This is a genomic window from Cupriavidus sp. 10L45 (assembly GCF_056395225.1).
On record NZ_JBFTJC010000010.1, the window covers coordinates 1 to 224,274 of the forward strand.

Below are 224,274 nucleotides of genomic sequence, written 5' to 3' on the forward strand. Positions count from 1 at the left end.
CCCCTCATGCCTGGTGACCATAGCGAGTCGGAACCACCCCTTCCCATCCCGAACAGGACCGTGAAACGACTTTGCGCCGATGATAGTGCGGACTACCCGTGTGAAAGTAGGTCATCGCCAGGCTCTTATACCCAGAACCCCCAGCCCCAAAAGGCTGGGGGTTTTGCTTTTGCGGCGACGATTTCGTTCGCGCCGCGAAGCCCTCGTCATTTCAGCGTCGTATCGCTGTTGTATTCAGGGTACCGGAGTATTCCGGCGCGGATTTCGTTCTGTTATGTTTCCTACAAGCGCCGGGTCTAGGCGCGAAGCAGCGACGAGAAATTGGGTTTAGGGGGTTACATGGCGGCCACGAAGTTATGGCCCGCGCTTGCCAGCATGGCAGGCGTGTTGTTGTTGGCGGGATGTGCATCGAGCGGGGGAAATCCTCCCTTCGATCCGACGAAAATGGTCCCAGTGGCCGAAGTGGATTGCAAGACATTCGCGGCTAAAGCCGGCATGAAGTCGGCTGTTCACGTCGATGCGCTGGAGGCGGCGAATATCGCGACCGTGCTGGCCACGCAGCGGAATGCCGATGCTGAGGCTGGCGGCGACCCCGATGGCGAGGGCGAAGGCAGTGCTGCCGCGCCCGTGGCATTGCCCGAACTTCCTCCATTTTCAGCGTCCGCGTCGCTCGCCAATCTTCCTGCGGGCTGGCAGCCGTGGACGATCAACCGCAACAAGACCCCCACACGCTACACGCTGACCGAAGTGGATCAGCGCCTGGTGCTGCATGCCCAGGCCGACAGTTCCGCATCGGGGCTCTATGTGCCACTGACGCAGCGCGACCCCGGCATGCTTCGCTGGATGTGGAAGACGCGCGACGTGATCCGTAGCGCCGACAACGCGATGGGCCAGCGGGAAGACGCGCCTTTGCGCATCTTCGTCGCCTTTGATGGCGATACGGCCAAGCTGTCGCTGCGCGACCAGCTCATGTACGAAATGGCCCGCATCACCACGGGCCGTGAGATGCCTTACGCCACGCTGATGTACATCTGGGGCGGTCGCCGTCCCGCCGGCGCGGTGTTGAACAACCCCCATACGGATCGCGTCCGCATGATCGTGGTCGATTCGGGCACGCGCCACGCCAATAGCTGGCGCTGCCATGAGCGCGATCTGCGCGCGGACTACCGCAAGGCGTTCGGGACCGATCCCGGCAAGGTCATCGCCGTGGGGCTGATGACCGATACCGACAATACCAAGAGCCGCGCGGAGTCCTGGTACGGGGACATCGTCCTCGATTGACCGGGGGCTAGTCCTGGTCGATTGAGCAGGCGGAGGCCTGGCTTGGCGCCGTGTCCTCGAGCGCGAGCAGGGCGAACGTCGCCAGCCAATGGGTGGCGACGTAGTGGCCGCCCACCGCCTGCGGCAGTGACGCCTCGAGGTGATCGGACCACGCCCGCACAGCCAGCGGCTGGAGCGTCGGGGGCAGGGCGGGCCCCAGCAGCCGCCAGCACCATGCACGGGACAGGTTCAGGCCGTCCAGGTGCGACATCTTCGGGTCCGTGCGATCCGCCACCGTCACCGGCGTCAGCCAGGTCGCCAACTCGGCCTGCCCTGGCGAGAACATCTCCCACCAGTCCCCGAACGAGCAGTCGTCGTCGGTCACCTGCTGCATCAGGACCGCTTCGATCAATCCACCTGACAGGAACTCGTCGCCGCCCGGCTCGTAGCGGGCGGGATACCGTTGATCATGTCCGAACCAGCGGTGCGCGCGCCGGACAATGGCCTTGCGCAGCGCAAGGTGCTGCGTGCTCCGCGCGAAATGCAGCGCCATCACCAGCGCAAACGCGCTGTTGAAATGGGTGCCGGTCCGCACCGGGAAATCGGCGATTTCGATGGATTCGATCAGACGCAGCGCGAGGTGGTCGGCCAGGGGCGCACAAGCTGCTGCCCATTGCGCTGCCTGTGGGTCGTCTGCGCCCAGCAGCGTCAATTCCGACTGAAGCCGCAGCACCCACGCCCAGCCGTACGGGCGCTCGAACGTGCGCGAGCCCGGACGCTCGAAGTACGCCAACTCCGTCGCCAATGCCTCAGGCCGTAGTTGCGCGTCGAGCGTCTGCCGGATCTGCGGCGCGATCGGCAGGTCCGGGCGCGTCGCCAGCAGTCGCACCAGCAGCCAATGCATATGGACCGACGAATGCCAGTCGTAGCTGCCATAGAAGACCGGATGCGCCACCGCCGGCTCGGTGAGATCGCCGGCACGCGCCATCAGGTGGTCGAGCTTGTACGGATAGGGACGGACGATGTTGTCCAGCGCCACCCGGGCGAAGCCTTCCGCCGTGTTGTCGTCCAACAGCGTATGCGTCATCTCCGGCCTTTCCTATGAGCGGATTCTGAAAAGCTGCCCGCAATCAACGCCAAACTTAGGCGGCAGCGAGCCACTTCTCCACGAGTTTCACGAAGAACGTCGAGCCCACCGGCAGCAGTTCGTCATTGAAGTCGTAGCTGGGGTTGTGCAGCATGCACGGTCCCATGCCGTGGCCGGCCTCGCGGTGCGTGCCCTCGCCATTGCCGATGAACAGGTAGCAGCCCGGCTTTTCCTGGAGCATGAACGAGAAGTCCTCGGCGCCCATGGTCGGCTCGACGTTGCCGTCCACATGGTCCGCGCCCACCACCTCGCTGGCCACGCCCACCGCGAACTCCGCCTCGGCGGCGCTGTTGATCGTCGGCGGGTAGTTGCGGCGGAATTCGAATTCGATGGTGCAGTCGAACGCCGACGCCACCGCGCGCGACACCTCTTCCATGCGCCGCTCGATCAGGTCGAGCACCGGCACCGTGAACGTCCGCACCGTGCCGCCGATCCATGCCTGATCCGGCACGATGTTGGTGGCATCGCCGGCGTGGAACTGGGTCACGGAGATCACGGCCGTGTCGATCGGCCGCTTGTTGCGCGTGATGATGCCCTGCAGCGCCGAGACGATCTGCGTGCCGGTGAAGACTGGGTCGAAGCCGTTGTGCGGCATGGCCGCGTGGGCGCCCTTGCCCTTCACGACGATGCGGAATTCATTGCTCGATGCCATCAGCGGCCCGGCCGTGGTGCCGAACGAGCCCACCGGCATGCCCGGCCAGTTGTGCATGCCGAAGACGGCATCGCACGGAAAACGCTTGAACAGCCCGTCCTTGATCATCTCGCGCGCGCCGCCGCCGCCCTCTTCGGCCGGCTGGAAGATCAGGTTGACGGTACCGTCGAAATTACGGTGCTCGGCGAGGTAGCGCGCCGCGCCAAGCAGCATCGCCGTATGGCCGTCATGGCCGCAAGCGTGCATCTTGCCGTCGTGCTGCGAGCGATGGCCGAAGGTATTGGCTTCCTGCAGTGGCAGTGCGTCCATGTCGGCACGCAGGCCAATCGAACGGCCGCTGTTGCCGTTGCGGATCACGCCGACGAGCCCCGTCGTGCCAAGCCCGCGATGGACCTCGATGCCCCACGATTCCAAGCTTTTTGCGACCAGATCAGCGGTGCGCTGTTCTTCGAAGCAGAGTTCGGGATGGGCGTGGATGTCGCGGCGGAGGGTGCGGATTTCGGCTTGCGCCTGGAGGATTTCTGGGATGAGCTTCATGGTGCCGTACCGGGCAGTGGGATACCCCGATCATACCTGTCTGCCTGCAAAGCGCCAAAGACGGACCTTGGCGCCCCGACTTGGCGCACTGCAGCACAGCACCTCGCGCGCCCGCGCACCCCTCGCCAGGTGGGTTTCCCCGCATGGCGCTGCCGTTCCACTGCTGGAACAGTTCATGCTTGAAGTGCCTGGCCGGTCGCGCCCGGATCCGCGATGCAGAATGGACCGCACCAAAATGCGGCGATTTCTTATTGCGCAGGCGACGACTGCTCCTTATTGTCATTTCAGACTTCCCACAGGGAGAAACGCGCGATGTCCCTTCGCACTGTCAACAAGGTCAAGATCGCCATGAGCAAGAGGGTCGGCAATACCGCCGCCGCCGTGCTGCTGGCGAGCGCCCTCGGCCTCGGCCTGGCCGCGCCCGCCCAGGCGGTCGACCTGAAGATCGCCATGAGTTCGCCGCCGACCTCGATGGATCCGCATTTCTATAACCTGTTCTCGAACATCAACGTGTCCGAACACGTGTTCGACTCCCTGGTGAAGCTCGACCCGGACAGCCGCATCATTCCGGGCCTGGCCGAGTCCTGGAAGCTCGTGAACAACCTCACGTGGGAATTCAAGATCCGCAAGGGCGTGAAGTGGCATGACGGCACCGAGCTGACGACCGAGGACGTGGTCTGGTCGCTCGACCGCCCCGCCACGATCCTGAACAGCCCGGGCAAGTTCGACGTCTATACCAAGGCGATCATCAACAAGAAGGTGATCGATAAGTACACGCTCCAGCTGACCACCAACCAGCCGTATCCGTTGATGTTGAACGACCTGACGTCGATCTTCATGGTGCAGAAGAAGGCCACGCAGGGCCTGACGTCCGACGACTTCGCGCAGGGCAAGGGCATGGTCGGCACCGGGCCGTTCAAGTTCGTGAGCTACGCCCGCGACGACCGGGTCGAACTGGTCAAGAACCCCGACTACTGGGGCCCGAAGCCGGCCTGGGACAAGGTCACGCTGCGCTTCATCCCGAACCCGGCCACGCGCCTCGCCGCGCTGCTGTCCGGTGACGTGCAGGCCATCGAGAACGTGCCGACGCCGGACCTGCCCAAGGTGCGCCAGGACCCGAAGCTGTCGTTCTTCAGCAAGATCTCGCACCGCGTGATCTACCTGTTTTTCGATGCCAAGCGCGACAAGTCGCCGTACGTCACCACCAAGGACGGCCAGCCGATGGATAAGAATCCGCTCAAGGATGCGCGCGTGCGGAACGCCATCAGCATGGCCATCAACCGGCAGGGCATCAAGGACCGGCTGATGGAAGGGCTTTCCGAGCCGACCAACAACCTCGTGCCGCCCACGCTGTTCGGCTACAACCCGGCCCTGAAGACGGTGAAATACGATCCCGAAGGCGCCAAGAAGCTGCTCGCGGAGGCGGGCTACCCCAACGGCTTCGGCGTCACGCTGCACACGCCGAACAACCGTTACGTGAACGATGAGAAGATTGCCCAGACCATCGCCCAGAACCTGACGCGGATTGGCATCGCCACCAAGGTGGAAGGCATGCCGATGGCCACCTATTCGTCGAAGGGTATCAAGCACGAGTGGTCGTTCGGCCTGCTCGGATGGGGCGCCCAGACCGGCGAGGTCAGCTCGCCGCTGCGTGCGCTGCTCGCCTGCGAGGACTCGAAGAAGGGCTTCGGCACGACCAACTGGGGCGAGTACTGCAATCCAAAAATGGACGTCGTACTAGAGAAGGCGCTGGCCACGGTGGAAGACGCTGAACGGTCGAAGCTGCTGCAGGAAGCCACGGCCATCGCCATCAACGACGGCGGCATCATCCCGATCCACCAGCAAGTCACCACGTGGGCCACGCAGAAGGGCATCACCTACGTGCCGCGTACCGACGAGCGCACTTATGCGCATAACTTCAAGCCGCAATAAGTCGGCTGGGGTCAATCGGCTGCACTAAGCTAGCAGCGGATGCCGTCGTGCAACGGTCCCTGACCTGGGGACCGTTGCCGGCGAAAGGATAGTGTCTCCACCATGCTGGTTTTCATCATCCGGCGCCTGATGCAGAGCGTGGTCGTGCTCCTCGTCATGTCGCTGCTCGTCTTTCTTGGCGTTTTTGCGATCGGCAACCCGGTCGACATCCTCATCAGTCCGCAGGCGGACCAGGAGGACATCAAGCGCACCATCGCCGCGCTCGGGCTGGACAAGCCGCTCTGGGAACAGTACTGGATCTTTCTGCAGAACGCCTTGCACGGCAACCTCGGCATGTCGTTCGCGCATGGCACGCCCGCACTGAAGCTGATCTTCGAGCGCATGCCGGCGACCATGGAACTGGCCGTCACGGCCATCCTGCTGGCCATCGTTCTCGGCATTCCGCTAGGTCTCTGGGCTGGGCTCCGGCCCACCGGCGTGGCCGGCAAGTCGATCATGACGATATCGATCCTGGGCTTCTCGCTGCCCACGTTCTGGGTCGGCCTGATGCTGATCATGGTGTTCGCGGTGCAGCTTGGCTGGCTGCCGTCGAATGGCCGGGGCGAGACCGTGCGGGTGCTGGGCATCCCGCTCAGCTTCCTGACCGTGGACGGCATCCGCCACCTGATCCTGCCGGCGGTCACGCTGTCGCTGCTGAACATCGCCATGGTGATCCGGCTCACGCGCGCCGGCACGCAGGAGGCCATGCTGCAGGACTACGTGAAGTTCGCCCGGGCCAAGGGCTTGTCGAACTCCCGCATCGTCGGGGTGCACGTTCTTAAGAATATTCTGATCCCGATCGTGACCGTGATCGCGCTCCAGTTCGGCTCGATCATCGCGTTCGCCATCGTGACCGAGTCGATCTTCGCCTGGCCCGGCATGGGCAAGCTCATCATCGACTCGATCCAGTTGCTGGACCGCCCGGTGATCGTGGCCTACCTGATGGTGATCGTGACGCTGTTCATCCTGATCAACCTCGTGGTGGACATCGTCTACAGCATGCTCGATCCGCGCGTGCGCATTGCCGACAACAAGGGCTGAGCCATGAGCGCGAGCACCGTACCGAACCCAACCAAGGAAGTCGCGATCCCGGCCGTGCCGGCGAAGGAGCAGACGCCGTTCCGCCGCTTCGCCCGGCAGTTCCTGGAGAGCAAGCTGGCCGTGCTGGGGCTGGTGACGCTCGGCCTCATCATCCTGATTGCGATCTTCGCGCCATGGCTGGCGCCGCAGAATCCGTACGACCTGGCCACGCTGGACGTGCTCGACGCACGGATGGCCCCGGGCGAACAGGCCGGCAGCGGCCTGACCTTCCTGCTGGGCTCGGACGAGCAGGGGCGCGACATCCTCTCCGCCGTGATGTACGGCCTGCGTATCAGTATCGGCGTGGGGGTGCTCAGCACGGTGATCGCGCTGCTGCTGGGGGCGACGCTCGGCCTGCTGGCCGGCTTCCTCGGTGGCCGCATCGAGGCGCTGATCATGCGCGTGGCCGATCTCCAGCTTTCGTTTCCGCCGATTCTGCTGGCGCTGATCCTGCTGGCCTTCCTGCGGCCGGGCCTCGGCAACATCGTTATCGCCCTGGTGGCGGTGCAATGGGCCTACTACGCGCGCACCACCCGCAGCGCGGCGCTGGTGGAGCGGCGCAAGGAGTACATCGAGGCCGCCACCTGCCTGGGCCTGCCGCCGGGGCGCATCATGTTCCGCCACCTGCTGCCGAACTGCCTGCCGCCGCTGATCGTGATCGCCGCGCTGCAGGTGGCATCGGCCATCACGCTGGAGGCCACGCTGTCGTTCCTCGGGCTCGGCGTGCCGGTCACGGAGCCGTCGCTCGGCTCGCTGATTTCGAACGGCCAGCAGTACATGCTGTCCGGCAAGTACTGGATCAGCTTCTTCCCGGGGATCGCGCTGGTGGTGACCATCGTGTCGATGAACCTCGTGGCCGACCAGTTGCGCGACGTGCTGAACCCGCGCCTGCAAACGCAATGACCGCCCAGGAGCGCGCATGAGCCAACCTACCCTGGTGGTCGAACACCTGAAAACGCAGTTTTTCACGCGCGCCGGCGTGGCCAAGGCCGTGGACGACGTGTCGTTCTCGGTCAACCGCGGCGAGATCATGGGCCTGGTCGGGGAGTCCGGCTCGGGCAAGTCGATGACCGGCTATTCGATCATGGGCCTGATCGATGCGCCCGGCAAAGTCGTCGACGGCCGGATCGCGCTGACCAGCCGCGACGGCGTGACGCGCGACCTCCGCGCGCTCACCCCCGCCCAGCAGCGCGACGTGCGCGGTAACCGCATCGCAATGATTTTCCAGGACCCGATGATGACGCTGAACCCGGTCCTGCGCATCGACACCCAGATGATCGAGGCCGTGCGCGCGCACGACAACGTCAGCAAGCCGGCCGCCCGCGAGCGGGCGCGCAACGCGCTGGCCCGGGTCGGCATTCCCTCGCCGGACGAGCGCCTGACCGCCTACCCGCACCAGTTCTCGGGCGGCATGCGCCAGCGCGTGGCGATTGCCATCGCGCTGCTCAACAAGCCGGACCTGATCATTGCCGATGAGCCGACCACGGCGCTGGACGTGACCATCCAGGGCCAGATCCTCTATGAGATGCAGACGCTGTGCCGGGAATCGGGCACCGCGCTGATCTGGATCACGCACGACCTGTCCGTGGTGGCCGGGCTCGCGGACAAGGTCTGCGTGATGTACGCCGGCAAGATCGTGGAATCGGGCGATGTGCGCCAGGTGCTGGAGCATCCCGAGCACCCGTACACGCACGGGCTGATCGGCTCGGCGCCGTCGCGCAACCCGCGCGGCACGCCGCTGCGGCAGATTCCGGGGATGACGCCATCGCTGCTGAATCTGCCCGGCGGCTGCTCGTTCCGCGAGCGCTGCCCCTACGCGACCGACATCTGCAAGACCGAACCGCCGCTCGGCACCTCGCCAGACGGCCGGGAGCTGCGCTGCTTCCACCCGGTACTTGCCCAGCAGGAGGCCGCATGAGCCAGTCCGTGATCGATACTCCGGCGAGTGCCGCCAACATCACGCCGACCGAGCCCGCGACGCCTCCCGCGCCGCTGCTGGAGTTGCGCGCGGTGTCCAAGCGCTTCGTCAAGACGCTCGACGTGGCGGCCAAAATCGCCAATGTCTTCGGCGCGAAGCAGCGCGTGGAGGTGGTGCATGCCGTAGATCGCGTGGACCTGGCGATCCGCGCGGGCGAGGTGGTCGGGCTGGTGGGCGAGTCGGGCTGCGGCAAGTCCACGCTGGGCCGGATGGCCGTGGGGCTCCATACGCTGACCGAGGGCGAACGGTTCTGGCGCGGCGTGGATCTGGACCGCCTGCCGCCGGACAAGCGCCGCGAGAAGCAGCTCGCCATCCAGATGATCTTCCAGGACCCGTACGCGTCCCTGAACCCCCGGCTGCGCGTGCTCGATATCGTCGGCGAGGCACCCGTGGTGCACGGCATGGTCGAGAAGGGCGCCCAGAAGACCTATGTGGAAGACATGCTCGTACGCGTGGGCATGGATCCCACCGTGCTGCGCCGCTTCCCGCACCAGTTCTCGGGCGGACAGCGGGCGCGCATCGGCATCGCCCGGGCCTTGGCCGTGAAGCCGGAATTCCTGGTCTGCGACGAATCGGTGGCGGCGCTCGATGTCTCGATCCAGGCCCAGGTCCTGAACCTGTTCATGCGCCTGCGGGAAGACCTGAACCTGACCTACCTGTTCATCAGCCATGACCTGGGCGTGGTCAAGCACATCAGCGACCGCGTGGTGATCATGTATCTGGGGAGGGTGGTGGAGTCGGCGCCCACCGAGGACGTGTTCGCGGCGCCGAACCACCCGTACACGCAGGCGCTGCTGGCCGAGGCGCCCAAGCTGGAAGTGGGCAAGAAGACCTATGTGGCGATCCGGGGCGAGATCCCGTCGCCGCTGAACCCGCCGCTGGGCTGCCACTTCCACCCGCGCTGCCCGCACGCGATGCCGCGCTGCCGGGAGGAACAGCCGATGCTGAAGGAGATCGCGCCGCTACGCTTCTCGGCGTGCCATCTGAACGATATGGCTTGAAAGGGGCCCCTCCGCCCCAGGAGGGGCGCCCCAGGTGCGGTCAGCGAATCACCACGCCGCGCGAGTTGATGATCGTCATTTCGACGAATTTCGATCCCACGTGGTTCTCTGGCCCGTACTGGACGATGAAGCCGCCCAGATCCACGTTGCGCATGCTTTCCACGGCGGTGATGAACTTCTCGCGCGTGACCTCGCGCCCGGTGCGGCGCAGCCCTTCCACGAACGCCTTGGCGGCGATGAAGCCCTCGATACTGGCGTAGTCGAAGTCGTTCTGCTTGCCGGACGCCTGCAGCAGGCGCAGGTACTCGCGCACCACCGGCAGCGTGGCGTTGCCCGGGTGCGGCATCACCTGCGAGATGATCACGCCGCTGCCCAGCGGGCCCACTTCCTTGGCCAGCGCCTGGGTGCCGACGAAGGACACGTTATAGAACTGGCCGCTGTAGCCGCGCCGCAGGGCTTCCTTCACGAACGCGCCCACGGTGCGGTAGGCGCTGATCAGCACGATGGCGTCCGGGCTGGCCTTCATGGCGCCCTGCATCGCGTCGCCGATCTCCACCGTGTTGCGGATCACCGACTCCTGGGCGACCAGCTTCACGCCGCTGTCGGCCGGGAGCGACTTGATCGCCTGCTCCACCCCGGCGATGCCGGCCTTGCCGTAGGCGTCGTCGTTATAGACCACGGCCACGCGCTTCAGGCCCGTGGTGCGGATCTGGCGCACGATGGCGGAAGTTTCCTCGTCGTAGCCGGCGCGCACGTGGAAGACGTAGCGGCTGCGCGGGTCGCGCAGCGACTGGGCGCCCGTGAACGGGGCGAAGAACGGCACGCGCGCCTGGTTGGCCAGTGGCACGGCGGCCTGGCTGGTCGGCGTGCCCACGTAGCCGAACAGCGCGAAGACGCGGTCTTCCTCGATCAGCTTTTTGGTGTTCTTGATGGCATCGTCCGGCTCGTAGGCATCGTCCAGCGCCTTGAGTTCGATCTTGCGGCCGAACACGCCGCCTTGCTGGTTGATGTAGTCGAAATACAGCCGCGCGCCCGAGTTCATCTGCTTGCCGAGCACCGCGGTGGAGCCGGTCAGCGCGGCGGACTGGCCGAGCAGGATGGTGTCGGCCGTAACGCCGGTCTCGGCGGCCGTAGTGTTGGCCGCGCTTGCCGCGCCGGATGCGACGACGGCGCACGCCGCCAGCAGGCCGGCAAAGCGCCGGCGCGTGACCCCAGAATGCAAAACCATGTGAATCCCCGTCAAAAAATCCAAAGTGTTCTTGTGCTTCTGTACCCCGCGGCCCCCGCCCGGTCTGTTGCCTGTGAGGGGGTTCCGGCACGGTGGCCGGACTGTCGGGCGGTTTGCCCGGCAGCGCCGGAACATCATAATCGAATACAATCGGAGCCAAACAATTTCTCCCGGTTCGGGACCCTCCGGCGAGGCGCTTGCGCCACAGTCATGCCCCCAGACATGACGGCCGCCTGGCCCGCTCCGTCGCCAGAAATCCATCGCCCCAGGCCCCAAGGCCCCCCAGCCGCCCCACGTCCGACATCACCATGGCCACCCGTATCGTCCGCGCCGCCTGCCCCCACGATTGCCCCGACACCTGTGCGCTGCTCGTCACCGTCGAGGACGGCCGGGCCATCAAGGTGGCCGGCGACCCCGACCACCCGGCCACCCAGGGCGTGCTGTGCACCAAGGTTTCCCGCTATACGGAACGCACCTACCACCCTGACCGGCTGCTGACGCCGCTGCGCCGCGTCGGCAAGAAGGGGGAGGGCAAGTTCGAGCCGATTTCCTGGGACGAGGCGCTCGACGAGGTGGCCCGCCGCCTCGGCGCCATTGCCGCGCGCGACCCGCAGGCCATCATCCCCTACAGCTACGCCGGCACCATGGGACTGGTGCAGGGCGAAAGCATGGCCGCGCGTTTCTTCCACAAGCTCGGGGCTTCGCTGCTGGACCGGACGATCTGCGCCAGCGCGGGCGCCACGGCGCTGCGCTATACCTATGGCGCCAGCGTGGGCATGGACATGGAATACGTGGCCGATGCCAAGCTGGTGATCATCTGGGGCGGCAACCCGATCGCCTCGAACCTCCATTTCTGGACCCGCGCGCAGGAAGCCAAGCGCCGTGGCGCCACGCTGGTCGCCATCGACCCGTATCGCTCCCTGACGGCCGAGAAGTGCCACCGCCACATCGCGCCGATGCCCGGCACCGACGGCGCGCTGGCGCTGGCGATCATGCACGTGCTGATCCGCGACGATTTGCTCGATCACGACTACATCGAACGGCACACGGTCGGCTTTGCCGCGCTGCGCGAGCGGGCGATGGAATTCTCGCCGGCCCGCGCCGCCGAGATCTGCGGCGTGCCGGTGGAAGACATCGAATGGATCGCCGGCCTCTACGGCCAACTCGCGGTGCGTGAGCGCCAGCCAGTGGCCATCCGCCTGAACTACGGCATGCAGCGCGCCCACGGCGGCGGCCAGGCCGTGCGCGCGGTGGCGAGCCTGCCGTCGCTGGTCGGCGCCTGGCGTCACCCGGCGGGCGGCTTGCAGCTATCGACCTCGGGTTTCTTCCCGATCGACCACGCGGCGCTCCAGCGGCCCGACCTGCTGCCAGACTGGCCGCAGGTGCCGCGCACCGTGAACATGAGCACGATTGGCGACGCGCTGCTCGACGACGGCACGGGCGCCCAGGGCCCGAAGATCGAAGCCGTGGTGGTCTACAACAGCAACCCGGTGGCCGTGGCGCCGGAATCGGCCAAGGTGGCGGCCGGCTTCGCGCGCGAGGATTTGTTTACCGTGGTGCTCGAGCATTTCCGCACCGATACGGCCGACTACGCCGATATCGTCCTGCCGGCCACGACCCAGCTCGAGCATGTGGACGTCCACAAAGCCTACGGCCACACCTACTTCCTGGCCAACAACCAGGCCGTGGCGCCGATGGGCCAGGCGCTGCCGAATACCGAGATTTTCCGCCGGCTGGCCGCGCGCATGGGCTTCACCGAGCCGTGTTTTGCCGATAGCGACGAGGCCATCGCCGCGCAGGCCATCCTGCGCGAGGACAAGCGGGCCGAGGGCATCAGCTGGGATTCGCTGCGCGAGCAGGGCTGGCAGAAGCTGAACCTGCCGGCTGCGCCGTTCGCCGAGGGCGGCTTCCCCACGGCATCGGGCAAATGCGAGTTTTACTCCGAGGCGATGGCCCGCGACGGCCTCGATCCGGTGCCGGCCTATGTCCCGCCTTACGAGGCGCCGGCCTCGGCGCCCGAGCTGGCGGCCCGCTATCCGCTGGCGATGATCTCCCCGCCGGCTCGCAATTTCCTCAATAGCTCGTTCGTCAACGTGGACAGCCTGCGCGCCACGGAGGGCGAGCCGCACCTGGACATCCATCCGCTGGACGCCGCCGCGCGCGGCATCGTCCACGGCGCCATGGTCCGTGCCTTCAACGACCGGGGCAGCATGCTGGCCCGCGCCCGCGTGACGGACCGCGCGCGGCAGGGCCTGGTGGTGGGTTTGTCGATCTGGTGGAAGAAGCTGGCGTCGGACGGCAAGAACGCCAACGAACTGACCAGCCAGCGCCTGACCGACCTGGGCCGCGCGCCGGTCTTCTACGACTGTCTGGTCGAGGTGGCGCCCGCGCCGGCCGAGGTGGAGAGGGAGGCCGTGGCGTCATGATGCGCTGGCCGGCCCGCTGGCGCGTGGCGGGCACCCTGGTGGTGCTGGCCGTCGCGGCGCTGGCGGCCGGCTGCGACACGCTCGGCTATTACTATCAGTCGGTCGGCGGCCATCTGGGCGTGATGGCCAAGGCGGAGTCGCTCGACGACGCCATCGACGCCGCCCGCAACGCCAACGACACCCGCCTGGCCCAGCGCCTCACGCTGGCGCGGCAGATGCGCGACTACGCCTCGCGCGAGCTGAAGCTGCCGGACAACGGCAGTTATCGCCGCTACGCCAACCTGCATCGGCCCTACGTGGTGTGGAGTGTGTTTGCCACGCCGGAATTGTCGATGGAGCTGCGCAAGTGGTGCTTCCCCATCGTCGGCTGCATCACATATCGCGGTTATTACGATCCCCAGGACGCCGAACAGTACGCCAAGGATCTGCGCCGGGAAGGCTTCGAGGCCTACGTGGCCGGGATCCCGGCCTATTCGACGCTCGGATATTTCGACGATCCGCTACTCAACACCTTCGTCTACCAGCCCGAGGGCGAACTGGCCCGGCTGATCTTCCACGAACTGGCCCACCAGGTGGTCTACGTGCGCAACGACACCGCGTTCAACGAGTCGTTCGCCACCGCCGTGGAGACGGCCGGGGTGGAGCAATGGCTGGCGCACGCTGCCTCAGCGGACGCCCGCGCCAGCTACCAGATCTACGACAGCCGCCGGCGCGACTTCCGCGCCATGCTGCTGCGCACGCGCGACAAGCTCGTGGCGCTGTACCGCGCCCCGCTGGACGATGAGGCCAAGCGCCAGGGCAAGGCGCGGATCTTCACGGAACTGCGCGAAGACTATGCACACAAGCGCGCCGAATGGGGCAACTACAGTGGCTACGACCGCTGGTTCGACCAGCCCCTGACCAATGCCCACCTGGCCGCCGTGGCCACCTACCAGCAATGGGTGCCCGCGTTCACCGCGCTGCTGGCCAAGTCGGGCGGCGACTGGACCCGCTTCTACGCCGAGGCGCGCCGCCTGGGCGACCTTCCGCCGGCCGAGCGCGACGCCGCGCTGCGCCGGCTGGCGCCGCCGGCCACGGAGGTCACGCCACCGTCGCCGCCGCAGCCTCCGCCACCCAAGCCCCTGTCGGCACAATCCCCAGACAAAGGCGATACCGGCCGGTAGAACCCGACGCCTTCCCGCCCAATCCGTCAAGCCGCGTGTTTCCCGATGGTGGAGCGCGCGCCGCATGAGAAAATTGCCCTATGCCACCCCCCTCCAGGAAAACCGGCGCCGTGCCGCGCGCCGATGAAGCCGCCACGCTGGCCGACGACGGTCCGGCGCGCTCGCACGTTGCCGAGCGCCAGGAAGCACGCCGCCGCCAGATCCTGGATGCCGCCGCCCAGCTCTTCTATACGAAGGGCTACCCCGGCATGACCATGAACGACCTGTGCCGGGCGCTCGGCGTCACCAAGCCGGCGGTCTATTACTACTTCGCCGACAAGTACGAGATCTTCGACATCCTGTGCCGCGAGTCGGCCCAGACCTGCCTGCCGGTGATCCGCGAGACGGCCGACCCGGCGCTGCCCGTGCGCGAGCGCCTGCACGCCTGCCTGCTGGAGATGGCGCGGCGCTGCGTGCGCTGCCACGTGGCGGCGGCGCTGAGCTTCCGCGACAACCAGTACCTGAAGCCGGACACCGTGGCGTGGCTCAACACCATGGCGCGCGACTTCTATCGCGACCTCTACGTGCTGCTCGAGGAAGGGCGCGCCACCGGCGTGTTTGCCTTCGGGGATGCCCGCGTGACCGCGCATTCCATGGGCGGCGTGATCGGCTTCATGTACACCTGGCACGAGCCCGGGCGCATGGACGAGGAAACCCTCGCCCAGGAACTGGCGTCCAACATGATGAAGCTGGTGCTGCCGAGCTGAGGCCAGGCGGGGAGCTAGGGGTATTCCCTCGCCGCCACCCCTGAGTGGCGCATAATTCACGATTTCACGATTCCGGTGGGTGGAGGACTTCGTCTAACGTGTTGTCTGGCGAGGCGTGCACGTTTAGCATTCCCAAAAAATCGAACGACCATTCAGAAATTCAGGAGACGGTATGGAAAAGCTGTGGCTGAAACATTATCCGGCGGGCGTACCGGCAGAGATCGACGCCAGTCAGTTCCGTTCGCTGGCCCAGTTGCTCGAGGAATCGTTCCGTACCTACGCCGACCGTCGCGCCTTCATCTGCATGGACCGCGCCATTACCTATGGCGAGCTGGACCAGCTGTCCGCGCACTTCGCGGCGTGGCTCCAGTCACGCGGCCTGCGCCCCGGCGCACGCGTGGCCATCATGATGCCGAACGTGCTTCAGTACCCGGTGGTGCTGGCCGCCGTGCTGCGCGCCGGCTACGTGGTGGTCAACGTCAACCCGCTCTACACGCCGCGTGAACTGGAACACCAGTTGAAGGACAGCGGCGCCGAGGCCATCGTCATCCTCGAAAACTTTGCCGCCACGCTCCAGGCCGTGCTGCCGGCCACGCCGGTCAAGCACGTGGTGGTGGCCAGCATGGGCGATATGCTCGGCACCGTGAAGGGCGCCGTGGTCAATTTCGTCGTGCGCAACGTCAAGAAGATGGTGCCGGCCTGGGAGCTGCCGCACTGCGTGCGCTTCAACGACGTGCTGGCCGAGGGCGCCAAAATGACGCTCAAGCCGGTGGACACTGGCCCGGACGACATCGCCTTCCTGCAATACACGGGCGGCACCACGGGGATCTCGAAGGGCGCCACGCTGCTGCACCGGAACATTGTGTCGAACGTGTTGCAATCTGAAGCCTGGATGCAGCCCGCGCTGGCCAAGGGCGCGCCCATCGACCAGGTCATCACGATCACCGCGCTGCCGCTGTATCACATCTTCGCGCTGACGGTCTGCTGCCTGCTGGGCATGCGCAGCGGCGGCCTGAGCATCCTGATTCCGAATCCGCGTGACATCCCCGGCTTCGTCAAGGAACTCCAGAAGTACAAGTTCAACATGTTCCCGGCGGTGAACACGCTCTACAACGCGCTGCTGAACAATCCGGACATCGGCAAGGTCGATTTCTCGGGCCTGCGCGTGGCCAACGGCGGTGGCATGGCGGTGCAGGAGGCGGTGGCCAAGAACTGGCTGGCCAAGACCGGCTGCCCGGTCATCGAGGGCTACGGGCTGTCGGAGACCTCGCCGTCGGCCACCTGCAACCCCACGGACACGGACACCTTCTCGGGCACCATCGGCCTGCCGCTGCCTTCCACCGAGGTCTCGATCCGCGACGACGACGGCAACGAACTGCCGCTCGGCCAGCCGGGCGAGATCTGCCTGCGCGGCCCGCAGGTGATGGCCGGCTACTGGAATCGCCCGGACGAGACGGCCAAGGTCATGACGCCGGACGGCTTCTTCAAGACCGGCGACATCGGCATCATGGACGAGCGCGGCTACACCAAGATCGTCGATCGCAAGAAGGACATGATCCTGGTGTCGGGCTTCAACGTGTATCCGAACGAGGTGGAAGGCGTGGTCGCGGAGTGCCCGGGCGTGCTGGAAGTGGCAGCCGTCGGCGTGCCGGACCAGCATTCGGGCGAGGTGGTGAAGCTGTTCGTGGTGAAGAAGGACCCGGCGCTGTCCGAGGCCGATGTCATCGCGTTCTGCAAGGAGCGGCTGACCGGCTACAAGCGGCCAAAGTATGTCGAGTTCCGCACCGAGCTGCCCAAGACCAACGTCGGCAAGATCCTGCGCCGCGAACTGCGCGACAGCCGCAAGGCGGCCTAAGCCGCGTCGCAATCCGCTGCGATCAGCCGGGCGCCCTCAGCACTCGTTCGAGGGCGCGATCAGCGGCTGGGGCGCGCCGTCCGGATAGATCACCCGCGCGCAGGCGCCCGGGTCCAGCCCGGCCAGCGCCGGCGCGTTGACGTTCACCACGGTCCCGTCCGCGGCCTGCACCTTGTACAGGAACAGGTCGATCTGCTGCGGCGGCCGGCGGTTGAACAGCTGCGTCAGGTCGATCGAAAATCCCACCCCCACGGCGCTGCCGCCCCGCCCGCCGCCTCCACCCACGCCAGCCGCCCCCACGCCCACGCCATAGCCCGGGTAGCTGCCCCCATCGGGCACCTCCACACGGGTCAGGTACGTTCGCTCGATCACGCGGCCCAGCTTGACCGTGGCATTCATCGGCGCCACCTGCGGGGCGGCTGGCGGCGTCTGGGCACAGCCAGACAGGCCAGCCATCACAGCGGCCGTGGCGAGGGTCAGGATCGGGCGGAACAGGGTTTTCATGGCATCTCAGCCGGCAAGGCTGGTCTTTAGCCGGCCCAGCAGGCGGAACAGCGCGCGGCGGTCCGTCTCGGCCAGTCCGGAAAACAGGTGTTCCACCCAGCTCTCGTGCGCGCGGGCCATGCGCGAGAATGCCTCGCGGCCGGCGGGGGTCAGGCGGATCAGGTAGGCGCGGCGGTCCGTGGGCAACGCCTCGCGCGTGACCAGGCCCTCTTGCTGGAGCTGGTCGGTGATGCCGGTAACGTTGCCGCCGGTCACCATCATCCGGCGGGACAACTCGCCCATCTTGAGGCCCTCGGGGTGGCGGTCGAGCTGGGACATCAGGTCGAAGCGCGGCAGCGTCACCGCGAACTCCTGGCGCAACCGCGAGCGGATGTCGCCCTCCACGAGGTTGGTGCAGGTCAGCAGGCGCAGCCAGAGGCGCAAGGCCTCGTGGCTGGTCTCGCCGACGCGGGTCTCGAGATCTACCGGCGCAAGGTCGGCACTCGGGGGCGCCGCGTTGGCTGTGGGCGAAGTGGGCATTGCGATACCAGGGCAGGCAAAACGTTTGATACCTCAAGTATATGCGCTGGTCCGGTGCAATGCCCCGGAGATCCGCGTTCTGGATCGACGTCCTTAATCGACCTTGGCGCCCGAGTCCTTCACCACCTTCGCCCATTTGGCCGTCTCGGCCCGGATGAACGCCGCGAACTGCTCCGGCGTGTTGCCGACCGGATCGGCGCCCTGGACCAGCATGCGCTCCCGCACGGCCGGCGTGGCCAGGCTCTTGGCCACTTCCTGCTGAATGCGATGGACGATGTCGGTCGGCGTGCCCGCCGGCGCCAGCAGGCCAAACCACGAGCTGGCCTCGAAGTTCGGCAGCTTGGCGGCGGCCGCCACGGTCGGCAGGTCGGGCAGGGCCGGCGAGGGCTTGGCGCTGGTCACCGCCAGTGCCTTCAGCTTGCCGCTCTTGATCAGTTGCATCGACGAAGGCAGGTTATCGAACATCAGCTGCATGGTGCCGCCGGACAGGTCGGTCAGCGCCGGGCCGCTGCCCCGGTACGGGAAGTGGACCATGAACGTCTTGGTCTGGGTCTTGAACAGCTCGCCGGCCAGGTGGATGGACGTGCCGTTGCCGCTCGACGCCATGTTCAGCTTGCCCGGATTGGCGCGCGCATAGCCGATCAGGTCATTGACGCTGTTGATCTTGTTCTGCTGCGCGAAGGCCGGGTTCACCACCAGCACGTTCGGCACCGACGCCACCTCGGTGATCGGCACGAAATCCTTGATCGGATCGAACGGCAGCTTGGCGTAGAGCGACTGGTTGATGCCGTGCGTGCCGACGGTGCCCATCAGCAGGGTGTAGCCGTCCGGGGCGGACTTGGCGACGATGTCCGTGCCGATATTGCCGCCCGCGCCCGGTTTGTTGTCCACCACCACGTTCCAGCCGGGCAGCTTCGACAGCTCGGCGGCCACGGCGCGCGCGAGGATGTCGGTGGTGCCGCCGGCCGGGAAGGGCACCACGAGCCGGATCGGCTTGTTCGGGTACGGATCGGCGGCAAAGGCGGTGGACGCGGGCAGGGCGAGGGAAGCCAGGGCGGTGGACAGCAGCAGCGCAAGGGCGCGCCGGCGGGGGTGGTGCATGAGGGTCTCCTGTTGGCGGCCGGCTGTCTGGTCTTCCGGTCTCGGGGCCATTCTAGTCTCGCCAGCGCCACTTCGCGGATGAGGTGAAGCCCTTACCGACTGTGCCCGGGCGTGTCACGGAAACGAAAAAAGGCGCCCGCAGGCGCCTTTCCTCCCCAATCAGATGCTTCAGGTCAGAACTTGTGGCGGATACCCAGTGCCACGCCGATCTGGCTGTTCTTGCCCTGTTGCATGAAGTAGCCGTTGGCGAAGCTCACGGCCGAGGTATCGAAGTTCAGGCCCGAGTTCTTGGCGTAGCCGGCCGTCAGGTAGACGTCGGTGCGCTTCGAGAAGTTGTAGTCGGCGACGAAGCTGACCTGCCACGGGTTGGCCGGGTTGTCCTGGACGAATGCCGACGAGGCGCGCAGCGTCTTCAGATCGTCGTAGAAGTACGCAAGCGTCAGACCCAGCGGGGCAGTGACCTGGTAGTTCAGGCCAGCCCAGAAGTAGTCGTCGCGCTGGAGCGTGTTGCCGGCGTTGTCCTCGATCATGCCGTAGCGGTAGCCCACCATCGCCTTGAACGGGCCGAATGTGTAGCTGCCGGCCGTGCCGATCTTGCGCGACTTGCCCGCCGAGCCGATCGTGGTGGCCGGACGCCATTCGTCATAGGCCACCGTCAGGCCGAACGGGCCCGAGAGGTACAGCAGGCCGGCGCCGCCGCCCGCGTTGTTGTTGAAGTTGCCGGGGGCTTCGCCAGCCCCTGCGTTGGCCAGCGGCACGGGGCCGATGGCGGCCACGCCGGTGCCGAAGCTCCAGTGCGCTTCAGCGGTGACGGGGCCGAGCACGGCGGTGTACTTGACCGTGTTGTCCGAACGGAAGTTGGTACCCAGCTGGGCCACCACCGGTTCGTAGATCGTGGCGTAGCCGGTCGGCGAGAAGTTCGCGAACATGTCGAACATCGTCGTGTACTGGCGGCCGAAGGTCAGGCGGCCGAGCTTGTCGCTCTGCATACCCACGTAGGCTTGACGACCGAACAGGCGGCCGCCTTGCTGCGAGCGGCCATCGTCGAGGCCAAAACCGGATTCCAGCACGAACAGCGCCTTCAGGCCGCCACCGAGGTCTTCGGTGCCACGCAGGCCCCAACGCGAGCCGGACAGGCCGCCGCCGGTCTGCAGGCCGACGCGGCTGCCGCCACCGGGCAGTGACGGCGGGCGGCCATTCGGGCCCCACGTCGCCGGATTGGTATTGAAGCCCGGTGCCAGGTGGTTGTTATATTCGATCGGCACGTCCACGACGCCGTACAGCGTCACGCTCGTCTGGGCGTTTGCCGCGCTGGCAAACGCGCCCATCGCGGCAAGCGCGATTAGCGACTTTTTCATGCTGGGTTATCTCCACTTAAGAATTATTAGATGAAGCGCCGAAGAACCTCCTGAGCCCTCTCTCCACTCTTCTGCGCTTAACTTCCATGGAAGCTGTCGGTCACTCTAGCAAAAGCGCGCATTTTGTTGACCCTGAGGTAAACGTCTTGTCTTGTTTTCACAACTCAGGGTTTCTGGGTACGGAAAACCAGTCCAGGCGCAGCGTTCCGGGCTGCTCGCGGCTTGCCGCCGGGGGCGTGCGGATGGCCGCCGGGTACAATGCGGGGAAATCCCGAGGCGCTGCCGGCCCCGGCCTCCCCCGTTGGTGGGGGATCGGATCGGCCGCGTAAAATGCCGCTCAAACGGGTGCTTGAAGCTTGACGCATCACTGATTGACCGAAATCGACAAGACATCGCAGACATGGATACGCTGATCCGAGAATTCGACGTGGCGCTGCGCGCCATCGCGGGCGCGACCCGGGCCGGCCGGCCGAACCCGGCTGACCGCCTGGCGCCGGAGACGGATGAACTGAGCGCGGATGCACGCCGCCATGTGGCAGGGCTGATGCGCATCAACCATGTCGGCGAGGTCTGCGCCCAGGCCCTGTACCAGGCGCAGAAGATCACGGCGCGCACCGCGCCGGTGCGGGCGCAGATGGATGCCGCCGCGCGCGAGGAGGAAGACCACCTCGCCTGGTGTGCCGAGCGACTGCGCGAACTCGGCTCGCGGCCGAGCCTGCTGAACCCGGTCTGGTACGCGGGCGCGTTCGCCATCGGCTTCCTGGCCGGCCGCGCCGGTGACCGCGTGAGCCTGGGCTTCGTCGCCGAGACCGAGCGCCAGGTCGAGCATCACCTGACCGGCCACCTCGACCAGCTGCCGCCCGCCGATGGCCGCAGCCGCGCCATCCTCGAACAGATGCGCGACGACGAGATCCGCCACGGCGATGCCGCGCGCGACGCCGGCGGCCTGCCGCTGCCCGCCCCGGTACGCGCGCTGATGCGTGCCGCCTCGCGCGTGATGACCACCACCGCCTACCGCATCTGATTCCCACCGGCGGCCAGCCGGATCGGCTGCCCGCCCGACCTGTGGAAAAGTCCCGTGAGCCCTTGTGCAATCGGGGCTCGCGGCAAAACGTTGTATCCTTCGCGACAACGCGGAACGGAATTCGCCCAGCGTTGTCGGCCGTCCCTCCCTCGGCAGTTCTCAGGTGGTTTCTCTGCTTTGCTCCCTAAGATCTTCATTTCATTAAGGATTCACTTTCGTGGTGCGTGAAGTCAACGCGCTAAGTCTTTGTTCTGATTCAAAAAACACCGTTTTTCGCCCGATGGCGAGCCTTGACCCGCTATACCGCTTCCTCTAAAGTGGGAAATAGTGTGAGGAAGTGTATTTTTGTGTGATAAAGCGGCCTGCGTCTGCGATGATTTGAACAGACCGGACAGGATGGTTCGACCTGCCGCACGGCGCGTAAGCCGTCGGCAACCGGGGGGCATAGCTTGTTTCAGGGAGCATCGGCGCTGTCGCTCGATGCCAAGGGTCGGATGTCGATTCCGGCCAGGCACCGCGAAGCGCTGCAACAGCAGGCCGAAGGCCGGGTGACGCTGACCAAGCACCCGGATGGATGCCTGTTGCTCTTTCCCCGCCCCGAGTGGGAGACCTTCCGTAGCCGTATCGCGGCGCTGCCGATGGATGCGCACTGGTGGAAGCGGATCTTCCTGGGCAACGCCGCCGACGTGGAAATGGATGGCGCGGGCCGCGTGCTGATTGCACCGGAGCTGCGCAGTGCCGCCATGCTCGACAAGGAAGTCATGCTGCTCGGTATGGGCAGCCATTTCGAAGTCTGGGACGCCGCCACCTACGCCGCGAAGGAATCGCAGGCGATGGCACAAGGCATGCCGGACGCATTGAAGAATTTCTCTTTCTGAAGAGGTCATGAGCCCTACCGGAACGCCGGGGTCCACCACCCTGCGCCATCGCACCGTGTTGCTGGACGAGGCCGTCGAGGCGCTCGTCTGGCGGCCCGACGGCGCCTACGTGGACGGCACGTTCGGCAGGGGCGGGCACAGCCGGGCGATCCTGGCCCGGCTGGGGCCAGCCGGCACCCTCGTCGCGTTCGACAAGGATCCGGCAGCAATCGCAGAAGCGGGCACCATCGGGGATGCCCGCTTCTCCATTGAGCACGCGAGCTTTGGCGACATGGCCGGGCGGCTGGCCGACCGTGGTCCGCTGGCTGGCGTGCTGCTCGACCTGGGAATCAGCTCGCCCCAGATCGACGAGGCGGCGAGGGGGTTTTCCTTTCGTTTCGAGGGCCCGCTGGACATGCGCATGGACACCACGCGCGGCATGACTGCCGCCGAGTGGCTTGCACAGGCGGACGAGCAAGACATTGCCAGGGTGATACGAGACTATGGGGAAGAACGGTTTGCTGTACAGATTGCAAAGGCGATTGTTGCTCGCCGGAGCGAACCCGGCGATGGCGGAGCACTCGCCACTACTTCAGACCTTGCCGCGCTCGTGGCGAAAGCCGTCAAAACACGCGAGAAGGGTCAGGACCCTGCGACCCGCACCTTTCAAGCTCTACGGATTCACATCAATCAAGAGCTTGCGGACCTCGAGGCCGGGCTGAAGGCGGCTTACGAGCTGTTGCAGGTGGGGGGCCGCCTCGTGGTGATCAGTTTCCATTCGCTCGAGGACCGCATCGTCAAGCGGTTCATGCAGGCGCACGCGCGTCCGCAGCAGGACGCTGATCCCGCGCTGCGCCGCGCGCCGCTGCGTGCCGCCGACCTGCCGCAGCCTACGCTCAAGCTGCTGGGCCGCTTCAAGCCCGGCGCCGATGAGGTGGCCGAGAACCCGCGCGCCCGCTCCGCCGTGATGCGCGTGGCCGAAAAGCTGCCGGAGGCCCGCCCGGCATGAATCGCCTCACCTTCTTCCTCCTGGCTGCCCTCCTGCTCTGCGCGCTGTCCCTGGTCAGCGCGCAGCACCAGGCACGCACGCTGTTCGTGGCGCTGGAGCGCGCGCAGTCCGAGGAGAAGCAGCTCGATATCGACTGGTCGCGCCTGCAGTACCAGCAGAGCGCGCTCGGCAAGAGCGCGCGCATTGCCGATGCCGCGCGCACCCAGCTCAAGATGGCGCCGGCGCTGGCCGGCCGTACCCAATACCTGCAGGGCGTGGTGCTACCCAACACGCCGCCGGATGCCGAGCAACCGGCCGAAAAACCCGCCGCCGGGGGAGCCGCCAAATGAGCATGGCCCGCCCCTCGCTAAACCGCGCCCGCACTGGCCGCCAGGCGGCTGGTGGCGCCGCACGCCCGCGTACCGGCCAGTTCTCGGCCAGCCCGGTGCTGGGCCTGCGCCTGCCGATGTGGCGCTCCAAGCTGGTGGTGTTCCTGATGTTCGCGGCGTTCGCCGCGCTGGCCGCCCGCGCGCTGTGGATCCAGGGCCCCGGCAACCAGTTCTATGAGGCCGAGGGCAAGAAGCGCTTCCAGCGCACGCTCGAGCTGCCCGCCACGCGCGGCAAGATCCTGGACCGCAACGGGCTGGTGCTGGCCACCAGCCTGCCGGTCAAGGCGATCTGGGCTGTGCCCGAGGACGTCTCCAGCGACATCGAGCCGCAGCGCATCCGCCAGCTGGCGAAGCTGCTGGAGATGTCCGAGAAGGAACTCAAGGCCAAGCTGTCCGAGGACAAGAGCTTCGTCTACCTGAAGCGGCAGGTGCTGCCCGACGCCGCCGACAAGATCGCCGCGCTCAAGATCGAGGGCGTGCACCAGACGCGCGAGTACAAGCGGTTCTACCCGGAAGGCGAGGCGATGGCGCACATCGTCGGCTTCACCAACGTCGAGGACAAGGGCCAGGAAGGCGTGGAACTGGCGCGCGAAGGCGTGCTGGCCGGCCGCTCGGGCGCGCGCCAGGTCATCAAGGACCGGCTCGGCCGGGTGGTGGAGGACGTCGGCATCCTCAAGACCCCGCGCGACGGCGAGGACATGCAGTTGTCCATCGACGCCAAGATCCAGTACCTGGCCTACAACGAGGTCAAGGCCGTGGCCGAGCGCAGCAAGGCCAAGGCGGCCAGCGCCGTGGTGCTGGACGCCCAGACCGGCGAGGTGCTGGCGCTGGCCAACTGGCCCACCTACAACCCGAACGACCGCACCCGCCTCTCCGGCGAGCAGCTGCGCAACCGGGTGCTGACCGATACCTTCGAGCCCGGCTCGATGATGAAGCCGATCTCGATCGGGCTGGCGCTGCAGCTGGGCCGCGTCACGCCGTCCACGGTGGTGACCACCACGGGCAAGTACCAGTTCGAGGGCGCCACGATTAGCGACACCCACAACTACGGCGCGCTGACGGTGTCGGGCGTGATCCAGAAGTCGAGCAACATCGGCACGACCAAGATCGCGATGCTGATGAAGCCGCAGGAAATGTGGGATATGTATACCAGCCTCGGCCTGGGGCAGGCGCCGAAGATCGGCTTCCCGGGCGCCGTGGCCGGCCGCGTGCGGCCCTGGAAGAGCTGGCGCCCGATCGAACAGGCGACGATGTCGTACGGCTACGGCCTGTCGGTGTCGCTGTTCCAGGTGGCGCACGCCTACACGATCTTCGCCCATGACGGCGAGCTGATCCCGGTATCGATCTTCAAGACCAACGGCCCGGCGACCGGCGAGCGCATCCTCAAGCCGCAGGTGGCGCGCGACGTGCGCGGCATGCTGGAAACCGTGACCGCGCCGGGCGGCACCGCGCCCGAAGCCCAGGTGATGGGCTATCGCGTGGGCGGCAAGACCGGCACGGCATACAAGCACGTGGGCCGCGGCTACGACCGCAGCAAGTACCGCGCGTCGTTCATCGGCCTGGCGCCGATGTCCAACCCGCGCGTGATCGTGGCGGTCAGCGTGGACGAGCCGACCGTCGGCAGCCACTACGGCGGCGCGGTGGCCGGTCCGGTCTTCGCGGCGATCACCGGCGGGGCATTGCGGGCGCTGAACGTGCAGCCCGATTCGCCGATCCGCCAGCTAATGGTGACGGACAAGGTGCAGGAGAGCGAGCCATGGGCCACGACGCCATGACGGCCAAGCCGCTGCTCCCCCTCGAAGTCTCCGCCCAGGCCAGCAACGCGCTGGCCTGGCTGCGTACGCACGCACCCGCCACGGCCCGGCTGACCGGCGATACGCGCCGCCTGCAGCCCGGCGATGTGTTCTTCGCCTACGTGCTCGGTAACGAACGGCTGGCCACGGACGGCCGGCCCCATATCGACAAGGCTATCGCCGCCGGCGCGTCGGCCATCGTCTATGAAGCCGATCGCTACGCCTGGACGCATGGCGATGCCGTGCCGCATCTGGCCGTCTCCCAATTGCACGAACTGGCCGGCCCGATTGCCGCCGGCTGGCATGGCGTGGCCGCGCGCGGCCTGACCGTGACCGGCATCACCGGGACCAACGGCAAAACCTCGTGTGCGCAATGGCTGGCCCGCCTGCTGCAGGCCACTGGCACGCGTTGCGCGACCATCGGCACGCTCGGCACTGGCTTCCCCGATGCCCTGCAGGCCACCGGCTTCACCACGCCGGACGCCGTCCAGCTTCAGGCCAGCCTGGCCGACCTCCACGACGCCGGCGCGCGCGCCATCGCCATGGAGGTGTCGTCGCACGGCCTGGAACAGGGCCGCGTGGCCGGCACCGGGTTTGCCGTGGCCGTGCTGACCAACCTGACGCAGGACCACCTGGACTACCACGGCACCATGGCCGAGTACGAGGCCGCCAAGGCGAGCCTGTTCCAGTGGGAGGGCCTGCGCGCCGCCGTGATCAACCGCGATGACGCGATGGGCCGCCGCCTGCTGGCCAGCAACGCCGCTGCCGTGGCCGCGCCGCAGGTGATCGAATATGGGATCGACGGCGCCGCCGGCGCCTCGGCCGCCCGTGGCCAGTGGCTGCGCGCCACCGGCGTGCGCGCCACGGCCAGCGGCACCGCCTTCCACGTCGACGGCAGCTTCGGCAGCGCCGACGTGACCACGCCGATGATCGGCAATTTCAATGTCAGCAACCTGCTGGCCGTGCTCGGTGCCGCGCTGGCGCAGGGCGTGGCGTGGGATGCCGCGCTCGCCGCGCTGCGCAGCCTGACGCCGGTGGATGGCCGCATGGAGCTGTTCGGCGGGCAGGACGCCCCGCTGGCCGTGGTCGACTACGCCCACACGCCGGACGCGCTCGCGCAGACACTGGCCGCGCTGCGCCCGGTGGCGCAGGCCCGTCAGGGCCGGCTCTGGTGCGTATTCGGCTGCGGTGGCGACCGCGATGCCACCAAGCGCCCGCTGATGGGCGGCGTGGCCGAGCGTCTTGCCGACGACATCATCCTGACCAGCGACAACCCGCGCAGCGAAGATCCGCGCGACATCCTCGAAGCCATCGCCGACGGCATGCAGGACCGTGCCCGCGCCCGGCTGGTCGAGGATCGCGCCGCCGCCATCCTCTATGCCATCAAGCACGCGGCCACGGCCGATGTGGTGCTGGTGGCCGGCAAGGGCCACGAGGCCACGCAGGAGATCCAGGGCAAGAAGCGCCCGTTCTCCGATCGCGAGCACGTACGCCTGACGCTGGGCACGCGGGGGGTGTCGGCATGAACCAGACCACGATGACCAATTTGCAGCAAGCCGCCGGCTGGATGGCCGGCGCCCGCGTGGTGGGTGATGCCTCGCGCACGTTCACGCGCGTGCATACCGACAGCCGTACCGTGGCGCCCGGCGACCTGTTCGTCGCGCTCCAGGGCGAGCGCTTCGACGCCCATGATTTCCTGGCCGATGTGGTCGCGCGTGGCGCGGCTGCCGTGCTGGTGAGCCGCGAGACCGGCCTCGATGTGCCGGCCATCGTGGTCCCGGACACGCGCATCGGCCTGGGTGAACTCGGCGCCGGCTGGCGCCGCCAGTTCACGCTGCCCACGGTGGCCGTGACCGGCAGCAACGGCAAGACCACGGTCAAGGAAATGATCGCGGCGATCTTCGCCGCCGCCGTGGGCGAGCCGGACCGGCTGGCCACGGGGGGCAATCTGAACAACGACATCGGCCTGCCGCTGACGGTGTTGCGCCTGCGCGCGCACCACAAGCTGGCGGTGCTGGAACTCGGCATGAACCATCCGGGCGAGACGGTCTATCTGGCCGGTATCGCCCAGCCGACCGTGGCCGTCATCACCAACGCCCAGCGCGAGCACCAGGAGTTCATGGTCAGCGTGGAGGCGGTGGCGCACGAGCACGCCAGCGCGCTGGCCGCGCTGCCGGCCGATGGCGTGGCCGTGTTCCCGGTGGATGCCGAGAGCGGGGGGGCGCATGCGCAGATCTGGCGCCAGGCGGCTGCCGGACGGCGCGTGATGGCGTTCGGGACCGATGCGTCGGCCGACGTGCGCGCCACGGTGTCGCTCGATGACGGCGTGCAGGTGCTCCATGTGACCGCGCCCGGCCAGACGTTCGACCTGCGCCTGCAACTGCTGGGCGCCCATAACGTGCGCAACGCGCTGGCCGCCACGGCCTGCGCGCTGGCGGCGGGCGTGGACGTGGCCGCCATCCAGGCTGGCATCGCCGGTTTCACGGCCGTGAAGGGCCGGCTGCAGGTCAAGCACACGGCGGCCGGCACGGTCCTGATCGACGACACCTACAACGCCAACCCGGACTCCATGCGCGCCGCCATCGACGTGCTGGCCGGGTTTGCCGCGCCGCGCCTGCTGGTGCTGGGCGACATGGGCGAAGTCGGCAACCAGGGCCCGGCGTTCCATACCGAAATTGGCGACTACGCGCGCACGCGCGGCATCGAGGCGCTCTGGGCCACGGGCCAGCTGGCGACGCACGCGGTGCAGGCCTACGGGCCGGCGGGCCGCCATTTCGACAAGGCGGAAGACCTGGCGCAGGCGCTGGGCGAAGACAAGGAGGGCACGGTAGCCGGGGCATCGGCCGTGCTGGTGAAGGGATCGCGCTTCATGCGCATGGAACGGATGGTCGATGCGCTGGTCGCAACACCTTCCGCTCACTAACTGAAGACACACGATGTTATTGGCTCTGGCCCAGTGGCTGCAAAACGATTACAGCTTCCTGCGGGTCGTCAACTACCTGACTTTCCGCGCGGTGGCGGCCAACCTCACCGCGCTGGTGATCGGCCTCGGCTTCGGGCCGTGGGTAATCCGTCGCCTGACCGAACTGAAGATCGGCCAGGCCGTGCGCACGATCGGCCCGCAGACCCACCTCGTGAAGTCGGGCACGCCGACCATGGGCGGGGTGCTGGTGCTGCTCTCGATCGGCATTTCCACGCTGCTCTGGTGCGACTGGGGCAACCGCTTCATCTGGGTGGTGCTGCTGGTAACGGTGGGCTACGGCGCCATCGGCTGGGTCGATGACTACCGCAAGGTGGTGTATCGCGACCCGCGCGGCATGTCCAGCCGCGAGAAGTTCTTCTGGCAGACGCTGATCGGGCTGGTGGCGGCGGTCTACCTGGCGTTCTCGGTTTCCGAGGCCAGCAATGTGCGCGTGTGGAGCCTGTTCCTGAGCTGGATCGAGGGTGGCATGTGGGCCGATGTGCCGTACAAGACCAACCTGATCGTGCCCTTCTTCAAGGAAGTGAGCTACCCGCTGGGCGTGATGGGCTTCATCGTGCTGACCTACCTCGTGATCGTCGGCTCGAGCAACGCCGTGAACCTGACCGATGGCCTCGACGGCCTGGTGATCATGCCGGTGGTGCTGGTGGGCGGTGGCCTGGGCGTGTTTGCCTACGTGATGGGTAACACGGTCTACAGCAAGTACCTGCTGTTCCCGCACATCCCGGGCGCCGGCGAGCTGCTGATCTTCTGCTCGGCGATGGCCGGGGCGGGGCTGGCGTTCCTCTGGTTCAACGCGCATCCGGCCAAGGTGTTCATGGGCGACGTGGGCGCGCTGGCGCTGGGCGGCGCGCTCGGCACCATCGCCGTGATCGTGCGGCAGGAAATCGTGCTGTTCGTGATGGGCGGCATCTTCGTGGTGGAAACGGTGTCGGTGATGCTCCAGGTGACCTGGTTCAAGTTCACCAAGCGCCGATACGGCGAGGGCCGGCGGCTGTTCCGCATGGCGCCGCTGCACCACCATTTCGAGCTGAGCGGCTGGAAGGAAACGCAGGTCACCGTGCGGTTCTGGATTATCACGATGCTGCTGGTGCTGATCGGGCTGTCGACGCTGAAGCTGCGTTGACCGGATCCACTCTCTAATTAGTAAGGCGGGAAATCGAAGTGTTTGGCGTGTTGCAGAAACCTCATGTGCTGGTACTGGGCCTCGGCGAGTCGGGGCTGGCCATGTCACGCTGGTGCGGCCTGAACGGCTGCCGCGTGCGTGTGGCCGACACACGCGAGGCGCCCGCCAACCTGGCCTTCCTGCAGGCCGAGCTGACCACGGCCGAATTTGTTGCCGGTCCGTTTGCCGCGAACGTGGATGGCCTGCTGGACGACATCGGCCTCGTGGCGATCAGCCCGGGCCTGTCGCCGCTGGAAGCGGGCACGAAGGCCGTGCTCGACGCCGCCGCCGCGCGTGGCATCCCAGTCTGGGGCGAGATCGAATTGTTCGCCCAGGCGCTCGGCTATCTGGAAGGCGTGTCCGGCTACGCGCCGCGCGTGCTGGCCATCACCGGCACGAACGGCAAGACCACCACCACGGCGCTGACCGGAAGGTTGGTCGAGCGCGCCGGCAAGACCGTGGCCGTGGCGGGCAATATCAGCCCGTCCGCGCTGGACAAGCTGTCGGCCTGCATCGCCAGCGCCATGCTGCCGGACGTCTGGGTGCTCGAACTGTCGAGCTTCCAGCTGGAAACCACCCACACGCTGGCGCCGCACGCGGCCACCGTGCTCAACATCTCGCAAGACCACCTCGACTGGCACGGCAGCATGGAAGCCTATGCCGCATCCAAGGCGCGCATCTTCGGGCCGGCCGACAAGGCGTGCGTGCAGGTGTTGAGCCGCAATGACCCCATGACGATGGCCATGGCGCGCGCCGGTACGGCGCTCGTCACTTCGGGTGCGCCGCTGGTCACCTTCGGCACCGATCTGCCCGAGACGGCTGGCAGCTACGGCGTGCTGCGCGAGGGCGGCATGCCCTGGCTGGTGCTGGCCGAACCGGACACCGAGGCCGACGCCGAGCCGAAGCCGCGCCGCCGCAAGGGGGCGCAGGTCGTCGAGGAAGCCGTGCCGGTGCGCCATAAGCGCCTGATGCCGGCCGACGCGCTGCACATCCGCGGCATGCACAACGCCACCAACGCCATGGCCGCGCTGGCGCTGTGCCGTGCCATCGACCTGCCGATGAACGCGCTGCTGCACGGCCTGCGCGAGTATCGCGGCGAGCCGCACCGCGTGGAATGGGTGGCGACGATCGACGAGGTCGAGTATTTCGACGACAGCAAGGGCACCAACGTGGGCGCCACGGTGGCCGCGCTGTCCGGGCTGGACAAGCGCGTGGTCCTGATCGCCGGCGGCGAAGGCAAGGGCCAGGATTTCTCGCCGCTGGCGCAGCCGGTGGCGCAGTACGCGCGCGCCGTGGTGCTGATCGGCAAGGACGCCGGCGAGCTGCGCGCCGCGCTGGCTGACACCGGCACGCAGCTGGTGGACGCCGCCACGCTCGAGGAAGCGGTCGAGAAATCGTCCCATCTGGCCGAGAACGGCGACGTGGTGCTGCTCTCGCCCGCGTGCGCCAGTCTCGACATGTTCCGCAACTACGTGCATCGCGCCGAGGTGTTCCGTGGCGCGGTGGAAGAACTGGCCCTGTCCCGGGGGATCCTGCCATGAGCGACTCGCAGGTCAAGCGCAGCGGTTTCATCGGCGCCACCATCGGCAATGCCTGGGGTGGGCTGCGCGACGCCGTGTCCGGCGTCAAGCCCACGCGCTCCCGCATGATGGAGTACGACCAGCCGCTGCTCTGGGTGGCCATCGTGCTGCTGACGCTCGGGCTGGTGATGGTCTACTCGGCGTCCATCGCGCTGCCTGACTCGCCGCGCTACGCCAACTACCGCGAGAGCCACTTCCTGGTGCGCCACGCGTTCGCGCTGTTCATCGGGCTGTCGGCGGGGCTGGTGGCGTTCCAGATACCGGTCAAGGTCTGGGATAAATACGCGCCCAAGCTGTTCATCATCGCGCTGGTGCTGCTGGTGCTCGTGCTGGTGCCGTTCGTCGGCAAGGGCGTGAACGGCGCGCGGCGCTGGATTCCGCTCGGCGTGATGAATTTCCAGCCGTCGGAGCTGATGAAGCTGGCCGTGGTGCTGTACGCGGCCAACTACACCGTGCGCAAGCAGGAATGGATGCAGACCGTGTCCAAGGGCTTCCTGCCGATGGGCGTGGCCGTGGTGCTGGTGGGCATGCTGCTGCTGCTCGAGCCGGACATGGGCGCGTTCCTGGTGATCGCGGCCGTGGCGATGGGCATCCTGTTCCTCGGCGGCATCAACGGCAAGCTGTTCGCCGGGCTGGTCGGGGTGGCGATCGGCGCGTTCGCGCTGCTGATCACGGCCTCGCCATGGCGCCGCGAGCGGATTTTTGCCTATCTGAGCCCGTGGGAAGAGAGCAACGCGCTGGGCAAGGCGTACCAGCTCACGCACTCGCTGATCGCGTTCGGCCGGGGCGAGTGGACCGGGGTGGGCCTGGGCGGCAGCATCGAGAAGCTGCACTACCTGCCCGAAGCGCATACCGACTTCATCCTGGCCGTGATCGGCGAGGAATTCGGCTTTATCGGCGTGCTGGTGATGATCGTGCTGTTCTACTGGCTCGTGCGCCGCGCCTTCGACATCGGCCGCACGGCGCTCCAGCTCGACCGGACCTTCGCCGGGCTGGTCGCCAAGGGCATCGGCGTGTGGCTCGGCTGGCAGACCTTCATCAACATGGGCGTGAACCTGGGCCTGCTGCCGACCAAGGGGCTGACGCTGCCGCTGGTCAGCTATGGCGGCTCGGGCATCCTGATGAACTGCATCGGGCTGGCGATCGTGTTGCGGATCGACTACGAAAATCGGGTCTTGATGCGCGGAGGGAAGGTATGAGCGATCCGCGCACGCTGCTCGTGATGGCTGGCGGCACCGGGGGCCACGTGTTCCCGGGGCTGGCGGTCGCGCACGCGCTGCGCGACGCCGGCTGGCGCGTGGTCTGGCTCGGCAACCGTACCGGCATGGAAGCCACGCTGGTGCCGAAGCACGATATCCCGATGGAATTCATCCAGTTCGGCGGGCTGCGCGGCAAGGGGCTGATCACCAAGCTGCTGCTGCCGCTGAACCTGCTTCGCGCGTTCTGGCAGAGCATCGGCGCGTTGCGCCGGGTGCGCCCGGACGTGGTGCTGGGCATGGGTGGCTACATCACCTTCCCGGCCGGGATGATGGCATCGCTGCTGGGCCGCCCGCTGGTGCTGCACGAGCAGAACTCGATTGCCGGCCTGACCAACAAGGTGCTGGCCAAAGTGGCCGACCGGGTGCTCTGCGCGTTCCCGGACGCGCTGCCGAACAGCGAGTGGACCGGCAACCCGGTGCGCGAGGAACTGGCGAGCCTGCCGGCGCCCGAGGCGCGCTACGACCATCGCACCGGCCCGCTGCGGGTGCTGGTGGTGGGCGGCAGCCTGGGCGCGGCGGCGCTGAACGACGTGGTGCCGAAGGCCATCGCGCTGCTGCCCGAGGGCCAGCGCCCGGTGGTGCGGCATCAGGCCGGCGCCAAGCAGATCGACACATTGCGCGCCAACTACGCCGCAGCCGGCGTGGCGGGCGACACCGTGCCGTTCATCGACGACATGGCGGCGGCCTATGCCGACGCCGATCTGGTCATCTGCCGCGCGGGCGCGATGACGGTTTCCGAAGTGGCCGCCGCCGGTGTGGCGGCCCTGTTCGTGCCGTTTCCGCACGCGGTGGACGACCACCAGACCACCAACGCGAAGTTCCTGTCGAAGCAGGGCGCCGCGTTGCTGGTGCAACAGAACGCATTGACCGCGGAGGGGCTGGCGCAGACGCTGGCCAGCCTGTCGCGGCCACAACTGAAAGACATGGCGCGCCTGGCGCGCGGCCTGGCCAAACCTGAGGCAACCCGGCGCGTCGCCGAGATTTGCCAAGAGATGGCGGGCCACTGACCTATACGAATCAATGAAGCACATCGTCAAAAACATCCACTTCGTAGGCATCGGGGGCGCCGGCATGAGCGGCATCGCCGAGGTCCTGCTGAACCTGGGCTACAAGGTCTCGGGCTCGGACGTGGGCAGCAACGCCGCCACGCGGCGGCTGGCCACGCTGGGCGCGCGCGTCTTCCATGGCCACGACGCCGGCCATGTGGAAGGCGCCAATGCCGTCGTGGTCTCGACGGCGGTCACCAATGACAACCCCGAGGTGCTGGCCGCCCGGGCGCGCCGCATCCCCGTGGTGCCGCGCGCGATCATGCTGGCCGAACTGATGCGCCTGAAGCAGGGCATCGCCATTGCCGGCACGCACGGCAAGACCACCACCACGAGCCTCGTGGCGTCGGTGCTGGCCGAGGGCGGGCTCGACCCGACCTTCGTGATCGGCGGCCGGCTGAACTCGGCGGGGGCCAACGCGCGGCTGGGCACGGGCGATTTCATCGTGGCCGAGGCGGACGAGTCGGACGCCTCGTTCCTGAACCTGTTCCCGGTGATGGAAGTCATCACCAACATCGACGCGGACCACATGGACACCTACGGGCACGATTTCGCCCGGCTCAAGCAGGCGTTCGTGGAGTTCACCCAGCGGCTGCCGTTCTACGGCATCGCGGTGCTGTGCGTCGATGACCCGAATGTGCGCGAGATCCTGCCGTTCGTCTCGAAGCCGGTGGTGCGCTACGGCTTTGCCGAAGACGCCCAGATCCGCGCGGTCAACGCCCGCCCGGTGGACGGCCAGATGCATTTCACGGTCCATCGGCAGCTCAACGGCCATGCCGAGCCGCCGCTCGACGTGGTGCTGAACCTCCCCGGCCTGCACAACGTGCAGAACGCGCTGGCCGCCATCGCCATCGCCACCGAGCTGGAGGTGCCGGACGCCGCCATCGTCAAGGCGCTGCGCGAGTTCCACGGCGTGGGCCGCCGCTTCCAGCGCTATGGCGAGGTGGCCACGGCCGACGGGCAGGGCACCTTCACGCTGGTGGACGACTACGGTCACCACCCGGTGGAGATGGCCGCCACGCTGGCCGCCGCGCGCGGGGCCTTCCCGGGCCGCCGCCTTGTGCTGGCGTTCCAGCCGCACCGCTTCACGCGGACGCGCGACTGTTTCGAAGATTTCGTGAAGGTGCTCGGCACCGTGGACGCGCTGCTGCTGGCCGAGGTCTACGCCGCCGGCGAGTCGCCCATCGTGGCTGCCGACGGCCGGGCGATGACCCGCGCGCTGCGCGTGGCCAACAAGGTGGAGCCGGTCTTCGTCGAGCAGATCGAGGACATGCCGCAGGCCATCCTGACCGCCGTCCAGCCGGGCGACGTGGTCGTGACCATGGGCGCCGGCACGATCGGCACGGTGCCCGGCCAGCTCGTATCGCAACAAGTTACCCAAGTTAGTCCGGCAGGAGGCCAGGCATGAGCTTCGTCGCCCATCCCAATATCGACCCGAAATCGCTGGGCAAGGTTGGCGTGCTGCTGGGCGGCCGTTCGGCCGAACGCGAGGTGTCGCTGATGTCCGGCAACGGCGTGCTGGCGGCGCTGCGCGCGCGCGGCGTGGATGCCCACCCGTTCGACCCGGCCCTGCAACCGGTGGCCGAACTGGCTGCCGCCGGCTTCGACCGCGTCTTTATCGCGCTGCATGGCCGCTACGGCGAGGACGGCACGATTCAGGGCATGCTCGAGATGCTGGGCATTCCGTACACCGGCAGTGGCGTGCTGGCGTCCGCGCTGGCCATGGACAAGCCGGCTACCAAGCGGCTCTGGATGTCCCACGGCCTGCCCACGCCGCGCTTTGCGGTGCTGCGCCCCGATACCGATTTCAACGCCGTGGTGGCGGATCTCGGCCTGCCGCTGATCGTCAAGCCGGCCCGCGAAGGGTCGTCGATCGGCCTGACCAAGGTCACGGATACCAGCCAGATGCGCGAGGCTTTCGAGAAGGCGGCGGTGCTGGATGACGACGTGCTGGCCGAGAGTTTTATCGACGGCGCGGAGTTGACTTGCCCCATCGTGGGCGAGGGCGCGACCGCCGAAGCGCTGCCGGTCATCAAGATTGTTGCGCCCGAGTCGAACTACGACTATCAAAATAAGTACTTTACTGACGTTACCCAATATCTGTGCCCCTCGACCTTGCCTGAGGCGCTCGAGAACGAGGTGCGCGCCCTGGCCGTGGAAGCGTTCCGTGTGCTCGGCTGCCGTGGCTGGGCCCGCGCCGACGTAATGCTGACCCGCGACGGCAAGCCCTACCTGCTGGAAATGAACACGTCCCCCGGCATGACCGGCCACTCGCTGGTGCCGATGGCGGCGCGCGCGGTGGGCATCAGCTATGAGGACTTCGTGATCCAGGTGGTGGCGCAGGCCACGCTGGACCTGCATCCGAACGAGCACTGGAAGCCCTGATAACCGTAATTCGACGAAAACACAGCTCCTGAACCCGACCCATGTGGCATAACGCGCGCCTCCTCAACCTGATCGCCTCCGTGCTCTACGCACTGGTGGCGCTGATGGCGCTCGGGGCGGGCCTGCTGTGGCTGGCCCAGCGGCCGGTGTTCGCCATCACCCATGTGGAGCTGCACGCGATGGACGGCCAGGCGCTGCGCCACGTGAATGGGCCGAGCGTGCGCGCCAACGCGCTGGGCAAGCTGTCTGGCAATTTCTTTACGTTGGACCTGAACACGGCGCGTCAGGCGTTCGAATCGGTGCCCTGGGTGCGGCACGCGAGCGTCCGCCGCGAATGGCCGAACGGGCTGGCGGTGGAGGTGGAGGAGCACGAGGCGCTGGGTACCTGGGGCAGCCCGGAAAGCGGCCGGCTCCTCAATACCTATGGCGAGGTGTTCGTCGCCAACACCGCCGAGGCCGAGGAAGATGCCCAGCTGCTGGCGCTCGACGGGCCGCCGGACAGCGAGGCCGATGTGGTCGAGAAGCTGGAAGTCATGCGGCAATGGTTCAAGCCGCTGAAGGCCGAGCCCCTGTCGGTGGCGCTGTCGTCGCGCTATGCGTGGCGGACGCGGCTGTCGAACGGCATGGTGATCGAGCTGGGTCGTGAGCAGACCGATGAGGATCGGGCAGCCATGGAGGCGCGGGTCAAGCGCTTCGTGGCCGCCTGGCCGCAGGTGACCGAGCAGGTGGGCAAGCAGGTGGACTACGCCGACCTGCGCTACCCCAACGGCTTCGCGATCCGCGCGGCCAACGTCAGGTTCCTGACCGACGCCCAGGCTGCCGCGGCAGCCAAGGCGGCGGCCAAGGCCTCCGCAGGACCGGCCCCGGCAACGGTGCCGGCAGGCAATCCCAATAACAATCCGACGCGACTCAAGAGCAAGAACGCGGAGAAAACCCGATGAGCAAGGAATACAAGGACTTACTGGTCGGTCTCGACATCGGCACCTCGAAGGTGGCGGCGGTGGTCGCGGAACTGCGCCCCGACGGCAGCTACGAAGTGATCGGGATGGGCCAGTCCGAGTCCAAGGGTCTGAAGAAGGGGGTCGTGGTCAATATCGAGGCCACCGTGCAGTCGATCCAGCGCGCGCTGGAGGAGGCCGAGCTGATGGCCGACTGCAAGATCGCCGAGGTCTTCACCGGCATTGCCGGCAGCCATATCCGCAGCTTCAATTCGAGCGGGATGGTGGCCATCAAGGACAAGGAGGTCACGCAGACGGACGTGGCCCGGGTGATCGAGACCGCCAAGGCGGTCAACATCCCGACCGATCAGCAGATCCTGCACATCCTGACGCAGGAATTCATCATCGACGGCCAGGAGGACGTGCGCGAGCCCATCGGCATGAGCGGCATCCGCCTGGAGGTCAAGGTCCATATCGTCACGGGCGCGGTCAGCGCGGCGCAGAACATCGTCAAGTGCGTGCGCCGCTGCGGGCTGGAAGTGCATGACCTGATCCTGCAGCCGCTGGCGTCGAGCCTGGCCGTGCTGACGGAGGACGAGAAGGAACTGGGCGTGGTGCTGGTCGACATTGGCGGCGGCACCACGGACATCGCCATCTTCAGCGAGGGCGCGATCCGGCATACGGCCGTGATCCCGATCGCCGGGGACCAGATCACCAACGATATTGCGATGGCGCTGCGCACGCCGACGCCGGACGCCGAGGACATCAAGATCCAGTACGGCATTGCCAAGCAGGCGATTGCCGACCCGGACGACATGATCGAGGTGCCGGGCGTGGGCGACCGAGGCACGCGCACGCTGAGCCGTCAGGCGCTGGCGGCCGTGATCGAGCCGCGCATCGAGGAACTGTATTCGCTGGTGCACCAGGTGGTGCGCGAGTCCGGCTACGAGGAACTGCTGTCGTCCGGCGTGGTGATCACCGGCGGCACGGCGATGATGCCGGGCATGGTGGAGCTGGGCGAGGACATCTTCCTGAAGCCGGTGCGCGTGGGTATGCCCGAGTATCGCGGCAACCTGCACGAGGTGGTGAAGAGCCCGCGCTACTCCACGGTGATGGGCCTGCTGCTGGAAGGCCGGGTGCAGCGCATGCGTGGCCGCAAGGTGGCCGTGCAGAGCGGCTCGGTGAAGCAGGTGTGGACGCGCATGAAGGAATGGTTTGTCGGCAACTTCTGACGCTGGACGTGGTCAGGTTGTTTTAGGGATTTTTTTAGACGTTTTACGAGTCAGCCATGCGTCGCGGTCATCGAATCGCGCGATGGCACGTTGAGCAGGTTTTCTTCTTCTATTTTGGTTTCTTGTTCAGGAACCAAGGGCTGCGGCGGGGRGGCTGCAGCGTTTGGGGACTGATTTTTCACGGAGGCAGTGATGGACTTTGACATGATCGAATCGGAGATGCAGGACGGCACCATCATCAAGGTGGTGGGTGTGGGCGGTGCGGGCGGCAACGCCGTGCAGCACATGATCAGCCGTGGCGTGCAGGGCGTGGAATTCATCTGCATGAACACCGATGCCCAGGCGCTCAAGCGCTCCACGGCGTCGCGCGTGCTGCAACTCGGTAATACGGGTCTGGGCGCCGGCGCCAAGCCGGAGGTGGGTCGCAACTGCGCCGAACAGGCGCGCGAGCAGATCGCCGATTCCCTGCGCGGTGCGCACATGGTCTTCATCACTGCCGGCATGGGCGGTGGCACCGGTACCGGCGCCGCCCCGATCGTGGCGCAGGTGGCCAAGGAAATGGGCATCCTGACCGTGGGTGTGGTCAGCAAGCCGTTCGACTTCGAAGGCGCACGTCGCGCCAAGGTGGCCGAACATGGCTCGGGCGAACTGGAGTCGTCGGTGGACTCGCTGATCGTGGTGCTCAACGAGAAGCTGTTCGAGGTGATGGGCGACGACGCCGAGATGGACAAGTGCTTCCAGTGCGCCGACGACGTGCTGCACAACGCGGTGGCCGGCATTGCCGAGATCATCAACGTTGACGGCCTCGTGAACGTCGACTTCGAAGACGTGAAGACGGTGATGGGCGAGCAGGGCAAGGCCATGATGGGCACGGCAACCGTGTCCGGCGTGGACCGCGCCCGCCTGGCTGCCGAGCAGGCCGTCGCCAGCCCGCTGTTGGAAGGCGTGGACCTGTCCGGCGCGCGCGGCGTGCTGGTCAACATCACGGCCAGCCGCTCGCTGAAGCTGTCGGAGACCAAGGAAGTCATGAACACCATCCGCAGCTACGCCGCGGAAGATGCCACGGTGATCTTCGGTACGGTGTACGACGATTCGATGGGCGACGCACTGCGCGTGACCGTGGTGGCCACGGGCCTGGGCCGTTCGGCCAAGAAGCAGCAGCCGATGACGCTGCTGAAGACCGGCACGGACAACATCCCGATGCAGATGATGGGCGGCATGACCGCTGCCCCGGCGCATGCCTCGCCGGACTACAGCGGCCTGGATACGCCGGCCGTGTGGCGCAGCTCGCGTGAGTCGGCATCGGCTCACGTGGCGGCGCTGCAGGAAAAGGGTGTGGACACGTACGACATCCCGGCCTTCCTGCGCAAGCAGGCGGACTGAGTTGGCTACCGGCAGGGCGGCGGCTGCGGCCGTGCGCCTGGCGGGTTGCACGTGGTCTGATCCGCGAAGCCTGAGCGCTCCCTATCCGCTCGGCATTCGCCAGGACTGACGTAGCCCGTCAGCGCGCCCGGCTGCGCCGCGCCCGCGTCGGCACTGTCTCCGCCCGCATCCCGTTGCCGGGACAGGCGTGCCTTCGGCCGCCTCCCCGGACTGTTCCCGCCTTCCCGCGGCGGGATGCCTCGTCGTCCGCGCGGCGTGCCGAACCGGTGCGCCGCGCAGTCGTTTTTGTGGCCTATGATTGCAGTCAGGGTTTTCACCAGCCCGGACTTTCGTCTTTTTCGGCCTTTAGGAAATCGCCCCCATGATCAGTGTTGGCCAGCGCGTCCCCGACGCCACCCTGTACGAATTCTTCGAAACCGAGACCGGCGGTTGCGCGCTCGGACCCAATGCCTTCCCGGTGGCCGACCTGGTCAAGGGCCGCCGCATTGTCGTGTTCGGCCTGCCCGGCGCGTTCACGCCGACCTGCTCCGCCAAGCACGTGCCCGGTTTCGTCGAGCAAGCCGACCAGTTCCGGGCGGCCGATGTGGACGAGATCTGGTGCCACGCGGTCAACGACGCCTTCGTGATGGGCGCCTGGGGCCGTGAGCAGCAGACCGGCGGCAAAGTCCGCATGATGGCCGACGGCGCTGCACAATGGGCCAAGGCCCTCGGGCTGGACCAGGACCTGAGCCAGCGCGGCCTGGGCGTGCGCGCCAAGCGCTACGCGATGGTGCTGGACGACGGCGTGGTCACCCACCTGTTCGTGGAAGCCCCTGGCGAATTCAAGGTCAGCAGCGCCGAAGCCGTTCTTGAGGCGTTGCGCGCCTGACACGGATTGGCTCGGCCGGAGTGATGTCTGGCCGACTTTGGTAACACTGGTTAACAACCCGACACAAAGTGGTGCGGCGCAATACACCAAGCGGTGGTAGTATGGCGTTATTAAAATTTGCGCCCAATAGCTTTTTATAATGTGGGCCACCTAAGAGATTGAGGCTGTCATGCTCAAACAGCGCACCATCAAATCCCTGGTGAAGACGGTTGGCATCGGTTTGCACTCGGGTCGCAAAGTGACGCTGACCCTGCGACCGGCCCCCGTCGATGCAGGCATCGTATTCACCCGTGTCGATCTGCCGGAACCGGTGGAAATTCCCGTGGCCGCCAGCGCCATCGGCGACACGCGCCTGGCGTCCGTGCTCCAGAAGAACGGCGCGCGCGTCTCGACGGTGGAACACCTGATGTCGGCCTGCGCTGGCCTGGGCATCGACAATCTCTATGTCGACGTGGATGCCGAGGAAATCCCGATCATGGACGGCAGCGCCGCGTCGTTCGTGTTCCTGCTGCAGTCGGCGGGGATCGAGGAGCAGTCGGCCGCCAAGCGTTTCATCCGCGTGAAGAAGGCCGTGGAAGTGCGCGAGGGCGACAAGCTGGCCCGGCTGGAGCCGTACTTCGGCTTCAAGCTCTCGTTCACGATCGACTTCCGCCATCCGGCCGTCGACAAGACCGGCCAGGCGTTCTCGATCGATTTCGCCGACACGAGCTACGTGCGCGAGATCGCCCGGGCCCGCACCTTCGGCTTCGCCCACGAGGTAGAAGCGCTGCGCGAAATGGGCCTGGCCCGTGGCGGCAGCCTGGACAACGCCATCGTGCTGGACGAGCACCGCATGCTGAACAATGAGGAACTGCGCTACGGCGACGAGTTCGTGCGCCACAAGATCCTCGATGCGATTGGCGACCTCTACGTGGTCGGCCATCCGCTGATTGGCGCCTACGTGGCCAACAAGTCCGGCCACGGCCTGAACAACCAGCTGCTGCGCGCGCTGCTGGCGGACCAGGAAGCGTACGAAATCGTGACCTTCGACAAGCTGGAAGAAGCGCCCGCCGCCTTCCTGCCGCAGGTGCAGCCGGCGTTTGCCTGAGCACCGCGCCCCCGGCGCAAACGACAACGGCCTCCCTTGGGAGGCCGTTTCTATTTAGTACGGCGGCGTCAGCGGTTGCGATGCCGCGCCAGCAACGCCTCCACCGCTTCCTTCAGCGGCGAGGATTCCAGGCTCTGCGCCAGTTGATCCATGCTGGTCAGCCCCACCGGCGGCAGGTTGGCCGTGCGGGGCTGGCGCGTGACCGGACCGGTGTCCCAATCCCCCCGCCCGACCTCCGGTTGTACCCGTACCCGGATTGCGGTAACCTGCGAGCCCCGCTGTTGCAGCCGGGTAAGCAGGGTCGGCACCACTTGCCGCACCCGCGCAGCCGCCGCGCCATGCGCGGCCAGCAACAGCAATGTCGCTTCCGCCTGCGGGCCCCGGTTGTCATGTTTGACACCGGCCACGGCGATCCCGTCCTGCAGGCCGCGGGGCAGGAGCGACAGGACTTCCGCTTCCAGTGACGCCAGTTCGCGCGCCGTCTGCATGAGCGCCGAAACCGGCCCGGACTTGTTCAGCCAATCGTTGAGTGGCTTGGCAACCGGCGTCTGGAGAGCGTGGTGAGTGAACATGCGCATGCGCGCATTCTAGCGCGCAATCCTGGCCACCGAGAGCCGGGATGCCCCGCCCGCATGCGCGACGAGGCCGGTCGGCCTCTTTTTTGTCGGCGAAGGGGGTAGGTCATGCAAATCATCGTGCTGCATCCGCGTGCGCCGCGGGTGTTCCGTCTTCAGCTCACGCCGTTGCGCGCCGGGCTACTTGCCATCGTGCTGTGCCTGCTCGTGGCCGCCGCATCTTCCGCTATCACCTGGTATGTCGCCCGTGCCCAGCCGGGCGCCGAGGCCTCCGGACAGGCGCGCGACAACGCCTACCTGCGCGCCAACCTCGCCGTGCTGGCTGCCCGCGTCGGCGAACTCCAGGCCCAGATGGTCCGGCTCGATGCGCTCGGCGAGCGCGTGTCCGGCCTGGCCGGCATCGCGCCGCAGGACTTCGACTTCCGCCATCGCCCGGCCCGGGGCGGCCCCGCCGCGGTCGAGCGATCCACCGCGCTGACCCTACCCGACCTGCGCGACGAACTGGCCCGGCTCGGCAAGCAGGCCGACCATCGCGTCGATTTCTTCGATGTGATCGAAGGGGCACTAATCGACCGCCAACTGCGCGAGCGCCGCACGCCGAGCGTGATGCCGGTGGCGGTGGGCTACGATGGCTCGAGCTTCGGCGCCCGCATCGATCCGTTCTCGGGCCGGCGCACCCGGCACGATGGTGTGGATTTCGTCGCCCCGATTGGTACGCCGATCGTCGCGGCGGCCGGCGGGGTGGTCGTGGCGGCCGAGTGGCACCCCGAGTACGGCAACATGATCGACATCGACCATGGCAACGGGCTCAAGACCCGCTATGCGCATGCGTCGAAGTCGCTGGTGAAGGTGGGCGATCTGGTCCGCGCGGGGCAGGAAGTGGCGCGCGTGGGCAGCACGGGCCGGTCCACCGGCGCGCACCTGCACTTCGAGGTTCACGTCAACGGCGTGCCGCGTAACCCGATCGGGTTCCTGACCGCCGCCGCGCCGAACCCGGCCCCGGCACCGGCCATTGCCACGGCGCCCGTGCCGACCGATCGCACTGCCATCCGCTAACTGCGCGGAACATTGAAGGCGGCGGGAGAGTCCCAACCTGTCGAAGGTGGTCTGGCGGCTGTTGCGCCAGCGCAGAAGGAGCCTGTTTGGGTCCCGGCCACGACACCGCCACATGATAAACTCGGCGTTTTGCGCCAATCCACCCATTCCTCGCCGTCGTCCAAGCTGTATCCGGGCCGCGCGCGCAGGGGAAAGCACTCGATGATCACGGGCCTTCTCAAGAAAGTCTTCGGCAGCCGCAACGAACGGCTGATCAAACAATATCGCGGCATGGTCGTGAAGATCAACGCGCTGGAGCCGAAATTCGAACAGCTTTCGGACGACGACCTGCGCGGCATGACCCAGACCTTCCGCCAGCGCCACGCGGGCGGCGAATCGATTGACGCGCTGTTGCCGGAGGCGTTTGCCGTCTGCCGCGAGGCCAGCAAGCGCGTCATGAAGATGCGCCACTTCGACGTGCAGCTGATCGGCGGCATGGTCCTGAACGACAACAAGATCGCCGAAATGCGTACCGGCGAGGGCAAGACGCTGACCGCCACGCTGGCCGTGTACCTCAATGCCATTACCGGCAAGGGCGTGCACGTGGTGACCGTGAACGACTATCTGGCCCAGCGCGATGCCGAGTGGATGGGCCGCCTGTACAACTTCCTGGGGCTGTCGGTGGGGGTCAACCTCTCGCAGATGCCTCATGACGAGAAGCAGCGCGCCTATAACTCGGACATCACCTACGGCACGAACAACGAGTTCGGCTTCGACTACCTGCGCGACAACATGGTCTACGACCCGTCGCAGCGCGTGCAGCGCCCGCTGCACTACGCGATCGTCGACGAAGTGGACTCGATCCTGATCGATGAGGCGCGTACGCCGCTGATCATCTCGGGTCAGGCCGAGAACCAGACCGACCTGTACCAGCGCATGAACGGCATTCCCAAGCTGCTCGTGCGCCAGATCGGCGAGGAAAAGGCCGACGGCACCGGCGTGGAGACGCCCGGCGACTACTACGTCGACGAGAAGGGCCATCAGGTCTACCTGACCGAGGCCGGCCACGAGAAGGCGGAAGAGATCCTGAACCAGCAGGGCCTGATCGGCGAGGGCGAATCGCTCTACGCGCCGCAGAACATCACGCTGATGCACCACCTGTACGCCGCCCTGCGCGCGCACAGCCTGTTCCACCGCGACCAGCACTACGTGGTGCAGAACGACGAAGTGGTGATCGTCGATGAATTCACGGGCCGCCTGATGACGGGCCGCCGCTGGTCCGACGGCCTGCACCAGGCCGTGGAAGCCAAGGAAGGCGTGACGGTCCAGCAGGAAAACCAGACGCTGGCGACCATCACCTTCCAGAACTACTTCCGCATGTACGAGAAGCTGGCCGGCATGACCGGTACGGCGGACACGGAAGCGTACGAATTCCAGGAAATCTACGGCCTCGAGGTCGTGGTGATCCCAACCAACCGCCAGGCCCAGCGCAAGGACCTGCAGGACCAGATCTACAAGACGTCGAAGGAACGCTACGACGCTGTGGTGCGCGACATCCGCGACTGTTTCGAGCGCGGCCAGCCGGTGCTGGTGGGCACGACGTCGATCGAGACGTCCGAGTACCTGTCGGACCTGCTGAACAAGGAAAAACTGCCCCACCAGGTGCTGAACGCCAAGCAGCACGAGCGCGAAGCCGAGATCGTGGCCCAGGCGGGCCGCCCCAAGATGATCACGATCGCCACGAACATGGCCGGTCGCGGTACCGACATCGTGCTGGGCGGCAACGTGGAGAAGCAGGCCGGCTTCATCGAGATCGACGCAAGCCTGTCGGACGCCGACAAGGCCGCCCGCATCGCCCAGCTCAAGGACGAATGGCAGTCTCTGCACGATCAGGTCAAGGCCGCCGGCGGCCTGCATATCGTCGGCACCGAGCGCCATGAGTCGCGCCGGATCGACAACCAGCTGCGTGGCCGTGCCGGCCGCCAGGGTGACCCGGGTTCGTCGCGCTTCTACCTGTCGCTGGACGACCAGCTGCTGCGCATCTTCGCCGGCGACCGCGTGCGCGCGATCATGGAACGGCTGAAGATGCCCGAAGGCGAGCCGATCGAGGCTGGCATCGTCACGCGCTCGATCGAATCGGCGCAGCGCAAGGTGGAAGGCCGCAACTTCGACATCCGCAAGCAGCTGCTCCAGTACGACGACGTGGCCAACGACCAGCGCAAGGAGATCTACAAGCTCCGCAACGACGTGCTGGAATCGAACGACGTCGGCGAGATGGTGGGCAACCTGCGCGAGAGCGTGCTGGTGGAGCTGTTCCGCGACCACGTGCCGGCCGAGACCATGGAAGAACAGTGGGACATCGCCAGCCTGGAAACGCGCCTGCGCGACGACTGGGGCCTGGACGTGCCGCTGGCCAAGACCATCGAGGGCGCCCAGAGCATCGAGGATGAAGAACTGCTGAATCTGGTGATGACCACGGCGCGCGAAACCTACGACGCCAAGGTCAACCAGGTGGGCCGGGAGTCGTTCGCAGGCTTCGAGCGCTCGGTCATGCTCCAGAGCATCGACACGCACTGGCGCGAGCATCTGGCCGCGCTGGACCACCTGCGCCAGGGTATCCACCTGCGCGGCTATGCCCAGAAGGACCCGAAGCAGGAGTACAAGCGCGAGTCGTTCGAACTGTTCGCGCGCCTGCTGGACGTGATCAAGAGCGAAGTCACCCGCGTGATCTTCAATGTGCAGATCCAGTCGCCGGAGCAACTCGAGCAGGCTTCGGAGCAGATTGAGGAAGGGCTGGCGCATCTGGAGAACGTGCAGTACAAGCACGACGAGTTTGCCGAACGCGCCGAGCCGGTGGAAGACGCCTCGCTGGCGCGCCGTGGCACCGCGCAGGCGGCCATGGCCGCGATGGGCGCGGACATGGCGGTGGCCGGCATGCCGAAGGTTGGCCGTAACGATCCGTGCCCGTGCGGATCGGGCAAGAAGTTCAAGCAGTGCCACGGCAAGCTTAGCTGAGCCGGGGACCCTCTCCCTCTCCCGCGACATCGTCCGGGAGAGGGGAGTCACAGACCGCACAATGCCCGCGCCAAGCGGGCATATTTGTCAGATGCAACCAAGGAGCCGCACATGCCCGTGAACCTGCCGCTGCCCCAGGCAGAGAATTTGAAATCCGTTGCCGGCGTGGAGCTGGGTTGGGCCGAGGCGGGCATCCGCAAGGCCAATCGCAAGGATGTGCTCGTGGTCCGCGTGGCCGAAGGCAGCACCGTGGCCGGCGTGTTCACGCAGAACCGCTTCTGCGCCGCGCCGGTGCAGGTTTGCCGCGAGCACCTCGCCACGGGCCCGGGCATCCGCGCGCTGGTGGTCAACACCGGCAATGCCAACGCCGGCACCGGCGAACCGGGCCTGAAGGCCGCGCGCGCCACGTGCGACGCCCTGGCCGCCCAGCTTGGCATCGCCGCCAACCAGGTGCTGCCGTTCTCAACTGGCGTGATCCTGGAGCAGCTTCCGGTCGATCGCCTGACCGCCGCGCTGCCGGCTGCCATCGCCAATGCGCGCGCCGACAACTGGCTGGCCGCCGCCGAGTCGATCATGACCACCGACACGCAGCCCAAGGCCGCGTCGCGCACGGTGCAGATCGACGGCAAGACGGTCACGCTGTCCGGCATCAGCAAGGGCGCCGGCATGATCCGCCCGAACATGGCGACCATGCTCGGCTTCATCGCGCTGGACGCCGCCGTGGCGCAGCCGGTGCTCCAGGCACTGGTTTCGCACGCCGCCGACCATTCGTTCAACAGCATCACCATCGATGGCGATACGTCGACCAATGACTCGTTCGTGCTGATCGCCACGGGCAAGGCTGGCGTGTCCATCGACCGCGCCGACGGCCCGGCCTTCGCCGCGCTGCGCGACGCCGTGACGTCGCTGGCGCAGGAACTGGCCCAGATGATCGTGCGCGATGGCGAGGGTGCCACCAAGCTGATGACGATTCACGTGGAAGGCGGCAACAACGTGGCCGAATGCCGCCAGATCGCCTACGCGGTGGCGCATTCGCCGCTGGTCAAGACCGCGTTCTACGCCTCGGACCCCAACCTGGGCCGCATCCTGGCCGCCGTGGGCTATGCCGGTGTGAACGACCTCGACGTCGATCGCGTGAACCTGTGGCTCGATGACGTCTGGGTGGCCCGCGACGGCGGCCGCAACCCCGACTACCGCGAGGAAGACGGCCAGCGCGTGATGAAGCAGGCCGAGATCACCGTGCGCATCGCGCTGGGCCGCGGCAACGCCGAAGCCACCGTGTGGACCTGCGACCTCTCGCACGACTACGTGTCGATCAACGCCGACTATCGTTCGTAATTTTCTGAATTCGCCCCTGCCATGTCTGACCTTGCTGCCCGCCTCGATAGCTTTCTCGCCCGACTGGAACAATGGCTGCCGCCGCAACTGAGCGACGCGGACTGGCAGGAGGCGGTAGCGTTCCGCTGGCGCAAGCGTCAGAGCCTGTTCGGCAATATCGGCTATCTGCAGGCGATCAAGCAGCTTCCGCCGATCTATCTGGACGATCTCAAGAACATCGAGCGCCAGAAGGACGCCATCGTCGCCAATACGCGCCAGTTCGTGCAGAAGCTGCCGGCCAACAACGTGCTGCTGACCGGCGCGCGTGGCACCGGCAAGTCGTCGCTGATCAAGGCCTGCCTGAACGCGTACGTGAAGCAAGGGCTGCGGCTGGTGGAGGTGGACAAGGACGATCTGGGCGACCTCGGCGATATCGTCGAACAGCTGGCCCAGCGGCCCGAGCGCTTCGTGATCTTCTGCGATGACCTGTCGTTCGAGGAAGGCGAGTCGGGCTACAAGTCGCTGAAGTCCGCGCTGGACGGCTCGGTGGCCGCCCAGTCGGACAACGTGCTGATCTACGCCACGTCCAACCGCCGCCACCTGCTGCCCGAGTACATGAAGGACAACGAGACCTACCAGCACACGGCCGATGGCGAAATCCATCCGGGCGAGGTGGTCGAGGAGAAGATCTCGCTGTCCGAGCGCTTCGGGCTGTGGCTGTCGTTCTATCCGCCCAAGCAGGACGAGTACCTGGCCATCGTCGGCCATTGGCTGGGGCACTTCGGCTGCAGCGCCGAAGACATTGCCGCCGCGCGTGGCGATGCGCTGGTCTGGGCGCTGGAGCGCGGTTCGCGCTCGGGCCGGGTGGCGTGGCAGTTCGCGCGCGACTGGGGTGGCAAGCACGGCAAGCCGTTCGTGGCCGACGTGGAACCCCAGGCATGAGCGGCGCTGGCACGGTAGTAGCCCCGGACGGCCAGGCGCGGCCGGTCACCGAGGTGGCCGTCGGCGTGCTGGTGCGGCCCGATGGCCGCTTCCTGCTGGCGCAGCGCCCGGCGGGCAAGCCGTACGAGGGCTACTGGGAATTCCCGGGCGGCAAGCTGGAGCCGGGCGAGACCGTCGAGGCTGCGCTGGCGCGCGAGCTGCACGAGGAACTCGGCCTCGATGTCACGCGCAGCGAGCGCTGGCATACGCTCGAACATGACTACCCGCACGCCTATGTGCGGCTCTATTTCTGCAAGGTCACCGACTGGGTTGGCCAGCCGGTCGGTCGCGAAGGCCAGGCGTTCTCGTGGCAGTACGCCCCGGTCGATGTCGGCCCGCTGCTGCCGGCGACGATCCCCGTCGTGGCATGGCTCGCAGAGGAGCGCCCCACGCCCTGAGTGGCCGCATGCCAGTCCCGTCGCCCCCGTCACCAGAAGTTGAACAACAAACACTGGAGGCCCAATGCAACGTGTCGACCGCATCGACGATGCCATCTCCCTGCCCGAGCTGACGCTGCGCGGCATCATCCTGGGCGCGCTGATCACCGTGGTGTTCACCGCGTCCAACATCTACCTCGGCCTGAAAGTCGGCCTGACCTTCTCCTCCGCCATTCCAGCCGCCGTGATTTCGATGGCCGTGCTGCGGCTGTTTCCGGGCGCCAATATCCTCGAAAACAACATGGTGCAGACGCAGGCGTCCGCCGCGGGCACCTTGTCGTCGATCATCTTCATCCTGCCGGGGCTGGTCATGCTCGGCCACTGGCAGGGATTTCCGTTCTGGCAGACGCTGTCGATCTGCGCGGCGGGCGGCATGCTCGGCGTGATTTTCAGCATTCCGCTACGTCACGCGATGGTCGTAAAGAGCGACCTGCCGTACCCCGAGGGCGTCGCGGCTGCAGAGATCCTGCGCGTGGGCAGCGCCAGCGAGGCGCCCGGCGAGGCCAAGCAGGCCACCGGACTGGCCGATCTGCTAGCCGGCGGCGTGGCGGCGGGGCTGTTCAGCTTCGCCGCGGGCGGGCTGCGCGTGCTGGCCGAAGGGGCCAATGCGTGGCTGGCGGCGGGCGCGTCGGTGGTGCGGCTGTCGATGGGGTTCTCGCTGGCGCTGGTCGGTGCCGGGTATCTGGTCGGCATCGTCGGCGGGCTGGCCATGCTGCTGGGCCTCGTGCTCACATGGGGCGTGGCCGTGCCGTGGCTGACCGCGATTACGCCGATGCCGGCTGGCGCCACGCTGGCGAGCTTCGGCACCTCGGTCTGGAGTACGCAGGCACGCTTTATCGGTGCCGGCACGATCGGGATTGCCGCGATCTGGACGCTCGCCACGTTGTTCAAGCCGATGGTCGAGGGCGTGCGGGCGTCGATGGGTGCGCTGCGCGGGAACAGTGCCGGACAAGGTGCCGGGCAGGGCGGCGAGATCCCACGGACCCAGCGCGACCTGCCGGCGGTCTGGATCGGCGCCATCACGCTGGTGCTGCTCGCGGTGCTGGCGGTCACGTTTGGCCATTTCCTCGCCCCGTCGCCGCTCGAAGACGGCGCGATGTGGCGGCTCGTGGCCTGCGCCGTGCTGTTCGCCTTCGTGTTCGGCTTCCTGGTGGCGGCCGCCTGCGGCTATATGGCGGGGCTGGTCGGCTCGTCTGCCAGCCCGATCTCGGGCATCGGCATCATCGCCGTGATCCTGGTGTCGCTGCTGATCCTCGGCGTGGGCACGCTCGATGGGCTGATGGGCACGCCGGAGGGCGGCAAGTTCGCGATTGCGCTGGCGATCTTCACGACGTCGGCGGTGGTGGCGGTGGCGTCCATCGCCAACGACAACCTCCAGGATCTGAAGACCGGCTGGCTGGTCGGCGCCACGCCGTGGCGCCAGCAGGTAGCGCTGCTGATTGGCTGCGCCGTGGGCGCGGCGGTGATTCCGCCGGTGCTGGAACTGCTCTACAACGCGTACGGCTTTGCCGGCACGCTGCCCCGGGCCGATATGGACCCCGGCCAGGCGCTCGCGGCGCCGCAGGCCACGCTGATGACGGCCATCGCCACGGGCATTTTCACGCACCAGCTCAACTGGACCATGATCCTGATCGGCGTGGCGCTGGGCGTGGTGCTGATTGCCATCGACGAAATGCTGCGCCGCCGGGGCGGTGTGGCGCGCCTGCCCGTGCTGGCGGTGGGCATCGGCATCTACCTGCCGCCGACCATCAGCTCCGCGCTGGTGGTGGGCGCGGTGCTGTCGTGGTGGCTGCTGCGGGCCGAGCGCCGCCGCGCCGAGGCGCGCGGCGATGACGTGACGCTGGCGGTGGCGCACGCCGAGCGGCGCGGCACGCTGCTGGCGTCGGGGCTGATCGTCGGGGAGAGTCTGGTCGGCGTGGCGCTGGCGGCCATCATCGGCCTGTCCGGCAAGGAGGCGCCACTGGCGCTGGTCGGCGCAGGGTTTGCCACCACGGCCGAGTGGCTGGGGCTGGCGGTCTTCGTGCTGGTCTGCGTGGGGTTCTGCCGGCGCGTGCTGGCGACGCGGTAGGGCGCGGAGGAGGGGGCGCCGGGCGCCGCTCAGTCTTCCTCTTCTTCAGGCAGGTCCGCCGAGGGCGTCTCGCCGGGCTTGCCGCCGATCACATACTTCTCGGCCGCCCAGGCGCCAAGGTCGATCTGCTTGCAGCGGTCGGAACAGAAGGGACGGAACTTGTTTTCCTGCACCCACGGCACATCCTTGCCGCAGGTGGGACATTTGACGACGGCTGGCATCGGGAAGACTTCAGAAATTGCAGAGCTTGAGCAGGAACGGGATGTCGGCATCGACCGAACGCGGTCGCATGTCGCCGTCCTGCTGGGTGAAACGGACCCAGAGCATGTACTTGTTGGCGCTCATCTCGGGAATGAAGGCCAGCAGCGAGTCGTCGAGGTAGACCTGCATCAGCTGGTAGCTGCGGCCCGACAGCATCTGCTGGTAGCTGCCGCCCGTGGCGATGACTTTGCCGCTCTGGCCGGACTCGCGCAGCAGCCGCAGCACGATCGACGTGCCCATGCGCAGCGACGTGAGCGGGCGCGCCCACTTGAGGATATCAGCCTGACGGTCCTCGGCGGGGCGGTGCTGCCACGCGAAGTAGGCCGGCAGGTCGAATTCGCAGGTGCCGCCCGGGATGATGGCGCGGCTGCGGATGCTCGTGAGCCACTCGTTGTCGGCCAGCAGCTGGCCGGCCTTGCCCACGGTCTGGTTCAGCGCGGTAATGCCCTGTTCGATCTCGGCGATGACGTTGGCCAGCGCGTCCTGGTCGATCTGCGGATTGGCGCGCAGCGGCGAGAGCGCCTGGCGCTGGCGCTCCAGTTCCTTGATCAGGTCAGTCTTGAGGTCGGCGCGGCCGGCCACATCGATGATCTCGAAGATCGTCGTAATGGCCACGTGATGCTGCTGGGGGTGATCCTGCCCGAGGAAATAATCCAGCCGATCGAACAGGTCTTCCAGGCGCAGGAGCGTCCTGATGCGTTCGTTGAAAGGATATTCGTACAGGATCAAGGGAGGTATCCGTGCTGCGCGCCGAGGGGCCGGAAGCCGAAAGGCAGATTCAATCGAGTGCCCGAGGTCGGCGGTCTGGCGGAACTTCGGAAAATCCGTCAGTTAGCACGCTTTTCCCGGCATGTTCAGCGCATTCTATGCGAGTCGCGCCTCAAGGACAAATGCAATCTGCCCGTGCGGCGTACTCGGGGCGCGCCACGCTAGCCGGCGTGCTGACGATAGTAGGCGTCGAGCCGTTCCACCTGGGGCGCGAGGGCCTCGGGCGGGCCGTCGTTGTCGATCACATCATCGGCCACGGCCAGCCGCGCGGCGCGCGTGGCCTGCCGGGCCATGATCGCCAGCACCTGCGCGCGCGTGAAGCCGTTGCGCGCCATGACGCGGGCGATCTGCGTCTCTTCCTGGCAATCGACCACCAGCACGCGGCCCACGCGGGCGCGCCAGGTGCCGGATTCCACCAGCAGCGGCACCACATAGATCAGATACGGATGCTGGCCGCCCGCACGGACGGCGGCGGCGCGCGACTCGGTCAGCGAGCGGATCAGCGGATGGGTGATGCCTTCGAGCGTGGCCTTGGCCGTGGGGTCCGAGAAGACCAGGGCGCGCATGGCGTCGCGGTCCATGGCGCCGTCCGGGCGCAGGCAGCCGGGGCCGAATGCCGCCACCAGCGGGCCGATGGCGGCGCCGCCGGGCGCGGTAATCTCATGCGCGAGCAGGTCAGTGTCGATCAGCGCGGCGCCGCGCGCGGCAAACATGTCGGCAACGCGGGTCTTGCCGGAGCCGATGCCGCCCGTGAGTCCGATTTCCAGCATGGAGAAGCGTGTCGGTAGCGTGGAGGAATGGCGCCAACGATACCAGCTTTCCGGGCAGCGGCTGTCGGTCAGCGGCTGAAGGTCAGCCCCAGCGGCAGCACATCGGCGCCAAAGAACAGCACGATCAGCCCTGCGCCGGCGATGAACGGCCCGAACGGGAACGGCGTCTCGCGGCCCTGGCGCCGCACAACCAGCAGCACGATGCCGAACACCGCGCCCACCACCGACGACAGCAGCACCAGCGCCGGCAGCGCCTGCCAGCCGAACCAGGCGCCCAGCGCGCCCATCAGCTTGAAATCGCCGTAGCCCATGCCTTCCTTGCCGCGCACGAGCTTGAACAGCCAATAGACACTCCACAGCAGCAGGTAGCCGGCGGCGGCGCCAATCACGGCATCGGCCAGCGGCGCGAAGGCGCCGTTCAGGTTCAGCAGCAGCCCGAGCCAGAGCAGGGGCAGCGTGATCTGGTCTGGCAGCAGCTGGGTGTCGGCGTCGATCATGGTCAGCGCGACCAGGCTCCAGACCATGACGATCGCGGCCAGCGCCTGCACGGTCGGCCCGAAATGCCACATCGCCAGCCCGGTCAGCACGGCCGTGGCCAGCTCCACCAGCGGATAGCGGACACTGATCGGCGCCTTGCAGGCCGAGCATTTCCCCCGCAGGAACAGGTAGCTGACCACCGGCACGTTTTCCCAGGCGGCGATCTGGTGGCCGCAGTGCGGGCAGGCCGAGCGCGGCACCATGAGGTTGTAGCGGTCCGGGTGGGGCAGCGGCTCGTCTCGTAGTTCGGCCAGATAGTTGGCCTCGTCGTATTCCATCATCCGGGGCAGGCGATGGATCACCACGTTGAGGAAACTGCCCACCAGCAGGCCAAGCAGGCCGGCCGCCACGATCAGGAACAGCGGCGGCACGGCTTCAAGCGCGGATACAGCCTGCATCGGTCACACCACCTGGCCCAGCTTGAAGATCGGCAGGTACATCGCCACCACCATGCCGCCAATCAGCACGCCCAGGATCACGATGATCAGCGGCTCGATCAGGCTGGAGATGGCCGCCACGGCGTCATCGACCTCGCGCTCGTAGAATTCCGCCACCTTGAGCAGCATGTTGTCCAGCGCGCCGGACTCCTCGCCGATCTGCGTCATCTGAAGCACCATGTTGTCGAACACGTGCGTGGCCTGCATCGCGTTGGTCAGGCTGGTACCGATCCGCACGGCCTGTTCGATTTCCCGGGTGGCATCGAAATACAGCCAGTTACCGGCGGCGCCGGCCACGGATTCCATCGACTCCACCAGCGGCGTGCCGGCGGCGAACATCGTGGCCAGCGTGCGGGTCCAGCGCGCGATCACGGCCTTGCGGAACAGGCTGCCGAAGATCGGCAGCTTCAGCAGCGCCTTGTCGTGCCAGCGCTGGACCTTTTCCGAGGTCTTGCGCGCCCGGAGGTAGAAGATGATCGAGGCAATCGGTATCCCGATCACCAGATACCAGTACGTGACGAAGAAGTCGGACATGTTGATCACGACCATCGTCGGCGCGGGCAGGGCGGCGCCGAAGCTCGAGAACACGCCCTTGAACGCCGGAATCACGAACAGCATCAGCACCACGGTCACGGCGAAGGCCACGCAGAGCACCGAGATCGGGTAGATCATCGCGGACTTGATCTGGCTCTTCAGCGCGATCGTCTTTTCCATGTAGAGCGAGAGGCGCTCCAGCAGGGCGTCGAGAATACCGCCCTGTTCACCGGCGTCGATCAGGTTGCAGTACAGCGTGTCGAAGTACTTCGGCTGGCGCCGGAACGCAGTGGCCATGCTGCTACCGGCCTCGATGTCGAAGCGGATGTCGGACAGCAGCTGCGTGAAGTTGGGGTTGGCGTGGCCGCGCGCGATGATGTCGATCGATTGCAGCAGCGGAATACCGGCCTTGAGCATCGTCGAGAGCTGACGCGTGAAGTACGCGATGTCCTTCTCGGTGATCTTCTTGCCGCGCGCCGCCTTGCGCTTCTTCATCTTGACGACGGTCAGGCCCTGCTTGCGCAGCGTCGCGACGACCTCCGCCTGGCTTTCGGCCCGTTGCTCGCCCTTGAAGCCCTTGCCCTTCCGGTCCTTGGCTTCCCATTCGAAGATGTACTGCGTGGGCGCCTTCCGCCCTGATTTGGCCCGCGACGGCGCTGCCGTCCGGGCGCCCGCCGCTGGTGCGCGCGTCGCCATGATTTGACCCCCGACTAATGTCTATTGACTATTGTTTTACGTATTGGTGGTCGCCAGCACTTCTTCGAGTGACGTGACGCCCTGTTTGACCTTGAGCAGGCCAGATTCCCGCAAAGATAGCACGCCGTCCCGGCGCGCCTGCTCGGCGATTTGCAGCGCCGTGCCGTGCGACAGAATGATCTGCTGCATCGCTTCCGTGATCGGCATGACCTGATAAATACCGCAGCGGCCCTTGTAGCCGCTGCCGTTGCAGCGCTCGCAGCCCACCGGGTGGTAGGGCTGCCAGCTGCCGTCCGTGTCGGCCTCGGTGAAGCCGGCGTCGAGCAGGGCCGGCTTGGGAATATCGCCGGCGCGCTTGCAGGTGCAGAGCCGGCGCGCCAGCCGCTGCGCCGTGATCATCAGCACCGAGGACGCGATGTTGAACGGCGCCACGCCCATGTTCATCAGGCGCGTGAGCGTGGTCGGGGCGTCGTTGGTGTGCAGCGTGGAGAGCACCAGGTGGCCCGTCTGGGCGGCCTTGATCGAAATATCGGCGGTTTCCAGGTCACGGATTTCGCCGACCATGATGATGTCCGGATCCTGCCGCAGGAACGACTTCAGCGCCGCCGCGAAGGTCAGGCCGGCCTTGTCGTTCACGTTCACCTGGTTGATACCGGGCAGCTGGATTTCCGCCGGATCCTCCGCCGTGGAAATGTTGATGTCGCCCTGGTTCAGCATGTTCAGGAACGTATAGAGCGACACCGTCTTGCCGCTGCCGGTGGGGCCGGTGACCAGCACCATCCCGTACGGCCGCTTGATCACCTCCAGCAGCAGCGCCTTCTGCGCGGGCTCGTAGCCGAGCTGGTCGATGTCGAGCTTGTCGGACGAGGATTCCAGAATCCGCATCACGATCTTCTCGCCGAACAGCGTGGGCAGCGTGGAGACGCGGAAGTCGATCGCTTTCTCGATGACCTCCTTGGCGTCCTTGTCCTTGGGCAGCGAGAGCAGCAGCTTCATGCGGCCGTCCTGCGGCACGCGCTTTTCCGAGATGTCCAGGCGCGACAGCACCTTGATGCGGGTGGCGACCTTGTCGCGGATGTCGAGCGGCGGGCGTGCCACTTCCTGCAGCACGCCGTCCACGCGGAAGCGCACGCGGTAGAAGAACTCGAACGGTTCGAAGTGCAAGTCCGACGCGCCGCGCTGGAACGCCTCGGTCAGCAGCTTCTGGAGGAAGCGCACCACGGGGGCGTCGTCGATCTCGTTGCCCGGCCCGCCCTTGCGGACGCCGGCCGCGGCCGCCACCGGATCGTATTCGATCATCTTGGTGGCGGTGGGCGTCACGGGCGAGATGTTCTTCATCGTCCCGAGCGCCTCGCCGGCGGCGCGCACGTGCTTCATCAGCTTGTCGTGCTCCACCACCACGGTTTCCACCGGCAGGTTGAATTTCTGCTTGATGGCGTCCACGCCGGCCTGGTTGGTCGGGTCGGACAGCGCCACGATGAGCCGGTTCTCACGGCGGCCCAGGGGCAGCAGGCGGTGGGCGTGGAATTCGCGATTGCCGGCCAGCGCGGGCGGCACGCGATTGAGGTTGTACTGGGCCAGATCGAGCAGCGGTAGCTGGTACTTGTCGGCGGCGAAGATCGCCACGTCGTGGGCAGACATGGTGCCGCTGCCGATGATCTCGTCAATCAGCTGCGACTTCTTCTCCCGGGCCGATTGCTCGAGCTGCGCGAGTAGCGCGGGGGCGATCCGTCGGCTCTGGGCGAGCGCAAGGCCTAGTGTCATGGCGAAATACGAGCGATAAGCGCGCGATCGGATGAAGCCGGCCGGCGGCGCGTTTGACTGCGGCGGGATCGGGTGCAGAGGGTCCCGGACCGGGGCAGTTTGCCGCCGGGGTCACTTTTTGTAAAGCGACGGGGCGGGCGCGTTGGCGTTTGCGCGACACGTCCGCAACCCTACTTGCGCGGGGGAGGGGGAAGGGGGGCGGGAAACGAAAAAGCCGCACATTGCTGTGCGGCTTTTTCGTGGACATCACGCTGGCGCATGACATCGAAATCTGGTCGGGGTGAGAGGATTCGAACCTCCGGCCTCTACGTCCCGAACGTAGCGCTCTACCAGGCTAAGCTACACCCCGATTTCTTGTTACTGCTAGGGTTTTTTCGCGCTGACTTGTCGGTGCGTTGTTACGACTGACGTTGCAGCGAGAAAGCACACAAGTGTATCAGCGTTTCCTTCAGTTGGGAAGGGGGAAATTGCATTGCCGCCTTTTCCGCGGCTTCTGCTTCGCGCTGCGCGGCGGCAAACGTCACCTCCAGCGCGCCGCTGGCATGGATGGCCGAGAAGACTGCATCAAAGTGTTCCGTGCCGCCCTGGACGATGGCCTCGCGCGCGAGTTCGCGCTGTTCTGCGGTGCCGTGCTCGAGCAGGTGGAGCAGCGGCAGCGTGGGCTTGCCCTCGCGCAGGTCGTCGCCGGCGTTCTTGCCCATCTGCTCGGCGCTGGCCGTGTAGTCGAGCATGTCGTCGATCAGCTGGAATGCCGTGCCGATGCGGCGGCCGTACTCGGCCGCGGCTTCTTCCATGGCGGGGTCCGCGCCGGCCAGCACCGCGCCCAGTTCGGCCGAGGCTTCGAACAGCTTGGCGGTCTTGTAGCGGATCACCTGGAGGTAGCGCTCCACGGTCACGTCCGGGTCGTGCATGTTCAGCAACTGCAGGACCTCGCCCTCGGCAATCACGTTGGTCGCATTGGAGAGGATCTCCATGATGCGCATGCTGCCGGCCTCGACCATCATCTGGAAGGCGCGCGAATAGAGGAAGTCGCCCACCAGTACGCTGGCTGCGTTGCCGAACACCGCGTTGGCGGTCTGGCGGCCACGGCGCAACTCGGATTCGTCCACCACGTCGTCGTGGAGCAGCGTGGCGGTGTGGATGAACTCCACCACAGCGGCGAGTTCGTGATGGCGATGGCCCTCGTAGCCGAACGCGCGCGCCGAAAGCAGCAGGATGACCGGACGCAGCCGCTTGCCGCCCGCGCCGATGATGTATTCGCCGATCTGCTCGATCAGGGGCACTTCAGAAGACAGGCGGCGCCGGATGACGGCATCGACGGCGCGCATGTCGGCAGCGACCGGGGCAAGCAAGGCAGTGGCGGAAGACTGGGACAAGATGGAATCACCGGTTCGCAAAACCGGTGGATTATATGCGATCGCGGTGTCGCCATGGCCGCTTGCATGCGGCCAGAACGGCCCAGAAGGGGCGGCGCCTATCTATAATGACGGCATGAACAAGGCCCCTGCCTCCCGCAGGCAGGTCCGCCGCACCGCCTGGTGGGTGGCGTTTGCCGCCCTTGCCGGGTTCCTGCTCGCCGACCTGATCTGATCCGCATTCCGGCGCGAAGTGCGCCAGTCGCCGCTGCGCAACGCTCCGGCAGGCTATGTATTTGTTTCCGTTGGCTTTTCTTTGACCTTTCCGTATCGCGCCCTTTGCGCTTTCTGGAAAACTGGTCTACAATCGCCGGTTCCTTCGGTTGGTTTGCGCTGTATACGGCGAGCCGCCGGACGGCAAAGCAGCAAGTCGGCGCACGAAACGGCGCCGGTCCCGTGAAATACCGGGGCAGCATTCAACGTTTCATTCACATCGAGAGGTTCGACAATGTACGCGGTCGTAAAAACCGGCGGCAAGCAATACAAGGTTGCTGCTGGCGAAAAACTTAAAGTAGAACAGATACCGGCAGACATTGGCGCAGAAATCACGCTGGACCAGGTGCTCGCAGTGGGCGCCGGCGACCAAATCAAGTTTGGTACGCCGCTGGTGAGCGGGGCTTCCGTCAAGGCTACCGTGATCTCCCAGGGTCGTCACGACAAGGTGAAGATCTTCAAGATGCGCCGTCGCAAGCACTACCAGAAGCGCCAGGGCCATCGTCAGAATTACACCGAACTGCGCATCGAAGCCATCGTTGCCTGAGCATTGCTCGGACAACAGGTATTCAACGCAATCAGGTAAACAGGAGTTAAGACATGGCACAGAAAAAAGGCGGCGGTTCCACGCGGAACGGCCGTGATTCGGAATCGAAGCGTCTGGGCGTGAAGGTGTACGGTGGCCAGGCCATCAACGCCGGCGGCATCATCGTTCGCCAACGCGGCACTCGCGTGCACGCTGGTGATAACGTGGGTATCGGCAAGGACCACACCCTGTTCGCACTAGTGGACGGTCACGTGCAGTTCGCCGTCAAGGGCGCTGCCAAGAAGCAGCAAGTCAGCGTCGTTCCGGCGGCCTGATAACAGCCTTTGCAGCCCGAAGGCCCCGCAACACTTGCGGGGCCTTTTCATTTCTGGCATGAATAAAGCCGGCCCGATCCATCTGGGAAGACCAATATGAAGTTCATCGACGAAGCCCGAATCGAGGCGATTGCCGGCAATGGCGGCAACGGGAGTGCGTCGTTCCGGCGCGAGAAGTTTGTGCCCTTCGGTGGCCCCGATGGCGGTGACGGCGGGCGGGGCGGCAGCGTGTTCGCGCAGGCCGACCGCAATATCAACACCCTGATCGACTACCGCTACTCCAAGAAGCACGTGGCCCGTAACGGCGAGAACGGCCGTGGCGCGGATTGCTACGGCGCTGCCGGCGAGGACGTCACGCTGCGCATGCCGGTCGGTACGCTGATCATGGACATGGACACCGGCGAGGTCATCGCCGACCTGACCGAGCACGGCCAGACCGTGTGCCTGGCCGAAGGCGGCATGGGCGGCTGGGGCAACCTCCACTTCAAGTCGAGTACCAACCGCGCGCCGCGCCAGCAGGTCGACGGCAAGCCCGGCGAGCGCCGCATGCTGCGGCTCGAACTCAAGGTGCTGGCCGACGTGGGCCTGCTCGGCATGCCGAACGCGGGCAAGTCGACGTTCATCTCGCATATCTCGAACGCGCGTCCCAAAGTGGCCGACTATCCGTTCACGACGCTGCATCCGAACCTCGGCGTGGTCCGTGTGGACCACGAGCAATCGTTCGTGGTGGCGGACATTCCCGGCCTGATCGAAGGCGCCGCCGAAGGTGCCGGGCTGGGTCACCAGTTCCTGCGCCACCTGCAGCGCACGGGCCTCTTGCTGCACATTGTGGACATCGCCCCGTTCGACGAGAACGTCGATCCGGTGGCCGAGGCGCGTGCCATCGTCAACGAATTGAAGAAGTACGACGAAACGCTGTACGAGAAGCCGCGCTGGCTGGTGCTGAACAAGCTCGATGTGGTGCCGGATGAAGAGCGCGCCACGCGCATGAAGGACTTCGTCAAGCGCTACAAGTGGAAGGGGCCCGTGTTCCACATTTCGGCGCTGACTGGCGAGGGCTGCCGTGAGCTGATCTACGCGATCAAGGACCATCTGGCCGCGATCAAGGCCGAAGAGGCCGCCGCGCTGGCCGAGCCCGATATCCGTCTGGACGACCGCCTGCACAACGTGGCGCCCGATGCCGGCGCTGGCGATCAGGGTGATCAGGGCAACCAGGCCTGACGCCTTGCGGCGAGGGCTAGCCAGTACCGCAGAATAACCAGAACACCCCGGCACCCGGAGACAGGATCCTCGCCATGCAATCGGTCATCGCCCAGGCAAAACGCATTGTCGTCAAGGTAGGCTCGAGCCTGGTCACCAATGATGGGAAGGGGCTGGACCACGACGCCATCGCGCGCTGGGCAGCCCAGATCGCCAAGCTGCGCGGCGCCGGCAAGGAAGTGGTGCTGGTCAGCTCCGGCGCCATCGCCGAAGGCATGCAGCGCCTGGGCTGGGTGCGCCGGCCCAAGGAAATCCACGAATTGCAGGCCGCTGCCGCCGTCGGGCAGATGGGGCTGGCCCAGGTCTACGAAAGCCAGTTCGGGCGCTACGGCATCCGCACCGCGCAGGTGCTGCTGACCCACGCCGACCTGGCCGACCGGGAACGCTACCTGAACGCGCGCTCCACGCTGCTGACGCTGCTCTCGCTCGGCGTGGTGCCGATCATCAACGAGAACGATACGGTCGTGACCGACGAAATCAAGTTCGGCGACAACGACACGCTGGGCGCGCTCGTCACCAACCTGATCGAAGGCGACGCACTGGTCATCCTGACCGACCAGCGCGGGCTGTACACGGCCGATCCGCGCAAGGACCCGAACGCCAGGTTCGTGGACGAGGCGCTGGCCGGCACGCCGGAACTGGAAGCCATGGCGGGCGGTGCCGGGACGTCGATCGGGCGGGGCGGCATGCTGACCAAGATCCTGGCGGCCAAGCGCGCGGCGAAGTCCGGCGCCCACACCACCATCGCCTCGGGCCGTGAGGCCGACGTGCTGGGCCGGCTGGCCGAAGGCGAGGCCATCGGCACCCAGTTGCTGGCGCCGACCGGCCGCCTGACCGCGCGCAAGCAGTGGATGGCAGATCACTTGCAGCTGCGCGGCCGGGTGGTCATCGATAACGGTGCGGTGGAGAAGTTGACCAGCGGCGGCAAGTCGCTGCTGCCGATTGGCGTGGTGGAGGTGCAGGGCGAATTTGCGCGTGGCGAGGTGATCGCCTGCGTGAGCCCGGCTGGCCACGAGGTGGCGCGCGGCATCACCAACTATTCGAGCGCCGAGGCGCGGCTGATTGCCCGCAAGCCTTCGTCCGAGATCGAATCGGTGCTGGGCCACCTGAACGAGCCGGAGCTGATTCACCGGGACAACCTCGTACTCGTCTGATTTCTGACGACAAACCGAGGCAAGATGAAGCAAAACGGCGAGGCCCCAGGGCCTCGCCGTTTTGCATTCCAGCCTTGCCGAAGCGCCGGGTTAGCGGCGCGGCGCGTAGGCGCGCAGGTCCTTGATCATCTTCTCCGGGCTGCCGGCCACGGTGCGGCCTTCGCAGAAGAAGTCGGTGGCCAGCGCGGCCGGGTAGGCGTTGCGGGCGCGGGTTTCCATCCGATACCAGGTGTCGCGGTCGTCGGCCCGGTTCGGAATCCAGGCCGTGGCGCCCTGCGGCAGGGTGGCGTAGAGCTTGCGCTCGAACGCGTCGCAGCGCATGCCTTCGTAGTTCACATTGCGTCCGCCGCCGGGGCTGGTGATGACCACGGTGAAGCGCACCACCTTGTCCGGGCCCACGCTGATGGACTTGCTGTCCACTGCGAAGCGGAAATCCCCGCTGCCGTTGACCGAGAACGGAATCAGGTCCGCTTCCTGGGGCAGCGCCGGCAGGCCGGTGTCGGCCTCCTTGAATACCTTTTCCTCGAACGGGTTGACCCAGGTGGACTCTTCCTCGGGCAGGCCCTTGCTGGTGGTCTTGCAGCCGGCCAGCGCCAGGCAGGCGGCGGCGAGCAACAGACCGGCGCGCACGCGCCGGCCGGTGAAACTAGTCATCGGAACTCCGTTGGGTAGGTGCCGGGCTGGCCGGCGAAGCGGGCACGGCTTCCTGGATCGCCGTGGCGGCGGTCTCAGGCACGACGCCGGACACAGCCATTGGCTCTTCCGGGCGTGCGTCGTCCCCATGCCGGCCCTCGCCGCCATGGTGCCCGTTGTGGCCAGGATGGCCGTGATTCCCGTGGAAACCATGGTGACCATGGGTGCCATAGGGACTCAGCGGCGCGCGGCCACGATTCAGGAAGCGCGACAACTCGGTCAGCGCCATCTGGTAGACATCGCGCTTGAATTCGATGACCGCGTCCAGCGGCACCCAGTACTGGCTCCAGCGCCAGGCGTCGAATTCGGGATGGTCCGTGGCACGCAGGTGGATGTCGCAATCGCGGCAGACCATGCGCAACAGGAACCAGATCTGCTTCTGGCCCTTATAGTGGCCGCGGATTTCGCGGCGGATGAACTTGTCCGGCACCTCATAACGCAACCAGTCGCGCGTGCGACCGACGATCCTGACGTGCTCCGGAAGCAGGCCGACTTCTTCCTGCAGCTCGCGGTACATGGCCTGTTCCGGCGTTTCGCCGTACTTGATGCCGCCCTGCGGAAACTGCCAGGAGTGTTCGCCGATTCGCTTGCCCCAGAAAACCTCGTTGCGTGCGTTGATGAGGATGATGCCGACGTTCGGGCGAAAGCCTTCACGATCGAGCATGACTGCACCTCGAATCCTTTAGAATTACGTCGATTATAAAGGAAGCGCGCGGGTCGGCCTGACGCCGGGAATGCTGGTTTTCCCCGAGCGGGAAGGGCAGTTTCCGGCGCGTCCCGCCAAATGAAATGCCGCGCCTGGCCAGGCCGGCGCTGCCGGGCACTGCCCGACTCACGAGAAAGCAACGGATGAAAGCCTCGCAATTCTTCATTTCCACCCTCAAGGAAGCCCCCGCCGACGCGGAAATCGTGTCGCACAAACTCATGATGCGGGCTGGCATGATCAAAAAGGTCGGCGCCGGCATCTACAGCTACATGCCGGTGGGGCTGCGCGTGATCCGCAAGGTGGAGAACATCGTCCGCGAGGAAATGAACCGCGCCGGCGCCCTGGAACTGTCGATGCCCGTGATCCAGCCGGCCGAACTCTGGCAGGAGACCGGCCGCTGGGACAAGATGGGCCCCGAGCTGCTGCGCCTGAAAGACCGCCACGAGCGCGATTTCGTCATGCAGCCGACTTCCGAGGAAGTGGTTACGGACATCGCCCGCAGCGACATCCGCAGCTACAAGCAGCTCCCGGTGAACTTCTATCAGATTCAGACCAAGTTCCGCGACGAGCGCCGGCCCCGCTTCGGCATCATGCGTGGCCGCGAGTTCACCATGAAGGACGCCTATTCCTTCGACCGGGACCTGGACGGCCTGAAGGGCTCGTACCGCAACATGTACGACACCTACACGCGCATCTTCCAGCGTTTCGGCCTGGAATTCCGCGCTGTGGCGGCCGATAACGGCGCCATCGGCGGCTCGGGCTCGCACGAGTTCCACGTGATCGCCGATACCGGCGAGGACGCCATCGTCTACTGCCCCACCTCGGAATACGCCGCCAACATGGAAGCCGCCGAGGCGCTGACGCTGGACGCCGCCCGTCCCGCGCCGGCCGAGGCCATGGCCAAGACCCACACCCCGGGCAAGGCCAAGTGCGAGCACGTCGCCGAATTCCTGAACATGCCGCTGGTGCGCACGGTGAAGTCGATCGTGCTGGCCAAGGACACCGACGCCGGCGCCGAGATCTGGCTGCTGCTGTTGCGTGGCGACCACGAACTGAACGAGGTCAAGGCGTCGAAGGTGCCGGGCCTGCTAGATTTCCGTTTCGCGACCGAGAACGAGATCGTCGACACCTTCGGCTCGCCCCCCGGCTACCTCGGCCCGATCGGCACGAAGAAGCCGGTGAAGCTGGTGGCGGACCGCACGGTGGCCAACATGGCCGATTTCTGCTGTGGCGCCAATGACCGCGACTACCACTACACTGGCGTGAACTGGGGCCGCGACCTGCCCGAGCCGATCGTGGCGGACCTGCGCAACGTGGTGGCCGGCGACGCCTCGCCGGACGGCAAGGGCACGCTGGAGATCTGCCGGGGCATCGAGGTGGGCCACGTGTTCATGCTCGGCACCCGGTATTCCGAGTCGATGAGCGCCACCTACCTCGACGAAAACGGCAAGACCCAGCCGATGCAGATGGGCTGCTACGGCATTGGCGTGACGCGGATTCTTGGCGCTGCCATCGAACAGAACTACGATGAGCGCGGCATCATCTGGCCGGCCGCCATCGCCCCGTTCGCGGTGGTGGTCTGCCCGGTCGGCTACGACCGCAACGAAGCTGTGCGCGCGGAAGCCGACCGCATCCATGCCGAGCTGCTGGCGGCCGGTGTCGATGTGATCCTGGACGACCGTGGCGAGCGCCCCGGCGTGATGTTTGCCGACTGGGAACTGATCGGCGTGCCGCACCGTGTGGTGGTGGGCGACCGTGGCCTGAAGGAAGGCAAGGTCGAATACCAGGGCCGCCGCGACGCCCAGGCCACCCCGGTGGCCGTGGCTGACGTGGTGGGCCATGTGCGCACCCAGCTGGCCAGCTGAAATCCGCTGTTGAAGTAAGGAAAAGGAAGCCGATGCACGCGTCACGCCTGTTCACCCCCCGCCGCTGGTCCGTGCTGGCCGGCGGCCTGCTGCTGGCCGTCGCGGCGGCCACGGCCCATGCGGGGGCGCAGAAGGAGGAGGCGCTGGCCGACTCCGTGCGCGGCGCGCTGGCGGCGGCCATTGCCGATGGCAGGCCCGTCCGCCCGGCGTTCGCCTCGGGCGGCGAGCGGCTCGGCTACCTGAAATGGCTGGGCGAGATGTCGCGCCGGCTCGAATCCCGGATTCCCGAGCCGCAGATCCGCGTGGAACTGATCGAGACGGTCTACTACGAGGCCAAGCGGGCCGGGCTGGAGCCGTCGCTGGTGCTCGGGCTGGTCCAGGTGGAAAGCGGCTTCCGGAAATATGCGATCAGCTCGGCCGATGCACGTGGGCTGATGCAGGTCATGCCGTTCTGGGTGCGTACCATCGGCGACAGCGACGTGCGCAAGCTGTTCCACCTCCAGAGCAACCTGCGCTACGGCTGCACCATCCTGCGCCACTACCTGGACCGCGAGAACGGCGACCTGTTCCTGGCGCTCGGCCGCTACAACGGCAGCCGGGGCCGGCCGGAGTACCCGAACGCCGTGCTGGGCGCGTGGAAGCGCTGGCAGTATTCGGAATCGACGGTGACGATCGCCGGCGACCCGGGCGCAGCCGCCGTGCCGCCGCCGGCCACCTCGCGCCGCCTGCCGCCGGAGTCCCCCGCGCGCAACCCGTTTTCGCCGCAGCGACTGGCCAATCCGTCATGACATTCGACTCCCGCACCGACGCTGCCGGGGCCGCCGGGCAGGGCTACCACGCCTCCTCGCCGGAACTGGAGCGCTGGCTGGCCCGCCATATCAAGCAGGGATTCAACGCCGATGCGCTGGTGCTGTCGATGCAGCGCGCCGGCTACGACGCGACCTTCGCCCGGGCCATGGTGGCCGATGCGCTGGGCCAGCCGCACCCGGCCACCACCGACGCCACCAAGGCGCCCGCCGCCCGGGTACGGCCGAAGTCCGACATGGTGGGCCCGGACCCCGCCGGCAACGCCATCCGCGACGCGGGCCGGGACATCCCGGTGCTGTTCCGCATCGAGGCGCCGCGCGTGATGCTGCTCCAGGGCCTGTTCAGCGAGGCCGAGTGCGACGCCCTGGTGGCGCTCTCGCGTGACCGCATGCAGCGCTCGTCCGTCGTCAATCCCGCCACGGGTGACGAGAACGTCCACGAGGCCCGTACCAGCACCGGCGCGATGTTCCAGGTCGGCGAGCACCCGCTGCTCGAAGTGCTGGAGGCACGCATCGCCGCCGTGACCGGCGTGCCGATGGAGCACGGCGAGGGCTTCCAGGTGCTCAACTACAAGCCTGGCGCCGAATACCAGCCGCACTACGACTATTTCAATCCGAAGAATCCGGGCGAGGCGCGCCAGATGGCCGTGGGCGGCCAGCGCGTGGCCACGCTGGTGATCTACCTGAACAGCACGCCGGCCGGCGGCGCCACCACCTTCCCGCGAATCGGGCTGGATGTGGCCCCGGTCAAGGGCAATGCTGTGTTTTTCAGCTACAAGCTGCCGGACGGCACGCTGGACGACCGCACGCTGCACGGCGGCATGCCGGTGGTGTCAGGGGAGAAGTGGATTGCCACCAAGTGGCTGCGCGAGCGGCCGTACCGGGTCGGAAGCTGAGTCCGACGGACGGCCGCGCGCCGTAAATCAGGCCAGTCCGGGAGTCAGACCAGCGCGCGGATGGCGCCGAGGTTGCGCCAGTAGCCCTTCACATCCATGCCGCAGCCGAAGACGTAGCGGTCTGGCACCTTGAAGCCGCAGAAGTCCGGGTGCATCGGCTTGGCCTTGAGCAGGGTCTTCTCGCACAGCACGGCGGCGTGGAATTCCTTGGCGCCCATGTCGAGAATGCGCTCGCGGATGGCCGCCATGGTCTCGCCTTCGTCGAGGATGTCGTCCAACACCAGCACCACCCGGTCCTTGACCGACTCGCGCGGCGCCACGCGCCATTGCATCTCGCCGCCCACCGTCTTGTTGTTGTAGCGCGACAGGTGGATGTAGTCGAATTCCAGCGGAAACTGCAGCTTCGGCAGCAGCATGCCGGTGAAGACCACCGCGCCGCCCATCACCGACAGCACGAGCGGGAAGGCATCGCCCATGCGCGCGGTGATGTCATCGGCCATGCGGTCCAGCGAATCCTGCACTTCCGCGGCGCTAACGATTTCCTCGGAGCTGGCCCAGAGTTCGCGGGCCTGGTCTGCGGTCATCATCATGTCTCTGTCCTTATATCTGTGGGTCTGGGCGATGCTTAGCGGTTGAACAGGCCCTTCATGCCGCCCTTCATCCCGCCCATCTGGCGCATCATCTTCATCATGCCGCCGCCCTTGAGCTTCTTCATCATGCCCTGCATCTGCTCGAACTGGTTCAGCAGGCGGTTCACTTCCTGCACCGGCACGCCGGCGCCGGCCGCGATGCGGCGCTTGCGGCTGGCCTTGATCAGCTCCGGCTTGGCGCGCTCGGCGGCGGTCATGCTGTTGATGATGCCCTCCATGCGGCGCACCGACTTCTCGGCCTGATCCATATTGGCGCCCTGCGCCTGCTGGGCGAACTGGGCCGGCAGCTTGTCCACCAGGCTGCCGATGCCGCCCATCTTCTTCATCTGGCCGATCTGCGCCTTGAAGTCCTCGAGATCGAACCCGCCGGTCTTCTTGATCTTCTTGGCGAGCTTCTCGGCGGCGTCCATGTCCACGCCGCGCTGGGCTTCCTCCACCAGTGCGAGGATGTCGCCCATGCCCAGAATGCGCTGGGCCATGCGGTCGGGGTAGAACGGCTCCAGGCCGTCGAGCTTCTCGCCCACCCCCACGAACTTGATCGGACGGCCCGTAATGTGACGTACAGACAACGCGGCACCGCCGCGTGCGTCGCCATCGAGCTTGGTCAGGACCACGCCGGTCAGCGGCAGCGCGTCGTTGAACGCCTTGGCGGTGTTCACGGCATCCTGGCCGAGCATGGCGTCGACCACGAACAGCGTTTCCACCGGTTTCAGCTCGGCGTGCAGCGCGGCGATTTCCGCCATCATCGCCTCGTCGATACCGAGCCGGCCGGCCGTATCGACGATCAGCACGTCGTGGTAGTGCTTGCGGGCCCAGTCCAGCGCCGCGCGGGCGATGTCCACGGGCTTCTGGTCCGGCTCGGACGGGAAGAAGTCGGCGCCAACCTGCTCGGACACCGTGCGCAGCTGGGCGATGGCGGCGGGGCGATACACGTCGCACGACACCGTCAGCACCTTCTTCTTCTTGTTCTCCTTAAGCCACTTGGCGAGCTTGCCGGAGGTGGTGGTCTTGCCCGCGCCCTGCAGGCCGGCCATCAGGATGATCGCTGGCGGCTGGACGTTCAGGTTCAGTTCGCCCGATTTCTGCTCGCCCGGCTTGGGGTCGACGGCTTCGTCGCCGCCGATGACCGCGGTCAGCTCGCGCTGGACCACGCCGACGAGGGCCTGGCCCGGGGTGAGGCTGCTGACGACTTCCTCGCCGAGCGCCTTTTCCTTGACGCGGGCGACGAACTCGCGCACCACGGGCAGCGCCACGTCGGCTTCGAGCATGGCAAGGCGCACTTCGCGCAGCATCTCGGCGGTGTTGGCCTCGGTCAGTCGGGCCTCGCCGCGCATGGTCTTGACGACCCGCGCCAGGCGTTGTGTGAGGTTATCCAGCATGGCAGTGGGGAGAGGTTCGGCTCGTGATTCGGCGTGGATGGGGCGCGCGCGTGGCGTTGTCGTGAGGCATCACGGACAAGGGCACGAGGGACAGGCCCTAGGGTAAACTGCGCAAATGGCCATTGTACTGTATGCCTTGACGGCACTTCTCTATTGCGGCCTGGCCTTTCACGGCTGGGCAACGCGCAACCCCCGGCTGGCGGCCGCTGGCGGGGGTGCTGTCGGTCATCCGGGCCATCCGGGCCCCGGCGGGCGCCCTGGCGCCGCCACGGCCGTGTTGATGGCGCCGCCCGGCGATGGCCGCGCGGACGGCCAGCCCGCATGGTGGCACGCCGTGGTGCTCGGCGCGCTGGTCAGCCACGGCATGCTGCTGCACGAAACCATCTTCCCGGCAGACCGCATGATGTTCGGCTTCGCCTTCGCGCTCTCCGCCATGCTGTGGCTGGGCGTGGGCATCTACTGGATCGAAAGCTTCTTCTTCTCGCTGGCCGGGCTCGGCCTGATCGTCTTTCCGGTGGCGATGCTGGCCGGCCTGATGCCGCTGGCCTTCCCGGGCGCGCAGATCCTCGGCTACGCCGCGCGGCCGCTGTTCAAGCTCCATTTCGTCATCGCCAACGTGGCCTATGGGCTGTTCACGCTGGCGGCGTTCCACGCCTTCCTGATGCTGCTGGCCGAGCGCCGGCTCCATGGCTTCAACCGGCCGACCAGCGCCGAAGCATCGTCCGGGCAATGGCTGGGCCGCTGGCTGGACCTGCTGCCGCCGCTGCTGACGCTGGAAAAGCTGCTGTTCCGGCTGATCGCGGCGGGCTTCGTGCTGCTGACGCTGACCATCCTGTCCGGCTTCCTGTTCTCCGAGCAGCTGTTCGCCCGGGCCTTCCGCGTGGACCACAAGACCGTGTTCGCGATCCTGTCCTGGGCGATGTTCGGCGGCATCCTGGTCGGCCGGCATTTCCGGGGCTGGCGCGGGCGCACCGCCCTGCGCTGGGTCATCGCCTCGTTCGGCATCCTGCTGCTGGCCTACGTGGGCAGCCGCTTCGTGATCGAAGTGGTGCTGCACCGCCTCTCCTGATCTAGTGATCTCCTGATCGTCATCGCCCCCATGGCAAGAATCTTCCTCCTGCTGGCAGTTGTGCTGGCGATCATCTGGTGGCTGCGCCAGCGCGCGGCCGCCCGCGACGCGCACGAGCAGCCGACCGCCCGCCCTGGCCCGGCGCAGCGCAAGACCGAAGGCGCGGCATCGTCCGAGCCGATGGTCCAGTGCGCCCAGTGCGGCGTGCACCTGCCGCGTGGCGAGGCCATCGGCTGGAACGGCCTGCACTACTGCCGGCGCAGTCATCTGCCCGATGGCTCGGAGATGTCCGGCCATGGCGACACCGACGCGCGCCCATGACCTCGCGCCGCTCGGCCTGGTCCCGCCTCAACGGCTGGCGCGTGCTGGTCGAGCTGTGGCGCCAACCCGAGCCGCCTGAATTCCACTGGCGCCTGCTGCGCTATTTCTGCTGGACCCGCGCGGCCGTGGCGCTGCTGCTGGTGGGCTACGTGTGGCTGCCGCTGGAACGCGCCGCGCCGGATCCTGGCGTGGCCGCCGGTGCCGCGGCCACCCTCGCCGCCAATCCGCGCATGGCCGCCGCGCTGCCGGTGGTGCTCCCCTACCTCTGCATCGCCATGGTCACGCTGGTGGGCACGCTGTGGCGCCGCCATTTCCATGTGCGCGTGCGCGTACAGGTGATGGTCGACCTGGCGCTGCTGGCCGGGATCTTCGCGGTGGTGGGCCGGCTGGGCAGCCACGCCGAAGGTCTCGCCATGATCTTCCTGCTGCCGGCGCTCGAGGCCGGGGCGTTGACCAGCCTGATGTTCGCGCTGTTCACGGCGGCGGTGTCGGCGCTGGTGGTAATGGGCCAGCCCTTCGTGCAGACGCTGCTGGTGCGCCAGGCCGATGCCAACCTGCTCGGTTCCGGCCTGTTCGGCCTGGTGTTCATGATCGCCGCGCTGGTGATGTACATGCTCGCCAACCGGCAGATCGCCCAGGAGCAGATTGCGCTGGCGCGCGAGCAGGAACTGCGCCTGCAGCAACTGGTGAACCGGCTCATGGTCAACGACATGCAGGACGGCGTGATGCTGGTGCGCGCCAACGGCGTGGTGGTGGCCGCCAACCCCGCGGCCGTGGTGCTGCTGGGCGTGCAGCCGCACGAGCGGATCCGGGAAGGGCAGGTGCGCGCCGGCGAGCGCGACAAGGTGCTGTTCGACCTGCGCCGCATCCCGCGCCTGCAGCCGCTGATGGAAATGCTGCGCGACTGGATCCAGACCAATGACGATGTGCCGCGCATCCTGCAGCTACTGCCGCTGCCATCGCGCCCGTCGGCGCTGGGTGGGCCGATGCTGCATACCCGCCTGCGGCTGCGCTTCGTGCTGCCGGGGCTGGCCGGGCTGCGCTCCACGCTGGGCGGGGCGCTGACCGCGCCGAGCGCGCTCGATACCGTCGGCTGGAACGACATGTCGCCCGAAGGCGCGGCCCGGCTGCGTCTGGCCATCGCCCAGAACGAGGCCATGGCCTGGAGCCCCGAGGACGAGACGCTGCTGCGCAGCGAGATGCGCGACACGGTGCTGGTCCACATCGAAAGCTGGGAACGGATTGCCGAGCAGGTGCAGCAGGAGAAACTTGCCGGCATGGGCCGACTGGTGGCCAGCGTGGCGCACCAGATCCGCAACCCGCTCGCGGCCATCAGCCAGGCCAACGAGCTGCTGGCCGATTCCGGGGCGGGCGAGGGCAATATCGACGCCCGGCTGCTGCGCATCATCAGCGACAACGTGCGCCGGCTCGATCAGGTGGTGTCCGATGTGCTGCAACTCTCGCGCCGCCCCCGCACCGGCCACAGCGCGGTGGAGCTGGGCCAGGCGCTGCCCGAGATCGTGGAACGCTGGCGGCTGGAGATGCGCTCGCGCGGCGGCCCGCGCGCCGATATCAACGCCAATGCCATCCGCCTCGCCGTGGACCTGCAACGCCCGGTGATCTTCGATGCCGCGCAACTGCAGCAGGTGCTCGGCAACCTGCTCGATAACGCCTGGCGCTATTGCAGCCGGCTGCCGGGCGCCATCCGTCTGCTGGCCCATGCGCTGGATCAGCACCATGCCGAACTGATCGTCTGGAACGATGGCGCCGAGGTCACGCGCGAGCAGCAGCGCAGCCTGTTCGAGCCGTTCTTCACCAGCAACGCCCAGGGCACCGGGCTGGGCCTGTTCATGGCGCGCGAGCTGTGCGGCGCCAATGACGCCCAGGTGCGCTACGGCACCATCGCGCTGGAACCGTTGCTGGATCGCACAGGGCTGCTCGGGCCCGGCGCTCGCGATACACTGCCGGCCAAGGCGTTCGTGCTGACGATGCGGATCGAGACGCCCGACGTTGTAACGGCCGCCCAGGCCTGATCCGCCGCCCCCCGCAACCCAACCCCCACGCCATGTCCGCCAGACCGCCCGTTCCCGATCCGATTCTCGTCATCGACGATGAGGCCGACCTGCGCGAGCTGCTGGACATCTCGCTGCGCCGCATGGGGCACGACGTGGTGATGGCCGGCTCGCTGGCCGAGGCGCGGCTGCGACTGGCGGAGCGCCGCTACAGCCTGGTGCTGACCGATATGCGGCTCGGCGACGGGCTGGGCATCGACATCGTGCGGCAACTGTCGGCCTCGCCCGAGCGCACGCCGGTGGCCGTGATCACCGCCTACGGCAGCGCCGACAATGCCGTCGATGCCCTCAAGGCCGGGGCGTTCGACTACATCGCCAAGCCGGTGTCGCTCGACCAGCTACGCACCCTGATCCTGAACGCGCTGGGTCGCCAGCAGCGCGGCGCGGCGGAGGGCGGCGCGCGCAGCGCCGAGGCTGCCGAGGCCGCTGAAGCCGCCGACCGCGCCGCCGGCCTGCTGCCGGGGCTGTCCCCGGCCATGCAGGACGTGCGCCGCTCGCTGTCGCGGCTGGCGCGCAGCATGGCGCCGGTGGTGATCAGTGGCGAATCGGGCAGCGGCAAGGAGCGCGCGGCGCGCGCCATCCACGCCGTGAGCGCGCGCGCCGCGCACCCGTTCGTGGCCGTGAACTGCGGGGCGATTCCCGAGACGCTGATGGAGTCGGAATTCTTCGGCTACGTGAAGGGCGCGTTCACGGGCGCCGACGCCGAGCGCGGCGGCTTCTTCCACGCCGCGCACGGCGGCACGCTGCTGCTGGACGAGGTGGCGGACCTGCCGCTGACCATGCAGGTAAAGCTGCTGCGCGCGTTGCAGGAGCGGCGCGTGCGCAAGATCGGCGCCAGTCGGGAAGACACCGTGGACGTGCGCGTGATGTGCGCGAGCCACAAGGATCTGGCTGCGATGGTCGCCGCCGGATCGTTCCGCCAGGACTTGTACTACCGCCTGAACGTGCTGGAGCTGCGCATGCCGACGCTGCGCGAGCGGGGCGAGGACATTCCGGTGCTGGCGCAGGTCATCCTCGAACACCTGGCCGTGCGCTACGGCGATGCGCGCCCGCGCCGGCTGTCCGGCCCGGCGCTGGCGCGGCTGGCGGCGTACCGCTTCCCCGGCAACGTGCGGGAACTCGAAAACCTGCTGGAACGCGCTTACGCCTTCGCCGAATCGGACGAGATCGCGGTGGCGGACCTCGGGCCGCTCGAAGCCGGCGTGGATCGCGCCAGCCTGCTGCAAGGCGCGCCCGTGCCGGTGCCGGAGACCGCGCCGACCGGTTATGAGACCTGGGGCAGCCCGGCCTGGTCGGCGGCCAGCCTGACGGCGCCGGAGGCGGGGGGTGCCGTGGCCGAGGCGCCGCCGCCGCCCCAGCCATCCATCGATCCGATGGTCGATGCGTTGCGCGACGTCACGTTCCCCATCGACCTGCCGGCCCGGCTCGAGGCCCTCGAGCGCGAATTGATCCTGCGCGCGCTGCGCCAGACCGGCTTTAATCGCACCACGGCCGCGCCGCTGCTGGGTTTGAATTTCCGCCAGCTGCGCTACCGCATCCAGCAACTCGAGATCCGCGACGAACGCGAAGGGCGCGATGGCCGGGAAGGGCGCGACGACAGCGAATCGATGGCGGAAGGCGAGGGCCGCGATGGCTGACGTGGCCGCAGACTGGCTGCCAGACGCCGACGGCTGGGTGCCGGCCGCGCGCCGCGTGCCATCGCCCAACTTCGACACCCGCCCCGAGGGCATGCCCGTCGACGTGGTGGTGCTGCACAACATCAGCCTGCCGCCGGGCCAGTTCGGCACGGGCGACATCGAGGCGTTCTTCCAGAACCGGCTCGACACCGCCCGCCACCCGTTCTTCGAAACGATCCGCGACGTCCGCGTCTCCGCCCACTTCCTGATCACCCGCGAGGGCGAGTTGGTGCAGTTTGTGGCGTGTACGCAACGTGCCTGGCATGCGGGCCAGTCAGCCTATTGCGGCCGCCAGCGCTGCAACGACTTCTCCATCGGCATCGAGATCGAAGGCGCCGACGACCAGCCCTTCACCCTGGGCCAATACGACACCGCCGCCCGCATCGTCGCCGCCCTGCGCACGACCTACCCGATCACCGGCATCGCCGGCCACAGCGACATCGCCCCCGGCCGCAAAACCGACCCCGGCCCGCACTTCGACTGGGACCGATTCGCCAGACTGGCCGATGTGACGCCAGCGCTGCTGCCTTATCGACGGGGTGGATCCTGACCCGCCGCCCCCTTGTGCACGATGCCTCATATTCAGGCATTCGCCCGCGTGACAGCGATGTGAAATCCCCACACTTGGGCCGCCTATCGGCGACTCGCCACGATTAAAAAATTTTAGAAAATTTGTGCGGTGGCGCACGGGCCGCCGCCATCCCTTGGCGTAGCGCGGCTTGCAGGAATGTGGCGCCGCCGCACACCCCGTCCCCAGACCGGCATCTGACTTGTCAAGACTGGTCTTTCCGATTCGTTTCACTATACTTAGCCCAGTTTTTCGCAGTGACCACTATATCTAGTGGTACTACCGGGGAACCGGCCGAGGTGTGAAGCCTGCGCCGCAATGGATTGCGACGCCGGCGCCACAGTAGTGACGCGGCCGGCGGTATCGCAAGAGTCCCTAGCAGAATGAACGCCTGTGCAGTTTGGTTCTCGCCCCGGCAAGGCCGGTGTCGAGTGTCTTCTGAAGCGCATTTTGCTAGGGACTTTGTCACTTCATTACAAGGGTTAAAACAGGAGTTACCTCATGCAAACGGCCCAGAACGAACAACAAAACACGGGATCGGCTGGCGTTGTCGGCGCCGCCGGAACGTCGCAGCAGACCCCCGCCGCTGCCGGCGCCAACTATCAGGACTACAAGCTCATCCGCCGCAATGGGGCCGTGGTGGCGTTCGAGCCAAACAAGATTGCCGTCGCCGTGACCAAGGCCTTCCTGGCCGTGAACGGCGGCCAGGGCGCTGCCTCCGCGCGCGTGCGCGAGATCGTGGAACAGGTCACCCAGAACGTGGTGCGCGCGCTGCTGCGCAGCCGGCCGAACGGCGGCACCTTCCATATCGAGGACGTGCAGGACCACGTGGAACTGGCGCTGATGCGCTCGGGCGAGCATGAAGTGGCCCGTGCCTACGTGCTGTATCGCGAGAAGCGCACCCAGGAGCGCGCGCAGGCCAATGCGCAGACCGTGGCGCGTGTGCAACAGGGCGTGGCCTTCAACGTGAACGACAACGGCGTGAGCCGCGTGCTGGATCTGGCCGCGCTGCACGAGCTGATCGACACCGCCTGCAGCGGCCTGGGCAACGGCGTGAGCGCCGAGCCGATCCTCAAGGAAACGCTCAAGAACCTGTACGACGGCGTGCCGCTGAGCCAGGTGTACGACTCCGCCATCCTGGCCGCGCGTACCCTGATCGAGAAGGACCCGGACTACAGCCAGGTCACCGCCCGTATCCTGCTGCACACGATCCGCAAGGAAATCCTCGGCGGCGAAGTGACGCAGGCCGAGATGGGCTCGCGCTACGCCGAGTACTTCCCGAAGTTCATCGCCCGCGGCATTCAGGCCGAACTGCTGGACGAAAAGCTGGCCACGTATGACCTGGCCCGCCTGGGCGCGGCGCTGGACGCCTCGCGCGACTTCCAGTTCAACTACCTCGGCCTGCAGACGCTGTACGACCGCTACTTCCTGCACGTGGAAGAGCAGCGCATCGAAATGCCGCAGGCCTTCTTCATGCGCGTGGCCATGGGCCTGGCGCTGGAAGAGCGCGACCGCGAAGCCCGCGCCATCGAGTTCTACCAGCTGCTGTCGTCGTTCGACTTCATGTCGTCCACGCCCACGCTGTTCAACTCGGGCACGCGCCGCTCGCAGCTCTCGTCGTGCTACCTGACCACGGTGTCGGACGACCTGGAAGGCATCTACGAAGCCCTCAAGGAAAACGCGCTGCTGTCGAAGTTCGCCGGCGGCCTGGGCAACGACTGGACCAACGTGCGCGCGCTGGGCTCCCACATCAAGGGCACCAACGGCAAGAGCCAGGGCGTGGTGCCGTTCCTGAAGGTGGTGAACGACACGGCCGTGGCCGTGAACCAGGGCGGCAAGCGCAAGGGCGCCGTCTGCGCCTACCTGGAGACGTGGCACCTGGACATCGAGGAATTCCTCGAGCTGCGCAAGAACACCGGCGACGACCGCCGCCGCACCCACGACATGAACACGGCCAACTGGATTCCGGACCTGTTCATGAAGCGCGTGATGGAAAACGCCGAATGGACGCTGTTCTCGCCCGCCACCTGCCCGGACCTGCATGACAAGGTCGGCAAGGCGTTCGAGCAGGCCTACGTCGCCTATGAAGCCAAGGCTGCCAGCGGCGAACTGAAGCTGTTCAAGAAGGTGCCGGCCATCCAGCTCTGGCGCAAGATGCTGGGCATGCTGTTCGAGACCGGCCATCCGTGGATCACGTTCAAGGATCCGTGCAACATCCGTAGCCCGCAGCAGCACGTGGGCGTGGTGCACAGCTCCAACCTGTGCACGGAAATCACGCTGAACACGAACGAGAGCGAAATCGCCGTGTGCAACCTGGGTTCGGTGAACCTGGTGGCCCACCTGAAGCAGGAGGCCGACGGCACCCACGTGCTCGACCACGCCAAGCTCCAGAAGACCATCCGCACCGCGATGCGCATGCTCGACAACGTGATCGACATCAACTACTACGCGGTGGACAAGGCGCGCAATTCGAACCTGCGCCACCGCCCGGTGGGCATGGGCATCATGGGCTTCCAGGACTGCCTGCACGTGCTGCGCACGCCGTACTCCAGCGACGCCGCCGTGAAGTTCGCCGATACGTCGATGGAAGCGGTCTGCTACTACGCCTACGAGGCATCGAACGAGCTGGCGCAGGAACGTGGCCGCTACAGCACCTACGAGGGTTCGCTGTGGGACCGTGGCATCCTGCCGCAGGACTCGCTCAAGCTGCTGGCCGACGAGCGCGGCGGCTACCTGGAAGTGGACATGTCCTCGTCGATGGACTGGGACAGCCTGCGCGCCAGCATCAAGCAGCACGGCATGCGTAACTCGAACTGCATCGCGATCGCCCCGACCGCGACCATTTCGAACATCATCGGCGTGTCGGCCTGCATCGAGCCGACCTTCCAGAACCTGTACGTGAAGTCGAACCTCTCGGGCGAGTTCACGGTGGTCAACGACTACCTGGTGCGCGACCTCAAGGCACGCGGCCTGTGGGACGAAGTGATGGTGGCGGACCTGAAGTACTTCGATGGTTCGCTGGCCCGCATCGACCGCATTCCGCAAGACCTGCGCGACATCTATGCCACGGCCTTCGAGGTGGAGCCGAGCTGGCTGGTGGAGGCCGCGAGCCGCCGCCAGAAGTGGATCGACCAGGCCCAGTCGCTGAACATCTACATGGCTGGCGCGTCGGGCAAGAAGCTGGACGATACCTACAAGCAAGCCTGGCTGCGTGGCCTGAAGACCACGTACTACCTGCGCACGATGGCGGCCACGCACGTGGAGAAGTCCACGGTGTCGCGCGGCTCGCTGAACGCGGTGTCGTCGGGCAGCGACGGTGGCGTGTCGGCGCTGGAAGCCGCCGCCGCCTCGGCCCCGGCCATGCCGGAAGCCGAAGGCGCGGTCTGCACCATGCGCCCGGGCGACGCCGGCTTCGACGAGTGCGAAGCCTGCCAGTAAGCAAGACGTAACAAGCCCCCCAACGGTTTGCACCCCTCGCCCGCTTGCGGGAGAGGGGCCGGGGGAGAGGGCCGGCGCCCCCATGACGCGGGCGCCAGTGCTGGCCACCGCCAGCCATCGACGAATAACGGAGAAATAACATGCTGAGCTGGGACGACGACGTTCAAGCCAAGCCGCAGGCTGCCTCGCAGCCCGCGCTGCAACCTGCCACCCTGGCCGCCGCTGACGAGCAGGGCGCACTGCCGCCGGCCGCCACGCAGCCGGGCATCCTGGGCAACAACCCGAACGCCGCCGCCGTGCAGAGCGAGCGCCGCGTGAACGCCGCCGACAAGCGCGTGATCAACGGCTCCACCGACGTGAACCAGCTCGTGCCGTTCAAGTACAAGTGGGCGTGGGAGAAGTACCTGGCCGGCTGCGCCAACCACTGGATGCCGCAGGAAATCAACATGTCGCGCGACATCGCCCTGTGGAAGGACCCCAATGGTCTGACCGAGGACGAGCGCCGCGTCATCAAGCGCAACCTGGGCTTCTTCGTCACGGCCGACTCGCTGGCCGCGAACAACATCGTGCTGGGCACCTACCGCCAGATCACGGCGCCGGAATGCCGCCAGTACCTGCTGCGCCAGGCCTTCGAGGAGGCCATCCACACGCACGCCTACCAGTACATCGTGGAGTCGCTGGGCCTGAACGAGGCCGAGATCTTCAACGCGTACCACGAGGTGAAGTCGATCCGCGACAAGGACGAGTTCCTGATCCCGTTCATCGACACGCTGACCGATCCGTCGTTCAAGACCGGCACGCCCGAGAACGACCAGAAGCTGCTCAAGAGCCTGATCGTGTTCGCCTGCATCATGGAAGGCCTGTTCTTCTACGTGGGCTTCACGCAGATCCTGGCGATGGGCCGCCAGAACAAGATGACCGGTGCCGCCGAGCAGTACCAGTACATCCTGCGCGACGAGTCACTGCACTGCAATTTCGGCATCGACCTGATCAACCAGATCAAGCTCGAGAACCCGCACCTGTGGACGGCCGACTTCAAGGCCGAGATCGCGGAGCTGTTCAAGCAGGCCGTGGACCTGGAATACAAGTACGCCGAAGACACCATGCCGCGTGGCGTGCTGGGCCTGAACGCGCCGATGTTCAAGTCCTACCTGCGCTTCATCTGCAACCGCCGCTGCCAGCAGATCGGCCTGGAGCAGCTGTTCCCGAACGAGGAAAACCCGTTCCCGTGGATGAGCGAGATGATCGACCTGAAGAAGGAGCGCAACTTCTTCGAGACGCGCGTGATCGAGTACCAGACCGGCGGGGCGCTGTCCTGGGATTGAAGTGATGGTGCGCTGACATCCCGGCGAGACAAACAGGCAGGCGACGCGATTGAGCGTCGCCTGTTTTGTTTTGTGGCCACCCGCCGCATTTTTCAGAATCGGCTCACATACCCGGGCCGGAATGCTCCCTACCATCGTCGACAGAGAGGTTCGCTTTCCCTGTCCGATGGACGTTCCAACTAGGAGTTTTCCGATGCAAGCCGTGGTTCTGCACCACCTGGGCGATATTCCGCGCTTCGAGTCCTTCCCCGACCCCGACACCACGCACTGCGAGCGGCTGGTGGGGGTGAGCGCCGCCGCCATCCATGCGATCGACCGGCAGGCCGCCGCCGGGATGCACGCCAGCAGCCCGCTCACGCTGCCGGTGGTGTGCGGGGTGGATGGCGTCGGTCATACGGCCGGCGGCGAGCGCGTCTATTTCAGCGCCACGCGGCGGCCGTTCGGCGCGATGGCCGAGTTCGCGCCGGCGGACTGGGTCGTGCCGCTGCCGGACGGCTTGCCGGGCGAGTTCGCGGCGGCGCTGGTGCGGCCGGCGCTGATGGCGTGGCTGCCGCTGGCGCACCGCGCCGAACTGGAGCCCGGCGAGACGGTGATGGTGCTTGGCGCCACCACGGCGGCCGGGCGCATGGCGGTTCAGGCGGCGCGGCTGCTCGGCGCCAGGCGGGTCATCGCCGCCGGGCACCGCCAGGAGGCGCTGGCCACCCTGGAGGTGGATGCGATGATCGACCTGCGCCTGTCACGCAACGCGCTCGAACACACGTTCTCGGCCTATGCGGAGGAGGGGATCGACGTGATCCTGGACTACATCTGGGGGGAGCCGGTGGAGTTGCTGGCGGCCGCGCTGGCCCGCTCGGACCACGTCGTGCCGTCTCCCGACGACCGCGGCGTGCGGCTGGTCTCGGTGGCCGAGCGGCCCGGGGGCGACATCGTGCTGCCCGCCCAGTCGCTGCGCGAGTCGCGGCTCCGGCTGATGGGCTACGGGCCGTCCAGCTACCCGCCGCTGGACTATGTGCAGGCGTACGTGGAGGACATCCTCATGTACGCGCTGGATGGCGACCTGCGCCTCGACGTGGAGACCCTGCCGATGGCCGAGGTGGCCGAGGCATGGGAGCGGGCGGGGCGGCAGGACCGGCGCATCGTGCTCACGCTGGACGAGCGCGAGGCATGAGGGCCAGCGCCGCCGCCCGGGGCGGGCGGGGGCCTTCCGGTCCTTCCGGGCCGTCAGGCAGCCTTGCGGACCTCGGGCTGGCTGGCGGCGCTGCCGTCGGCCTTGCGCTCGCCGCCGAGCGCGTCGGTCAGGTCGCGCAGCAGGCCGGCCAGTTCGCCCGCCATCAGCGCGAAATCGGCGTCGAAGCGCTCGGCTTCGTCATGCAGCGTGCCGTCGGCCTGTTCCTTGATCACGTCCAGCGGCGCCACGCGCTTGACCGCCAGGTTCTCGGTCAGCACGAAGGACACGCGGTCGTTCCAGGTCATGGCCAGCCGCGTGCAGCGCTTGCCGGCGGCGATATGGCGGCGCAGGTCCTCGGGGTCGAGCGGATGGCGCACGTAACGCACCGTGGCCTTGGATTCGGCGCTCGATTGCAGCTCGATTTCCTGGTCGACGGTGAACCCGGCGGGCGCGGTGTCAGTGGACAGCCATTCGGTCATGGCCGCCACCGGCGACTGGTTCACGTGCAGGCCCGCCACCGGCAGCGGATCGATGGCTTTGAACAGCATGCCGCGCACTTCATCGGCCTTGGCCGTGGCGGCGGCGTCGATGGCCAGCCAGCCGTTCACGGGATCGATCCAGACGCGGGTGTCGCGGCGGATGCTGAAGGCGCGCGGCAGCAGTTCCTCGGTGATCTGTTCCTTCAGTTCCTTGATCTGCTTGCGGCCCGGCTTGAAGCCCTGCTGCTCTTCCAGCTCGGTGGCGCGCGCCTTGGTCACCTGATTGACCACGGTGGCCGGCAGCAGCTTCTTTTCGGTACGGAGCACCAGCAGCATCTGCTTGTTGACGCAGTGCACAAGCTGGCCGTTGTCGCGCGGAGATGCCCAGCCCTGGGTTTGCGGTTCCAGGCTGGTGCCGGGGAAGAAGGCGTGTTTCGCCAGGCTGGCCTCTACGTCTTCGGCGCTGAGGGTCCACGGGGCGGTGAAGCGATGAATCTGGAGATTCTTAAACCACATGAGTATTCGGCCACGAGAACGGAAAGGGTCGAATTCTATCTGGTTGAGCGGGCGGTGCCGAGAAATGGCGGGAAATGGGGCGGGAAATGGGGCGGGAAATGGGGCGGCAAGAAAAAGGCGCGCACGGCGCGGAGGTCACGCTCTCCGCGTCAGTGCGCGCCATGCCGCCGGGCCAAGCCGGCGGTGCCGGTGCGGATCGCAATGCGAATGCAAAGCGATCTCAAATATCGAGCTTCGAGATCTTGGTGCCTTCGAGGCTCAGGCCGGCCATCAGACCCGCGTTGGTCATGGCGAAGCCGACAATCGGATGCTGGGCCGTATTGGTGTCCAGCTGCCCGTTGGCGCCGATGGTGGCCAGTGCCACGGTGGCGTCGGCGCCGACCTGCCATCCATTGCTGCGCACGAACTTGTCGTACGAATCCTGCGTCAGGAACATCAGCACGAACGCCTTGGATTGCGCGCCGATCTGCCAGCCGATGGACCCCGAGATGGCGCGGTAGTAGCCGCGATTGGCGCCGCCGGAGCGCAGCACCCCATCGCCATACTCGCCGCCCACCACGAAGCCTGCCGACAGCAGTTTCGGGAAAACCAGGATGCCGCGTGCCTTGTTGCCAAGGTCCTGCGACCCCTTGACCGTGGAATACAGCCGATTCAGCGTGTCCGTGGCGCCGGCGTCAATCTCGCGCCGTTTGGCGGTCTTGTCGCCCGAATCGCCCGGGCCCGTGGTAGTACAGCCGGCGAGCGAAAGCGCGCCAAGGGACAGACCGGAAACCGTGACAAGACCGGCACCGCCAGCGGACAGGAAGGTTCGACGTTTCATTATTTCCTCCAGGAGGGTGGTGTGTTGCAACCGCCTCTAAAGCATAGGCGTCAAGCGCACATTGTTAAATGCGATTTTGTCTGACACTGGGCAGGAGAGACTCTGACACGCGGGCTGACATACTTTCTTGCAAATGCGCCAGCGCACTTTAGGAACCGCCCGCCCGTGCGGACGGTCTGTCGACCATGAAAAAGACATTCGCCCCCCTCTCTCCCTTGATTTCCTTCGGCGCGATCGTGCCCGTGGTGCTGCTGGCGGCGTGCGCGTCCCCGGCCTCCGTGGAGACCCCGAGCCAGAAGCAAGAAGTCGCCACGCTGAACTCAGGCTGGCAGGCCGAGCGCGCCAAGTACATGGAATGCGTGCAGGACAAGGCCGACGACGGCGCGAAGGGCAAGGGCACCTCGAAGGATGTGGCCGCCGGCGCCCTCGACGCCTGCAAGGCGCAGCTCGGCGTGATGCACGACGCCTTCCAGTCCTATCTCTCGGCCCAGATGAGTTCGGCGCACGGCCAGACCAGCGCCCGGCAGGCGGCTGACCGCGTGACCACCGACACCCGCGAGAAGGCGCGCACCTACCTCACGCGCTACGTGGAGGTGGAGCGCTACAAGTCCGGCCAGCGCTGATCGCCGGGTCGGACGCTCCCATCCCCTATATATATATATAGTCAGAGCATCGCCAGCGGCTCGGCCCGGCGTGGCGGCGGAAACAGCTTGTCGAGTTCGGCAAGCTGTTCTGATGTCAGGGGGTGCTCCAGCGCGCCGAGGTTCTCGCGCAGGCGGTCGCGGCTGCCGGTCTTGGGAATGGCGATGATGTCGTCCGAGGCCAGCAGCCAGGCCAGCGCCGCCTGGGCCGGCGTCATGCCGTGCGCCTTGGCAAAGCGCTGGAGCCCTGCATGGCGCAGCAGCCGGGCCTGCTCGATCGGGGAATAGGCCATGACCGGCACGCCGCGTGCACGCTGCCATGGCAACAAATCGAATTCGATGCCGCGCCGGCTCAGGTTGTAGAGCAGCTGGTTCGCCGCCACCTCGTCGCCGCCCGGCACCTCCCACAGCTCTTCCATATCGGACAGGTCCAGGTTGCTGACGCCGAAATGTCGGATCTTGCCGGCCTCGCGCAGCGCCAGGAACGCCGCCATGGTCTCCTCGAGCGGCACGCCGCCGCGCCAGTGCAGCAGGTAGAGGTCGAGCCGGTCGGTACCCAGCCGGCGCAGGCTGCGCTCGCACGCGGCCACCACGCCCTCGTGGCTGGCGTTGTGCGGGTAGACCTTGCTGACGAGGAACACCTCGTCGCGCCGGCCCGCGATGGCCTCGCCGATCAGCGATTCGGACAACCCCTCGCCATACATTTCAGCGGTGTCGATCAGCCGCAGCCCGAGGTCCAGCCCGAGCCGCAGCGTGGCGATTTCCTCGGCCCGCGTGTTGCGGTGATCGCCGATATTCCAGGTACCCATGCCCAGCGCGGGCACGCGCTCGCCGCCGGGCAGCGTGACGGTCTTCATCGATTGGCTCCGGTGTCATGAGGCGGCGTGCCGGCCACGCCGCGCTCCATCACACTAGTTAACATTGCCGGCCGGCACAAGGTGGCCGGCGCGGCGGAGCCACTCAACCGTGCTGGTGCCGGTATTCCTGGCTCAGTCCGCCATAGCCGTAGGCGGCCGCGCGGGCGTCGATGACGTGGATATACGACACCTTGTTCACATCGCCAATCACCTCGGAGAGCGCGGCGAACGTCTCCTTCAGGTACAGCGCCTTCTCGGCCTTGGTGTTGGTTTCGTCGGTCACGCTGATGTCGAGCTGGAAGGCGTTGCGGCCGTCGCTGCGGTCGGACAGCGCCTTGCCGCCGATGATCCATTGCTCGCGCGGCAGGTAGCCCACCGTGACGGCGATGACGTTCTCTTCCTTGCGCAGGATGCGCTGGGTCAGCTCGGCCACGGTGGCTGCGGCGCGGCGGGTCAGTTCGGCGTCGGGCTGGCCGGAGATCTGGAGGTTGATGTGGGGCATGGCTGGCTCCTTGTTCTGGATGGTGCGAACCGGAAATCGGTGTCGTGGAAACTATCGTAGTGGTCGCCGTTACATCGGAAAAGCAGGAATTTGCGATACCATCCATCGGTAACACCGAATCATAAAAATGCGAGATAGTGGGGTGTGACCAGGGACGGGAGCAGGCGCCATGCGGGGATTCGAGACCGATCAGTTGAAGACTTTCGTGACGGTGGCCGACAGCGGCAGCCTGTCTGCGGCGGCGCCGCGCCTGTTCCTGTCGCAGTCGTCGGTCAGCGAGCAGTTGCGCAAGCTGGAGGAGCGCGCGGGCGTGCCGCTGCTCACGCGCGGCAAGAAGGGCGCGGCGGTCACGCCGGCCGGTGCGCGGCTGCTGGAATACGCGCGCCGCATCCTCTCGCTGAACGACATGGCGATGCAGGAACTGCGCGGCCGCACGCTCGACGGCGAACTGCGGCTTGCCGTGACCGATTACTTCCGGCCGGGCGAGATTGCCGGCATGCTGCGCCGTCTGCGAGACCGCTATCCGTATCTGAAACTGCACGTCACGGTGATGAAGAGCGCCGCGATCGAGGCCGCCGCTGACTTGGACACCTTCGACATCGGCCTCAGCATGCGGCTGATCCGCGCAACGCGCGCCGAACGGTCAGAGCGCGGCGATCGTGCCGGCACGCTGTTGCGGCGCGAAGGGCTGGCCTGGGTGGCCGCGCCGGAGATCGCCGAATCGCCGCAGCCCACGCTGCCACTGGTGCTACTGCCCGACACCTGCTCGATGCACCAGTTCGTGGTGCAACTGCTCATGCGCCGCAAGCGCGCGTTCGACATCGCCCACTCGGCGTCCGGCGTGGCAGGGCTGCACCTGGCGCTGGCGGCGGGGCTTGGCGTGTCCTGCCTCAATGCGTCGGCCATCGGGCCGGGCGTGACGCCGCTCGATACCGCCGCCGTCTCGCGCTGGCGCCTGCCGGCACTGCCCGATGCCGAGTTCTACCTGCTGCCCGCCCGGCGCGGCGAGAGCGAATTCATCGGCGAAGCGCGCCTCGCGCTGAGCGAGCAGTTCGGCTGACGGCTGTTATCGTTCGACGTAAATGCGCCGCAAGCGGCGCAAATATGTCTGACTTTGCATATTCTTCGCGTGATGCGTTGACCTCGCGTCCCCCCAGTAAATGATAATGCGTCGCATTTTCGTAAAAATATTACAACGCATTACAGGGAAATATGAGTCAAAAGCCACATGCGGTGCGGACTGCCGTCCTCGCACTGTTCGCTGCCCACGCCTTGCCTGCCGGCATCGCCCACGCACAGTCGGAAACCCCCGCGCCCGCGCCGCAGGAGCTGCCTGCGGTCACCGTCAAGGCGGACGTCAGCCGGGAGCTTGGCGCCGGCTACAACCCGCCCAACGCGGTCAGCGCCACGCGTACCGAGGCGCCGCTGCGCGACATTCCGCAGACCGTCAACGTGGTCACCAGCGAGGTCATGCAGGACCAGCATGCCAACTCGATGCAGGACGTTCTCAAGAACGTGCCGGGTGTGAGCTTTTCCACCGGCGACGGCCAGCGTGACCAAGTGTCGATCCGTGGCTTCTCGGCCATCGCCGACCAGTTCGTGGACGGCATCCGTGACGACGCGCTGTACTTCCGCGACCTCTCCAACGTCGACCGCGTGGAAGTCATCAAGGGCCCGGCCGCCGTGCTGTATGGCCGGGGCTCGTCCGGCGGCCTGATCAACCGCGTGACCAAGAAGCCGGGCATCGACGTGGCCGACTTCAGCTTCAGCTACGGCTCGTGGGCCGACAAGCGGGCCGAAGTCGACGTCGGCAAGGTGTTCGGCAACGGCGCCGCGGCGTTCCGCCTGACCGGCGCGCTGGAGGATGCCGACAGCTACCGCTCGCAGCAATTCCTGCGCCGCTCGGCGATCGCGCCGTCGCTGGAGCTGCGCCTCGCGCCCCAGACCACGGTGTTGCTGCAGGCCGATTACCTCGAGGACAAGCGCGTTACCGACTTCGGCATTCCGGCGTACCGGGGCCGTCCGGTGAACGTGCGGCCCTCCACCTACTACGGCGCGGCCAACGCGCGCGATGTGGATACCTCGGAGTCGCGCGTGTACTCGGGCACGGCCACGATCAACCATCGCTTCAATGAGAACTGGTCGATCCGCAACGCCACGCGCTACTACCATTACTCGCTCGACCGTAACAACACGCTGTCCGGCACGGTCAACGAGGTGGCCCAGACCGTGTCGTTCAATCGTTCCAATGTGTATCGCGAAGAACACGGCTGGTTCAACCAGACCGACCTGACGCAGAAGGCCACGCTCTTCGGGATGCAGCACGAACTGCTCTACGGGGTGGAAGTCGGCCAGCAGAACAAGGACCTGGTCAACTACTCGCGCAACAACGTGGCCACGGTGAACCTGTTCAACCCGGTGCTGCCCGTGCTGCCGCTGCTGGTGGGCGGCACGCCATCGGCCAACAACCTCGGCATCTTCAAGACGCTCGGCCTGTACACGCAGGACATGATGACGCTGACCGAGCACTGGAAGGCGCTGGTGGGCGTGCGCTACGACCGCTTCGAGCAGGAGACCATCGAGCGCCGGCCGGGCCAGCCCAACCTGGCGCGCACCGACAACAACTGGAGCCCGCGCGCGGGGCTGGTGTGGCAGCCGTCGAAGGTGCAGTCCTACTACCTGTCGTGGAGCAAGTCGTTCCAGCCGTCGGGCGAGAACTTCTCGTTGGCCGCCAACAACGCCGAACTGGCACCGGAGACCACCAACAATACCGAGTTGGGCGCCAAGTACGACTTCCTGGACGGCAAGGCCAGCACCACGGTGTCGGTGTTCCGGCTCGAGCGCAGCAATATCAAGGTGGCGAATGCCACCGGCACGGCCCTGATGCCGATTGGCGAGCAGCGCACCGACGGCGTGGAGCTGAGCGGCGCCGCCGAGCTGGGGCAGGGCTGGAAGGTGCTGGCCGGCTATGCCTACCTGGATGCCACGGTGACGAAGTCGACCGCCGCGCTGGAAGGCAAGCGCGCCACGCTGACGCCGCGCCACTCGGGCAACCTATGGCTGACCAAGTCGCTCGGACATGGCTTTGGCGTGGGTGGCGGCCTGAACCTCGTCGGCGCGCGCATGGCCGATCCGGCCAACACGGTCACGCTGCCCGGCTATGTCACGGCCGACATGATGGCCTGGTACCGCCGGGGCCCGTTCGAGGCCCAGCTCAATGTCTACAACCTCTTCAACCAGGGCTACATCGTCTCCGCGCACGGTTCGAGTCCGAACCTGAACATGCCCGGCGCGCCGCGTAGCGTGGTGGCCACGCTGCGGTACCGGATGTAAGCGGTGCCGGCCTCGCTGGCATAGCAGAAAAACGAAAACGGCCCGTCGATGCGGGCCGTTATCTCGTCACAGCGTCGTCACAGCGTTGTAATCGTTACTCGGCGGTCATGTGCGCGTTCTTCGCCAGGCGACCGAGCCGCTCGCGCTCGGCATGGATGAACGCGACGAAGCTCTCCACCGAGCCGCCCGCCGGCTCGATGCCGTTTGGCAGCAGCCGCTCGCGGATCTCCGGCGTCTGCATGCCGGCGGTCAGCTCCGCATTCAGCCGCTTGATGATCGCCGGATCCGTGCCCTTCGGCGCGAAGATGCCGGCCCAATGGCCGATCCGCACCTCGGGCAGGCCCTGCTCGGCCGTGGTGGGGATGTTGGGCGCGGCAGCCATGCGCTTGTCCCAGGTTGCGCCCAGCGCCTTGAGCTTGCCGGCCTTGATCTGTGGCAATACCACCACGCTGGCCTCCGAAGTCGCCGCCACCTGGCCGCCGATCACCGCCGTGATGCTCTCCGAGCCGCTCTTGTACGGCACCACGGTCAGCTGCGCGCCCTTCTCCTTGAGCATCTCCTCGACGAAGTGGGGCGTGCTGCCGCTGCCGGCGGTGGCGAACGGCGCGCCACCCTGCTTCTTCGAGTACTCGATCAGATCCTTGAGGTTGTTCACCGGCAGCGACGGCGACGCGACGATGACCGACGGGCTGACCGCGATCAGCCCAACCGGCACGAGGTCATCGGGCGCATACGGCATCTTCGTGCGAATCAGGCTGTTGGTGACCGTGCCCACGGCGCCCACCAGGAAGGTGTAGCCGTCCGGCTTGCTCTTGGCGACGTAGTCCGCGCCGACCACGCCGCCGGCGCCCGGCCGGTTCTCGATCACCACGGGCTGGCCGATCCGCTTGCTCACCGCTTCGGCCCCCGCGCGAGCGACGAGGTCGTTGGCGCCGCCTGCCGTGAACGGCACGACGAACTTGATCACGTGGTTGGGCCAGGCGTCGGCGGCATGGGCCGGGGCGGTGCCGCACAGCGCGGCGGTGGCGAGGGCGAGGGCCATCGCCCCGCCATGGATGGGGATACGCATGCTTGTCTCCGGTATCTGTTGTGGTGTGTACCAACGTCGATGGTACCGAATGCGGCTGTCAATTGCCTGACGGCGGATCAGCGCAGCGGGGAGGGCGGCCGGCGCCCGGGGCGGGCGGCGGCGCTATTCATGCTGTGCACAGTGTGACGGCAAGGAGGGAGAGGAGGGCGAGGACGGCGTGCGGGAACCGATGACCGGTCAATGATCGCGTTCCCAGGTCTGGGTGCGGCCGATCAGGCTGATGCCGATGAAGCCGCGCACGTTGAGCTTCTTGCCGTCGTCCGCCAGCGCCATCTTGCACTTGTAAAGCTTGCCGGTCTCGGGGTCGAGGATCTCGCCGCCGGTGTACTCGTTGTCGCCCGTCTTGCGCAGGCCCGTCAGCAGCGTCATGCCGATGACCGGCTGGTCCTTGCGGGCGTCGGTGCACTTGTCGCAGACCTTGGGTTTGCTCTCGGCGGTCTCCACCAGGCTCTTCACGAGGCGCCCGCTGTAGACGCCGTCCTTCTCGGTGATCTCGATCACGCCGCGCGGCTTGCCGGTGGCGTCGTCGATGGTCTTCCACGTGCCGGCCGGCGTGGCCTGCGCGAGCGCCACGGCGCTGGCGGCGAAGGCGGCCGCGAACACGGTGGCGCGCAGCAGCGTGCGTGGGAGGGAAATGCGCATGAGGGTCTCCTGGTTCAGTGTGTCGGGATGGTGCGAAGGTGTCGCGACGCCAATCTACTGGCGCGCGCGCCGCACCGCAATCACCACTGCGCGTTTGCGTACGCACCAGCGGTGCGCCGCCGTCCCCCGCAATCGACCGCCGTACGGGGGTTTGCGGGATTATGCCGTGCAGCATGCGACGCCGCGCGGCGGGGCCGAAGCATTCCTCTAAGGGGAACTCCGGGGTCGTCCGGGCGCCTGCGGACGCTCGGCCGGTACCTCATCGACACCCCATCGGCACGCTGTGTTCTCTGACCACGCAGCGCTGTGTCGCACGCACGCGGTGCGACGCTGCATCGGGTGTGTCGCGGGTGGTGTCGCGCGCTGTCGAAGCGATGCCGGCGCGTGTCGATGACGTGTCGAAGCGTGTCCAAACATCGTCATCGCATCGAGCAGGGTGACAAACCGTTGCGTTGACGCATCACTCTTTCGTCGTACTCGCGCAACTGTCGGATCGACGCACGGCGGTGTCGGCGCATGTCCGACGCGATGACATCGAACCCTCGCGCATCGATGCGCGTGAAGCGTGCCGAGCGAGTGCCGGAGCGTCGCCGTGCGAGGCCATCGCGGCGTGCGCGTGCGCGGCCAGCATGCCGTGGCGAGGCACCGTGCGCATTACATGCCATCGCCGTGAAAGCCAACATCCATGCGGCTTTCCGGTGGATCACGCGGCGCGCCGCCGTGCGTGATGACGGCGCGTTCGGCAGCCTTCGACAGTGTGCGATCGAGGGCGGCGAGGTGTCACGCGAGGCTGTGCGACGCAGTGCGCGACGCCATCGAATCGACGCGCATCGACCTCGCGGAGGAACTTCGGAAGGCGTGTGGAAGTCGAGATGAACAAGCGTGTCGATGATGCTGTCATCGCGATGCGTGAGCGAAGTAGATCGACTCGCTCGCGCACGCAAGTTTTTTTGCACTTTTTTCTTAACATCATCGAACAAACGAATTATGATTCGCCTTGACAAGAGTCTCAGTTCATTGCATCGACGTATCGCAGCGACAAGCAACAAGCAGAAGCAACGATGATGGCGATGACTCGATGCAGTGAATGCGGGTAGCCGAGGAGCACCAGAACTTTGACGCAGACCAAGCCGAACCGGCTTCTCAAAACGCGTGCAGTCTCCTGTAGCCCAGTGACGGGATGGGCGAGCTACCCCCGAATGATTGCCGTCTGCCGTGCGCGAGGCCATGCCCGCACCGCAGGCCTGCTGACCGATATCTCCTCTTTCCTGGTCGTGCGCCGACGTAACGGGCGGCGCGGGCCAATCGAATATTCCAGGGCGCGGCATGCCCCGGACACCCGCCTGCAGGCTGGCTTTGCCGCCCGCGGGGGTCCGTTGCGCTGCCGCTTGAACGCCGCGTGTCGCGGCATCCCTGTCACCGAATTCATTAGCGTGCGACCGAAGCTGTGCCGTGCGCCGATGAATCGCTCGCTCGACTGGAGTCACGCGGTATCGCGCTTCGGGTCGGTCGGGTCGCCATCCTAGGTCATTCGATATTTCACGCTAGTGAAGGAGTTATCCATGGCAACTGCTGCAAAGAAAAAGCCGGCGGCTAAGAAAGCCGCCAAGCCGGCCGCCAAGAAGGCCGTCGTGAAGAAGGTCGCCGCCAAGAAGGCTGCTCCGGCCGCCAAGAAGGCTGCTGCCAAGAAGGTTGCAACGAAGAAGGTTGCTGCCAAGAAGGTAGCCGCCAAGAAGGCACCGGCAAAGAAGGCCGCTGTGAAGAAGGTAGCCGCCAAGAAGGTTGCAACGAAGAAGGTTGCAGCCAAGAAGGTAGTCGCCAAGAAGGCAGCCCCGGCCAAGAAGGCCGCGGTCAAGAAGGTAGCCGCCAAGAAGGCCCCGGCCAAGAAGGCCGTTGCCGCCAAGAAGCCGGCCGCCAAGAAGGCTGTAGCCAAGAAGGCCGCTCCGGCCAAGAAGGCTGCACCGGCCAAGAAGGCTGCTGCTGCGAAGAAGCCGGCTGCTGCGAAGAAGCCTGCTGCTGCCAAGAAGCCTGCTGCTGCGAAGAAGCCGGCTGCCAAGAAGGCTGCTGCGAAGAAGCCGGCTGCCAAGAAGGCGCCTGCTGCCAAGCCTGCCGCGGCTCCTGCCGTTGCACCCGCTGCTGCTGCAAAGACCGCGCTGAACCCGGCTGCGGCCTGGCCGTTCCCGACGGGTACCCGTCCGTAATCGCTTCGCCTCGTGCGAACGATCACAACTGGGAAGCGCCAGGGCACGCATCGCGTGCCGCACTGACCGGATACCTCGTATCCGGTCCGCAAGACAGCTGTCTTGCCGACCCGCCGATGGCATTCGCCCGGCGGGTTTTTTATCGCCCAAAGAAAAACGCCGCGGCCCGGAGGCGCGCGGCGTTGGGGTCGGGCACGGTGTGCCCGGTCCGGGTGCGTGGTGCGATCAGTGGGTCACGCGCGTCACGCCGCCCGAGGACAGCAGGCGCACGCGCTCGCCGGGTCGGAACGCCTCGTCGGCTTCCTGGGTGATGGCGCGCATCTCGCCGTTGTCGAGCTTCACCGTGATCTCCAGGCCGCGACGCTGCTGGATCTTGTTCTCCGCCGCGCTGCCGGCCAGGCCGCCGATCACTGCGCCCAGCAGGCCCGCCGCAATCGCGCCGTTGCCGCCGCCGATGGTGCTGCCCGCCGCGATGCCGCCGATGGCGCCACCGGCCAGCGTGCCCGCGCCGGTCTGCCCGCCCTGGATCAGCACCTCGCGTACGCCCTCCACCACGCCGTAGCGCACGGTCTGCTCACGCTGGGCCTGGCCCGAGGTGTAGACGCTGTTGGAGTTCGACCAGCTGGCGCAGCCCGAGACCAGGCTTGCCGCCACCAGGACGGCCACGCCGCCGGTGCGGACGATGTTCGGCACGATGTTTCTCATGATTGACTTCCTTCCCGTAAAGACCCGCGCTCCGCGATGTCGGCGGATGCCGGCCGGGCGCCGCCGCCTTGTGGGCACGGCGCCGGCAGCGTCCGGCTTACGCGTAGCGGTAACCGAATGCGGACTGGAACCGGTTGCCGATGTCCTCGCGCGAGAGCCAGTGGTTCTGCGGCCCCTGGCGGGCGATCTTGAGCGCGCCCATGAGCGAGGCGAGGCGGCCGGTGGTTTCCCAGTCCAACCCGTTTTCGATGCCGTAGAGCAGGCCGCCGCGGAAGGCGTCGCCGCAACCGGTGGGGTCGACGACCTGTTCGGCGGGCACGGCCGGAATGGCGTACTGCTGGCCATCGGCAAAGATGCTGGCGCCGCGCTCGCCGTGCGTCACGATGAACGCGCGAACCTTGGCGGCAACCTCGGCGCTGGTCCAGGCCGTGCGGGACAGCAGGACCTGCGCTTCGTAGTCATTGACCGTCACGTAGCTGGCGAGTTCAATGAACTGGCGCAGGTCTTCGCCGTTGAACAGGGGCATGGCCTGACCCAGATCAAAGATGAACGGAATGCCGGCTTCGGCGAACTGCTGCGCGTGGTGCAGCATGCCCTCGCGGCTGTCCGGCGCCACGATGCCAAGGGCGGGCTGGCGGCCGGCCGTCAGCGCATCCTGCACGCTGTTCAGCTGCGACTGGCTCATCGCGCCCGGGTGGAAGGCGGTGATCTGGTTGTTGTCGAGATCGGTCGTGATCATCGCCTGCGCGGTGAAGGTGCCCGGCAGCGTGCGGATGTGATCCGTGACGATGTCGAGTTTGCGCAGGTAGTCCAGGTACGGGCCGGCGTCCTCGCCCACGGTGCCCATCACCACTGGCTCGCCGCCGAGCATCTTGAGCGTGTAGGCGATGTTGCCGGCGCAGCCGCCAAACTCTCGCCGCATGCCCGGCACCAGGAACGACACGTTCAGCATGTGGATCTGGTCGGGCAGGATGTGTTCGCGGAAGCGCCCGTCGAACGTCATGATGGTGTCGTAGGCAACGGAGCCACAGATCAAGCTGGCCATTCTTCCTCGCAATCGAATACGGATGATACGGTTGAAAAAGACGCCGCCCGTGCGGAGACGGGCGGCGTTCGTACTTGTCAGATACCGGTGATGCCGAAGGCCTCCGGCAGCTTACTTCAACGCGGCCAGGGCGGCGTCGTAGTTCGGTTCTTGCTTGATCTCGGGCACGAGTTCGCTGTACTTCACAGCGTTGTTTTCGTCGAGCACGACCACGGCGCGTGCGGCCACGCCGGCCAGCGGGCCGGTCTTGATGTCCACGCCATAGGCGTTCTTGAACTCGGCGCCACGCATGGTCGAGAGCGGCACCACGTTGGCCAGGCCTTCGGCCGTGCAGAAGCGGCCCATGGCGAACGGCAGGTCGGCCGAGATGGTCAGCACCACGGTGTTGTCCAGCGTGCTGGCAGCTTCATTGAACTTGCGGGCGGATGCCTGGCACACCGGCGTATCCAGGCTCGGCACGATGTTCAGCACCTTGCGCTTGCCGGCGAAGTCGGCCAGCTTCACATCCTTCAGGTCCTTGCCCACGAGGGAAAAGTCGGGGGCCTTGTCGCCTGCCTGGGGAAACTTGCCGCCAACTTCGATGGCGTTGCCGCCGAGGGTCACATTGCTCATGGTCACTCCTGTACTGGGATGGGATGTTCGTCCGCGCTGCCCGGTGCGAACCGGCGGCGCGGCGGGGCGCTGGATATCAGGGGTAGAAGATCAGCACGCGGTAGTTGGCCGCCGTCTGGTCTGTCCGGAATCGTACCCGAACCGGCAGCTCGCTGCCCGCGCGCAGGCCCAGCGTTGCGAAGGCACGCTGCGCGGGCTCGAGGTATTCGGTCGGTTGCAGCACGCGGCGCAGCAGCAACTGGTCTTGCAGGTCGGTCATCACCAGTTCGATCGCGGGCAGCGCGGTAGTGGCGCGGCCCTGGTTACGCATGGTGACGGCGAGCTGGTAAACATCGGTTGCCTCGTCCTGTTTCTGAAGCTGGGAGCTGTCGATGCGCAGCGCTTCGAGGTCGCGCCAGGGCGGCACCTCGCAGCCAAGTGGCGCACAGGCGGCCTCGAGCAGCGGACGCAGCACCGGCACGCGGCCGGCCAGCTGGCTGCGGCCGAGGTAGGCGCCCTGCAGCAGCGCGCCGATGGCCAGCAGCACCACGGCGATGCGCACCCAGACGCGCTTGCTGACAGGCACGACCACCTTGGCGCGTGCCGGGCGCGCGCGTTCGCGGTCACGCGCGTGGCGCAGGAAATCGGGGGCGAAGACCGGGCCCGGCGATACCTCGCGGCGGATCCAGTGGCGCGTGGTGGATTCGCGTGCGATGGCATCGGGCGTGCCCTCGCGCGACGTATCGAGCGCATTGGCGCTGGCCGACGCGACATCGTCCTCCCCTTCACGCGCGAATTCCTCGGCCGGCGCCACGGTGGGATCGGCGGCACGCAGGTATTCGCTCGCGCTGCGTACCGGCTCGGTATGCGGGAAGGGGTTGGTCGGCGGCAGCGACTCGGCCGCCTCCGGCGTGGGGCTGGGGGATGGACTCGAGGACGGCACCGGCGGCCACGCGGCCCTGGCGCTGTACGCGCCGGACGGCGGCGGGCTGGCCGACGCCGGGGCGAATGCCGCAGCGGGGTCGAGTGACGAGTGCGCCGGCACGGCCGGGGCGGGTGCCGCCGGGGCAGGGGGAGGTTCGCCAAAGGCCGAATGATCGAGGGTCGGCCAGGGTGCCGACGGCGCGACAGGCGCGGGCGCTGCGGCTTCCTCTATGGGCTCGGGCTCGGGTTCGGGTTCCGGCTCGGGCGCAACTTCCGCCACGGGCGCCGGTTCCGGTTCTGGCACAACCACCGGTTCCGGCTCGACTTCGTTCTCATGTTCCGGCGCCAGACCCAGTTCCACTTCCGGCTGCGGCGCCGGTGGCGCCTCGGGTGCTGGCTCTTGCCGTACCGGCGGCTGCTCGGCCTCCGGCATCATCATGGTCGGCGAATCGAGCGCCGGCACGTCATAGCCGGGATCGAAGCCCGGATCGAACGGCGTTTCCTGCGCATGGGCACGCGCGTTGGCCTGGGCCTGCTCGGCATGGGCCAGCGCAGCGGCCACGCTCGGGCCGGCAGTCGTTGACACCGTCGTCGGCACCGGCGCAGGCGTCGGCGCGGCAGCCGAGGCGGCCGGTACCGGCACTTCAATCAGGTGTTCGCGCGCGTCGAAGACGGTATCGCACTGTCCGCAACGGACCAGGCCCTGGCGCAGGCGCAACTGGTCCGCCACAAGCCGGAACGCGGTGCGGCAGGCCGGACAACGCGTGACAAGCTTGGCGGCAGCCATGGTGTCGAATCAGGAAGGGTTGGCGGAGGAGCTGGCGGCGTCGGCGCGGGTGCCGTGCAGGCAGACCCAGCCTTCCTCGCTGCGCCAGACCGACATGGCCAGCCAGGGCGCATAGGCGGCGGCCACTTCGTCCGCCTGCCGTTCCAGCACGCCCGAGAGGATCAGCCGGCCGCCCGGGCGCACGCGCGCACTGAGCATGGCCGCCATCAGCTTGAGCGGATTGGAGAGGATATTGGCCACCACGAGGTTGTAGGTGGCGTCTGATACGGAATCCGGCAGCGCGAAAGTGGCCGCCACCTGGTTGCGTTCCGCGTTGTAGCGCGACGCCTCCACGGCATTCGGATCGATGTCGATGCCGAGCGTATCGCCCGCACCGAGTTTCTTGGCGACGATGGCCAGGATGCCCGAGCCGCAGCCGTAATCGAGCACGGTCTCGCCGGCCCGCACGTTCTGCTCGAGCCACTGCATGCACAGCCGCGTGGTCGGATGGCTGCCCGTGCCGAAGGCCAGGCCGGGGTCCAGCTCCAGCACCACGGCGTCCGGCTCCGGGGCGTCGTGCCACGACGGCACCACCCAGAGCCGTTCGCCGATGCGGATCGGCGCGAACTGCGACTGGGTCAGGCGCACCCAGTCCTGGTCTTCCACCGCGCGCAACGCGAAGTCCGGCACCGGATCGACATTCAGCGCGTTGGCGGCCGCAGCCACCACGAGCGCCGGGTCGGTCTCGTCGTCGAACAGGGCCACCACGCGCGAGCGGTTCCAGGCCAGCCGCGTCGGCTCGAGCCCGGGCTCGCCGAACAGCGGCTGCTCATCGGGCGTGTCGGCATCGGCGTCTTCCACCGAGACCGACAGCGCGCCGAGGTCGAACAATGCGTCGGACCAGGCCTCGGCCTGCTCCTGCGCAATTTCGATCACACATTCCTGGAAAGCCACGTGATTCCTTGCTGCGACGATGCCGGCCGAGGCGGGGCCTCAGGCCTTCTCGCCCTTGGCCACGGCCTTCTGGGCCAGGCGGTGTTCAAGATAATGGATGCTGGTGCCGCCTTCGACGAAGTTGGCATCGAGCATCAGTTCGCGGTGCAGCGGCACATTGGTCAGGATGCCGTCCACCACCATCTCCGACAGCGCGATGCGCATGCGGGCGATGGCCTGGTCACGCGTGGCGCCGTACGTGATGATCTTGCCGATCATCGAATCGTAGTTAGGCGGCACGAAGTAGCCATCATACGCGTGCGAGTCCACCCGCACGCCGGGGCCGCCCGGCATGTGCCAGGCGGTGATGCGGCCCGGCGACGGCGTGAACTTGAACGGGTCCTCGGCGTTGATCCGGCACTCGAGGGCGTGGCCCTGGATCTGCACGTCCTTCTGGCGGAAGCGCAGCTTCTCGCCGTAGGCGATGCGGATCTGTTCCTGCACGATGTCGATGCCCGTGATCATCTCGGTGACCGGGTGTTCCACCTGCACGCGCGTGTTCATCTCGATGAAGTAGAACTCGTTGTTCTCGTACAGGAACTCGAACGTGCCGGCGCCCCGGTAGCCGATCTTCTTGCAGGCCTCGGCGCAGCGGTCGCCGATGCGCTCGATCAGGCGGCGCGGGATGTGCGGGGCCGGTGCTTCCTCGATCACCTTCTGGTGGCGGCGCTGCATCGAGCAGTCACGCTCGCCCAGCCAGATGGCTTGCCGGTGCTGGTCTGCCAGGATCTGGATTTCCACGTGGCGCGGATTCTCCAGGAACTTCTCCATGTAGACCTCGGGGTTGCCGAAGGCGCGGCCGGCTTCCTCGCGCGTCATGTTGACGGCGTTGATCAGCGCGGCCTCGGTGTGCACCACGCGCATGCCACGGCCACCACCGCCGCCAGCGGCCTTGATGATGACCGGATAGCCCACGCGGCGCGCGGTGGCCAGGATTTCCTTGGGGTCGTCGGGCAGGGCGCCTTCGGAGCCCGGCACGCACGGCACGCCGGACTTGATCATGGACTGCTTGGCGGACACCTTGTCGCCCATCAGGCGAATGCTGTCCGAGGTCGGGCCGATGAAGACGAAGCCGGACTTCTCCACGCGCTCGGCGAAGTCGGCGTTCTCCGACAGGAAGCCGTAGCCCGGGTGGATGGCCTGGGCGTCGGTGACCTCGGCGGCCGAGATGATGGCCGGCATGTTCAGGTACGACAGCGGGGACGGCGCCGGGCCGATACAGACGGCCTCGTCGGCCAGCTTGACGTACTTGGCTTCCTTGTCGGCTTCCGAGTACACCACCACGGTCTTGATACCCAGCTCGCGGCAGGCGCGCTGGATGCGAAGGGCGATTTCGCCCCGGTTCGCGATCAGAATTTTTTCAAACATGGTCTCTCTCTGCGAGAACGGGTGCCGGCCCGGCAAGTCGGGCCCCGGCGCGGGGCCGGTGTTGCAAAGCAGGGCGCCACGCGGCGGCCTGAAGCGTGCCAAGCATGGGGGAGCAGGGGCGATGCAGGCCCGCCCCGATCCCCGTGCCGGGGCCGATTGGGCGCGGGCGACGGGGGCGCGGCGGGCAGGCTCGCATCAGCCGATCACGAACAGCGGTTGGCCGTATTCGACGGCCTGGCCGTTCTCGACCAGGATTTCCTTGATCACGCCGGCCTTGTCGCACTCGATTTCGTTGAGCAGCTTCATGGCCTCGATGATGCAGACGGTCTGGCCTTCCTTGACGGTGTCGCCCACGTTCACGAACGGGGCGGCGCCCGGCGACGGTGCGCGGTAGAACGTGCCGACCATCGGCGAGGTGACGACGTGGCCCGACGGAACCTGGGCGGCTTCCGGTGCGGCGGCCGGCGCCATCGGGGCGACGGGGGCAGCGCCCGGCAGGGCCTGCATCTGGGGCATGGCCATCGGGGCGGCGATCACCTGGGGCGGCGCCTTGACGATGCGTACCTTGCCGTCACCTTCGGTGACTTCCAGTTCCGAGATGCCGGATTCGGCCACCAGGTCGATCAGCGTCTTCAGCTTGCGCAGGTCCATCTTCTTATCCTCCAGAATCGGGTTGTCCGGTCTCCTCCCGAGGGAAGGAAACGGCGGCGGTGAGTCATTGATTGGTCTGCCGCGCTGGCCGCGAGGCAGGGTCCGGGCATTCCTGATGCTGTGCCGACGCGCGGGCAGCCTTCAATCGCCCGGGGCCGCGGCCGTCTGCCCCAGCACGTATTCCAGCGCCAGCAGGTAACCCTGCCAGCCCAGGCCGCAGATCACGCCCACGGCCTGATCCGAGAAATACGAGTGATGACGGAACGGTTCGCGGCGATGCACGTTCGACAGATGTATCTCCACGAACGGGATCGCCACGGCGGCCAGGGCATCGCGCAGCGCCACGCTGGTGTGCGTATAGGCTGCCGGGTTGATGAGGATGAAGTCCACCCCCTCGCCGCGTGCTGCCTGGATACGATCCACCAGCGCCCCTTCATGGTTGGACTGGAACGTATCAAGATCCAGGCCAGCCGTGGCGGCGCGTTTTGCCAGCGCATCGTTGATGTCGGCGAGCGTCGTGTGCCCGTACGTCTGCGGTTCGCGCGTGCCCAGCATATTGAGGTTCGGTCCATGCAGGACCAGCACCTTCCGGTAGCGCGCGGCGCCGTTTTCGGCGGGAGTTGAAGACACGGTAGCTCGACCAGATCAACGAAATTGCGCGGAGATTACCGTAGCTTAGAGGGATTTGTCTAGCACGCGATACAAGGCCACGTGGCGTGGCCGGCGCATTTCAGAGTCTTCTCACGGAATTTGGTGTCCGCGCGCTCAGACTGGGGTGGTAGTCACCCCATTGAGCGGAGATCCCGGGCAGTTGGGCCGTGTTTCGGCCCAGAAGCCCGATTTCACGCGCCGGGCAGCACCTTGCGCAATTCCTCGGCGTGCACGCGGCCCATCTTGCGGTATTTCACCGAGCCGTCGGGGTTGATGACCACGGTATAGGGCAGGCCACCCTGCGCGTTGCCGAAACTGCGCGACAGCTCGGTGCCTGCGAACCCGGCCACGGCCAGTGGATAGGCCACCGGTACCTTCTTGAGGAACTGCTGGATATTGCTGGCCGAATCGATGCCGATGCCGACGAATTCGACGTTGCGCTGGGCATATTCGCCATGCAAGGCCGTCAACTCGGGCATTTCTTCCACGCACGGGCCGCACCAGGGCGCCCAGAAGTTCACCACCAGGGTCTTGCCGCGCAGCTTGGTCAGATCCAGTTCCACCCCGGCGGGGTCCGGCATCTTGGTCTGGAAGAAGGTCTCGACGGCCTGGTCGGCCACCGGCTTGGGAGATAACGCGAAATGACCGACGATGGCGCCGCCAGCGGCGGCCACGATGGCAACGACGAGCCACAGGCCCAGGCGGGAGCGGCGGATGGGGGTGGAGCCGGGTGCGGAGGCGGTCATCTGGGGGCGCTATCTATATAGAGAGGGTTCGGAGGATCAGGGCGCGGGCGGTTCGGCCGGCTCGGGGGTGCTGAGGGCGCGCACGGCGGCCAGGTCGGCACGCGCGACGCGCCCGCTGGCATCCGCCCGCACGGCGCCGCGTTCGTCGATGGCATCGTACAGCGCAATATGAATGCCGACCGGCGCGCCAAGTTCCGCGCGGACCTCGCCGGCCAGCGAGCGGCATTCGCGCGCCGCCGGCCATTGGCCGCGCCACAGGAAGCTCAGCGTCTCCACGTCGCCCCGGCCGGCGAAGTGCCGGCTTTCGCTGGTGTCGAAGTCCACGCCGGCGTTGAGCAGGTGCAGCGCGACGTCCTTGGGACTGTCGCAGAAGCATTGCAGATAGACATCGGAATGCTCGGTGGCCGTGCCGTTGAGCACCGCGCCGACCAGATAAGGCCGGAAACTGGCCAGGTCTTCCATCGCCAGCACGGCCAGCCGGCGCAGCAGCGCAAGGATGCGCGGCTGGCTCTCGGGATGGAACAGTGCCTGGTACGCGCGGACTTCTTCCTCGATCATGTCGTTATCAGGCAGCCATTCGCCGGCAACGCGCATGTCGCCGAGCAGCTGCTTGGCGGCCTTGCGCTTGGCGGTGGCGTAGTCGGCGCCGTCCTCGGCGATCATGCGGGCCGCGGCCTGGGCGATTTCCTCGCGTACGCGGGTCGGGTCGGGGATGTTGCGTCTGGACATGCCGCGATGATACGCCGCTTGCCTGGTCGTGGTGCCGGGCTTGGTGCCGCGGCCGGGTGTCGCAGTCCGGGCGGAGGGCTCGGGTACAATCGACCGCTATTCCGCCCGGCGCCCCGGGCGCACGCCATTTCCCCCGACGCATCCCATGCATATTCACATCCTCGGCATCTGCGGTACTTTCATGGGCGGCCTTGCGGTCCTCGCCCGGCAGGCGGGTCACCGCGTGACCGGCTGCGACGCCAACGTCTACCCGCCCATGAGCACCCAGCTGGAAGCCCAGGGCATCGACCTGATCGAAGGCTTCGACCCGTCCCAGCTCTCGCCGGAGCCGGACCTGTTCGTGATCGGCAACGTGGTGTCGCGTGGCAATCCGCTGATGGAAGCCATCCTCGATCGCAATCTGCCGTACGTCTCCGGCCCGCAATGGCTGGGCGAGCACGTGCTCAACGGCAAATGGGTGCTGGCGGTGGCCGGTACGCATGGCAAGACGACCACCACGTCGATGCTGTCCTGGATCCTTGAGGACGCTGGCTACAACCCGGGCTTCCTGGTCGGCGGCGTGCCACAAAACTTCGGTATCTCCGCGCGACTGACACCATCGGACTTCTTCGTCATCGAAGCCGACGAATACGACACAGCCTTCTTCGACAAGCGCAGCAAGTTCGTCCACTATCGCCCGCGCACGGCCATCCTGAACAACCTCGAGTTCGATCACGCCGACATCTTCCCGGATCTTGCCGCCATCGAGACGCAATTCCATCACTTGGTGCGCACCGTGCCGGGTCAGGGCCGCATCCTCGTGAACGGCGTGGAGCCGGCGCTGGCGCGCGTGCTGGAGCGCGGCTGCTGGAGCGAGGTCGAGCAGTTCGGCGTGGGCGACTGGAAAGAGAGCGATGCGCAGGCGCCGGCCCCGGCGGGCAAGGATGCCTTCGATGTCTGGTTCGGCGATGCGGTGCAGGGCACGGTCGTCTGGGACCTGCAAGGCACCCACAACCGCATGAACGCGATTGCTGCCATCGCCGCCGCCCGCCATGTGGGCGTGACGCCGGCGCAGGCCATCGAGTCGCTGGGTCGCTTCGCCAACGTCAAGCGCCGCATGGAAGTGCGCGGCGTGGCCAACGGCATCACGGTCTATGACGACTTCGCGCACCATCCCACGGCCATCCAGACCACGCTCGACGGCCTGCGCCGCCGGGTGGGCAACGCCCGCATCCTGGCTGTGCTGGAGCCGCGCTCCAATACGATGAAGCTCGGCGTCATGGCCGCGCAACTGCCGGCCAGCCTGGAAGGCGCCGATCGGGTGTTCGGCTACGGTGCGCCGGCGGGCAAGGACGCGCTGGGCTGGAACCTCGGTGAGGCGCTGGCACCACTTGGCGACAAGGCCGCCGCCTATCAGGACCTCGGCGAGCTGGTCGCGGCCGTCACGGCAGCCGCCCGCCCCGGCGACCATGTGCTCGTGATGAGCAATGGCGGCTTCGGCGGCGTGCATCAGAAGCTGCTCGACGCGCTCGCAGCCTGATCAAGAATCGACAAGGGTCCGACGATGCTGCTGTATCTGCACGGCTTCCGCTCCTCGCCGCAATCGTTCAAGTCGCGGCTTGTGCAAGAGCGGATGCGCGCCTGGGGCGTGGAGAAATATTTCGCCTGCCCCACGCTCAATGTCTCGCCGGCCCAGGCCATCGCCCAGGCCGAGGCCGCCATTCGGGGCGCCCGCGCCGGGGGCGAGACGGACATCGCCATCATCGGTTCGTCGCTGGGCGGCTTCTATGCGCGCTGGCTGGCCGAGCGCCATGGCTGCCGTGCGGTGCTGCTCAATCCGGCGATCCATCCGTGGACCGACCTGGAGAAGTACCTGGGCGAGCAGCCGCTGTATCACGGCGGCGGGTCGGTCGTGGTGGAGCGTAGCCACCTTCAGGAATTGCTCGATTTGCGTGTCGAAAAGATCACAAAACCAGCGCGCTATTACCTGCTGGCGGCGACTGGCGACGAGGTGCTCGACTACCGCGAGATGGTCGAAGCCTGCCCGGGTGCCCACATCCGCATCATCGAAGGCAGCGACCACGGCATCAGCGAGTTCGAAGACTACGTGGACGACGTGCTCGCTTTCTGCGGCTACGGCCCCGGCGGCAAGCTGCCCGCCTCCCGCCCGGACCCGGCATGAGCGATTCGCTGTACCGGACGCCGCGCACCGGCGCGTGGCGGGCGCATTTGCCGTTCGATGCCGACATCCCCTTCAACCTGCGCCGCTGGGTGATTGGCGAGGGCTCGCTGACCGCCCGGCTGATGGCCGCCTCCGCGCAGTTCCGCGTCAAGCGGCTCGCCCAGTCGCTCCAACGGCCGTTTGCCGATGAATGGCGGACCATCGGCCTGATCCGGCCCGTGCCGGCCATCACGCGCGAAGTGCTGCTTATCTGCGACGATGTGCCGGCCATCTTCGCCCATACCATCGTCGATCCGCACCACGCGCCGCGCGACTGGCCGTTCCTGCGCGGCTTAGGTGAGCGCCCGCTCGGTGGGGCGCTGTTTATCGATCCGCGCGTGCGGCGCGAGCCGTTCCAGTTTGCGCGGCTGCGTCCGGAGCATCCGCTGCGGCAGGCCCTGGCCCGCGTGGTGCCGGCCATGCAGGATGTGCCGATGCTGCCCGCGCGGCGCTCGGTGTTCCGGCGCGGCGGCGGCACCATGCTGGTGACCGAGGTCTTCCTGCCAGACCTGCTGCGCCGGCCTGCGCCGGCGGCGGTGCGGTATCATCCGGAGTCCGACCGGCCACATCTGCCGGACCCATTGCCATATGGCGGCCCACGGCGCCCATCCATCACGGGCGGTCCGTCGACTCTGCCCGGGAACCCGCTCCCACGCTCACGCGGTGACGGCGCCCGGCATTTCTGAAAGTACCGATCCATGCAGTTGCTGTTTGAAGAAGGCGGCGAAATTCGCGCCGGCACCGTGCTCGCCCAGCAGGGCGAGGCCTACCAGGTGGAATTGCCAGCAGGCAAACGCACCAAGGTGAAGGCGCGCGACGTGCTGCTGCAGTTTGCCCAGCCGTCGGCAATCGAAATGGTGCGGCAGACCGGCGACCTGACCGCCGACATCGACCTCGACTTCCTCTGGGAATGCGCGCCGGCCGAGGAATTCGGCTTTGCCGAGCTGGCCGCCGAATACTACGGCGCCGATGCCGGCCCGGTGCAGCAGGCCGCGCTGGCCATGGCGCTGCATGGCAACCCGGTCTATTTCCGCCGCAAGGGCCGTGGCCGCTACCTGCGCGCCCCGGAAGACCAGCTGCAGGCCGCGCTGGCCGCCGTCGAACGCAAGAAGCAGCAGGCGCTGGTGCAGGCCGGCTATGAAGACCAGCTCAAGGCGCGGACGCTGCCGGACGCGTTCCGGGGCAAGGTGCTGCAACTGCTGTTCAAGCCGGACAAGAACAGCCTCGAATTCAAGGCGATGGACGCCGCCTGCACGGCGCTCGGCATGACGCCGATGCGGCTGATGGTGGCCGTGGGCGGCGTGTCCAGCCCGCGCGCGCTGCACGAGGCCAAGTTCCTCTCCGAATGCTTCCCGAAGGGCACCGGCTTCCCGGACGTGGACGTGCCGGAGCCGGGCGGCGACCTGCCGCTGGCCGACGTGCAGGCGTTCTCGATCGACGATGTGACGACGACCGAGATCGACGACGCGCTGTCCGTCACCGAACTCGACGGCGGCAAGCTGCGCGTGGGTATCCACATTGCTGCGCCGGCGCTGGGCATCAAGCGTGGCGATGCGCTCGACGCCATCGCGCGGCATCGTCTGTCCACGGTGTACTTCCCGGGCGACAAGATCACCATGCTGCCGGACCCCATCGTGGAGCGCTACACGCTCCAGGAAGGGCGCACCTGCCCGGCGCTGTCGCTCTATGTGACGGTGGACCCGAACACACCGGACGGCATCGCCATCACCGCCAGCGAAACCCGCGCCGAGCGGGTGCCGATTGCCGCCAACCTGCGCCACAACCTGCTCGAGGACGTGGTGACCGAGGCCGCGCTGGCCAACGGCACCGGCGACTACCCGTTCCGCTCCGCGCTGACGCACCTGTTCCACCTGGCCAACCACCTGCATGACGAGCGCCAGCGCGCGCGCCTCGCCAGCGGGCTGCGGCCGGAGTCGCACAACCGGGCTGACTACAACTTCTATATCGATCAACTCGAAGGCGGCGCCGAGCGCGTGCGCATCGAGCAGCGCCGCCGGGGCTCCCCGCTGGACAAGATCGTGGCCGAGCTGATGATCCTGGCCAACAGCACGTGGGGCAAGCTGCTGGCCGACCACGGCGTGCCGGGCATCTATCGCACCCAGAAGGCGTGGGGCATGCACCGTACGCGGATGCAGACCTACCCGGCGCCGCATGAGGGGTTGGGCGTGGCGCAGTACGCGTGGAGCACCTCGCCGCTGCGCCGCTACGTCGATCTGGTGAACCAGTGGCAGATCCTGGCGGTGGCGCAGCATGGCGTCACGGCCAAGCTGGTGGCGCCGTTCAAGCCCAAGGATGCCGACCTGCTGGCCGCTGTGGCGGACTTCGAAGGCACCTATGCGGCCTATGCCGAGCACCAGTCGACGATGGAACGCTACTGGTGCCTGCGCTGGCTGGCCCAGGAAGGCCGCGAGAAGCTGATGGCGACCGTGCTCAAGGAAGGCGCGGTGCGCTTTACCGAGATTCCGCTGGTCACGCGCGTGGCGGAACTGGCGCAGGCGGCCCGGGGCACCCAGGTGCTGCTCGAGATTGCCTCGACGGACGAGATTTCGCTGGAAGTGTCGTGCCGCGTGCTTGAGGTCTTCGCCGGGGAAGGCGAAGTCCCCGAGGAAGAGCTGGAGAGCGACGAGGAGGCGGCGGAAGTGTCGGCCGAGGCCGCTGCCGAGGCGGCGGCCGAAGATGCGGCGGAAGCGGCTGCCGAGGGTGGCTCGGAAGGGGCGCCGGAAGGCCAGGAAACCCCGGCCGGGGAGGGCGCCGAGCCCGCCTCGGACGACGAGGCGTCGGCGCCACGCGACACCGGGGCCAGCCCGACGGCCTGACCCCTTCGGAAAAGCAATCCGCTCCCTTACAATCGAAGTCTGATCCGGCCAACCCCGCCTGCGGTGGGGTGGCCGCCCTTCGTATTCACTGTCTGCATTTCCGGACGCTCCCGCCCACCGCCATCGTGAACGCCGTTCTTGTTGCTCCCCGCCATCCCCTGCAGTGGTGGCATTCCAGCGGCACGCTGGCCAAGGCGCTGGCCGTGTCGGTGGCCATTCACGCGCTGATCCTGATGGTGCGGATTGCCGCGCCCGAAGTCTTCGAGATCAAGCGGTCCGATCCGCAGCTCGACGTGGTGCTGGTCAACTCCAAGTCCGCCGAACGCCCCCGCAACCCGACCGTGCTGGCCCAGGCCAACCTGGACGGCGGCGGCGACCACGACGCCCAGCGTGCCACCACGCCGCTGCCGGCGCAGACCGAGTCCAAGGATGGCGACCTGATGCGGCTGACGCAGCGCCGCATCGAGCAACTGGAAGAAGACCAGCGCCGGCTGATGACGCAATCGCGCGAAGCCGCGCCGAGCGTGCGCAGCCAGCCCGTGAAGCCGGGCGAACAGCGGCAGCCGGCCCCCACGCGTGGCCAGGACGACCGCACCGCCGTGACCGAGATGGCACGGCTGGAGGCCGAGATCGGCCGGAACCTGGAGCAGTACGCCAAGCGGCCCAAGCGCATGCAGCTGACCGCGACCAGCGCGCAGGGCGTGGACTACGCCCAGTATTACGACCGCCTGCGCCGCAAGATCGAGACGCGCGGCACGAGCGACTTCCCCCAGCGCAATGGCAAGCCGCTGTACGGCCAGCTGATCCTGGTGATCAACGTCAACCGGCTCGGCAAGCTCGGCTATAACCGCGACGGCTACAACGTCGAGTCCATCGACGTGGCCAAGAGTTCGGGCGACCCCGCGCTGGACCGCCAGGCCGTGGCCATCGTGCGCGCCGCCGCGCCGTTCGGCGCCTTTACCCCGGAAATGCAACAGCGCCAGGACATCCTGGAAGTCATTTCCACGTTCAAGTTCACGCGGAGCGGGCTCGACGTCCGCCTGCAACCCCGTTGATGACCACAGACCTGACTTCCCAGCCGAACCCGCCCGTGCAGCAAGACCGCTACGTGGTGGTGGGCAACCCCGTTTCGCACAGCCGCTCGCCGGCCATCCACGCCGCCTTCGCGCGCCAGACCGGCGAAGCCGTGCAGTACGACCGCCTCGAAGCACCGCTCGGCGCCTTTGCCGACACGGTGCGCCGCTTCCTGGCCGAAGGTGGCCACGGCTTCAACGTGACCACCCCGTTCAAGCTGGAAGCGTACGACCTGGCCGACCGCCTGACCCCGCGCGCCGAAGCCGCGGGCGCGGTCAATACGATGTGGATCGAGGACGGCCTGATCCATGGCGATAACACCGACGGCGTGGGCCTGGTCCGCGACATCCAGGACAACCTGGACGTGCTGCTGGAAGACAAGCGCATCCTGCTGCTCGGCGCCGGTGGCGCGGCCATGGGAGCGATGCTGCCGCTGATCGAGTGCCGTCCGGCGCGGATCGTGGTGGCCAATCGCACCGCTTCCAAGGCGAGCGATATGCTCGAGGAATTCGTCGAAGCGGCCGACCAGTACAACGTGGAACTGTGGGGCGGTGGGCTGGACGCGCTGTCCGCCCTGAGCGAGGAAGAGCGCTGCGACGTGGTGATCAACGCCTCGTCGAGCAGCCTCCAGGGCGAAGTGCCGCCCGTGCCTGACTACCTGCTGGGCGAGGGCGTGCTGGCCTACGACATGATGTACGGCGCCCGTCCGACCGTGTTCCTGGCCTACGCCGCCCAATGGGGCGCGCGCACCAGCGACGGCCTGGGCATGCTCGTGGAGCAGGCCGCCGAGGCGTTCTACAACTGGCGCGGCGTGCGGCCCAACACTGTCCCCGTTCTCGCGGAATTGCGAGCCGGGCTCCAGGCCGAAGCCGCCCGCTGAGGCCACCCGGCTTGGCGCGCCAGCGGACTTCCTCCCGATCGCCGGCGCGTGCCGGCAGCGCGGCCAATCCGCTGCGCTGGCTCGGCTATCTCGCCGGCTGCCTGGTGGCGGGCGTGCTGGCGATGCAGCTCTACTTCTTCCTCCAGATTGCCGCGTGGCAGGTCGTGAACCCATCGTCCACGACCTTCATGCGCGCCGAGCGCTGGCGGCTCTGCGGCGCCAATGTCTGGAGTTGCGGGGTCGAGCGCGAGTGGGTGCGCTACGACGACATCTCGCGGCACCTGAAGCGCGCGGTCATCGCCAGCGAGGACGCGGATTTCGTCAATCATCCCGGCTACGACCTCGACGCGATGCTGACCGCCTGGGAGCGCAACAAGCAGCGCGGGCGCATCGTGCGCGGCGGGTCGACCATCACGCAGCAGCTCGCCAAGAACCTGTTCCTGGCGCCCGAGCAGCACTACCTGCGCAAGGGCCAGGAGCTGGCCATCACGTGGATGCTCGAGTTCTGGCTCGACAAGCAGCGGATCTTTGAGATTTACCTGAATTCGGTGGAGTGGGGCGAGGGCGTCTTCGGTGCCGAGGCCGCCGCCCAGCACTACTTCCACACCTCGGCCGCCAAGCTAGGCGTCGGGCAGGCCGCGCGGCTCGCGGCGGCGCTGCCGGCGCCGAAATGCTTCGACAAGAAGACATATTGCGCCAACGTGCACGTCAACTTCCGCGTCAAGGCGTCGATCATCGCGCGCCGCATGGGCGCGGCCACGCTGCCGGACTAGCGCTTCCGGCAACGGGCGCTGGCGCTGGCACTGACTTCAGCTCAGCCAGCCCTTGCGGCGGAAGTAGATCAGTGGAATCGCCGCCGACACGGCCATCAGCGCGATGGCCCACGGGTAGCCCGCGGCCCAGTCCAGTTCCGGCATCAGCTTGAAGTTCATCCCGTAGATGCTCGCGATCAACGTCGGCGGCATCAGCGCTACCGACACCACCGAGAACAGCTTGATGATCTTGTTCTGGTTGATGTTGATGAAACCGACCGTCGCATCCATCAGGAAGTTGATCTTGTCGAACAGGAACGCGGTGTGGTTTTCGATGGAGTCGATGTCGCGCAGGATCTGGCGGGCCTCGTCCTGCTGCTCGGCGGACAGCAGCTGGCTGCGCATCAGGAACGACACCGCGCGGCGCGTATCCATGACGTTGCGGCGAATGCGGCCGTTCAAGTCTTCCTCGCGGGCGATGGTTTCCAGCACGTCGGCGGCGGCGGCATCGGTCACGTTCTCGGCCAGCACCCGGCGGCTGGCTTCCTCCAGCCGCTCGTAGATCTCCTCGATGGAGTCGGCGGAGTACTCGGCGTCGGTGGCGTACAGGTCCATCAGCACGTCCTTGGCATTGCGCACCGAACCCGGCCGCATGCGCGCGCGCAGGCGCACCAGCCGGAACACCGGCAGATCCTCGTCGTGGATGGAGAACAGCACGTCGCGCGTGAGCACGAAGGCCACGCGCACGTTGCGCGACGCCTCGTCCTCGGCCAGCAGGAAATCGGTGCGGATGTGGATGTTCTCGTCCTCGCCCTCGAAATACCGGGCGGACGCTTCCAGGTCACCGAGGTCCTCGAGTTCCGGCAGGACGACGTTATAGGCTTCCTTGATCCATGCCAGCTCCTCGTCGTCGGGGCTGACGACGTCGATCCAGATGGGCTTGTGCTGCAGCAGCTCATTGCGCTCGTCGACCTGCTCCTGGGCAAGCCGGCCTTTCTGCAGGACGAACAGGTTGATCATCCCTGGGTTCCTTGTTACTGATGGCGCGGTTGTCGATGCATCGAAGACAGGCGCAGGCAAGGCAAGCCAGCCGGGTGACCATGGCGCGGCCACGGGCAAGCGTGATCGCGCTGCGGACGGCCGCAACAAAGCGGCGCGCGGGCAAGGCGATGGCGTTTGCCTGGGTTTGGCTGGCTGGCCGGGAGAGGGAAGATCCGAAGCGCGACACGGCAGTCAGGGCGACGGCCGCAGGGGGAAACGGAAAGACACTCACCCGCAGGTGTCTGCGGGCAAGGACGTCGATAAGCAAGGGCAGGGCCCCGCGGATCGTCGTTACGCAGCCCGCAGTGACATGGCATCCGACGATGTCGCGGTACGACCGCGGCAACTCGAACACCCGATGCTACTGCCCACGTACTTTCTCCGGGATTCTGATGGCCGCGAGTGTAATCCAACGCAGGGGGGCTTGTTAAGCGAAATCTCATCCCGCGCGCCACCCGTTGCGCGCCGCGAACGCCGCCCTACGTTTGGCTTACAGGCGGCGGCGCAGCAGCGGGGCCAGCATCACCGAAGACAGCGCCGCGAACATCAGCACGATGGCCGCGTAGTCCTGCCAGTGCGGCGTCTCGCCGAGCAGCCACATGCCCGAGAAGACCCCCACCACGGGGATGAACATGATCGACAGGCTGGACACCACCGGCGGCAGGCTGCGCGCCAGCGCGAACCAGACCAGGTGGCAGTAGGCGAAGACCACCACGGCGTTATAGGCGATGGCGCCCCATTCCACGGCCGTGGGCATGCGCCAGCCCGACTCCAGCAGCAGCGTGCCGAGGCCCAGGAAGGGCAGGGTGATGGCCAGCATCCAGAACGTGAGCGCGCCGATGGGAATATCCACCTGGGTCCGCTTCATCAACTGGGTGCCGAGGCCCCAGCCGGCCGCCGCCACCAGCATCAGCAAGGTGCCGGCCGGGCTGCCGGTGAGCGCGGCGATCTCGCCCGACAGCAGCAGCACCGTGCCGGCCAGCGCGCAGGCAATGCCGATCCAGGCGGACAGGGCGATGCGGTCCCGGAACAGCACCAGCCCCCAGACCACGGCCCAGATCGGCATGGTGTAGCCGAGGATGGCCGCGCGGCCCGAGGACAGCATCTTGACCGCGCAGATCGCGAACAGGTGCCAGATCACCATGTTCGGGATGGCTAGCTTGATCACCATCGGCCAGCTGGCGCGCGGTACGTGGAGGGATTCCCCGCGCAGCTTCAGCGCCAGTCCCAGCGCCACCAGCCCGCCGGCCATGCAGAGCAGCCGGAAGCCCATGGCCGGGAAATGGGCGACGCCCACCTTCATGATGGGCCAGTTGATGCCCCAGGCGAGCGTGAGGATGACGAGCAGGACGATGCCGCGGCGATCGAGGGTCATGGGAGGCGAGACGGGATTTGGCGACGTAGCGAGGTCGCTCTTATTAAGCGGGAGCGCAAAACCCGAAAACGATAGCACGCAACGGGTAAAATTGCGCCAACGCCATATATCGTGCGCCGCACCGCGCTGCCGGCGCCCCGCGACAACCGGCCGGCGCGCCGCCGCGTTATCCTTGGATAACGTCCGGCCCCCGGGCCTTACCCAACATCGAGCATCCCATGACTTTCACCGAGCAGCTGTCCGCCGCATGGCAGCGTAACGATTCCCTGCTGTGCGTCGGCCTCGATCCGGACCCGGCCAAGCTGCCGCTGTCCCTGACCAGCACGGGCGGCGCGATTTTCTCGTTCTGCCGGGAGATCGTCGACGCCACGGCCGACCTGGTCTGCGCCTTCAAGCCGCAGATCGCCTATTTCCATTCGCAGCGCGCCGAGGACCAGCTCGAGCAACTGATCGAGTACATCCACGATGCCCACCCGGGGATTCCGGTGATCCTGGATGCCAAGCGCGGTGACATCGGCTCCACGGCCGAGCACTACGCCGTGGAGGCGTTCGAGCGCTACCGCGCCGATGCGGTCACGGTCAGCCCGTACATGGGGTTCGATTCGATGTCGCCGTACCTGGCGCATCCGGGGCGGGGGGTGATCGTGCTGTGCCGGACCTCCAACCCGGGCGGCTCGGACGTGCAGTTCCTGCAGGTCGACGGCAAGCCGCTCTACCAGGTGGTGGCCGAGGCCGCGCGCGAGCGCTGGAATACTAACGGGCAGATGGGACTGGTGGTCGGCGCCACGTTCCCGAATGAAATCGCCAAGGTGCGCCAGATCGTGGGTGACATGCCGCTGCTGATTCCGGGCATCGGCGCGCAGGGCGGGGACATCGAGGCCACGGTGAAGGCCGGCCGCACCGCCGACGGCACCGGCATGATGATCAATTCCTCGCGCGCCATCCTGTACGCGAGCCGTGACAAGGATTTCGCCACGGCCGCCCGGAATGTGGCGTTGCAGACGCGCGAGACCATCAACCGCTATCGTCACGGTTAAGCGACGATCAGCGTGATAGCCGCCGGAGCGGGCAGCTTACTGCTCGTTTCGGATCAATTCGAAGAGGCCGCGCATGGCATGCTCCGCGGCCTGGCGGCGGATCTGGGCGCGATCGCCCTTGAACCGCTGCGTCTGCGTCAGCGTGGTAACGCGGTTGCTCCAGCCGAAACAGACCATGCCGACGGGCTTTTCCGGCGTGCCGCCGCCCGGGCCGGCCACGCCGGTAATCGCCAGCGACACCTGCGCGCGGCTGTTCAGCAGCGCGCCCTCGGCCATGGCATGGGCCACTTCCTCGCTGACCGCGCCATGATCGCGGATCAGCTTCGCCGGCACCCCCAGCATCGTGGACTTGGCTTCGTTCGAATACGTGACGAAGCCGCGCTCGAACCAGCCCGACGACCCGGCCACATCGGTGATCGCGGCGGCGACGAGGCCGCCGGTGCACGATTCCGCCGTGGCAAGCATCAGCGAATGTTCCGCAAGGACGGATCCGGCCTGGATGGCAAGCTGGTCAAGCAGGCGACTGACGGACATATCGACGAATCCTTATTTGACGATGCGATGCCCGCTCAGAACGAGCGCCAGAGCGCGAACACGAGCAGGGTGTAGAAGGCCGCGAAGATGTCGTCGAACATCACGCCAAACGCGCCGAGCAGGCCGGGGCCCTTGAGCGTGCGGTCGTAGTAGGCGATGGGTGCGGGTTTGGCGATGTCGAACAGGCGGAACCACAGGAACGCCGCGAACTGGCCCCAGAAGCCGGTGGGGGTGACGAACAGCAGCACCAGCCAGAACGCCACGATCTCGTCCCAGACCATACTGCCATGGTCATACACGCCCATATCGCGCGCGGTACGCCGGCACGCCCAGATGCCGACGAGGAAACCGCCGGCGATGATCCAGAGCCACGTGGACGGCTCGATCCACATCGAGATCACAACGAACGACAGCCAGCCGTACAGCGTGCCGACCGTGCCCGGGCTGACCGGCGACAGCCCCGAGCCAAAGCCGAGTGCGATGGCGCGTGCGGGATGGCCGAGCATGAAGCGCGCGGTGGGGCGCGTGACGCGCGCGGTTTGTCCCGCTTCCAGCGTGACGGGGGGAACAGGGTCGCGCGGCGCGGCCCCGGGAGGATAGGCGGACATCAGGAGTTGGCTCGTCTGTCTTGCTTTTGTCATATGGCGCGCGGCGGTGGCTCCCGCCGAGCGCATGGCGGCATCATGACATGGCTCGTGCGCGAAGTGTCAGGAAGCGAAGTGGTCGAACGCGGTGCCGCTGAAGGCGTAGGGGTTGCCGTCACCATCCACCAGGCGCAGGCCCGGCTCCGGTGTGATGCTGCCGGCACGCGTCAGCGGCAGGCCGAGTTGCCGGGAGATGCCGGCGATGGCTTCGCGCGCGCCGACGGGCGCCGTGAAGCACAGTTCGTAGTCATCGCCGCCGGCCAGTACGCATTCGCGCTGGCGCGCCAGCGGCTGGGCGCCGAGCACTTCGGAGCGAGGCAGCGCATCCACGTCGATGATCGCGCCCAGCGCCGACCGGGTGAGGATATGGCCGAGGTCGCCGATCAGCCCGTCCGAGATATCGAGCGCGGCATGGGCGATGCCACGCAGCGCCATGCCCAGCGCCACGCGCGGGGTGGGGGTGTCCATGCGCGGCCGGATGATCGTGAAATCCGGCTCGGGCAGCAGCCATTCGCCGCGGCAGTCGCCCAGCGCGAGGCGGGCGTCGCCAAGGGTGCCGGAGATCCAGATATCGTCGCCGGGGCGCGCCGCGTCGCGGCGCAGCGCCTGACGGCCGGGCACATCGCCGAACACGGTAATCGACAGCGTAAGCGGTCCCTTGGTCGTATCGCCGCCGATCAGCTCGCAGCCGTGGGCATCGGCCAGCGCCAGCATGCCGGCGGCCAGTTCGGCCAGCCAGGCGGGGTCCGCCTCGGGCAAGGCGAGCGCGAGCGTGAAGGCGCGTGGTTCGGCGCCCATCGCGGCAAGATCGGAGAGGTTGACCGCCAATGCCTTGTGGCCGAGCGCACGCGGGGGCACATCGGGGAAGAAATGGCGGCCGCTGACCAGCATGTCGGTGCTAATGGCCAGTTGATGGCCCGGACGGCCCTCGATCAGTGCGCAATCGTCGCCTACGCCCAACGCGGCCTTGTGGACCGGGCGGGTGAAGAACTGGCGGATCAGGTCGAATTCGGAAAGCGGGGCGCTGGCGGGGTCCGGCATGGGGGATGGGCGTTTGGCGAAAAAAGCCGTGGGAGATTACCGGTGGTCAAGCCCTTCGGCATGCGGCATATTGTACCGAAACGCAAAGCTGCCCCGCGCAAAACGCTTATTGTGAAATAATATTTCACAATATAAAATGCGCAGTTCAAAAAGCAGAGACAGCGGGTACGTGGAGCCGGCCCGCTCGGTTTTCCGCGAATTTCAGTGCGGCTCCACCGATCGGAAGATGCGCAGATGACCAGTCCTCAGCAGTCCCCGTCCCAAGACGATCTGAAACAACAGCAGCGTGAGGCGCTGCGCAAGGCCGCGCTCGAGTATCACGAGTTTCCGACCCCGGGCAAGATCTCCGTCACCCCGACCAAGCCGCTCTCGAACCAGCGCGACCTGGCCCTGGCCTATTCGCCAGGCGTTGCCGCCGCTTGCGAGGAGATCGTTGCCGATCCGGCCAATTCCTTCCGCTACACCGCGCGTGGCAACCTCGTTGCCGTGATCACCAACGGCACGGCCGTGCTGGGCCTGGGCGACATCGGCGCTGCAGCCTCGAAGCCGGTCATGGAAGGCAAGGCCGGCCTGTTCAAGAAATTCGCCGGTATCGATGTGTTTGACATCGAGATCGACGAAAAAGACCCGCAGAAGCTGGTCGATATCATCGCCTCGCTCGAGCCGACCTTCGGCGGCATCAACCTTGAGGACATCAAGGCGCCGGAATGCTTCTACGTGGAGCGCACGCTGCGTGAGCGGATGAAGATTCCCGTCTTCCACGACGACCAGCACGGCACCGCCATCGTGGTGGGCGCGGCGGTCATCAACGGCCTGAAGGTGGTGGGCAAGGACATCTCCGAGGTCAAGCTGGTCGCCTCGGGCGCCGGCGCGGCCGCGCTGGCCTGCCTGGACCTGCTGGTGGACCTGGGCCTGCCCATCGAAAACATCTGGGTGACCGATCTGGTCGGCGTGGTCTACGAAGGCCGTACCGAGCTGATGGACCCGGAAAAGGCGCGTTTCTCGCAGAAGACCGACAAGCGCAAGCTGGCCGAAGTCATCGATGGCGCCGACATCTTCCTGGGCCTGTCCGCTGCCGGCGTGCTGAAGCAGGACATGGTCCAGCGCATGGCCGACAAGCCGCTGGTGCTGGCACTCGCCAATCCGAATCCGGAAATCATGCCGGAGCTGGTCAAGGAAGTGCGTCCGGACGCCGTGATCGCCACGGGCCGTACCGACTACCCGAACCAGGTCAACAACGTCCTCTGCTTCCCGTTCATCTTCCGCGGCGCGCTCGATTGCGGCGCCACGACGATCACGCGTGAAATGGAAGTGGCCGCCGCGCACGCCGTGGCCGAACTGGCGCGCCAGGAACAGAGCGACATCGTGGCGACGGCCTACGGCATCCAGGACCTGTCCTTCGGTCCGGAATACCTGATCCCGAAGCCGTTCGATCCGCGCCTGATCGTCAAGATCGCCCCGGCCGTGGCCGAGGCCGCCGCCAAGTCCGGCGTGGCCGCGCGTCCGATCGAGGACATGGACGCCTACCGCCTCCAGCTCCAGCAGTTCGTGTACCACTCGGGCACGCTGATGAAGCCGATCTACGCGGCAGCGCGCAAGGTCGAGATGGAGAAGAAGCGCATCGTTTTCGCCGAGGGCGAGGAAGAGCGCGTGCTGCGCGCAGTGCAGGTCATCGTCGACGAAAAGCTGGCCAACCCGATCCTGATCGGTCGTCCGGCCGTGCTGACGCACCGCATCGAGCGCTTCGGCCTGCGTCTGCGCATGGGCGTGGACTTCACCGTGGTCAACCCCGAGCACGACGAGCGTTTCCGGGATTATTCGGAAAGCTACTACAAGATGATGGCGCGCGAGGGCATCACCCAGCAGTACGCCAAGCTGGAGATGCGCCGCCGTACGACGCTGATCGGCGCCATGCTGGTCAAGAAGGGCGAGGCCGATGGCATGATCTGCGGCACGGTCAGCACCACGGCCGCGCACCTGCGCTACATCGACCAGGTGCTGGGCGGCACGAACAAGGTCTACGCGGCCATGAACGGGCTGGTCCTGCCGGGCCGCCAGATCTTCCTGGTGGACACCCACGTCAACATCGACCCGACCGCCGAGGAACTGGCCGAGATCACGATGATGGCGGCGGAAGAACTCAAGCGCTTCGGTATCGAGCCGAAGGTGGGCCTGCTGTCGCATTCGAACTTCGGTACGTCCGAGGCGCCTTCGGCACGCAAGATGCGCGATACGCTCGCCATCCTGCGCGAACGCGCACCGGAACTCGAGGTGGATGGCGAGATGCACGGCGACAGCGCGCTCGACCAGAAGCTGCGTGATTCGCTGGTGCCGGACGGCGCGCTGGTGGGCGAGGCCAACCTGCTGGTGTGCCCGAATATCGACGCAGCCAACATCTCGTACAACCTGCTCAAGGTGGCGGCGGGCAATAACGTGGCCATCGGCCCGATCCTGCTCGGCGTGAAGGAGCCGGTGCACATCCTGACGCCGTCGGCCACGGTGCGGCGTATCGTCAACATGACCTCGCTGGTCGTGGTGGATGCGGCGGCCAAGCGCTGAAGTCGGGTATTTGCCACGCGGTATCAGGAAAGCCGGGTTCGCCCGGCTTTTTTCATGCAGCCGTTCGGGGCATCGTATGCAAGGTTAGTATGCGCCCACATCCAAATAACATATTGAAACAATTGAAGATTTCCGGCGCGGCGGCGCGCAGGGATTGATTATTGGTGGACATGCGCGTAACCTTACGCCTTTGAATGCAGGCGCTCGTCCCGGGCGCGCCGGTGCCCGCGAGCAGGTTTCGCGCGCCGGAATGACCGTCCAACCAATATTTCGATAACGTGGGATCCAGGATTTCCCCGAACCAGACGCAGCGGCAGTCACTTTGGCAGTCCCTGAGCCTGGCACGACGCCTGGGCCATGTGTTGGCGGGCGCGGCGCTGTCGGTGGCCATCGCCACCGGTGCGCAGGTTGCGGTGGCTCGGCAGGCGACGCAGGATCTGGGCGCCAGCATCGACGGCATGGCGGGAACCATCGCCACGCAGCAGTTGCCCAACGATGCGCGCCAGACACTGGAGCGCATCGAGTCCGGCGGGCCGTTTCCGTTCGACAAGGATGGTTCGCGGTTCGGTAATTACGAACGCATCCTGCCGCAGCAGCCGCGCGGGTATTACCGCGAATACACCGTCAAGAACAGCAACACCAAAAGCCGGAATCGGGGAGCCAGGCGGATCGTTTGTGGTGGGGATCAGCGCGCCGCCAACGACTGCTATTACACGGAAGACCACTACAACAGTTTCAAACGGATAACCAAATGATGACTGACATTTTCGGATTGGGCGACGCCCTTGCCGCCCGCGAGGAGCGCGGCGCCGGAGATGGCTGGCAACGGGCCCACCATCAGGCCCAGAACCTTTATGACAACGTGCTCATGATGCCCCGACAGGAGCTCACGCACAGACTTCCGCCCGCATGCGCGCCCGCCATGGTGACCTGGGCCGACGACGGCACCAGCGAGGGAGCCATGAACCTGTTCAAGACGGTGCGTCCGAACATCGTCCAGTCGATTCGCGCGTTCCGCGTGCCTGAGCTGGCCCACGCGGCCGCCGCGCTGAACCAGCATTTCCTGTACGCCAATTGCGCCCATTGCGCGAGCAAGGCGGAGATCCTTGAGACGATTGCCACGGAATTCACCTTCCCGAAGCATTTCGGCAAGAATTTCGATGCGCTGTCTGATTGCCTGACGGACATGATCCACAAGGCCGGCCCGCAGCCGGGCTTCGTGATCGTGCTGGAAGGACTGCCGATTGCGCAGAAATTCGACAAGGAAGGGCGTGAGGTGCTGCTCGACGTCTTCCGCGACGCGGCCGAGTTCTGGGCCGAGCGCAAGGTCCAGTTCCGGGTGTTCTACTCATTCGCCTGAAGCCGCCTGCTGAATAAGAAATGCCCGCTGTTGCAGCGGGCATTTTCTTTTTGCAGGTTCGGACGGGGCAGGTCAGGCCGATGGCGGCAACTGGCCGTTCGGCGTGAGCCGGTCGATCAGCTCGGGCAGGCCCTCGCTGAGGCTGGCCGCCACGTCGTCCTGCGACATGCCCGTGGTTTCCGCCAGCGATTGCAGCGCGCCGCTGCCGCCGAGTGCGCCGCTCAGGTCCGCCGGGCTGACCGGCTCGTTGGCGCCGCCGCCAATCCACGAATCCACCTGCTGGCCGAGACCGGCCTGCGAGAGCATGTCGCGGAGCGCGCCGATGCCGCCCGTGGCCGCACCCATTGCCTGCGCGCTGCCGGTGGCCTCGCCCTGGCCGCCCAGCAGGCCGCCGAGCAGCGAGCCGAGGTCCATGCCGCCGGGCGCCGGCGCGCTGCCACCGCCCAGCATGCCGCCGAGCATCCCGCCCAATCCTCCAAGTCCACCCAGTCCGCCAAGCCCGCCCGCCGCGCCCGGATCGCTCGCGTCGGCCGGCGCCACGCTGCCATCGGCGCCCTGTGTCTTGTTGCGCATCGCCATCATGGCCAGCAGGCCGAGCGCGATCATCAGCTTCGGATTCATGCCGCCCCCGCCGGGCTGGCCATCTTCGCGTTGCCCGCCCAGTTGGCCGAGCACGCCGCCCAGCACGCTATCGAGTAGTCCCATCATCGACTCCTTTGGAGTTTGGAAGGTCAGAATCCGCCAAGTACGGCGTTCAGGGCCGCCAGGCAGGTCAGCCCGGCGGTTTCGGTACGAAGGATGCGCGGCCCCAGCGACACGCCCGTGAATCCGGCGCGGATCGCCGCCGCCTCTTCCTCGGGAGATAGCCCGCCTTCGGGGCCGATCACCAGCGTTACGCCCTGTTCGCGCCAGGCATCGCGGTGCGCGGCGGCCAACTCGGGCAGCGACGCCGACGCGCGTGGCGAAAGCAGCAGCCGCGGCGCACCTCCAGCCGGTTGGGCCGATGCCGCCAGCCACGCTTCCAAGGTAGCCAGCGGCGCCACGTCCGGCAAGCGGTTCCGTCCGCATTGCTCGCACGCGGCCTGCACAAGGGCCTGCCAGTGCGCCTGGCGGCGCGCGGCGCGGTCGCCCGACAGCCGCACGACCGAGCGCGCAGCCTGCAGGGGCTGGATCTCGGTGACGCCGAGTTCGACGGCTTTCTCGATCAGCCAGTCCATCTTGTCGCCGCCGGCCAGCCCCTGCGCCAGCGTCACGCGGTAGGGCAGTTCGGCCTCGGCCGGGTCGTGGCCGGCCACCTGCGCGGTGGCGTGCCGCTTGCCGATGTCCGCCAGCGTGGCCGCGTGGCTGCCGCCGCGGCCGTCGAACAGCGTGATGGCGTCGCCCGGGGCGAGGCGCAGCACCTGGATGTGACGCACCACGGCGTCGGGCAAGTCGAGCACGGCATCGGCAGTCAGTGCCGAGTCAATGAAAAAGCGAGGGGGCATCAGTCAGTCAGGAGTTGGCGGGCGCCTTGGCCGGGTCGAGGCGGGTGGCGAAGCCCCAGCGGTAGCCATCCGGGTCTTCGACCATGCAGTAGCGGTCGCCCCAGAACTGGTCGGCGGGCGGCATCACGCTGATGGCGCCGGCGGCGAGGGCCTGGGCGTAGATGGCGTCCACGTCGCCACAGTAGACATAGAAGGTCTGCGGGGCCTCCACGCCGAGCGAGCGCGGCGTGCGGGCGGTGCTGCCCCAGGCGCCTTCAGGCGCGAACATGACCACGAGTTCGCCCTGGTAGTGCATCTCGGCGTGGGTCGGCACGCCGTTTTCGTCGAGCACATGGCCGGCGGTGAAGCCGAACGCGCGGCTGTAGAAGTCGAGCGCGGCGCGACCACTGGCCACCGTGAGGTACGGGGTCAGCCAGGGCGTGTTGGACGGTCTGGGCATGATGGTCTCCGGATGGGCAGGCGTTTCCGGTGCATGTTACTTGGAGCCGCCGGCGCTGTCGAAGATCGCCTGCAGATGGCGCGGGTGCGTGAACAGCGTCGGATGGAGATCGGCGTGGTAGCAGCGCAGCGCGGACGCAAGCTGCCACTGGCGCAGGCGCGCGGCGATCTGGCTCGCGGGGCAGGCGGCGATGTCGAGTGCGTCGCTGGTCAGCGCGATCCCCCACAGCGCGCCGTAGGCCGGGATGAACGTGGCGAGCGGCGCCACATGGGCGAATAGTTCGCGCAGGCGCGCCAGCAGCAGCCGGGCTGTGTCGGGCCGGTGCAGCGGCGGGCCGAGGTGGATCGACATCGCCCCGCCCGGCGCCAGGCAGCGGCGCGCGGCCTGCAGGCCGTGGAGGGAGAAGAGTGCGGTGGCCGGGCTGCCATCGTCGGCTTCGGTCAGATCGAAGACGATCAGGTCGAAGCGCCGGCCGGCACGGCCGAAGGCTTCCATCAGCCCGAGCGCGTCGCCGATGGCGATGTGCAGGCGCGGATCGTCGGGCTTGCTGGGCGCACTCAGGGCGCCCTGATGGATGCCCGGCAGCCATTCGCGCGCCAGGCGGACCACCTCGGCGTCCAGTTCGGCCACCAGCACCTCGCGGATCGTGGGAATGCGCAGCAGTTCGAAGGCCGAGCCGCCGTCACCGCCGCCCACCACCAGCGCACTGCGCGGGCTGCCGTGCGCCGCGGCCATGGGATGGACCATCAATTCATGCTGGATCCAGGCGTCCGCTTCGGTGCTCATCACGCGGCCATCGAGCCGGAAGATGCGGCCAAATTGGGCGCTGTCGCCAATTTCGATCTGTTGATGGGCGGAACGTGACGCCGCAACCACATGGATATCGCCCAATGTGGCGCCTACGCCGGGTGCCAGCCATTCGGTCCAGCTTTGACGACCCCTTCGAGCCGTGCCCGGGCGTCCGGAAATACCCTCTGCTTCTGCTAAAATTGCGGTTTTCCCGCGCTCAGGTTCTCGCCGCATGTCTGCCCTCGCCCATCCCGCCACCAGCCCTTTCGCCTCGCAGCCCGCCAAATTGATGGCGGACGCCATCCGCGTGCTTGCCATGGACGCCGTCCAGCAAGCCAATTCCGGTCACCCCGGTGCACCGATGGGCATGGCGGATATCGCCGTGGCGCTCTGGGGCCGGCACCTGAAGCATAACCCCACGAACCCGCACTGGCCCGACCGCGACCGCTTCGTGCTGTCCAACGGCCACGGCTCGATGCTGGTCTACGCGCTGCTGCACCTGACCGGCTACGACCTGCCGATCGAGGAACTGCGCAACTTCCGACAACTGCACAGCAAGACCGCCGGCCACCCCGAGTACGGCATCACGCCGGGCGTGGAAACCACCACCGGCCCGCTGGGCCAGGGCATCACCAACGCGGTGGGCATGGCGCTGGCCGAGCGCCTGCTGGGCGAGGAATTCAACCGCCCCGGCTACGACATCGTCAACCATCACACCTATGTGTTCCTGGGCGATGGCTGCCTGATGGAAGGCATCAGCCACGAAGCCTGCTCGCTGGCCGGCACGCTCAAGCTGAACAAGCTGATTGCGATGTGGGATGACAACGGCATCTCGATCGACGGCGACGTGGTGCACTGGTTCGCCGACGACACCCCGAAGCGCTTCGAAGCCTACGGCTGGAACGTGATCCGTGGCGTGGACGGCCATGACGTGGTGGCCGTGGACAACGCCATCGCGCAGGCCAAGGCCAGCGACAAGCCGACCCTGATCTGCTGCCGTACGATCATCGGCAAGGGTGCCCCGAACAAGCAAGGCGGCCACGACGTGCACGGCGCCCCGCTGGGCGGTGCCGAAGTGCTGGCCACGCGCGAGGCGCTGGGCTGGACGCACGCCCCGTTCGAACTCCCGCAGGACGCCTACACCGCCTGGGACGCCAAGACCAACGGCAACGCGCTGGAGCGCGCCTGGAACGCGCTGTTCGAGTCGTACGCCGAAGTGCATCCGTATGAAGCCGGCGAATTCACGCGCCGTATGCGCGGCGAGCTGCCGGGCGCATTCGACGCCGCCGTGGACGCCTTCATCGCCAAGTGCGAGGAAAAGGCCGAAACGATCGCCACGCGCAAGGCCAGCCAGAACACCATCGAGGCCTTCGGCCCGGTGCTGCCCGAATTCCTGGGCGGCTCGGCCGACCTGACCGGCTCGAACCTGACCAACTGGTCGGGCAGCCAGGCCGTGCGCGTGGACGCCTGGGGCAACCACATCAACTACGGTGTGCGCGAGTTCGGCATGAGCGCCATCATGAACGGCATCACGCTGCATGGCGGCTACATCCCCTACGGCGCCACGTTCCTGACTTTCTCGGACTACAGCCGCAACGCGCTGCGCATGGCCGCGCTGATGCGGATCCGCTCGCTGTTCGTGTTCACGCACGATTCCATCGGCCTGGGCGAAGACGGCCCGACCCACCAGTCGATCGAGCACGTGGCCAGCCTGCGCCTGATTCCGAACATGGATGTCTGGCGTACCGCCGACACCACCGAGACCGCCGTGGCCTGGGCCGAGGCGATCCGCCGCGAGAACGGCCCGAGCTGCCTGATCTTCAGCCGCCAGAACCTGCCGTTCCAGCGCCGCGATGACGTCACGCGCGCCAATATCGCACGCGGCGGCTATGTGCTGCGCGATGGCACCAACCCGCGCACCAAGCGTCCGGACGCGGTGATCCTGGCCACGGGCTCCGAAGTGGGCCTGGCCGTGGGCGCCGCCGAGCAGCTGGCTGCCGATGGCGTGCACGTGCGCGTGGTATCGGTGCCGGCGACGACCGTGTTCGACAAGCAGGACGCCGCCTACAAGGTCAGCGTGCTGCCGGCTGGCGTGCCGCGCGTGGCAGTGGAGGCCGGCGTCAGCGACTTCTGGTGGAAGTACCAGGTCCAGGCGGTGGTCGGCATCGACACCTTCGGCGAATCCGCCCCGGCCGGCGTGCTGTTCAAGCACTTCGGCTTCACGGTGGAAAACGTCGCCGATACCGTGCGCGCCACGCTCGCCCAGTAATTCCCGCCCGCGCGGCAGCCGGTGCGACGCGCCGGTTGCGGCGCCGGCCCCGCTTTCATCGATCGCACTCTAGGAGATAGACATGACCATCAAGATCGGCATCAACGGCTTCGGCCGCATCGGGCGCATGGTGTTCCGTGCCGCCGTGGCCAACTTCAAGGACGTTGAAGTGGTCGCCATCAACGACCTGCTCGAGCCCGATTACCTGGCCTATATGCTCAAGTACGACTCGGTGCACGGCCGCTTTGACGGCGAAGTGGCCGTGGACGGCAACACGCTGGTCGTGAACGGCAAGAAAATTCGCCTGACCGCCGTGAAGGACCCGGCCGAGCTGAAGTGGGGCGAGGTGGGCGCGGACGTGGTCATCGAATCGACCGGCATCTTCCTGACCAAGGAAGGCGCACAGAAGCACATCGACGCGGGCGCGAAGAAGGTGATCATGTCGGCGCCGTCGAAGGACGACACTCCGATGTTCGTGTACGGCGTGAACCACGCCTCGTACAAGGGCGAGGCGATCATCTCGAACGCCAGCTGCACGACGAACTGCCTGGCCCCGGTGGCCAAGGTGCTGAACGACAAGTGGGGCATCAAGCGCGGCCTGATGACCACGGTGCACGCCGCCACGGCAACGCAGAAGACCGTCGACGGCCCGTCGAACAAGGACTGGCGCGGTGGCCGCGGCATCCTGGAAAACATCATCCCTTCGTCGACTGGCGCTGCCAAGGCCGTGGGCGTGGTGATTCCGCAGCTGAACAAGAAGCTGACCGGCATGTCGTTCCGCGTGCCGACCTCGGATGTGTCCGTGGTCGACCTGACCGTCGAACTCGAAAAGTCGGCAACTTACGATGAAATCTGCGCCGAAATGAAGGCACAGAGCCAGGGCGCGCTGAAGGGCGTGCTGGGCTACACCGAAGACAAGGTCGTGGCGACGGATTTCCGTGGCGACGCGCGCACCTCGATCTTCGACGCCGAAGCCGGCATCGCGCTGGATGGCACCTTCATCAAGGTCGTGAGCTGGTACGACAACGAGTGGGGCTATTCGAACAAGTGCCTGGAAATGGCACGCGTGGTGGCCAAGTAATCGTCGCAGGCTGGACGAAGTACGATAAAAAACGCGCCTTCGGGCGCGTTTTTTTTATGGCTGCGAGGCGAGTGGCGGTAGCGGCTGGGCGTCGACGCCGTCGCCATCGACAATGAAATGGCCGCCGGCCACATGGTGGATGGTGCGCAGTGCATCGTGGCCGGCAAAGTGCCAGCGGCCCTCGCTGAACACGCGGCCGTCGGCATGCGCGGCCACCACTTCGCCGAGGAACAGGTCATAGCCGGCCTGGATGGCAGGTTCCGGCAGCAGCCGGCATTCGAGCCACGCGGCACAGCCCTCGAGCAACGGCGCACCGACGACATCGCCCTGGAAAGTCTGCAGTCCGTAGGCGGCGAACTTGTCGATCCCTTGCTGCTCGGAGATGGCCAGGCCAGAACTGGAGCCGAGGGCTTGCGTGACATCCACCTGGCTCACCGTCGGCACGTGCAGCGCGAATTCACCGCTGGCCTCGAGCAGTTGGCGCGTCCACGTGGCTTTGTCGAGCACCACGGCCACCTTCGGCGGTGCGAAGTCCAGCGGCATGGCCCAGGCCGCCGCCATGATGTTGCGCTGGCCGCCATGCGCGGCGCTGACCAGCACGGTCGGGCCATGGTTGAGCAGCCGGTAGGCTTTGGCGAGTTCGACGGGAAGGCGGTGGGACGTCATGGCGCGAAATCGGACGATTCTGAGTGAAAGATGCGGGCTTCCGCTCACTATACGCCGTCGGCGCAAAGGCTACCGGGGCGTCTTTTGACATTATCTGTCGCTATCCAGTCAAATCCCGCCCAATCCGAGCCCTCGTAGTGCGAGAAATGATGAATTTGCTTTTCCCGGTAGTTTTTTTCTCTTACACTCGGAAGAATCTGTTGAACTCTGATGTGCAGCCAGTGAAAGTGGTGGGGCCATCTAAGCGTGGGCATAACAACCGGGCCTGATCATGGTGAATGTGGATACCAAGCTGCTGGTGATTTTCACCGAGCTGCTGAGCAAGCGAAACGCCACATATGTGGCGGAAAAGATGCATATGACCGCACCTGCGGTCTCGCATTCGCTTGGCCGCCTGCGCGAGATCTTCGACGATCCTCTTTTTATCCGCGTGCCTCACGGCCTGACGCCGACGCCGCGCGCGCTGGAACTGGGCCCCAAGATCCGCGACATGCTGGATCTCTGGTCGTCCATCAATGAAGGTGAAGTCGACGACTTCGACCCGGCTATCGCGACCGGCACCTTGAATATCGGCTTTGCCGCCGAACTGGGCGACACGGTCTTCAATCGTTTCATTCTCCGTATCAAGCAGATGGCGCCGGAACTGCACATCCGGCTGGTCGAATCCCATTCGTGGGAATCGGACGTCGCTTCGATGCGCGCCAATGAGCTGGACCTCGCATTTTCGCCATTCCCGACCCGGCATCCGGAGATCGTCGAGGAGATGGTGACGTCGTTGAACCTCTGGGTTTGCGCCCGCAAGGACCACCCGCTGCTCAAGACCGATTTGACGCTTGAGCAATACCTCGATTGCAGCCATATCTTCATGGCGCACTCGGGCGGCGCCGGCCGTCCGGCTCCGTCGCTGATTCCGCTCGATTACGCCCTGCAGCAACGAGGCCTCAAGCGGAATGCGACGCTGACGGTACATTCGTGGCGTGCTCAGGCCGAACTGGCTGCCCAGACCGACATGATCTTCACGGTCAACGCGCTGACCAAGGACATGGCCTGCGAGACCTACGGCCTCAAGGCTTTCCCGCTACCAGCTGAACTCAACACGCTGCTGGGCCTGAACATGTTCTGGCACCGCAGCCGCAACACGCACCCCATGCTGGTATGGGCGCGTGGCCTGTTCCGGCAAGTGGTAGCCGAGTTCGTCGGCGTCCAGGCCGTCACCCCGCGCGGCCTGCGCGTGGTGGAAGAACAGGATCAGGATATTCCGCAGCCGTAATCGGACTCTGCAGCAAGCGGTTAAACGACTCGGGCGCCTTGTGCGCCCGAGTCGTTTTTATTTGTGCCATCGCAAAGTGCCAGCAGTTTCGGACATGTCTCATATCCGGCCAGGTGATGCCCTGCTAGCGTCGCCATTCGCAACCAACCCAGGGAGCAATGAATGGCGCAGGACATTTTCTTGAACCTCAGCGGCATCGCGGGCGAGTCCATCGACGCGACGCATTCTGGTGATATCGAAGTGCTCGAGTGGGCGTGGTCCGTCAGGCAGCCCGCAAACATGCACGCGGGCAGCGGGGGCGGGGCCGGCAAGTGCACCGTCGAGGATCTGACGTTTGACCACTATACGGATCGGGCCTCGCCCAATCTTGTCCAGTACTGCCTCACCGGCAAGCATATTGCCCGCGCCATCCTCGTCATGAGAAAGGCGGGCGGATCACCACTCGAATATCTGAAGATGACGATGGAGGACGTGCTGGTCACGCAGGTGGCTCCCGTCTACTACAACACCATGCGCGTGCCGAGGGAGCGCGTGGCGCTGTCGTTTTCGCGATTCCGGCAGGAGTATGTCGTGCAGAACGCGGGTGGCGGTAGTGCGGGGACGATAGGGGTGGGGTACGACGTCAAGGCCAATGCGGTGATTTGAGGAGAGGTCATGTTGCTTATATCGAAGAGCGGCATCGTTGACGCCGAGCGGGTCAAGGTGAAGATCTTTCCGGATTGGAGAGAACCCCCATGCTCAAGGTCAACGGGATAGTGGTCCACCAAACGAACTCTTCCACATCGGGCAGTACGTTCGCGCATTATCAGAAGGCGGGAGCGCATGGCGCGCATTTTCTGATCGACAAGGATGGGACGATATACCAGACCGCATCCGTGTATAAGCGTACCAACCATGTTGGCTGGCTTAAATCACGCTGCCTGGAAACCAGCCAGTGTGCGCCTGCCGAATTTCGGGATGCGCAGAGAATCAAGGGGATCAAGAAGCTCTCCGCGTATGAGCACAAGAAAGAGTCTCCAGCGCGATATCCGGGCAACAATGACTCAATCGGAATTGAAATCGTTGGCCGGGAAATCGGTAAAGTCGAGGGATATGAGGCCGTCAACGAAGCGCAAAATAGATCGTTGCGTTGGCTAGTCAGGGAGCTCGCCGAAACGTTGGGAGTGTCGATGCGCGAAGTGCACAAGCACCCCGACATATCCTACAAAAAGCCGTCGGAAGCGAGGTCGGCGAAATGGCAGGACTGAGAAACGCCGCACTAGCGCTATGTCTCTTGAGTGGGCTAGCAACTCATTCTTACGCTAGAGATGTTAAGAAGGTCGTTGTGGAGAGCGTCGGCCTGAGCGATATAGAGGGGGTTGCCGAGGAGGCCTGCAAAGCGTTTAAGCCAACCGCTTCTCAGATCCGGGCGTATTTCTCAAGAGCTTATCCAGTTGACGGATTCTGGTCGACTAATAAATTCTATTCTCCGTGCCATGCGAAAGGCTCTGTGGAATTTTCCGACGGAAATGCGGGGCGGTGGATCCTGACGTCCAGTGGCATCGCCGAGTTGACGTGGAACCTAAGCGGGCGGGTAGTGCTATATCACGAGAAAAATGGGTGGAGCGACCCATTTCGAGGCATGTACGATGGGCCGGAGCAATAGCGCGGCCGAGGGGAGGCGAGGGGGCAACGACTCGATCTAGCCTCCCAAATAAAAAAAACCGGCGCCGAGGCGCCGGTTTTTGTTGCCTTCTCGCTGGGCCGTGGCCCGCGGCGGCTTATCGTTTGGGTCTGTGGGGACAGTCGTTCTTGGTGCAGTTGCCGTACAGCGACAATGCGTGTTCCTGCAGTGCAAAGCCGCGCTCGCGCGCAATGCTTTGCTGGCGTTGCTCGATGTCGGAGTCGAAGAATTCCTCGACCCGGCCGCAATCGAGGCACACCAGGTGATCATGGTGCTTGCCTTCGTTGAGTTCGAAGATCGCCTTGCCTGATTCGAAGTTGTTGCGCGACAGCAGACCCGCCTGCTCGAATTGGGTCAGGACGCGATATACCGTGGCGAGACCGATATCCATGTGCTCGTTGAGCAGGATGCGGTACACGTCTTCGGCGCTCAGGTGGCGCTGTTCACTGGTCTGGAAGATCTCGAGGATCTTGAGGCGGGGGACGGTCGCCTTCAGGCCGATGTTTTTGAGGTCCGCCGGACTCGGCATAGGCGTGACTCCCTAGAGTACAATGTCTGGATAGTTGAATCATAAGGGTTTTGGCGACAAAAGTCGCCCCGGTGCCACGGCCTGTACCGGACCCGGCACTATCCTTTCCCGTCTGAAAGCGAGATCCATGCGTTCATTCCGTACGACCGCCATGCGCCTGCCGCTGGTGTCTTCCCTGCTGGCGGCCGCCGTGCTGGCCGGCGCCTGCTCGGCCTATGACAGCACGTCGCGCAAGGTGGCCGACGCCATCACGCCGTATCGTATCAATATCGTACAGGGCAATTTCGTCTCGCGTGAGGCAGCGTCGCAGTTGCGCGAAGGCATGACGCGCGATCAGGTCCGCTTCCTGCTGGGCACGCCGCTCTTGACCGACGTTTTCCACGGCAATCGCTGGGACTACGTGTTCTCGTTCCGCCGCGGCAGCACGCCAGTCGTGCAGCAGCGCCGCTACACGGTGTTCTTCGATGGCGACAAGCTGGTCAAGTTTGGCGGGGACGAACTGCCGTCCGAATATGAGCTGATCGCCGAAATCGACGGGATGAAGGCAGCCCTGCGCAACCAGACGCCGGGCAAGATCGTGACGAGTTCGAGCAGCGCACCGGCTGACGCCCCGGCCACGCCGGCACCGGCCGCACCGGCAGGCGCTGCCGATAGTGCCGCCCCCGTGCCGCCGACCGCCGCGCCGGCCCCCGAAGCCGCCCCGGCTCCGGCCACCCCGCCAGCCACGCCCACGCCCGACACGTCCGCCAAACCGGCAAGCTGACCGGCACGCGGCCCGTTGCGGGCCGCGCCCGGACGCCATGCCGCCTCGCCGCCCCGGCCGGGCGGCGCCCCTTCCCCCGACATCGCACAATCACCATGAATATTGCAATCGCAGGCGCTTCCGGCCGCATGGGCCGCATGCTCATCGAACATGTGCTGAATACCGACGGCGTGACGCTGACCGGCGCGCTCGACGTGCCCGGCGCCGCCGCGCTGGGCCAGGATGCCGGGCTATTCCTGGGCCGCGCCACGGGTGTGACGATTTCGTCCGATGTGGACGCCGTACTCGGCGCCGCCGACTGCCTGATCGACTTCACGCGCCCCGAAGGCACGCTGGCCCACGTGGCGGCGGCGCGCCGGCTCGGCAAGAAGATGGTGATCGGCACCACGGGCTTCGACGCCGCCGGCAAGCAGGCGCTGGCGGACGCTGCCAAGTCGATCGCCATCGTCTTCGCCGCGAACATGAGCGTGGGGGTGAACGCCACCTTCAAGCTGCTGGAAGTGGCGGCAAAGCTACTTTCGACCGGCTATGACATCGAGATCATCGAAGCCCACCATCGTCATAAAGTGGACGCGCCATCGGGCACGGCGCTGGCCATGGGCGAGGTGGTTGCCGGCGCGCTGGGCCGCAGCCTGGACGATTGCGCCGTCTACGCCCGCGAAGGCCATACCGGCCCGCGCGACGCCAACAGCATCGGCTTTGCCACCGTGCGCGGCGGCGATATCGTCGGCGATCACACCGTGATGTTCGCCGGCATTGGCGAGCGCATCGAGATCAGCCACAAGTCGTCGAGCCGCCAGTCGTACGCCGATGGCGCCGTGCGCGCGGCGCGCTTCCTGGCCGACAAGCCGGCCGGCCTGTTCGACATGCAGGACGTGCTGGGCCTGAAGTAAGCCCGGCACACGCCAAAAATTGCCGAAAATGGCCCGCCGCGTGGCCATTTTCAGACTTTTCGCCGTCCGTGGCGGGTGTCCGCCACGGTTATAATCGGCTCTTTCGCAAATCGGTCCGCCCGGCACCCCAGGTGCGCGCGGAACGCCGTCCCCGATCCGACGTCCTGATCCGTCGTACCAAACATGCAAGACAAATATCTTCCTTCCGCCGTTGAACAAGCCGCCCAGCAGCACTGGCAGGCCACCGAAGCCTACAAGGTGGCCGAGCACGCTGTGGGTCCCGACGGGAAGGAGAAGTCGAAGTTCTACGCCTGCTCGATGCTGCCGTACCCGTCGGGCAAGCTGCACATGGGTCACGTGCGGAACTACACGATCAACGACGTAATGGCGCGCTACCTGCGCATGAACGGCCACAACGTGCTGATGCCGATGGGCTGGGACGCGTTCGGCATGCCGGCCGAGAACGCCGCGCTGAACAACCACGTGGCGCCAGCCGCCTGGACCTACGACAACATCGCTTACATGAAGAAGCAGATGCAGTCGATGGGCCTGGCGATCGACTGGTCGCGCGAGGTGGCAACCTGCAGCCCGGACTACTACCGCTGGAACCAGTGGCTGTTCCTGAAGATGCTGGAAAAGGGCATCGCCTACCGCAAGACCGGCACGGTCAACTGGGACCCCGTGGACCAGACCGTGCTGGCGAACGAGCAGGTCATCGACGGGCGCGGCTGGCGCTCGGGCGCGGTGGTGGAAAAGCGCGAAATTCCGATGTATTACCTGCGGATTACCGATTATGCGGACGAGTTGCTCGGTGATCTGGATGCGCTGGGCTGGCCCGAGCGCGTCAAGGTCATGCAGCAGAACTGGATCGGCAAGAGCACCGGCGTGCGCTTCGCGTTCCCGCACAAGATTTCGGGCGCGGACGGCAAGCTCGTCAATGACGGCAAGCTGTACGTGTTCACGACCCGTGCCGACACGATCATGGGCGTGACGTTCTGCGCCGTGGCCGCCGAGCACCCGCTGGCTACCCTGGCCGCGGCGAACAACCCGACGCTGGCCGCCTTCATCGACGAATGCAAGCATGGTTCGGTCATGGAAGCCGACATGGCGACCATGGAGAAGAAGGGCATGCCGACCGGGCTCCAGGTCGAGCACCCGCTGACCGGCGAGCCGGTGGACGTCTGGGTCGGCAACTATGTGCTGATGAGCTACGGCGACGGCGCCGTGATGGGCGTGCCGGCGCACGACGAGCGCGACTTCGCGTTCGCGAACAAGTACCAGCTGGCGATCCGGCAGGTGGTGGACGTCAAGGCCCAGCCGTTCTCCACCGAAGCGTGGCAGGAATGGTACGGCGACAAGGAAGCCGGCAAGCTGGTCCACAGCGGCAAGTACGATGGCCTGGGCTATCAGGCCGCGGTGGACGCCATCGCGGCCGACCTCGCCGCCAAGGGCCTGGGCGAGAAGAAGGTGACCTGGCGCCTGCGCGACTGGGGCATCTCGCGCCAGCGCTACTGGGGCACGCCGATCCCGTTGATCCATTGCGATGCCTGCGGCGTGGTGCCGGTGCCCGAGCAGGACCTGCCCGTGGTGCTGCCGGAAGACCTCGTGCCGGACGGCACCGGCAACCCGCTGAACAAGGACCCGCGCTTCCTGAACTGCACGTGCCCGTCCTGCGGCAAGCCCGCGCGCCGCGAGACCGACACGATGGATACCTTCATCGACTCGTGCTGGTACTACATGCGCTACACGTGCCCGGACGCCCCGACGATGGTCGACGCCCGCAACGACTACTGGATGCCGATGGACCAGTACATCGGCGGCATCGAGCACGCGATCCTGCATTTGCTGTACGCCCGCTTCTGGACCAAGGTCATGCGCGATATGGGCCTGGTCAAGTTCAGCGAGCCGTTCACGAACCTGCTGACGCAGGGGATGGTGCTCAACGAGACCTATTACCGCGAGGACGCCTCCGGCAAGAAGCACTGGTACAACCCGGCCGAGGTGGACGTGCGGACCGACGAGCGCGGCCGCCCGCTGGGTGCCACGCTGAAGGCGGACGGCCAGCCGGTGGTGATCGGCGGCGTGGAGAAGATGTCGAAGTCGAAGAACAACGGCATCGATCCGCAGGCGCTGATCGACCAGTACGGCGCCGACACGGCGCGCCTGTTCGTCATGTTCGCCGCGCCGCCCGAGCAGCAGCTCGAGTGGAGCGGTTCGGGCGTGGAAGGCGCGTCGCGCTTCCTGCGCCGCGTGTGGAACTTCGCCCATGCCAACGCCCAGGCGATTCGCGATGGTGCCGGCACGGCGTGCACGGCCGATGACGCCGCGCTGCGCCGCGACCTCCACGGCGTGCTGAAGCAAGCGAATTACGATTACCAGCGCATCCAGTACAACACCGTGGTCTCGGCCACGATGAAGATGCTGAACGCGCTGGAAGACGCCAAGGGCGCCTCGCCGGCCGCGCGCCGCGAGGGCTTCGGCATCCTGCTGCGCGTGCTGTACCCGGTAGTGCCGCACGTTACGCACGCGCTGTGGCAGGAGCTGGGCTACGCCGAGCAGGGCGGCGACCTGCTGGACGCCGCCTGGCCGCAGGTGGACGAAGCCGCGCTGGTGCGTAGCGAGATCGAACTGGTGCTCCAGGTGAACGGCAAGGTCCGTGGCAGCCTGACGGTGCCGGCCGATGCCGATCGCGCCGCCATCGAGGCCACGGCCGCCGCGAGCGAGATTGTGGCGAAGTTCGCCGCCGGCGCCGCGCCCAAGAAGATCGTGGTTGTGCCGGGCCGACTCGTCAACGTGGTGCTCTGAGGCGCCCGGAAACAAGGGAATTGCGAAGCATGGACGGAATCAACACAGGACGTCGCAGGGTGCTGGCCGCGATGGCGGCAGCCGGCTTGCTGGCCGGCTGCGGCTTTCACATGCGCGGCAACGCCGACTTCGCGTTCAAGCGACTCTATATTGGGCTTCCGGCCAATTCGCTGATGGGATCGGACCTGCGCCGCAACATCCGCAATGGCTCGGACACGCAGATCGTCGATGATCTGAAGGAAGCCGACGCGATTCTCGATGTGCTGGGTGACACCCGCGGCAAGTCGATCCTGTCGATCACGACCGAGGGCGTGGTGCGCGAATACCGGTTGTCGCAGCGGTTCAGCTTCCGCCTGCGCGACCCGGCCGGCAAGGAACTGATTCCGCCGTCGCAACTGGTCCTGACCCGCGACCTGACCTACAACGAAGCCAACACGCTGGCCAAGGACTACGAGGAGCAGCAGCTCTATCGCGACATGCAGCGCGATATCGTCCAGCAGCTGATGCGCCGCCTGGCCTCGGTCAAGGCCATCTGAGAGCGGCTAGACTCCGCCCCGCACCGCGATGCAACTGAAGCTCGACGGACTCGACGCGCACCTGAAGCAGGCCCAGGCCAAGGGCATGGCGCCGCTGTACGTCGTGCATGGCGACGAACACCTGCTGGTGCTCGAAGCGGTAGACCGGCTGCGCCGCACCGCGCGCGAGGCCGGTTTTTCCGAGCGGGACGTCCTCGTGGCGGAGCGCGGCTTCCACTGGAGCCAGCTGGTCGAGGCCCAGCAGTCGATGTCGCTGTTCGGCGACCGGAAAATCGTGGAATTGCGGATCCCGACCGGCAAGCCCGGCAAGGATGGCGGCGAGGCGCTGCGCGCCGTGGCGGCCCAGCCGTCGCCGGACGTGGTGATGCTCGTCACGCTGCCCCGGCTTGATTTCGCCACATCCAAGTCAGCGTGGTTCCAGGCGCTGGAGTCCGCCGGGGTATCGATCAAGGTCGATGCCGTGGACCGCACGCGGCTGCCGGCCTGGGTTGGCGAGCGGCTGGGATTGCAGCAGCAGCGCGTGGAACCGGGCGAGGCCGGGCGCCGCGCGCTCCAGTTCATCGCCGACAAGGTGGAAGGCAACCTGCTCGCCGCCCACCAGGAAATCCAGAAGCTCGGCCTGCTGTACCCGCCCGGCGTGCTTACCTTCGACCAGGTGCACGACGCGGTGCTCAATGTGGCCCGTTACGACGTCTTCAAGCTGTCCGAGGCGATGCTCGGCGGCGACGTGCCGCGCCTCACGCGCATGCTCGAAGGGCTGCGCGGCGAGGGCGAGGCCACGGTGCTGGTGCTCTGGGCGCTGACCGAGGAAATTCGCGTATTATCCAAAGTCCGGCAAGGGCTGGCGGCCGGCAAGCCGGCGGGCGTGCTGATGCGCGAATTGCGCGTCTGGGGCCCACGCGAGCGGCTGGTGCCGCAGGCCGCGCAGCGGTTGGCGCTGCCGCAGCTGGAAGCCGCGCTGGCCATGGCCGCCCGGCTGGACCGGCAGGTCAAGGGCCTGTCCGACCTGCCAGGCGCAGGCGGCCTGGGCGGCAGCCTCCCGGCCGAGCCATGGGATGGCCTGCTGCAACTGGCGCTGATGATCGCGCGCCCGGCCTGAGTTTCCGATCGACCGGTCGCCTGACCTACCCGCACGACACCGGCCCCCGGGCCCCCGAGACACTACTACGCAGTCGAGCCAGGAACGCCTGGACACCATCATGACCGAGTTCGATCTCAACGCTTACATGGACCGCGTTGGCCAGCAGGCCCGCGCGGCGTCGCGCGCGATGGCGCGGGCCACCACGGCCGACAAGAACCGCGCGCTGCTGACCATCGCCGCCGCCATCCGCCGGGATGCCGACAAGCTCAAGGCCGTGAATGCGCGCGATGTGGAGCGTGCCCGGGCCAACGGCCAGGACGCCGCGTTCGTGGACCGCCTGACGCTGTCCGACAAGGCCATCGACACGATGGCGGCCGGGCTGGGGCAGATCGCCGCGCTGGCGGACCCGATCGGCGAGATCACCAATATGAAGTTCCGCCCGACCGGCATCCAGGTCGGTCAGATGCGCGTACCGCTGGGCGTGATCGGCATCATCTATGAGTCGCGCCCGAACGTGACCATCGACGCCGCGGCACTGTGCCTGAAGTCCGGCAACGCCACGATCCTGCGCGGCGGCTCCGAAGCCATCGAGTCGAACACGGCACTGGCCGCGCTGGTGGCGGAAGGGCTGTCGTCGGCCGGGCTGCCGGCCGAGGCCGTGCAGGTCATCGAGACCACCGACCGCGCCGCCGTGGGCCGGCTGATCACGATGACCGAATACGTCGATGTGATCGTGCCGCGCGGCGGCAAGAGCCTGATCGCGCGCCTGATGGAAGAGGCGCGCGTGCCGATGATCAAGCACCTGGACGGCATCTGCCACGTCTACATCGACACCGATGCGGACCTGGACAAGGCCATCCGCGTGGCCGACAACGCCAAGACGCAGCGCTACGCGCCGTGCAACACGATGGAAACGCTGCTGGTGTCGCGCTACATCGCCGCCGCCGTGCTGCCGCCGTTGGCCAGCATCTATCAGGAGAAAGGCGTGGAGCTGCGCGTCTGCGCCGCCACGCGCGCCACGCTGGAAGCGGCCGGCTTCGGCAAGCTGGTCGATGCCACCGAGGAGGACTGGCGCCTCGAATACCTGGCGCCGGTGCTGGCCATCCGCACCGTGGACGGGCTCGACGCGGCCATCGACCATATCAATACCTATGGCTCGGCCCACACCGATTCGATCATCACCGAGAACTACACCGCCGGCATGCGATTCCTGCGCGAGGTGGATTCGGCCAGCGTGATGATCAACGCCTCCACGCGCTTCGCCGATGGTTTCGAATACGGCCTGGGCGCGGAGATCGGCATTTCCAACGACAAGCTCCACGCACGCGGCCCCGTCGGGCTGGAGGGGCTGACTTCGTTGAAATACGTCGTATTCGGGCACGGGGAAATCCGGACCTGAGGATTGCCGGCCACGCTTCTTAAATACGCCAAAACAACGTCCACCACCAATGCTCTGGGTCAAGTCGTTCCATATCGTCTTTGTCGTGTCGTGGTTCGCGGGGCTGTTCTACCTGCCGCGCATCTTCGTCAACCTGGCGATGGAGACCGATCCGGCCGGCGTGCAGCGGCTGCTGCTGATGGCGCGCAAGCTGTTCCGGTTCATGACCATGCTGGCCGTGCCGGCCGTGGTGTTCGGGCTGTGGCTGTACCTCGGCTATGGCATCGGACGCGGCACGGGGCAGGGCTGGATGCACGCCAAGCTGGCGCTGGTGCTGGTGCTGATCGGCTACCACCACGGCTGCGGCGTGCTGTTGCGCAAGTTCGAGCGGGGCGCCAATGCACGCTCGCACACGTTCTATCGATGGTTCAACGAAGTGCCGGTGCTGGTGCTGCTGGCTATCGTGATCCTCGTGGTCGTGAAGCCGTTTTAAGCGATCTACGATTCAGCGTTCTCCCCCAAAGCCTTACATGAGGTCATGATGAGCAAGCAGGTCGAGTACTTCCTGGCGCCGCAGTCCCCGTTTACCTACCTCGGACATGCCCGCTTCGTCGACATCGCCAACCGCCATAACGCCCAGGTGCTGCTGAAGCCGGTGGATCTTGGCAAGGTGTTCGCGGTGTCCGGCGGCGTGCCGCTGGCGCAGCGTCCGCCGCAGCGCCAGGCATACCGGCTGGTGGAACTCGAGCGTTGGAGCCAGTTCCTGAACATGCCGATGCATCTGCATCCGACGTTCTTCCCGGTGTCCGGCGATGCCGCCGCCCGGCTGATCATCGCCGCGCAACTGGCGCACGGCACGGCGCGCGCGCTGGAGTTGACCGGCGCCATCTGCCGGGGCGTGTGGGCGGACCAGCGCAATATCGCCGATGCGGCCACGCTGGCGCTGATCGCGGACGAGGCCGGCCTGGACGGCGCCAATCTGCTCAAGGCCAGCGAGGGTCAGGCCGTGCAGGCCGCCTACGCGCAGAATACGCAGGACGCGCTCTCCGCCAACGTGTACGGCGCCCCGTGGTTCGTGCTGGATGGCCAGCCGTACTGGGGCCAGGACCGCCTCGATTTCCTGGACCGCGCCCTGGCCGCCGACTAGCGGTCCGCCGCGCGGTCCGCTACGCTAGTCTCACTCCCGTCCGCCACGGCGGACGTTTTTGTTTGCAGGATGCTCTTCCCATGACCCAAGCCTTCTTTGCTCCCTGCCCGCGTGGCCTGGAATCCGCCCTTGCCGAGGAACTGCGGGAAATCGCCCAGTATCCGGCCGTGGTGGCCGCCGCGCCGTTCCAGGTGCATCGCGAGGTGCCGGGCGGCGTGCCGTTCTCGGGCGAGATGGCGGCGGCCTATGCCGTCAACCTGCACTCGCGCATCGCCAGCCGCGTGCTGCTGCGCGTGGCGCAGCGCGGCTACCGGCATGAGGACGATGTCTACGCGCTGGCCCGCCAGCAACGCTGGGATCAGTGGTTTTCGCCGGATGAGTCGCTGCGGGTGGACATCACCGCGCACAAGTCACCGCTGCACAGCCTGAACTTCACCGCGCTGCGCGTGAAGGACGGTGTTTGCGATGCCATGCGCGAGGCGCTCGGCGACCGTCCCAGCGTCGATACGGTCAGCCCGGATGTGCGGATTTATGCGCATTTGACCGAGTTCGACTGCACGCTCTACCTCGACACCACCGGCGAGCCGCTGTTCAAGCGCGGCTGGCGCATGGAGAAGGGCGAGGCGCCGCTCAAGGAAAACCTCGCCGCCGGCATCCTGCGGCTGGCGGGATGGGTGCAGGGCCAGACCGACCGCCCGTTCTTTGATCCGATGTGCGGCAGCGGCACGTTCCTGGTGGAGGCGGCGCAGGTGGCGCTGGGCCTCCCGCCGGGCGGGGCGCGGACCTTCGCGTTCGAATGGCTCAAGGGCATGGACAACAAGGCCTGGCAGGCCCTGCGCGCCGATGCGCAACGCGCCAAGGAGGCGGCGGCCAAGGGCGTGGCGGCGCTGGAGATCGCCGGATCGGACATTTCCACGGACATGCTGACCATGGCGGACGCCAACTGGCAGCGCGCCGGGCTGCCGGGCGAGGTGCCCCTGAAGCAGGTGGATGCGCGCTTTGTGCAGCCACCGTTCGCCACGCCGGGCGTGATGCTGATGAATCCGCCCTATGGCGAGCGGATTGCCGTGCGCGGCGAGCAGCGCCGGGGCGCACTGCCCGAGGCCCCGCGCGACGAGGCCGAGGAGGCCGCCGCGAACCAGTTCGCCAGCGCCTTCGCTACCACCTTGAAGCAACACTTCGCGGGCTGGCAGGCGTGGGTGTTCACGGGCGACCTGAGTATGCCGAAGCGCCTGCGGCTCAAGGAATCGCGCCGCACGCCGCTCTACAACGGCAATATCGAATGCCGGCTGTTCCGCTTCGACATGGTGCGCGGCGGCAACCGCAAGGAAGGCGGGGAAGCGCCGAAGGAATAAGGGGGATGCGGGACGGTCAGGCTTATGCCTGCTTGTTCCGGCCCGTCAGCGCCTCGGGGTTGCGGGCGAAATCGCTCAGGAACCCCTGCAGGCTCACCACCGGCTCCTGGAGCAGGTGGCGCGGCAGGTCGAACAGCGCGTAGAAATACTCCTCGCGCCCTTCGCACCGCTCGGCCGGCAGGCAGTATTGCTCCCAGTCGGCGCACGCCGGCGTGTACATGCCGTTGCCGGGCCAGAAGAACGGCACGATGCGGCCTTCGCGCAGCCCTTCGATCAGCGTGGCCGGCGCCTCGTAGGCTTCGGCCGACTCCACCTGGCTCATCAGCCCGGCGCGCGTCTCGATCACCATCAGCGTGGCATGTCCCTGCGCCGTCAGCAGCAGGATGCCCACCGGATTCGGATACAGGTAGTACTCGACGAAGCCATAGCGCGCGGCGGTCTGGCGCACGCGGTCGGCCATCACCGGATCGGACAGGAACGCGTACGAGTGCCGCGTGAGCAGGTCGCGCAGCGTGCGCGAGATCGCCGCGAAATACTGTTGCTGGAGTGCGTCGATTTCCTGGTCGAGCCGCGCCACCATGTTCGGATCGTGCTTCTTCACATAGCGGTCGATCAGCCCATGGTTGAAGCCTTGCACCGCAATGCTTTCGTCGGCGGTGCCGGTCAGCAGGATGGTCTTGCACGGCAGGTCCTGCAGCGCCTGGCAGAACTCGAGGCCATCCATCTGCGGCATCGAGTAGTCCACCACGATCACCCCGGGCTGCATGAAGCGATGGATGTCGTGGACCTGGCGATAGATGCGGTCCACGTCGAGTTGCACGGTGCGCCGCTCGCTCAGGAAGGTCAGGTCGTCGTGGGTCACGCGCACGGGCAGGAAGGCCGGATGCCGGGTGGCATAGGCTTCGCGGATCCATGTCAGTGCCTCGCGCGGGTCGGTGAAGCTCACCACGGCGCGCGACGCGTCCATCTGGAATGCCAGGCTGTCGATAAACGATTTGCTGTCGTCCACCAGCACCGTCAGGACGGGGTGATGGAAGACCGACAGGTTCCTGTCATGCGGGCTGAATGTCATGGTGCGATCTACGCTGCGGCCGGCAGCGAATGAAGAGCGAGGGTTTGGGGGCCGTGGCAAGCCAGTATAGCGCGCGGATGGGTCCACGCAATGTTGCCGCACCAAAGGAGGCCAAAAGCAAACGGCCGGCGTTGGTTGCCGGCCGCATGTCTTCGATTTCGTTGATTTCAGGTCTTCACGCCGCTTTAATCACCGAGGGTTTCCGGCCTGATTGTCAGTCGGATTCCGATTCCGATTCGGATTTGCGTTCCGCGGTGTCCGGCCTTATTCCACGGCCTTGAACATGTCCTCGACCACCTTCTTGGCATCGCCGAACACCATCATGGTCTTGTCCATATAGAACAGCTCGTTGTCCAGGCCCGCGTACCCGGCCGCCATCGAGCGCTTGTTCACGATGATGGTCTTGGCCTTGTACGCCTCCAGGATCGGCATGCCGGCGATGGGCGACTTCGGATCGGTCTTGGCGGCCGGGTTGACCACGTCGTTGGCGCCCAGCACCAGCACAACGTCGGCCTGCCCGAACTCGCTGTTGATGTCCTCCATCTCGAAGACCTGGTCGTACGGCACCTCGGCTTCCGCCAGCAGCACGTTCATATGGCCCGGCATGCGGCCCGCCACGGGGTGGATCGCGTACTTTACGATCACGCCCTTGTCGTGCAGCTTCTCGGTCAATTCTTTAAGTGCATGCTGAGCGCGGGCCACCGCCAGGCCGTAGCCGGGCACGATGATCACGGTTTCGGCATTGCCCATCAGGAACGCGGCGTCGTCGGCCGAGCCGGACTTCACGTTGCGCTGGGCCTGCGCGCCGGCCGGGCCGGCTGCCGCCGCGTCGCCGCCGAAGCCGCCCAGAATCACGTTGAAGAACGAGCGGTTCATCGCCTTGCACATGATGTACGAGAGGATGGCACCGGACGAGCCCACCAGCGAGCCGGCGATGATCAGCATCGGATTGTTCAGCGAGAAGCCGATGCCCGCCGCCGCCCAGCCCGAGTACGAGTTCAGCATCGAGACCACCACAGGCATGTCCGCGCCGCCGATCGGGATGATGATCAGCACGCCCAGCACGAAGGCCAGCGCCAGCATGATGAGGAACGGCAGCCACGCCTGCGACAGGAAGAAGATGATGCCGAAGCCGAACATCGCCACGGCCAGCAGCAGGTTCAGCCAGTGCTGGCCCGGGAACACCACCGGGGCGCCCTGGAACAGCCGGAACTTGTAGCGCCCCGCCAGCTTGCCGAAGGCGATCACCGAGCCCGAGAACGTGATGGCGCCGACGAAGCAGCCGATGAACAGTTCGATCCGGTTGCCGGTGGGAATCAGGTGCGAGCCAGCCGGCGCGATGCCGAACGCAGCCGGCTCCGCCACGGCGGCCACGGCGATGAACACCGCCGCGAGACCGATCAGCGAGTGCATCGCCGCCACCAGTTCCGGCATCTTGGTCATCTCGACCTTGCGCGCCACATAGGCGCCGATGCCGCCACCGACGACCAGCGCGCCGAAGATCAGCGCCAGGCCCGTGCCCACCGACGACTGGGCCGTGCCCGCCGCCAGGAACTCCTCCTTGAGCTTGACGATCAGCGCCAGCGTGGTCACCACGGCGATGGCCATGCCGATCATGCCGAAGGTGTTGCCCTTGCGGGCCGAAGCGGGGTGGGACAGGCCCTTGAGCGCCTGGATGAAGCAGACCGAGGCCACGAGGTACAGCAGCGTGACGAGGTTCATGCTGACGAGTCCGGTCATCGTGCCCCCTCCTTGCCAGCCAGCTTCTTCGGTTCCTTCTTCTTGAACATCTCCAGCATGCGCTGGGTCACGAGGAAGCCGCCGAACACATTGACGGCCGCCAGCGCCACCGCCAGCGTGCCCATGATGCGGCCCACGCTGCCTTCCGTGAGGCCGGCCGCCAGCATGGCGCCGACGATGATGATGGCCGAGATCGCATTGGTCACGGCCATCAGCGGGGTGTGCAGGGCCGGCGTTACCGTCCAGACCACGTGGTATCCCACGTAGATTGCCAGCACAAAGATGATCAGGTTGATCACCGTGTGGTTCACCATCTCCATCGACTTCTCCTCGTTGCTTTCGAATTCTTCGTGCTTCGTATCGATGTGGGACTGCAGGGCCGGCACCGCCACCGCGCCGGGCGGCTCGCCCCGGGCGCGGCTATCGCAAAAAATCCAGAAAGATCAGTCGATCTTCTTGATTTCCTTGATGCGGTTCTTCTCGTCCACCAGGATGACCTTGGGCTTATAGGTCTTCACTTCCTCGTCGCTCATCGGTGCGTAGGTGCAGATGATCAGGTGGTCGCCCAGGTGCGCGCGGCGCGCGGCGGCGCCGTTCAGCGAGATCTCGCCGCTACCGCGTGCACCCTTGATGATGTACGTGGAGAAGCGCTCGCCGTTCTGTACGTTGTACAGCTCGATCTTTTCGAACTCCTTCATGTCGGCAGCGTCGAGAAGATTCTCGTCGATGCCGCACGATCCCTCGTAATGGAGGTCCGCCTGCGTCACGGTGACACGGTGGAGCTTGGCGCGGAGCATGTTGCGTTGCATGGGTGATACGTCCTTGGTTGAGGCTGGGTGGGCCGTCCGCCGGTGTGTCCTGGCGTGGCGGCTCCGGTTGGGAATCTAGGCGGCCTGCCTGACGAGCTGGCCGTCCTTGCACATCAGGCAGGCGGCGACGATGTCGTCCTCAAGGTTGAGCGTGTAGCGCGCATCCTTGTCGACGATCAGCTTGAGGAAGTCGAGCACGTTGCGCGCGTAGAGCGCCGAGGCGTCCGCGGCGACCATGCCGGCCAGGTTGGTGTAGCCGATCAGGACCACGCCGTGGCGTTCCACGACCTCGTCGGCCACGGTCAGCGGGCAGTTGCCGCCCTGGGCGGCGGCCAGGTCGACCACTACCGAGCCGGGCTTCATCTGCTTGACAGTGTCTTCCTGCAGCAGCACGGGCGCCTTGCGGCCCGGGATCAGCGCGGTGGTGATGACGATGTCGGCCTGCGTGGCGCGCTGGTGCACCAGTTCCGCCTGGCGGCGCATCCAGTCGGCCGGCATGGGACGGGCGTAGCCGCCCACGCCCTGGGCGATCTCGCGTTCCTCGTCGGTCTCGAACGGTACGTCGAGAAATTTGGCGCCAAGCGACTCGATCTGCTCTTTTACGGCGGGGCGGACGTCCGAGGCCTCGATCACGGCGCCCAGCCGCTTGGCCGTGGCAATCGCCTGGAGACCGGCCACGCCGGCGCCAAGGATCAGCACGCGCGCGGCCTTCACCGTGCCGGCGGCCGTCATCAGCATCGGCATGAAGCGCTGGTAGTGGTGCGCGGCCACCAGCACGGCCTTGTAGCCGGCGATGTTGGCCTGCGACGACAGCACGTCCATGCTCTGCGCGCGCGTGGTGCGCGGCGCGGCCTCGAGCGCGAACGCGGTGATGGCCGCACTGGCCATGCGCGCGTTGTTCTCGATATCGAAGGGATTGAGCATGCCCACCAGCACGGCGCCCGGCTTGATCTGGGCGCGCTCGGCATCGTCCGGTGCCCGCACCTTCAGCACCAGCTCGGCGCCGAAGGCATCGGCAGCCGTGCCGATCCGTGCGCCGGCGGCTTCGAACGCCGCGTCGGGAATGCTGGCGCGTACGCCTGCGCCAGCCTGCACCGTGACCTGATGCCCTTGGGCAACGTACTTCTTGATGGTCTCCGGGGTGGCGGCGACGCGTGCCTCGCCTGCCCGCGTTTCCTGCGGGATGCCGATATGCATCGTCAATTTCTCCTTTAGCTGGCGTCGTATCTGATTGGGCGGGCTGACGTCCTGGCCCGTTGGTCCACCGCGGCGCGGCGCACCAATTTTTGCGCAGCTTACCCGAAACTTACGTTCGGTGGTGACTGCCCGGTCGACGATTTGTGCGGTCGCCACGACTCATTTTTGCGACGCATGAAACGACTCGTTTAATGCAGGCAGGATTCCCTCTTGATTCGAACATGTTGCCGGGGCGCCCAATCTTGATGCCGATTTGATGCGCCGCTCCGTATCGTGACGGGTACGCCGCTTTCCCTCTTTTTCGGGGAAGGGCGCCTCCAAACACCCGTTACGCATCCAGCATCCATGATCGCTACCCGCCTTACCGCCCTCGTCCTCCTTGCCGCCCCGTGCGCCACCGCGCTCGCCCAGGAGGCGGAAGCCTCGCCCCACACCTTCACCGCCAATGTCACGCTGGCCAGCGAATACCGCTACCGGGGCCTGATGCAGTCCGACCGCCGCCCGGCCATCCAGGGCGGGTTCGACTACACCCACGCGAGCGGGCTCTACCTCGGCAACTGGAACTCAAGCATCAGCTGGCTTTCGGACAGCAACGCGGAAGTCTCCGCCCCGGTGGAGATGGATTTCTACGGCGGCTTCCGCAACACGTTCAAGCTGGCCGACGCCGAATTCAACTATGACCTCGGCGTGCTCGAGTACTACTACCCTGGCGATTATCCGAGTGGCTTCACGCGTCCCTACACCACCGAGGTCTATGCCGGCATCGGCTACGGCCCAGTGTTCCTCAAGTACTCGCACGCGCTGACCAACCTGTTCGGATTTGGCGACACCAAGAACAGCTACTACATCGACCTCACGGCCAACGTGCCGCTCAATGTGTGGGACCTGACGGTCAACGCGCACGTGGGCTACCAGGGCGTGAAGAACCTCAGCGACGCCTCGTATACCGACTGGAAAATCGGCGTGACCAAGGACTTCGGCAAGGGCCTGAGCGTGGCCGTAGCCTACCTCGACACCAACGCCAAGCGTGGCACTTATACGAATTCGCATGGCCGCTACATGGGCAAGGCGACCGCGCTCGCGTCCATCACAAAGACGTTCTGACCGGGTTCGACGACGCGGCGTTGATGCGTTGTTGATACCCGGCGCCGCGATTGCTGCATCAATTTGAGACGCCGCTCCCTAGCATGGAGCCATGTTCCACAGACGATCCGCCCCGCGCGGATTCAAGCGTAATGCGACAGTCGCGACAGTCCTCGAGCCTCGCCGTTGCCTTTGCCACCGTCCCGCGCCGCCGCGCCGGGCGTGACGCCCTGCCAGCCTCCGCCGCCAGCGATGGCCACTGGATCCGCCTGCGCCTGGCGGTGGCCTCGGCGCAGGTCTTCATGCTGCGCCAGACGCTGCACGTGGCCATCGGCAAGCTCGCCCGTGTGTATGTGGTGGAGGTGGACCATCGGCACGGGGAAACCACGCTCCATGTGGAAGTGGAGCGCGCCGGCCGCGACGCCGCCATGCACGCCATCATGACCGCGCTGCCGGCCGCCGAGTTCGGCATCACGACGATGCTGGGGAGCGATCATGCCGCGCACTGATTCGGTCATCGGCGATGGCCTGTGGCTGCCGCTGGTCACGCCGCTGCGCCACGGCGCGCCCGACCTGCGCGCCGCCCAGCAACTGGCCGCGCACTATGCTGGCGCCGGTGTGGATGGCCTGATCGTGCTCGGCACGACGGGCGAGGGCGGCCTGCTGACCGAGGCAGAGCGGCTGATGGTCACCGCAGCCGTGCTTGAGGTGGCGCAGGGCCGCATGCCGGTCATGGCGGGCGTGGGCGGCGTGGACACGCGCTCGGTCTGCGAGCAGGTGCGCACGCTGGATCGATTCGACCTCGCCGGCTACCTCGTCCCGCCGCCGTACTACCTGCGCGTGTCGGACGAGGGCATCGCCTGGCACGTGCGCCGCGTGGCCAGCCAGACGGCGCGCCCGCTGATGCTCTACAACGTGCCGAAGCGCACCGGCTCCACGATTTCCCCCGCGCTGGCACTGCGGCTGGCCGACCATCCGCAGGTCGTGGCGATCAAGGAATGCGACCGCACCGGGCTGCGCGCGTTGGCCGGGCAGGATGCCCTGCGCGTGTTCTGCGGCGAGGATGCCGCCATGCTCGACCACCTGCTGGCCGACGGCGCAGGCGTGGTGCCGGCTGCCGCCCATATCCGCCCGGACTTGTTCGTCCGGCTGCTGCAACTGGCCCGCACCGGCTGCGACGAAGCGGCGCGCGCGCTGTTCCGCCAGCTCTCGCCGCTGATCGACCTGATGTTCGCCGAGCCGAACCCGGCGCCGGTCAAGGCCGCGCTGGCGCTGGCAGGCCTGGCCCGCGCCGAGGTGCGCCAGCCGCTCACGCCGGCCACGCGCGCGCTGACGGCCCGCCTGGAAGCGGCCATGGCCCTGCTGCCGCCCGCGGTGTTTCCGCCCTTTCCGCCTTCATCCCTGCACATTCCGACAGCAACCGGTAAAATGCCGGATTGCTTAAAAAATGTGCATCATGTCACGTGAATGGAACGCCAGCGTCACAGTTGCCGCTGTCATCGAACGCGGCGGCCGCTTCCTGTTGGTTGAAGAGGAAACGCGCGACGGCCTGCGGCTGAACCAGCCGGCCGGCCACCTGGAAGCGGGCGAGAGCCTGATCCGCGCCGTCGTGCGCGAGACCCTCGAGGAAACCGCCCACACCTTCGAGCCGCGCGCGCTGATCGGCTGCTATATGAGCCGGGGGCTCTCCTCGCGCGACCAGGGCGACACCACCTATATCCGCTTCGCCTTCACGGGCGACCTCGGCACGCTCGATGAAGGCCGCCAGCTCGATACCGGCATCATCCGCACGCTGTGGATGACCGCCGAGGAACTGCGCGCCTGCCCCGAGCGCCATCGCACCCCGTTGCTGATGGCCTGCGTGAACGATTACCTCGCCGGCAAGCGCTTCGCGCTGGATGTGCTTTATACGCATCCCACAAGCGTGGCGGTCAGCACCGGAGACGCATCGTGAGCGGCAAGCGGGTGGTGGTGGGTATGTCGGGCGGGGTCGATTCGTCGGTCACCGCGTGGCTGCTCAAGCAGCAGGGGTACGAAGTCATCGGCCTGTTCATGAAGAACTGGGAGGACGATGACGACAGCGAATACTGCTCCACGCGCGAGGACTGGCTCGACGTGGTGTCCGTGGCCGACCTGATCGGCGTGGACGTGGAGGCGGTGAACTTCGCCGCCGAGTACAAGGACCGCGTGTTCGCCGATTTCCTGCGCGAATACTCGGCCGGGCGCACGCCCAATCCGGACGTGCTCTGCAATGCCGAGATCAAGTTCAAGGCGTTCCTGGACCACGCGATGTCGCTCGGCGCCGAGACCATCGCCACGGGCCACTATGCGCGCGTGCGGCAGGCGGACAACGGGCGCTTCGAGCTGCTCAAGGCGTTCGACCACACCAAAGACCAGAGCTACTTCCTGCACCGGCTGAACCAGGCGCAGCTGTCGCGCACGCTGTTCCCGCTGGGCGAGATGCCGAAGACGCGCGTGCGCGAGATTGCCGCCGAAATCGGCCTGCCGAACGCGAAGAAGAAGGATTCGACCGGGATCTGTTTTATCGGTGAACGGCCGTTCCGCGACTTCCTCAATCGCTACCTGCCGACCAAGCCGGGGCCGATGAAGACGCCCGAGGGCAAGGTGGTGGGGGAGCACATCGGGCTGGCGTTCTATACGCTGGGCCAGCGCAAGGGCATTGGGCTGGGCGGCAGCCGCGAAGGCAGCGGCGACGCCTGGTACGTGGCGCGCAAGGACATGGCCAATAACTCGCTCTACGTGGTGCAGGGGCACGACCATCCGTGGCTGCTGACGCCGGTGCTGGAAGCGGCGGACCTGTCCTGGGTGGCGGGTGAGCCACCTGCGGCCGGCGCCGAGATGGCGGCCAAGACGCGCTATCGCCAGAGCGATGCGGCCTGCCGCGTGGAAGCGGCCAACGGCGAGGCGCTGAAGCTGGCCTTCGCCGAAGCGCAGTGGGCGGTGACGCCGGGGCAGTCGGCCGTTCTCTACGACGGCGACGTCTGCCTGGGCGGCGGCATCATCCAGTAATTGTCTGATGAGGCACATCGGCGCACAGAGGCGCCGGCGTGCCCAATCTACCGCTCAACCCGCCGAAGGCGGGGCGGTGTCGATGAACGACTGGCGCTTCTCGATCTTTTCCTGGAACGCGGCGAGGTTCGGGTACTGCTCGCGCCAGGCGATGTCCGGGAAACGGAAATCCAGATAGGCCAGCGCGCAGCCCACGGCCACATCGGCCAGGGTGAAATGGATGCCGGTGCACCACGGGCGGTCGCCCAGGCCGGAAGACATCGCGCCCAGTGCGGCGTCGATCTTGGTCCGCTGGCGCTTGACCCATGATTCGCTGCGCTGGCCCTCTTCGCGCTGGGTGGTTTCCAGGCGGACCAGCAGCGCGGCGTCGAGCAGGCCATCGGCCAGGGCTTCCCAGCAGCGCACTTCGAGGCGCTCGCGGCTGCCTTGCGGAATCAGGCGGCCGACTGGCGACAGCGTATCGGCGTATTCGGCGATCACGCGCGAATCGAAGACCGCGCCGCCATCCTCCATGACCAGGCAGGGCACCTTGCCGAGCGGGTTGAACTGGCCGATGATGGTCGCGGGCGACCAGACGTTCTCCTCGATCATCTGGTAGTCGACCTTCTTTTCCGCCAGCACGACGCGCACCTTGCGCGCGTACGGGCTGGTGTGGGACGCATACAGCTTCATGTTCTCCCCTTGAGCTTGTTATGAAGTGCATCGGCGCTCTGTGGCTGCCATGGCGCCCTGGCGGGCGGCATGTCGATGGACTTCATAACAGGCTACTGGAACGGCGAGCGCGAGTATACCCGCGCCGGCCCGCGGATGCCGTGTCAATGCGGCGCTTCGCACGCTCTGTGTCGCCTGACCCATGGCGCGCCGCACAGGCGCGGTGGGCGATGGTAAAATCCCGCGTTGCGCGATGCCGGCCAGCCCTTTGTGGCGTGCCGGCGGCAGGTCCGATGGCGCGCCCGGCGGCTCGCCCCGTGCGGCGCATCGGTCGCTTGAAGCCGCCCGCCTCGCCAGTCTTCGCATGGTTACCGCGCCCCCGCGGAAACCCGTCTTCCCTCTTTCTCCCGGTTGCCAGCATGTCCACCCCATCCCTTTCGCCGCTCACCGCACTGTCTCCCATCGATGGCCGTTATGCCGCCAAGGCCGACGCGCTGCGCGAGTGGCTCTCCGAGGCGGCCTTCATGCGTAATCGCGTGAAGGTCGAGGTCAACTGGCTGATCGCCCTGGCCCAGGCCGGCCTGCCGGACGTGCCGAAGTTCTCGGCCGATTCCGAGGCGAAGCTGCAGGCACTGGTGGAGAACTTCACCGAAGCCGACGCCGCCCGCATCAAGGACATCGAGGCCGTGACCAACCACGACGTCAAGGCCGTGGAGTACTGGCTCAAGGAACAGGTCAAGGGCAACGCCGAGCTGGAGGCCGCGAGCGAGTTCATCCACTTCGCCTGCACCTCGGAAGACATCAACAACACCTCGCACGGCATGATGCTCAAGGGCGCCCGTGACGGCGTGCTGGTGCCCACGCTCCAGCGCGTGCAGGCCCGCCTGGTGGAACTGGCCAAGGCCAACGCTACCCAGCCGATGCTGTCGCGCACGCACGGCCAGCCGGCCAGCCCGACCACGCTGGGCAAGGAAATGGCCAACGTGGCCGCCCGCCTGGCGCGCGCCATCGAGCGCATCCAGCGCGTGGAACTGCTCGGCAAGATGAATGGCGCGGTGGGTAACTACAACGCCCACCTGTCGGCCTACCCGACGTTCGACTGGGAAGCGTTCTCGAAGCAGGTGATCGAGTCGCGCCTGGGCCTGAGCTTTAACCCGTACACCATCCAGATCGAGCCGCACGACTACATGGCCGAGCTGTTCGACGCCATCGCGCGCGCCAACACGATCCTGCTGGACCTGAACCGGGACGTGTGGGGCTATATCTCGCTGGGCTACTTCAAGCAGCGGACCAAGGCCGGCGAGATCGGCTCGTCGACGATGCCGCACAAGGTCAATCCGATCGACTTCGAGAACTCGGAAGGCAACCTCGGCCTGGCCAACGCCGTGCTGCGCCACCTTTCGGAAAAGCTGCCGGTTTCGCGCTGGCAGCGTGACCTGACGGACTCCACCGTGCTGCGCAACATGGGCGTGGCGTTCGGCTACAGCCTGCTGGCCTACGAGGCCTGCCTGCGCGGCCTGGGCAAGCTGGAAACCAATCCGGAACGCCTGAACGAAGACCTCGACAACTGCTGGGAAGTGCTGGCCGAGCCGGTGCAGACCGTGATGCGCCGCTTTGGCGTGCCGAACCCGTACGAACAGCTCAAGGAGCTGACGCGCGGCAAGGGCATCTCGCGCGAGGCGCTGCAGACCTTCGTGTCGGGCCTGGCGATTCCGGACGATGCCAAGCAACTGCTGCTGGACATGACGCCGGCCAGCTACATCGGCAAGGCCGTGGAACTGGCGAACAAGATCTGACGACGCAGGCGGACCCGGAAGGGGTCTGAATCGACGGGAAAGAAGGGCTGGCGTTGCGCTGGCCCTTTTTTTCGCCCCTGCGGCAATGCGTCACATCAAATCATTTGAACGACTTCATGAAGTTCCGCATCTCATAGCGCACGGACGAATGCCAATAATGCGAGAATTCCTGCCAGCAGGGTAGGGCGACACAAGCCCCCGCTGGCCGATGGCCGGTCCGGACGATCGCTATAAGAAAAATCGAAGGGATTCACAGACATGACTTCATACGGGGTGCACAGCGTCGCGCGCAGTCGCGGCGGCAATGGTGCCAATGGCTACACGGCGACCGCTATCGGCCTGCACTGGCTGATCGCGTTCGGCATTTTCGCGGCGTTCGGGCTGGGCCTGTACATGACCGGCATTCCGGGCCTGACGCCGACCAAGCTCAAGCTCTTCTCGTGGCATAAATGGCTCGGCGTGACGATCTTCGCCGTGGCCGTGCTGCGCGTGCTGTGGCGCGCTACCCACGCCGCACCGCCCGTGGCGGCCGGCACGCCGGCCTGGCAGGCCCGCGCCGCCGCCGCCGCGCACCATCTGCTGTATGTGCTGATTATCGTGGTGCCGCTGACCGGCTACTTCTATAGCCTATCGGCCGGCGTGCCGGTGGTCTACCTGGGTCTCTGGAAGATGCCGGTACTGATCGAGGCCAATACCACGCTCAAGCCGATCCTGCAGGCCGCCCACGCCTGGCTCAACTACCTGATGGCAGGTATCGTGCTGCTGCACGCGGCCGCCGCCATCAAGCACCAGGTGATCGACCGCGACGGCACGCTCGCCCGGATGATTCCGTTCCTGCGCTGAATGACATCGTATTTTCCTGAGAGGAGTGCACCGATGAAACGCATGACCCGTCCTGGCGCCATCGTCGTGGCCGCCGCGCTGGCCACGGCCGGCCTGGCCGCCAACCTGGCCTGGGCGCAGATCGACACAGCCAAGAGCACCGTCACCGCCACGGCGCGGCAGATCGGCGTGCCGATGGAAGGCAAGTTCAAGAAATTCGACGCAACGGTCGATTTCGACCCGGCCAAGCTGGCCACGTCGTCCGCCAAGGTGGAAATCGACGTGTCGAGCTTCGAGATCGGCGATGCCGAGACCACCAAGGAGGTCAAGGGCAAGGACTGGTTCGACGCTGCCAAGTATCCCAAGGCCGTGTTCCAGTCCACCGCCATCAAGGCCGGCGCGGCGGGCAAGTACGATGTGACTGGCAAGCTGACCATCAAGGGCAAGACCCTGGACGTGGTGGTGCCTGCCACGTACAAGCAGGACGCGGCAGGGCAGGTGTTTGACGGTGTGCTGCCGATCAAGCGCACCGTGTTCAATATCGGCGACGGCGAATGGAAGGACACTTCCGTGGTGGCCGACGACGTGCAGATCAAGTTCCACATCGTAACCCCGGCGAAGAAGGGCTGAGGCAGGCCGCGTGCCCGCCCATCGATTTCCTCGCTGTATTTCGACTTTCCTCTCCAACCTTTTGACGGGAGACCTAGACATGAAGATGCGCACCCTGTTCGCGGCTGTTGCCGCTGCCTCCGCCACGCTGGCCGCCGGCGCCGCCATGGCCAATGCCGTGACCTACAACGTGGACCCGACCCACACCTACCCGAGCTTCGAGGCCGACCACCTGGGTGGCCTGTCCAACTGGCGCGGCAAGTTCGACAAGTCGACCGGCGTGGTCACGCTGGACCGCGCGGCCAAGGCCGGCACGGTCGAGATCAAGATCGACCCGTCGTCGATCGACTTCGGCAACGCCAAGCTGAACGAGCATGCCAAGGGCCCGGAAATGTTCGACGTGCAGGCCTTCCCGGAAGCCACGTACAAGGGCAAGTTCTCGAAGTTCAAGGGCGACGTGCCGACCGAAGTGGATGGCGTGCTGACGCTGCGCGGCGTGTCCAAGCCGGTGAAGCTGGAAATCCGCCAGTTCAAGTGCATCGAACACCCGATGCTCAAGCGCGAGGCATGCGGCGCCGATGCGGTGGGCCAGTTCAACCGCGCGGACTTCGGCATCGACTACGGCGCGAAGTACGGTTTCAAACAGGACGTCAAGCTGGCGATCCAGGTGGAAGCCGTCAAGGCGGACTAAGTCAGGCGTTTGTTACAAGACGCGAAGGGCCGGCAACACGCCGGCCCTTTTTTTCGTTCCTGCCGATACCCCTCTTCATGGCGCGGAAGCAATGTTGTATGGTTTCCGACAGCCACAGTACAATGGCTCGCCGCAGTCCCACCTTCGGGGGCGCCGCGCCTGCCATTCCTGGCGTGCGTCTGCCCCATAACCGGTCACGCGCATTGTTATGAGTATTGGCTGCATTCCCTGATTCCGGTATCCCCGCCGCAAGCTTCTTGCCTGAGCTGTACCCGGCCGGCCCCTTCGGGTGCCCCGGCCCGCAGCGTTCCCTGGATTTCCCTGGCGCGATACCGTGTACTCCAAAACGCAAATCGATCCGGTAGTTAGCTTCCGCAACTCGCAGGGCGAGCAGGTGCGGGGCACGATCATCAATCTCCAGCGCAAGTCGCTGGTGATGGAAATCTACAATCCTTACTCGATCGTTCAGGTCAGCGAGGTGCTCAGTGAGCTGAGCGTGCGGATGGGGGCGAAGAACGCCTACCTCGGCAAGGCCGTGGTCATGAGCCTGGTGAATACCGGCCTGACCGCCGTGGTCTCCCTGACGCTGATCGACGAATGGCGCGAGCTGACCGACGTCAACGACGCACCGAAATCGGTCGCGCGCGAGGCCGAACTCTTCGTGCAGGACTGGGACACCCGTTTCAATATCCGCCGCGACTACCAGATCGTGGTCAACGAGATGCGCGCGTATCTCTCGGAGGTGTCGCGCTGGGTCGAGCAGGTGGACCTGACCGAGTCGCTGCCGAAGACCGAGGGGCGCCTGCGCGAGGACGTGTTCTACGAGCTGGCCGTGCCGCTGATGGGCAAGGTCAAGGTCTACCTGGACTGGCTCGAGGGCGAGGCCCAGCAGGTGGACCCCGAGATCGCCCCGGTGCACCGTACCTACGCCCAGGCGGCCCTGCACCCGCTGCTGCTGCGAGCCCCGTTCGTCTATCGGACATTTACGAAGCCGCTCGGCTATGCCGGCGACTACGAGATGGTCAACCAGATCCTGAGCGACCCGCAACAGGGGCCGACCACGTACTTCCAGATCGTCAACACAGCGTTTCTGAAGGCGGCGGTGGCCACCGCGCACCGCAACCGGATCGACCTGCTGGTCGATTACCTGACCCGCCAGGCCGAGCGCGCGCGCGCCGAAGGCCGGCCGTTCCGCGTGCTGAACGTGGGCTGCGGGCCGGCGTTCGAGATCCAGCGCTTCGTGCGCGAGTATCCGAATCCGGAACTGCTGTCGTTCCAGCTCGTGGATTTCAGCGAGGAAACGCTCGCTTACACGCGCAGTTCCATCGAGCGCTCGGCGGCTTCGGCCGGGCACAAGGTGTCCGTCGACATGGTCCACCAGTCGGTGCATGACCTGCTCAAGCGCCGCATCTCGCCCGACGACCCCACCACGCGTACGTTCGACGCCGTGTACTGCGCCGGGCTGTTCGACTACCTGTCGGACAAGGTCTGCGCGCGGCTGCTGACCTATTTCGCCTCGCGCACGCGCCCGGGCGGCAACCTGCTGGTTACGAATGTCCACTCCGACAACCCCGAGAAGTTCGGGATGGAGCACCTGCTGGAGTGGTACCTGATCTACCGCGACGAGGCCAGTATGGCCTCGCTGCTGCCGGAGAACTCGAATGCCCACCGACTCTATGTCGATGAAACCGGCGTCAATGTCTTCGCCGAAGCCGCTATCCAGTGACGCCGAGGCGGCGCCGTCCGCCCCGGCCGCGCGTGGCAACGAGCTGTACGCCGGCTACCAGTCCGAACTGGCCGACTTCCGCCTGGCGTTCAGCCGGGGCGGCGCCTACACGGCCATCGTACTGGTGCTGCTGGGCGTAGGGCTCGACTACGGCCAGTATCCGGACAAGCAGCTGCCATTCGCCGTGGCGCGGATCGTGGTGTCGCTGCTGATCGCCGGGGTGATCGTCGCGCTGTACAGCAACGCCGGCCGCCGCTTCGCGCCGTGGCTGACGATGTCGTGGCTGCTGCTGCCGCAGGTCATGATCGCGTGGATGATCTCGCAGACCGAAGGCGTGGAGTCGCCGTACTACGTGGGCCTGAACCTGGCGATCTTCGCCTCGGGTATCGCGCTGCCGTTCGGGCTCTGGCAGAACCTCGTCTTCGGCGTGCTCTCGTACCTGCTCTACGCCGCGGCGTGTTTGCTGCACTCGGGCGGCGTCGAGCCGATGGGCACTTTCATCGTCAATTCGCTGTTCCTGCTCTTTGCCGCGGCAGCCAGTGGCGTGTACACGTTCTTTAATGAACGGGCGCGCTTCATGCTGTTCCGCCTGAAGGCCGAAGTGGCTGACAAGAACACCGAACTCGAGGTCATCAACCGCAAGCTGGTCGATATCAAGGGCCAGATGCTCCAGCAGGAGAAGATGGCGGCCATCGGTACGCTGGCGGCGGGGTTGCTGCACGAAGTCAACAATCCGGTGAACTTCTGCCTGATGGCGATCGAGGTGGCCATGGAGGAACCGGTCACCAAGAACGAGCCGGGCCTCGAGGAATGCCTGGTCGATGCCAAGCAGGGCATGCAGCGCATCCAGCATATCGTCTCCGACCTGAAGACATTCGCCTACCGCAAGCCGGGGGCCGAGGTGGAGGGCACCCCGTTCCTGTTCGAGAAGGCTCTCGACTCATCGGTCCGGCTGACCGCGCACGAGTTGCGCGGCGTAAAGGTCACGCGCGAATTGCCCGACGATACGCTGGTGATGGGCGACGAAGCGGCCATTATCGGCGTGCTGATCAACCTTTTCTCGAATGCCGCGCTGGCCATGCGAAAGGCCGGTACGCAGCAGCCTGCCATCCACACCACGGTGAAGTGGACCGATGGGCGGATGCACGTGGCCGTACGCGACAACGGGCCGGGCATCGCGCCGGAGCATCTCGCGCGCGTGTTCGAGCCGTTCTTCACCACCCGCGAGGTGGGCCAGGGGCTTGGCCTCGGGCTGTCGATCAGCTACGCGGTTGTCGAGCGCCACGGCGGCGTGCTGTTTGCCGAGAGCGAACTGGGCCAGTGGGCCGCGTTCAGCTTCGACCTGCCGCGCGCGGAGTGAGGGGGCAATGAGCGATACCAGCCAGCCGCGCCCGACCGTGCTCTACGTCGATGACGAAGAGATGGCGTGCAAATACTTCGCGCGGGCCGTCGGCAACGAATATGAGGTGCTGTCGGCCACCAGCGCCGATGCCGCCATGGCGGTGCTGCACGCACATCACGCGCAGATTTCCATTCTAGTAACCGATTTCCGCATGCCGGGGCGTGATGGCGGTGATTTGCTGCGCCAGGTGGCGCAGGAATACCCGCATATCGTCCGCCTGCTCGTGACGGCCTATGCCGACAAGGACATGCTGCTGAAGACCGTGAACAGCGGCGAGGTCTTCCGCATCCTGGAAAAGCCGCTGGCCGTGGCCGAGATCCGCGACGTGCTGCGGCTGGCCGGCGAGCGCCACCGGGAACGCGCGGTCCGTCAGCAGCGCCTGATGGCCATCGACGAGACGCTGGCGTTCCTGGCCCATGAGCTGAACACCCCGCTGGCGGCCATCGCCAACTTCGCGCGCGGCATCGGCTCGCGCGTGGCGGGCGAGTACAGCCCGCAGCGCAACGCCGAGATCGGCCATGCGGCCGGTGCGATGCATGACAACGCCCAGTATTGCCTGGCAGTGCTGTCGTCGTTCCTGCAGTCCGTGCGCAGCAGCGCGGGCACGGTGGCGCCCAAGCCGGGTGTTGGGCAGGAGGTCAGCGCGGGCGCGCTGGTGGCATCGCTACTGGATACCTATCCTTTTGCCGATAACCAACGTGACTGGGTGCAAGTTGAGCTGCATGGCGATTTTCCGGTGCCGACGCTGCCGAATTGCGTGGCGCTGGTGCTGTCGTCCGTCATGAGCAACGCGCTGCGGGCGCTGGGCGACGTGCCCACGCCGGCGCTGCGCTTCGTGGTGGTGGCTGGCGAGCGCCCCGAGATCCGTATTGCTGACAATGGTCCCGGCATTCCCCCGGAAGTGATGGACCGGCTGCTTGTGGACCCGGTCACGACGCACGCGGCGGCCGGCGGCAGCGGCCTCGGCATGATTTTCTGCAACCGCGTGATGCAGTCGTTCGGCGGCGGCATCCGCATTGCCTCGGCAACCGGGGCCGGCACCACCGTTACCCTCGATTTCCCAAATTTCAAGAATCGTATGCACAGGAGTGATCGATGAGCGAACTGAATACTACGCAGGCACCCCCGGCGATTCTGTTCGTCGATGACGAGGCCACGGCCGTCAAATACTTCCAGCGCGCCATTGGCCAGCTGGCTCCGGTGGTAACCGGCGGCTCGGTGGAGGAGGGCAAGGCCCTGCTCGACGCCCATGCCGATAGCCTCGCCGTGCTGGTTTCGGACCAGCGCATGCCGGGCGAGTATGGCAATGAACTGCTGCGCTACGCGCGCGAGCGCTACCCGCACATTGTGCGCATCCTGACCACGGCCTATTCGGAACTGGACCAGACCGTGGAAGCGGTGAACCAGGGCCAGATCCATCGCTATATCAAGAAGCCGTGGGATATCACCGCGCTGCGCATGGAGCTGAAGCAGGCGCTGGAGCTGGCCGGGCTGCGCAAGGAGCGTGACCAATTGCTGCGCGAGAAGCTGTCGGTGCTGCAAAAGCAGACCGTGGCCACGCGCGTCGGCATGGTGCAGGCGTTGTGCGCGAGCCTGATCGGCCCGGGCCGCTTCCAGCCGGTGGAAACCTATCTCGCCGGCACCTCGCTGGCTGGCGCGCGCAACGCGGAACCTGACTGGCAACGCCTGGACTACGCCGATCTGGTCGGCGCGGAGAGTCAGCGCAGCGGCACGTTCGGCCACGCAGTGGGCAAGCGGCTCATCGAATTGCGAGGTCGTCTGGCCGGGAAGGGTGCCGCCGACGCGGTGGCGGTCCTCGCCGAAACGCTGGGCGACGGCGCCGTGCGGCGCGACGGCGATACTGTGACCTGGCTGGCCCCGTCGGCGCTCGGCGAGTTCGTTGGCAACCCGGTGGGCGAGGTGGTTTCGGCCGGGCACGCCGACTGGCTGGCCGTTCTGCTATGGATCGAGGAAGCCGGTGGCGCGCTGAAGTTGCAGCGCGAGGCCGATGCCATCTCGGCACGCGCCGGCGTGCGGACCGAGACGTTCGCTTCGGACCGCCTCGCGGTGTGGATCGAGCAGCTGTCGGACTAAGCCTGCGGCATAGCAACGAAAAAGGCGCCCTCGGGCGCCTTTTTCGTTTCCAGCGTGCCAGCAGCCGTCAGGCCTGCGCGCCGAAGTTCGGGTCGTTGCGGTCGTTGGTATCGCCGGGCTTCTTCTCGCCCTTGATCAGGTCCTCGCGCTTCACGCCCAGCCACATCGCCAGCGCCGCAGCCACGAACACCGACGAATAGATACCGAACAGGATACCCACCGTCAGGGCCAGCGCGAAGTAATGGAGCGTCGGGCCGCCGAAGAAGAACATCGACAGCACCATCATTTCGGTCGAACCGTGCGTGATGATGGTCCGCGACATCGTGCTGGTGATCGCGTTGTCGATGACCTCGTGCGTGGTCATCTTGCGGTACTTGCGGAAGTTCTCGCGAATCCGGTCGAAGATCACGACCGACTCGTTGACCGAGTAACCCAGCACCGCCAGCACCGCCGCGAGCACCGACAGCGAGAATTCCCACTGGAAGAACGCGAAGAAGCCCAGGATGATCACGATGTCGTGCAGGTTGGCGATGATGCCCGCCACCGCGAACTTCCACTCGAAGCGGAACGACAGGTAGATCACGATGCCGGCCACCACGCACAGCAGCGCCAGCAGGCCATCCGTGGCCAGTTCCTTGCCCACCTGCGGGCCGACGAACTCCACGCGCTGGAGCTTCACGTCCGGCGTGGCGGCCTGCAGCGCGCCCATGACCTGCTCGCTCTGCTGGGCCGAGGTCACCGGCTTGCCGTCCGGACCCTTCTGCAGCGGCAGACGGATCATGATGTCGCGCGAGGTGCCAAAGTTCTGCACCTGCACGTCGGTGTAGCCGAGCTTGCCGACCTGTCCCCGAATCTTCTCAAGGTCGGCCGCCTGCGAGTAGGTCACCTCCATCACCGTACCGCCGGTGAACTCGATCGACAGGTGCAGGCCCTTCTGCCAGAGGAAGAAGACAGCCGCGGCAAACGTCAGGAAGGAAATCACGTTGAAGACCAACGCGTGCTTCATGAACGGAATGTCGCGCTTGATGCGGAAAAATTCCATGATGTTGTCCTGATGTGTCCGTGCTTACTTGGCGACCGGCGTTTCGGTGTCCGGCTTCCAGATCTGGCCGATGGCCACGCTCTGGAGCTTCTTCTTGCGGCCGTACCAGAGGTTGACCAGGCCGCGGTTGAAGAACACCGCCGAGAACATCGAGGTCAGGATGCCCAGGCAGTGCACCACCGCGAAGCCGCGCACCGGGCCCGAACCGAAGGCCAGCAGCGCGAGGCCGGCGATCAGGGTGGTCACGTTGGAGTCCAGGATGGTGGCCCACGCGCGGTCGAAACCGACCGCGATGGCCATCTGCGGCGAGGCCCCCGAGCGCAGCTCCTCGCGGATACGCTCGTTGATCAGCACGTTGGCGTCGATGGCCATGCCCAGCACCAGCGCGATAGCGGCGATGCCCGGCAGCGTCAGCGTAGCCTGCAGCATCGACAGCACGGCAATCAGCAGCAGCAGGTTAACGCCCAGCGCGGCCACCGAGAACATGCCGAACAGCATGTAGTACAGCACCATGAACACGGCGATGGCGCCGAAGCCATAGGCCACGGAGTCGAAGCCCTTCTGGATGTTGTCCGCGCCCAGCGACGGGCCGATCGTGCGTTCCTCGATGATGTCCATCGGAGCCGCCAGCGAGCCGGCGCGCAGCAGCAGCGCCAGGTCATTGGCCGCCTCGGTCGAGTACGAGCCCGTGATCTGGAAGCTCGAACCCAGTTCCGACTGGATCGTCGCCACGGTCAGGACTTCACCTTTGCCCTTCTCGAACAGCACGATGCCCATCGGCTTGCCGATGTTCTCGCGCGACACGTCACGCAGCACGCGACCGCCCTGGGCGTCGAGCTTGATGTTGACGGACGGGCGCTGGTTCTGGTCGAAGCCGGCCGAGGCGGATTCGATGCGGTCGCCGGTGAAGATCACCTGCTTCTTGAGGACCACCGGCGCGCCGTTGCCCTGGGTGAACAGCTCGCTGCCGAACGGCACCGGGTCGCCCGGACGCGGGTTGCGCGGCGCGTCGTTGTCGGCCAGGCGGGCCTCCAGCGTGGCCGTGCGGCCGATGATGTCCTTGGCCTTGGCGGTGTCCTGCACGCCGGGCAGCTGCACCACGATGCGGTCCGCGCCCTGTTGCTGGATCACCGGCTCGGCCACGCCGAGTTCGTTCACGCGGTTGTGCAGCGTGGTGATGTTCTGCTTGACGGCGGCGTCCTGCACGGCCTTGCGGGCTGCGTCGGTGAACGTGCCGACCACGTTGTTGCCGTCCATCGTGAACGACAGTTCCCGCAGGCTGTCGGCCAGCACGGCGCGCGCGCGGTCGCCATCGGCGGCGCTGCCGAAGCGCACGATCAGGCGGGCGCCATCGCGGTCGATGCCGCCATGGCGGATGTTCTTGTCACGGAGCAGGGTGCGGGCATCGCCGGACAGGCTGTCCAGCTTCTTGTCCACCGCGCCCTTCATGTCCACCTGGAGCAGGAAGTGCACGCCACCGCGCAAATCCAGGCCCAGGTACATTGGCAGCGCGTGCATTGCGGTCAGCCAGCGCGGCGAACCGGACAGCAGGTTCAGCGCCACCACGTAGGTCGGGTCGGCCGGATCCGGGTTCAGCGCCCGGGTCAGCGCATCCTTGGCCTTGAGCTGCTCGTCCGTGGTGCGGAAACGCGCCTTGACCGAGCCGGACTGGCCGGACACGTCGAAGAACACGCCGTCAGGCTGGAGCTGACTCTGCGCCAGCACCTCCTCCACGCGCTTCTGCATGGACAGGTCGACCTTGACGGTGGCCTTGGCGGACGAGACCTGCACGGCCGGGGCCTCGCCGAAGAAGTTCGGCAGGGTGTAGATGATGCCGATGGCCAGGGCCACCAGGATCACGATGTACTTCCAAAGCGGATAACGATTCATCTCTGGCCAGTCATTGCGGTTGGCGTGGCCGACGGGCGCGCGGGGGGCGCGCCGATCCGGCCGGACCGGTTGGCAAACAGCCGCCTGGCAGCCCTGGCCGGGTCTGGTATGGACCCGCGGGCTGGTTCAGGCGGCTGCTGGGGCATGCGCACGGCAAGATGAACAGCCGTGCTGACGAACATGCCGGGAAAATCAGGCGGGTTCAGGCGCCGCATGCGTGGCGCCCGGCGGGCCCGGTCAGAGCGACTTCAGCGAGCCCTTCGGCAGCACCGTGGTCACGGCATTCTTCTGCACGGTGACTTCGGTGCCTTCGGAGATTTCCACTACCACGTATTGCTCGTTGACCTTGACCACGCGGCCCAGGATGCCGCCGGCGGTGACGACTTCGTCATTCTTGGCCAGCGCTTCCATCATCGCCTTGGCTTCCTTCTGGCGCTTCATTTGCGGGCGGATCATGATGAACCACAGCACCGCAAACATCAGGATGATGGGCAGGAAGCTCATCAGGCCACCCGCCGCGCCACCGGCGCTGGCAGTCTGGGCAAAAGCGTTGGAAATCAGCACGTTACTTCTCCGTCACAAAGGTCAATCAGGGAATCGGGCATTCTATCACCCGTGTTTGTCCCGCCAGAGCATTCTAGGTTCGAATTGCGGGTTTGTTCGGGGTGATTTGCACGTCCTTTTCCAGACGTTGCAGACACCCGCCAACATTCGACCATGCCACCGCCCGAAGTTCATTCGGTTGTCTGGTTTTCAGAACATTCTCAAGCGGCGCCTACTTGGTCCCGCGCGCGCGGTGCTCGGCGAACTGGCGCCGGAACGGCTCGAAGCGGTGCTCCTCGATAGCCGTGCGCATCTCGCGCATCAGTTCCAGGTAGTAATAGAGGTTGTGGATCGTGTTCAGGCGCGCGCCGAGGATTTCGCCCACGCGGTGCAGGTGGTGCAGGTAGGCGCGCGAGAAATTGCGGCAGGTGTAGCAGCCGCAGGTCTCGTCCAGCGGGCGCGGGTCGTTGCGGTGGGCCGCGTTGCGGATTTTCACGTCGCCAAAGCGGGTGAACAGCCAGCCGTTGCGGGCGTTGCGGGTCGGCATCACGCAGTCGAACATGTCCACGCCCGAGGCCACGCCGGCCACCAGGTCTTCCGGCGTGCCCACGCCCATCAGGTAGTGCGGCTTGTTGGCCGGCAGGCGGGGGCCCACGTGTTCCAGCACGCGCATCATGTCTTCCTTGGGCTCGCCCACGGACAGCCCGCCGATGGCGTAGCCGTGGAAGTCCAACTCGGACAGCCCGGCCAGCGACTCGTCGCGCAGATCCTCGAACATGCCGCCCTGGACGATGCCGAACAGCGCGTTCGGGTTGTCCAGCCGCTCGAACTCGTCGCGCGAGCGCTTGGCCCAGCGCAGGCTCATGCGCATCGAGCGCGCGGCCTCGTCGTGCGTGGCGGGGCGGCCATCGATCTCATAAGGCGTGCACTCATCGAACTGCATGACGATGTCCGAGTTCAGCGTGCGCTGGATCTGCATCGAGATCTCGGGCGACAGGAACAGCTTGTCGCCATTCACCGGCGACGCGAACGTGACCCCATCTTCGGTGATCTTGCGTAGTTCTCCGAGTGAAAACACCTGAAAACCGCCTGAATCGGTCAGGATGGGCTTGTCCCAGCCGACAAAGCGATGCAGGCCCTCATGCGCCTCCACCACGTCCAGCCCGGGGCGCAGCCACAGGTGGAAGGTGTTGCCGAGGATGATCTGCGCGCCGATCTCGTTCAGTTCGAGCGGCGACATGGCCTTGACCGAGCCATAGGTGCCCACGGGCATGAAGATGGGCGTCTCCACGACGCCGTGGTTCAGGGTGACGCGGCCGCGGCGGGCGTTGCCATCGGTGGTCAGCAGTTCGAAATCGAGCATTTGGCGGGTCTCAGGTCAGTCCAGGCGGGTCAACAGCATGGCGTCGCCGTAGCTGAAGAAGCGGTAGCGTTGATCCACGGCGTGGCGATAGGTGGCGCGGATGGCCTCCACGCCGGCCAGCGCCGAGACCAGCATCAGCAGCGTGGACTTGGGCAGGTGGAAGTTGGTGATCAGGGCATCGACCAGCCGGAAGCGGTACCCCGGCGTGATGAAGATGTCGGTGTCGCCGCTGTGCGGGGCCAGCGTGCCGTCCGCCGCCGCGGCGGATTCGAGCGCGCGCAGCGAGGTGGTGCCCACGGCGATCACCCGGCCGCCGCGCGCGCGGGTCTCGCGCACCGCCTCGGCCAGTTCGGGCGTGATGGCGTACCACTCCGCGTGCATCTTGTGTTCGGCGAGGTTCTCCGTCCGCACCGGCTGGAACGTGCCGGCGCCCACGTGCAGCGTCAGGAACGCGCGGCGCACGCCCTTGGCATCGAGCCGCGCGAACAGCGCGTCGTCGAAATGGAGCCCGGCCGTCGGCGCCGCCACGGCGCCCGGGTTGCGGGCATAGACGGTCTGGTAGCGGGTTTCGTCGTAGGCGTCGGGATCGTGCGTGATGTAGGGCGGCAGCGGCAGGCGGCCGTATTGCTCGATCAGGTCCAGCGCGGGCGCGGGAAAGCGCAGCGTGAAGAACTGGTCGACGCGCGGCCCCACCGTCACGGCGAAGGCATCGTCGGCCAAGTGCAGTTGGCTGCCCTCAGCGGGCGTTTTCGACGCGCGCACCTGCGCCAGCACCGTATGGCTGTCGACCACGCGCTCCACCAGCACCTCTACCCGGCCGCCGCTCGGCTTCTGGCCGAAGAAGCGCGCCTTGATCACGCGGGTGTCGTTGAAGACCAGCAGGTCGTTGGGACCGAGGTAGTCCAGGATGTCGCTGAACGCGCGGTCGACCAAGCGCACGGCGTCGGCACGGTCTTCCGGCGCGGTCCGCTCCACCACGAGCAGGCGGCTGGCGCTGCGGTCGGGCAGGGCGGATTGCGCGATCAGCTCGGGCGGCAGGGGAAAATCGAAGTCGGATAGCGTCAACATTGCTTCAGAATAGCGGGCACGGCAAGCGGGTGGCGGCACCGGGTTGGGGCGTCGTCACAGGCATGGGTACAATCGGCGAATCCGACATTGTAAGGCTTGGGACGTCCGCGCATCGGCCAGTCCCCCGTTTACCGCCCATATTCACGCGCTGATGCCAGGCACCGCCACCGACTCCCTCGACCGTCGCGACGATAGCGAAAACAGCGAACCCAGCGACCGCAACGACACGTCCGTCGAGCGCGCCCCGAAGGGCAAGCCGGCCGCGCCGGCCAAGCCGTCGTCGGCCGTGGCCCGCCTGGCCAAGCTGGGGCTGCGCCGCCCGGTGGACCTCGTGCTGCACCTGCCCATGCGCTACGAGGACGAAACCGCGCTGGAAACCATCGGCGAGGCCATCCGCCGCGCCGGCATGGGCCTGGCCGCGCAGGTGGAGGGCGAGGTCATCTCGAACGAGGTTACCTTCCGGCCGCGCCGCCAGCTGGTGGTCAAGATCGCCGACGACACCGGCGAGCTGACGCTCCGCTTTCTCAATTTCTATGGCAGCCAGACCAAGCAGATGGCCGAAGGCGTGCGCCTGCGCGTGCGCGGCGAGATCCGCGGCGGCTTCTTCGGCGCCGAGATGGTCCACCCGCAGGTGCGCCCCGTGGTGCCCGGCGAGGCCCTGCCAGACCGCCTGACCCCGGTCTATCCCGCCACGGCCGGCATCTCGCAAGCCTATCTGTGCAAGGCGATTGGCGGGGCGATGTCCCGCACGCCGATGCCCGAGACGCTGCCGCAGGCCGTGCTGCAGGGCCCGGTTGCCCAGCTAAAGCTGGCGCCGCTGGCCGATTGCCTGCGCCTGCTGCACAACCCGCCGCCGCAGGAGAGCGAGGCCGCGCTGGCGGACCGCTCGCACCCGGCCTGGCAGCGGATCAAATTCGACGAATTGCTGGCCCAGCAGATCTCGCTGCGGCGCTCGCAGGCCGCGCGGCGCGAGAAGAACGCGCCGTCGATGCCGCGCCACGCGGACGGGCTGCTCACGCGCTTCCTGGCCGCGCTGCCGTTCCGGCTGACCGGGGCGCAGGAGCGCGTGGTGGAGGAGATTGCCGCCGACATGACGCGCCCGCACCCGATGCACCGCCTGCTCCAGGGCGACGTGGGCAGCGGCAAGACCATCGTGGCCGCGCTGGCCGCCTGCCAGGCCATCGACGCCGGTTATCAGGCCGCCCTGATGGCACCCACTGAAATCCTCGCCGAGCAACACTTCCGCAAGCTTTCCGCGTGGCTGGAGCCGCTGGGCGTGCCCGTGGTCTGGCTGGCCGGCAGCCTCAAGGCGAAGGAGAAGCGCGAGGCCGCTGCGCGCGTGGAATCGGGCGAGGCGCAGCTGGTCATCGGCACCCACGCGCTGATCCAGGACACCGTGCGCTTTGCGCGGCTCGGGCTGTCCGTGGTCGATGAACAGCACCGCTTCGGCGTGGCGCAGCGGCTGGCGCTGCGCGGCAAGGCGGGGGAGGCGGACACGAAAGCCGCGCCGGACAAGGTTCCGCATCAACTGATGATGTCGGCCACGCCGATCCCGCGCACGCTGGCCATGACCTACTACGCCGACCTCGATGTGTCCGTGATCGACGAACTGCCGCCGGGCCGCACGCCAATCGTGACCCGGCTCGTCAACGACGCGCGGCGCGACGAGGTGATCGAACGCGTGCACCACGCCGCCGCCGAGGGCCGCCAGGTCTACTGGGTGTGCCCGCTGATCGAGGAATCGGAGGCGCTCCAGCTACAGACTGCCGTCGAGACGTATGAAACGCTAATCGCCGCGCTGCCGGACCTGCGCGTGGGGCTGGTCCACGGCCGCCTGCCGCCCGCCGAGAAGGCTGCGGTCATGGGCGATTTCAGCGCCAACCGGCTCCAGGTGCTGGTGGCGACCACGGTGATCGAGGTGGGGGTGGATGTGCCGAACGCCTCGCTGATGGTGATCGAGCATGCCGAGCGCTTCGGCCTGGCCCAGCTGCACCAGCTGCGCGGGCGCGTGGGGCGGGGCAGCGCGGAATCGGTCTGCCTGCTGATGTATCAGGCGCCGCTCTCGCCCACGGCGCGCGAGCGGCTGGCCACGATGCGTGAGACCACCGATGGCTTCGAGATCGCCCGGCGCGACCTCCAGATCCGCGGCCCCGGCGAATTCCTGGGCGCGCGCCAGTCGGGCGAGGCCATGCTGCGCTTTGCCGACCTCAACACCGATGCCTGGCTGGTGGACTATGCCCAGGAAGCTGCCGAACTGATGCTGGCGCGCTTCCCCGAGGCCGTGGAAGCGCATCTTCTGCGCTGGCTGGGGGGGCGGGAGCACTTTTTGAAGGCGTGACGGCGCGTAAGACAAGTCTTATATGTGCCTAAGACGATACATTACAGTGCCGATCTGACAGAAGGCACAATCGAAGTTAAAATCTATCGCCTAACCGAACCTGATAAGTCATGACGCTCACCGAACTCAAGTACATCGTCGCCGTGGCGCGCGAGCGCCATTTCGGCCGGGCGGCCGAGGCGTGCTTCGTTTCGCAGCCGACGCTGTCGGTGGCCATCAAGAAGCTGGAAGACGAGCTGACCGTGCAGATCTTCGAGCGCGGCACCTCCGAGGTGTCGGTGACGGCCATTGGCGAGCAGATCGTGGCCCAGGCCCAGCGCGTGCTGGAGCAGACCATGGCCATCCGCGAGATCGCCAAGCAGGGCAAGGACCCGCTGGCCGGGCCGCTGCGCGTGGGCGTGATCTATACGATCGGGCCGTACCTGTTGCCGATGCTGGTCAAGCAGATGATCGGCACGGTGCCGCAGATGCCGCTGATGCTGCAGGAAAACTATACGAACAAGCTGATCGAACTGCTCAAGCAGGGCGAGATCGACTGCGCGATCATGGCCGAGCCGTTCCCGGATTCGGGCCTGACCGTGCGCCCGCTGTACGACGAGCCCTTCGTGGTGGCCGTGCCGCGCGGCCATCAACTGGCCGAGCAGCGCAGTGTCGATCCGGACGAACTCAAGCAGCAGACCATGCTGCTGCTGGGCAGCGGGCACTGCTTCCGCGACCACGTGCTGGGCGTGTGCCCGGAGCTGTCGCGCTTCTCGCAGGCCGCCGACGGCATCCAGAAGACCTTCGAAGGGTCGTCGCTTGAGACGATTCGCCATATGGTGGCCAGCGGCGTGGGCATTACCGTGCTGCCGCGCACCTCGGTGCCCGACCTGAAGCCGCGCAACGACATGCTCGCCTACGTGCCCTTCGCCGATCCGGTGCCGGACCGCCGCGTGGTGCTGGCGTGGCGCAAGAGCTTCACGCGCCTGCCCGCCATGGAGGCGCTGGCCAATGCGGTGGCGGCGTGCGACCTGGCCGGCGTGAGCCGGATTGGCGACGCGGCGTCCGTGGAAGCGGTGGCCGCCTGAGCGGATTCTCACGACATCCACGTCGACATCGATCACGGCAGGGGCGCTTCCCTGCCGTTTTTGTTTGCGCCGCATCGAGACATAGCCAATCGCTATGCAATAGGTTGATATTATCGAATGTGAAGTTCGATAGATTTTCCTATACTTCACTCATCGACACCCCGCCTGCGGGGCATCCACCGACTGAAGCGGAGAAACACCATGACGATGCTCGACCTGTTCGTGACCGAATTCCAGCAACTGCGCACGGCCGCCGACGAGGGTCCGCGCACCGAGGAGGCCAGCCGCCTGCGCCGCAAGGTGGTGCGCAAGGAGATCGGCATGGCCATCGTCGCGCTGGGTGCGATGGCGATGTTCTTCCACGCGGCGCAGGGTTTTGCCTTCCTCGGCACATAAAGCTAATGCGATAATGGCCGCCGACTGCCCCCCGACAATCTGAATGGCGTGGGCTGGATTCCTCGTGGCTACAAACGGAGCTGAACGACCATGGCAAAGAAGAATGAGATGAGCGTGAACATCGGCATGTCCGACAAGGACCGCAAGAAGATTGCGGAAGGCCTGTCCAAGCTGCTGGCGGATACCTACACCCTCTACCTCAAGACCCACAACTTCCACTGGAACGTGACGGGGCCGATGTTCAACACGCTGCATACGATGTTCGAGACGCAGTACACCGAGCTGGCGCTGGCCGTGGACGCCATCGCCGAGCGGATCCGCGCGCTGGGCTACCCGGCACCGGGCACGTACAAGGAGTACGCGAAGCTGTCGTCGATCGCCGAGGAAGAAGGCGTGCCCGACGCGACCGAGATGATCCGCAAGCTGGTGGAAGGCCAGGAAGCCGTGGTGCGCACCGCGCGCTCGCTGTTCCCGGCCATCGATGCAGCGGGCGACGAGCCCTCGGCCGACCTGCTGACCCAGCGCATGCAGACGCACGAAAAGACCGCGTGGATGCTGCGCGCGATGCTGGCCTGAGTCTGTCTGACCAGCGCACAACGCGTCACGGCTATCCACGCCGCGACGCGTTTTTTGTTTTGTCTCGCCAGAAGTGAACGCAGTCCCCATGTCCGAACATTCCGCCGCCCCGCCGCAACCCCGCCGTCCCGGACGCCTCGCGCTCTACGCGCGGCTGGTGCGGATCGACAAGCCCATCGGTACCCTGCTGCTGCTGTGGCCCACGCTGTGGGCGCTGTGGATGGCTGCCGAAGGGCCGCCCGCCTGGGGTATTTTCTGGATTTTCTTCGTCGGCACGTTCCTGATGCGCTCGTCGGGCTGCGCCATGAACGACTGGGCCGACCGTGACTTCGACAAGCATGTGAAGCGCACCAAGGAGCGGCCGCTGACCGCTGGCTACATCGCCGGCTGGGAGGCGCTGGTGGTGGCCGCCGTGCTGGCGCTGGCGGCGTTCGCGCTGATCCTGCCGCTGAACGGGCTGACCAAGGCGCTGGCCGTGGTGGCGGCCGTGGTAGCCGGCACCTATCCGTTCTTCAAGCGATTCTTCGCGATTCCGCAGGCCTACCTCGGCATTGCCTTCGGGTTTGGGATTCCGATGGCGTTCGCGGCGGTGCAGGGGGAGGTGCCCCCCGTGGCGTGGCTGATGCTGCTGGCCAACGTCTTCTGGTCCGTGGCCTACGACACCGCCTATGCGATGGTCGACCGTGACGACGACCTGCTGATCGGCATCAAGACCTCGGCGATCACCTTCGGTCGCTTCGACGTGGCGGCGATCATGCTCTGCTACGCCGGCTTCCTGGGCCTGATGGCCTGGGCTGGCGCGCTGCTGGGGCTGGGCTGGCCGTATTACGCCGGGCTGGTGGGGGCGGCCGGTCTGGCCGGCTACCACTACACGCTGATCCGTGACCGCGACCGCATGAAGTGCTTCGCGGCGTTCCGGCACAACAACTGGCTGGGCGGGGTGGTGTTCGCAGGAACGGCGCTCGCCTACTGGCTGAAGTAAGCGGCCGTTCAGCGTTGGTCCGGACTCCCGCCCGGACTATTCCTCAGTCCTTGCCGAACTCGGCGCCCATCTCGCGGCCCCGGGCCGCCGCCGCGTGCATGGCGCGGACGAAGGCGTCCTGCATCTTGTCCGCGTCCATCGACGTCAGCGCCGCGTAGGTCGTGCCGCCCTTCGATGTCACGCGCTCGCGCAGCAGGGACACCGGCTCCGACGACTCGGCAGCTAGCGCGGCCGCGCCCCGGAACGTCTCCACGCCCAGCTGGCGGCCCTGTTCGGCGGTCAGGCCCATCTCCTTCGCCGCGCGCTCCATGGCTTCGATGAAGTAGAAGACGTAGGCCGGGCCGCTGCCCGAGAGGGCCGTCACGGCGTCGATCTGGTTGTCGTCATCGACCCAGACGCACTGGCCCACGGCTTGCGCCACAGCCGTGGCGATGGCGCGGTCCGCCTTGCTCAGGCCCGGCGCGGCGGCCAGGCCGGTCATGCCCATGCCGGCCAGCGCCGGGGTGTTGGGCATCGCCCGTACCAGGCGCGAGGTGCCCAGCCAGCGGCCCATGTCCTGGAGCCGGATGCCGGCCGCCACGCTGATGATCAGATTGCCCTGGCTGGCGCCCAGATGCGGCACGAGCGGCGCCACGGCGTCGCGGAACTGCTGCGGCTTGACCGCCAGCACGATGACGTGGCTGGCGCCGAAGCGGGCGTCCGGCGCGGCCTGGGTCCGGACGCCGAGCGTCTGTTCCAGCCGCTGGCGGGCATCGTCCGACGGATCGATGACGCAAATGGCGCGCGCGGGCACGCCGCGGGCCACCAGGCCGCCGATCAGGGCGGAGGCCATGTTGCCGCCGCCGAGGAAGCCGAAGGTGAGCGTATCGAGCATGTCTTTCCTTGTCTTTTCCGAATGTTGCCGGGTCGATGCGTGTCGCCCGGCGTTCTTGTGGGTGGGGGGGCGCTGCGCCGTCAGGCGCGCGCGCCGAAAATCGCGGTGCCGATGCGCACCAGTGTGGCGCCCTCGGTGATGGCCGCGCCCATGTCCGCGGACATGCCCATCGAGAGCGTGTCTACGTGTAGACCGGATTGCCGGAGTTGATCAAGCAACCCGCGCAGCGCCGCGAACGGCCGGCGCTGGGCCTCCGGGTCGTCGGCCGGCGCCGGAATCGCCATCAGCCCGCGCAGCCGCAGGTTCGGCAGGGCGGCGATGGCCTGCGCCAGCGGCAGTACCTCGGCCGGCGCCACGCCGCTCTTGCTGGCCTCTTCGCTGATATTGACCTGGATGCAGACCTGGAGCGGCGCCATGCCCACCGGCCGCTGGGCCGACAGCCGCTCGGCGATCTTCAGCCGGTCGATGGCGTGGACCCAGTCGAACTGCTCGGCCACCGGCCGGGTCTTGTTACTTTGCAGCGGGCCGATGAAATGCCAGGCGATCCGGTCGCGCAGGTCGGCCAGGGCGGCGATCTTGTCGAGGCCTTCCTGGACGTAGTTTTCCCCGAAAGCGGCCTGCCCGGCCTGGAAAGCCGCCCGCACGGTGGCCGGCGCGACGGTCTTGGAGACGGCCAGCAGGGTGACCGCGGACGGGTCCCTGCCGGCTTGTTGTGCAGCCGCCGCGATGTCATTTAGCACGGCTTGCAAGTTGGCGGCGATTACAGACATAATCCGGCGGACATACCAAAGAAGTACACAACAACAAGTCGTATATTAGGGTGGGGTCATTATAGATGGACATCGCGCAGCTATTGGCTTTTGCGGTCAAGAACAAGGCATCCGATCTCCACCTCTCGGCAGACATGCCGCCGATGGTGCGTATTCACGGGGATATGCGGCGGATCAACGTGGCGGCCATGGGCCACAAGGACGTCCACGCCATGGTGTACGACATCATGAGCGACGTTCAGCGCAAGAGCTACGAAGAACGCCTCGAGGTCGACTTCTCGTTCGAGATTGCCGGCCTGTCACGGTTCCGGGTCAATGCCTACACCACGCAGCGCGGCTCCGCCGCCGTGTTCCGGACCATTCCGTCGAAAGTCCTGACGCTCGATGACCTCCATGCACCGGCCGTGTTCGCGGACCTCTGCATCAAGCCACGCGGTCTCGTGCTCGTGACCGGGCCGACCGGCTCGGGCAAGTCGACCACGCTGGCGGCCATGGTCGATCACCGCAACGACAACGACATGGGTCACATCCTCACGGTGGAAGACCCGATCGAATTCGTCCACACCTCCAAGAAAAGCCTGATCAACCAGCGCGAACTGGGCCCGCACACGCATTCGTTCTCGAACGCGCTGCGCTCGGCGCTGCGTGAGGATCCGGATGTGATCCTGGTGGGCGAATTGCGTGACCTGGAAACCATCCGGCTGGCGCTGACCGCCGCCGAAACCGGCCACCTGGTCTTCGCCACGCTGCACACGAGTTCCGCCGCCAAGACCATCGACCGGGTCGTGGACGTGTTCCCGCCCGAGGAAAAGGACATGGTGCGGACCATGCTGTCGGAATCGCTCGAGGCCGTGATCTCCCAGACGCTGCTCAAGACGCGCGACGGCAACGGCCGGACCGCGGCGCACGAGATCATGATCGCCACGCCCGCCATCCGCCACCTGATCCGCGAGAACAAGATCGCGCAGATGTACTCGATGATGCAGACGTCGAGCGGTATGGGCATGCAGACGCTCGACCAGTGCCTGAGCGACCTGATCAAGCGTGGCATGATCAACTACAACGACGCGCGGGCGATTGCCAAGAATCCCGACGCCTTCATGGGCTAAGGGGAGGCCGACGCCATGCTCGACCGCGAATCCGCCGCGAAGTACATCAACGACCTGCTGGAGCTGATGGTCAACAACCGCGGCTCGGACCTGTTCATCACGTCCGAATTCCCGCCGGCCATCAAGGTGGACGGCAAGATCACGCCCGTCTCTCAGCAGCCGCTCAACCCGGCGCAGGCGCTGGGCCTGGTCCGTTCGATCATGAACGAGCGCCAGGTGAAGGAATTCGACGAAAGCCGCGAGTGCAACTTCGCGATTACCGCGCCGAACGCCGGGCGCTTCCGCGTCTCGGCCTTCATCCAGCAGGGCAAGGCCGGCATGGTGGTGCGGACGATCAACACGCGCATTCCGTCGGTGGAAGACCTGGACCTGCCCACGTCGCTCCATGAGATCGTCATGGCCAAGCGCGGGCTGGTAATCGTGACCGGCGCCACGGGCTCGGGCAAGTCCACCTCGCTGGCGGCCATGCTCGACCACCGCAACGCGCACTCGTACGGCCACATCATCACGATCGAGGACCCGATCGAGTACGTGCACGCGCACCAGAACTGCGTCGTCACGCAGCGCGAGGTCGGCATCGACACCGAGTCGTGGCACGTGGCGCTGAAGAACACCCTGCGCCAGGCGCCGGATGTGATCCTGATCGGCGAAATCCGCGACCGCGACACCATGGAATACGCGATGCAGTACGCCGAGACGGGCCACCTGTGCCTGGCCACGCTGCACGCCAACAACGCCAACCAGGCCATCGACCGGATCATCAACTTCTTCCCCGAGGAGAAGCGCCAGCAGCTGCTGATCGACCTGTCGCTGAACCTCAAGGCGATGATCTCGCAGCGGCTGCTGCCGCGCGCCGGCCGCAAGGGCCGCGTGCCGGCCGTGGAGATCATGATCGGAACGCCGCTGGTGGCCGACCTGATCTTCAAGGGCGAGATCCACGAGCTCAAGGAAGTTATCAAGAAGTCCCGTGAGCAGGGCATGATCTCCTTCGACCAGGCGTTGTTCGAACTGTACGAGGAAGAGAAGATCGCCTACGAGGACGCGCTCAAGAACGCCGACTCGCTGAATGACCTGCGCCTGATGATCAAGCTCCACAGCGCCCGCCACCGCGACGCCGACCTGGGTGCCGGCACCGAGCACCTGAACGTCATTTGATCGGACGACCGGCGGGCGCGGTATGCTCGCGGTTGTCTGCAATGCATTCTCCGGAGCCGCCATGAGCAACGTCTACCAGTTCGAAGCGAAGTCCCTGTCCGGCCAGCCGGTGCCGCTGGCCGATTTCCACGGCAAGGTGCTGCTGATCGTCAACACGGCCAGCGAGTGCGGCTTCACGCCCCAGTACGCCGGGCTGGAGGCGCTGCACGAGGCCTACGAGCCGCGCGGCCTGGCGGTGCTCGGCTTCCCCTGCAACCAGTTCGGCAAGCAGGAGCCGGGCGACGCGGCGCAGATCGGCCAGTTCTGCGAGACGCGCTTCCAGGTCAAGTTTCCGATGTTCGAGAAGATCGAGGTCAACGGCGCCGGTGCCCATCCGCTCTACAAGTGGCTGACCTCGGAAAAGCCCGGCGTGCTCGGCACCCAGGGCATCAAGTGGAACTTCACCAAGTTCCTGCTGCGCCGCGATGGCACGGTCTTCAAGCGCTACGCACCGACGACCAAGCCCGAGGACATCCGCGCGGATATCGAGACGCTGCTGAGCGATCCGGCAGCCTGATGGGTCAGCCGGGCCTGACTGGCCTCAGCCCGGCATATCGGACTGCACCGCGCGCAGGAAGCCGTTGAGCGAGCGGTCCGGCGTCTCGTGGAATTGCTCGTCGAGGATCTCGATGGTGCGGCAGCGGTCCAGCCGGAAGCTGCGATAGTCGGACCGCGCCGTGCACCACGCCGCCAGCAGCCAGACATTGCCCCAGAAGAACAGCCCCAGCGGCTGCACCACGCGCTCGGTGACGCGCTGCTGGGCATCGATATAGTCGAGCCGCAGCAGCCGTTGCGCGCCAATGGCGCCATGCACGGTGTCGAAGGCCTCGCGCACGGCCGGATGGTTGAGGTACTCGGGCGCGAAAATCCGGCTCTGCTGCGCCGCCACGCGGCGCGGGGGCGGCAGGGCGGCCATCAGCTTCTCCAGCGCCGGATCCGCCGCCGCGGCCAGCGCGCCGCCGCCCCAGGCCTTGAGCAGGCGCAGGCCGGCGACCATCGCTTCCACTTCCATCGCGGTGAACATCAGCGGCGGCACATCGTAATCCGGCCGCAGCCGGTAGCCGATGCCAGCCTCGCCCTCCACCGGCACCCCCGACAGCGACAGCGCCTGGATGTCACGGTAGACCGTGCGCTCGGACACGCCCAGCCGCTGCGCCAGCAATGCCGCCGTGGTCAGCCGGCGGCCACGCAGGACCTGCACGATCTGGAAGAGGCGGTCGGCACGGCGGCTCATGGGCTGGGGAAGAATGAAGGAGGCGGGGGGCCGGATGGGCGCATCATGCCCGCCGGCTCCTGACAGCGTACTGTCAGGAGGGTGTCAGGGGTGGCAGGGGAACCCGCCCCGGTCAGTGGGGCATCCATGCCGCCAGCACCGGCACCACGATGGCGGTCAGCACGCCGTTCAGGCCCATGCCCAGCGCGGCGAAGGCGCCGGCCTCCTGGTTGACCTGGAACGCGCGCGCCGTGCCGATGCCGTGGGCCGCCACGCCGGTGGCGAAGCCGCGAATCACGTAGTCGCGCACGCGCAGCATGTTGAGCAGGCCGGTGGTGCTGACCGCGCCGATGATGCCGGTGGCCATCACCAGCACGGCCGTCAGCGAGGGCAGGCCGCCGATCTTCTCGGACACCCCCATGGCGATCGGGATCGTGACCGACTTGGGCGCCAGCGAGCGCACCACCTCGGGCGACGCCCCCAGCGCGTAGGCGATGCCCACCGCCGACACCACGGCCACCAGCGATCCCGCCACCAGCCCGCAAAGCAGCGGGAAGACGTGCGCGCGCAGCTTCGGCAACTGGGTGTAGAGCGGCACCGCCAGTGCCACCGTGGCCGGCCCGAGCAGGAAGTGGACGAACTGCGCCCCGTCGAAGTAGGTCTTGTACGGCGTGCCGGTCACGGTCAGCACGGTGACGAGGATGGCCACCGAGATCATCACCGGGTTGGCCAGCGGCGAGTACCGCGCGCGCTCGTAGATCCGGAACGCGAAGACGTAGGCGATCAGCGTGGCGGTGAGCCCGATCAGCGGGCTGGCCGACAGGTAGACCCAGATCTCGTTCAGACGCGGCGACATCATGGCTGCGCCCCGCTATCGGCAGCTTCGGCGGCTTCGGCCTGGGGCGGCGCCGGCTTGCGCATCAGCGCCCGGGTGACCAGCGCGGTCACGACGATGGCCAGCCAGGTGGAGATGACCAGCGCGACGACAATCGGCATCCATTCGCCGCCAATCCGGTTGGCGTGGACCATGATGCCGACGCCGGCCGGCACGAACAGCAGCGACAGGTGCTTGAGCAGCTCGCTGGTGGTGTTCTGGATGATGGGGAGCAGGCGGTTGTCGAAGACCAGCCAGCCGAACAGCAGGAGCATGCCGATCACAGGACCGGGCACGGGCAGGCGCAGCGCGTAGCTGATCACCTCGCCCACGGTCTGGAAGACCAGCAGGATGGCAAACGTCTGGAGCATGGGGGCGCATCAGGGTCGAAATGTGCCGACATGGTACTCCGATGGCGCGGGCCGTGTTTTGCTCCCCTCTCCCTTTGGGAGAGGGCTGGGGGAGAGGGCTGGGGGAGAGGGCAGGCGCATCCACGAAGCGTCACCGCGCAGTTCGCTCAATCCCTCTCCCCCGACCCCTCTCCAACAAGCGGGCGAGGGGAGAACTCCCTACGCGCAGACCATGCGCTCCACCAGTTCCACCCAGTGCATCACCGGCGTGTCGGTGCCGCTTTGCAGGTGCGTGATGCAGCCAATATTGGCCGAGACGATGGCATCGGGCGAGGAGGCCTGGAGCTTGGCGAGCTTGTCGTCGCGCAGCGGATAGGACAACTCCGGCTGCAGCACCGAGTACGTACCCGCCGAGCCGCAGCACAGGTGGCTGTCGGCGCAGAGCCGCACCTCGATGCCCAGGCCGGTCAGTAGCGCCTCCACCTTGCCGCGGATCTGCTGGCCGTGCTGAAGCGTACAGGGCGGATGGTAAGCCACGCGCCGGCCCTCGCGCGGCACGGCGCCGGCCAGCTTGTGCAGGTCGTCGGCGAAGTCGGGCAGGATCTCGGACAGGTCGCGCGTCATCGCCGAAACCCGTGCCGCGCGCTCCGCGTAGGCGCGGTCGTGGCGCAGCAGGTGGCCGTAGTCCTTCACCATCACGCCGCAGCCGGAGGCCGTCATGACGATGGCCTCCGCGCCGGATTCGATATAGGGCCACCAGGCGTCGATGTTGGCGCGCATATTGTCCAGCCCGCCGTCGTGGTCGCCGGTGTGGAAGCGGATCGCGCCGCAGCAGCCGGCCTCGCTCGCCACCACCAGTTGCACGCCGAGCTTGTCCAGCACGCGCGCGGTGGCCACGTTGATGTTGGGCGACATCGCCGGCTGCACGCAGCCGTCCAGCAGCAGCATCTTGCGGGTGTGCGTGGTGCGCGGCCACGGCCCCGTCGGCGAGGTGATCGCCGGCAGCTTGTTGCGCAGCGCCACCGGCAGCATCGGACGCATCATCTGGCCGAGCTTCAGCGCCGGGCCGAACAGCTTCGGCCGGGTCAGCCCCTCGCGCAGCAGCCAGCGCGCCATCCGCTCTTTTGCGGGGCGGTGGATGCCTTGCGCCTCGAGTCGCTCATCCACCACCTTCCGGCCGATATCGACCAGCCGCCCGTACTTCACGCCGGACGGGCAGGTCGATTCGCAGTTGCGGCAGGTCAGGCAGCGGTCCAGGTGCAGCCGCGTGCTTTCCGTCACGGGCTGGCCCTCGAGCATCTGCTTCATCAGGTAGATGCGGCCGCGCGGGCCGTCCAGCTCATCGCCGAGCAACTGGTAGGTGGGGCAAGTGGCGGTGCAGAAGCCGCAGTGCACGCACTTGCCGACGATGGACTTGGCTTCTTCGCCTTCGGGCGTGTTGCGCAGGAATTCGGCCAGTGTGGTTTGCATGGTTCGGGGGGCTTGGGCGGTGGGCGGCTCAGAGGCCGGTGTACAGGCGCTGCGGATTGAAGATGCCGGCGGGGTCGAAGGTGGCCTTCAGCCGCTTGTGGATGGCGGCCAGCGGGGCCGACAGCGGCGTGAACACGCCGACTGCCTTGTCGCCGTTGCGGAACAGCGTGGCGTGGCCGCCGGCAGCCTGGGCGATGGCGCGCACCGAATCGGCCGAGACCGTGGCGGGGTCGCCCTCGGGCGCCAGCCACCAGCGCTGGCCGCCGCCCCATTCCACAAGCTGCGTGCCGGGCAGGTCCAGCGGCGGGGCGATGGGCGGCACGGCAATGCGCCACAGCGCGCGACCATCGTCTTTGGTGGGGGCCGGGGCGAAGAAGGGGTGGGACTGCTCGCGCAGCGCGGCCCAGAGCGCGAGCGCCTCGCCGGGCTCGACGCGATCGCCGCCCAGCTTCTCGCACGCGGCGCGCACGGCCGCCGTGGCGCCCGAGAGCCGCACGTCAAGCACGCCGTCCTGCCACGCCGACGCCGCGATCGGCAGCGGCTGGCCGCCCCAGCGGTTCAGGCGCTCGATGGCTTCGGCCTGCGGCAGCGCAAAGCGGAGCGTGGCGTCGTCGAACGGTATCGGCAGCACCTTCAGCGAGACCTCCAGGATCAGGCCGAGCGTGCCGAGCGAGCCGGTCAGCAGCCGCGAGACGTCATAGCCGGCCACGTTCTTCATCACCTGCCCGCCGAAGTTGAGCACCTCGCCGCGCCCGTCCATCAGCTGCACACCGAGCACGAAATCGCGCAGCGCGCCCACCGACTGCCGGCGCGGGCCGGACAGCCCGGCCGCCACGGCGCCGCCCAGCGTGGCGATGCCGGGCGCGGCGAAATGCGGCGCCTCGAAGGCCAGCATCTGGCGACGTTCGGCCAGCGCGGTCTCGATCTCGGCCAGCGGCGTGCCGCAGCGTGCCGTGACCACCAGCTCCGCCGGGTCATAGTCGACGATGCCGGCGTGCGGGCGCGTGTCGAGCACGGTGCCGACCAGCGCCTGGCCGTAGAAGTCCTTGCTGCCGCCGCCGCGCAGGCGCAGCGGGGCGCGGCTGTCGCCGGCCTGGCGGATGGCATCGCGAAAGGCGTCGAGTGTGGCTTCCATATGGGGGACCCTTGGCGTTTTTTGTTGGGTTGTCGTCGAATCAGGGCTGGCGCGGCGGCGTCTTGCCGGGGCCGCCGAGATCCTCGAACCCCGTCGGGTTCTCGACCTGATAGGGAGGCAGCACCGTCCCGCAATGCTTGCAGAAGCCCGCGTCGGGGTCGTGCCCCTCGGTCAGGCAGTGCTCGCAACAGCGCGTGGTCAGCGGCCGCCGGATGATGCTGGCCGCCAGTTCCGCGCCGACGATGCCGGTCGGGAAGGCGATGATCCCGTAGCCGAGCAGGATGGTCAGCGAGGTGATGAACTGCCCGATGGGCGTGCGCGGCACGATGTCGCCGAAGCCGGTCGTGGTCAGCGTGACGATGGCCCAGTACATGCTGACCGGGATGCTGGTGAAGCCGTGCCGCGGGCCTTCCACCACGTACATGATCGTGCCGAGGATGATCGTGATGATGAACACGGTGCCCAGGAACACGAAAATCTTGCGGCGGCTGTTGGACAGCGCCATGGCCAGGATCTGGGCTTCCTCGAAATAGACCGTGAGCTTGAGGATCCGGAACACGCGCAGCAGCCGCAGCAGCCGCACGTCGATCAGGAAGGCCAGTTCTGGCACGAAGAACGCGGCCCAGGTCGGGATGATCGAGATGAAGTCGATGATGCCGAAGAAGCTGAACGCGTAGCGCAGCGGCCGGCGCACCACCAGCAGCCGCATCACGTACTCGGCCGTGAACAGCAGCGTGAACATCCACTCCAGCAGCGTGAACGCCAGCCCGGCGCGCGCGTTGATCGACGGCACGCTGTCCAGCATCACGATGGCCACGCTGGTCACGATGGCGATCAGCAGCACGATGTCGAACAGGCGCCCCTGGCGCGTGTCGGCCTCGAAGATGATCGTGTACCAGCGCTGGCGCCAGCCGGCTTCGGGCTGGCCCAGGCGCTGCCGGGTGCGCGCGTTGAGGAAGCGCTCCTGGCGGGCGTCCCGTTGGTGGGTGTTGGGGTTGGGCATGGGTGGCGATGGTGAGCGGGTAGCGGTGGGGCGCGTGGCCCGCCCGGTACCCGCCCGCGCTCAGAAGCGCGGCAGGTCCGGATGCGGCAGCAGGCCGCGCCTGACGTGCATCTTGCCGTACTCGGCGCAGCGCGCCAGCGTCGGGATGGCCTTGTCCGGGTTCAGCAGCCGGGCCGGGTCGAAGGCGGCCTTCACGCCGAAGAACGCATCGCGCTCGGCCGGCGAGAACTGCACGCACATCGAATTCAGCTTCTCCACGCCCACGCCGTGCTCGCCGGTGACGGTGCCGCCCAGTTCCACGCAGGACTCCAGGATGTCGGCACCGAACAGTTCGGCGCGATGCCATTCGTCGAGGTCCTCGCCGTTGAACAGGATCAGCGGGTGCATGTTGCCATCGCCGGCATGGAAGACGTTGATGCAGCGCAAGGCGTACTTGCGTTCCATCGCCTCGATCCGCTTGAGCAGCGTGCCGATGTGCTTGCGCGGGATCGTGCCGTCCATGCAGTAGTAGTCGGGCGAGATGCGCCCGGCGGCCGGGAAGGCGTTCTTGCGCCCGCTCCAGAAGCGCAGCCGTTCGGCCTCGCTCTGCGACACCGTGATCCGCGTGGCGCCCGAGCGGCGCAGCACCTCGCTCATCCGCTCGATCTCCTCGGCCACTTCCTCGGGCGTGCCGTCCGATTCGCACAGCAGGATGGCGGCGGCGTCGAGGTCGTAGCCCGCCTTGACGAACTCCTCCACGGCGGCCGTGGCGGGCTTGTCCATCATCTCCAGGCCGGCCGGGATGATGCCGGCGGCAATCACGTCGGCCACGGCGTTGCCGCCTTTTTCCACATCGTCGAAGCTGGCCATGATGACCTGCGCGAGCTGCGGCTTGGGAATCAGCCGGACCGTGATCTCGGTGGCGACGGCCAGCATGCCCTCGGAGCCGATCAGCGTGGCCAGCAGGTCCAGGCCCGGCGCGTCGGGCGCCTCGGAGCCGAAGACCACCACATCGCCCTCCATCGTCACGGCGCGCACGCGCAGCACGTTGTGCACGGTGAGGCCGTACTTGAGGCAGTGCACGCCGCCCGAGTTCTCGGCCACGTTGCCGCCGATGGAGCAGGCGATCTGCGAGGACGGGTCGGGTGCGTAATAGAGATTGTGCGGCGCGGCGGCCTCGGAGATGGCGAGGTTGCGCACGCCGGGCTGGACCACGGCGGTGCGCGAGTAGGAATCGACCGAGAGGATGCGCTTGAACTTGGCCAGCGACAGCACCAGCCCGCCGGCGATGGGCATCGCCCCGCCCGAGAGGCTCGTGCCGGAGCCGCGCGGCACTACCGGCACCCCGAGTTCGTGGCACAGGCGCAGGATGGCGCAGACCTGTTCCTCGGTGTCGGGCAGGACCACGGCGTCGGGCACCTGGCGGTAGGCGGCCAGGCCATCGCACTCGTACGGCACGGTGTCCTCGGCCTTCCAGAGCACGGCGGCAGGCGGGAGGATGCGGGCCAGGCCGGCCAGCAGCGCGGCGCGGGGGCCGTCGGCCTGCGTGGCAGCGCCGGCCAGGGTGTGGGCGTCTTGCGGGGCGTTCATGGCAACTCCTTGACGAGCCGGCCGCCGCGCATCGCTTCACGCACCCGGCCGGGACGGCAGACTATAGCGCAGGCCCCCTGCCACGGGAGCCTTCGCCCACGTGAATTCGGCATGGCAAGCCGATCAAAACTGCTCATGCCATGCGCCCCGGCCCGGCTGGCGCGCGCTTCTCTCTCCAGCCTAGTGGCCCGGACGCTACCAGTCCAGCCCGAGCAGCCAGTCGACGAAGTAGCGCGCCTCTGGCTGGAGCGGCGCTTGCTCGCGCTCGACGATGTAGTAGCCGTGCGGCGAGACCGATTCCACATCGAGCAGCTTGACCATCTGTCCGGCGGCCAGCCACTGGCGCGCCATGCGCTGGCGCACCAGTCCCACGCCCTGGTTCGAGACGATGGCTTCCAGCATCAGGCCGATATCGTTGAATTGCGGGCCGGTCTGGGGCTCCGGCCAGTCGAGCCCGGCGGTCTCGAACCACGGCCGCCACGGCTCCAGCGGACTGCGCAGCAGCACGAGGTTGTGCAGGTCGTCTGGCTTGGCGATGGCGCGCCCGTTGACCCGCTCGTAGTACTCCCGCCCGCACGCCGGAAACACCGGTTCGACTAGCAGTTTCGTGGTTTTGAGGCCCGAATAGCGTCCCGTGCCGTAGCGGATCTCGACATCGGTGTCCTCGGCCTTCACATCGAGGAAGGGCACGGACAGGTGCAGTTCCAGGTCGATATGGGGGTAGAGCGCGCCGAACTCGGGCAGGCGCGGCACCAGGTGCTGCCGGCCGAACGTCGGCGGAATGGCCACCCGCAGCCGCGTGCGCAGCTTGTTGTACTCGGGGCGGGCCAGTTCGTTGAGGGACTTCAGCGCGTCCTGCACATTGCGCTGGTAGCGCGTGCCGGCGGCGGTGAGCCGCAGCGCGGCGTTGGAGCGCACGAACAGGTCGTCGCCCCATAATTCCTCCAGATTCTTGATGCGGTGCGAGACCGCGCTGGGCGTGACGGACAGTTCTTCCGCCGCACGCGCGAAGCTGCCAAGCCGCGCGGCGGCCTCGAACGCGATCAGCAGGTGCAGGGGCGGGACGCGGTGGAACACCGATGCCATGGCGCGGGCCCCCGGTCAGCGCGCCGCGCTGAAGATCTTGCCCGGATTCAGAATCTGATTGGGATCGAGCGCCGCCTTGATCGCCCGCATCAGGTCCAGTGCATCCTCGCCGTGCTCCTGCACGAGGAAACCCATCTTGTGCAGCCCCACGCCGTGCTCGCCGGTGCAGGTGCCGCCCATGGCCAGCGCCCGTTCGACGATGCGGCGGTTGATGTCCTCCGCCTCGGCCATTTCCTCGGGCTTGGCCGGGTCGACCAGGATCGCCACGTGGAAGTTGCCATCGCCGACATGGCCGACGATGGGGCAGGGCAGCTGCGAGGCGTTCAGGTCGCGCTCGGTCTCGGTCACGCAGTCGGCCAGGCGGGAAATCGGCACGCAGACGTCGGTTGTCACGGACTTGCAGCCGGGCTTGAGCTGCAGCATCGCGAAGTAGGCCGTATGGCGCGCATTCCAGAGCCGGCTGCGGTCTTCGGGGCGCGTGGCCCATTCGAAGCCCTGGCCGCCGTGCTCGTCGGCAATCTGCTGCACGGTTTCGGCCTGCTCGCGCACGCCGGCCTCGGTGCCGTGGAACTCGAAGAACAGGTGCGGGGTTTCCGGCAGCGTGAGGTTGTCGTGGCGGTTGATCGCGCGGATGGCCAGCGCATCGACGAACTCCACGCGGGCCACCGGCACGCCAAGCTGGATGGTCTGGATCGTGGCGCGCACGGCGTCGCCCATGCTCGGGAACGCGCACACGGCGGCCGAGATCGCTTCCGGCTGCGGGTAGAGCCGCACGGTGACCTCGGTGATGATGCCGAGCGTGCCTTCGCTGCCGACGAACAGCCGGGTCAGGTCATAGCCGGCCGACGACTTGCGCGCCTGGGTGCCGGTGCGGATCACGCGGCCGTCCGCCGTGACCACGGTCAGGGCCAGCACGTTCTCGCGCATCGTGCCGTAGCGGACCGCGTTGGTGCCGGAGGCGCGCGTGGCGCACATCCCGCCCAGCGAGGCATCGGCGCCCGGGTCGATCGGGAAGAACAGCCCGGTGTCCTTGATTTCCTGGTTCAGCTGCTTGCGGGTCACGCCCGGCTGCACCGTCACGGTCAGGTCCTCGGGATGCACCGCCAGCACGCGGTTCATCTGGGAGAGGTCCAGGCTGATGCCCCCGGCCACGGCCAGCAGGTGGCCTTCGAGCGACGATCCGGCGCCGTAGGGGATCAGCGGCACCCCATGCTGGTTGCAGAGGCTGGCCAGTTCGGCGATTTCCTCGGTGGTGTGGGCGAAGACCACGGCGTCCGGGGCGGCGGGCGGGAACGGGGATTCGTCGCGGCCATGGTGGGCGCAGACGCCGGCCGAGGTGGAAAACCGTTCGCCGAAGCGGGCGGCCAGTGTCTCGGCCAGGGCAACGGGAAGGGGACGGCGCGCCAGGGCGGCGGCGGGCGTGGGGTGGTTCATGCTTTTGTCTCCGGCGAATCCCGCCATTCTACGCCGTCCGCGTCACGCGGCGGACCGCATCGCGGCGCCCGGAACCCGCCCCGAAGCCCGGGTTCGGGGCCATAATTGCGCCACTTCAAACCAAGACGAGGGAGACCGGCATGGGTAACCGCCTGTCCAAGATCGCCACCCGCACCGGTGACGCCGGCACCACCGGGCTGGGCGACGGCAGCCGCACGGGCAAGAACAGCGAGCGCATCGCCGCCATCGGCGACGTGGACGAACTGAATTCCCACATCGGCCTGCTGCTGACCGAGCCGGACCTGCCGGATGACGTGCGCGCCGCCCTGCTCCATATCCAGCACGACCTGTTCGACCTGGGCGGCGAGCTGTCGATTCCGGGCTACACGCTGCTCAAGGAAGCGCAGGTGATCCAGCTGGACGACTGGCTGGCGCACTACAACGCGAACCTGCCCCGGCTGGCGGAGTTCATCCTGCCGGGCGGCAGCCGCGCCGCCGCCCAGGCCCACGTCTGCCGTACGGTGTGCCGCCGGGCGGAGCGGGCGCTGGTGGCGCTGGGCGCCACCGAGGCCCTCAACGAGGCGCCGCGCCAGTACCTGAACCGGCTCTCGGACCTGCTGTTCGTGCTCGCCCGGGTGCTGAATCGGGCCGGCGGCGGCACCGACGTCCTCTGGCAGCGCGAGCGGCAGTCCTGATATCCGCCAAAAAAGATAACAATAAGCCACTTTTTGGCCGCTCCCGACGCAGGCACGGTGCTACCCCGCAAAACCGAGAAAATTACTCGGAATTGCGGGTTCTGCCCTTGAAATGCCCCCGGACGGCCACATTTCGCACTCAGGTTGAATTGCAGCCGCTGCGCCAAAGCAGGGCTCAATAGGAGAGAACACAAATGGGTAAGATCATCGGTATCGACTTGGGTACCACCAATAGCTGCGTTGCGATCCTGGAAGGCAACACGCCGAAGGTCATCGAGAACGCCGAAGGCACGCGCACCACCCCGTCGATCATCGCCTACATGGAAGATGGCGAGATCCTGGTCGGCGCGCCGGCCAAGCGCCAGGCGGTCACGAATCCGCGCAACACGCTGTACGCCGTGAAGCGCCTGATCGGCCGCAAGTTCGAAGAAAAGGAAGTGCAGAAGGACATCGGCCTGATGCCCTACGCCATCGTCAAGGCCGATAACGGCGACGCATGGGTGGGCGCGCGTGACCAGAAGCTGGCCCCGCCGCAGGTGTCCGCCGAAGTGCTGCGCAAGATGAAGAAGACCGCCGAGGACTACCTGGGCGAGCCGGTGACCGAAGCCGTGATCACCGTGCCGGCTTACTTCAACGACTCGCAGCGTCAGGCGACCAAGGACGCCGGCCGCATCGCGGGCCTGGACGTCAAGCGCATCATCAACGAGCCGACTGCCGCCGCGCTGGCGTTCGGCATGGACAAGAACGAGAAGGGCGACCGCAAGATCGCCGTGTACGACCTCGGCGGCGGCACGTTCGACATCTCGATCATCGAGATCGCGGACGTGGACGGCGAGAAGCAGTTCGAAGTGCTGTCGACCAACGGCGACACCTTCCTCGGTGGCGAGGACTTCGACCAGCGCATCATCGACTACATCATCGGCGAGTTCAAGAAGGACCAGGGCGTTGACCTGTCCAAGGACGTGCTGGCGCTGCAACGCCTGAAGGAAGCCGCTGAAAAGGCCAAGATCGAGCTGTCCAGCTCGCAGCAGACCGAGATCAACCTGCCGTACATCACGGCGGATGCCTCGGGTCCGAAGCACTTGAACCTGAAGATCACGCGCGCCAAGCTGGAAGCGCTGGTGGAAGACCTGATCAAGCGCACGATCGACCCGTGCCGCACCGCCATCAAGGATGCGGGCGTCAAGGTGGGCGATATCGACGACGTGATCCTGGTCGGCGGCATGACCCGCATGCCCAAGGTGCAGGAGCAGGTGCGCGAGTTCTTCGGCAAGGAAGCGCGTAAGGACGTGAACCCGGACGAAGCCGTGGCCGTCGGTGCCGCGATCCAGGGCTCGGTGCTGTCCGGCGACCGTACCGACGTGCTGCTGCTGGACGTGACGCCGCTGTCGCTGGGCATCGAGACGCTGGGCGGCGTGATGACCAAGATGATCAGCAAGAACACGACCATCCCGACCAAGCACGCACAGGTCTTCTCGACGGCCGACGACAACCAGCCGGCGGTGACGATCAAGGTGTTCCAGGGCGAGCGCGAGATGGCCAGCGGCAACAAGCTGCTGGGCGAGTTCAACCTGGAAGGCATTCCGCCGTCGCCGCGTGGCACGCCGCAGATCGAGGTCTCGTTCGACATCGACGCCAACGGCATCCTGCACGTGGGCGCCAAGGACAAGGCCACCGGCAAGGAAAACCGCATCACTATCAAGGCGAACTCGGGTCTGTCGGAAGACGAGATCCAGCGCATGGTGAAGGACGCCGAGGCCAACGCCGAGGAAGACAAGCGCGCCCGTGAGCTGGCCGATGCCCGCAATCAGGCCGATGCGCTGGTCCACTCGACCCGCAAGGCCGTGATCGAGCATGGCGACAAGCTCGAGGCCGGCGAGAAGGAAAAGATCGAAGTCGCGATCAAGGAACTGGAAGACGCCGCACGCGGCGGCGACAAGGCCGAGATCGAAACCAAGATCAACGCGCTGTCCGAAGCGAGCCAGAAGCTGGGCGAGAAGGTCTACGCCGACATGCAGGCCAAGGCCGGTGAAGCCGGCGGTGCGGCCGGTGCCGCGGGCGGCCAGCAGCAGTCCCAGGCGCAGCCGCAGGACGATAACGTCGTGGACGCCGAGTTCAAGGAAGTGAACGACAAGAAGTAAGCGGGAATCAGCGGGAGCGGCGCAGGTGCATCCAGCGCCACTCCCGCCCCGACGCCGGGCGATGGTGTTCTGACACAGGGTGAGAAACCGTGGTCGAACACCTCGCTCGGCTTTTTTGCTATTCGCCCGACCGGTGATTCTTTGCCGGGCAGGCCAATCAGGTAAGAGCCACCATGGCAAAACGTGACTATTACGAAGTGCTCGGGGTAGGCAAGAACGCGAGCGACGAAGAGATCAAGAAGGCTTATCGCAAGCTCGCGATGAAGTACCACCCGGACCGCAATCCGGACAGCAAGGAAGCGGAAGACAAGTTCAAGGAGGGCAAGGAAGCGTACGAGATGCTCTCCGACCCCGAGAAGAAGGCGGCCTACGACCAGTATGGCCACGCCGGCGTGGACCCGAACATGGCTGGCGGCTTCGGCGGCGGCCAGGGCTACGGCGGGTTTGCCGAAGCCTTCGGCGACATCTTCGGCGACATCTTCGGCCAGCAGGGCGGCCAGCGTCGCGGCAACGGCCCGCAGGCCTACCGTGGCGCCGACCTGCGCTACAGCATGGAAATCTCGCTGGAGCAGGCCGCGCATGGCCACGAGGCGCAGATCCGCGTGCCGCACTGGGAAGACTGCGAACACTGCCACGGCAATGGCGCCGAGCCGGGATCGTCGGTGGAAACCTGCCCGACCTGTAACGGCGTGGGCCAGGTGCGTGTGTCGCAAGGCTTCTTCACGATGCAGCAGACCTGCCCGAAGTGCCACGGCAGCGGCAAGTTCATCCCCAAGCCGTGCGTGAAGTGCCATGGCCAGGGCAAGCTGAAGTCGCAGAAGACGCTGGAAGTGAAGATTCCGGCCGGCATCGACGAAGGCATGCGCATCCGCTCGTCGGGCAATGGCGAGCCGGGCATCAACGGCGGCCCCCCGGGCGACCTGTATGTGGAAGTGCACATCAAGGCGCACGAGGTATTCGAGCGTGATGGCGATGACCTGCACTGCCAGATGCCGATCTCCTTCGCCACGGCGGCGCTGGGCGGCGAACTGGAAGTGCCGACGCTGGGCGGCCGCGCCAGCTTCCCGGTGCCGGAAGGCACGCAGGGCGGCAAGACGTTCCGGCTGCGTGGCAAGGGCATCAAGGGTGTGCGGTCGGGCTATCCCGGCGACCTCTACGTCCATGTGAACGTGGAAACGCCGGTCAAGCTGACCGAGGCCCAGAAGGACATGCTGCGTGAATTCGACCGCTCGGTGCACGAGGGCGGCTCGCGCCACAGCCCGCAGGAGCAGTCCTGGCTGGACAAGGTGAAAAGCTTCTTCAGCTAAATCGCCGGATTGCCCGGCAGGCAGGACGATGAAACCGGCCACGTGACCAGCGTGGCCGGTTTTTTCATGCCCGGCGCGGCGATAATGCGGCATTGATGCACCCTGCCGAGTTGCCGTGGTTCCGCCGTCCCCCGCCCCCTCCAGCGCCAGTTTCGACCCCTTCGTCCTGCTTGACGATGCCGCCGCCGCACCCGGCGTGGCGGCGTCGCGCCTCTATACGGAGTTTGTCCAGGCCGATGTCCTGCCCGCCGGCACCGATCCCGCCACGCTGGATGCGCTGCTGGCCGCCGGCTGGCGCCACGGGCTGCATGCCACGCTGTTCGCGCCGTACGAGTACGGCGGGGCGCTGGTCGGGGCGCCGGTCCATTGCGGCGATGCGCTGCCGTTCCATGACGGCGCGCTGCAACTGCTCTGGTTCCGCGACCTGGCCCGGCTTGACGGCGACGCCGTAGGCGCATGGCTGGCCGCGCGGGCAGAATCCTCCCCGGCCGGGGCGATGGACGTACGCGCCGAGCCGTCGCACGCCGTCTACGCGGACGCCATCGCGCGCATCCACGCCTATATCGAGGCCGGCGATACCTATCAGGTGAATTTCACGCAGCGGCTCCGCTTCTCCGCCTTCGGCGACCCGGTGACGTTCTACGCCGCGCTGCGGGCCGCGCAGCCGGTGCCGTTCGGCGTGCTGGCCTGGCTACCCGGCGATGGCTGGGTGCTGTCGCTATCGCCCGAGCTGTTCGTCGAACACGACGGCGCCGGGCATCTGGTGACCCGGCCGATGAAGGGCACCGCGCCGCGCATCGGGGACGCCGAGCAGGATGCCCGCGCCGCGCGCCGGCTGGCTGCCGACGCCAAGAACCGGGCCGAAAACGTGATGATCGTCGACCTGCTGCGCAACGACCTGGGCCGCATCGCCCAGCCCGGCAGCGTGGCCGTGCCCGACCGCTTCGTGGTCCAGCCATTCGGCCGCGTGCTGCAGATGACCTCCACCGTGACGGCCACGGCGCGGCCCGGCACCGGCTTCGGCGCGCTGATGGCGGCGCTGTTCCCATGCGGCTCGATCACCGGCGCGCCCAAGCGGCGGACCATGCAGATCATCGCCGAACTGGAAACCGCGCCGCGCGGCCTCTACACGGGCGCCATCGGCTGGCTCGATGCGCCGGCCGATGGCCAGCCCTGCGGCGCCTTCGGCATGTCCGTGGCCATCCGCACGCTGGTGCTGGGGCCGCAGGGTGACGACGGCCTGCGCCGGGGCGAGATGGGGGTGGGCGGCGGCATCGTCCATGACAGCGTGGCCGCCGACGAATTCGCCGAGTGCGGCTGGAAGGCGCGCTTCCTGACTGCGCACGATCCCGGCTTCACGCTGTTCGAGACCATGCACGCGCGCGATGGCGTGGTGCTGCACCGCGAGCGCCATCTGACGCGGCTGGCGCATTCCACGGCCGTGTTCGGCTTCGCGTTCGACCAGCCCGCCGCGCGGGCGGCCATGCAGGCCGAGGCAGGGCGGCTGGGCGATGGCGACTGGCGGCTGCGGATGGCCGTCGACAAGGCCGGCGCGCTGGCCTTCGCGAGCGGCCCGCTGGCGCCGCGCGCCGAGCCGGTGGCGCTACTCGACCTGGCCGCGACGCCCTTGCCGGTGGCCGACCCGATGCGCCGCCACAAGTCCAGCGCCCGCGCCACGTTCGATGCCGGCTGGCAGGCGGCCGAGCGCGAGGGCGGCTTCGACGCGCTGTTCTTCAACACGCGCGACGAGTTGCTCGAAGGCGGACGCAGTTCGGTGTTCGTGAAGGTGGGCGGGCGCTGGCTGACGCCGCCGCTGTCGGCGGACATCCTGCCGGGCGTGATGCGCGCCGTGGTGCTCGAAGCGGGCGACGCACTGATCGACGGCCCGATCGAACAGGCCGTGGTCACGCGTGAGATGGTGCGGCACGCCGAGGCCATCGTCATCGCCAATGCGCTGCGCGGGACGATGCGGGCGCGGCTGCGCTAAATAGGAAGCGTAGGCGCCAGCCGCCTACCGATGCCGCGTATCGAGCCGGCCGTCCCCCAGTTTCCATCTGACCACCCCGGGCAGGTTGATCAGTTCCCGGTCGTGGCAGACCATCACCACGGAGCGGCCTTCCGCCGCCAGTTCCCCGATCAGCGCAATCACCTGCTCGCGCGCGTGGCCGTCGAGGTTGGAGGTCGGTTCGTCGAGCAGCAGCAATTCCGGCTCCAGCACCTTGGCTCGCGCCAGCGCCACGCGCTGGACTTCGCCACCGGACAGCTTTTCCGGCGCGGTGTCCTGCACATGGACGATGCCGGCCCAGCCCAGCGCCGCGCCCACGCGCCGCTCGATCTCGTCGTGCGCCACGCCCCGGGCCCGCAGGCCATAGGCGATGTTGTCGCGTACCGAGGTGCGGAACAGGTAGGGATGCTGGTGCATATAGGCCACGCGCTGGCGCAGCGCGGGCGGGAGCGGCGTCAGCGGCGCCTCGCGGTGCTTGCCGCCTTCGTCTTGCCACGCCACGGTCGCGCCCGGTGCCGGCTCCAGCCCGGCCATCATCCGCAGCAGCGTGGACTTGCCCGCGCCGTTCACGCCGGTCAGCGCCACGGCGGCGGCGCGCGGGAATACCAGTTCGGGGATGTCGAACAACTGGCGAGCGCCGACGCGCCGCGCCAGACCCCGCACCGTCAGCAGTGCGCTGGTCATCGCCGGAACCCTCCCGCGCCTTGCAGCCAGGCGAGCATGATGTTGACGGCCAGCGCCAGTGCCACCAGCACGATGCCGAGCGCGATGCCCTGCGCGAACTCGCCCTTGCTGGTCTCCAGCGCGATGGCCGTGGTGATGGTGCGCGTGGAGCCTTCGATATTGCCGCCGATCATCAGCGCCGAGCCCACCTCGGCAATCACGCGCCCGAAGCCGGCCACCACGGCCGCCATCAGGCCGAAACGCAGTTCGCGCAGCACGGTGAAGAAGGTGCGCCAGCGGCCGGCGCCGAGCACCCAGGCGGTCTCGCGCAGGCGCGGATCCGCCGCCTGCATGGCCGCGAGCGAGAACGCCAGCACCACGGGAAAGCCGATCACGGCCTGCCCGAAGACCATGCCGGATGGGGTGAACAGCAGGGAGAAACTACCCAGCGGCCCCTGCCGCGTGAACAGCAGGTAGAGCACCAGGCCAACCAGCACCGTCGGGAACGACAGGAAGGCCTGCGCCAGCACCACCACCACGCGCCGGCCGGGAAAGGCATGGGTGGCGATCAGGTAGGCGGCGCCGATGGCCGGCACGGTGGCCAGCGCCAGGCCGAGCACCGCCACCATCAGCGAGGTCCAGACGATGAACCATAGCGCGCCGTCCCCGCTGGCCAGCAGGCGAAAAGCGTCCAGCGTGGCCGTGCCGATCTCCACGTGGGCGCGCTCAGGCGGAGAACGTGTGCTCGACGGCCGGGAAGCTGCCGTCCTTCACGGCGGCGACATAGGCGCGCACGGCGGCCTCGATCGAGGTCTGGCCGTCCATGAAGTTGCGCACGAACTTGGCCTTGCGGCCCGGATAGATATTGAGCATGTCCTGCAGCACCAGCACCTGGCCGGAGCAGTCCACGCCGGCGCCGATGCCGATGGTCGGAATCGTCAGCTGTGCCGTGACCTCGCCAGCCAGCGCGGCCGGCACGGCTTCCATGACGATCAGCTGCGCACCGGCGGCCTGCAGCGCCAGCGCGTCACGCTTGAGCTGCGCGGCGCCGGCATCGGTCTTGCCCTGCACCTTGAAGCCGCCCAGCGCGTGCACCGACTGCGGGGTCAGGCCGATGTGGGCGCACACCGGAATGCTGCGCTCGACCAGGAACTTCACGGTGGGAGCGAGCCAGTCGCCGCCTTCCAGCTTCACCATCTGCGCGCCCGCGCGCATCAGCGCGGCGGCGCTCTCGAAGGCCTGCGTGGGCGTGCCGTAGGTGCCGAACGGCAGGTCCGAAACCAGCAGCGCGGTCTGGTTGCCGCGCGCCACGCATTCGGTGTGATAGACCATGTGCGGCAGCGTGACGGGCAGCGTGGTCTGCTGGCCCTGCATTACGTTGCCGAGCGAATCGCCGACGAGGATGACTTCCACGCCGCAGAAATCGAGCAGTGCGGCGAAGCTCGAGTCGTAGGCAGTCAGCATGACGATCTTGTCGTCGGCGGCACGCATGGCCTGGAGCTTGGGAATGGTGACGGTCTTGCGGGAGGGGTCGAGGAGGTAACTCATGGCAGTGCCCGTGGGGGTGTGTGGCTGCCTGGGCCTGAGGCGGGCAGGGCGGTCAGGGGGCCGCGAGATTCAGGAAGGCCTTGCGGCCCCGCATGTTCTCGATGCGCGACAGTAGTGTACGGAAATCGCCGTCGTTGTCCACCGGATTGAAGCGCGCGGTGTCCACGATCAGGACCGGCGCCTCGTCGTAGCGGTGGAACAGTTCGCCGTAGGCGTCGGTCAGCCGCTGGAGGTAGGTTTCGTCGATGCCGGACTCGCCAGGCAGGCCGCGTCGCGCAATGCGCTCGCGCAGCAGCGACGGCGTGGCCTGGAGCATGATGACCAGGTCCACGCGCTGGGCCGGCACCTGGAGCCGGGCGGCGAGCGCGTCGTAGAGCGCGAGTTCGTCGGCTTCGAGGGTCAGCGCCGCATAGAGGCGGTCACGTGCGTAGAGGAAATTGCCGATCACGCGCTGGCCGGCCAGCAGCGCGGCCTGCCATTGCTGGATCTGGGTGGCGCGCTGGTCCAGGCAGTGCAACTGCATCGGCAGGGCATAGCGCTGCGGCTCGCGGTAGAAGCGTTCGAGGAAGGGGTTCTGGCGTGCGCCGTCAGGCAGTTCGCCGGCCTGGAGCGTGCGGGCCAGGCGCTGCGCCAGCGAGGTCTTGCCGGAGCCGACGGGCCCTTCGACGACGATGCGGCGCAGATGGTCGAGCATGGCTCGTGGGGTGCCGATGGATCAGGCGTGGATCACGCCTGCGTGCCGCCTTCCTGCAGGCGGGGGCATTTGCATGAGGAAAACTTCTCGATGCGCTGGTCGCGCACGCCGGGCAGGAAGTCCGCCGCGCGGCCACGGCCCGGGATGACCAGCTCGCCGTCCAGCTCCACCAGCGGCACCAGCACGAAGGCGCGCTCGGTGATGCGTGGATGCGGCACGGTCATCGCCTCGGAGTCGATCCGGTCGGCGCCGAACAGCAGCAGGTCGAGGTCCAGCGTGCGCGGCGCGTTGTGAAACGGGCGCTCGCGGCCGAACTGGTCCTCGATGTGGTGGCAGATGCGCAACAGCTGCGGCGCGGTGAAGGACGTCTCCACCTTCACCACGGCGTTGAAGTAGTCGTCGCCGCTGGCGTCGACGGGTGCGGTGCGGTAGAACGAGGACTTGGCCAATACCGTGATGCCGACCTGCTGGGCCAGGCACACGATGGCGTCCTTCAGTGCCTGGCGGGCATCGCCGAGATTGGCGCCGATGCCGATAAAGGCAAGTGTCATGTTATTCCTCCGGCTGGGCGCGGCCGGACTCCGATGCGGCTTGACCCCCCTCCGCCGCGTCCGTGTCGCCCCGGGAAGAAACTTTATCCGATTTCCGCGGACCGCGCCGACGACGCTTCTTGCGCGCCGGGCCCTCGCCATCGACGCCCGCGAAGCCTTCGCCCTCGTCGGCACCCTGGCCGCCCTGGCCACCGGCGGCGCCCGAGCCACCCTTGCCGCGCTTCTGGCGGGTGGCCTCGATCATGTCTTCGCGCGTATCGGGCGGCGCGTTCTGGAAGTCGGTCCACCATTGGCCGATTTCAGCCGGCTGTTCGCCCGATTCGCAGCGCAGTTGCAGGAAGTCATAGCCGGCACGGAAGCGCGGCGATTCCAGCAGGCGGAACGGCATGCGGCCCACGCGCTTCTCGAAGCGCGGCTGCATGCCCCAGATGTCGCGCATGTCGGTGACAAAGCGGCGCTGGATGGCCAGTTGGCCGGTCTGCTTCTCCAGCACCATGTCCATGGCCGTGTTGAGCGCCGCAATCGCGTGCTCGCCCTCGTCGCGCAGCTTGTTCCAGCGTTGCAGCACGTGGTGCCACAGCAGCGCGGCGAACAGGAAACCGGGCGACACCGGCTTGCCGGCCTGCACGCGGCGGTCGGTGTTGTCGAGCGCCAGCTGCACGAAGCGCTGGCCCATCGGCTGCTCCAGCGCCACGTCCAGCAGCGGCAGCAGGCCCTTGTGCAGGCCGGCCTTGCGCAGCTCCTGCAGCGAGGCCCAGGCGTGCCCGGACATCAGCAGCTTCAGCATTTCGTCGAACAGGCGCGCGCTCGGCACGTTGTGGATCAGCGGGGCCAGTTCGGCGATGGGCTCGCGCGTCGCTTCGTCGATCGAAAAACCTGTCTTGGCCGCGAAGCGCACCACGCGCAGCATGCGCACCGGGTCTTCGCGGTAGCGCGTGACCGGGTCGCCGATCATCCGCAGCGTGCGCGCGCGGATGTCTTCCATGCCGTGATGGTAGTCATGCACGGTCTGCGCGGCCGGGTCGTAGTACATCGCGTTGATCGTGAAGTCGCGGCGCTCGGCGTCCTCGGCCTGGGAGCCCCAGACGTTGTCGCGCAGCACGCGGCCGCTGGCGTCGATCGCGTGCGTCTTGCTGTCCAGCTCGGCGCGCTTCAGGCGGCGGCCTTCGGGCAGCGTCTCGCTGGCAATGGCGTCCACCAGCGCGCGGAACGTCGAGACCTCGATGATTTCCTGCTCGCGGCCGCCGTAGAAGGTCACGTGCACGATCTGGAAGCGCCGGCCGATGATGCGCGAGCGGCGGAACAGTGCCTGCACCTCTTCGGGCGTGGCGTTGGTCGCCACGTCGAAGTCCTTCGGCTTGATGCCGAGCAGCACGTCGCGCACGGCGCCGCCGACGATAAAGGCCTGGAAACCGGCCTGCTGGAGCGTGGCGGTGACCTTGACCGCGTTGCGCGAGAGCAGCGTGGGGTCGATCTGGTGTTCGTCCACGTTGACGATGCGCTGCGTATGGGCGCGCCCGGTGCGGCGCAGCTTGGGGCCAGGCTTGCCGAGCAGCCGGTTGATGAGCTTCTTGATCACGTCAGAACAGGTCCATGATGCGCCAGCCGGCCGCGGCCGCATGGTTGCGCAGGCGGTCGTCGGGATTGGCGGCGATCGGCTCGCTGACCTTTTCCAGCAGCGGCAGGTCGTTGGCGGAATCGCTATAGAACGTCGTGGTGCCGAAGTCTTCCCACTGGGTGCCGAGGCCCTTGAGCCACTGCTCCACGCGGGCGATCTTGCCCTCGCGGAAGCTCGGCACGCCGAAGACCTCGCCCGTGAAGGCGCTTTCCGGCTTGCCGTCGGACGTGGCCGGCTCGGTGGCGATCAGGTGCTTGATGCCGAAGGCCTGGGCGATCGGCGCGGTGACGAAGCTGTTGGTAGCCGTCACCACGGCGCACAGGTCGCCCGCCTCCAGGTGCTTGTAGACCAGCGCCTTGGCCTGCGGGGTGATGACCGGGTCGATCACCTCGCGCATGAAGCGCTGGCGCCAGGCGTCCAGCCGGTCACGCGGATTGGCAGCCAGCGGGGCCAGCGCGAAGCGCAGGAACGCCTGGATATCCAGGGTGCCCGCCTTGTATTGCCCATAGAACTCGTCGTTCTTGCGACGATAGGATTCCTCGTCGACAACGCCCATGCGGACCAGGAAGCGGCCCCATTCGTGGTCGCTGTCGGTGGGGATCAGGGTGTGGTCGAGGTCAAACAGTGCCAGATTCATGGGCGGCGATTTTACATTAAGGTACACATGGCGGTTGGCGCGGCTTGGCGCGCCAGGACCATTTTGGGAGCGGATTTCGTGCCAGCTTCGGCGCGGATTCGCGATTTATTCGCGGAATTCCGCAAACATCTCGCGCAGCAGCGGCAGGGTGACCGCGCGCTTGCGCTCGAGCGAATACGTGTCCAGCGCGTCCAGCAGGGCCATCAGGCTGGGCATGTCGCGGTAATGCCGCGTGACCAGCCAGTGGGGGATTTCGGGCGATAACTGCAAGCCACGCTCGCGCGCGGCCTGCAGCAGGGCGGCCATCTTGTCGTCATCGGACAGCGAGGCCACCTGGTAGACCAGCCCCCAGCCGAGCCGGGTGCGCAGGTCTTCACGTACCGGCATGGCACGCGGCGCCAGGCCGCCCGCCACCACCAGCGCGGTGCGCACGTGGGCGCGCACCTCGTTATACAGCGAAAACACGGCGATCTGTCGCGCTTCGTCGAGCAATTCCACATCATCGACGGTGTAAAGCCGGCAGGACGGGTCGAAATTGAAGTCGGCGAGCGCGTGGTGCGGGCTCAGGTAGCGGCAGTTCAGGCCGGTATGGAGCGCCGCGTCGCACACTGCGTGCAGCAGGTGGGTGCGCCCCGAGCCGACCTCGCCCCACAGGTAGATCAGCCGGTCGTTGGCGTGTTCCTGGGCGATGGCGGCCGGCAGCTCGCGCAGGCGCTGCACCGGCTCCCGGTTCGAAGCCACGAAAAAGTTCTCGAACGTGGACGGCGGCGGGCTGCCGAGCTCGAGCGAAAGCTGCTTATGACGCGATGACATGACGTTTTCGTAACTTCCTACCTCGGTTCCATCAGTTTCTGTGGGCTTCAATCAGTTGCGATACAGATCGCTAGCCATGTAAACGCGCCGGATCTGCCGCGCGCCGACCAGCAGCACCGCACAGGTCGGCAGGGCCAGCAGCACGCCGAAGAAGCCAAACAACTGGCCGAATGCCAGCAGCGCGAAGATCACCACCAGCGGGTGCAGCCCGATGCGCTCGCCCACCAGGCGCGGCGTCAGGTAGAAGCTTTCCACGAACTGCCCGATGCCGTATACCACGGCCACGGCGCCCAGCCCGTACAAATTACCGAATTGCAGCAGCGCAGCCAGGATCGCCAGCGCTAGCCCCAGCCCGAAACCGATGTACGGGATGAACACGGCCAGCCCGGTGAACACGCCCACCGGAACGCCCACCTCGAACCCGGCGATGGTCAGCCCGATCGAATAAAGTGCAGCAAGAATCACCATAACCAGGATCTGGCCGCGCAGGTACTGGGAAAGCAGCGCATCGGTCTCATTCGACAGCTCGCGCACCTTCGGCACCCAGCGGCGCGGCACCAGCCGCTCGATACGCCGCATGACCATATGCCAGTCCATCATCAGGTAATACATGACGATGGGGATGATGAACAGCATCCCGAACACGCTGATCAGGGCCGAGCCGGACACCTTCGCATAATTCAGCACCACCTGGAACAGGTCTTCCGGGCTCGCCGCGAAGCGGTCCTGGAGCATGTTGCGCAGGCCGGGGAAGTCAAAGCGCACGCGCACCCCCAGTTCTGCCAGGCGGGGCGACACCACATTGTTGAGCTTTTGCAACAGCAGCGGCACCTGCTCGCGGATCTGCGGGATCTCGCGCTGGAGCACGGCGATCAGCAGCAGCACCAGCAGCACCACGATAATGGTCAGCAGGCCGATCATCAGCGTCACGCCGATAAAGCGCGGCACGCGGCGGCGCTGCAGCCAGTCCACGCCCGGCGTGAGAATGTACGCAAAAATGAACGCGAACAGGAAGGGCGTGAGCACCGGCGCCAGCGCCACGATGGCGGCGAACAGGCCGGCGGCCACGACGATCCAGATCAGGATACGTTTGGAGTCTGGCGAGAGCAGGGGAGCGTTCATCGAAAGGGTCCGGAAACCGCCGGGCGGGGCACTTTGGCCGGTCTGGTGACCGGGTGTCGCCGCGAAACTGGTAGCCGGGAGCCTGTATCCGTTAAAATCGCGATTCTAACGGACTCGCGCCCGCCCTCCGTGGCGCCGGGCGCCGTAATCCACACTTTACCTCGTCAAAGACAAGCAGGATCTCATGAGCGCATCCCAGAACGCCGGCCAGGCAGGCCTTTCCTACCGCGATGCCGGTGTTGACATCGACGCCGGCGACGCGCTGGTAGACCGCATCAAGCCGTTCGCCAAGCGCACCATGCGTGAAGGCGTGATGGCCGGCATCGGCGGATTCGGCGCGCTGTTCGAACTCTCGAAGAAGTTCCAGGAGCCGGTGCTGGTGTCCGGCACGGACGGCGTGGGCACCAAGCTCAAGCTGGCCTTCCAGCTGAACCGCCATGACACCGTGGGCCAGGATCTGGTGGCGATGAGCGTCAACGACATCCTGGTGCAGGGCGCCGAGCCGCTGTTCTTCCTCGACTACTTCGCCTGCGGCAAGCTGGACGTGGACACGGCCGCTACCGTGATCCAGGGCATCGCTCATGGCTGCGAACTGGCCGGCTGCGCGCTGATCGGCGGCGAGACCGCCGAAATGCCGAGCATGTACCCGGACGGCGAGTACGACCTGGCCGGCTTCGCGGTGGGCGCGGTGGAAAAGCGCAAGATCATCGATGGCAGCACGATTATCCCGGGCGACGTGGTGCTGGGCCTGGCTTCGTCGGGCGCGCATTCGAACGGTTACTCGCTGGTGCGCAAGATCATCGACGTGGCCAAGCCGGACCTGAACGCCGACTTCCACGGCCAGCGCCTGCAGGACGCCATCATGGCGCCGACGCGCATCTACGTGAAGCCGCTGCTCTCGCTGATCGAGACGCTGCCGGTCAAGGGCATGGCCCACATCACCGGCGGCGGCCTGACCGAGAACGTGCCGCGCGTGCTGGCCGACAACGTCACCGCCGTGATCCAGAAGGATGCCTGGACGCTGCCGCCGCTGTTCCAGTGGCTCCAGGAGCAAGGCCGCGTGGCCGATGCGGAAATGCACCGCGTGTTCAACTGCGGCATCGGCATGGTCGTGATCGTGGCGAAGGAAGACGCCGAACGCGCGATCCGTCACCTCCAGGCGGCTGGCGAAGCCGTGTGGCAGATCGGCGAAATCCGCGAACGCGAGGAAGGCCAGGCTCAGACCGTGGTGGTCTGAGCGCGGTCCAATCCCTCGCAGGATGGCAAAACGCCCGATGGCAACATCGGGCGTTTTTGTTTTTGGGCTTGCTCGATGCAGGGGCGCAGGGCCTCAGGGCTGGCCGCCGAGCTTGGTCAGCGCATCCCCGGTCACGCGGCAGATGCGCCAGTCCGGCATCACGTTGGCGCCCATCGCCTGATAGAAATCGATCGACGGCTGGTTCCAGTCCAGCACCGACCATTCGAAGCGCCCGCAGCCGCGCGCCACGGCGATGCCGGCCAGATGGCGCAGCAGCGCCTTGCCCAGTCCGTGGCCGCGCCACGCGGGCTCCACGAACAGGTCTTCGAGGTACAGCCCCGGCTTGGCCAGAAAGGTCGAGAAATTGTGAAAGAACAGCGCGAAGCCGACTGCCTGCCTGCCGGCTGCCGTCTCCACCTCCACCAGCACCGCCTCGGCATGTGGGCGGTCGCCGAACAGCGCGGTCTGGATTTTTTCCGGCGTGGCTTCGACGAGATGGGTGAGCTTTTCATACTCGGCCAGCGCGGCGATCAGGCGAAATAGCGTGGTGCTGTCTGCGGGCTCGGCAGGGCGGATGGCGAAGGCGGTCATGGGAACGGTAGTAAGCGGCGAATGCGGGAATGAGTCGGGAATGCTACTCCAACATCCCAGCCAGCCGGGCCACCTGGGCCACGTAGTCCGGGGCGAGGCAGTCCACGCTGACGCGCTCGGGCGTGCTGCGCAGCCAGGTGAGCTGGCGCTTGCAGAGCTGGCGCGTGGCGGCGATGCCGCGTTCGCGCATGGTCGAGGCATCGCAGGCGCCGTCGAGGAACTCCCACACCTGCCGGTAGCCGACGCAGCGCATCGACGGCAGGCCGAGATGCAGGTCGCCGCGCGCGCGCAGCCGTTGCACCTCGTCGATCAGGCCGCCGGCCAGCATCGCATCGAATCTTTCCGAGATCCGCGTGTGCAACACCGCGCGATCCGACGGCTCCAGCGCAATCACGCGGTAGCGCGCATCGGCCGCGCCGGTGAAGGTGCGGGCATCAGCCTGGCGGGCCAGCAGCGCGGACATCGGCTGTCCGCTTAGTCGGAAAATCTCCAGCGCGCGCTGGATGCGCTGCGCATCGTTGGGCGCCAGCCGGGCGGCGGTCACCGGGTCTACCTCGGCCAGCATCGCGTGCAGCGCCGGCCAGCCGCGTTCGGCCGCCAGGGCGTCGAGTTCGGCGCGCAGCGTGGCGTCGGCCTGCGGCAGGTCGTTCAGGCCCTGCGTCAGCGCCTTGTAATAGAGCATGGTCCCGCCCACGATCAGCGGCGCCCGGCCGCGCGCGCGGATCTCGGCGATCAGCCGCTCGGCATCGGTCACGAACTGCGCGGCGGAGTAGCTGTCGACTGGATCGATGATGTCGATCAGATGGTGCGGCACGCTGGCCAGTTCGTCGCGCGTGGGTTTGGCGGTGCCGATGTCCATCTCGCGATAGACCAGCGCGGAGTCGAGGCTGATGATCTCCACCGGCGTGTGCGCGGCCAGCGCCAGCGCGGCGGCGGTCTTGCCGGAGGCGGTGGGGCCGAGCAGGCAGACGACCGGCGGCAGGGCGGAAGACAGCGGAGCGGAAGACAGCGCAGACATCGACAAACTGTTACTGGCCACGCAGGAACAGCCGGTCCAGCTCGGCCACAGTGAGCTGCACCCAGGTGGGGCGCCCGTGGTTGCATTGGTCGGCGCGCTCGGTCTGCTCCATCTGGCGCAGCAGCGCGTTCATCTCTTCCAGCGTGAGCTTGCGATTGGCGCGCACGGCGCTGTGGCAGGCCAGCGTGGCGAGCAGCTCGTTCTGGCGCTCGGCCAGCACGCGCGAGCCGCCATAGGACTGGAGGTCGCGCAGCACGTCGCGCGCGAGCGCCTCGGCATCGGCCTGCTTGAGCAGTGCGGGAATGGCACGCACGGCCAGCGTGGTCGGGGAGACCGGGGCGATGTCGAAACCGAGCAGGGTCAGCGTTTCCTGATGTTCCTCGGCCGCGCCGATCTCGACCGGGCTGGCCGGCAGCGTGACCGGGATCAGCAGCGGCTGTACGGCTAGTTCACGCGCTTCGAGTGCCGTCTTGATCTGCTCGTACAGGATGCGTTCGTGCGCGGCATGCATGTCCACCAGCACCAGCCCGCGCGCGTTCTGCGCCAGCACGTAGATGCCGTGGAGCTGGGCCACCGCGTAGCCGAGCGGGTGATCGGCCTCGGCGCCGTCCGTATCGTGCTGGACGAAGGGCGAGGAGGTGCCCATCGGCAGGCGATCGAGCAGGCTGGGCGGTTCGTCGGCCCGGGCGGCCTGGGCATCGGCCAGCCAGGCGGGCGGCTGCGCGGACGGCTGCCAGGCGCGGCCGGCGCCATCGCCGGTGGCCTCGCGCACCATGCCGAGATAGGCCTGACGCGGCTGAGCGATGCCGAGTTCGGTCTGGCGGCCTGCGGAGTAGTTAACCCACTGCGGCGCCGCGCCGGGTACGCCGCCGGCCATGCCGCTGCCCCCGATCGGGCTTGCGTTCGGCATCATGGCGCCATCCGCTGCATCGGTATGCAGGCTGTCGCCCTGTTCGCCGGCCTGCCGCGCCAGGCAGCGCTGCACGGCGTGGTAGACGAACTGGTGCACCGCGCGGGATTCGCGGAAGCGCACCTCGATCTTCGACGGATGCACGTTCACATCGACCATTTCCGGCGGCAGGTCCAGGCACAGCACGTACGACGGGAAGCGGTCGCCATGCAGGACGTCCTGATAGGCGCTACGCACGGCGTGGTTGAGCAGCTTGTCGCGCACAAAACGGCCGTTGACGAAGAAGTACTGCTGGTCCGGCCGCCCCCGGGACGCCGTGGGCAGCCCCGCGAAGCCATAGAGGTGCAGCGTGCCGGCTTCCTCGTCCAGCGCCAGCCGGGCGCGTGCGAAGTCGGTGCCGAGCACCTGCGCGGTGCGCGTGGCCACGTCGCCGCCGTTCCAGTGCTCGAGCGGCTTGCCGTTGTGATGGACCGAAATCGTGACATCGGGCCGCGCCAGCGCCACCCGCCGGATCATCTCCAGGCAGTGTCCCAGCTCGGTTTGTTCCGTTTTAAGGAACTTTCGGCGCGCTGGCGTGTTGAAGTACAGGTGCTGCACATCGACCATCGTGCCGACCCCGCCCGAGGCGGGCTGGAGATGGCCGGTGTCGGCGCTGACCTGGGTGGCATGGGCGGCATCGGCGGTGCGGCTGGTCAGCACGAGGTGCGAGACCGAGGCGATGGACGCGAGCGCCTCGCCCCGGAAGCCCAGCGTGAGCACCGACTCCAGTTCGTCGAGCGAGGCGATCTTGCTGGTGGCGTGGCGCGTCAGCGCGACGGGCAGTTCGTCGGCGGGAATGCCGCAGCCGTTGTCCGTGATGACCATGCGCCGCACGCCGCCTTCTTCGAGCCGGATGGCCAGCTGCGTGGCGCCGGCATCGAGTGCATTTTCGAGCAGTTCCTTGACCACCGAGGCGGGCCGTTCCACCACCTCGCCGGCGGCGATCTGGCTGATCAACTGGTCCGGCAGGGCGCGGATGGGGCGGCTGGGCTGGGTGGTGCGGAGGGCGTCGGCAGGCATGCGGCGATTATACGTGCGGCCGGACACCTTTTCGGCACACTTGGGCCGCCCGGGTGACGGACGCGCCCGGCGGCTCTTGTATCATGGGGACCTTCTTCTAGGGGATCAGTTTGGACACCGTATTGCAACTGCTGGACATGGTCCTGCACATCGACAAATTCCTCGGCCAGTTCGTTCAGGACTATGGCGTCTGGGTGTACGGCATCCTGTTCGCCATCGTCTTCGCCGAGACCGGCCTGGTGGTGCTGCCGTTCCTGCCCGGCGACTCCCTGCTGTTCATTGCCGGCGCCATGTGCGCCACCGGGGCGATGAACGAGTGGGTGCTTTGCGGCCTGCTGTTGGTGGCCGCGATCACGGGCAACACGGTCAACTACTTCGTGGGGAGCTGGATCGGGCCGAAGGTGTTCGACCACCAATGGCGCTTCCTGGACCAGAAGGCGCTGCGCAAGACGCACGACTTCTACGAGCGCCACGGTGGCAAGACGCTGGTGATGGCGCGTTTCATCCCGATCGTGCGGACTTTCGCGCCGTTCGTGGCGGGGGTGTCGCAGATGACGTTCGCGCGCTTCCAGATGTTCAACGTGCTTGGCGCGGTGGCCTGGGTCTGCGGACTGGTGTTCGCCGGCTACTTCTTCGGCAATTTGCCCTTCATCAAGCAGTACCTGAACCTGATCGTGCTGGCGGGCATTGGTGCGGCGGTGGTGCCGCTGGTGCTGGGCGGGCTGTGGAAGCTGGTACGCGGCAAGCCGCGCACCCGTGCGGATCTCAAGGACTGATGGGGATGAGCCCAGCGATTAGCTGAGGCTCCGGCTCATCATCCGCAGCGCCGGCATGCGGTCGCGGATCTGGGTCGTATCGGCCGCATCGGGACGGGCCTGGACGTAGGCTTCCAGGTCCTCCAGCGCCGGCCGGAAGCACTCCAGGTTGGCATACGCCAGCCCCCGATCGCGCACTTCCTCGATCGAATTCGGCAACAGGATCACCAGGCGGTTCTGCACCGCCAGCAGCCGTTGCCAGCGCGATTCCTGCAGGTAGATCGCCTTCAGGTTGCGCAGCAGGCGGGCGACGATCTCGCGGTGGCTCGCCACCTGCAGAAACAGCCCCAGCGGCACCTGGTTCGGGTCCGAAATCCCCTCCCGTTCGAGGTAGGGGTCCAGCATCTCCTGCAACTGCTCCTTCGACAGCGTCTCCCCGGTGAGAGGGTCCAGCACCACCTCGCCGGCGGGGATGGTCATGCGCACGAGGAAATGATTCGGGAACGACACGCCCTTCAGCGGCAGCCCGATCTGCTGCCCCAACTCCATATAGAGCACCGCCAGCGTGATCGGAATGCCGCGCCGCTGGCGCAGCACCACGTTCAGGTAGGAATTGTCCGGATCGTAGTAGTCGTTGGCGTTGGCGCCGAAACCGAGATCGCGGTAGAAGAAATGATTGAGCAGGCGCAGGCGCTGGATGGCGGGCGTGCCCTCGGCAATCCGCCGCTTGAGCCGCAGCGCGAGTACGTCGAGGGAGGCCAGTTCGGCTTGGAGGTCGAGGTCCGGGTACGCGTCCTGGGCGATGGAGAGCGCGGTTTCCGTCAGCGGGATGCCGTTTTCGTCGGCCACGAGGCTGGCGAAGTAATCCAGGACTTTCGTGGATGTCATTGCGGGTTCCTGACTAGCCGGCGCGGCGCCGGAAGGCGGCGTAACGCAGCCCCATGATCCACAGTGTACCGAAGTAGACCACCGCCGCAAGTACCAGGCACGACGCCATCAGCGCGATGCGCGCAAGCGGCGTGGCGCCCATCGCCACCCAGTCGAAGTTCCGGGCGAACCACAGCAGCATGCCCGCCAGGATCAGCACCGCCGCGAGCAGCCGGGCGAGAAACAGGCCCCAGCCCGGGGCCGGCCGGTAGAAGCCGCGCCGGCGCAGGCCGAAGAACAGCAGCAGGGCGTTGACGGTGGCGCCGAAGCTGATCGACAGCGCCAGCCCGGCGTGGCCCAGCAGCGGCACGAAGACGTAGTTCGACGCCTGCGTGATGACCAGCACCAGCAGCGCGATCTTCACCGGCGTGCGGATGTCCTGCCGCGCGTAGAAGCCCGGCGTCAGGATCTTGATCAGGATCAGCGCCACCAGGCCGGTGCCGTACGACACCAGCGCCTGGCGCGTCATTTCCACCGCGTGGGCGTCGAACTTGCCATAGTGGAACAGTACGGCCGTCAGCGGCGTGCCGAACACGAACAGGCCCACGGCGGCGGGCACGGCCAGCAGGAAGGTCAGGCGCAGGCCCCAGTCGAGCAGGCCCGAGTACTCCTCGCGGTCGTCCGTGGCGCTGGCGCGCGAGAGGCTCGGCAGCAGGATGGTGCCCAGCGCCACGCCCAGCAGCGCGGTCGGGAATTCCATCAGGCGGTCCGCATAGGTCAGGTACGAGACGCTGCCGGCGGCCAGGTGCGAGGCGATATTCGTGTTGATGATCAGGCTGATCTGCGCCACCGACACGGCCAGCAGCGCCGGCAGCATCTGACGGATCACGCGCCGCACGCCGGCGTCCGACCAGGCCGCGCGCAGGTTGAACGAGAGCCGCGGCATCACGCCGAGCCGGCGCAGCGCCGGCACCTGGATGACCAGCTGGAGCACGCCGCCCGCCAGCACGCCCCAGGCCTGGGCATAGATCGGCTGGCTCATGTGCGGGCCGACGAACAGCGCCGCCACGATCAGGCAAAGGTTCAGCAGCACCGGGGTGAAGGCCGGCACGGCGAAGTTGCGCCAGGTATTGAGGATGCCCGACGCCAGCGCCACCATCGAGATCAGGCCGATGTACGGGAACATGACGCGCGTCATGAACACTGCCGAGTTGTAGGTCTCGGAGTCGCCCCGGAAGCCGGTGGCCACCACCGTCATCACCACCGGGGCGCCGATCACGCCCAGCACGGACACCGCCACGAGCACCCAGGACATCACCGTGGCCACCGCGTCGATCAGGTGGTGGGTCTCGTCCGGCCCGCGCTTGCCGTGGTATTCGTTCAGGATCGGGACGAAAGCCTGCGAGAATGCGCCCTCGGCAAAGACCCGGCGTAGCAGGTTAGGTATGCGAAACGCCACATTGAAGGCGTCGGTCATGTCCGAGGCGCCGAAGGCCCGGGCAATCAGGATTTCGCGCACCAGCCCCGTGATGCGGGAGAGCATGGTCAGGCTGCTGATGGTGGCAAGCGCTTTGAGCAGGTTCAAGATGGGCCGTGAAAGTTGCTGCGGCGCCACGTATGAGGCGGGGGCCGGCTGGGAATGTGGCGGCTATTATACGGATCGGGCCGCGCGGCACGCCCAGGATGCGGCAGGTGCGTATCGGTCTTGCCCACCGTGCCGGCATGTGTGTATAATCGCCGATTCGCAAAGGACAGTCGCGTTCCGGATTCGTGTGTCAGAGCATCCCGGGTCGCACGATGTGACTTAATTGTTGCGTCCCAAATTATTGCGTCGCCCCGGGCGCGCATTCTGAATTCAGGAAGAAATTACATGGCAAATTCCGCACAAGCCCGCAAGCGCGCGCGCCAGGCCGTCGCCCAGAACGCTCACAACTCGAGCCTGCGTTCGCGTCTGCGCACCGCCGTCAAGGCCGTTCGCAAGGCAATCAACGCTGGTGACAAGGCCGCCGCTGCCGAGATCTTCAAGCAGTCGCAGACCGTGATCGACAGCATCGCCGACAAGAAGATCGTGCACAAGAACAAGGCTGCACGTCACAAGTCGCGCCTGTCGGCTGCCATCAAGTCGATGGCTGCCTGATTGCCGCACGGGCCGCTTCGGCGGTCCTGTAGCAGTCCGAGTGGTACCGCAGTGCGCCGGATCGGCATCGGTCCGGTATGAAAAAAGCTCGTCAATGCGACGAGCTTTTTTGCGTTCTGACGCCAGCTTGGCCCGGGTGTCCGGGCCGGGCAGGGATCTTCAGTCGTTCAGGAAGCAGGCTTCCACCACCTGGAGGTTGTTGTCGCGGGCGAAGTTGAGGACGAAGTCGAGCGCCTTCGGCTCGATGTCGCGCAGGCGGGTGTCGACCACCACGTTCTTCACGCCGGCCACGATCACGGGCCGCACATAGGGCGAGTAGGTCAGGCGGGGATCGCCAGTGTCGCCCTCGGGGCGAAATTGCGCCATCACGCCACACAGCCGCTCCGCCCAATCGCTCGGTCGAAAGGTCTTGCCTTCCTTGGTGACGCCTTGGATGAAGTATTCGCGAACGTTGGGGGTGGTCATGGGACTGCGGGGATAAGACGGTGACTCGACGGTAAACCCGCTGGACGGGCGCCCGTTTGACGTGTCCGGCCGGCGATTGGTTCGCACGCATCCGGATGGGAGAGCGGGGCGCTTTGTCTGCGGGGGCACTTTTGATGCCGACGGCGGGCGGTGGCATGGGTATGCCGGGGCCCCGCGTGAATCAGCGAGTATTATATCTTATATAAGACCTGCGCATAGGGGCGAATCCTGTCGGGAAGCTGTCAGCGCGAGCATGCGGGCCGATCTGCCCGGGCTCGCCAAAGCTGGAATAATCCCTTATGATTCTTGCAATTACATTGCGTAAGCGACGCGAAAGGCGGCTCCGCGACACGCTCCGACCCTCAGGGACAGCCAGTACCGGCTTCCGGGTTGCGTGTCCTGATCGAGCCGCCTTCTTTGTTTTATGAGCCCAACCCCGATCAAGCATTACCTCCAGTTCAGCGATTTCGGACCCGAAGAGTACGAATACCTGCTGGACCGCGCGCGGATCCTCAAGGCCAAGTTCAAGAACTACGAGACATGGCACCCGCTGCACGACCGCACGCTGGCCATGATCTTCGAGAAGAATTCCACGCGCACGCGCCTGTCGTTCGAAGCCGGCATCCACCAGCTCGGCGGCCATGCGGTGTTCCTGAACACGCGTGACTCCCAGCTGGGCCGCGGCGAGCCGATCGAGGACGCCGCGCAGGTGATCTCGCGCATGGTCGACATCATCATGATCCGCACGTTCGGCCAGGAGATCCTGGAGCGTTTTGCCGCGCATTCGCGCGTGCCGGTCATCAACGGGCTCACCAACGAATACCACCCGTGCCAGGTGCTGGCCGATATCTTCACCTACATCGAGCAGCGCGGCAGCATTGCCGGCAAGACGGTGGCGTGGATCGGCGATGCCAACAACATGGCGTACACCTGGATCCAGGCCGCCGAGCGCCTGGGTTTCACGTTCCATTTCTCGGCGCCGCCGGGATACCAGCTCGATCCGGCCATGGTGCCGGCCACGGCCGCACACCTCGTCAAGGTGTTCGATAATCCGCTCGATGCCTGCCAGGGCGCGCACCTGGTGACCACCGATGTCTGGACCAGCATGGGCTTCGAGGCCGAGAACGACGTGCGCAAGCGCGCGTTCCAGGACTGGATGGTGACCACGGCGATGATGGACCGCGCCACCGATGACGCGCTGTTCATGCACTGCCTGCCCGCCCACCGTGGCGAGGAAGTGGAAGCGGCGGTCATCGACGGCCCGCGCAGCGTGGTCTGGGAGGAAGCCGAGAACCGCCTCCACGTGCAGAAGGCGCTGATGGAATTCCTGCTCTGCGGCCGCTACTGAACACCGCGCCACACCCGACGAAATGGGGCCTGCAAGGGCCCCGTTTTTACGTCCAAATCCCTGAGGAGAATGAACAAATGAGTCAGTTCGACAATGTTTCCGTCGTCAAGAAGGCCAACCTGTACTTCGACGGCAAGTGCGTGAGCCACACGGTGGTGTTTCCCGATGGCACGCGCAAGACGCTGGGCGTGATCTTCCCGGCCACGCTGAACTTCAATACCGGCGCGCCGGAGATCATGGAGATCAACGGCGGTAGCTGCCGCGTGCGTCTGGCCGGTTCGGAGGAATGGAAGACCTATGCTGCGGGCCAGCAGTTCGACGTGCCAGGCAACAGCAATTTCGATATCGAAGTGACCGAGACGCTGGACTACGTCTGCCACTTTGGCTGATTTGCCGGGGTGAGGGGGCCGCGCAGCGGCCTCAGAGGATCACCGGCTCCGGCTCGATCCGCACGCCGAAGCGCGCCTGGACCGTATCGACGATGCGGTCCGCCAGCTTCAGCAGCGCGGCACCCGTGCCGCCGCCGTGGTGTACCAGCACCAGCGCCTGTTTACCGTAGACGCCCACCGGGCCGTCGTCCAACCCCTTGAACCCGCACTGATCGATCAGCCAGCCCGCCGCGAGCTTGTAGCCGCCATCGGGCTGTGGATAACTGACCAGCGACGGGTGCGCGGCCAGCAGCGCGTTGCGCAGCGCGGCATCGACCACAGGATTCTTGAAGAAACTGCCAGCGTTGCCGATCTTGGCCGGGTCCGGCAGCTTGCGCGAGCGAATGGCCACCACGGCATCGCGGACCCGGGCCGCATCGGGCGCCGCCACGGGGTCCAACTCGCGCGCCAGTTCGCCATAGTTGAGCACCGGCACCCATGCCTTCGGCAGGCGCAGCGTGACGGCGGTGATCAGGTAGCGCTCGCGCCCCTCGCGCTTGAACAGGCTGTCCCGGTAGCCGAATGCGCACTGTTCGCGATCCAGGGTGACGAAGACGCCAGTCTGGCGGTCATAGGCGCGCAGGCTGGCGAAGCGCTCGCGCAACTCCACGCCATAGGCGCCGATGTTCTGGATCGGCGCCGCGCCGGCCGTGCCGGGGATCAGGGCGAGGTTTTCCAGCCCGGGGTGGCCGTCCGCGATGGTGCGGCCCACCAGCCCGTGCCAGTTCTCGCCGGCGCCGGCGGTGACCAGCCAGTCGTCGCCGTCTTCCGCCACCGCGTAGCCGGGAATTTCCATCAGCAGCACCAGCGCGTCGAGGTCGCCAGTCAGCACCACGTTGCTGCCGCCGCCCAGCACCACCAGCGGCAGGCCCTGCGCGCGCGGGTCGGCCAGCGCGGCCAGCAGGTCGGCTTCGGAGCGAATGTGGGCCGCGAGGCGCGCCCGGACATCGAAACCGAATGTATTGTGCCGGCGCAGGGGATAGAATTCGTGGAAATCTGCCATCAAGGGAAGGGTTTGCGGCCGCCGCGGCGGGCGACCCGGACTGCGGGGTAGGCCCGATTATACGTAGGAGAATCGAAAATGCCGTCGTTCGACGTAGTGTGTGAAGCCAATATGGTGGAAGTGAAGAACGCCGTGGAGCAGTCCAACAAGGAAATCTCCACGCGCTTCGACTTCAAGGGCTCCGACGCCCGTGTGGAGCAGAAGGAAGGCGAGCTGACCGCGTTTGCCGACGATGACTTCAAGCTCGGCCAGGTCAAGGACGTACTCATCAACAAGATGGCCAAGCGCAACGTGGACGTGCGCTTCCTCGACTACGGCAAGACCGAGAAGATGAGCGGCGACAAGCTCAAGCAGGTCATCACGATCAAGAAGGGCGTGACTGGCGACCTGGCCAAGAAGATCGTCCGCATGATCAAGGACAGCAAGATCAAGGTGCAGGCCAGCATCCAGGGCGACGCCGTGCGCGTCTCCGGCACCAAGCGCGACGACCTGCAGTCGGTGATCGCGCTGCTGCGCAAGGATGTTTCCGACGCGCCGCTGGACTTCAACAACTTCCGCGACTAAGCGCCCGCCGGCGCGGCGGCATGCGCCGCGCCGAGACCTGTCTTATTGCGCCTGCCGCGCCTGCTGCGGCAGGCCGCCAATCTTCGCGCCCGGCTTGATGCCCTTCTGCGCGAACCATCCCTTGTTCATCTCGAGCGCATAGCGCACCGCCGCGCGCGGGCAGTGGTTGTCTTCGCTCTGCGGGGCCATGTCCTCGATGTTCACGATGCTGCCGTCGTCGGCCAGGAAGGCGATCGAGAGCGGCAGGTTCGTGTTCTTCATCCAGAAGCAGTGACCCGCCTTCTCATCGAAGACGAACAGCATGCCGGCGTTGGCGGGCATGGTCTTGCGATACATCAGGCCACGCTCGCGCGCCTCCGGGGAGGCGGCCACTTCGGCCTGGATGGCATACATGCCGGCCGTCAGCGGGATCACGGGCAGCGCGGCCTGCGCCTGGGCGAGGCTGGCGAAGGACGTCAGCGCGGCGGCGCCGGCGGCCAGCAGAATCTTGGGCACGAGTTGCATGGCTTGGGAGAGGATTTGGATGTTCGACCGCCGAGAGCATAGCGCAGCCCGGCGCCACCGCGCTTGCGCGGACACATCGGCGCAAGAAAAAAGGCAGGCCGCCGATGCGCGCCTGCCTTTCCGAGGGGCGGCGCGCCGGGCTTGCGCCGGGCCGCCGCAGCACCGCCCTTACTGGGTGGTGGTTGCCGAAGCTGCCTTCTTGGTGGAGGCGTGCTTCGTGTGCTTTTTCTTGCTGGTCTTCGCGGGCTTGGTGGCTTCCTTGGCGGCCGGTGCAGCGTCCGTGGCGGGAGCGGCCGGAGCCTGGGCAAACGCGCCAGTGGCGAACAGTCCGACAACCAGGGCAGCGATCAGTTTTTTCATTGCGAGTACCTCAAAGTGGGTTCTGCGTAGGGAAATCGACGGGACCGTGGCTGTCCCGTCTGCCCTCTGAAACGGCGCGCGCAATCGCGCCGTTGACGTCGCGCTTGTCACTATTTGTAACGGCGCCTTACCGGTGGACGAGCCTGCGGGCGAGGGGATGGCCTTGGCGACGACTGCGGCAGACCGAGCACGGCCGGGTCGATCTCGCACCAGGCGCCAGGCGCCAGTCCCAGCTCGGGCAAGGCCAGCGCGCCGATGCCCACGCGCACCAGCCGCAGCGTGGGAAACCCCACGGCGGCGGTCATCCGCCTGACCTGGCGATTCTTGCCCTCGCGGATCTGCAATTCCACCCAGGTGGTGGGGATGGCCGCGCGGAACCGGATTGGCGGATCGCGGGTCCAGAGCCAGTTGGGTTCGTCGACGATGCGCGCCGAGGCGGGCAGCGTGCGGAAATCGCCAAGATCGACGCCGGCGCGCAGCGTGGCCAGCGCGGCGGCATCCGGCACCCCTTCGACCTGCGCCAGGTAGGTCTTGGCCAGCTTGTGGTGCGGGTCCGCGATGCGGGCCTGGAGCGCGCCATCATCGGTCAGCAGCAGCAGGCCCTCGCTGTCGGCATCCAGCCGGCCGGCCGGATAGACGCCGGGCACGCGCACGCAGTCGGCCAGCGTCGGCCGCGTAGGGTGCGCGGAGAACTGGCTCATCGTGTTGAACGGCTTGTTCAGGGCAATCAAGGTCATGGGCGCGAAGTATGCCAGCGCGGGCGGACTGCGGACAGCGGCCCGATTTGGCGAATCCCAAATCCATGTTGCATAATAATAAGACTAGTCTTATGTCTTATATAAGACTCATTTGACAATATCCATGCGAACCGAGCAGCGAGGCGGGCTTCCCCTCTACAATGCCTCGCATCAGTCACGCATTGGCGTTGCCGGGCACCGGCCGGGCAGCGGACACAACCCGCAAGTGGAGACGTTCATGTACCAGCACATCAAGGTCCCGGCAGGCGAGAAGATCACGGTCAACGCCGACTCCTCGCTCAACGTGCCGGACAATCCCATCATTCCGTATATCGAGGGCGACGGCACGGGTGTGGATATCACCCCGGTGATGCTCAAGGTGGTGGACGCAGCCGTGGAAAAGGCCTACGGCGGCAAGCGCAAGCTGGCCTGGATGGAGATCTACGCCGGCGAGAAGTCCACGCGCCTCTACGGCCCGGACGTGTGGCTGCCGGACGAGACGTTGCAGGTGGTGAAGGACTACGTGGTGTCGATCAAGGGTCCGCTGACCACGCCGGTGGGCGGCGGCATCCGCTCCCTGAACGTGGCGCTGCGCCAGCAGCTCGACCTTTACGTCTGCCTGCGCCCGGTACGCTACTTCAAGGGCGTGCCCTCGCCGGTGCGCGAGCCGGAGAAGATCGACATGGTGATCTTCCGCGAGAATTCGGAAGATATCTATGCCGGCATCGAGTGGGAGGCTGGCAGCGAAGGCGCCAAGAAGCTGATCAAGTTCCTGCAGGACGAGATGGGCGTCAAGAAAATCCGATTCCCGGAGACGTCGGGCATCGGCGTGAAGCCGGTTTCGCGCGAGGGCACGCAGCGGCTGGTGCGCAAGGCGATCCAGTATGCAATCGACAACGACAAGCCGTCGGTCACGCTGGTGCACAAGGGCAACATCATGAAGTTCACCGAGGGTGGCTTCCGTGACTGGGGCTATGAGCTGGCGCTGCAGGAATTCGGCGCGGAGCTGGTCGACGGCGGCCCGTGGTGCAAACTGAAGAATCCGAAGACGGGCCGCGATATCGTCATCAAGGACGCGATTGCCGATGCCTTCCTGCAGCAGATCCTGCTGCGTCCGGCCGAGTATTCGGTCATCGCCACGCTGAACCTGAACGGCGATTATGTCTCTGACGCGCTGGCGGCCCAGGTGGGCGGCATCGGCATTGCGCCGGGCGCGAATATGTCCGACACCGTGGCCATGTTCGAAGCCACCCACGGCACTGCGCCGAAATATGCCGGCAAGGATTATGTGAATCCAGGCTCGGAAATCCTCTCGGCAGAAATGATGCTGCGCCACATGGGCTGGACCGAAGCGGCCGACCTGATCATCCGGTCGATGGAAAAATCGATCCAGTCGAAAAAGGTGACCTACGACTTCGCGCGGCTGCTGGAAGGCGCCACGCAGGTGTCCTGCTCGGGGTTCGGACAGGTGATGATCGACAATATGTAAGGGCGGTTCCGGCCTCACTGGCCGAAGTCGAAGACAAAACCCCGGTGGCTGAAAGGCCGCCGGGGTTTTTTGTTGGATTGCGGGTACCCCTTACTGACTCAATCCAATCGTCCGCCCATTCAACGGCTGTACCGGCCGGGCGTTCATTGGATAAAGCGCCTTGAATGCCGCGATCTGCGCCGCCGAGATTCCTACCGGCTGCTTTATCACGTGCCACAGCACGCCCTCGCTGCATGGCGGCGTGGTCAAGCTGCCGGTGTAGGCAAAATAGGTGCGATCCTTCGGCAGCAATGCCTCCGGGTTCAACGTGCCAGCCAGTTTCACCGGCTCGGCGCCGTGGGCCGGCATGGACGAGAAAACCTGTTCGATGATTGGATTGGCGCCGCCCTCCTCGAATAGCACGGCCACGACGGCGAGTTGCCCGGTACTGTTCATATGGACCATGTGCGCGACCATCGGATAGGTCTTGCCGTCGATGACCTCTTCGCTCGGGGTATGGAAGTGGAACTGGATGAGTTCGTAGTCGCCCGAAGGCAGGTGCGCCTTGCTGCCGCTCTCTGGCCGGACGGCGATGGTGTGGCCGTTGTTGAGCACCTTGGCACTGCCGGCGGCGTACGCGAAGCGGATCGGCTTGAACCCGCCGGGCACGGCACCGCGGATGTCAATCGGCGATTGTTCCTTGCCGAGCTTGCAAGTCGCGTATTCGGCGTCCAGGTCGCCCCAGGCGGGGCTTTCGTAGGTCCACGGTGCGTGATGCGGCGCTGCCGCAATCGCGCTCAAGGCGCACGTGGATAAGAGGGCGGCGGACAGCAACTGTTTCATGTGAAATTCCGTTTCTGAGGGGCGCGGCGCGCAGTCTACCGGCTCGCGTGCCGGACCAGAACGTCAAGACGGTATTTTCAGAAATGCACGATGTGCATGCCGCCGCGCCATATGCATTGCACCGCGACATGGACCCTTCTGGCGATTGACCTCGCCATCCGCTACAACATCAGAACTCAGTGTTTTACGAGGAGACCTTCATGGATGACCCGTTTGGAAGACGCGCGCTCGGGGCGGCGCTCTTCTACAAGGATCCGCTGACCGCGCTCGACTGGCTCGAACGCGCGTTTGGCTTCGAGCGCGTGATGGTGATTACCGACAAGGAGGGCCATCTCGTGCATTCGGAGATGCGCTATCGCGACAGTTACCTGATGGTGGGGAGCGAGTGGGCCGACTACACGGCCAGCCCGGCGTCGGTTGGCGGCAAGAACACGCAGGCGGTGCACGTGCACATGCCGGACGGTCTCGACGACCATTGCGAGCGGGCGCGCGCCGCCGGCGCGGTGATTGTGCGCGAGCCGGAAGACCAGTTCTACGGCGATCGCGTCTATTCGGCGCGCGACCCGGAGGGCCATGTCTGGAGTTTCGGGCAGTCGGTGCGCAAGGTCAGCCGCGAGGCGGCCGAGCTGTCCAGCGGGCTGAATATCGAGGGGTGGACTGGCTGACGCATGCCGCGCCGACCGTGCAAAACAAGAAGCCCGGTTTTCACCGGGCTTCTTGTTGGATGCGTGGCGTGTCGCTTGTGAACCGCTACTGCAGCGTGCCGCGCTGGCGGACCAGCGTGGCACAGGATCCCGTTCCGGGGGAGCGCGTCCCCCCGCATCCGTTTGACCGCCGCGGCTCTGAGGCCCGTACGGTCGCGGCGCGACTTTTACTGCGCGTCCTGGATATTCGTGGCCTGCTTGCCCTTAGGGCCCTGCACCACCTCGAACTCCACGCGCTGGCCTTCCTTCAGCGTCTTGAAACCCGCCATCTGGATTGCCGAAAAGTGCGCAAACAGTTCTTCCTCGCCATCGTCCGGCTTGATAAAACCGAAACCCTTGGCGTCATTGAACCATTTGACGATACCGCTAGCCATAAACTCCCCCAACGAAAAAACAGATTTTCAAGCGGGGAAACCTGTGGCCAGCCGCATGACGCCGGCGCGCCCGCCGGGCCGATCCTTGTCGGATTCGGCCGGTGGAATCGCCGGGTCTTGTGGAGCGCGTGGCAAGACATTGCGATCCGCCTGATAATCAGGTGGAAAACGTCGTGCCGACGCCGGTCGTGGGCCTCCCTGCTCACGGAATCATCCGGGCCGGCCTTGTACGTTTGGCTCGCCGGTCGGGCCTGGATGTGCGACCGATTTTTCTGGCAAACCACCATACTGTCAAGCTGGCAGATTCCCCACTCGGCGTAGGGTGTGGCGGGATTGAAACGGCGCGGAATGGTACCTTTGCGACAGGCGTGCAGCCTGCCCGAAGGCCGGGCGCGCCGTGCACCACGGACGTGCGGCGTAAGTCGTTTGCGGCATTTCCGTGCGTTCGGACACGTTGGAACTTTCCGAAGGTGTGGCCCTTGAATACGTGGCCATTTCCCCAAATTGCAGACTTGTGAGTAAGGGTTAGAATAAAGCCATGGCGACACGGCTGGCGAATACCCCACAACGCGAGACAGGCACCGTCATCGAACGGAAGGAGCAACAGCTCAAACCCCCGGCGATGTACAAGGTGGTCCTGCTCAACGACGACTACACACCGATGGAGTTCGTCGTGATGATCCTGCAGCAGTATTTCAGCAGGGACCGGGAAACGGCGACGCAGATCATGCTCACCGTCCACCGGGAAGGCAAGGGCGTTTGCGGTATCTACACGCGGGATATCGCGGCGACCAAGGTCGAGCTTGTATCAACCCATGCGCGGCAGGCGGGCCACCCGTTGCAGTGCGTGATGGAGGAAGCATGATTGCGCAAGAATTGGAAGTAAGCCTGCACATGGCTTTTGTCGAAGCCCGCCAGGCGCGCCACGAGTTCATTACCGTGGAACACCTGCTGCTGGCGTTGCTCGACAACCCGACGGCAGCCGAAGTGCTGCGCGCGTGCGCAGCCAATATCGAGGACTTGCGCACCAGCCTGAAGAACTTCATTGCCGATAACACCCCAGTCGTACCGGGGTCGGACGAGGTGGACACGCAACCCACGCTGGGCTTCCAGCGGGTGATCCAGCGCGCCATCATGCACGTGCAGTCCACGTCCAACGGCAAGAAGGAAGTCACTGGCGCCAATGTTCTGGTGGCTATCTTCGGCGAAAAGGACTCACATGCGGTCTACTACCTGCAACAGCAGGGAGTGACGCGCCTCGATGTCGTCAATTTCATCAGCCACGGCATCCGCAAGGACCAGTCCGAGCCGGCCAAGCACGGCGAGGGTAATGCCGAGGGCGAGGGTGGCGACGGCAAGGAAAGTCCGCTCGAGCAGTACACCCAGAACCTGAACGCCCTGGCCAAGGCCGGCAAGATCGATCCGCTGATCGGCCGGGATTCCGAGGTGGAGCGCGTGGTGCAGGTGCTGTGCCGCCGACGCAAGAACAACCCGCTGCTGGTGGGCGAGGCTGGCGTGGGCAAGACCGCCATCGCCGAGGGTCTGGCGTGGCGCATCACCAAGAACGAGGTGCCTGACATCCTGGAAAAGGCTGTCGTGTACTCGCTCGACATGGGCGCGCTGCTGGCCGGCACCAAGTATCGGGGCGATTTCGAACAACGCCTGAAGGGCGTGCTGAAGTCGCTCAAGGACAATCCGAACGCGATCCTGTTCATCGACGAAATCCACACGCTGATCGGCGCAGGCGCCGCCTCGGGCGGCACGCTGGACGCCAGCAACCTGCTCAAGCCGGCGCTGTCGTCTGGGGCGCTCAAGTGCGTCGGTGCGACCACGTTCACCGAATATCGCGGCATTTTCGAGAAAGATGCGGCCTTGTCGCGTCGTTTCCAGAAGATCGACGTGGTCGAGCCCTCGGTAGACCAGACCGTGCAGATCCTGCGTGGCCTGAAGTCTCGCTTCGAGGAGCACCACGGCGTCAAGTACGCCGCCGCGGCACTGACTGCTGCAGCCGAGCTGTCAGCGCGCTTCATCACCGACCGTCATCTGCCGGACAAGGCCATTGATGTGATCGATGAGGCAGGTGCTGCGCAGCGCATCCTGCCGAAGTCGAAGCAGAAGAAGACCATTGGCAAGGGCGAGATCGAGGACATCGTCTCGCGCATCGCGCGGATCCCGCCGCAGAGCGTGAACCAGGACGATCGCAGCAAGCTGCAGACGCTGGATCGCGACCTGAAGTCGGTGGTGTTCGGGCAAGACCCGGCCATCGAGGCGCTGTCGTCGGCCATCAAGATGTCGCGGGCTGGCCTGGGCAAGACGGACAAGCCGATCGGCTCGTTCCTGTTCTCGGGCCCGACCGGCGTCGGCAAGACCGAAGTCGCCAAGCAGCTCGCCTTCATCATGGGCATCGAGTTGCTCCGCTTCGACATGTCCGAATACATGGAGCGCCACGCGGTCAGCCGCCTGATCGGTGCGCCTCCGGGCTATGTCGGCTTCGATCAGGGTGGTTTGCTGACCGAGGCGGTGACGAAGAAGCCGCACTGCGTGCTGCTGCTCGATGAGATCGAAAAGGCGCATCCGGATATTTTCAATATCCTGCTGCAGGTGATGGACCATGGGGCGCTGACCGATAACAACGGCCGGCGCGCTGACTTCCGCAACGTGATCATCATCATGACCACGAACGCGGGGGCGGAGACCATGAACCGCGCCACGATTGGCTTCACGAGCGCGCGCGAGCAGGGCGACGAAATGGCGGACATCAAGCGTATGTTCACGCCGGAGTTCCGCAACCGCCTGGACGCGACCATCAGCTTCCGTTCGCTGGATGAGGAAATCATCCTGCGCGTGGTGGACAAGTTCCTGATGCAACTGGAAGAGCAGTTGCACGAGAAGAAGGTGGAAGCGAGCTTCACCGAGACCCTACGCAAGTTCCTGGCCAAGAAGGGCTTCGATCCGCTGATGGGTGCGCGGCCGATGCAGCGCCTGATCCAGGACATGATCCGCAAGGCACTTGCCGACGAACTGCTGTTCGGCAAGCTGGTGACCGGCGGCAAGGTGGTCGTGGACCTGGACGAGGGCGATCAGATCAAGCTGACGTTCTCCGAGGCCGATCCGGAACCGCCGGAGGCACCGGAAAGCGAACAGCGCGCCGAGGCCTGAACCTGACGAGGCGTTGCGGGCCGGCCTCAGTGCCGGCCCGTTTGTTCCTGGATTGTTCCATTTCTGGGCGATCAACGATGCCCGCGCCAGCAACGTGGGCGATCATCGGGCAAAATAGAGGGTGGCGGCGTGCCGCCCTTTCTTTTTTGTACGCGGTCGGTTGACCGCCCAGCCTGAGTTATCGATGTCTTCTCCCGAACGCGCGCGGCTCCGCCGCCTGCTGCTCAAGACGCTGCCGATGGGGGCCATGCCCGCGTCCCTGGCGTCCTTCGCTGCCGTGACCCATGCCGACACCGGTATCGGCAACCGGCCGATTGCGATGGTGTTGCCGTTCCCACCGGGTGGCAGCGTGGACATCGTCGCGCGCCAGCTGCAACCGGGGCTGAAGACTGGCCTCGGCCAGACCGTCGTGGTCGACAACAAGCCCGGCGCGGGCGGCCTGATCGCCAGCAGCACCGTGGCGCGCGCCAAGCCGGACGGCACGACGCTGCTGATGGCGTTCGATACGCACGCGATCAACCCATTTGCGTACAAGAACCTCCCGTACGACACCTTCAAAGACTTCACGCCGATTACCCAGTTGGTGCGTTTTCCGCTGGTCATTGCCGCGAACCCGGGCGTGGGTGCATCGAACGTCAAGGAATTGATCGAGCTGGCCAAGGCCAAGCCGGGCGGCATCCGCTACGCCTCGTCGGGCATCGGCAGCCTGAATCAGCTTGCCGCCGAGGCGCTGGCCACCGAGGCCGGCGTGCAGTTCCTCCACGTGCCCTACAAGGGCGGCGGCCCTGCCGTGCAGGCCGTGCTGGCGGGCGAGGTGGACGTGTTCTTCAGCAGCTTCGCGGCAGTGCAGGCGCACGTCGCGGCCAAGACCATCAAGGTGCTTGGCGTGACTGGCACGAGCCGCATCCGCCAGTTGCCGCAGGTGCCGACCGTGGCCGAGCAGGGCTTCAAGGGCTTCGAGGCCTATTCGTGGATCGGCGTGTTCGGCCCGGCCGGCATGCAGCCCGCCACGGTGATGCGACTGCACGACGCGTTGGCGGAATCGATCCGTCAGCCCAAGGTGGTCGAGGCGCTGTCGGCACAGGGGTTCGAGATCGCCGTGGGTACGCCGGCGGACCTCGGCAACCTGGTGCGGCACGAGCACGACAAATGGCAGGCCGTGGCCCGCAAGGCCAATATCCAGTTCGAATAAGCGATGACGGCTGTCTCCGAACCGTTCGATCACGCCGTGGTGGTCTGCGGCGATCTTGATGCCGCCGCCGCCAATTGGCGTGCACTCGGCTTCACATTGACCCCGCGCGGCTATCACACGCTTGGTTCGCAGAACCACTGCATCATGCTGGCGCGCGATTATCTCGAGCTGCTCCACGTGACCGCGCCGAGCCCGAGCCGCCAGTATTACTGGGACGCCCAGCAGCGCGGCGACGGTTGCGCGGCGATGTCCTGCAAGAGCCGCGATGCGTTTGCCACGGCGGCACGACTGCGTGCGGCGGGCTACAAGACATCCGATCCGATCGAATTCTCTCGGCCGGTGCGGCTGGACGATGGTTCGGAGCATCCGGCCACCTTCCGCGTGACGGCCCTCGACGACGCCCCCGGCGCGCGTTACTTCGTCTGCGAGCACCGCACGCCCGAGCTGCTGTGGCGTCCGGAATGGCTGGCGCACGCAAACGGCGCCACCGCCATCGAGGCAGCCTACTTGGTTGTGGAAGCGGGGCAGGTGGGGGCGGCGGCTGCCGCCTATGTGGAGATCACGGCCGGCAAGCTGATTGCCGCCGATGATCGCGTCGCGCGCATCGCGGTGGATGGCGCCGAACTGGTTATCTCGACGGCCGACGCGCTCGCCGAGGTGACGGGTACGCTACAAATCACCGCCGAATCGACGGGCTATGCCGCGATCCGGCTCAGGACCTCGGATCTGGCGAAAGCGCGCACTTACTGGGGCACGCAGTCGATTGCCACCGTGGACCTTGGCCCGCAGGCCACACTGATCCCGGCGGCCAGCGCCAACGGCGTGGCGCTGATCTTCGCGCAGGCCTGATCGAGCCTTACAGGTTCGGCGCTCAGCCGGCCTTGGCGTGATGCACGCCGGTCGAGCCGAAGCCGCCCGCGCCGCGGGCGGTGTCCGCCGAGAACTCGGTCACGGTCGTGAATACGGGCCGCAGCACCGGCACGAACATCATCTGGGCGATGCGCTCGCCGGGCTGGATCACGATCGGCTCGGTGCCGGGCGCATTGCGATTCCACACACTCACCATGATTTGGCCTTGGTAATCGGCGTCGATCACCCCGATCGTATTGCCGAGCACGAGACCTTTCTTATGTCCCAGGCCCGAACGCGGCACGATGGTGGCGGCCATGTACGGATTGCCCATGTGCACGGCGATGCCGGCCGGCACCAGTTGCGCGGCGGTGCCGGGGGCGATGCTGACCGGGCCGTCCACGCAAGCATGCAGGTCGATGGCGGCGGCCATGTCGCTCTGGTAGGCCGGCAGGCCCCAGTCATTGAGGCGGGTGTCCAGGACCTTGATTTCGACGGCGGGGTTCAGGGGTGCGGTCATGTGCAAATCCGGGTAGTTGGCTCAGGAAAGAGCCAGGAAAGTATCTTAAGAAGGCGGGATGGGATGATACCGCGCGTGCGCGGCTCAGCCGACCGACGCGCCGAAGAGGTCGAACGCCTCGGCGAGCAACTGGTAGGTGCGCAGCCGCGCCGCGTACGAAGCCGTCACGCTCAGCACCACCAGCTCATCGGCCGCGAAGCGCTCGCGCAACGCCAGCATGCGCTCGGCCACCACCTCGGGCGTGCCGCAGATGGTGCGCGGACGTTCGCGCTCGATGATCATGCGATCGCGCTCGCTCGGCGTGAAATCGGCCGCCTGGGCCAGCGAGGGGATCGGCGCGTTGACGCCATACGCCATCTGCAGGCGGCGGATGTCCACGGCGCGCTCCAGTTCTGCCGCTTCCGCCTCGGTATCGGCGCAGATCACGAAGACCGCCGCCGCGCTGTAGGGGGCATCCTCATAGCCGGGTTCGAAGCCGGCCCGGTACTGCTGCGCCACGGCGTGCCCGCCATGGGCATTGATGAAGTGGGCGAAGGCAAAGCGGAGGCCGAGCTTGGCGGCCAGCGCGCCGCCGAAATCGCTTGAGCCGAGCACCCAGAGTTCGGGCCGGGTGTCGATGGCCGGCTGCAGCAGCACGCCTTCGGCCACGTGGCCGGGCGGCACCTCGCCGCGCAGCAGCCAGGCCAGGTCCTGCACCTGCTGGGGAAACTGGTCGCCCCGGTTGTACTGGCCCATGGACACGGCCTGCGCCGTGCGCATGTCGCCGCCGGGCGCGCGGCCCACGCCCAGATCGATCCGGTTCGGGAACAGGCCTTCGAGCATGCGGAACTGCTCGGCCACCTTGAAGGGGCTGTAGTAGGGCAGCATCACGCCGCCCGAGCCGAGCCGGATACGGTTTGTCACACTGCCGAGCCGCGCCAGCATGACCTCGGGCGCCGGGTTGCACACGCCCTGCAGGCCATGGTGCTCGGCGCACCAGTAGCGGGTGTAGCCGAGGTCGTCGGCGAGTTGGGCCAGTTCGACGGTGGCGGCCAGCGCGTCGCGCGCGCTGTGGCCGGCAATCACCGGGCTCTGGTCGAGCACGGACAGGCGCAATTTGGGACGATTCACAGCAGTCATGCTTACGAAGGCTCAGACGGGTTTGCGCGGCAGGCGTTGGCCGATGGCGGCCACGAGGTCGCGTGCGAGCGAGAGCTTGTCCGCGCGCGGCAGCCGGGTCATGCCGCCCGCATCGAACAGCACGATCTCGTTGTCGTCCATACCGAAGGTGTGGTGGCCGATGTTGCCCACCAGCAGCGGCACGCCCTTGCGCTGGCGCTTCTGCTCGCCGTACTGCTCCAGGTTCTCGCTTTCGGCGGCGAACCCCACGCAATAGGGCGCATCGGCGCGCGCGGCCACGGCGGCCAGGATGTCCGGATTCTGGATGAACTGCAGCGTTGGCGTGTCGGTGTCGTTGGCCTTCTTGAGCTTCTGCCGGGAGACCTCGGCGGGGCGCCAGTCGGCCACCGCTGCCACGGCGACGAAGACGTCGACATCACGCAACTGCGCCATCACCGTGTCGTGCATCTGCTGGGCGCTGCGCACGTCGGTGCGCACCACGCCGCGCGGCGTGTCCAGCGCAGTGGGGCCGGCCACGAGCAGGACATCGGCGCCGGCCTCGCGAGCGGCGCGGGCAATCGAGAAGCCCATCTTGCCCGACGACAGGTTGGTGATGCCGCGCACAGGATCGATCGCCTCGAAAGTCGGCCCAGCCGTGATCAGCACGCGCTTGCCGGCGAGCGGCTTGGGCTGGAAGAAGGCGACGAGATCCTCGACGATCTCCGCCGGTTCCAGCATCCGACCGTCGCCAATCTCGCCGCACGCCTGGTCGCCGGTGCCCGGGCCGAGGATCGCCACGCCGTCCGCGCGCAGTTGCGCGGCGTTGCGCTGCGTGGGCGCGGCGGCCCACATCTGGCGGTTCATCGCCGGCGCCACCAGTAGCGGGCATTCACGCGCGATGCAGAGCGTTGTCAGCAGATCGTCGCACAGGCCGTTGGCCACCTTGGCCAGGAAATCGGTGGAGGCTGGGGCGATCAGGATGGCATCGGCCTCGCGCGAGAGGTCGATGTGGGCCATGTTGTTATCGATGCGCGCGTCCCACTGCGACAGGAACACGGGTCGCCCCGAGAGCGCCTGCATGGTCACGGGCGTGATGAAGTGCGTTGCCGCCTCGGTCATCGCCACCTGCACGGTGGCCCCGGCCTTGGTCAGCAGGCGGACCAGCTCGGCCGACTTGTAGCAGGCGATGCCGCCGGTCAGGCCAAGGACGATGTGCTTGCCTCGCAGATCCATGGGTAGGCTCTCAGGGTTCCAGTCAGTGACGACGAACGCGTCGCAGTTCGTCCAGAATCAGCAGCACCGCGCCGACCGTGATGGCGCAATCGGCCACGTTGAACGCCGGGAAATGCATGTTGCGCCAGTGGAAGTCGAGGAAGTCGATCACATGGCCGTACAGCACGCGATCCACGACGTTGCCGATGGCGCCGCCCAGGATCAGGGACACCGCCAGGCAGAACAGCTTCTGTCCCGTATGGCGGTACAGCAGCCAGACGATGAACCCGCCCACCACCACGCCCAGCAGCGTGAAGAACCAGCGCTGCCAGCCGCCGGCATCGGCCAGGAAGCTGAACGCCGCGCCCTTGTTATAGACCAGCACGAGGTTGAAGAAGCGCGTGACCGGGCGCGACTCGCCGTACTGGAACGACCGCGTGATCAGGATCTTGAAGAACTGGTCGATCAGGACCACCAGCAGCGCGAAGGCCATCCAGAGCCACGGCGTGACGTTGGCACTGCCACGGCTCTTGGAGGTTTTGCGGGCCGGCGTGGCGCGCGTCGATCGGGTGGAGGACGATGCCATCAGGCGTGGCTCCTGTGTTCACCGGCGCCGAACAGGTTGCTGTCGCAGCGGCCGCAAAGGGTCGGATGTTCGGGGTTATGGCCCACATCGGCGCGGTAATGCCAGCAACGCTCGCACTTTGCGTGCGCCGACGGCGTGACTGTGACGAGCAGGTCGCCGCCTTCCGGCGCGGCCGTGACCTTGGCCGCAGAGGTCAGCAGCACGAAGCGCAGGTCGTCGTGCAGGCTTTGCAGGGCCTCCAGCACCGGGCCGCCGGCCGCGATCGTGACTTCGGCCTGCAGCGACGAGCCGATCTCGCCTTCCACACGCACCGACTCCAGCTGCTTGGTCACTTCCGCGCGCACGGCGCGGATTTCGTGCCACTTTTGCAGGAGATCGTCGGCGTTGTCGACGGCGGGCACCGCGTAGTACGTGCTCGTGAAGATGGTGTCCGTGTGCGCGGTGCCGTGGGCGAAGATCTGCCATGCTTCCTCGGCCGTGAACGACAGGAACGGCGCCATCCAGTGCAGCATGGCCTGGGTGATGTGATACAGCGCGTTCTGGGCGGCGCGGCGGGCCTGCGAGTCGGGCGCCGTGGTGTACAGGCGGTCCTTGAGCACGTCCAGGTAGAAGCCGCCCAGGTCTTCCGAGCAGAAGGTCTGGAGCTTGGCCACCACCGGGTGGAACTCGTACGCCTGGTAGTGCGACAGCACTTCCTTCTGCAGGCGGTCCGTCAGGGCCACGGCGTAGCGGTCGATCTCGAGCCATTCCGAGGCCGGCAGCGCATGCTTGGCGTGATCGTAGTCGGTCAGGTTCGACAGCAGGAATCGCAGCGTATTACGAATCCGGCGATAGCCTTCCACCACGCGCTTCAGGATTTCGTCCGAGATCGACAGTTCGCCGGAGTAGTCCGTGGAAGCCACCCACAGGCGGATGATCTCGGCACCCATCTTATTGGAGATGTCCTGCGGCGACACGGTGTTGCCGACCGATTTGGACATCTTGCGACCTTCGCCGTCCACGGTGAAGCCGTGGGTCAGCAGCGCCTTGTAGGGCGGCTTGCCGTACAGCATCGAGGCGGTCAGCAGCGACGAGTGGAACCAGCCGCGATGCTGGTCCGAGCCTTCGAGGTACAGGTCCGCCAGGCGGCCATCGGGCGTATCGGCGGACGGATCGTAGAGATCATCGCGGTGCGAGCCCCGGATCACGGTCCAATGCGTGGTGCCGGAGTCGAACCAGACGTCGAGCGTGTCGCGGTTCTTTTCGTAGACGGCGGCCTCATCGCTTAGCAATTCCTTCGGATCGAGCGCCTGCCAGGCCTCGATGCCGTGCTGCTCCACGCGCTGGGCGATCTGCTCCAGCAGCTCCGGCGTGCGCGGATGCAGGGCGCCCGTTTCCTTGTGGACGAAGAACGCCATCGGCACGCCCCATTGGCGCTGGCGCGAGAGCGTCCAGTCCGGGCGGTTGGCGATCATATTGTGCAGCCGCTGCTTGCCCCAGGCGGGGAAGAACTCGGTGGCCTCGATGCCGGCCAGCGCGGTTGCGCGCAGCGTGGGGCCGTTGTCGACCGGGTTCACGTCCATCCCCGCGAACCACTGCGAGGTGGCGCGGTAGATGATCGGCGTCTTGTGACGCCAGCAGTGCATGTAGCTGTGCTCGTACTTATGCGAGTTGAACAGGTTTCCAGACTCGCGCAGCACCTCCACGATCTTGGGGTTCGCGGCCCAGATCGACAGCCCGCCGAACAGCGGCAGCGTGCTGGCGTAGACGCCATCGCCCATCACCGGGCTGATGATGTCCGCGTCGGGCATGCCGTGCGCCTTGCACGACTGGAAGTCTTCCACGCCATAGGCCGGCGCCGAGTGGACGATGCCGGTACCGGTATCGGTGGTCACGTAGTCGCCGAGGTAGACCGGCGAGGTGCGCGCGTAGCCGGCATCGATCTTGGCCAGCGGGTGGTGGAAGCGGATTTCCGACAGCGCGTCGCCGCGCGCGGTGGCCACCACGCTGCCTTCCAGCGCGTAGGTCTTGAGCTGTTCCTCGACGCGGTCCTTGGCCAGGATCAGGAAGCCGCGCGGCGTGTCCACCAGCGCGTATTCCACTTCCGGGTGCATGTTCAGCGCCTGGTTGCTCGGGATGGTCCACGGCGTGGTGGTCCAGATCACCACCCAGCCGGGCTTGCCTTCGAGCTGCGCCACCGGCACGTGGAAGGCGTGCGCGAGCTTGTCGACTTCCGCGAACGGGAAGCCCACGTCGATCGACAGGTCGGTCTTGTCCTTGTACTCGACCTCAGCTTCGGCCAGCGCCGAACCGCAGTCGAAACACCAGTTCACGGGCTTCAGGCCACGGAACACGTAACCCTTCTCCATGATCTTGCCCAGCGCACGCAGCTCATCGGCTTCGTTGCTGAAGTTCATGGTCAGGTAGGGGTGGTCCCAGTCGCCCAGCACGCCCAGGCGCTCGAAGTCCACCTTCTGGCGGGC

210 protein-coding genes, 1 tRNA gene, 1 rRNA gene and 1 pseudogene (1 of these 213 only partly in view) are annotated in these 224,274 nt (G+C 66.6%); 117 read left to right on the forward strand and 96 right to left on the reverse strand.

Annotated elements, in window-relative coordinates:
* The first annotated feature begins 9 nt into the window (after positions 1-9).
* Positions 10-123 (forward strand): 5S ribosomal RNA (rrf, locus tag AC1DFU_RS18310).
* 216 nt (positions 124-339) lie between these two features.
* Positions 340-1,281 (forward strand): DUF3047 domain-containing protein, encoded by a 942-nt coding sequence (locus AC1DFU_RS18315; RefSeq protein ID WP_177219979.1) that lies wholly within the window; start codon positions 340-342, stop codon positions 1,279-1,281.
* 7 nt (positions 1,282-1,288) lie between these two features.
* Here the strand turns inward: AC1DFU_RS18315 and AC1DFU_RS18320 are convergent, their stop codons facing one another.
* Together AC1DFU_RS18320 and AC1DFU_RS18325 are read right to left on the reverse strand one after the other, a co-directional pair.
* On the reverse strand, positions 1,289-2,347 hold the full coding sequence (locus tag AC1DFU_RS18320; protein ID WP_441592181.1) for a DUF2891 domain-containing protein: 1,059 nt from the start codon (positions 2,345-2,347) through the stop codon (positions 1,289-1,291).
* A 55-nt stretch (positions 2,348-2,402) separates the two neighbouring features.
* Positions 2,403-3,596, reverse strand: a complete 1,194-nt coding sequence (locus AC1DFU_RS18325) for a M20 aminoacylase family protein (RefSeq protein WP_092298490.1) — start codon at positions 3,594-3,596, stop codon at positions 2,403-2,405.
* 348 nt (positions 3,597-3,944) lie between these two features.
* Here AC1DFU_RS18325 and AC1DFU_RS18330 point away from each other — a divergent pair, with 348 nt between their 5' ends.
* From AC1DFU_RS18330 to AC1DFU_RS18350, 5 genes are all read left to right on the forward strand, one after another.
* Positions 3,945-5,528: an ABC transporter substrate-binding protein gene (locus AC1DFU_RS18330; protein WP_092298966.1), complete on the forward strand. Its 1,584-nt coding sequence runs from the start codon at positions 3,945-3,947 to the stop codon at positions 5,526-5,528.
* A 102-nt stretch (positions 5,529-5,630) separates the two neighbouring features.
* Entirely contained in the window at positions 5,631-6,608 is a 978-nt protein-coding gene (locus AC1DFU_RS18335) for an ABC transporter permease (RefSeq protein ID WP_092298493.1), read from the forward strand.
* A gap of 3 nt (positions 6,609-6,611) precedes the next feature.
* Positions 6,612-7,550, forward strand: coding sequence for an ABC transporter permease (locus tag AC1DFU_RS18340; RefSeq protein WP_092298496.1), 939 nt, complete (start codon positions 6,612-6,614; stop codon positions 7,548-7,550).
* A 16-nt stretch (positions 7,551-7,566) separates the two neighbouring features.
* A complete protein-coding gene (locus AC1DFU_RS18345) occupies positions 7,567-8,565 on the forward strand; it encodes an ABC transporter ATP-binding protein (protein ID WP_092298499.1) in 999 nt (332 codons plus the stop codon).
* On the forward strand, positions 8,562-9,626 hold the full coding sequence (locus tag AC1DFU_RS18350; protein ID WP_441592184.1) for an ABC transporter ATP-binding protein: 1,065 nt from the start codon (positions 8,562-8,564) through the stop codon (positions 9,624-9,626). Before AC1DFU_RS18345 ends, AC1DFU_RS18350 begins: the two co-directional genes overlap by 4 nt.
* A gap of 40 nt (positions 9,627-9,666) precedes the next feature.
* Here the strand turns inward: AC1DFU_RS18350 and AC1DFU_RS18355 are convergent, their stop codons facing one another.
* Positions 9,667-10,854, reverse strand: coding sequence for an ABC transporter substrate-binding protein (locus tag AC1DFU_RS18355; RefSeq protein ID WP_092298504.1), 1,188 nt, complete (start codon positions 10,852-10,854; stop codon positions 9,667-9,669).
* A 308-nt stretch (positions 10,855-11,162) separates the two neighbouring features.
* Between AC1DFU_RS18355 and AC1DFU_RS18360 the strand changes: the two genes are divergently transcribed.
* The 4 genes from AC1DFU_RS18360 to AC1DFU_RS18375 all read left to right on the forward strand — a co-directional run bounded on the left by AC1DFU_RS18360 (position 11,163) and on the right by AC1DFU_RS18375 (position 17,044).
* Positions 11,163-13,280, forward strand: a complete 2,118-nt coding sequence (locus AC1DFU_RS18360; RefSeq protein WP_441592186.1) for a molybdopterin-containing oxidoreductase family protein — start codon at positions 11,163-11,165, stop codon at positions 13,278-13,280.
* On the forward strand, positions 13,277-14,443 hold the full coding sequence (locus AC1DFU_RS18365) for an aminopeptidase (protein WP_092298510.1): 1,167 nt from the start codon (positions 13,277-13,279) through the stop codon (positions 14,441-14,443). Before AC1DFU_RS18360 ends, AC1DFU_RS18365 begins: the two co-directional genes overlap by 4 nt.
* A gap of 80 nt (positions 14,444-14,523) precedes the next feature.
* Positions 14,524-15,189 carry a TetR/AcrR family transcriptional regulator gene (locus tag AC1DFU_RS18370; RefSeq protein ID WP_092298513.1) on the forward strand — a complete coding sequence of 222 codons (666 nt, stop codon included), beginning with the start codon at positions 14,524-14,526 and terminating at the stop codon, positions 15,187-15,189.
* 172 nt (positions 15,190-15,361) lie between these two features.
* Complete coding sequence (locus tag AC1DFU_RS18375) at positions 15,362-17,044, forward strand: long-chain fatty acid--CoA ligase (RefSeq protein ID WP_092298515.1); 1,683 nt, start codon at positions 15,362-15,364, stop codon at positions 17,042-17,044.
* A gap of 36 nt (positions 17,045-17,080) precedes the next feature.
* On the opposite strand, the gene AC1DFU_RS18380 is transcribed toward AC1DFU_RS18375, so the two are convergent.
* From AC1DFU_RS18380 to AC1DFU_RS18395, 4 genes are all read right to left on the reverse strand, one after another.
* Positions 17,081-17,548: a hypothetical protein gene (locus tag AC1DFU_RS18380; RefSeq protein WP_092298518.1), complete on the reverse strand. Its 468-nt coding sequence runs from the start codon at positions 17,546-17,548 to the stop codon at positions 17,081-17,083.
* 6 nt (positions 17,549-17,554) lie between these two features.
* A complete protein-coding gene (locus tag AC1DFU_RS18385) occupies positions 17,555-18,067 on the reverse strand; it encodes a MarR family winged helix-turn-helix transcriptional regulator (protein WP_092298520.1) in 513 nt (170 codons plus the stop codon).
* Positions 18,068-18,160: 93 nt separating this feature from the next.
* Entirely contained in the window at positions 18,161-19,168 is a 1,008-nt protein-coding gene (locus AC1DFU_RS18390; protein ID WP_441592189.1) for a tripartite tricarboxylate transporter substrate binding protein, read from the reverse strand.
* Between the two features lie 173 nt (positions 19,169-19,341).
* The gene (locus AC1DFU_RS18395) at positions 19,342-20,526 is read right to left on the reverse strand and encodes a porin (RefSeq protein WP_092298524.1); all 1,185 of its coding nucleotides are present in this window, start codon (positions 20,524-20,526) and stop codon (positions 19,342-19,344) included.
* A 400-nt stretch (positions 20,527-20,926) separates the two neighbouring features.
* Between AC1DFU_RS18395 and coq7 the strand changes: the two genes are divergently transcribed.
* From coq7 to ftsA, 15 genes are all read left to right on the forward strand, one after another.
* Complete coding sequence (gene coq7, locus AC1DFU_RS18400) at positions 20,927-21,550, forward strand: 2-polyprenyl-3-methyl-6-methoxy-1,4-benzoquinone monooxygenase (RefSeq protein WP_092298526.1); 624 nt, start codon at positions 20,927-20,929, stop codon at positions 21,548-21,550.
* A 449-nt stretch (positions 21,551-21,999) separates the two neighbouring features.
* A complete protein-coding gene (gene mraZ / locus AC1DFU_RS18405; protein WP_092298529.1) occupies positions 22,000-22,428 on the forward strand; it encodes a division/cell wall cluster transcriptional repressor MraZ in 429 nt (142 codons plus the stop codon).
* A gap of 7 nt (positions 22,429-22,435) precedes the next feature.
* Positions 22,436-23,416, forward strand: coding sequence for a 16S rRNA (cytosine(1402)-N(4))-methyltransferase RsmH (gene rsmH, locus AC1DFU_RS18410; protein ID WP_092298532.1), 981 nt, complete (start codon positions 22,436-22,438; stop codon positions 23,414-23,416).
* Positions 23,413-23,745, forward strand: a complete 333-nt coding sequence (gene ftsL, locus AC1DFU_RS18415; protein WP_092298535.1) for a cell division protein FtsL — start codon at positions 23,413-23,415, stop codon at positions 23,743-23,745. The genes rsmH and ftsL overlap by 4 nt, the downstream gene beginning before the upstream one ends.
* Positions 23,742-25,559, forward strand: coding sequence for a peptidoglycan D,D-transpeptidase FtsI family protein (locus tag AC1DFU_RS18420; RefSeq protein WP_092298538.1), 1,818 nt, complete (start codon positions 23,742-23,744; stop codon positions 25,557-25,559). The genes ftsL and AC1DFU_RS18420 overlap by 4 nt, the downstream gene beginning before the upstream one ends.
* Positions 25,556-27,103, forward strand: coding sequence for a UDP-N-acetylmuramoyl-L-alanyl-D-glutamate--2,6-diaminopimelate ligase (locus tag AC1DFU_RS18425; RefSeq protein WP_092298969.1), 1,548 nt, complete (start codon positions 25,556-25,558; stop codon positions 27,101-27,103). The genes AC1DFU_RS18420 and AC1DFU_RS18425 overlap by 4 nt, the downstream gene beginning before the upstream one ends.
* Positions 27,100-28,500 (forward strand): UDP-N-acetylmuramoyl-tripeptide--D-alanyl-D-alanine ligase, encoded by a 1,401-nt coding sequence (locus tag AC1DFU_RS18430; RefSeq protein WP_441592193.1) that lies wholly within the window; start codon positions 27,100-27,102, stop codon positions 28,498-28,500. Before AC1DFU_RS18425 ends, AC1DFU_RS18430 begins: the two co-directional genes overlap by 4 nt.
* Before the next feature lie 13 nt (positions 28,501-28,513).
* Positions 28,514-29,683, forward strand: coding sequence for a phospho-N-acetylmuramoyl-pentapeptide-transferase (mraY, locus tag AC1DFU_RS18435; RefSeq protein ID WP_092298544.1), 1,170 nt, complete (start codon positions 28,514-28,516; stop codon positions 29,681-29,683).
* 38 nt (positions 29,684-29,721) lie between these two features.
* Positions 29,722-31,263: a UDP-N-acetylmuramoyl-L-alanine--D-glutamate ligase gene (gene murD / locus AC1DFU_RS18440; protein WP_441592194.1), complete on the forward strand. Its 1,542-nt coding sequence runs from the start codon at positions 29,722-29,724 to the stop codon at positions 31,261-31,263.
* Positions 31,260-32,501: a putative lipid II flippase FtsW gene (gene ftsW / locus AC1DFU_RS18445; RefSeq protein WP_092298550.1), complete on the forward strand. Its 1,242-nt coding sequence runs from the start codon at positions 31,260-31,262 to the stop codon at positions 32,499-32,501. Before murD ends, ftsW begins: the two co-directional genes overlap by 4 nt.
* Complete coding sequence (gene murG, locus AC1DFU_RS18450; RefSeq protein WP_441592197.1) at positions 32,498-33,568, forward strand: undecaprenyldiphospho-muramoylpentapeptide beta-N-acetylglucosaminyltransferase; 1,071 nt, start codon at positions 32,498-32,500, stop codon at positions 33,566-33,568. Before ftsW ends, murG begins: the two co-directional genes overlap by 4 nt.
* A 13-nt stretch (positions 33,569-33,581) precedes the next feature.
* The gene (gene murC / locus AC1DFU_RS18455) at positions 33,582-35,015 is read left to right on the forward strand and encodes a UDP-N-acetylmuramate--L-alanine ligase (protein WP_092298556.1); all 1,434 of its coding nucleotides are present in this window, start codon (positions 33,582-33,584) and stop codon (positions 35,013-35,015) included.
* Positions 35,012-35,992, forward strand: a complete 981-nt coding sequence (locus AC1DFU_RS18460; protein ID WP_092298559.1) for a D-alanine--D-alanine ligase — start codon at positions 35,012-35,014, stop codon at positions 35,990-35,992. Before murC ends, AC1DFU_RS18460 begins: the two co-directional genes overlap by 4 nt.
* A 41-nt stretch (positions 35,993-36,033) precedes the next feature.
* Positions 36,034-36,933, forward strand: a complete 900-nt coding sequence (locus tag AC1DFU_RS18465) for a cell division protein FtsQ/DivIB (protein ID WP_092298562.1) — start codon at positions 36,034-36,036, stop codon at positions 36,931-36,933.
* A complete protein-coding gene (gene ftsA / locus AC1DFU_RS18470; RefSeq protein ID WP_477159814.1) occupies positions 36,930-38,162 on the forward strand; it encodes a cell division protein FtsA in 1,233 nt (410 codons plus the stop codon). Before AC1DFU_RS18465 ends, ftsA begins: the two co-directional genes overlap by 4 nt.
* 50 nt (positions 38,163-38,212) lie before the next feature.
* Here the strand turns inward: ftsA and AC1DFU_RS18475 are convergent, their stop codons facing one another.
* A complete protein-coding gene (locus AC1DFU_RS18475; protein ID WP_477159870.1) occupies positions 38,213-38,368 on the reverse strand; it encodes a hypothetical protein in 156 nt (51 codons plus the stop codon).
* Here AC1DFU_RS18475 and ftsZ point away from each other — a divergent pair.
* The 3 genes from ftsZ to lpxC all read left to right on the forward strand — a co-directional run bounded on the left by ftsZ (position 38,355) and on the right by lpxC (position 41,500).
* Positions 38,355-39,545, forward strand: coding sequence for a cell division protein FtsZ (gene ftsZ, locus AC1DFU_RS18480; RefSeq protein WP_092298568.1), 1,191 nt, complete (start codon positions 38,355-38,357; stop codon positions 39,543-39,545). The genes AC1DFU_RS18475 and ftsZ overlap by 14 nt on opposite strands.
* Positions 39,546-39,906: 361 nt before the next feature.
* Positions 39,907-40,413, forward strand: a complete 507-nt coding sequence (locus AC1DFU_RS18485; protein WP_441592200.1) for a peroxiredoxin — start codon at positions 39,907-39,909, stop codon at positions 40,411-40,413.
* A gap of 169 nt (positions 40,414-40,582) precedes the next feature.
* Positions 40,583-41,500, forward strand: coding sequence for a UDP-3-O-acyl-N-acetylglucosamine deacetylase (lpxC, locus tag AC1DFU_RS18490; RefSeq protein ID WP_092298574.1), 918 nt, complete (start codon positions 40,583-40,585; stop codon positions 41,498-41,500).
* Between the two features lie 68 nt (positions 41,501-41,568).
* On the opposite strand, the gene AC1DFU_RS18495 is transcribed toward lpxC, so the two are convergent.
* Positions 41,569-42,078 (reverse strand): DciA family protein, encoded by a 510-nt coding sequence (locus AC1DFU_RS18495; protein WP_092298577.1) that lies wholly within the window; start codon positions 42,076-42,078, stop codon positions 41,569-41,571.
* A gap of 105 nt (positions 42,079-42,183) precedes the next feature.
* Between AC1DFU_RS18495 and AC1DFU_RS18500 the strand changes: the two genes are divergently transcribed.
* The 6 genes from AC1DFU_RS18500 to AC1DFU_RS18525 all read left to right on the forward strand — a co-directional run bounded on the left by AC1DFU_RS18500 (position 42,184) and on the right by AC1DFU_RS18525 (position 50,928).
* The gene (locus AC1DFU_RS18500; protein WP_092298580.1) at positions 42,184-43,131 is read left to right on the forward strand and encodes a M23 family metallopeptidase; all 948 of its coding nucleotides are present in this window, start codon (positions 42,184-42,186) and stop codon (positions 43,129-43,131) included.
* 201 nt (positions 43,132-43,332) lie between these two features.
* Entirely contained in the window at positions 43,333-46,125 is a 2,793-nt protein-coding gene (secA, locus tag AC1DFU_RS18505) for a preprotein translocase subunit SecA (protein ID WP_441592203.1), read from the forward strand.
* A 111-nt stretch (positions 46,126-46,236) separates the two neighbouring features.
* Positions 46,237-47,463 (forward strand): bifunctional glutamate N-acetyltransferase/amino-acid acetyltransferase ArgJ, encoded by a 1,227-nt coding sequence (gene argJ / locus AC1DFU_RS18510; RefSeq protein ID WP_092298587.1) that lies wholly within the window; start codon positions 46,237-46,239, stop codon positions 47,461-47,463.
* 21 nt (positions 47,464-47,484) lie between these two features.
* The gene (locus tag AC1DFU_RS18515; RefSeq protein ID WP_441592205.1) at positions 47,485-48,384 is read left to right on the forward strand and encodes an ATP-binding protein; all 900 of its coding nucleotides are present in this window, start codon (positions 47,485-47,487) and stop codon (positions 48,382-48,384) included.
* Positions 48,381-48,821 (forward strand): NUDIX domain-containing protein, encoded by a 441-nt coding sequence (locus AC1DFU_RS18520; RefSeq protein ID WP_441592207.1) that lies wholly within the window; start codon positions 48,381-48,383, stop codon positions 48,819-48,821. The genes AC1DFU_RS18515 and AC1DFU_RS18520 overlap by 4 nt, the downstream gene beginning before the upstream one ends.
* Before the next feature lie 64 nt (positions 48,822-48,885).
* Complete coding sequence (locus AC1DFU_RS18525) at positions 48,886-50,928, forward strand: OPT family oligopeptide transporter (protein ID WP_441592209.1); 2,043 nt, start codon at positions 48,886-48,888, stop codon at positions 50,926-50,928.
* A gap of 29 nt (positions 50,929-50,957) precedes the next feature.
* Here AC1DFU_RS18525 and AC1DFU_RS18530 read toward each other — a convergent pair whose 3' ends face one another.
* The 8 genes from AC1DFU_RS18530 to ispB all read right to left on the reverse strand — a co-directional run bounded on the left by AC1DFU_RS18530 (position 50,958) and on the right by ispB (position 58,023).
* The gene (locus tag AC1DFU_RS18530; protein WP_092298599.1) at positions 50,958-51,149 is read right to left on the reverse strand and encodes a DNA gyrase inhibitor YacG; all 192 of its coding nucleotides are present in this window, start codon (positions 51,147-51,149) and stop codon (positions 50,958-50,960) included.
* A 10-nt stretch (positions 51,150-51,159) separates the two neighbouring features.
* Complete coding sequence (gene zapD / locus AC1DFU_RS18535) at positions 51,160-51,918, reverse strand: cell division protein ZapD (RefSeq protein ID WP_092298602.1); 759 nt, start codon at positions 51,916-51,918, stop codon at positions 51,160-51,162.
* A gap of 200 nt (positions 51,919-52,118) precedes the next feature.
* Positions 52,119-52,727: a dephospho-CoA kinase gene (coaE, locus tag AC1DFU_RS18540; protein WP_092298605.1), complete on the reverse strand. Its 609-nt coding sequence runs from the start codon at positions 52,725-52,727 to the stop codon at positions 52,119-52,121.
* Positions 52,728-52,795: 68 nt separating this feature from the next.
* On the reverse strand, positions 52,796-53,662 hold the full coding sequence (locus AC1DFU_RS18545) for a prepilin peptidase (RefSeq protein ID WP_092298608.1): 867 nt from the start codon (positions 53,660-53,662) through the stop codon (positions 52,796-52,798).
* Positions 53,663-53,665: 3 nt separating this feature from the next.
* The gene (locus tag AC1DFU_RS18550) at positions 53,666-54,931 is read right to left on the reverse strand and encodes a type II secretion system F family protein (protein ID WP_441592211.1); all 1,266 of its coding nucleotides are present in this window, start codon (positions 54,929-54,931) and stop codon (positions 53,666-53,668) included.
* A 36-nt stretch (positions 54,932-54,967) separates the two neighbouring features.
* Positions 54,968-56,695, reverse strand: a complete 1,728-nt coding sequence (pilB, locus tag AC1DFU_RS18555) for a type IV-A pilus assembly ATPase PilB (protein ID WP_092298614.1) — start codon at positions 56,693-56,695, stop codon at positions 54,968-54,970.
* A gap of 272 nt (positions 56,696-56,967) precedes the next feature.
* A tRNA-Pro gene (locus AC1DFU_RS18560) sits at positions 56,968-57,044 on the reverse strand.
* Between the two features lie 49 nt (positions 57,045-57,093).
* Complete coding sequence (gene ispB / locus AC1DFU_RS18565; RefSeq protein WP_092298617.1) at positions 57,094-58,023, reverse strand: octaprenyl diphosphate synthase; 930 nt, start codon at positions 58,021-58,023, stop codon at positions 57,094-57,096.
* On the opposite strand from ispB, the gene AC1DFU_RS18570 reads away from it, so the two are divergent.
* From AC1DFU_RS18570 to proB, 5 genes are all read left to right on the forward strand, one after another.
* Entirely contained in the window at positions 58,022-58,285 is a 264-nt protein-coding gene (locus AC1DFU_RS18570) for a hypothetical protein (RefSeq protein WP_441592213.1), read from the forward strand. The two genes, ispB and AC1DFU_RS18570, sit on opposite strands and share 2 nt — an antisense overlap.
* 273 nt (positions 58,286-58,558) lie before the next feature.
* Positions 58,559-58,870, forward strand: coding sequence for a 50S ribosomal protein L21 (rplU, locus tag AC1DFU_RS18575; protein WP_006576525.1), 312 nt, complete (start codon positions 58,559-58,561; stop codon positions 58,868-58,870).
* A 53-nt stretch (positions 58,871-58,923) separates the two neighbouring features.
* The gene (rpmA, locus tag AC1DFU_RS18580) at positions 58,924-59,184 is read left to right on the forward strand and encodes a 50S ribosomal protein L27 (protein WP_061955320.1); all 261 of its coding nucleotides are present in this window, start codon (positions 58,924-58,926) and stop codon (positions 59,182-59,184) included.
* Between the two features lie 96 nt (positions 59,185-59,280).
* On the forward strand, positions 59,281-60,405 hold the full coding sequence (cgtA, locus tag AC1DFU_RS18585; RefSeq protein ID WP_441592217.1) for an Obg family GTPase CgtA: 1,125 nt from the start codon (positions 59,281-59,283) through the stop codon (positions 60,403-60,405).
* A 74-nt stretch (positions 60,406-60,479) separates the two neighbouring features.
* The gene (proB, locus tag AC1DFU_RS18590) at positions 60,480-61,598 is read left to right on the forward strand and encodes a glutamate 5-kinase (protein ID WP_092298623.1); all 1,119 of its coding nucleotides are present in this window, start codon (positions 60,480-60,482) and stop codon (positions 61,596-61,598) included.
* 90 nt (positions 61,599-61,688) lie between these two features.
* Here proB and AC1DFU_RS18595 read toward each other — a convergent pair whose 3' ends face one another.
* Both AC1DFU_RS18595 and AC1DFU_RS18600 read right to left on the reverse strand, forming a co-directional pair.
* The gene (locus tag AC1DFU_RS18595) at positions 61,689-62,252 is read right to left on the reverse strand and encodes a CNP1-like family protein (protein ID WP_092298626.1); all 564 of its coding nucleotides are present in this window, start codon (positions 62,250-62,252) and stop codon (positions 61,689-61,691) included.
* A complete protein-coding gene (locus tag AC1DFU_RS18600) occupies positions 62,245-62,955 on the reverse strand; it encodes an RNA pyrophosphohydrolase (protein ID WP_092298629.1) in 711 nt (236 codons plus the stop codon). The genes AC1DFU_RS18595 and AC1DFU_RS18600 overlap by 8 nt, the downstream gene beginning before the upstream one ends.
* Positions 62,956-63,140: 185 nt before the next feature.
* On the opposite strand from AC1DFU_RS18600, the gene AC1DFU_RS18605 reads away from it, so the two are divergent.
* The 3 genes from AC1DFU_RS18605 to AC1DFU_RS18615 are packed head-to-tail and all read left to right on the forward strand — an operon-like array spanning position 63,141 to position 66,564.
* A complete protein-coding gene (locus tag AC1DFU_RS18605; RefSeq protein WP_441592220.1) occupies positions 63,141-64,862 on the forward strand; it encodes a proline--tRNA ligase in 1,722 nt (573 codons plus the stop codon).
* 32 nt (positions 64,863-64,894) lie between these two features.
* Entirely contained in the window at positions 64,895-65,650 is a 756-nt protein-coding gene (locus AC1DFU_RS18610; RefSeq protein WP_092298635.1) for a lytic transglycosylase domain-containing protein, read from the forward strand.
* On the forward strand, positions 65,647-66,564 hold the full coding sequence (locus tag AC1DFU_RS18615) for a 2OG-Fe(II) oxygenase (protein WP_441592221.1): 918 nt from the start codon (positions 65,647-65,649) through the stop codon (positions 66,562-66,564). Before AC1DFU_RS18610 ends, AC1DFU_RS18615 begins: the two co-directional genes overlap by 4 nt.
* Before the next feature lie 44 nt (positions 66,565-66,608).
* Here AC1DFU_RS18615 and AC1DFU_RS18620 read toward each other — a convergent pair whose 3' ends face one another.
* Both AC1DFU_RS18620 and ffh read right to left on the reverse strand, forming a co-directional pair.
* Positions 66,609-67,151: a hypoxanthine-guanine phosphoribosyltransferase gene (locus AC1DFU_RS18620; protein ID WP_092298972.1), complete on the reverse strand. Its 543-nt coding sequence runs from the start codon at positions 67,149-67,151 to the stop codon at positions 66,609-66,611.
* A gap of 38 nt (positions 67,152-67,189) precedes the next feature.
* The gene (ffh, locus tag AC1DFU_RS18625; RefSeq protein WP_092298641.1) at positions 67,190-68,593 is read right to left on the reverse strand and encodes a signal recognition particle protein; all 1,404 of its coding nucleotides are present in this window, start codon (positions 68,591-68,593) and stop codon (positions 67,190-67,192) included.
* Between the two features lie 115 nt (positions 68,594-68,708).
* Here ffh and AC1DFU_RS18630 point away from each other — a divergent pair, with 115 nt between their 5' ends.
* From AC1DFU_RS18630 to AC1DFU_RS18665, 8 genes are all read left to right on the forward strand, one after another.
* Positions 68,709-69,662, forward strand: a complete 954-nt coding sequence (locus AC1DFU_RS18630) for a cytochrome C assembly family protein (RefSeq protein ID WP_092298643.1) — start codon at positions 68,709-68,711, stop codon at positions 69,660-69,662.
* 30 nt (positions 69,663-69,692) lie between these two features.
* Positions 69,693-69,983, forward strand: coding sequence for a PP0621 family protein (locus AC1DFU_RS18635; RefSeq protein WP_092298645.1), 291 nt, complete (start codon positions 69,693-69,695; stop codon positions 69,981-69,983).
* A complete protein-coding gene (locus tag AC1DFU_RS18640) occupies positions 69,980-72,016 on the forward strand; it encodes a sensor histidine kinase (protein WP_092298647.1) in 2,037 nt (678 codons plus the stop codon). Before AC1DFU_RS18635 ends, AC1DFU_RS18640 begins: the two co-directional genes overlap by 4 nt.
* Before the next feature lie 32 nt (positions 72,017-72,048).
* A complete protein-coding gene (locus AC1DFU_RS18645) occupies positions 72,049-73,692 on the forward strand; it encodes a sigma-54-dependent transcriptional regulator (protein WP_092298649.1) in 1,644 nt (547 codons plus the stop codon).
* A complete protein-coding gene (gene ampD / locus AC1DFU_RS18650; RefSeq protein WP_441592224.1) occupies positions 73,685-74,281 on the forward strand; it encodes a 1,6-anhydro-N-acetylmuramyl-L-alanine amidase AmpD in 597 nt (198 codons plus the stop codon). The genes AC1DFU_RS18645 and ampD overlap by 8 nt, the downstream gene beginning before the upstream one ends.
* Positions 74,282-74,800: 519 nt before the next feature.
* Entirely contained in the window at positions 74,801-77,737 is a 2,937-nt protein-coding gene (locus tag AC1DFU_RS18655; RefSeq protein ID WP_092298652.1) for a ribonucleoside-diphosphate reductase subunit alpha, read from the forward strand.
* 140 nt (positions 77,738-77,877) lie between these two features.
* Positions 77,878-79,062 (forward strand): ribonucleotide-diphosphate reductase subunit beta, encoded by a 1,185-nt coding sequence (locus AC1DFU_RS18660; protein WP_441592226.1) that lies wholly within the window; start codon positions 77,878-77,880, stop codon positions 79,060-79,062.
* Positions 79,063-79,255: 193 nt separating this feature from the next.
* Positions 79,256-80,230 carry an MDR/zinc-dependent alcohol dehydrogenase-like family protein gene (locus AC1DFU_RS18665; protein WP_092298656.1) on the forward strand — a complete coding sequence of 325 codons (975 nt, stop codon included), beginning with the start codon at positions 79,256-79,258 and terminating at the stop codon, positions 80,228-80,230.
* Between the two features lie 53 nt (positions 80,231-80,283).
* Here the strand turns inward: AC1DFU_RS18665 and AC1DFU_RS18670 are convergent, their stop codons facing one another.
* A complete protein-coding gene (locus AC1DFU_RS18670) occupies positions 80,284-81,225 on the reverse strand; it encodes a recombination-associated protein RdgC (RefSeq protein WP_441592228.1) in 942 nt (313 codons plus the stop codon).
* Between the two features lie 220 nt (positions 81,226-81,445).
* Positions 81,446-82,045 carry a BPSL1445 family SYLF domain-containing lipoprotein gene (locus tag AC1DFU_RS18675; RefSeq protein WP_092298659.1) on the reverse strand — a complete coding sequence of 200 codons (600 nt, stop codon included), beginning with the start codon at positions 82,043-82,045 and terminating at the stop codon, positions 81,446-81,448.
* Positions 82,046-82,230: 185 nt separating this feature from the next.
* Here AC1DFU_RS18675 and AC1DFU_RS18680 point away from each other — a divergent pair, with 185 nt between their 5' ends.
* Complete coding sequence (locus AC1DFU_RS18680) at positions 82,231-82,668, forward strand: hypothetical protein (protein WP_255370931.1); 438 nt, start codon at positions 82,231-82,233, stop codon at positions 82,666-82,668.
* Positions 82,669-82,709: 41 nt separating this feature from the next.
* Here the strand turns inward: AC1DFU_RS18680 and AC1DFU_RS18685 are convergent, their stop codons facing one another.
* Positions 82,710-83,543 carry an aldo/keto reductase gene (locus AC1DFU_RS18685; RefSeq protein WP_092298661.1) on the reverse strand — a complete coding sequence of 278 codons (834 nt, stop codon included), beginning with the start codon at positions 83,541-83,543 and terminating at the stop codon, positions 82,710-82,712.
* A 103-nt stretch (positions 83,544-83,646) separates the two neighbouring features.
* Positions 83,647-84,045 (reverse strand): tautomerase family protein, encoded by a 399-nt coding sequence (locus AC1DFU_RS18690; RefSeq protein WP_092298663.1) that lies wholly within the window; start codon positions 84,043-84,045, stop codon positions 83,647-83,649.
* A gap of 169 nt (positions 84,046-84,214) precedes the next feature.
* Between AC1DFU_RS18690 and AC1DFU_RS18695 the strand changes: the two genes are divergently transcribed.
* Both AC1DFU_RS18695 and AC1DFU_RS18700 read left to right on the forward strand, forming a co-directional pair.
* The gene (locus AC1DFU_RS18695) at positions 84,215-85,105 is read left to right on the forward strand and encodes a LysR family transcriptional regulator (protein WP_092298665.1); all 891 of its coding nucleotides are present in this window, start codon (positions 84,215-84,217) and stop codon (positions 85,103-85,105) included.
* A 152-nt stretch (positions 85,106-85,257) separates the two neighbouring features.
* Positions 85,258-87,378 carry a TonB-dependent receptor gene (locus AC1DFU_RS18700; protein ID WP_092298667.1) on the forward strand — a complete coding sequence of 707 codons (2,121 nt, stop codon included), beginning with the start codon at positions 85,258-85,260 and terminating at the stop codon, positions 87,376-87,378.
* 94 nt (positions 87,379-87,472) lie between these two features.
* Here the strand turns inward: AC1DFU_RS18700 and AC1DFU_RS18705 are convergent, their stop codons facing one another.
* Both AC1DFU_RS18705 and AC1DFU_RS18710 read right to left on the reverse strand, forming a co-directional pair.
* Entirely contained in the window at positions 87,473-88,447 is a 975-nt protein-coding gene (locus AC1DFU_RS18705) for a Bug family tripartite tricarboxylate transporter substrate binding protein (protein ID WP_441592231.1), read from the reverse strand.
* 198 nt (positions 88,448-88,645) lie between these two features.
* Positions 88,646-89,110: a DUF2147 domain-containing protein gene (locus tag AC1DFU_RS18710; RefSeq protein ID WP_092298671.1), complete on the reverse strand. Its 465-nt coding sequence runs from the start codon at positions 89,108-89,110 to the stop codon at positions 88,646-88,648.
* A 1,562-nt stretch (positions 89,111-90,672) separates the two neighbouring features.
* On the opposite strand from AC1DFU_RS18710, the gene AC1DFU_RS18715 reads away from it, so the two are divergent.
* Positions 90,673-91,311, forward strand: a complete 639-nt coding sequence (locus AC1DFU_RS18715) for a histone H1-like DNA-binding protein (RefSeq protein ID WP_092298675.1) — start codon at positions 90,673-90,675, stop codon at positions 91,309-91,311.
* Between the two features lie 225 nt (positions 91,312-91,536).
* On the opposite strand, the gene AC1DFU_RS18720 is transcribed toward AC1DFU_RS18715, so the two are convergent.
* The 10 genes from AC1DFU_RS18720 to AC1DFU_RS18765 all read right to left on the reverse strand — a co-directional run bounded on the left by AC1DFU_RS18720 (position 91,537) and on the right by AC1DFU_RS18765 (position 100,480).
* On the reverse strand, positions 91,537-92,016 hold the full coding sequence (locus AC1DFU_RS18720) for an outer membrane lipoprotein (protein WP_369823518.1): 480 nt from the start codon (positions 92,014-92,016) through the stop codon (positions 91,537-91,539).
* Between the two features lie 97 nt (positions 92,017-92,113).
* Positions 92,114-93,061, reverse strand: coding sequence for a carbohydrate kinase family protein (locus tag AC1DFU_RS18725; RefSeq protein WP_092298678.1), 948 nt, complete (start codon positions 93,059-93,061; stop codon positions 92,114-92,116).
* 111 nt (positions 93,062-93,172) lie between these two features.
* Positions 93,173-93,673 (reverse strand): thiol peroxidase, encoded by a 501-nt coding sequence (gene tpx, locus AC1DFU_RS18730; protein ID WP_092298681.1) that lies wholly within the window; start codon positions 93,671-93,673, stop codon positions 93,173-93,175.
* A gap of 76 nt (positions 93,674-93,749) precedes the next feature.
* Complete coding sequence (locus AC1DFU_RS18735; protein WP_092298684.1) at positions 93,750-95,363, reverse strand: DUF3426 domain-containing protein; 1,614 nt, start codon at positions 95,361-95,363, stop codon at positions 93,750-93,752.
* Between the two features lie 9 nt (positions 95,364-95,372).
* Complete coding sequence (prmA, locus tag AC1DFU_RS18740; protein WP_441592235.1) at positions 95,373-96,296, reverse strand: 50S ribosomal protein L11 methyltransferase; 924 nt, start codon at positions 96,294-96,296, stop codon at positions 95,373-95,375.
* 39 nt (positions 96,297-96,335) lie between these two features.
* Positions 96,336-97,703: an acetyl-CoA carboxylase biotin carboxylase subunit gene (gene accC, locus AC1DFU_RS18745; RefSeq protein ID WP_092298690.1), complete on the reverse strand. Its 1,368-nt coding sequence runs from the start codon at positions 97,701-97,703 to the stop codon at positions 96,336-96,338.
* Positions 97,704-97,898: 195 nt separating this feature from the next.
* Positions 97,899-98,354, reverse strand: coding sequence for an acetyl-CoA carboxylase biotin carboxyl carrier protein (gene accB / locus AC1DFU_RS18750; protein WP_092298693.1), 456 nt, complete (start codon positions 98,352-98,354; stop codon positions 97,899-97,901).
* 141 nt (positions 98,355-98,495) lie between these two features.
* Positions 98,496-98,984 carry a type II 3-dehydroquinate dehydratase gene (gene aroQ, locus AC1DFU_RS18755; RefSeq protein WP_441592237.1) on the reverse strand — a complete coding sequence of 163 codons (489 nt, stop codon included), beginning with the start codon at positions 98,982-98,984 and terminating at the stop codon, positions 98,496-98,498.
* A gap of 212 nt (positions 98,985-99,196) precedes the next feature.
* Positions 99,197-99,751 (reverse strand): TlpA family protein disulfide reductase, encoded by a 555-nt coding sequence (locus tag AC1DFU_RS18760; protein ID WP_441592239.1) that lies wholly within the window; start codon positions 99,749-99,751, stop codon positions 99,197-99,199.
* 36 nt (positions 99,752-99,787) lie between these two features.
* On the reverse strand, positions 99,788-100,480 hold the full coding sequence (locus AC1DFU_RS18765) for a UDP-N-acetylmuramate--alanine ligase (protein ID WP_441592241.1): 693 nt from the start codon (positions 100,478-100,480) through the stop codon (positions 99,788-99,790).
* Positions 100,481-100,625: 145 nt separating this feature from the next.
* Here AC1DFU_RS18765 and mpl point away from each other — a divergent pair, with 145 nt between their 5' ends.
* From mpl to mtgA, 7 genes and pseudogenes are all read left to right on the forward strand, one after another.
* On the forward strand, positions 100,626-101,999 hold the full coding sequence (mpl, locus tag AC1DFU_RS18770) for a UDP-N-acetylmuramate:L-alanyl-gamma-D-glutamyl-meso-diaminopimelate ligase (RefSeq protein WP_441592243.1): 1,374 nt from the start codon (positions 100,626-100,628) through the stop codon (positions 101,997-101,999).
* A 24-nt stretch (positions 102,000-102,023) separates the two neighbouring features.
* A complete protein-coding gene (locus AC1DFU_RS18775; protein WP_092298705.1) occupies positions 102,024-102,641 on the forward strand; it encodes a YqiA/YcfP family alpha/beta fold hydrolase in 618 nt (205 codons plus the stop codon).
* Positions 102,638-103,210 (forward strand): annotated as a pseudogene (locus tag AC1DFU_RS18780) (chorismate--pyruvate lyase family protein); the annotation flags it as partial. The gene AC1DFU_RS18775 and the pseudogene AC1DFU_RS18780, both read left to right, overlap by 4 nt.
* 168 nt (positions 103,211-103,378) lie before the next feature.
* Entirely contained in the window at positions 103,379-105,517 is a 2,139-nt protein-coding gene (locus AC1DFU_RS18785) for a ribonuclease catalytic domain-containing protein (protein ID WP_092298711.1), read from the forward strand.
* 125 nt (positions 105,518-105,642) lie between these two features.
* Positions 105,643-106,572, forward strand: a complete 930-nt coding sequence (locus AC1DFU_RS18790; RefSeq protein WP_092298984.1) for an energy transducer TonB family protein — start codon at positions 105,643-105,645, stop codon at positions 106,570-106,572.
* Positions 106,572-107,471 (forward strand): shikimate dehydrogenase, encoded by a 900-nt coding sequence (gene aroE / locus AC1DFU_RS18795; protein WP_092298714.1) that lies wholly within the window; start codon positions 106,572-106,574, stop codon positions 107,469-107,471. Before AC1DFU_RS18790 ends, aroE begins: the two co-directional genes overlap by 1 nt.
* Positions 107,472-107,542: 71 nt before the next feature.
* A complete protein-coding gene (mtgA, locus tag AC1DFU_RS18800; protein ID WP_441592375.1) occupies positions 107,543-108,244 on the forward strand; it encodes a monofunctional biosynthetic peptidoglycan transglycosylase in 702 nt (233 codons plus the stop codon).
* Between the two features lie 36 nt (positions 108,245-108,280).
* On the opposite strand, the gene corA is transcribed toward mtgA, so the two are convergent.
* Positions 108,281-109,243 (reverse strand): magnesium/cobalt transporter CorA, encoded by a 963-nt coding sequence (gene corA / locus AC1DFU_RS18805; protein ID WP_092298717.1) that lies wholly within the window; start codon positions 109,241-109,243, stop codon positions 108,281-108,283.
* A 511-nt stretch (positions 109,244-109,754) separates the two neighbouring features.
* A complete protein-coding gene (locus tag AC1DFU_RS18810; protein ID WP_092298720.1) occupies positions 109,755-110,639 on the reverse strand; it encodes a DMT family transporter in 885 nt (294 codons plus the stop codon).
* A 218-nt stretch (positions 110,640-110,857) separates the two neighbouring features.
* Between AC1DFU_RS18810 and pyrF the strand changes: the two genes are divergently transcribed.
* Positions 110,858-111,676 (forward strand): orotidine-5'-phosphate decarboxylase, encoded by an 819-nt coding sequence (gene pyrF, locus AC1DFU_RS18815; protein ID WP_092298723.1) that lies wholly within the window; start codon positions 110,858-110,860, stop codon positions 111,674-111,676.
* 36 nt (positions 111,677-111,712) lie between these two features.
* Here the strand turns inward: pyrF and AC1DFU_RS18820 are convergent, their stop codons facing one another.
* The 3 genes from AC1DFU_RS18820 to thiL all read right to left on the reverse strand — a co-directional run bounded on the left by AC1DFU_RS18820 (position 111,713) and on the right by thiL (position 113,895).
* The gene (locus tag AC1DFU_RS18820) at positions 111,713-112,210 is read right to left on the reverse strand and encodes a CinA family protein (RefSeq protein WP_092298726.1); all 498 of its coding nucleotides are present in this window, start codon (positions 112,208-112,210) and stop codon (positions 111,713-111,715) included.
* 35 nt (positions 112,211-112,245) lie between these two features.
* The gene (locus AC1DFU_RS18825; protein ID WP_092298728.1) at positions 112,246-112,818 is read right to left on the reverse strand and encodes a phosphatidylglycerophosphatase A family protein; all 573 of its coding nucleotides are present in this window, start codon (positions 112,816-112,818) and stop codon (positions 112,246-112,248) included.
* 99 nt (positions 112,819-112,917) lie between these two features.
* Positions 112,918-113,895: a thiamine-phosphate kinase gene (thiL, locus tag AC1DFU_RS18830; RefSeq protein ID WP_092298731.1), complete on the reverse strand. Its 978-nt coding sequence runs from the start codon at positions 113,893-113,895 to the stop codon at positions 112,918-112,920.
* A gap of 234 nt (positions 113,896-114,129) precedes the next feature.
* Here thiL and AC1DFU_RS18835 point away from each other — a divergent pair, with 234 nt between their 5' ends.
* From AC1DFU_RS18835 to AC1DFU_RS18845, 3 genes are all read left to right on the forward strand, one after another.
* Positions 114,130-116,454, forward strand: a complete 2,325-nt coding sequence (locus tag AC1DFU_RS18835) for an NADP-dependent malic enzyme (protein ID WP_092298734.1) — start codon at positions 114,130-114,132, stop codon at positions 116,452-116,454.
* Between the two features lie 359 nt (positions 116,455-116,813).
* The gene (locus AC1DFU_RS18840; RefSeq protein WP_092298737.1) at positions 116,814-117,209 is read left to right on the forward strand and encodes a guanyl-specific ribonuclease; all 396 of its coding nucleotides are present in this window, start codon (positions 116,814-116,816) and stop codon (positions 117,207-117,209) included.
* A complete protein-coding gene (locus tag AC1DFU_RS18845) occupies positions 117,206-117,814 on the forward strand; it encodes a barstar family protein (protein WP_092298740.1) in 609 nt (202 codons plus the stop codon). The genes AC1DFU_RS18840 and AC1DFU_RS18845 overlap by 4 nt, the downstream gene beginning before the upstream one ends.
* Before the next feature lie 72 nt (positions 117,815-117,886).
* Here AC1DFU_RS18845 and AC1DFU_RS18850 read toward each other — a convergent pair whose 3' ends face one another.
* Genes AC1DFU_RS18850 through AC1DFU_RS18865 form a run of 4 tightly spaced genes read right to left on the reverse strand, consistent with a single transcriptional unit; the run spans position 117,887 to position 120,628 of the window.
* Entirely contained in the window at positions 117,887-118,519 is a 633-nt protein-coding gene (locus AC1DFU_RS18850) for a YidB family protein (protein WP_092298743.1), read from the reverse strand.
* A gap of 26 nt (positions 118,520-118,545) precedes the next feature.
* A complete protein-coding gene (locus tag AC1DFU_RS18855) occupies positions 118,546-119,298 on the reverse strand; it encodes a 16S rRNA (uracil(1498)-N(3))-methyltransferase (RefSeq protein WP_092298746.1) in 753 nt (250 codons plus the stop codon).
* 7 nt (positions 119,299-119,305) lie between these two features.
* Complete coding sequence (locus tag AC1DFU_RS18860; RefSeq protein ID WP_092298749.1) at positions 119,306-119,737, reverse strand: VOC family protein; 432 nt, start codon at positions 119,735-119,737, stop codon at positions 119,306-119,308.
* 36 nt (positions 119,738-119,773) lie between these two features.
* A complete protein-coding gene (locus AC1DFU_RS18865) occupies positions 119,774-120,628 on the reverse strand; it encodes a spermine/spermidine synthase domain-containing protein (protein WP_441592249.1) in 855 nt (284 codons plus the stop codon).
* 130 nt (positions 120,629-120,758) lie between these two features.
* Between AC1DFU_RS18865 and tkt the strand changes: the two genes are divergently transcribed.
* On the forward strand, positions 120,759-122,795 hold the full coding sequence (gene tkt / locus AC1DFU_RS18870; RefSeq protein ID WP_177219983.1) for a transketolase: 2,037 nt from the start codon (positions 120,759-120,761) through the stop codon (positions 122,793-122,795).
* A gap of 82 nt (positions 122,796-122,877) precedes the next feature.
* Positions 122,878-123,876 carry a type I glyceraldehyde-3-phosphate dehydrogenase gene (gene gap, locus AC1DFU_RS18875; protein WP_092298755.1) on the forward strand — a complete coding sequence of 333 codons (999 nt, stop codon included), beginning with the start codon at positions 122,878-122,880 and terminating at the stop codon, positions 123,874-123,876.
* Positions 123,877-123,930: 54 nt separating this feature from the next.
* Here the strand turns inward: gap and AC1DFU_RS18880 are convergent, their stop codons facing one another.
* Positions 123,931-124,542 carry a flavin reductase family protein gene (locus AC1DFU_RS18880; RefSeq protein ID WP_092298758.1) on the reverse strand — a complete coding sequence of 204 codons (612 nt, stop codon included), beginning with the start codon at positions 124,540-124,542 and terminating at the stop codon, positions 123,931-123,933.
* Positions 124,543-124,813: 271 nt separating this feature from the next.
* On the opposite strand from AC1DFU_RS18880, the gene AC1DFU_RS18885 reads away from it, so the two are divergent.
* From AC1DFU_RS18885 to AC1DFU_RS18895, 3 genes are all read left to right on the forward strand, one after another.
* Entirely contained in the window at positions 124,814-125,812 is a 999-nt protein-coding gene (locus tag AC1DFU_RS18885; RefSeq protein ID WP_092298761.1) for a LysR family transcriptional regulator, read from the forward strand.
* A gap of 162 nt (positions 125,813-125,974) precedes the next feature.
* Entirely contained in the window at positions 125,975-126,457 is a 483-nt protein-coding gene (locus tag AC1DFU_RS18890) for an Hcp family type VI secretion system effector (RefSeq protein WP_441592253.1), read from the forward strand.
* A gap of 89 nt (positions 126,458-126,546) precedes the next feature.
* Positions 126,547-127,059: a peptidoglycan recognition protein family protein gene (locus tag AC1DFU_RS18895; protein ID WP_441592255.1), complete on the forward strand. Its 513-nt coding sequence runs from the start codon at positions 126,547-126,549 to the stop codon at positions 127,057-127,059.
* 513 nt (positions 127,060-127,572) lie between these two features.
* Here the strand turns inward: AC1DFU_RS18895 and fur are convergent.
* On the reverse strand, positions 127,573-128,004 hold the full coding sequence (gene fur / locus AC1DFU_RS18900; protein ID WP_092298769.1) for a ferric iron uptake transcriptional regulator: 432 nt from the start codon (positions 128,002-128,004) through the stop codon (positions 127,573-127,575).
* A gap of 127 nt (positions 128,005-128,131) precedes the next feature.
* On the opposite strand from fur, the gene AC1DFU_RS18905 reads away from it, so the two are divergent.
* The 9 genes from AC1DFU_RS18905 (at position 128,132) to AC1DFU_RS18945 (ending at position 137,962) form a co-directional block, all read left to right on the forward strand.
* Positions 128,132-128,767 (forward strand): outer membrane protein assembly factor BamE, encoded by a 636-nt coding sequence (locus AC1DFU_RS18905; RefSeq protein WP_092298771.1) that lies wholly within the window; start codon positions 128,132-128,134, stop codon positions 128,765-128,767.
* 95 nt (positions 128,768-128,862) lie between these two features.
* Positions 128,863-129,660 carry a 4-hydroxy-tetrahydrodipicolinate reductase gene (gene dapB, locus AC1DFU_RS18910; RefSeq protein WP_092298774.1) on the forward strand — a complete coding sequence of 266 codons (798 nt, stop codon included), beginning with the start codon at positions 128,863-128,865 and terminating at the stop codon, positions 129,658-129,660.
* Between the two features lie 183 nt (positions 129,661-129,843).
* Complete coding sequence (gene leuS / locus AC1DFU_RS18915) at positions 129,844-132,465, forward strand: leucine--tRNA ligase (protein WP_441592257.1); 2,622 nt, start codon at positions 129,844-129,846, stop codon at positions 132,463-132,465.
* A gap of 29 nt (positions 132,466-132,494) precedes the next feature.
* Entirely contained in the window at positions 132,495-133,001 is a 507-nt protein-coding gene (locus AC1DFU_RS18920; protein ID WP_441592259.1) for an LPS-assembly lipoprotein LptE, read from the forward strand.
* A 28-nt stretch (positions 133,002-133,029) separates the two neighbouring features.
* A complete protein-coding gene (gene holA, locus AC1DFU_RS18925; RefSeq protein WP_092298784.1) occupies positions 133,030-134,100 on the forward strand; it encodes a DNA polymerase III subunit delta in 1,071 nt (356 codons plus the stop codon).
* Between the two features lie 100 nt (positions 134,101-134,200).
* Positions 134,201-135,481, forward strand: a complete 1,281-nt coding sequence (locus AC1DFU_RS18930; protein WP_441592261.1) for a glutamate-5-semialdehyde dehydrogenase — start codon at positions 134,201-134,203, stop codon at positions 135,479-135,481.
* Between the two features lie 49 nt (positions 135,482-135,530).
* Positions 135,531-135,953: a CopD family protein gene (locus AC1DFU_RS18935; RefSeq protein ID WP_441592263.1), complete on the forward strand. Its 423-nt coding sequence runs from the start codon at positions 135,531-135,533 to the stop codon at positions 135,951-135,953.
* Between the two features lie 48 nt (positions 135,954-136,001).
* Positions 136,002-136,607: a 2-hydroxychromene-2-carboxylate isomerase gene (locus AC1DFU_RS18940; protein ID WP_092298793.1), complete on the forward strand. Its 606-nt coding sequence runs from the start codon at positions 136,002-136,004 to the stop codon at positions 136,605-136,607.
* Between the two features lie 80 nt (positions 136,608-136,687).
* Positions 136,688-137,962, forward strand: coding sequence for a THUMP domain-containing class I SAM-dependent RNA methyltransferase (locus AC1DFU_RS18945; protein WP_092298796.1), 1,275 nt, complete (start codon positions 136,688-136,690; stop codon positions 137,960-137,962).
* 22 nt (positions 137,963-137,984) lie between these two features.
* On the opposite strand, the gene AC1DFU_RS18950 is transcribed toward AC1DFU_RS18945, so the two are convergent.
* The 5 genes from AC1DFU_RS18950 to AC1DFU_RS18970 form a co-directional block, all read right to left on the reverse strand.
* Positions 137,985-139,034, reverse strand: a complete 1,050-nt coding sequence (locus AC1DFU_RS18950; RefSeq protein WP_092298799.1) for a response regulator — start codon at positions 139,032-139,034, stop codon at positions 137,985-137,987.
* Between the two features lie 264 nt (positions 139,035-139,298).
* A complete protein-coding gene (locus AC1DFU_RS18955; RefSeq protein ID WP_092298802.1) occupies positions 139,299-140,774 on the reverse strand; it encodes an NAD(P)(+) transhydrogenase (Re/Si-specific) subunit beta in 1,476 nt (491 codons plus the stop codon).
* Positions 140,771-141,094, reverse strand: a complete 324-nt coding sequence (locus AC1DFU_RS18960) for an NAD(P) transhydrogenase subunit alpha part 2 (protein WP_092298993.1) — start codon at positions 141,092-141,094, stop codon at positions 140,771-140,773. Before AC1DFU_RS18960 ends, AC1DFU_RS18955 begins: the two co-directional genes overlap by 4 nt.
* A 123-nt stretch (positions 141,095-141,217) precedes the next feature.
* On the reverse strand, positions 141,218-141,583 hold the full coding sequence (gene panD / locus AC1DFU_RS18965) for an aspartate 1-decarboxylase (protein ID WP_092298805.1): 366 nt from the start codon (positions 141,581-141,583) through the stop codon (positions 141,218-141,220).
* Between the two features lie 75 nt (positions 141,584-141,658).
* Positions 141,659-142,780, reverse strand: a complete 1,122-nt coding sequence (locus AC1DFU_RS18970) for a Re/Si-specific NAD(P)(+) transhydrogenase subunit alpha (protein WP_092298808.1) — start codon at positions 142,778-142,780, stop codon at positions 141,659-141,661.
* A 345-nt stretch (positions 142,781-143,125) separates the two neighbouring features.
* Here AC1DFU_RS18970 and AC1DFU_RS18975 point away from each other — a divergent pair, with 345 nt between their 5' ends.
* The 5 genes from AC1DFU_RS18975 (at position 143,126) to mnmA (ending at position 146,893) form a co-directional block, all read left to right on the forward strand.
* A complete protein-coding gene (locus AC1DFU_RS18975; RefSeq protein ID WP_092298811.1) occupies positions 143,126-143,884 on the forward strand; it encodes a TorF family putative porin in 759 nt (252 codons plus the stop codon).
* Positions 143,885-144,015: 131 nt separating this feature from the next.
* Entirely contained in the window at positions 144,016-144,372 is a 357-nt protein-coding gene (locus AC1DFU_RS18980; protein ID WP_092298814.1) for a hypothetical protein, read from the forward strand.
* Positions 144,359-145,330 carry a 4-hydroxy-tetrahydrodipicolinate synthase family protein gene (locus tag AC1DFU_RS18985; RefSeq protein ID WP_092298818.1) on the forward strand — a complete coding sequence of 324 codons (972 nt, stop codon included), beginning with the start codon at positions 144,359-144,361 and terminating at the stop codon, positions 145,328-145,330. Before AC1DFU_RS18980 ends, AC1DFU_RS18985 begins: the two co-directional genes overlap by 14 nt.
* Positions 145,311-145,817, forward strand: a complete 507-nt coding sequence (locus tag AC1DFU_RS18990; protein ID WP_092298821.1) for an NUDIX hydrolase — start codon at positions 145,311-145,313, stop codon at positions 145,815-145,817. Before AC1DFU_RS18985 ends, AC1DFU_RS18990 begins: the two co-directional genes overlap by 20 nt.
* On the forward strand, positions 145,814-146,893 hold the full coding sequence (gene mnmA, locus AC1DFU_RS18995; RefSeq protein WP_441592268.1) for a tRNA 2-thiouridine(34) synthase MnmA: 1,080 nt from the start codon (positions 145,814-145,816) through the stop codon (positions 146,891-146,893). Before AC1DFU_RS18990 ends, mnmA begins: the two co-directional genes overlap by 4 nt.
* 54 nt (positions 146,894-146,947) lie before the next feature.
* Here mnmA and AC1DFU_RS19000 read toward each other — a convergent pair whose 3' ends face one another.
* The gene (locus tag AC1DFU_RS19000; RefSeq protein WP_092298827.1) at positions 146,948-147,565 is read right to left on the reverse strand and encodes a glutathione S-transferase C-terminal domain-containing protein; all 618 of its coding nucleotides are present in this window, start codon (positions 147,563-147,565) and stop codon (positions 146,948-146,950) included.
* A gap of 398 nt (positions 147,566-147,963) precedes the next feature.
* Between AC1DFU_RS19000 and purB the strand changes: the two genes are divergently transcribed.
* From purB to AC1DFU_RS19040, 8 genes are all read left to right on the forward strand, one after another.
* The gene (gene purB, locus AC1DFU_RS19005; RefSeq protein WP_092298830.1) at positions 147,964-149,340 is read left to right on the forward strand and encodes an adenylosuccinate lyase; all 1,377 of its coding nucleotides are present in this window, start codon (positions 147,964-147,966) and stop codon (positions 149,338-149,340) included.
* Between the two features lie 258 nt (positions 149,341-149,598).
* Positions 149,599-150,183 (forward strand): cytochrome b, encoded by a 585-nt coding sequence (locus AC1DFU_RS19010; protein ID WP_441592270.1) that lies wholly within the window; start codon positions 149,599-149,601, stop codon positions 150,181-150,183.
* A 33-nt stretch (positions 150,184-150,216) separates the two neighbouring features.
* Entirely contained in the window at positions 150,217-150,792 is a 576-nt protein-coding gene (locus AC1DFU_RS19015) for a YceI family protein (protein ID WP_092298836.1), read from the forward strand.
* A 79-nt stretch (positions 150,793-150,871) separates the two neighbouring features.
* The gene (locus AC1DFU_RS19020) at positions 150,872-151,462 is read left to right on the forward strand and encodes a YceI family protein (protein WP_092298839.1); all 591 of its coding nucleotides are present in this window, start codon (positions 150,872-150,874) and stop codon (positions 151,460-151,462) included.
* A gap of 334 nt (positions 151,463-151,796) precedes the next feature.
* Positions 151,797-153,188, forward strand: a complete 1,392-nt coding sequence (locus AC1DFU_RS19025) for a class I SAM-dependent methyltransferase (RefSeq protein WP_092298842.1) — start codon at positions 151,797-151,799, stop codon at positions 153,186-153,188.
* The gene (locus tag AC1DFU_RS19030) at positions 153,160-154,548 is read left to right on the forward strand and encodes a sensor histidine kinase (RefSeq protein ID WP_255370932.1); all 1,389 of its coding nucleotides are present in this window, start codon (positions 153,160-153,162) and stop codon (positions 154,546-154,548) included. The genes AC1DFU_RS19025 and AC1DFU_RS19030 overlap by 29 nt, the downstream gene beginning before the upstream one ends.
* A gap of 7 nt (positions 154,549-154,555) precedes the next feature.
* Positions 154,556-155,689 (forward strand): hybrid sensor histidine kinase/response regulator, encoded by a 1,134-nt coding sequence (locus AC1DFU_RS19035; protein ID WP_092298845.1) that lies wholly within the window; start codon positions 154,556-154,558, stop codon positions 155,687-155,689.
* On the forward strand, positions 155,686-156,684 hold the full coding sequence (locus AC1DFU_RS19040; RefSeq protein WP_092298848.1) for a response regulator: 999 nt from the start codon (positions 155,686-155,688) through the stop codon (positions 156,682-156,684). The genes AC1DFU_RS19035 and AC1DFU_RS19040 overlap by 4 nt, the downstream gene beginning before the upstream one ends.
* 67 nt (positions 156,685-156,751) lie before the next feature.
* Here AC1DFU_RS19040 and secF read toward each other — a convergent pair whose 3' ends face one another.
* From secF to queA, 5 genes are all read right to left on the reverse strand, one after another.
* Entirely contained in the window at positions 156,752-157,726 is a 975-nt protein-coding gene (gene secF, locus AC1DFU_RS19045) for a protein translocase subunit SecF (protein ID WP_092298851.1), read from the reverse strand.
* Positions 157,727-157,750: 24 nt separating this feature from the next.
* Positions 157,751-159,616, reverse strand: a complete 1,866-nt coding sequence (secD, locus tag AC1DFU_RS19050; RefSeq protein ID WP_092298854.1) for a protein translocase subunit SecD — start codon at positions 159,614-159,616, stop codon at positions 157,751-157,753.
* 237 nt (positions 159,617-159,853) lie between these two features.
* The gene (gene yajC / locus AC1DFU_RS19055) at positions 159,854-160,180 is read right to left on the reverse strand and encodes a preprotein translocase subunit YajC (RefSeq protein WP_092298857.1); all 327 of its coding nucleotides are present in this window, start codon (positions 160,178-160,180) and stop codon (positions 159,854-159,856) included.
* A gap of 211 nt (positions 160,181-160,391) precedes the next feature.
* Entirely contained in the window at positions 160,392-161,522 is a 1,131-nt protein-coding gene (gene tgt, locus AC1DFU_RS19060) for a tRNA guanosine(34) transglycosylase Tgt (protein ID WP_092298860.1), read from the reverse strand.
* Positions 161,523-161,537: 15 nt separating this feature from the next.
* The gene (gene queA / locus AC1DFU_RS19065; RefSeq protein ID WP_441592274.1) at positions 161,538-162,590 is read right to left on the reverse strand and encodes a tRNA preQ1(34) S-adenosylmethionine ribosyltransferase-isomerase QueA; all 1,053 of its coding nucleotides are present in this window, start codon (positions 162,588-162,590) and stop codon (positions 161,538-161,540) included.
* A 151-nt stretch (positions 162,591-162,741) separates the two neighbouring features.
* Here queA and recG point away from each other — a divergent pair, with 151 nt between their 5' ends.
* The 5 genes from recG (at position 162,742) to ubiA (ending at position 167,949) form a co-directional block, all read left to right on the forward strand.
* Entirely contained in the window at positions 162,742-164,928 is a 2,187-nt protein-coding gene (gene recG / locus AC1DFU_RS19070) for an ATP-dependent DNA helicase RecG (RefSeq protein ID WP_477159815.1), read from the forward strand.
* 110 nt (positions 164,929-165,038) lie between these two features.
* A complete protein-coding gene (locus AC1DFU_RS19075) occupies positions 165,039-165,995 on the forward strand; it encodes a LysR substrate-binding domain-containing protein (RefSeq protein ID WP_092298869.1) in 957 nt (318 codons plus the stop codon).
* A gap of 201 nt (positions 165,996-166,196) precedes the next feature.
* On the forward strand, positions 166,197-166,391 hold the full coding sequence (locus AC1DFU_RS19080; RefSeq protein ID WP_092298872.1) for a hypothetical protein: 195 nt from the start codon (positions 166,197-166,199) through the stop codon (positions 166,389-166,391).
* Between the two features lie 90 nt (positions 166,392-166,481).
* A complete protein-coding gene (locus AC1DFU_RS19085) occupies positions 166,482-166,967 on the forward strand; it encodes a Dps family protein (RefSeq protein WP_092298875.1) in 486 nt (161 codons plus the stop codon).
* 88 nt (positions 166,968-167,055) lie between these two features.
* Positions 167,056-167,949 (forward strand): 4-hydroxybenzoate octaprenyltransferase, encoded by an 894-nt coding sequence (gene ubiA / locus AC1DFU_RS19090; protein ID WP_092298878.1) that lies wholly within the window; start codon positions 167,056-167,058, stop codon positions 167,947-167,949.
* A 43-nt stretch (positions 167,950-167,992) separates the two neighbouring features.
* Here the strand turns inward: ubiA and proC are convergent, their stop codons facing one another.
* Positions 167,993-168,823, reverse strand: coding sequence for a pyrroline-5-carboxylate reductase (gene proC / locus AC1DFU_RS19095; RefSeq protein WP_092298881.1), 831 nt, complete (start codon positions 168,821-168,823; stop codon positions 167,993-167,995).
* A gap of 80 nt (positions 168,824-168,903) precedes the next feature.
* Entirely contained in the window at positions 168,904-169,593 is a 690-nt protein-coding gene (locus tag AC1DFU_RS19100; protein ID WP_092298884.1) for a YggS family pyridoxal phosphate-dependent enzyme, read from the reverse strand.
* 65 nt (positions 169,594-169,658) lie between these two features.
* Here AC1DFU_RS19100 and AC1DFU_RS19105 point away from each other — a divergent pair, with 65 nt between their 5' ends.
* The 3 genes from AC1DFU_RS19105 (at position 169,659) to AC1DFU_RS19115 (ending at position 172,413) form a co-directional block, all read left to right on the forward strand.
* Positions 169,659-170,702, forward strand: a complete 1,044-nt coding sequence (locus tag AC1DFU_RS19105) for a type IV pilus twitching motility protein PilT (protein WP_092298887.1) — start codon at positions 169,659-169,661, stop codon at positions 170,700-170,702.
* A gap of 15 nt (positions 170,703-170,717) precedes the next feature.
* Positions 170,718-171,857, forward strand: a complete 1,140-nt coding sequence (locus tag AC1DFU_RS19110) for a PilT/PilU family type 4a pilus ATPase (RefSeq protein WP_092298890.1) — start codon at positions 170,718-170,720, stop codon at positions 171,855-171,857.
* Between the two features lie 61 nt (positions 171,858-171,918).
* Positions 171,919-172,413 carry a glutathione peroxidase gene (locus tag AC1DFU_RS19115; RefSeq protein WP_092298893.1) on the forward strand — a complete coding sequence of 165 codons (495 nt, stop codon included), beginning with the start codon at positions 171,919-171,921 and terminating at the stop codon, positions 172,411-172,413.
* A 24-nt stretch (positions 172,414-172,437) separates the two neighbouring features.
* Here AC1DFU_RS19115 and AC1DFU_RS19120 read toward each other — a convergent pair whose 3' ends face one another.
* The 9 genes from AC1DFU_RS19120 to AC1DFU_RS19160 all read right to left on the reverse strand — a co-directional run bounded on the left by AC1DFU_RS19120 (position 172,438) and on the right by AC1DFU_RS19160 (position 182,030).
* A complete protein-coding gene (locus tag AC1DFU_RS19120) occupies positions 172,438-173,130 on the reverse strand; it encodes a helix-turn-helix transcriptional regulator (RefSeq protein ID WP_092298896.1) in 693 nt (230 codons plus the stop codon).
* A 112-nt stretch (positions 173,131-173,242) separates the two neighbouring features.
* Positions 173,243-173,968, reverse strand: a complete 726-nt coding sequence (locus tag AC1DFU_RS19125) for an LrgB family protein (protein WP_092298899.1) — start codon at positions 173,966-173,968, stop codon at positions 173,243-173,245.
* Positions 173,965-174,354 (reverse strand): CidA/LrgA family protein, encoded by a 390-nt coding sequence (locus AC1DFU_RS19130; RefSeq protein ID WP_092298902.1) that lies wholly within the window; start codon positions 174,352-174,354, stop codon positions 173,965-173,967. Before AC1DFU_RS19130 ends, AC1DFU_RS19125 begins: the two co-directional genes overlap by 4 nt.
* 198 nt (positions 174,355-174,552) lie before the next feature.
* Entirely contained in the window at positions 174,553-175,803 is a 1,251-nt protein-coding gene (gene glcF, locus AC1DFU_RS19135; protein WP_092298905.1) for a glycolate oxidase subunit GlcF, read from the reverse strand.
* A 28-nt stretch (positions 175,804-175,831) separates the two neighbouring features.
* On the reverse strand, positions 175,832-176,938 hold the full coding sequence (gene glcE, locus AC1DFU_RS19140) for a glycolate oxidase subunit GlcE (protein ID WP_441592279.1): 1,107 nt from the start codon (positions 176,936-176,938) through the stop codon (positions 175,832-175,834).
* Between the two features lie 40 nt (positions 176,939-176,978).
* On the reverse strand, positions 176,979-177,941 hold the full coding sequence (locus tag AC1DFU_RS19145; protein ID WP_092298912.1) for an ion transporter: 963 nt from the start codon (positions 177,939-177,941) through the stop codon (positions 176,979-176,981).
* A gap of 60 nt (positions 177,942-178,001) precedes the next feature.
* Positions 178,002-179,510, reverse strand: coding sequence for an FAD-linked oxidase C-terminal domain-containing protein (locus tag AC1DFU_RS19150; RefSeq protein ID WP_092298915.1), 1,509 nt, complete (start codon positions 179,508-179,510; stop codon positions 178,002-178,004).
* Between the two features lie 195 nt (positions 179,511-179,705).
* Positions 179,706-180,596 carry a LysR substrate-binding domain-containing protein gene (locus AC1DFU_RS19155; protein ID WP_092298918.1) on the reverse strand — a complete coding sequence of 297 codons (891 nt, stop codon included), beginning with the start codon at positions 180,594-180,596 and terminating at the stop codon, positions 179,706-179,708.
* Positions 180,597-180,611: 15 nt separating this feature from the next.
* On the reverse strand, positions 180,612-182,030 hold the full coding sequence (locus AC1DFU_RS19160; protein WP_092298921.1) for an FAD-binding oxidoreductase: 1,419 nt from the start codon (positions 182,028-182,030) through the stop codon (positions 180,612-180,614).
* Positions 182,031-182,170: 140 nt separating this feature from the next.
* Between AC1DFU_RS19160 and AC1DFU_RS19165 the strand changes: the two genes are divergently transcribed.
* The 4 genes from AC1DFU_RS19165 (at position 182,171) to AC1DFU_RS19180 (ending at position 188,160) form a co-directional block, all read left to right on the forward strand.
* Positions 182,171-182,725 (forward strand): cob(I)yrinic acid a,c-diamide adenosyltransferase, encoded by a 555-nt coding sequence (locus AC1DFU_RS19165; RefSeq protein ID WP_092298924.1) that lies wholly within the window; start codon positions 182,171-182,173, stop codon positions 182,723-182,725.
* 194 nt (positions 182,726-182,919) lie between these two features.
* Positions 182,920-184,866, forward strand: a complete 1,947-nt coding sequence (dnaK, locus tag AC1DFU_RS19170) for a molecular chaperone DnaK (protein WP_092298927.1) — start codon at positions 182,920-182,922, stop codon at positions 184,864-184,866.
* A 173-nt stretch (positions 184,867-185,039) separates the two neighbouring features.
* Positions 185,040-186,173: a molecular chaperone DnaJ gene (gene dnaJ / locus AC1DFU_RS19175; protein WP_092298930.1), complete on the forward strand. Its 1,134-nt coding sequence runs from the start codon at positions 185,040-185,042 to the stop codon at positions 186,171-186,173.
* A gap of 115 nt (positions 186,174-186,288) precedes the next feature.
* Positions 186,289-188,160: a chorismate-binding protein gene (locus AC1DFU_RS19180; RefSeq protein ID WP_441592283.1), complete on the forward strand. Its 1,872-nt coding sequence runs from the start codon at positions 186,289-186,291 to the stop codon at positions 188,158-188,160.
* Positions 188,161-188,184: 24 nt separating this feature from the next.
* Here AC1DFU_RS19180 and AC1DFU_RS19185 read toward each other — a convergent pair whose 3' ends face one another.
* The 9 genes from AC1DFU_RS19185 to AC1DFU_RS19225 form a co-directional block, all read right to left on the reverse strand.
* Positions 188,185-188,862: an energy-coupling factor ABC transporter ATP-binding protein gene (locus tag AC1DFU_RS19185; RefSeq protein WP_092298936.1), complete on the reverse strand. Its 678-nt coding sequence runs from the start codon at positions 188,860-188,862 to the stop codon at positions 188,185-188,187.
* Positions 188,859-189,557, reverse strand: coding sequence for an ABC transporter permease (locus AC1DFU_RS19190; protein ID WP_441592284.1), 699 nt, complete (start codon positions 189,555-189,557; stop codon positions 188,859-188,861). The genes AC1DFU_RS19185 and AC1DFU_RS19190 overlap by 4 nt, the downstream gene beginning before the upstream one ends.
* A 10-nt stretch (positions 189,558-189,567) precedes the next feature.
* A complete protein-coding gene (gene panB / locus AC1DFU_RS19195) occupies positions 189,568-190,389 on the reverse strand; it encodes a 3-methyl-2-oxobutanoate hydroxymethyltransferase (RefSeq protein WP_092298941.1) in 822 nt (273 codons plus the stop codon).
* A gap of 52 nt (positions 190,390-190,441) precedes the next feature.
* Positions 190,442-191,083 (reverse strand): deoxynucleoside kinase, encoded by a 642-nt coding sequence (locus tag AC1DFU_RS19200; protein ID WP_092298944.1) that lies wholly within the window; start codon positions 191,081-191,083, stop codon positions 190,442-190,444.
* 32 nt (positions 191,084-191,115) lie between these two features.
* Positions 191,116-191,634: a 2-amino-4-hydroxy-6-hydroxymethyldihydropteridine diphosphokinase gene (gene folK, locus AC1DFU_RS19205; protein ID WP_092298947.1), complete on the reverse strand. Its 519-nt coding sequence runs from the start codon at positions 191,632-191,634 to the stop codon at positions 191,116-191,118.
* Position 191,635: 1 nt separating this feature from the next.
* On the reverse strand, positions 191,636-193,213 hold the full coding sequence (pcnB, locus tag AC1DFU_RS19210; protein WP_441592287.1) for a polynucleotide adenylyltransferase PcnB: 1,578 nt from the start codon (positions 193,211-193,213) through the stop codon (positions 191,636-191,638).
* Between the two features lies 1 nt (position 193,214).
* Positions 193,215-193,889 (reverse strand): histidinol-phosphatase, encoded by a 675-nt coding sequence (locus tag AC1DFU_RS19215; protein WP_092298953.1) that lies wholly within the window; start codon positions 193,887-193,889, stop codon positions 193,215-193,217.
* A 105-nt stretch (positions 193,890-193,994) separates the two neighbouring features.
* On the reverse strand, positions 193,995-194,702 hold the full coding sequence (hda, locus tag AC1DFU_RS19220) for a DnaA regulatory inactivator Hda (RefSeq protein WP_092298957.1): 708 nt from the start codon (positions 194,700-194,702) through the stop codon (positions 193,995-193,997).
* Positions 194,703-194,753: 51 nt separating this feature from the next.
* A complete protein-coding gene (locus tag AC1DFU_RS19225; protein WP_441592290.1) occupies positions 194,754-195,824 on the reverse strand; it encodes an AI-2E family transporter in 1,071 nt (356 codons plus the stop codon).
* Positions 195,825-196,008: 184 nt separating this feature from the next.
* On the opposite strand from AC1DFU_RS19225, the gene purM reads away from it, so the two are divergent.
* Positions 196,009-197,061, forward strand: coding sequence for a phosphoribosylformylglycinamidine cyclo-ligase (gene purM, locus AC1DFU_RS19230; protein WP_092298963.1), 1,053 nt, complete (start codon positions 196,009-196,011; stop codon positions 197,059-197,061).
* A gap of 93 nt (positions 197,062-197,154) precedes the next feature.
* On the opposite strand, the gene AC1DFU_RS19235 is transcribed toward purM, so the two are convergent.
* The 3 genes from AC1DFU_RS19235 to mutL are packed head-to-tail and all read right to left on the reverse strand — an operon-like array spanning position 197,155 to position 200,639.
* Complete coding sequence (locus AC1DFU_RS19235; RefSeq protein WP_441592292.1) at positions 197,155-197,652, reverse strand: GNAT family N-acetyltransferase; 498 nt, start codon at positions 197,650-197,652, stop codon at positions 197,155-197,157.
* A gap of 43 nt (positions 197,653-197,695) precedes the next feature.
* A complete protein-coding gene (gene miaA, locus AC1DFU_RS19240) occupies positions 197,696-198,670 on the reverse strand; it encodes a tRNA (adenosine(37)-N6)-dimethylallyltransferase MiaA (protein ID WP_441592294.1) in 975 nt (324 codons plus the stop codon).
* A gap of 10 nt (positions 198,671-198,680) precedes the next feature.
* Entirely contained in the window at positions 198,681-200,639 is a 1,959-nt protein-coding gene (gene mutL, locus AC1DFU_RS19245) for a DNA mismatch repair endonuclease MutL (protein WP_441592296.1), read from the reverse strand.
* 110 nt (positions 200,640-200,749) lie between these two features.
* Between mutL and AC1DFU_RS19250 the strand changes: the two genes are divergently transcribed.
* The gene (locus tag AC1DFU_RS19250; RefSeq protein ID WP_092301041.1) at positions 200,750-201,415 is read left to right on the forward strand and encodes a VTT domain-containing protein; all 666 of its coding nucleotides are present in this window, start codon (positions 200,750-200,752) and stop codon (positions 201,413-201,415) included.
* An 18-nt stretch (positions 201,416-201,433) separates the two neighbouring features.
* Here AC1DFU_RS19250 and AC1DFU_RS19255 read toward each other — a convergent pair whose 3' ends face one another.
* Complete coding sequence (locus tag AC1DFU_RS19255) at positions 201,434-202,282, reverse strand: SirB1 family protein (protein ID WP_092301038.1); 849 nt, start codon at positions 202,280-202,282, stop codon at positions 201,434-201,436.
* A 13-nt stretch (positions 202,283-202,295) separates the two neighbouring features.
* On the reverse strand, positions 202,296-203,846 hold the full coding sequence (murJ, locus tag AC1DFU_RS19260; RefSeq protein WP_092301035.1) for a murein biosynthesis integral membrane protein MurJ: 1,551 nt from the start codon (positions 203,844-203,846) through the stop codon (positions 202,296-202,298).
* Positions 203,847-204,131: 285 nt separating this feature from the next.
* Between murJ and rpsT the strand changes: the two genes are divergently transcribed.
* Positions 204,132-204,398 carry a 30S ribosomal protein S20 gene (gene rpsT / locus AC1DFU_RS19265; RefSeq protein ID WP_092301032.1) on the forward strand — a complete coding sequence of 89 codons (267 nt, stop codon included), beginning with the start codon at positions 204,132-204,134 and terminating at the stop codon, positions 204,396-204,398.
* A gap of 159 nt (positions 204,399-204,557) precedes the next feature.
* Here rpsT and AC1DFU_RS19270 read toward each other — a convergent pair whose 3' ends face one another.
* Entirely contained in the window at positions 204,558-204,863 is a 306-nt protein-coding gene (locus AC1DFU_RS19270) for a DUF3579 domain-containing protein (RefSeq protein ID WP_092301029.1), read from the reverse strand.
* 424 nt (positions 204,864-205,287) lie between these two features.
* Between AC1DFU_RS19270 and argF the strand changes: the two genes are divergently transcribed.
* Positions 205,288-206,211: an ornithine carbamoyltransferase gene (gene argF, locus AC1DFU_RS19275; RefSeq protein ID WP_092301026.1), complete on the forward strand. Its 924-nt coding sequence runs from the start codon at positions 205,288-205,290 to the stop codon at positions 206,209-206,211.
* Between the two features lie 77 nt (positions 206,212-206,288).
* Positions 206,289-206,600 (forward strand): pyrimidine/purine nucleoside phosphorylase, encoded by a 312-nt coding sequence (ppnP, locus tag AC1DFU_RS19280; RefSeq protein WP_441592300.1) that lies wholly within the window; start codon positions 206,289-206,291, stop codon positions 206,598-206,600.
* Positions 206,601-206,631: 31 nt separating this feature from the next.
* On the opposite strand, the gene murB is transcribed toward ppnP, so the two are convergent.
* Positions 206,632-207,642 carry a UDP-N-acetylmuramate dehydrogenase gene (gene murB, locus AC1DFU_RS19285; protein WP_092301020.1) on the reverse strand — a complete coding sequence of 337 codons (1,011 nt, stop codon included), beginning with the start codon at positions 207,640-207,642 and terminating at the stop codon, positions 206,632-206,634.
* A 78-nt stretch (positions 207,643-207,720) separates the two neighbouring features.
* Between murB and AC1DFU_RS19290 the strand changes: the two genes are divergently transcribed.
* Positions 207,721-208,206 carry a YajQ family cyclic di-GMP-binding protein gene (locus AC1DFU_RS19290; RefSeq protein WP_092301017.1) on the forward strand — a complete coding sequence of 162 codons (486 nt, stop codon included), beginning with the start codon at positions 207,721-207,723 and terminating at the stop codon, positions 208,204-208,206.
* Positions 208,207-208,248: 42 nt separating this feature from the next.
* Here the strand turns inward: AC1DFU_RS19290 and AC1DFU_RS19295 are convergent, their stop codons facing one another.
* The 3 genes from AC1DFU_RS19295 to AC1DFU_RS19305 form a co-directional block, all read right to left on the reverse strand.
* Positions 208,249-208,710: a DUF192 domain-containing protein gene (locus AC1DFU_RS19295; RefSeq protein ID WP_092301014.1), complete on the reverse strand. Its 462-nt coding sequence runs from the start codon at positions 208,708-208,710 to the stop codon at positions 208,249-208,251.
* Positions 208,711-208,878: 168 nt separating this feature from the next.
* Entirely contained in the window at positions 208,879-209,070 is a 192-nt protein-coding gene (locus tag AC1DFU_RS19300; protein ID WP_092301011.1) for a hypothetical protein, read from the reverse strand.
* Positions 209,071-209,180: 110 nt separating this feature from the next.
* Complete coding sequence (locus AC1DFU_RS19305; RefSeq protein WP_092301008.1) at positions 209,181-209,807, reverse strand: pseudouridine synthase; 627 nt, start codon at positions 209,805-209,807, stop codon at positions 209,181-209,183.
* Between the two features lie 238 nt (positions 209,808-210,045).
* Here AC1DFU_RS19305 and icd point away from each other — a divergent pair, with 238 nt between their 5' ends.
* Positions 210,046-211,296 carry an NADP-dependent isocitrate dehydrogenase gene (gene icd / locus AC1DFU_RS19310; RefSeq protein WP_441643883.1) on the forward strand — a complete coding sequence of 417 codons (1,251 nt, stop codon included), beginning with the start codon at positions 210,046-210,048 and terminating at the stop codon, positions 211,294-211,296.
* Positions 211,297-211,386: 90 nt separating this feature from the next.
* On the opposite strand, the gene AC1DFU_RS19315 is transcribed toward icd, so the two are convergent.
* Positions 211,387-212,118, reverse strand: a complete 732-nt coding sequence (locus AC1DFU_RS19315) for a carbonic anhydrase (protein ID WP_092301002.1) — start codon at positions 212,116-212,118, stop codon at positions 211,387-211,389.
* Between the two features lie 200 nt (positions 212,119-212,318).
* Here AC1DFU_RS19315 and AC1DFU_RS19320 point away from each other — a divergent pair, with 200 nt between their 5' ends.
* On the forward strand, positions 212,319-212,783 hold the full coding sequence (locus AC1DFU_RS19320; protein ID WP_092300999.1) for a VOC family protein: 465 nt from the start codon (positions 212,319-212,321) through the stop codon (positions 212,781-212,783).
* Between the two features lie 206 nt (positions 212,784-212,989).
* On the opposite strand, the gene AC1DFU_RS19325 is transcribed toward AC1DFU_RS19320, so the two are convergent.
* Positions 212,990-213,196, reverse strand: a complete 207-nt coding sequence (locus tag AC1DFU_RS19325) for a cold-shock protein (RefSeq protein ID WP_092300996.1) — start codon at positions 213,194-213,196, stop codon at positions 212,990-212,992.
* A gap of 538 nt (positions 213,197-213,734) precedes the next feature.
* On the opposite strand from AC1DFU_RS19325, the gene clpS reads away from it, so the two are divergent.
* From clpS to AC1DFU_RS19345, 4 genes are all read left to right on the forward strand, one after another.
* Complete coding sequence (gene clpS / locus AC1DFU_RS19330) at positions 213,735-214,061, forward strand: ATP-dependent Clp protease adapter ClpS (RefSeq protein ID WP_008644942.1); 327 nt, start codon at positions 213,735-213,737, stop codon at positions 214,059-214,061.
* Positions 214,058-216,355: an ATP-dependent Clp protease ATP-binding subunit ClpA gene (gene clpA, locus AC1DFU_RS19335; protein WP_092300994.1), complete on the forward strand. Its 2,298-nt coding sequence runs from the start codon at positions 214,058-214,060 to the stop codon at positions 216,353-216,355. Before clpS ends, clpA begins: the two co-directional genes overlap by 4 nt.
* A 184-nt stretch (positions 216,356-216,539) precedes the next feature.
* Positions 216,540-217,547 carry a tripartite tricarboxylate transporter substrate binding protein gene (locus tag AC1DFU_RS19340; RefSeq protein ID WP_092300991.1) on the forward strand — a complete coding sequence of 336 codons (1,008 nt, stop codon included), beginning with the start codon at positions 216,540-216,542 and terminating at the stop codon, positions 217,545-217,547.
* Between the two features lie 3 nt (positions 217,548-217,550).
* Complete coding sequence (locus AC1DFU_RS19345) at positions 217,551-218,396, forward strand: VOC family protein (RefSeq protein WP_441592305.1); 846 nt, start codon at positions 217,551-217,553, stop codon at positions 218,394-218,396.
* A 22-nt stretch (positions 218,397-218,418) separates the two neighbouring features.
* Here AC1DFU_RS19345 and dut read toward each other — a convergent pair whose 3' ends face one another.
* From dut to ileS, 5 genes are all read right to left on the reverse strand, one after another.
* On the reverse strand, positions 218,419-218,916 hold the full coding sequence (gene dut / locus AC1DFU_RS19350; RefSeq protein ID WP_092300984.1) for a dUTP diphosphatase: 498 nt from the start codon (positions 218,914-218,916) through the stop codon (positions 218,419-218,421).
* An 84-nt stretch (positions 218,917-219,000) separates the two neighbouring features.
* Positions 219,001-220,035 carry an LLM class flavin-dependent oxidoreductase gene (locus AC1DFU_RS19355; RefSeq protein WP_441592307.1) on the reverse strand — a complete coding sequence of 345 codons (1,035 nt, stop codon included), beginning with the start codon at positions 220,033-220,035 and terminating at the stop codon, positions 219,001-219,003.
* Positions 220,036-220,047: 12 nt separating this feature from the next.
* Positions 220,048-221,247, reverse strand: coding sequence for a bifunctional phosphopantothenoylcysteine decarboxylase/phosphopantothenate--cysteine ligase CoaBC (gene coaBC / locus AC1DFU_RS19360; protein ID WP_441592309.1), 1,200 nt, complete (start codon positions 221,245-221,247; stop codon positions 220,048-220,050).
* A gap of 22 nt (positions 221,248-221,269) precedes the next feature.
* Entirely contained in the window at positions 221,270-221,812 is a 543-nt protein-coding gene (lspA, locus tag AC1DFU_RS19365) for a signal peptidase II (protein ID WP_092300975.1), read from the reverse strand.
* Positions 221,812-224,274, reverse strand: the 3' portion of a protein-coding gene (gene ileS / locus AC1DFU_RS19370; RefSeq protein ID WP_441592311.1) for an isoleucine--tRNA ligase. It continues 417 nt past the right edge of the window; 2,463 of the gene's 2,880 nt are visible here — the last part of the coding sequence; its start codon lies beyond the right edge, outside the window — the gene reads right to left on this strand; the stop codon is at positions 221,812-221,814. The genes lspA and ileS overlap by 1 nt, the downstream gene beginning before the upstream one ends.

Bases quoted from the DNA above. Each gene is read 5' to 3' on its own strand.
- AC1DFU_RS18970 (WP_092298808.1), bottom strand. From the start codon at position 142,780: ATGCATATCGGCATCCCGCAGGAAACGCGGGCAGGCGAGGCACGCGTC.
- AC1DFU_RS18680 (WP_255370931.1), top strand. From the start codon at position 82,231: ATGAAAAAGACATTCGCCCCCCTCTCTCCCTTGATTTCCTTCGGCGCG.
- aroE (WP_092298714.1), top strand. From the start codon at position 106,572: ATGACCACAGACCTGACTTCCCAGCCGAACCCGCCCGTGCAGCAAGAC.
- AC1DFU_RS19160 (WP_092298921.1), bottom strand. From the start codon at position 182,030: ATGAACCACCCCACGCCCGCCGCCGCCCTGGCGCGCCGTCCCCTTCCC.
- AC1DFU_RS18350 (WP_441592184.1), top strand. From the start codon at position 8,562: ATGAGCCAGTCCGTGATCGATACTCCGGCGAGTGCCGCCAACATCACG.
- AC1DFU_RS19085 (WP_092298875.1), top strand. From the start codon at position 166,482: ATGGCAAAGAAGAATGAGATGAGCGTGAACATCGGCATGTCCGACAAG.
- AC1DFU_RS18360 (WP_441592186.1), top strand. From the start codon at position 11,163: ATGGCCACCCGTATCGTCCGCGCCGCCTGCCCCCACGATTGCCCCGAC.
- AC1DFU_RS18810 (WP_092298720.1), bottom strand. From the start codon at position 110,639: ATGACCCTCGATCGCCGCGGCATCGTCCTGCTCGTCATCCTCACGCTC.
- murC (WP_092298556.1), top strand. From the start codon at position 33,582: ATGAAGCACATCGTCAAAAACATCCACTTCGTAGGCATCGGGGGCGCC.
- proB (WP_092298623.1), top strand. From the start codon at position 60,480: ATGCAATCGGTCATCGCCCAGGCAAAACGCATTGTCGTCAAGGTAGGC.
- AC1DFU_RS18365 (WP_092298510.1), top strand. From the start codon at position 13,277: ATGATGCGCTGGCCGGCCCGCTGGCGCGTGGCGGGCACCCTGGTGGTG.
- AC1DFU_RS18615 (WP_441592221.1), top strand. From the start codon at position 65,647: ATGACATTCGACTCCCGCACCGACGCTGCCGGGGCCGCCGGGCAGGGC.
- AC1DFU_RS18395 (WP_092298524.1), bottom strand. From the start codon at position 20,526: ATGAAAAAGTCGCTAATCGCGCTTGCCGCGATGGGCGCGTTTGCCAGC.
- cgtA (WP_441592217.1), top strand. From the start codon at position 59,281: ATGAAGTTCATCGACGAAGCCCGAATCGAGGCGATTGCCGGCAATGGC.
- leuS (WP_441592257.1), top strand. From the start codon at position 129,844: ATGCAAGACAAATATCTTCCTTCCGCCGTTGAACAAGCCGCCCAGCAG.
- AC1DFU_RS18550 (WP_441592211.1), bottom strand. From the start codon at position 54,931: ATGGCGACGCGCGCACCAGCGGCGGGCGCCCGGACGGCAGCGCCGTCG.
- AC1DFU_RS19100 (WP_092298884.1), bottom strand. From the start codon at position 169,593: ATGTCTGTAATCGCCGCCAACTTGCAAGCCGTGCTAAATGACATCGCG.
- glcF (WP_092298905.1), bottom strand. From the start codon at position 175,803: ATGCAAACCACACTGGCCGAATTCCTGCGCAACACGCCCGAAGGCGAA.
- AC1DFU_RS18340 (WP_092298496.1), top strand. From the start codon at position 6,612: ATGAGCGCGAGCACCGTACCGAACCCAACCAAGGAAGTCGCGATCCCG.
- AC1DFU_RS18975 (WP_092298811.1), top strand. From the start codon at position 143,126: ATGATCGCTACCCGCCTTACCGCCCTCGTCCTCCTTGCCGCCCCGTGC.
- AC1DFU_RS18665 (WP_092298656.1), top strand. From the start codon at position 79,256: ATGCAAGCCGTGGTTCTGCACCACCTGGGCGATATTCCGCGCTTCGAG.
- dnaJ (WP_092298930.1), top strand. From the start codon at position 185,040: ATGGCAAAACGTGACTATTACGAAGTGCTCGGGGTAGGCAAGAACGCG.
- AC1DFU_RS18765 (WP_441592241.1), bottom strand. From the start codon at position 100,480: ATGTCCAGACGCAACATCCCCGACCCGACCCGCGTACGCGAGGAAATC.
- AC1DFU_RS18850 (WP_092298743.1), bottom strand. From the start codon at position 118,519: ATGGGACTACTCGATAGCGTGCTGGGCGGCGTGCTCGGCCAACTGGGC.
- rsmH (WP_092298532.1), top strand. From the start codon at position 22,436: ATGAGCCCTACCGGAACGCCGGGGTCCACCACCCTGCGCCATCGCACC.
- mraY (WP_092298544.1), top strand. From the start codon at position 28,514: ATGTTATTGGCTCTGGCCCAGTGGCTGCAAAACGATTACAGCTTCCTG.
- tkt (WP_177219983.1), top strand. From the start codon at position 120,759: ATGTCTGCCCTCGCCCATCCCGCCACCAGCCCTTTCGCCTCGCAGCCC.
- AC1DFU_RS19125 (WP_092298899.1), bottom strand. From the start codon at position 173,968: ATGATGTCGCCGCGTCTGAACGAGATCTGGGTCTACCTGTCGGCCAGC.
- secA (WP_441592203.1), top strand. From the start codon at position 43,333: ATGATCACGGGCCTTCTCAAGAAAGTCTTCGGCAGCCGCAACGAACGG.
- AC1DFU_RS18465 (WP_092298562.1), top strand. From the start codon at position 36,034: ATGTGGCATAACGCGCGCCTCCTCAACCTGATCGCCTCCGTGCTCTAC.
- AC1DFU_RS18880 (WP_092298758.1), bottom strand. From the start codon at position 124,542: ATGACGTCCCACCGCCTTCCCGTCGAACTCGCCAAAGCCTACCGGCTG.
- mutL (WP_441592296.1), bottom strand. From the start codon at position 200,639: ATGCCTGCCGACGCCCTCCGCACCACCCAGCCCAGCCGCCCCATCCGC.
- AC1DFU_RS19300 (WP_092301011.1), bottom strand. From the start codon at position 209,070: ATGAAAAAACTGATCGCTGCCCTGGTTGTCGGACTGTTCGCCACTGGC.
- secD (WP_092298854.1), bottom strand. From the start codon at position 159,616: ATGAATCGTTATCCGCTTTGGAAGTACATCGTGATCCTGGTGGCCCTG.
- AC1DFU_RS18430 (WP_441592193.1), top strand. From the start codon at position 27,100: ATGAACCAGACCACGATGACCAATTTGCAGCAAGCCGCCGGCTGGATG.
- rpmA (WP_061955320.1), top strand. From the start codon at position 58,924: ATGGCACAGAAAAAAGGCGGCGGTTCCACGCGGAACGGCCGTGATTCG.
- ffh (WP_092298641.1), bottom strand. From the start codon at position 68,593: ATGCTGGATAACCTCACACAACGCCTGGCGCGGGTCGTCAAGACCATG.
- AC1DFU_RS18460 (WP_092298559.1), top strand. From the start codon at position 35,012: ATGAGCTTCGTCGCCCATCCCAATATCGACCCGAAATCGCTGGGCAAG.
- AC1DFU_RS18690 (WP_092298663.1), bottom strand. From the start codon at position 84,045: ATGCCCCACATCAACCTCCAGATCTCCGGCCAGCCCGACGCCGAACTG.
- AC1DFU_RS18785 (WP_092298711.1), top strand. From the start codon at position 103,379: ATGCAGTTGCTGTTTGAAGAAGGCGGCGAAATTCGCGCCGGCACCGTG.
- argF (WP_092301026.1), top strand. From the start codon at position 205,288: ATGAGCCCAACCCCGATCAAGCATTACCTCCAGTTCAGCGATTTCGGA.
- AC1DFU_RS19270 (WP_092301029.1), bottom strand. From the start codon at position 204,863: ATGACCACCCCCAACGTTCGCGAATACTTCATCCAAGGCGTCACCAAG.
- queA (WP_441592274.1), bottom strand. From the start codon at position 162,590: ATGTTGACGCTATCCGACTTCGATTTTCCCCTGCCGCCCGAGCTGATC.
- AC1DFU_RS18420 (WP_092298538.1), top strand. From the start codon at position 23,742: ATGAGCATGGCCCGCCCCTCGCTAAACCGCGCCCGCACTGGCCGCCAG.
- AC1DFU_RS18890 (WP_441592253.1), top strand. From the start codon at position 125,975: ATGGCGCAGGACATTTTCTTGAACCTCAGCGGCATCGCGGGCGAGTCC.
- AC1DFU_RS18545 (WP_092298608.1), bottom strand. From the start codon at position 53,662: ATGCAGGCTGTATCCGCGCTTGAAGCCGTGCCGCCGCTGTTCCTGATC.
- AC1DFU_RS18725 (WP_092298678.1), bottom strand. From the start codon at position 93,061: ATGGCCAGCTTGATCTGTGGCTCCGTTGCCTACGACACCATCATGACG.
- AC1DFU_RS18715 (WP_092298675.1), top strand. From the start codon at position 90,673: ATGGCAACTGCTGCAAAGAAAAAGCCGGCGGCTAAGAAAGCCGCCAAG.
- gap (WP_092298755.1), top strand. From the start codon at position 122,878: ATGACCATCAAGATCGGCATCAACGGCTTCGGCCGCATCGGGCGCATG.
- miaA (WP_441592294.1), bottom strand. From the start codon at position 198,670: ATGTCTGCGCTGTCTTCCGCTCCGCTGTCTTCCGCCCTGCCGCCGGTC.
- accB (WP_092298693.1), bottom strand. From the start codon at position 98,354: ATGGACCTGCGCAAGCTGAAGACGCTGATCGACCTGGTGGCCGAATCC.
- recG (WP_477159815.1), top strand. From the start codon at position 162,742: ATGCCAGGCACCGCCACCGACTCCCTCGACCGTCGCGACGATAGCGAA.
- AC1DFU_RS18930 (WP_441592261.1), top strand. From the start codon at position 134,201: ATGACCGAGTTCGATCTCAACGCTTACATGGACCGCGTTGGCCAGCAG.
- lspA (WP_092300975.1), bottom strand. From the start codon at position 221,812: ATGGCATCGTCCTCCACCCGATCGACGCGCGCCACGCCGGCCCGCAAA.
- AC1DFU_RS18945 (WP_092298796.1), top strand. From the start codon at position 136,688: ATGACCCAAGCCTTCTTTGCTCCCTGCCCGCGTGGCCTGGAATCCGCC.
- rpsT (WP_092301032.1), top strand. From the start codon at position 204,132: ATGGCAAATTCCGCACAAGCCCGCAAGCGCGCGCGCCAGGCCGTCGCC.
- AC1DFU_RS18530 (WP_092298599.1), bottom strand. From the start codon at position 51,149: ATGCCAGCCGTCGTCAAATGTCCCACCTGCGGCAAGGATGTGCCGTGG.
- AC1DFU_RS18380 (WP_092298518.1), bottom strand. From the start codon at position 17,548: ATGAAAACCCTGTTCCGCCCGATCCTGACCCTCGCCACGGCCGCTGTG.
- AC1DFU_RS19035 (WP_092298845.1), top strand. From the start codon at position 154,556: ATGAGCGATACCAGCCAGCCGCGCCCGACCGTGCTCTACGTCGATGAC.
- AC1DFU_RS19345 (WP_441592305.1), top strand. From the start codon at position 217,551: ATGACGGCTGTCTCCGAACCGTTCGATCACGCCGTGGTGGTCTGCGGC.
- AC1DFU_RS18345 (WP_092298499.1), top strand. From the start codon at position 7,567: ATGAGCCAACCTACCCTGGTGGTCGAACACCTGAAAACGCAGTTTTTC.
- AC1DFU_RS19040 (WP_092298848.1), top strand. From the start codon at position 155,686: ATGAGCGAACTGAATACTACGCAGGCACCCCCGGCGATTCTGTTCGTC.
- AC1DFU_RS18720 (WP_369823518.1), bottom strand. From the start codon at position 92,016: ATGAGAAACATCGTGCCGAACATCGTCCGCACCGGCGGCGTGGCCGTC.
- tpx (WP_092298681.1), bottom strand. From the start codon at position 93,673: ATGAGCAATGTGACCCTCGGCGGCAACGCCATCGAAGTTGGCGGCAAG.
- accC (WP_092298690.1), bottom strand. From the start codon at position 97,703: ATGTTTGAAAAAATTCTGATCGCGAACCGGGGCGAAATCGCCCTTCGC.
- AC1DFU_RS18370 (WP_092298513.1), top strand. From the start codon at position 14,524: ATGCCACCCCCCTCCAGGAAAACCGGCGCCGTGCCGCGCGCCGATGAA.
- AC1DFU_RS18315 (WP_177219979.1), top strand. From the start codon at position 340: ATGGCGGCCACGAAGTTATGGCCCGCGCTTGCCAGCATGGCAGGCGTG.
- AC1DFU_RS19030 (WP_255370932.1), top strand. From the start codon at position 153,160: ATGTCTTCGCCGAAGCCGCTATCCAGTGACGCCGAGGCGGCGCCGTCC.
- AC1DFU_RS18855 (WP_092298746.1), bottom strand. From the start codon at position 119,298: ATGCCCCCTCGCTTTTTCATTGACTCGGCACTGACTGCCGATGCCGTG.
- dut (WP_092300984.1), bottom strand. From the start codon at position 218,916: ATGACCGCACCCCTGAACCCCGCCGTCGAAATCAAGGTCCTGGACACC.
- murG (WP_441592197.1), top strand. From the start codon at position 32,498: ATGAGCGATCCGCGCACGCTGCTCGTGATGGCTGGCGGCACCGGGGGC.
- AC1DFU_RS19255 (WP_092301038.1), bottom strand. From the start codon at position 202,282: ATGACATCCACGAAAGTCCTGGATTACTTCGCCAGCCTCGTGGCCGAC.
- AC1DFU_RS19105 (WP_092298887.1), top strand. From the start codon at position 169,659: ATGGACATCGCGCAGCTATTGGCTTTTGCGGTCAAGAACAAGGCATCC.
- dapB (WP_092298774.1), top strand. From the start codon at position 128,863: ATGAATATTGCAATCGCAGGCGCTTCCGGCCGCATGGGCCGCATGCTC.
- AC1DFU_RS18775 (WP_092298705.1), top strand. From the start codon at position 102,024: ATGCTGCTGTATCTGCACGGCTTCCGCTCCTCGCCGCAATCGTTCAAG.
- AC1DFU_RS18595 (WP_092298626.1), bottom strand. From the start codon at position 62,252: ATGACTAGTTTCACCGGCCGGCGCGTGCGCGCCGGTCTGTTGCTCGCC.
- AC1DFU_RS18950 (WP_092298799.1), bottom strand. From the start codon at position 139,034: ATGACATTCAGCCCGCATGACAGGAACCTGTCGGTCTTCCATCACCCC.
- AC1DFU_RS18385 (WP_092298520.1), bottom strand. From the start codon at position 18,067: ATGCCCACTTCGCCCACAGCCAACGCGGCGCCCCCGAGTGCCGACCTT.
- AC1DFU_RS19120 (WP_092298896.1), bottom strand. From the start codon at position 173,130: ATGAGCCGCCGTGCCGACCGCCTCTTCCAGATCGTGCAGGTCCTGCGT.
- AC1DFU_RS19200 (WP_092298944.1), bottom strand. From the start codon at position 191,083: ATGCTCGACCATCTGCGCCGCATCGTCGTCGAAGGGCCCGTCGGCTCC.
- AC1DFU_RS18980 (WP_092298814.1), top strand. From the start codon at position 144,016: ATGCGACAGTCGCGACAGTCCTCGAGCCTCGCCGTTGCCTTTGCCACC.
- AC1DFU_RS19015 (WP_092298836.1), top strand. From the start codon at position 150,217: ATGAAACGCATGACCCGTCCTGGCGCCATCGTCGTGGCCGCCGCGCTG.
- AC1DFU_RS19115 (WP_092298893.1), top strand. From the start codon at position 171,919: ATGAGCAACGTCTACCAGTTCGAAGCGAAGTCCCTGTCCGGCCAGCCG.
- pilB (WP_092298614.1), bottom strand. From the start codon at position 56,695: ATGACACTAGGCCTTGCGCTCGCCCAGAGCCGACGGATCGCCCCCGCG.
- clpA (WP_092300994.1), top strand. From the start codon at position 214,058: ATGATTGCGCAAGAATTGGAAGTAAGCCTGCACATGGCTTTTGTCGAA.
- dnaK (WP_092298927.1), top strand. From the start codon at position 182,920: ATGGGTAAGATCATCGGTATCGACTTGGGTACCACCAATAGCTGCGTT.
- purB (WP_092298830.1), top strand. From the start codon at position 147,964: ATGTCCACCCCATCCCTTTCGCCGCTCACCGCACTGTCTCCCATCGAT.
- AC1DFU_RS18515 (WP_441592205.1), top strand. From the start codon at position 47,485: ATGTCTGACCTTGCTGCCCGCCTCGATAGCTTTCTCGCCCGACTGGAA.
- AC1DFU_RS18935 (WP_441592263.1), top strand. From the start codon at position 135,531: ATGCTCTGGGTCAAGTCGTTCCATATCGTCTTTGTCGTGTCGTGGTTC.
- mpl (WP_441592243.1), top strand. From the start codon at position 100,626: ATGCATATTCACATCCTCGGCATCTGCGGTACTTTCATGGGCGGCCTT.
- AC1DFU_RS18525 (WP_441592209.1), top strand. From the start codon at position 48,886: ATGCAACGTGTCGACCGCATCGACGATGCCATCTCCCTGCCCGAGCTG.
- AC1DFU_RS19165 (WP_092298924.1), top strand. From the start codon at position 182,171: ATGGGTAACCGCCTGTCCAAGATCGCCACCCGCACCGGTGACGCCGGC.
- AC1DFU_RS19225 (WP_441592290.1), bottom strand. From the start codon at position 195,824: ATGAACGCTCCCCTGCTCTCGCCAGACTCCAAACGTATCCTGATCTGG.
- AC1DFU_RS18820 (WP_092298726.1), bottom strand. From the start codon at position 112,210: ATGTCCGTCAGTCGCCTGCTTGACCAGCTTGCCATCCAGGCCGGATCC.
- AC1DFU_RS18655 (WP_092298652.1), top strand. From the start codon at position 74,801: ATGCAAACGGCCCAGAACGAACAACAAAACACGGGATCGGCTGGCGTT.
- AC1DFU_RS18920 (WP_441592259.1), top strand. From the start codon at position 132,495: ATGGACGGAATCAACACAGGACGTCGCAGGGTGCTGGCCGCGATGGCG.
- AC1DFU_RS18635 (WP_092298645.1), top strand. From the start codon at position 69,693: ATGGCAAGAATCTTCCTCCTGCTGGCAGTTGTGCTGGCGATCATCTGG.
- AC1DFU_RS18640 (WP_092298647.1), top strand. From the start codon at position 69,980: ATGACCTCGCGCCGCTCGGCCTGGTCCCGCCTCAACGGCTGGCGCGTG.
- AC1DFU_RS18330 (WP_092298966.1), top strand. From the start codon at position 3,945: ATGAGCAAGAGGGTCGGCAATACCGCCGCCGCCGTGCTGCTGGCGAGC.
- AC1DFU_RS18610 (WP_092298635.1), top strand. From the start codon at position 64,895: ATGCACGCGTCACGCCTGTTCACCCCCCGCCGCTGGTCCGTGCTGGCC.
- AC1DFU_RS18990 (WP_092298821.1), top strand. From the start codon at position 145,311: ATGTGCATCATGTCACGTGAATGGAACGCCAGCGTCACAGTTGCCGCT.
- fur (WP_092298769.1), bottom strand. From the start codon at position 128,004: ATGCCGAGTCCGGCGGACCTCAAAAACATCGGCCTGAAGGCGACCGTC.
- murB (WP_092301020.1), bottom strand. From the start codon at position 207,642: ATGGCAGATTTCCACGAATTCTATCCCCTGCGCCGGCACAATACATTC.
- AC1DFU_RS18700 (WP_092298667.1), top strand. From the start codon at position 85,258: ATGAGTCAAAAGCCACATGCGGTGCGGACTGCCGTCCTCGCACTGTTC.
- AC1DFU_RS19185 (WP_092298936.1), bottom strand. From the start codon at position 188,862: ATGACCAGCGCACTGCTGACGGTGCGGGGTCTGGCGCGGCGCGTCGGC.
- coaBC (WP_441592309.1), bottom strand. From the start codon at position 221,247: ATGGATCTGCGAGGCAAGCACATCGTCCTTGGCCTGACCGGCGGCATC.
- corA (WP_092298717.1), bottom strand. From the start codon at position 109,243: ATGATCAACCTGTTCGTCCTGCAGAAAGGCCGGCTTGCCCAGGAGCAG.
- AC1DFU_RS19150 (WP_092298915.1), bottom strand. From the start codon at position 179,510: ATGAACGCCCCGCAAGACGCCCACACCCTGGCCGGCGCTGCCACGCAG.
- AC1DFU_RS18695 (WP_092298665.1), top strand. From the start codon at position 84,215: ATGCGGGGATTCGAGACCGATCAGTTGAAGACTTTCGTGACGGTGGCC.
- AC1DFU_RS19080 (WP_092298872.1), top strand. From the start codon at position 166,197: ATGACGATGCTCGACCTGTTCGTGACCGAATTCCAGCAACTGCGCACG.
- AC1DFU_RS19320 (WP_092300999.1), top strand. From the start codon at position 212,319: ATGGATGACCCGTTTGGAAGACGCGCGCTCGGGGCGGCGCTCTTCTAC.
- ppnP (WP_441592300.1), top strand. From the start codon at position 206,289: ATGAGTCAGTTCGACAATGTTTCCGTCGTCAAGAAGGCCAACCTGTAC.
- clpS (WP_008644942.1), top strand. From the start codon at position 213,735: ATGGCGACACGGCTGGCGAATACCCCACAACGCGAGACAGGCACCGTC.
- folK (WP_092298947.1), bottom strand. From the start codon at position 191,634: ATGACACTTGCCTTTATCGGCATCGGCGCCAATCTCGGCGATGCCCGC.
- AC1DFU_RS18710 (WP_092298671.1), bottom strand. From the start codon at position 89,110: ATGCGCATTTCCCTCCCACGCACGCTGCTGCGCGCCACCGTGTTCGCG.
- AC1DFU_RS18985 (WP_092298818.1), top strand. From the start codon at position 144,359: ATGCCGCGCACTGATTCGGTCATCGGCGATGGCCTGTGGCTGCCGCTG.
- AC1DFU_RS19130 (WP_092298902.1), bottom strand. From the start codon at position 174,354: ATGCTCCAGACGTTTGCCATCCTGCTGGTCTTCCAGACCGTGGGCGAG.
- AC1DFU_RS19020 (WP_092298839.1), top strand. From the start codon at position 150,872: ATGAAGATGCGCACCCTGTTCGCGGCTGTTGCCGCTGCCTCCGCCACG.
- ftsL (WP_092298535.1), top strand. From the start codon at position 23,413: ATGAATCGCCTCACCTTCTTCCTCCTGGCTGCCCTCCTGCTCTGCGCG.
- AC1DFU_RS18735 (WP_092298684.1), bottom strand. From the start codon at position 95,363: ATGGCTGCCGCCAAGCTTGTCACGCGTTGTCCGGCCTGCCGCACCGCG.
- thiL (WP_092298731.1), bottom strand. From the start codon at position 113,895: ATGCCGGACCCCGCCAGCGCCCCGCTTTCCGAATTCGACCTGATCCGC.
- ftsA (WP_477159814.1), top strand. From the start codon at position 36,930: ATGAGCAAGGAATACAAGGACTTACTGGTCGGTCTCGACATCGGCACC.
- AC1DFU_RS18955 (WP_092298802.1), bottom strand. From the start codon at position 140,774: ATGACCGGACTCGTCAGCATGAACCTCGTCACGCTGCTGTACCTCGTG.
- AC1DFU_RS18705 (WP_441592231.1), bottom strand. From the start codon at position 88,447: ATGCGTATCCCCATCCATGGCGGGGCGATGGCCCTCGCCCTCGCCACC.
- AC1DFU_RS18630 (WP_092298643.1), top strand. From the start codon at position 68,709: ATGGCCATTGTACTGTATGCCTTGACGGCACTTCTCTATTGCGGCCTG.
- AC1DFU_RS18940 (WP_092298793.1), top strand. From the start codon at position 136,002: ATGAGCAAGCAGGTCGAGTACTTCCTGGCGCCGCAGTCCCCGTTTACC.
- AC1DFU_RS18425 (WP_092298969.1), top strand. From the start codon at position 25,556: ATGACGGCCAAGCCGCTGCTCCCCCTCGAAGTCTCCGCCCAGGCCAGC.
- AC1DFU_RS18520 (WP_441592207.1), top strand. From the start codon at position 48,381: ATGAGCGGCGCTGGCACGGTAGTAGCCCCGGACGGCCAGGCGCGGCCG.
- AC1DFU_RS18645 (WP_092298649.1), top strand. From the start codon at position 72,049: ATGTCCGCCAGACCGCCCGTTCCCGATCCGATTCTCGTCATCGACGAT.
- AC1DFU_RS18325 (WP_092298490.1), bottom strand. From the start codon at position 3,596: ATGAAGCTCATCCCAGAAATCCTCCAGGCGCAAGCCGAAATCCGCACC.
- AC1DFU_RS18390 (WP_441592189.1), bottom strand. From the start codon at position 19,168: ATGCACCACCCCCGCCGGCGCGCCCTTGCGCTGCTGCTGTCCACCGCC.
- AC1DFU_RS19355 (WP_441592307.1), bottom strand. From the start codon at position 220,035: ATGACTGCTGTGAATCGTCCCAAATTGCGCCTGTCCGTGCTCGACCAG.
- AC1DFU_RS18600 (WP_092298629.1), bottom strand. From the start codon at position 62,955: ATGCTCGATCGTGAAGGCTTTCGCCCGAACGTCGGCATCATCCTCATC.
- AC1DFU_RS18885 (WP_092298761.1), top strand. From the start codon at position 124,814: ATGGTGAATGTGGATACCAAGCTGCTGGTGATTTTCACCGAGCTGCTG.
- AC1DFU_RS18860 (WP_092298749.1), bottom strand. From the start codon at position 119,737: ATGCCCAGACCGTCCAACACGCCCTGGCTGACCCCGTACCTCACGGTG.
- ispB (WP_092298617.1), bottom strand. From the start codon at position 58,023: ATGCGCGCCGTCGATGCCGTCATCCGGCGCCGCCTGTCTTCTGAAGTG.
- pyrF (WP_092298723.1), top strand. From the start codon at position 110,858: ATGACTTTCACCGAGCAGCTGTCCGCCGCATGGCAGCGTAACGATTCC.
- coaE (WP_092298605.1), bottom strand. From the start codon at position 52,727: ATGCTGGAAATCGGACTCACGGGCGGCATCGGCTCCGGCAAGACCCGC.
- ftsW (WP_092298550.1), top strand. From the start codon at position 31,260: ATGAGCGACTCGCAGGTCAAGCGCAGCGGTTTCATCGGCGCCACCATC.
- AC1DFU_RS18355 (WP_092298504.1), bottom strand. From the start codon at position 10,854: ATGGTTTTGCATTCTGGGGTCACGCGCCGGCGCTTTGCCGGCCTGCTG.
- AC1DFU_RS18685 (WP_092298661.1), bottom strand. From the start codon at position 83,543: ATGAAGACCGTCACGCTGCCCGGCGGCGAGCGCGTGCCCGCGCTGGGC.
- AC1DFU_RS18960 (WP_092298993.1), bottom strand. From the start codon at position 141,094: ATGGAGATGGTGAACCACACGGTGATCAACCTGATCATCTTTGTGCTG.
- AC1DFU_RS18620 (WP_092298972.1), bottom strand. From the start codon at position 67,151: ATGATGACCGCAGACCAGGCCCGCGAACTCTGGGCCAGCTCCGAGGAA.
- AC1DFU_RS18675 (WP_092298659.1), bottom strand. From the start codon at position 82,045: ATGAAACGTCGAACCTTCCTGTCCGCTGGCGGTGCCGGTCTTGTCACG.
- tgt (WP_092298860.1), bottom strand. From the start codon at position 161,522: ATGCTCGATTTCGAACTGCTGACCACCGATGGCAACGCCCGCCGCGGC.
- AC1DFU_RS18500 (WP_092298580.1), top strand. From the start codon at position 42,184: ATGCAAATCATCGTGCTGCATCCGCGTGCGCCGCGGGTGTTCCGTCTT.
- ubiA (WP_092298878.1), top strand. From the start codon at position 167,056: ATGTCCGAACATTCCGCCGCCCCGCCGCAACCCCGCCGTCCCGGACGC.
- AC1DFU_RS18835 (WP_092298734.1), top strand. From the start codon at position 114,130: ATGACCAGTCCTCAGCAGTCCCCGTCCCAAGACGATCTGAAACAACAG.
- ftsZ (WP_092298568.1), top strand. From the start codon at position 38,355: ATGGACTTTGACATGATCGAATCGGAGATGCAGGACGGCACCATCATC.
- AC1DFU_RS18905 (WP_092298771.1), top strand. From the start codon at position 128,132: ATGCGTTCATTCCGTACGACCGCCATGCGCCTGCCGCTGGTGTCTTCC.
- icd (WP_441643883.1), top strand. From the start codon at position 210,046: ATGTACCAGCACATCAAGGTCCCGGCAGGCGAGAAGATCACGGTCAAC.
- glcE (WP_441592279.1), bottom strand. From the start codon at position 176,938: ATGGAAGCCACACTCGACGCCTTTCGCGATGCCATCCGCCAGGCCGGC.
- ampD (WP_441592224.1), top strand. From the start codon at position 73,685: ATGGCTGACGTGGCCGCAGACTGGCTGCCAGACGCCGACGGCTGGGTG.
- AC1DFU_RS19295 (WP_092301014.1), bottom strand. From the start codon at position 208,710: ATGCAACTCGTGCCCAAGATTCTGCTGGCCGCCGGCGCCGCCGCGCTG.
- AC1DFU_RS18605 (WP_441592220.1), top strand. From the start codon at position 63,141: ATGAAAGCCTCGCAATTCTTCATTTCCACCCTCAAGGAAGCCCCCGCC.
- AC1DFU_RS18570 (WP_441592213.1), top strand. From the start codon at position 58,022: ATGTCGGCAGCGACCGGGGCAAGCAAGGCAGTGGCGGAAGACTGGGAC.
- hda (WP_092298957.1), bottom strand. From the start codon at position 194,702: ATGTCATCGCGTCATAAGCAGCTTTCGCTCGAGCTCGGCAGCCCGCCG.
- AC1DFU_RS19325 (WP_092300996.1), bottom strand. From the start codon at position 213,196: ATGGCTAGCGGTATCGTCAAATGGTTCAATGACGCCAAGGGTTTCGGT.
- AC1DFU_RS18670 (WP_441592228.1), bottom strand. From the start codon at position 81,225: ATGTGGTTTAAGAATCTCCAGATTCATCGCTTCACCGCCCCGTGGACC.
- AC1DFU_RS18825 (WP_092298728.1), bottom strand. From the start codon at position 112,818: ATGTCCGCCTATCCTCCCGGGGCCGCGCCGCGCGACCCTGTTCCCCCC.
- purM (WP_092298963.1), top strand. From the start codon at position 196,009: ATGAGCGCATCCCAGAACGCCGGCCAGGCAGGCCTTTCCTACCGCGAT.
- proC (WP_092298881.1), bottom strand. From the start codon at position 168,823: ATGCTCGATACGCTCACCTTCGGCTTCCTCGGCGGCGGCAACATGGCC.
- AC1DFU_RS18375 (WP_092298515.1), top strand. From the start codon at position 15,362: ATGGAAAAGCTGTGGCTGAAACATTATCCGGCGGGCGTACCGGCAGAG.
- AC1DFU_RS18760 (WP_441592239.1), bottom strand. From the start codon at position 99,751: ATGACCGCCTCCGCACCCGGCTCCACCCCCATCCGCCGCTCCCGCCTG.
- AC1DFU_RS19000 (WP_092298827.1), bottom strand. From the start codon at position 147,565: ATGAAGCTGTATGCGTCCCACACCAGCCCGTACGCGCGCAAGGTGCGC.
- AC1DFU_RS18495 (WP_092298577.1), bottom strand. From the start codon at position 42,078: ATGCGCATGTTCACTCACCACGCTCTCCAGACGCCGGTTGCCAAGCCA.
- coq7 (WP_092298526.1), top strand. From the start codon at position 20,927: ATGGATACGCTGATCCGAGAATTCGACGTGGCGCTGCGCGCCATCGCG.
- lpxC (WP_092298574.1), top strand. From the start codon at position 40,583: ATGCTCAAACAGCGCACCATCAAATCCCTGGTGAAGACGGTTGGCATC.
- secF (WP_092298851.1), bottom strand. From the start codon at position 157,726: ATGGAATTTTTCCGCATCAAGCGCGACATTCCGTTCATGAAGCACGCG.
- AC1DFU_RS19145 (WP_092298912.1), bottom strand. From the start codon at position 177,941: ATGCCCAACCCCAACACCCACCAACGGGACGCCCGCCAGGAGCGCTTC.
- AC1DFU_RS19215 (WP_092298953.1), bottom strand. From the start codon at position 193,889: ATGAATCTGGCACTGTTTGACCTCGACCACACCCTGATCCCCACCGAC.
- AC1DFU_RS18660 (WP_441592226.1), top strand. From the start codon at position 77,878: ATGCTGAGCTGGGACGACGACGTTCAAGCCAAGCCGCAGGCTGCCTCG.
- holA (WP_092298784.1), top strand. From the start codon at position 133,030: ATGCAACTGAAGCTCGACGGACTCGACGCGCACCTGAAGCAGGCCCAG.
- AC1DFU_RS19075 (WP_092298869.1), top strand. From the start codon at position 165,039: ATGACGCTCACCGAACTCAAGTACATCGTCGCCGTGGCGCGCGAGCGC.
- AC1DFU_RS18320 (WP_441592181.1), bottom strand. From the start codon at position 2,347: ATGACGCATACGCTGTTGGACGACAACACGGCGGAAGGCTTCGCCCGG.
- argJ (WP_092298587.1), top strand. From the start codon at position 46,237: ATGCCCGTGAACCTGCCGCTGCCCCAGGCAGAGAATTTGAAATCCGTT.
- AC1DFU_RS18895 (WP_441592255.1), top strand. From the start codon at position 126,547: ATGCTCAAGGTCAACGGGATAGTGGTCCACCAAACGAACTCTTCCACA.
- AC1DFU_RS19305 (WP_092301008.1), bottom strand. From the start codon at position 209,807: ATGACCTTGATTGCCCTGAACAAGCCGTTCAACACGATGAGCCAGTTC.
- AC1DFU_RS19340 (WP_092300991.1), top strand. From the start codon at position 216,540: ATGTCTTCTCCCGAACGCGCGCGGCTCCGCCGCCTGCTGCTCAAGACG.
- AC1DFU_RS19235 (WP_441592292.1), bottom strand. From the start codon at position 197,652: ATGACCGCCTTCGCCATCCGCCCTGCCGAGCCCGCAGACAGCACCACG.
- AC1DFU_RS19290 (WP_092301017.1), top strand. From the start codon at position 207,721: ATGCCGTCGTTCGACGTAGTGTGTGAAGCCAATATGGTGGAAGTGAAG.
- AC1DFU_RS19155 (WP_092298918.1), bottom strand. From the start codon at position 180,596: ATGGCATCGGTGTTCCACCGCGTCCCGCCCCTGCACCTGCTGATCGCG.
- AC1DFU_RS19010 (WP_441592270.1), top strand. From the start codon at position 149,599: ATGACTTCATACGGGGTGCACAGCGTCGCGCGCAGTCGCGGCGGCAAT.
- AC1DFU_RS19315 (WP_092301002.1), bottom strand. From the start codon at position 212,118: ATGAAACAGTTGCTGTCCGCCGCCCTCTTATCCACGTGCGCCTTGAGC.
- rplU (WP_006576525.1), top strand. From the start codon at position 58,559: ATGTACGCGGTCGTAAAAACCGGCGGCAAGCAATACAAGGTTGCTGCT.
- AC1DFU_RS19110 (WP_092298890.1), top strand. From the start codon at position 170,718: ATGCTCGACCGCGAATCCGCCGCGAAGTACATCAACGACCTGCTGGAG.
- AC1DFU_RS18845 (WP_092298740.1), top strand. From the start codon at position 117,206: ATGATGACTGACATTTTCGGATTGGGCGACGCCCTTGCCGCCCGCGAG.
- panD (WP_092298805.1), bottom strand. From the start codon at position 141,583: ATGCAACGCAACATGCTCCGCGCCAAGCTCCACCGTGTCACCGTGACG.
- panB (WP_092298941.1), bottom strand. From the start codon at position 190,389: ATGAGTTACCTCCTCGACCCCTCCCGCAAGACCGTCACCATTCCCAAG.
- AC1DFU_RS18335 (WP_092298493.1), top strand. From the start codon at position 5,631: ATGCTGGTTTTCATCATCCGGCGCCTGATGCAGAGCGTGGTCGTGCTC.
- AC1DFU_RS18485 (WP_441592200.1), top strand. From the start codon at position 39,907: ATGATCAGTGTTGGCCAGCGCGTCCCCGACGCCACCCTGTACGAATTC.